Below are 213,941 nucleotides of genomic sequence, written 5' to 3'. Positions count from 1 at the left end.
TCGGAGAGTGCCGTTTCATGTGTGGGTGTGAGCGAAGGCTCAACCCCGGTGTGAGGTGCCTGGGCTGCGCAATCTCTGTGTGATACCGGATCCGATGAGCCATTTTGAGTACGAGAGCTGAGGTGGTGAAATTAGACAAAATTGGGTTTGCGTAGCTGAGACTCTAATGAAGTTTTTTACAAGCTTTGGTGCACTCAAAAAAAAATTGGAGGTGACGGGACTCGAACCCGTGACCCCTAGCATGCCATGCTAGTGCTCTAGCCAACTGAGCTACACCCCCGGAAGTGGCTCACATAATGAGCATATTTTACTGGATTGTCAATAACTCTTCAGATATTTCCTGGAGGTAGCCGGTGCGGATGCAGGATTCAAACAGATCCTTGCTTAGCTCTTCAGTGGATTCATTTTTGCCCCAAGCGGTCATACTGGTCATACGAATGTCGATATGTTTTTCGTCTTCTCCCAGAACTGATATTACGGTTTCAAAACCGTTGAGTCCCTGTACTTTATAGCTCTTTCCGATGCGTCTGCGCTTCATACAATCCTCCTTCCACACGGCTCTGGAGCCCGGGAAATCTATTCTTAATTCCCGCCGTTTCGGATTTGCATGCCGAATCAGCGGCCTGTATTAATTTTCGCCATAAAATGAAATCACTTTAGCACTATGAAATTCTTTTGGAATCGATTAGGAAATTGCCCGACGAATGCTTGCGAATGAAATATCTCCGTGTAAGAATGAAACTATGATGATTCATGTTGTGATGTGGAAGTTTAAGGATGATATTGACGGTCCGGGCGAATTTTCCGGAATGAAAAAGGAACTGGAAGCCCTGGTTGGAACCGTTCCCGGACTGATCTCCCTGGAGCTCGGCCTGAATACCAATACTTCAGCTGCGGCATGGGATGTAACGCTGCGAAGCGAACACGAAAGCCCCCATGCTTTAGAAGACTATCGGGTGCATCCTGCTCATAAGGCAGCTGCGGAAAAAATCTCCACCCTCATGAAAGATCGGGCGGTGGTCGATTACCGCAGCTGAACCGAACAGGGAACACCTGAATGGAAACCAGTGAAAATATAGTTCAACGCTTTCTCACCGGCAATGAAGTCTTCGTGCTTCCTTCCGAGATCGCTGCGGAAAGCTGGGCCCGGACCATAGCCAGGCAGAGCGTTGCAGTTAACCGTAGACGTCTTATATCCTGGGATAGTTTTAAGGAACTCACCTTTTTCGGACAGCAGAGCTGGCGGCCGGCCAACGGAATTACCCGTAGAGTGTTCTCCCGCTTGATTCTAGAGCAGAATCGCCGGCATCAGCTATTCACGCGGATCGTACCCGGGACATTTCGGGACGATGTGGGGCTTTATACACAGGCTATTTCCCGGATGCTCCCGGCCCTGGGCTCAGTTTCCCGCATCTCCAGGGATCGTCTTGAGAAGGTCCTGGGACCTGCGCTTGTAAACGATATTATGAAACTGGAAGCTGCATACCGGGAATTTCTCGAACGCCATGAACGCTATGAACCCTCATGGCAGAACACCACCTTTATGTCCGACGGCCGCCGCTACCTCATAGTCTTTCCCGGGCTCCTTGAAGACTTTCAGGAATATCAGGCGCAACTGGAGTCAGCCGAGGGCATAAGCTATCTGAGTCTTGATCAGATGGAAGGGAATCAATTTCTGAACCGCTACGATGATCATCGGCAGGAGCTATTCCGTGTAATGGAACGAGTGGGGGAGTTGCTCCAACGGGGGGTAAAGGCATGGGAAATTGCAATTTCTGTGGCGGGGTTTGACGGACTCCAGACACGTTTGGCATACATAGGAAAATCCATGGGCGTTCCCCTTTCTTTCAGGAAAGGCCTTCCCTTAATTGAGTATCCCTCTGTTGCATGGCTGGGAGAGCTGTCCGCCTTGAGAAGCGATAATTATTCTTTTCATTCTCTTCGCCGTCTGCTGAAAAATCCCGGACTCCCCTGGAAATCCGAAGCTGAACATGCCATTAATTCATTGCTTCAGGAAGCCGTGGACACAGGTCTGGTGGAAGGTGGGCTGCGATCCTGGAAGCAGCTTGCGGGAAGCATTGACCGGGATTTCCGGAACTACGGTCTATCTTCCCGTCCGGCTATTCAAAGTCTGTTTTCGTATTTTGATAATATTCTGGATGCAGCTGATGGATCTGTGCTCTACGACAGGATATACGACTTTTTCCGTACATGGCTCAATACCGATTCCTGGGACCACGGGGATGCGGCTGCCTGGCAGCGCTGCGCTGAGGAAATTAAATCCTTGGATCATGCCCTGGAGGAATATCCTGAGTACACTCCTGAAATACTCGAATTCCTCACAGCGGAACTTTCTTCACGGCTGTATCTTCCCCAGGAGCAGGGGGGCGGCGTTCCGGTTTACGATTACCGGGTGGCTGCCGGTTCTTCGTTCCCCTATCATTTCGTACTCAATGTGAACGCAGTTGATAGCGGAGTGCAGAAATCCGGCCTGGGATTTCTCCGAGAAGATCAGTTCCGGGATCTTTTCGGAGAAAGCGGGGATATGACCCGGGCTTTCCTGCGGGGCTACGAGTGTTCTGCATCCCGGGTATACATGAGCTGCAGCTCTTTACTGAAAGGCCGCGCCGTTTTACCGGCTGAAAATTTCCTGAATGATACCCATGGAGGATCCCCTGAGGCATCTGTTGAATACTTACCCCTCACAGTTCAGGGACCAAACATCAATTTTCGAGGCATTTTCACCGGCAGTCGATTTCCGGATAATTTTTCCGGTAGTTACTGGGCGAAGCATCTGGGTATTCCCGGAGATAGAATCTCTATGAGCAGGGTGCAATCCTACCTGGAATGCCCTCAAGGATTATTCTGGAAGCTCCAGAACCTGGATGATTTTTCCACCGTTCCGGACCTCTACCCTGCTGCCGCCATCGGGAATGCATTCCACCGCCTGATGGAGGATCTGTACCGGCTTATCCGGGACGGGGACGGCAGTTCTCCCCCTGAACTATTTCTTTCCTCACGGCTGGATAAGTACCGGGAGCTGGCAGCTACCTTGGCGAAGCGGATGTTCGGTGTTGACCGCAAGAGACCCGGTTCGCCCCAGCGATCCATCCCCCGTCCCCTGCATGAACAATTGAAAGGGCGTTTTATTCGTGCTGCGCATCATATCCTGGAGCAGGATAGTGTCAACTTTGACTCCTGGGAAATTCTCGGTCTTGAAATGGAGCTCGAAGCAGAGCTGAATTTCCAAGGACAGAATATGATTTTTCACGGTCGGGCAGACAGGGTAATGCGGAATCCCGCGGATGCTTCGGTGGCGGTACTGGATTATAAAAGCTCAAGGATTCCCCCGTTCTCCCGGGTGCTCAACGGTATTCAGGATTACCTTCCCGGGGTAAAAGAGCAAAAAGGCATGACATCCGAAGATATCATTGAGCTGATACACAAGGCCCCCAGCGAACCCCTTTCAATTCAGCTTCCAGCCTACGCCTACCTATTGGGCAGTATGGGGTATGAGGTGAGCCGGATGGGATATTATCTGTTGAAACCCGGCGATAACGGGCTCAGTGGAAATTTCAGCTCGGTCCTGGATATAGAAAATCCTCCCCCTGCAACCGTTTCCTCCCGGGCACCTATCAGGCATCCGGCGCTTCTGGACGCCATAAGCCGGGGGGCGGAAAAGCAGATCCGCGCAGCCCTGGATGGTCTCGCCCTGGGGGATTTCCGGATCCCGGATAGCGAGTGTTCCAACTGCAGTTTTAAAGGGCTGTGCCGGTATCGATTTGGGGTGAAAATGCCCCATGAAAAGGGTATATGACATCCCCTCTCCCAATGTATGAGCGGGCTGGGTGTAGAATCAGGACGTGTGAACAAGGAATGAGCCATGAAATTTTCTGAACATCAGCTCCAGGCAATCGCAACCAGGGAGCACAGCATAGTGTCCGCCGGAGCAGGTGCCGGAAAGACATCAGTCTTGGTGGAGCGGTATCTCAGTCTTCTAAATAATGACCAGTGCGGAGTGGAGAATATTCTTTGTCTTACCTTCACACGGAAAGCTGCAGGTGAAATGTATGAACGGGTCCACGGCCGTCTATTGAATGAGTCGGAAAACCCCCTCTACCGCCGTCAATTCGAGCGTTTTGAGAGAGCTCGAATTACCACCATCGATGGATTCTGCAATTCTATTTTACGACCGTATTTGAGCGATTTCGGGTATCCCGGTACCGTTTCAGTAGTTTCCCGGGAGATGGACAGGGAGCTGAACCAGTTCTGTCTTGGGTTTCTCAGCACTAAACTTGCTTCTCCCGGAATCACCCGCCTTCTTGAGCATTTTCCGTTTCACTCTCTGGTGGAAGATCTTTTCATGCCATTGATTAAGACGCCACGGGCTTCCGTTTTCGCAAAGGGGGTATTCCATGACGTTCACCGAAAGCGTTTAATTGAACTTGTGAACCGGACTCTTAGCGAGTTACATGATTCTCTGGGTGGAATCCTCGCTCTCAGGGAGGATTTGGGTAATGCTCCAGGGGGAAAACTGGATCAGGCTTTGAAAATTCTGGACCGGGCATTTGACCAGCTTGACCGGATTCCCCGGGTTCTTACTGATCCTGAACCGCAGATTATTCACGAGATGCTTCCTGTACTCTTGCTGTTGAAATCGGGCTTGTCGGGATTTACGTCTTCCAGTGCCAAAGCTGCCAGGCCATGGAAGGATTATAAAGATGTCCAGGGCAGAGTACTTGAGCAGCTGCTGATTCCCTCACTGATTATTCTCAGTGAGGATGAGGTGTATGAAGATATGTACAGGGTGCTTGAGGATTTTGGGGCAAAGGCGTCGGATTTTAAGCGGCGCAATGGGATTCTTTTCTTCCAGGACCTTCTCCATATGGCAAGGCATGTTCTCATGGAGTATCCCGATTTTGCGGATGTTCTCCGCCGTGAGATCCGATTTATTATGATAGATGAGTTCCAGGATAATAATGAAGACCAGAAGGATTTGCTGTTTCTTCTTGCTGCGCAACCGGGGTACCGGGAAAAACGGGTTCCCGGGTTCCAGGAGCTTAGGTCCGGAGTACTCTATTTTGTGGGGGACCAGAAGCAATCCATTTACCGATTCCGCAACGCCGATGTTTCGGTCTTCAAATCCCTCTCCGGTGAGCTCCCTCCCGGGGGGCGGAGCATCAGTCTGTCGGAAAACTATCGAAGTAGTCCGGCCCTGATTAACGGGTTCAACAATATATTCCCTGGGATCATGGCAGGGGAGCGAGGCTTTGAGGCTGAATATGAACACTTGAACCCGGGGTTGAAACAACATGGGAAATCGCGTTTTGAACTTCTTTTGGGCTTTAAAGATGATCATGGGGGGGAGAACCTATCTGCTTCTGAGCATGAAGCCCACATGGTGGCCGAAAAAATCTTGCAGATAGTAAACTCGGAGAAGTATCTCATACCGGATGAGGAAACTCAGCATCTTCGCCGACCGGCATATGAGGATATTGTGGTTTTGTATAAAACCGGAAGTCTCCAAAATCAGCTGGAGGCGATGTTCAGACGCTTCTCCATTCCCTACACGGCCGACAGTACCCGGTCGCTATTCCATGATGCACCGGCGTACGATATACACTCATTTTTGAAATTCTGTCTGTATCCGGAGGATCGTATATCATTTGCCTCCTTTCTCCGTTCTCCAATGCTTGCACTGGGTGATGAAAGCATTTCCCGTTTGATCAGCAGCGTGCACAACACGGAGAACCCGGCACTGCTTTTGAACGAAGGCATGGCAGAAATCCTTTCCGATGAGGATGAGCGGCGGCGTCTGACTGGGGGAATACATCTGTGGAATCGCTGCAGAACCATGATTGACCGAATTTCCCATCAGGAGCTTCTCGGATTTATCTGGAGGGAATCGGGGTATGAGGAGTTTATGCGGTCGGATCACTACAGAAGAGGGTTTCTTGAGTACTATGACTATCTGCTGGAGTTTTTCGAACAGTATGAAGACGCTCCCCTTGCCGAACTTCTGGAAGATCTGGAGAGATATTTGGGAAGCAATGAACGGGCCGAGGATCTTTCAATTTTCCGGGAAACCGGCGGCGGAGTGCAGCTTATGACGATTCATAAATCCAAGGGCCTGGAATTTCCCATTGTTTTTCTTGTTAACACCAATTCCAGGGGCCGGGCGGACACCAGCGCGTCGAAACCTTTTGTCCAGACCCCGGAAGGTACACCGCTCCTGTACGGTGGTATCAGTGAAGAGGTGGTTCACCGCTGGTTTCCAGGAGATAAGCATGCGGGGAAAAAATTTAGAAACCCCGTTGTCAGGGAACTCCAGGCGCGGACTCGGATGGAGGAAAATGCAGAAACAAGACGTTTGCTGTATGTTGCGCTGACCAGGGCCCGGCAGCACATCGTTATTACTGCAGATAATATTCCTTTAAACGGGAAAAAAGCCTCGGGCACGGATGGCGCTGCAGGTATCGCCGACCGGAGACATTCCACAGATCAGGAAGAAGAAAACCTGTACGATCTGGTTGAGTCCGCTCTTCAGCTGAGCCGAAGCAACCTGGGAGAAATGGAACCCGGTTCATGGCGTAGCCAAGCACTGGGGGAAAACTCGGTTGAGCTTGATCTTTACCGTTCACCGCCGATATCCGCCTCCAGGATATCTTCCCGGAAGTCCTCCATAGGAGCGGCGGATCCGCTGTCCGGCCCTCCTGCTCCACTGAGGATGCCGAAATTTCCTCCATACAGCATCAGCGTAACCCGGCTGCAAAACTATGTTCATGATTTAGCGAACAGCGGTGAACATCTCCCGGGCAGGCCCGGTCTGACAGAGGAGTCGGTCGCCGTATCTGAATCGGCCTCCCCAGACAGGGGCGATTCTGCCGAACTCGGTACCCTGATTCATCGGATTATTGAAATGAATCTGAATTTCCGTCAAAACGGCGGAGGGGAGCAAGCTGAAACTGCCGGAACAGGTCAGGCTGAAACCGCCGGAACAGTTCAGGCTCAAGAAGGGCAGGGCGGAGCAGGAGAGGCCAGGGCCGAACAGGCCGAAACGGCAGGAACAGGACAGAGTGGAACAGGACAGGCCGGAGACCCTCACTGGCCTTTGGGACAGTTGGAGCAGATGTTCTGGGACGGTCATTCCCCGGAAGAGCATAAAAAGCTGCTGCCGACTGCGGAGAAGATTTGCGGAGCATTCTTCCAATCAGGGTTGTATGAACGCATATGCTCATCAGCAAACCGTGAAACTGAACTTCCGTTTACCCTTTTTGTCGGAGATGTATATATTCAGGGGCAAATAGATTTGCTGCTCATGGAAGATGAACGCCTGCTGATTCTGGACTTCAAAAGCGGTGAGGAAGTGAATCCGGGGGATTATTCCCTTCAGCTCGATATATACCGTCTTGCCGTTGAACATATGAGGGAGCAGTTGGATCTCCCTGGCAATGCAGCAGAGATGCCAATCGAAGCCGGAATTGTGGATATCCGTCAATCCCGGCTGCTTCTTCTCCCCAGTGAATATTCGCACGAGGACATAGAATCCCTCATAAGAGATTACCGGCGGACGGTCCTGACAGACTAGGCCACCCCCCGATGTTCAGGGTTGGCTACCAGATGAAGTAATTCCCGCCAAATGTGAGCCCTGAGCCGAATCCGATGGTAAGTACTTTATCGCCCCGCTTCAGCATACCATGTCTCTGCATCTCTTCCATTGCTATGGGAATACTCGCTGCGGATGTGTTGGCATAGTGGCGTATATTCATAAAGAATTTTTCTTCAGGCCATCCGTTCCGCTTACAGGCTGCTTCAATAATCCTCCGGTTAGCCTGGTGGGGAATGACGTGGTCGATCTCATCCATGCTGACTGAATTAATTTCCAGCAATCTGTTGATGCTGTCTGTAATTGCCTGAACGGCGAAAACATATACCTGCCGGCCATTCATCTGAAGGTATAAATCTTCCTCGGGGGTTACCCCCGGAACATAGGGTGTACGGGTTCCACCTGCCGGTCGAAGCAGATGTTCCACGCCGCTGCCCCGGCTCCCAAGTACCGAAGAAAAAATCCCGCTGCCGGCATCCTTCTCGCCGGGACTCACAACCACTGCGCCTGCTCCATCCCCAAAAAGTACGCATGTGGAACGGTCATTCCAGTTGATAATTTTTGAGTACACCTCAGCACCTACCACCAGGACATTTTTAGCCGCCCCGCTGAGGACAAAATTTTTCGCCGTTTCGAGACCATATATAAACCCCGTACAGGCAGCCACCAGATCCATGGCTCCGGCATTTTCTGCGCCGATTTTATCCTGTACGATACAGGCGGTTGAAGGAAGACCCGGGTAGTCCGGTGTGGAAGTGGCAAGAAGCACGAGATCGACCTCCTCTCCCCTCAATTGTCCACCCTGCGGATCCTGTAGAGCGATGTTATCCAGGGCGCTGCGTACGGCTGCATATCCCAGGTCGCTGGCTGCCTCATTGGGCGCGGCAACTCTCCGCTCCTTAATCCCGGTATGGGAAAAAATCCACTCGTCATTAGTATCTATTGTCTTGGACAGGTCATCATTGGTAACAATTTTTTCAGGAACGTAAGCTCCTACCGATCGAATGTATGCCCGCATCATTATTGCTCCTTGCTGTTGAAAATGGACGGCTTGGGCCGTAGAATCGACCTGATACCTATTTGGTTAATCATTGAATCGCTCCAGCAGCTCTTTTCTGTCTTCAGAGAATCGGCGGATGAAATCGTTCACATCGTCGCTGTCTGCGTTTTCATACCGGGTGCCGGGGAAGTTTGAAACGGCGAACTCCGTATTATCCGGGTTCACAAAATCAGGAATTGCAGTTGCCGTATCCAGGTTGTGTAACTCTTCAAATACAATGTAAAGGTCCGTCATCTGTCTGAAGCGGAGTTCGGAACTTTCATTTTTGTCGCTGTTATATCCGATTGCAAAATTGGTGTGTGCAATTGCAGTACTCCCGGTTTCCGGCATATTTTCCATGGGAACGGCAAAGGGAAACAGTTCTTCTTCCGGTGATTTCTGCTTCAAGGTTTCAATTGCAGCGTCCATTAGGCCGTTCACCGGATATTGAGCTCTGGAGGTGGTGAAACTGCTGGGCCAGGGGCTGTGAAAGAGAACGGTTGCGATTCTATCACCATACCTGTCCGCAAGAATTTTGCCGCTTTGGCGGGTTTCTTCTATCCCAATAGCTTGCATCTCTTCAGCGTGAGATTTCAGGAGGAAATCCGTGAAAGCTTTCTCCCGGTCAACAAAAATTAGGGCGGATTCACCCTGCTCAAGAATGGAGCTTTCGATTGTACGGGCGATAAACTCATCGGGATTTCCCTGTTCCATAACCTGACGCAGTTTTTTAGGATCCCGAAAATCGTCAGTGGTGTTGAGGTGGCTGTAACTTTGAAATACATTTAAACCCAGAACTCTGAATGGACCGTCGGAGGAGTTGTTCACCCGCCAGGCTGATTCCAGCAGTTTGACGTACTCATCGTAGCCCCAGGTTACCAAACGGCGCATGAGAAGCTCTTCAGCCCCATCCCTCTGGAATTCGGGTGCATTAATTAATTCGTCGATCTCCTGCTGGTCGGATGCCAGTAAATGTTCCACTCCCAGAATGCGGACCCCTTCATTGGGAAGGCGGGGAAGGAGGTTTGCGATAAAGTCTACCTCGTTTTTGATTACCCCCAGTTCACCGGCCATGACGATCTGATGATCCTGGAATAGATCGGTAATTCCTTTATAGGGATCGGTTTTTCCCTGCTCGATCTCAGAAACAAGTTGACTAATCTGTTCCGGCTCAAGTTCCGGAAGAGGATGTTCTTCCGGTTCCAGCCAGCCGAACGGATTAAAAATTACAAATACCACTCCCAGACCAAGAAGAATCAGGGCAACAATTGTGACTCGCTCATTCATATCAGCTCACTATACCTGTGGGGAAAAAAATATGCCAGAGTGTAAGATATTTCCTGAATAGTGTTCAATAATATCTTCCATTTTTGAATCATATTCGGTAATCTTGTTAAATACAAGAAAACTCAATTACACATGGGGGAACATATGTTGTTAAAAGGAAAAAATGCCATAGTAACCGGCGGATCACGGGGAATCGGCCGTGAAATTGTCCTGGCTTTTCTCAGAGAGGGAGCCTCGGTCTGGTATCTTGATTTAGCCGAGGGTGAACATCTGAAGGAGTATCAGGAAATCGCATCGTCCAACGGTGCCTCAGCGGCGTACAAGGAATGCAATGTAGCGGATGAGGAGCGGGTTCAGGCTGTGATTTCTGAAGTGGTTTCTGAAGCGGGAACCGTTGATATCGCTGTGAATAATGCGGGAATTACCAGAGATACCCTGATGATGAGGATGAAAACCGAGGACTGGAAGTCTGTTCTGGACGTCAATCTCACCAGCGCGTTTTTGGTAAGCAGGGCTCTCTATCGACAGATGGCGAAGCAAAAGGGCGGTTCAATTATCAATGTAGCCTCCATTGTTGGAATTATCGGAAACGGCGGGCAGACCAATTACTCTGCCAGCAAGGCAGGACTCATAGGTATGACTAAAAGCATGGCCCGGGAAGTTGCAAGCCGGAATGTCCGGGTGAATGCAGTCGCACCGGGTTTTATTGTTACACCCATGACCGACAAGCTAAATGAGGATCAGAAAAAAGCCCTTTACGATCAAATACCTATGGGGCGGCTGGGCGAGCCTGCGGAGGTTGCCAAAACAATCGTTTTCCTGGCTTCCGATCTGGCATCCTATGTTACCGGAGAGGTAATTAAAATTACCGGCGGTCTGGGAATGTAAAGCCCGGGAAATAGTCACGTACGACAGAAATTCCTTTCCCGCAGAGAAAAGTCGGGGGAGGTGCGGGAACAGGGAACTCAACAGGAGATGTACCATGGCGCGAAGGGTAGTTATTACCGGTATGGGGAGTGTGAATCCTCTTGGACACAATGTAACGGATTTCTGGGAGGCAATCCGCCAAGGAAAAAGCGGGGTGGGGCCCATTACCCATTTTGATCCCTCGGAACATGCCACCAAAATTGCTGCGGAAATCAAAGACTTCAATGTCCGGGATTTTATGGATCCCAAGGAAGCAAAAAAGCTTGAACCGTTTTCCCAATTCGCCGTGGTGAGTGCCTATGAAGCCTGGGCTCAGGCCGGTTTTACCGACGGCGATGTTGATCCCGTGAGAGTCGGCTGTATTTTGGGGGTGGGGATCGGTGGATTCAGCACCTTGGAAAAATCGTTCCATGATATGACCACCAAAGGTCCCCGCCGTGTGCATCCAATGACTATTCCCAAGCTCATCAGCAATATCGGACCGGGCAATGTAGCTATCTATCTGAACGCCCAGGGACCGGCATACTCTCTGGCTACCGCCTGTGCTTCGGGTACGGATGCCATCGGGCACAGCATGAGAAATATTCAAGACGGGATAACCGATGTGGTCATAACCGGCGGGGTCGAGGCAACCATCACTCCCCTGGGCATAGCCGCTTTTAATGCCATTCACGCGTTAAGTACCGCATACAACGATGAGCCTGAACGTGCCAGCCGGCCGTTTGATAAAGATCGGGATGGTTTTGTAATGGGGGAAGGTGCGGGGATTCTGATTCTCGAAGAACTTGAGCATGCCAAAAACAGGGGTGCAGAAATTCTCGCTGAGGTTGTCGCCAATGGTGCGTCCACCGACGCCAGTCATCTTACCGCCCCCCATCCCCAGGGCAGGGGGGCAATCCTGGCTATAAATCATGCACTTCGCCAGGCGGAAATCACCCCGGAACAGATCGATTACATAAACGCCCACGGGACTTCCACCCCGATTAACGATCCCACAGAAACGCGGGCAATAAAACAGGTGTTCGGGGAGCATGCCCATAAGCTCAAGGTTTCATCAACCAAATCAATGACCGGCCATTGTATTGGAGCTGCAGGAGCGCTGGAAGCCATAATCTGCACCAAGGCCATTGAACATCAGTTTTTCCCGGCTACAATCAACTATGAAAACCCTGATCCCGAATGCGATCTGGAATATGTGCCTAATCAGGGTGTGGAGGGAAAGATAGAGTATGCCATGTCCAACAGTCTGGGTTTCGGCGGACATAACTCAATTCTCATTTTGAAAAGATTTCAAGATTAGTCTTCAACATGCTATACTTCAATTGTGGAGTATTTATGAAAAAGACAATACTTAATTTTGCAGCCCTGGTTCTCCTTGTGCTGCCTCCGGCATCATATATCTTCATTAATCCGGTAGTTGATGCTTTCATGTTTATTAGGGTATTCGGACTTCTGGGGTTTACCCTGATTAGTCTGCAGTTTCTGCTTTCATCGAGGCTGCCGTTTATCGAGAAAACATACGGCCAGGATCAGCTCATTTTTGTCCACAGACTCGCTGGTATTGCAGCCGTCCTTTTGCTCCTGGGTCATGGTGTCATTTACCTTATCTACAGGATTTCAGCCAGCGGCGGATTACGGCTCAGGTTTCCTTCGGATATTCCTGTTCTGGGTGGCATTGCCGGATTGATTATTTTAATCCTGGTAGCCTTTACTGCGGCCTTCAGAGTGAATCTTAAGCTTTCTTACGAGCGCTGGAAAATCCTGCACAGAGTCACGTTTATTTTATATCCCGGGCTGTTTATTCACTCGATGCTTCTGGGCACAACAATCGCCTCCAACAGGCTGGTGTATATTCTGTGGCTGACCATGTTCGCCATGGTGCTATACTCTTGGGTTTGGAGAATTCATCTCTTCCTCCGTTCGCGGAAAAAGCCGTACATGCTCAGCTCAATCGACCGACTGAACCATGATGTGGTACAGCTTTCCTTCGCCGGGGAGACTCTGGATCATAAACCCGGGCAGTTCGCATTTCTGAGATTGAAGATGGGAGATAGCATAGAGCCTGCGCATCCGTTCACCATCAGCTCTTCTCCCATCAGTAAGGATGTGGTATTTACCATCAAAGCAGTTGGCGATTTTACGTCCAAACTTATTGATAATCATGCCGGATCCGAGGCCTATATAGAAGGTCCGTACGGCCGGTTTTCCTATACCAATGTGGAGGATTCCTCACCGCTCCTATTAATCGCCGGTGGAGTGGGTATCACGCCTATTCTCAGCATGCTCCGTCTTCTGAAAAAGGATGACCCTGACAGGAGAATCATCTGTATATGGGGAAATAAAACAGAAAGGGATATTTTTCTCAAAGAAGAAATTCGTGAGATTCAGAATGAAATGAAGAATCTGAAAATGGTGCATGTACTTAGTAATTTTCAGGATGCAGAAGCGGCCGATTCTCCGGTGGACGGAGATATTCCGGGACTCTTGGACTACGGGTTTGTGGATGAGGCTTGTCTGAGCAGACACGTTTCCTTGGAGCAGAACTGGGAGGTGTTTGTTTGCGGACCTCCGGTAATGATGAGCAAATTGCGTAAGACGCTGAAATCCCTGGGCATCTCTTCGGCAAACGTGCATATGGAAAAATTCAGCCTCTGATAATCACTGTTTTCAGCAGATGCAGCCAAAGATACGTGCTTTGGAATTTGCCCGGGCGTTCCCGATTTAGTATGGTATTGGGGCAGTGTTGCGAGAACATCTGTTGAAACTTTGTAGATTAAAAAGGGAGTATTTCTGTGAGTTTAGCCAAAGCCTTTGCCCGAATATTCTGGTGGTTTGCCGCCGCACTTCTTGGGGTTGCCGTCGTTTTCGGGGCCATACAAATTTCCCGGATATCCGGAGCCCGCTCGGTGAACGGAGAAATTATCCGCTACCGGGTGGTGCAGAATGCCATTCCGTTCACCGAAGAGGACAGCGGGATGCAAAACTACCCGGTGATCCGGTATGAGACAATGGACGGATCTTCCAACGAGTTTATATCACCCCGGCCCGTGGATACGGAAGAATATGCAGTGGGTGATTCCATAGATCTCCTGCTTACGTCCGGCGAGAGGGTTATAGTCGACAGCTTTTGGGGAATCTGGGGGCGCTCTGTGGTGTTTGCCGGAACGGCGCTGATATTTTTTATCTTCGGTGTTGCAGCCTTAAAAGGCTTTGACACGAAGGAGTATTAACCGCCGCACCAAAGCGGCTAGATAAATACGGATTTCCACCAGGGTAATTCTTTTCGGATATGGTTCATGGTCATGCGATAGATTTGCCGCCCGGGTAAACACCGGAGCGGCTTTTTTTTATTCTCGCATGGATTATTCCCATATGGAAAACCGGATGGGCATGAATGATCAGGCGTTCTGCCGCTTTTCCTGGAGATCATCAATTTGTGAAGAGAGTTCATCAAAGTTGATGGGTTTTGCCATGAAGGCATCGGCACCGGCTTCCATCGCTTTTGATTCAGTGTCTTCCAGGCCCATACCGCTGATGGCGATGATGATGGGGTTGGCCAGTTTCTCATCTGCCTTGAACGTTTTGCAGAGTTTGAAGCCGTCCACACCAGGCAGGTCGATGTCTAGAATAATTAGATTGGGTTTGCTTTCCACGCTTACCCGGCCGGCTTCGAAACCGTCTGTTGCCTGCAGGATAGTGAGGTCCGGATCCATCATTTCCAGCCCTTTTTTCAGGCTGTCATTCAGTGCCTGGTCGTCGTCAACGATCAGGATTGTACGGAGGCTCTGGATTTCCTCCATCATTTTCTGCAGCTCAACCGGCAAACGCATACCTCGTCCGCTGAGAAAACTGATCAGATCTTCAGCATAGACGCGGTACTGTCCGCCAGGTGTTGTAAATGCTTTCAGGTAACCGTTCTTTATCCAGTTTATGGCGGTTTGGTTGACCACACCGCAAATGTTTGCCACTTCGAGAGCTGAGAATATTCGAATCTTCTTGTCAGTCCGTGCCATAATGCACCCCTTAGGATTGGATTTTTTTGGATGTTGATTTTTAGAGTAATAAAATATATCTAATATGTCAAGGTAAAAATCAATAAATCTTCATCCTGGAGGAAATATCAGAATGATCGTTATGATAGTTCCTCACCTGTTATACTATAAAACTCCTTACTGCAATTCTCAAGATTTTTTCTGCTAAAACCTCTTTTTCTGCAGGAAAAGATAAGGTCTTTAGAATCAGCATTCTTCCTATGAGCTTTCAGCATAAAATTCAGGCATGCACGGCTGAATAACCCGGGATCATCATTCTCCAATTTCCGCAGGACTTCCTCGCAGGTAATACGATGAACTCCACGCTGTTGAAGTCCGGATATAATCCGTATCCGTCCTTCGGGATGCCTTTGAAGCCGGGCATTGGTCCACTGTTCTGCGAACCGCCGGTCGCTGAGGGAGTCTTCGATCTCAAGCTCGTTCAGTACCCGTTCCACCTTTTCGGATGAATAGCCTTTTCGTCGAAGCTTGATATTCAACTGATGTCTGCTGTGTTCTCTTTTGGAAACATATTTTACACCCTGGAGGTAACAGTTCTGCAGCACTTCGGCTTCAAGAACATTCTCGGCAGATGGGAATCCATGAATCTGGATTCCGGCAAGCAGATCGTGAACAAATGGCGTGCGGATATTTATATCTCTGATAAGCGTTTCCATGGAGTTGCTGCCGTCGTGGGTTTCCTGAATTCTGCAGTTGAGAACCATGGCATCCTCTATAAACGACCAACGGAGAACTTCCGGCGGGTGTACCGATGGAGTTCCGGGGTCGGCGTAGGGATTGTCCGTATGCTCATTGCTCGATCTGTTGTTCCCAGATGTATTGCTCATAGATATAATATACTCACAACATGGGTATAAAAAAACCGGCGGATACTCCGCCGGTTTTTTTTCGTTGGTATAGACAGATTCCCGAATCCGTTCGGTAAGAACAGATCTGGTGATCCATTCGGTAAGAATGGATTCAGATCCACATTGAATGGATTCTGTGAAATTATCGTTTTGAGAACTGGAACTGACGACGCGCGCCGCGCTGTCCGTACTTTTTCCGTTCCACCATTCTGTCGTCCCGGGTCATGAAACCGTTGGCTCTGAGAGCTTTATGGTTGGCTTCATCGTGGGCAACCAGTGCCCTGGACAATCCCATGAGAATGGCTCCGGCCTGTCCGGTTTTTCCGCCTCCGCGAACGGTAATGAGAACGTCATAGTTGCTTTTATTGTCGGTAACATCCAGCGGCTGATTGATAATGTACACCAGCTCTTCCCGGTTGAAATAATCGGTTGCCGGTTTGCTGTTTACCGTGATAGTTCCATTTCCTTTCCGGAGGTACACACGGGCAACTGAAGTTTTTCTCCGTCCTGTTCCCAGTGCAAGATTCTTTTTATCCACAATATAACTCCTTAAATTTCGAGGGCGGCAGGTTTCTGTGCGCCATGGGGATGATTGGGGCCGGCGTAAACCTTTACGTTTTTGAACAATTTACGTCCAAGACGGTTATGGGGTAGCATCCCCTTGATCGCCTTTTCCACCGGTGTGGTGGGCTTTTTCTCAAGCATTTCGCTGAGGTTGGTTTCTTTCAAACCACCCATGTATCCGCTGTGCCGATAATACATTTTGCTCTGCATTTTATCGCCGGTTACGGCAACTTTATCTGCATTCACAATAACCACAAAATCCCCGCATTCCTGGTGGGGAGTATAATGGGGCTTGTTTTTTCCTCTGAGGATCTGGGCAACCTTTGAAGCCAGGCGTCCCAGGTTTTTGCCTTCGGCATCAATAACGTACCAGCTGCGATCGAAATCTACCGGTTTTTTGAATATCGTTTTCATTGCAATTAGCCTTTTCTTTCCTTACTCAATTTTCCTCACGCTGTTAAGGAAATACTCCTCAATTATCTAGTCCGTAAGGATTTATCTTGTCAAAGTGGTTGTGCATATTTCCACATCCACAGCAAAATGTCAAGGGATTCACACCCCACACAAAGTCCACGCCCACGGCGGGCCTCTTCGAGAAAGATGAGAATCCGGGAGTTGTGTTGGATTCAGCAGGGAAAGGGTGGGGCTGAAACTGCCAACATATGTATGTTCAGGAATTGGAGAGCTCGGGACGTAACGGAGCAGTGTTATGTCCGGATGCATCTCCGTATCCTCAGTTTGACGCTGCTCCCTTCAATTTCAAGCGGAGCCGCCCAGGATTATTACTTTTGTTCCGAATTCTGGTTTTTTTGCTCTTCTGCTTCTTCTTTTTTTGCTTCAATGCGGTCTTTTATGTCCGCAATTCCGATAAAAACGGCGATGAGACCGATGAAGAGGGCAAAAACGGGGATTCCGCCCTGTAGAAATGCGATCATTTGATCCCACCAGTTCAGGAGCAGGTCGGGCCAAACTGAAACAACCGCGAAAGCGATAAATAGAATTCCAATAATGAGAGCTACCATAGTTCCTCCAAAGCCGCTGTATGATTAAAACTAAAGCATGAAGTCGGCGCATTGGTCAAGCATTCAGGTTTTTCTGTTCAGCATGACCAGCAATCCGATGCTGATAAACAGCATTGGCAGGTTTTCCATTAATGCCCGGGCACTAATATTCAGCGCTTCAACGGGTAAATTGATTCTGGCCATGCCGAATAATTCCAGGGCTTGGAATACCGTTCCGCCATAATATACCACAACCCCGATAATAATGAGCATCCATGCGCTGTCCCGTGTTCTGGCCCAGAGAAGGATGGCGAATAGGGTGGTAATTGCGCCTACACTCAAGCGTACCATCATCAGAATGGTGGCGTCTGTCATTCTTGTTCTCCTCTGCTTTCTTCCATTCTACGTTGAATATACTGCAAAGCATGCCGGATATCATCTGCTTCACGTTCGCTAGCTATGGCTGGGAGTATGAGGAGATCTGTTGGAGCGTCGGGCAGCAAAAGCCCTTTGCGCCGAAAATCCATACTCAATTCTCTCCAGACCGCCCTTGAATATGAGTCCCGAGCGGCACGTTGCTTTTCCTGGCCCCTTCCAGCTGGGATAATGTAGGGGCCAACCCGGCGAAACGGATTCAGGTTTTCCGGTTCGAAACGGCGCCATTGGTCCTCAGAGAATAAAAAGTTACTTACGCCCATGGCTTTTCGATGCTTTTCCGGCTGATACTTCTGTTTTGCCACCGAACGGAAACTTCCCAGGTGCAGTGCCCGCTGGGTTAACCCGATGCAATGCTGCAAACCGTGGAGGGCGACCCCCGGGCACCCGGGAACATCCATCGGCTGGAGCCCTGCATTATGCAGGTACATAAGCACCTGGGGGGAATTTTCACCGGGCTGGGGAAATACGGGCAAGATGATCCGGGGCTGCCCCCCGTTGGAGCTTTGTGAAACAGGATTCAGGTACAGGGGGGCGCGGGGATTAAATTCATGATTTTTCCCCTCTTCCCGTGCATCCTCTGCGTCCCCTTCCTTCCGTTTGTACGCTTGGGAGGATACCGGGAGAGGTTCAGCCGGTAAAGAGCCTTCGAAGGGACGCCAGATCAGCAGGCCCTTGTACAGATTCTCAGGGGGGCGGAAGTCCGCAGCGGCGAAATCGTCTTCATCCCAATGCAGATAATCCAGGGCTGCTTTGCGGTTTGGGAAAATCAGGGAATGATAGCCGGGGAAAAGTTCTCTCAGCTGCCTGCTGACCATGCCGTGTATCCGTGTTTCCAACGAAGCGTATAATCCCCGGGAAATGGCATTTTTATAACTTTTTCCCAGACCGGGCGGTGTGTGGCCGAAAAGAGCTCTTCCCCCGTCCAGGCCGAGATCAAGTAATCTGCGTTTGTCATCCCCGAAATAGAGCCGGTAATTCCGGGCTCGGGTAATTTTCATATATTGTCGTCCTTAGCAGTATCTCTGCATCTTCGGCAACCCCGCCCCTTCTGTCTGTTTTGGCGGAGGGGGGATCAAAAGCTGCTTATTTTTTCTATGCTGCTGAACCTCGGGATAAACTGGGCGGTCTGCCCCGACTGAAACCGGACAATGATCACCTCTTCGCTGCCGTTGAACATGCTTTTAATCACTTCTCCGGGACCGTAATCATCATGGTATACCACCTGTCCCCTGGGGAAATCACCTTCATGTTCTTGTTTCATCCCTTCTGAATAATCGGTATATCCTCTGCTTTCCGTGCTTCCCCGGGACCAGGAGCTCCACGGATCTTCATCTCCAAACAATGTTGAGTTGTTGCCGGACATACCAGGTGCTCCGCGTCCCGAAAATTCAACCAGTTCACCGGGTATCTCTGAGAGAAAACGGGACGGACTAAGGCGTTGAATTTTTCCGTGTATACGGCGGGACGCGCAGCTGGTAATGTGAAGCTCATGACGGGCCCGGGTTATTGCCACATAAAACAAGCGCCTCTCTTCCTCAAGGGCGTCGGGATCTCCATTGTCCGCCCGTGGGAACAGGTCATCCTCCAGTCCGGTTATAATTACTCTGTCAAATTCTAAGCCTTTGGTATTATGCATGGTAATAAGGGTTACCCGGGCATCCTCATCACTTTGTTCCCTGGAGCTGTCCAGTTCTATTGCTTCTAGGAATTCCACCAGTCCCTCGTAATTCGCTGCATAGAGGCTTGCGGCATTCACCAGTTCCTCCAGGTTTTGAATCTTGCTGCTGCCGGCTATCTCATCCTGATTGATGTAGTATTGGGCAAGACCGCTGTGCTCAAGCCCGGCGTTGATGGCGTCACCAAGATGCTCCCCTTCGCTTTCTTTTAATTGACGTTCCATACCCCGCAGTACATCAAGAAAGGCGGCGATTCCCTTGGCTGTACGTTTCCTGGCGGAAGCCATTGCGTACTCGGCAGCCAGGACCAGATCGCCCCGGGCAGCCTGAAGATGGGATTTGATTGTTCCCAGGGCAGATTTTCCGATGCCCCTGGAGGGTTTATTTACTATTCTGTTAAAAGAAACTTCATCCTTCGGGTTTGCCAGGAGTTTGAGAAGAGCAACCGCGTCTTTGATCTCCTCCCGTTCATAAAACCGCAGGGTGCCCACAATGCGATAAGGAATACCTTCCTGGAGAAATCGGGTCTCAAACAAACGGCTTTGGGCGTTGGTTCGATACAGTATGGCGGTCTCTCCCTCGAACCCGTCCCGGATAAGACGGAGCGCATAATCCACTTCCGCGTCACTGTCGCTGAGACGTGAAATCACCGGCAGCGCGCCGTCTTCACGGCTTGTCCACAACTGTTTTCCCAGTCTGCCCTGGTTGTTGGCCACCACAGATCCGGCAAGCTCAAGTATTGGATTGGTGCTGCGGTAATTCTGTTCCAGTTTGATAATGTCCGTATTCTCGAACAGTTGAGGGAAGTTCAAAATATTTTTCACTTCCGCTCCACGGAAGCGGTAAATGGATTGATCATCGTCTCCCACAACGCAAATGTAACTTCCCGGGCGGTACAGTTCGCTGAGAAGCCGGTATTGGGCGTGATTAGAATCCTGATACTCGTCCACAAGAATTACGGAGAATCTGTTTCGAATTCGCTCAGCGATTACAGGATCCGACTGAAGCAGCTCGATCGGACGGAGTATAAGATCTCCGAAATCGCTGTTTCCGATTTCACGAAGCCGCTGTTCATAGGCTGAATACACTGCCTGCAGTTCAGGATCCGGGCTGATATCATCCAGAGGGTCTTCCGGCCCCAGGCAGCTGTCCTTGGCTCTGCTGATGAGGGCGTTGAAGTGTTTCAGCTGCTGTCGGGATTTTTCCGGAAACAGGGTTGCAAGAAGGCTCAAGCTGTCGTCATCGTCATAAATGGTGAAGTTGGGAGAGAGATTCAGAGCTGCGGCATTTCTCCTCATGAGCCATGCGCCGAAACTGTGGAATGTACGAATTACCACGGCTTCTGAGGATTCGCTCAGATCCCGGGCCCGTTCACGCATTTCTCCTGCAGCCTTATTTGTAAACGTGACAGCCAGAATTGATCTGGGGTCGACACCCAGTTCTTCAATGAGGTAGGCAATTTTAACCGTAATTACCCGTGTTTTTCCCGAACCGGCCCCCGCAAGGATCAGCAGTGCGCTTCCCTTGTGCAGCACTGCGTTGCGCTGCTGTTCGTTCAGCAATTCAAGGCTTTCATGAATGGGCTTCAAAGTTAAGATCCTTACCCCGGAGGCCAGGTCATTGCCCGTCCGCCGAGAATGTGGGCATGAATATAGTCGACGCTCTGCTGGGCGTCTTTGCCGGTATTGAATACCACACGATAGCCTCCTTTCTCAAGACCAAGATGAGAGGCGGTCTTTCTGATGCCCTGCATAAATGCATAGAGTGTCTCGGCATCAAGTAAATGCAGTTCGTGAATCCCCCGGATTTTGGTCTTGGGAATTACCAGTACATGTTCAGGAGCCTGGGGATTAATATCCCGAAAAGCAAGAAATCCTTCGCCGTCCAGAACAATATCCGCAGGGATCTCTCCGCTGATTATTTTTTCAAAGATTGTCGGCTCTTCCATCCGTGTACTCCATTTGGAAATTTGTTCTGGATATCAGTATACATGGTTTTCCCGGGCAGGGATAGAATGGCTTTATTCAGCTATGGCTCTGGGTTTCTGGAACGACCCTGAGTTTTTTCGGATGTTTGGGACATACCTTGTCCCCCTCAGAGCTGGAATTCTGCAGGGAAGGGGAAGGTTTGGAGCACTGTTCTCAGTAGAGGGGAGCCAGCTCGGTTCCGTCGGCGGTTTTTCTGATTTGAAATGCCCGGGGCTGGCCGTCGCTGCCCAGCCTGATATTTTCGCCGTTGACGCTGAACTGCAGCTTTCCGGCATTGGATATCCAGAAGTAGCCGCTGTCCGAAATCTCTGTCTGAAACCGTTCACCGCTGCCGTACATCTGCTGACTGATTTCTCCGCCGGCGTTCATATGACGAAACATGACCGGGCCGCGGAATATTACTTCGATACGAAGATTCTGCCCTGCTTCCACGCTGTTTGTCAGCTGTTGTACCGGACGCTCTCTGCTTGGTTCGGAGCTGCGGCCGGGGTTTACCAGACCCTCTTCAACAGTAGATGCTTCTGAGCTGATATCGGGGGGTTGAACATTGGTGCCGGCGATAATTCTGTCAAACCGGATTACCGGATTGCCGTTTTCAAGAAATGATTTCAGCATGACCCGGATATCCGGGCTCGCATCGCCGTCCACGTCTATCAGAGAAATCTCGTTGGGGCTCAGTTCAATTGCTTCCTGATCGTTGTACAGAACCAGAGGTGTTGTGATTTCTCCGATTTCGATCCTGTACTGTTCATTCCTCACACTCACTTCCACCGCAGTCATGGATGAAAATTCCTGTTCCAGGATTTCCGAGTTAAAGTTCACGGTTTCCCGTATTGCCCGCTGTGCAGGTTCGTTCTGCTGTCGTGCACTTCCGGAATTGCTTTCGGTGCTGATGCTGCGGTTTTCGTTTTCGCTTCCAAGGCTTGTCAGGAGCAGAGCCCCTCCTGCCACAACAACTACGGCTATCAGTATGGAGAGAATCAGGGGGAAGTTGGGCTTTGGTTTGGTATCCAGCAATTCATCTATGGGACTGGGCTGCTCCTGAATCTGAGTGTTTTTATACAGACTGATCAGCTCGTCTGAATCGAGCTCAAGGTAGTCGCTGTAGTTGCGCAAAAATCCGATAAGATAGCTTTCACCGGGAAAGGTGTCAAAATGCTCGTTTTCCAAGGCTTCCAGAAAACGCTTGGCAATATGGGTTTCCCGCGCTGCCTGATCAATACTGATAGACCGATGCTCGCGCTGCTGTGATAGCTTCTCACCGATTGATTCCATGCTTATTCAGCTCCATATAGAAAATTATCAAAATTATTGGAGGATGGGGGTGAGTCATATTCAAATCGTGCCATGGGAATGCTCTGGTTCACCTGGATATCTTTAAAGGTGAATTCGATGTTACGCCGATCTGCGGTAACGGCTGTCATCCGTCGGATATAGAGATCCGGAGTTACGGCAAGTTCAATCTGTCTGAAGCCCTGGGCGGTGTTTCGCCAGGTGAGGAATAATTTATACACCAGTTCTGAGCTCCCTTCTGAAGAATTATCTAAAGGTTGGGGCTCGGGACTGTCCTTAAACGCAATCTGGTAGTTTCGCCGTAACAGGGAGAGCCCCTCACCGGTTGCAAACCCTCCCGGATTCGTCTGATCCTTCAACCTCTGGGTCAGCGTTACGTTATAATCGGGAACGTATACTTGGATAATTTCTCCATCTGCAACGAGAACCTGTTCCTCGGGGTCGAGAAAATCGATACGAATGAGATTGGGGTTTTTATAGTAGATAAGTCCCGACATCACCGTGTCTTCCACGTTCATTTCGAAATCGGCAATATAATCTTCAATACCTTGGTAATTTTCCGCAACACGGTCAAAAAAGTCCTGGCCGGTAATAATTTCCTGGGCCGAAACAGAGAGGGTGCAGAGGAGAAATCCGAATATAATACTTGCAGTTTTAACTAATATTTTCATGTTATTCATAAGCAGACGAAGTCAATATCCGATGAATAGGGGTTCTCTGTCAATGCTTGATCTATCTTCAGTGCTTGAAAGCTCGGAGCTGTGCAGGTAAGATTGCCACAGTGAAAAGGTGGTGTAATGGTCAGTATTATTTCTCTTGGCGGTTCAATTGTTGCCCCCGACGGTGTGGATACAGAGTTTGTTTCCCGTTTTATCCGGCTCATTCGTGCTCATACAGATGAATCTGAAGGTGAAGAGCAGAGGGTTATTCTCATTGTGGGTGGAGGCGGACCTGCACGAAAATATCAGCAGGCGTACCGGGATATCGTCCCAGATCCCAAACATGAAGACCAGGACTGGATCGGAATTATGGCTACCCGGCTTAACGCGGAATTGATCCGGGCGGGGCTGGCGGAACTCTGCCATAACCCGGTGGTAACAGACCCCAGTGCGGACTTTGAGTTTACCGGATCAGTGCTGGTGGCAGCTGGATGGAAGCCTGGCTTTTCCACAGACTTCGATGCGGTAATGCTGGCGGAACGCTTCGGTGGCCGGCGAATTATTAACCTCTCCAACATCGAACAGGTGTATACCGCAGATCCCAAGCTCGACCCCATGGCAAAGCCATTGGAGAATGTGAGCTGGAGCGAATTCCGGAATATGGTGGGAGATGAATGGACGCCGGGCAAAAACCTCCCTTTCGACCCGGTTGCCACCCGAAAAGCAGCGGAAATGGGGTTGGAAGTGATTGCCGCCGGAGGCAACGACCTTGAAAATATCGCAGCAGTCCTCCAGGGCAGAGAGTTCTTCGGCACCACAATAGGACCGGTTTGACGTTCGGTCTGAATTTCCCCGTGCGGGCTGGCCGCCATGCTGTATGTACAGAGTTTTCCAAAATTGCTCCGCATTTTTGGAAAACGGGGCGGCGGGTATCCTCAGGGCAGAGAGTTTTGACTGCCGGGGCATCATTCGGCTGAATAGGAAGTATTATCAGGGCTGGAGAAGGCGGCTGTAGGATTCGATTACCGCAGCCTCCTCATCTGTGCCTGAAAGACCGGTATGCAGCTGAGCCAGAGTTAAGGCCTTCAGGTAGCTGTCTTGAATTACGCTGGCCAGTCCAAGAGCGAGATCGAAAGAATCCATCCGCTGGTATAGCAAGGCGATTTCGTTCCGCAGAACATCTTCCAGGGATGAGGATTCCTGCTCGGTATTCAATGCCCTCTCCAGAAGTTCTTCAAGCCGTTGAATTAGCTCAACAGATGGTTGTTCACCGGATGTCTCCAGGATGTTCAGCTGTTCACTTACCACCGAACTGTAGCCCCGGGCAAGGAAAAACGGGTCGCTGATCCGATTGATGGTATCCAGTGCCGACTCAAACCGATTGAGTCTTGCATACAGAATTGCGGCTTCCAGCAGCAGACTGTCTTTTTGGTTGATATCGGTGATCCGGGCAAAGTAGTTCTCAGTTGCTTCCAGGTACAGCCTTGCACTGGCTGCATCCCCAAGTTCAAAATAGGTTTGGGTGATGTTCAGCAGCATGGAAACCACCAGCTCGTCCTGAGCATCCCGTTCAAGAATGGAAAAGATACGTTCAAATACCAGGTCCGACTGCAACAGCTGGTCCGACTCATAAAAAGCCCGGGCAATTTCCAGTAGGGCATTCAGGCGCAGCCTGTCATTGCTGATCATATTGCTGAAACTCAGCGCCTCACCTGCATTCTCCCCCCTGGCCAGAAATATCAGCGTCTGGGAAATTTGTTCATCTGCCGAAATTCCCGGAATATCTGAGCTGAGAGGTCTGACACCGTCAGCGGACCGTAGAATTTCCACACTCCTGTCCACATAACGCCTGGCAAGATCGCTGTTTCTTTCTTCTGAGAACCGCAGACCAAGCTGGCTGAAACTATTTGCCCGGGCGAGAGGGCTGTCAATTGAGCTGGCTGCGGGTATGGCCTGCTGTAAAAGGGTGTTGGATCGTTGACCTTCTCCGCTTTCCTGATATCTTCTGGCGGTATCCAGCAGCAGTTCGGCTCTGAGACGATAATCCTCTATTATATATATCTTCTGAACCGCCTGCCGGAGAAGATCCAGGGCATCGCTGCCGATGATGAAACATACGGTGATAATTTCCTGAACCAGGCGCCCCCGGGTTTGAATTTGGGAGGAGCTTTCGGTGAGTTCCAGAGCCTGTTCAAGCAGCACTAAGCTCTGGCTGATGATTCCCGCCTCCACATAATTCCTGCTCAGTTCGATCAGCAGTTCAATTCGTCTCTGCCGTGACGAAGGATCTATCAGCTTGGCTCCAAGATTCAGGACACTTCTGGCGTCATCCGGATTCTCTCTGCTTGTGAGGCTTGAAGCGGCGGTGGTGATAATGAATATCTGGGACTCATTTTCCGGAATATCCGGTATGTACCCCATGGCATAACTGATAAGTGGCGGAAGATTTTCGGGAACCGTAAAAATGTTGTCGGGGGTAGAGTTACCGGTGCTTCGGCAGGATCCAAGAAAAATGGCAATGAGGATTGCTGCTGCAAACAGACGGGAGAGGTGTTTTCCGGGCGCTGTGTATGCAGGGGCAGCTGGCATGAAATCAATGTATCCCATTATTGAGTCCTTTTGAAGTGGGCGCTTGTCATTCTTTTGTTCACGGAGAAACAGAGACTTCTTCTGCTCTGGACAAGTTTTTCCTGTTTAAGGTATAGTCGTTCAAATAATCCTGGCCGGCGTGGCGGAATTGGTAGACGCAGCAGACTCAAAATCTGCCGCCAGCAATGGTGTGGGAGTTCAAGTCTCCCCGCCGGCACATTCGAGTATATTAATGAAACAATCATCCTTTCCAGCACCATTTCTTCATTCAGAAATAGGACGTCTCGAATCGGTAATCATGCACCGCCCGGGACCGGAGGTTGAGTCAGTCACCCCTGATTCTGCCCATGAACAGCTGTACAATGAAATTATTCCTCTGCAGGCAGTTCAGAATGAATATTCAATGCTCTGGAATTTCATGAACCGGGTGAGTGATGTTCTGGAAGTGGGTGATCTATTAACTGAAGCGCTGGAGCAGTCGGAAGCAAAACGTTTCGCCATAAAAACGGTGGTTGAGTCCGAGGCCCTCGATGGAAGCAAATATGAAGAAGTAACCGAGCGTTTGGATGCGTTATCGCCCTCCGAACTGTCCCGTGCAATGATTCAGGGGCTGGATAAAAGCTCAAGCAGTTTCCAGGACCACCTGGATGCCCGTCTGTATGATCTTTCTCCACTTCCCAATTTTTACTTTATGCGGGACAGCGCCATGGCCTACCAGGAATCTGTTTTGGTGGGCGGGATGGCTCATGGGGTACGACGAAACGAATCTGTCATTCAGGAAGTGGTGTGGAATCATCTTTCGGATCCCGAAACGGTGGTATATTCCGGGCTGCGTCATCAGCGGGCGTGGCCCGAGACCGATATCCGGCTGGAAGGCGGGGATTTCCTGGTGGCCGATAGCAATTTGCTCATAATCGGTATTTCCGAGAGAACCAGCGCACAGGCAATAGATGCGCTGGTGCGCTCAGTTATGAACATGTACGGAGAGACGCTGGATGTGCTGGCGGTGAATCTTCCGTTGCAGCGGGCAACCATTCATCTGGATATGATCTTCACTTACCTCGATCAGGAAACCGCATTGGTATACGAGCCTCTGGTTACCGGTCCGAAGCGCGCCCGTTGTACCCACGGTCACTTTGCACCGGGAAAGGATCCCCGGTTCACCGATTATCAGGGACTTCCGGATGCCCTGGAGGCATTGGGCCGTGGAGTTAAGACGATCAAATGCGGCGGGGACAACATCCATTTTCAGCAGCGGGAGCAGTGGTTCGCCGGAACCAATGTGTTCGCGTTTGGACCCGGAAAAATCGTGAGCTATGAGAGCAATATCGCGACAATTGAAGCCCTGAACCGTCAGGGATACCGAGTCGTTCCCGTGGCAGCCGATGAGCCATGGGAAGAACTTGCGAATAGTAACGAACGTCTGGTTGTCACGGTGCCGGGCATCGAGTTGGCCCGGGGCGGCGGCGGACTTCGCTGTATGACAATGCCGGTTCGAAGAGCCCGGGTCTAGGATGTACGGGTTTTTCGAGCGTACACCACCAGGGTATCGATTTCGGTGTGTTCGCTGTCCGAGCGGATAATCCGTACATTGCAGCCGCTGAAATTACTGTTTTGAATCCATGTCTCTATTTCTTTCTGTTCAAATCCCAACCAATAATCGCCGAATCTGTCCTGGAGCCATTCCTGGCTGTGGCGGTACAGGTCAAGTATCAGCATGCTCCCTCCGGGCACCAGTACCCGGGCAGCTTCCTGAATAACGTTTTCCGGTTCCCGGCAATGGTGCAGGGCCTGGCTGATGAGAACCACATCCATACTTTCGGATTCAAGGGTGCAGGCTTCCATATCCGCCTGTACAAATCGTAATCGATCCTTCATTGATGCATGCAGTTTGCGGGCGCTGGAAATCTGGTCCAGGCTGTTATCAATTCCGGTTACCCGGTGGCCGAACTCCGCAAGCAGGCCCGCAACCCTCCCGATACCACAGCCGAAATCGGCTATCCGGGACGGAGGAAGCAGCCCCATGATTCCCAGTGCAAACGATTCCCAGGTCTGGCCGGGGGAGCGGCTATTTTGTACATTCCTGTCTGCAAAGTATTGCCATGAGGCAGCCTGGCGGGTCTTCAGCACTTCCTGAAGATTCCTCTGATCCCGTTCATACCAGTCGGCGTTTTTAATATATGGATTAATCACGGTCATAAGGGATTCGTTCACATTTTCAGGATACTGTTTGGGCAGTTTATAAAAGACATACTGTCCGTCTCTGCGGGACTGAACCAGACCTGAATCCTTTAATTGGGAAAGCTGTGAGCTGAGAGTTGACTGGCTGAGCTGGAGAATTTCCAGCATCTCCTTGACGGTAAGCTCGTTTCCGTCAAGGAGGCTGAGAACCCGCAGCCGGTTCTGGTCCGATAAGGTCTTTAATACTGTGGTCACATCCTGCAGATCCGCCATGTCCACATTATAACCGGCACGCGGGAAAAGTACAGAGAATCAGAATATGCTCATGAGCGTCCAAACAGTTCGGTGATCCGGGCCAGCTTATGGGCATGCTCCATGGTCAGGTCCTCTTTCCGGAATCTCCAGTCCCAGTTTCCTCCCAGGGTTCCGGGAAAATTGAACCTTCCTTCTTCGCCCAGGCCGAGAATATCCTGAAGGGGAAACACTGCCGTTGAAGCCACCGAGGCACTGGCGCTGCGGATGAAATCCCAGTGAACTTCGGTTTTTTCGTCGGATAACTGAAGGTAATCCATGGCGAATCGGCGGTCCGCCGGAGATGAGTTGGCATACCATGCATTCACCGTTTCATTATCGTGGGTGCCGGTGTACACCACCGCATTCTTCACATAATTATGGGGAAGAAAATCGTTATCATCGTTGGAGTCAAACGCGAACTGAAGCACTTTCATGCCCGGGTAACCGGTGAAGGCGATCAGTTTTTCCACTTCAGGAGTTATCACCCCCAGATCTTCGGCAATTATATCCGCTTCAGGCAAAGCCTCCATAATTGCGGTGAATAATTCCCGTCCCGGCGCTTTAATCCATTCTCCATTCACCGCGGTTGTATCGCCATAGGGTACCGCCCAGTAGGCTTCGAATCCCCTGAAGTGATCGATTCGCACAATGTCGTACAGGTCCATTTTTGACTTCAGCACATCTATCCACCAGCTGAACCCGTTTGCCCTCATGTGATCCCAATCGTAGAGAGGATTTCCCCACAGCTGGCCGGTTGCACTGAAATAGTCCGGGGGTACGCCGGCCACATGGGTGGGTTTCCCCTGTGCATCTAACTGGAACAGTTCGGGGTTTGCCCATACATCAACGCTATCATACGCAACGAAGATGGGCATGTCACCGATTATTTGAATTCCCGCCGTATGGGCGTAATTGCGTACGGCCGTCCATTGGCGGTGAAACTGGAACTGAAGATATTTCTGGAACTCGATCTCCTTCTTCCGTTCCCTCCTGAATGCATTCAGGGTTTCGGGGTCACGCATCCGGAAATTTTCCGGCCAGTTATCCCAGCTTACGCCGTTCTGCAACTCTTTGATTACCATGAACTCGGCGAAATCATTTAGCCATGCGGAGTTATCGTTGAGATATCGGCGGTAGTGAGCCTGATACACTTCATCTACCGTATTGTCCTCCAGTTTGTTCCAAAAGGCTGAAAACGCCGTTTCGAGAAGCTGCATTTTCAGGGGGATCATGTTGCCGAATTCAACTTTTGATTCGGACAGCTGTTCCAAACCCTTTAACTGGGGTTCCTTCCCGCTAAGGCTTCCTTCCTCGATAAGGAGATCCAGATCTATGAGATACGGATTCCCGGCATAGGCGGAAAAGCACTGGTACGGAGAGTCTCCAAAACCTGTGGGACCCAGGGGGCATATCTGCCACAGCCGCTGACGGGATACGGTGAGAAAATCAATAAAATGAAATGCCTCTTTCCCCAGGGTGCCGATACCGTGCTTCCCGGGAAGAGCCGTTGGGTGTAATAGAATGCCGCTTCGTCTGGCACTTGATAATCGGGACATATGTATACTCCTGAACCTATTTCAAAAACCTAGTCTGAAATAGGCTTAATATTCGGTGGGAATCAGTGGATGTGAGACCGGGGTCAATTACCGATTCCTGCCATACCTGGAGTACGCCGTTTTAGCTGGAAGACTGATTCTATCGAGAGTACAGCTGAGATTGCGACGTAAACCGGTTTAGTTTAGTGCTGTATTGTACGGTGAAAATATTTATCCGTCAATTTTTTTTATACAATGATATGATGAAATCCAGAGGCCGATGGGACTCCACATAGATGACCCTGGGGGAGTGAAGATGAAAACGTTCATGGAAGAACTGTATGAAGAAGCTGTGAAGCGGGTCGATCCTTTTCAAATGATCCGGGATCGTGTCCGGTATGAGGACGGATCGGTGTATATTTCCGATGGAGAAGGGGATGTTCGTATATCTCTGTCAGGCATTAACCGTATTCTATTTACCGGTGCCGGGAAAGCAAGCGCTCCAATGGCCAGAGCAATGGAAATGGTGTTTGAAGAATGCGCTACAGCCATGGAAGGCCTGGTTGCGGTGAAGTATGGGCATACCGCACATACGGATTTTATACGCCTGAAAGAAGCAGGACATCCTATTCCGGACGAACACAGCGTATTGGCGGCCAGGGAGATCTGTTCGCTCCTGGAAACGGCGGACAAAAACACATTGGTGTTTAACCTGATTTCCGGTGGGGGGTCCTCCCTCCTGGCCAGGCCCTACCCGGGAATTGCATATGAGCAATATCAGGAAATGGTGCGGGTGCTGCTGGAATGCGGGGCGGATATTCAAGAGTTGAATACATTAAGGAAACATGCCAGTGGTATAAAAGGCGGGCGTTTAGCTGAAATTGCCCATCCTGCCACTTTGGTGAATGTTCTACTCTCAGATGTGGTGGGAGATGATCCCGGAATAATTGCATCCGGTCCAGGAGTCCCCGATTCAGGAAGCTTTCAGGATGTGTGGAAGGTGATCCGGAAATATCAGATTGAACATGAGCTTCCCGAACAGATTATCAATCATTTCCGCCGGGGATTGGAAGGAAAGGTGCCGGAAACACCCAAGCCCGGGGCTGCGCTGTTCAGTAAGGTTCGTACGGTAATTCTTGGGAACAACCGGGCTTCTCTGAACGCTGCAGCGGAATTTGCCTCCCGGCAAGGTGTTCGGTCATTAATTCTCACCTCCCGAATGACAGGTGAAGCACGGGAAATGGCGAAGTTTTTTGCCGCTATGGCCATGGATCCGCCGGATACCAACCTGGTGATTATGGCCGGCGGCGAGACAACCGTAACCATCCGCGGCAGGGGGAAGGGCGGAAGAAATCAGGAATTGGCCCTCTCTTACCTGTATGAAATGATCCGCGGGGGAGAATCCGCGTTGATGCACCGCCCGTGGTTTCTTGCCGCCGGCTCCGACGGAAATGACGGTCCGACTGATGCTGCTGGTGCAATTATTGGTCCTGATGAAATTTCCAGCCTCTCGGAAGGCCCGGATATTCAGCCGTATCTGAGTCAGAACAATTCGTATCAGTATCTTGCAGAACAGGATTTGCTGTATAAAACGGGCCCTACCAATACCAACGTCTGCGATTTTTGTTTTCTGTACATTCCCAGGTGAAAATCTTTATTTTCCATACCTCTCCGTGATTTTTCCGGGGGTGGGGGACAGATAAAGTGGAAGGCTGAACGAATTTCCTAAAAAAACCGAACTTTTCGGTACTTCCGGACGTCTATAGATCATACAGCCGCATCTACTGCTGCCACGTACTCCGTGCCGGCGTTCATACCCGTCCTTCTTTGAATAGTGTATTGAATACTGTACGGAGAAATGATGGCGGGAGGCACGTGGACGAAAGCATAAAGGAAAGAGCGCGGGAAACGGCGGAGGAAAAACGGAGGGAAACATGAAAAAACTGCGAAGCAGAAACGCGAACATGAACTGCAAACGAATCGGTTCTCACAGTCTCAGGGTGTTCCTGGTGTTGTTGCTGTTTATCAGTATCGGCACAGGCGTCTGGGCAGATAATGACAGTCCGGAACGGGAATTGCTGTTGACGCTGGAACGCCTGGATGTCAGTGAGGATGAACTTAGCTCCATCACTGAAACCCAGGAGAAATACAGCGCCAGCCGCAGAATTCCGCAGGCTGAAATAGAGGTCCTCCGGGCGCAAATATCCCGGGAATTGTTGGCAGATCAGCCGGACCTGCGGGATGTGGAGAATCTTATCCGGGAGAGTCTGGAGTATGAGCTGGAAATCCGAATGGCTCAGATTATCCGGGAGTTGGAGATGCAGGAAATTCTTGGACCCCGGAGATGGGCGTTGATGAAGCAGCTGAGCCGGCAATTCCGTCAGTCAGGGATAAATTTACGAACTCTTTCACAGCGTATCCGCAATGCCAGGCCGGATTTGATATTCGCTATGCGTGTTATTGAAATGTACGGTGAGTGACGGAAGCCGGGAATATGGTTTACCCCAATGATTCAATTCTGGAACATTCGGAGCGTAACAGGAACGCCCGGAATCTGATTGCTCCCCACATTCCGGCGTTGCGACGCTATCTATATGTACTTCATAAAGGAAACCACCACGATGCGGAGGATAGTCTTCAGGAAGGGTTGTTGCGGGCCCTGGAACAGCTGGATAGTTTCCGTGGTCCCGGGGGGTTCAAAACCTGGTTGTTCACTGTATGTCGTAATACGGCGCTGGATGGATTCAGGAAAAATATTCGCCGGCGGGAGATCAGCATTGAGGGGAGTGAAATTTTGGATGCTCAGAAAAGCAGCCTACCGGGTCCTGAAGATTTACTGGAGATCGACTCTCAGAGAAAGGCGGTGATTGATGCTCTCATGAGGCTTTCTCCCCGCTTACGGATGCCCCTGATGCTCAAGGAAATGGAAGGGGTATCTATTCAGGAAATCTCCCGGATTCTGAAAATACCTGAAGGGACCGTCAAGTCGCGTCTCTCAGCTGGAAGAAAAAAACTGGCTGCGGTGTTTTCCCGGGTGTATCCCGGTGCCGGCCGCTGTATAGATAGGGAGCGATCGTTATGAAAAAGAAACTGAACGTCGGAACATACTCATCTGAAGATGTGCTGAGCATATTACGGGAGCATGGAAAGGGTGAACTGGACCGGCGCATCGCTGCTGCAGCTGCGGGGCGGGAGCCTCCCCGTCGACGTCTGACACTTCCTGTTCCGGCCCGAGCCGCCATGCTTCTATTCGCAGTAGGATTTTTGGGTCTCGGTTCGGCTTCTGTTCTCAGAAGTATAGGCTTCAGACGGATGATAGTTACGGAGACTGAGTATTTTGTCGCGGCACGCGTTGTGCCCCGGGGAAACAAATCATACTTCGAAGGGTTTGAGCGGGAGATGAGAAACCTGCTGAACACGGCATTACCCCTGGGCAATTCAGCCGGAGGGCTGGAAAGCTGGGGAGAAATGCTGCAGGAACCGGCGGAGGAATAAAAAAGCCCCGCACCCGCAAAGTTGCGGTCGCGGGGTGGGGCAGCGTTTGTGCCGGCAATGGATACCGCATGGAAAACGGGTGCCGCATGTATAGGCCGGCTGATTTATGAGCCGGCCCGTGAACTACTTAATGGAGTAGAATGCCTTCATGCCTGCATATTCCGCAGTGGTTTCAAGCATATCTTCAATTCGCATCAGCTGGTTGTACTTGGCAAGCCGGTCGGAGCGGCTCATGGAACCGGTTTTAATCTGTCCGGTTTCCAGACCCACAACCAGGTCGGCAATGAAGCTGTCTTCAGTTTCACCGGAGCGGTGGCTGATGATGCTGGTGTAGCCGGCCCGCTTGGCCATTTCCACTGCTTCATAGGTCTCTGTGAGGGTTCCGATCTGGTTCACCTTGATGAGGATGGAGTTTGCAATTCCCTTCTCAATACCGGTAGAGAGGCGGTTTGTGTTGGTTACGAACAGGTCATCACCAACCAGCTGAACCTTGTCGCCGATTTTATCGGTGAGGTCCTTCCAGCCGTCCCAGTCATCTTCCGCCATACCGTCTTCAATGCTGATAATAGGATACCGTTTCGCCCAGTCAGCCCAGTAATCTGCCATTTCGCTTGAGCTGAGTTTGTCGCCGGTGGACCATTTCAGCTCGTATTTGCCGCTTTCTTTGTTGTAGAATTCGCTGGATGCGGGATCCAGTGCGATAAACACATCTTCACCGGGTTTATAGCCGGCCTTTTCGATTGCCTGCATAATCACTTCTAGAGCTTCTTCGTTAGATTTCAGGTTGGGAGCAAATCCCCCTTCGTCCCCCACAGAAGTGGCGTAGTTCTTGTCTTTAAGAATTTTCTTCAGGTTGTGAAAAATTTCCGCAGTCATGCGCATTGCCTGACGGAAGCTGTCCGCACCCACGGGCATAACCATAAATTCCTGAAAGTCCACCGAGTTGTCTGCATGGGAGCCGCCGTTGATGATGTTGGCCATGGGAACGGGGAGGAGTGTGGTGTGGTAGGGGCCGAGGTATTTGAAAAGGGGCTGTCCGAGAAAATCGGCAGCTGCCCGGGCTGTTGCCAGAGAAACGCCCAAAATCGCGTTGGCACCCAATTTGCCCTTGTTTTCTGTTCCGTCAAGCTCGATCATGGTACGGTCAATTTCCACCTGATCCAGTGCGTCCAGTCCTTCGATTTCCGCTGCAACTGTATTATTTACATTTTCCACCGCTTTGAGGACGCCTTTGCCCATGTAGCGCTTTTTATCTCCGTCCCGGAGCTCAACTGCTTCATGTTCGCCGGTGGATGCACCGCTGGGTACTGCCGCGCGTCCAAAACTGCCGTCTTCAAGAATGACGTCCACTTCAACTGTGGGGTTACCACGGGAGTCAAGGATTTCTCTGGCCTCAACGTATTCGATTAAACTCATACATATCTCCTAGTAAATGGTGAATTTCCGGAATAAACCGGTATGCCGCTCCAACTTTTTGGAATTAGTCGGATCGGATCAGGGGTTTGCAGTCCAGACATTGCCCGGTCACCGGGGATGTTGAGTTCCGTTTCCGGTGACCGTGCTGTTCACGGGATTGAAAAGCCTGCCATGGATTGCTAACACCAATATCCGACAAACTATGGGGGTTGTCAAGTCGCCGTCCATATTCCATTGGACAGGATCATACCGGGCAAATTAGAATAAAGATAGAATGAAAATAAGCAGGACCCTCCATGTATTTCATGATTCTCTCCCGGATGAAGCTGTCGGTTCCCGACGTTTGAAAAGTACCAGTCTGCTCATCAGTGGAGGATATATTCAGGAATTGGGAGAGGGGCTCTTTGCATACCTGCCCATGGGTATGAAGGTGATCCGAAACCTCGCGGAACATATTACCCGGGAGTTTGAGATGCTGGGCGGGGAAGAGGTGCTGCTGCCCTTGGTGAATCCCGGGAATCTATGGGAGACATCGGGCAGGGATATTATGGTCTCCGATGAGATCACCTGGTTTGAAGATAAGAATAACCGGCTCCTCGTACTTGCGCCCATGCATGAAGAGGCCAGCGTGGAATGTATGCGCCGGAGTATCCGTTCCGTTGACCAGCTCCCCAGGTTTATCCATCAGTTTCAGGGAAAATTCAGAGATGAGGTGTTGAGTGAAACCGGGCTTTTAAAAGCCAGGGAATTCATTATGAGCGACGCGTATTCATTTCATCGAAGTTTCACCGATTTGAATAATTTTATTCCCAAGATGTTTGCCGCATATACGGCAATATTCACCGGTCTGGGGTTGAATATTATTACCGCCCAGGGAGCGGCGAATTTTGCCGGCGCCAGCAGTTCCTACGATTTTCTTTTGGGCCATCCAAAGGGAGAGGATGTACTGGTGCACTGTCCCGGATGCGGGTACAGTGCGAATCAGGATGTCGCAGTGGCCCGCCAGGAATACCATGCAGGCCGTCCGCTGGAGATGGAACGGGTGCATCATAAAAACTGCTTCGATCTTCCCTGTCTGCGCCAATCCCGGGGGCTGCCTGCCAGCCGAACCGCGGAGGCCAGGGTTTTTGCGACCCTCAGTGGATATGTATGTGCGGTGTACCGTTCCGACCGCTGTATTTCTCCGGACAAGCTGGCGAAGGTTCTGAATATCCCGATTATCACAGAAATGAATGAAAACGAATTAGAACAGATGGGATTCTCTGCATATGCCAGACCGGGAAGGGGGAGAAAAGCTTCCTCCGATCCTGAGGCATCGCCCTTCCTGTCCCCGTTACCCGATGGGGCTCCCGATCTGGAGCCCCTGGAGTTTGTCGTTGCGGTGGATAATTCGGTGGCCGAAAGCGCAAATCTTATTTTCAGCGGCGGAAAACCGGGGAGTTTCATTATTAATGTAAACTTCGGCAGGGACTTTGATGCCGATTTCAGCGGCGATTTCACCATGGTGGATTCCCCCGCCCGCTGTTATCATTGCAATACGGAACTGGAGTTGAGCAACAGCATCAAAATTGCCAGTATTTACCGGATCGGCGAATTCTATTCAAGAAAATTCGGATTTGTTCTGGAGAACCGTCAGGGGGATGAACTGTATCCTTCCATGGGTGCCTATGGTTTTGGTCTCGGACGCCTGATGGCCAGTCTTGTGGAAGCCCATGCACACAAGGACGGATATATCTGGCCCATGAATATCGCACCGTACAAGGCGGTCTTGATCATTGTGGGAAGAAGCGCAACAATCCAGGAAATCGGGAATAAAATTCATTCCCGTCTGGGACCGGAGATCTTGTTAGACGACCGGAGAATTCCCGTAATCCGCAAATTCAGGGATCTTGACCGTACCGGAATACCGGTGCGGATGATAATTTCGGGTCAGACACTGGATGACGGGAAGCTCATGATCTGTCATCGGCGTCTATGTCCCCCCCAAAGGGTGCAGCTGAACCATGTGGAAGCCAAGCTGCGTGAACTGGAAGATCTGGAGCAGGAGCGCTTCTCCCGGGGGAAACTCTTTCCCAAAGCCGATTGAATCGTAAAGAGGCATGTATGAACCAAAGCGCCAATCTCAGCAGCGAACTGGTGGATCAGATTATTTTCGGAATGGAGAACCAGGAGCACACCTATTTCCTGGACCTGGACAAGCTGGAAATTATCAGCGACAGCGAACTTGATCAGAATGTTGAAGATGGAGAAGGCTCCGGAGATCTGGTGCCCATACCTGGGTGGGAGTCTGTTGACGGATACAATCTCATGGAGGGGTTTGTGGCCGCTCTGAAAAATCCTTTGGCCCGGGAGCAGCTGCGCCGGATTCTTCAAAGCGGCCGGGGGGTGTTCAGACAATTTAAAAACGCCCTAAAGGAGCAGCCCGAAGTTGAGAAGCTCTGGTTCGCCTATAAGGACCGGGAAATGAAACGGCATGTCCTGGAATGGTTCAACACCATCCGGGAAAGCCGGGGATTGGAAGCATTGAAGGCAGAGATCCCGGAAACCGAGGACCTGGTTCTCAGCGACTTTGAAATTCATGAAATGGAAGACCCCCGGGAGCTTCAGGATGCATCCGACTTGGACCGGGCGATGTTTTCCCTGGTATTTGCCGATCCCAGGGAGGCCGCATACTGGTACTCGTTTCGAAGGGATCATCTTCCGCCCATTGACAGTCCCGATGAGGGCTGCATAGTTCTGGGGGTGTACAACCCCGGAGGGGAATTATGCGGGTTTCTCTGGGCACTTCATGATGAGGTTTCCCCGCGCAAAGTGATTGCACACATTCTCCAGCTCTATGTTGACCCCGCGTACCGGGGATTGGGGATCGCCGCCACCCTCCTTGAACACTATCTTCAAAACAGCAGATCTGAGGATATTCGGCAGGTCCATTTTGAAAATTGGGCGGGAGTGGGGTTTCTGGGGCCAATGTTGGAACGCCAGGGTTTTAGGGAATTCAGCAGGATATTCTCCGCTTTCCCTGACCCGGCATGATGTTCCCGGGGCGTTATTCTTCCCCGTTAACGTTCGTTCTGTTCTTTGGTTTCATTCTTCCATAAAGTCAGATGGAAGCTGGCTTATACGATAGCGCTCTGCGTCCCCGTGCAGCTGCGCCAGTTCTTCCATTACCCGGTCCGCCATAAATTGCTTGGGATTTTCCCCTTCGGGTGCATCCTTCCGTATTTCGGCCCTCCATGGTTTGGCTTCCCGCACATTTCCGGGCTGAAACACCATGCAGTCAGGGTGTACAAAATCCTCGCTCATACTGCCTTTGGTATTTACCCTTAGAGTATTACCGGCAATGGCAATGGGCAGGACATAATCGAAGCCCTTAATATATGAGTCAACTTCCGCGAGTCCCCGGCGGGTATCTTCACTCCCCGGTCGGTAGCGGGTTCCGGAGGGGAACAGTAAAATAATTTTTCCCGAATGTTTGGCCCGAACCATCTCATGCAGGGCTGCCATGTTGAGCTTTCGGGCTTTCGTCTTTTCCTCTTCATATTTTTGTGTGCCCATGAGCGGAGTTAGGCTTCTTGAAGGATAAATCACAATCCGGGTATAGGCTTCGGTGAATGCTCTCACAAAATCACTTTCCACGTTCAGTTTCATTCCTGCCATGGCTATAATGCTGTCGCCGATCTCCTCTCCTATGCTGTGCCGGGTCTCCAGCAGATAATAGAGGTTGGGAAGGTCGAAGTTACTGTAATGCTCCATAAGAATGAGGCAGGACTTTCCTTCCTGGGCGAGATTGTACAGCTTGGTCAATTCACCGAAATTTCTAATCTCGCTGCCCGGGAGCAGCAGATCCTGTACAATTTTATTGAGGATGCTTCGGTTTGATTTATTTGCTTCCTGATAGATGGCATCTGGATCAACACTGCCTGATTGCATGCTGTTCTGTACTAATTCTTTTGCAATATGTCCGTATTTTTCTCGAATGGTGGTCATGAGCTTCTCCAATTGCCATTTTGTAATATCCGGTGCACACTTATACATCATTCACGCGGGAAAAGAAAAGCGGGGAGATCCAGAAACCCCGAAATTCGGGGGCGGCCGGGGCAGAGTAGGCCATTTGCCGGTCAGGAATCGATGGAGAAATAGGAATATACACTCCCGTCAATGTCATGACTGGATTGAATATTCAGTGGATCCTGGATGGCCCGGCCCTTGTAGTAGTAGCTGTAGTGATAATCGCCGGGTAAAAGACGAAGCTCAATCTCATAATTCCCAGGATCCCTGGGGTTTTCTTCAAGGCGGTACATAAACGGATCCCAGTTATTAAAACTGCCGGCCAGGTAAATGGATTGACCGGGCTCTCCGGTATAAATAAAGCGCACCAGTTTCGCCCTTCCCGATGATGCCTCAAGAACCATCGGACTCCTGGGTCTCGTTTGCCGCTGCTCCGGGAGCCGGACTACAGACAGTTTTCTCCCGCTGAGTTTCCGGGTTGTTTCCGGATTTCTGGGGTCTTCGGTCCAAATTCCGTCTATTACATAGCGGTATCGGATGCTCTTCATCTCTTCGATTTCCCGGTCCACTTCAAGAAAGAGGAAGTAGACCCGGCTTTCCAGTTCGCCATTATCATCCCTGGTATCAAAATACTGCATCTCATGAATCCGGGAGAACTGCTCATGTTCGAAGGCAACTCCCACATAGCGGGGCTGATGACGCTGAAGATTGTTCTCATAGGTGAATACCAGCGAATCCGACGGACTGTGATACACAGGAGCCTGAGCTGCATCGAGCCCGGAAATAAACAGATGCCGTGCCAGTTCGTCAGCATGGAGGTCGGGAAATAACTGCATGCATATTAATAATGAGATGCCTATGATTATCTTTTTCATATGATACCTCGCGTAATCACCCGGTAATCCTGTATGATGAGATTATGATCTCCCGTGTCTCTTTACAGTAACATCTTCGGATTAATGCATCCCGAGCTTGAGATTTCATATTCAATGCCGAAAATACAGATGGAGAGGTAGATAAACGCAGCATGCCCAACATGGATTCTCTGGAACAGTTTAACGAAACACTCATCCAGACAGGGAACGAACCTGATGTTGCCCGGCAGAGGGGTGAAGAGGTGGAGTCTGTGACCCCGCCCTCTCCCGATGAATTTCCCTCCGCCACAGCCGGGGAGGCCGCTGCGGCGGGTGCGGACGATTTTTTCTCAAGCCTGAGTGAAAGTCTTGCCTCCGATGAAGATGAACCAACTCCCGACGGCCTCTCTCCTCCGGAGGACGACTTCCTCAGTGACCTTGGTCTGGAGGATGAAGAGCCGGTGCTGCCGGACTTCGGTGATGATACAGCCGGTGAACCAGAGGATTTCTTTTCTGAGTCTGATCAGGAACCGCCGACGGGGGCAGCAGGGCCCGATGAATCCGAAGATTTCTTGACCGAGTCTGACCAGGAAATTGCCCTGGACGGCAGCGACGACATCGATGCAGAGCTTGATAATCTTGAAAATCAGCTGGCGGAAATGGATTCACAAGACGAATCTATCCAGGAAGCCGATCAGTTCAGCGCTGACTTCGATGAAGGCTTTGATAACTTTGACACCATAAGCGGAGAAGATTTTTCCTCAGATTTTGACAGCGGGCCAGAGCTGGGAGAACCAGAGCCGGAAGGACCAGGCACGGAAGCGCCAGAGCCGGAACTGGCGGAAGAAGCTCCGGAAGAACTGTCAGCGGCCGCAGAACCCCCGGAAGATGGCGCCGGTTTTGAAGAATTTGAAGAACCTGAAGATGTCTTCGGCGGAGATTTCGGTCTTGATGAAGAGATTTCGCAAGACTTCTCCTCAGATTTTGACAGCGGGGCAGAGATGGAAGGGCCAGAAGAACTATCCGGTGAGCCGGAGAATGATCTATCTGGAGACCTTTCCCAGGATATCCCCGAAGAATTCGATGAGGATTTCGGTGGAGATTTTTCCGAACCCAACATAGAAGACGATCTTGCCGATCTTGAAGTGGGAGATATATCCGAGGTGCCCGTGTCCGGGGACGAGGATGATATGGGGCTCCCGGAAGAATCTGAAGATTTTCAGTTTGATGACAGCGAGTTTGAAGCCGCCGAATTTGATGATAATCAATTCGACACCGGTGATGAATTCCCGGAGACCTCTCCTGATGCCGATTTCGGTGATTTTGATACCGCCGGATCGGATTTTGAAGATCTTTCACCGGCTGAAGCCCCGGGCGGAGAAACCGGGCCGTCAGCAGGCGGGGAAGATTTTTCTGCGGGTCTGGAAGACTTCAGCGATTTTGATGATGAGTTCGACGCCTCGGATTTCGGTGATGAGTTCAGCATGGGGGATTTTGGCGCTGAATTCGGCATTATGGAAGATGAAGGGCCGGAGGATAGCTTCGCCCAACCCGAGGAGCAGGGACCCGAGGCTGCAAGCGGAGAAGGTCCCGAAGAAGCCCTTGAGGAAGCCTCCCTGGAAGATGAGGCCGAAGGCTACCAGATAAGCGAACAGGAATTCCAGACCCTGAAGGAAAATCTGAATCAGCTGCCCCTAAACCTGAAAATTGAGGCGGCCACCGTAGTTACATCTGGTGATTATCCCTTTGAGGATGTCCGGAAAGTAATAGACGGGCTGAAAGAGGGGAAAGCGCCCCGGGATCTTGCACGGATAGTGGGTAAGATCAGCGGGAAAAAGATTGAAATTCCCAAAGGGTACGCCAAACTCAGCGGGCGGGCCTTCGCCGAGGAGCAGGACAGCTTTGCCTACCGATTCCGGATGAATATCTGGCCGGTGCTTCGCCTCATGCTCTTCGGCACTGCCATGCTTGGTGCAGTGTTGTTTCTCGGGTACCGCTTTGTGTATCAGCCCCTCTATGCTCGGGGGCTTTACGAGCAGGGGCTGGAAAATATTGCCCTTCAGGAATACGAGCGGGGGAACAGGCTGTTCTCCCAGGCATATGATGTATGGCCGGTGAATTCACGGTATCTGGACTACGCCCGAGCCTTCCGGGAGGAGCGTCAGTTCGCCCTGGCCAGAGAAAAGTATGAGACCCTTCTCAGCCCCGGTGTTGAGCCCCTTAACCGTCGTGCCATACTGGAATTCGCCGATTTCAGCACCCTGCAGCTCAGGGATTACGAAACCTCCCTTGAATATCTCAACCGGCTCATTGAAGAAGATGTCTGGGACTATGAGGCCAGGCTTGGAAGGGGAGACAGCTACCTGGAATGGGGTCTCCAACTGCCCCCGGGGGAAATGCAGAACGATCGTTTCGAGAATGCACGGTTTGAATATGCCAGTCTGATGCAGGAACACGGTCAGCGGGATGAACTTCTTTTCCGGATGCTCAGGTACTTTATTCACACCGACAAGGTTGAAGAAGCTCTAAATTTGAAAGACTTATTTCTCAGCGATGAAACCGCGGAGATTGAACCCCGGGGTATGGCGGAACTGGGGGGATTTCTCATTGATATTGTTCAGGGCAGACTTGGGGATATGGCGAGTTTCGGAGAAAAGGATGCGGTTCAGAGCTATATTGACAGCCTGAAGGGAGAAGCACCCCGGGATAATCTGCTGAACGATTCTATCCGCGTACTGAACAAGGCGATGGCTGTGGATGATCAGATTGCGGACATCCATTATCACCGGGCAAGGTATTCGAGAATTACCGGGGACTTTCAGGATGAAATTACCGCCCTGAATAACGCCAGGGAACTGTATGAAGAAACCCGAAGAGAACGGCCCTTGACCCGCCGGGAAACCGCCCGGGAAATCGATACCTATATTCGGGAGGGAGAAAACCTCTACCGGCTGGAAGAGCTGATCAGCGCCGAGACCCGTCTTCGGGAGGCTGCCGGCCTCTACGAAACTGCTCTATCTGCACGTAAGGTGACCCCCCACCCGGATTTCGGCCGTTTGTATGCCCGGCTTGGAGACATCTACTATTATCATGCCAACAATTATTCGAGCGCCAAGGATCGGTATGAACAGGCCCGGGCTAATCAATATGCAAGCCTGGACACCTACGATGAAAACTACCCGGATCGACAGGATATTGCGTATAAAATGGGCTTTATCCATTACTTTCAGGCCAATGAGCTCAGGCCGGATGGTCAGGACGGGGTGGCGAACCGCCAGGAACTTCTGGATGATGCTATTGCAGAGTTTAACCATGCCATGGGTGCCGTACCCACGGCGAACCTGAACCTGCTGTACGCCCGGGCCAACACCCAGTATCAGAGGGAAAATTTCAACGATGCCGCAAGCATGTACCGGATTCTTCTGGACGAGTTGACCGCAGAACGTCAAAGCATATCCACCTTTCTATTGGAAGAGGATGACCGTCATAAGGCGCTTATAGATTTTCAGATTCGGGCCAACAATAATCTGGGAGTTACCCTTTATGAGTTGTATCGCCAGGGGGGTGAGCGGTCCCGAGACTTTCTTGCCCAGAGTCAGCTTTTTCTCAGTCGTTCCACAGAACTTGCGGAGAACATGGTTCGGGATGAAGAAAGTGCGGTGCGGGCTGACACCAAGCCTCTTGCCTTTCTCAATCTGAACCAGGTATTGGCCCCTGAAGGAGAGGCTGCTGTGCAGATCAACCCTGATATCCGTAAAGACCTTGAAAGACCGACCTTTTAGGGATATTTTCTTCTTATAATACTCATCAATTTCTCCGGGGGTCACGCTTTCATCTGCTGGAATACATCTGGGGAAAACGGGGGCGGCAATGACCTGGGCATTTGGCAAAACCCGTACATTCGGGAACAAAAAAGCTTTCCAGAATAGCTCCGCATTTTTTGAAAACGGGCCTTCCTGCCGCCCCGCTATACGAACCGCAATTTCACTTCCCGTTATCCTTTTTGCCATTCTCTTGTTCCCGATTCTGTCCTCCTGCCGCTCATTGGGGGGCGTTTCAGACAGTCACGCAGCTGCGCCCGCCGGAAGGGAACATATCACTATGCAAATTTTCATTTTCCCTGAAGTAATCACCCCTCATGAGTTCAGGGCCCGGGAATTTCCCGCCGGAGGAGGAATGGTGCTTCGGGTGGCAGACCTGAAAACGGTGATTGTGAAACGGGCCGGGGGAAGGCGGTATCGTTTGGGAAGAGAATCCAACGCCGGGAGCGCCATATTGGACAAGAATCCGAAACAGGCGGTTTTCCGACGAAATCTGCCCCCGGGAACCTACACTATTGTGGAGTTGATTTTCGATACAGACTATGACTATGTCCGGGGAGAGATGCGATTCTCATTTGTGATTACCGGCGGTAATGCCGGTAATCGGGAGGGCGCAGATAATTCCAGCAGCAGTCTTGAGACTGGAATTACAGTTGGAAAATATCTTTCCGTGGGTATGAATGTGGCGAACCGCCCATCATTTTATCTGCCGGTTTCGGGTACAACTGCCTATGAGAAGGAGAGTGAACCGATCCAGTTCAGATACCGCATAAAAACGCTGCAGAGTACCGATGATTATGAAAATCTCGCCCCCGGTGAAACGGATATAGATCTGCTGGCGGTCCCGCCGGGGATGGGCGCATCGGGGCCCATGCAGCGCATCACCAGATGAATCCGACCCGTTCTGCCTGATCCGGAAGGAGCGGATGCATCAAGGTATCAGTGTAACCCTGAAACGCAGCATGGTAGCCAGGCATGTGGGAAAACCGGGAGCGTACTTTCTCATCAGGGAGTGAAAAATCCAGCCTTGCCCGAAACGCCCGCCAAGCCGTCCATTATGCATACGTCGAATCCATAGATGATATTGCTCTGCATTTTATTTTCGGACTGGCCGTCGCCGGTCTGATTTCACTGCTGATCCCCGACGGTTTTCTGGAAGGCTCGGTAATTGCTTCAGGACTGCCCGGAATGCTTCTGATGGTGGTTGTCGGAGTGCCCATGTATATTTGCTCCACTTCAAGCATTCCGGTGGCCGTGGCCCTGATGGCGGCGGGAATCAGTCCCGGTGCGGCCTATGTGTTTCTTGTGGCCGGCCCTGCAACCAATGCGGCAACCCTGGCAATCCTGAAGCGGATGCTCGGACTGCGGCATGTTTTGCTCTATCTTGCGACTATCATTATTGGTGCGCTGCTTTTCGGACCTTTGGTGAACCTGGTATTTGCAGTAGGGGGCTGGGAGCCCGTCGCTGCATCCGCCGCTGAAACGGAGTCCCATGGATTAGGTCCGATTGAATATATGAGTGGTGCCGCTCTGGCACTGATGCTTGCTGCATTTTTCTACAGATCTCTGCGATCCAAACTGCGCCGCCGGGATATGGAGGCCGGAGGCGAAGCGGAGGGTACCCGGTCGGTAACTGTGGACCTGAAAAACGGAACTGCAAGGGTTCACGGCAATGCCGATAAAGACGCTCTTGGGTCTGCTGTGGCAGCCGAAGGCTATCTTGTGAAATAAACGGGACACAAAGGGGCACGCCGGGCAGTTGATCTGACGGCGTGCATGACATAGCGGCGGGGGTAAATATCAGACTTCGAACATCCAGCCGTGGGTGTCTTCCTCTGATCCGTACTGAATTCCCTTCAGTGTGTGAAGCATATTGGTGGTGAACTCCCCGATTTTTCCATTGTTGAATACGGCGGTTTTGCCCTGATGGGTGACCGATTCTATGTAACTTACCCCGGCAGCCGTACCGGTTACGAAACATTCCACCGCTTCAGAGAGCACCTCTTCAATGCTGATTCTGCGCTCTTCCACCCGGACACCCGCATCTTTCGCCAGCTGCATGACGCTGCGCCGGTTAATTCCATTGAGAATCCGGTTTTCCAGAGCAGGGGTCACCAGGCTGCCGTCTTTGAGCAGGAAAAAGGCGTTGCAGCTGGATCCTTCCTCTATATAATATTGTTCCTTATAATCCAGAAAGATGGCTTCCATGTAGCCTTGGGCCATGGCTTCTTTTTTTGCAAGGGTGGGGATAACGTAATTGGCGTTGCATTTAATCCAGCCGGTTCCATTGTCGGTGGCTCGCACCCGGTCGGTGGTGATCGCCTTGCTGGATGCATCGGGGTCAAAGTAGGAGCCCACCGGCGTGGTGATAATTACCACATAGGGATGGCTGCTCAAATTCAGCCCGATTCCCCCCTCCGTCCAGCTGAACGGGCGGATATATATTGAATTGGCATGGAGAAAGTTATCCTTTTCCCATGCATTCTGATATTCGGGGCGGAAGCCCAGCTTTTCGTTTCGTTTCACCAGCTCCCGAACTGCGGCCAGAAATTTTTCCTCGGGAAACCCGGGCATTTTGAGCCCCTCCATGGATTCCCGGAAGCGAAGGGCGTTCAGGTCGGGGCGGAACAGTTTCAGGCTGCCGTCTTTCTGGGGAAAGGCTTTCAGGCCTTCGAAACAGCCGATTCCATACTGGCTGGTGTAATTCACCATGGGCAGTTCGGGGAAACTGTTCCGGCTGCCCATCAGTTCTTTGTGGACGGCCTTCTCCATGGCTGCTTCTTCACCGGGGCTCTTGTGGGGCTTCTCCACGAAATGTTCTCTCCAGCTGCCGTCTTCGGCAAACTGTGAATTGTATGTCCAGGGATACAGGGCGAGGGTAAAACCGGCTGCCATGTGGAACCTCCTGCAGGGTCTGCGGCCCAGTGTTTTCGCCCGAAGGCGGATAGTTCATCTGGCGCCGGAAATAGATCGGTAAATAATTGTACGCCCGAAGCATCCGGCGGTCAATAAAAGTTTAATATATTGAACCGAGATAATGCTGATTTTTTTCAAAAATATCAAAAAATACCTGACTATATCACTATTGAACGCCATTTGAAAAAACTTGACACCTTTTATAGGCGATTGCTATACTGACTTTGAAATCCTAAGAATAAGGGGAGACCCCTGTTTTCGTAGAAGACAGTCCCCTGTACCTTCAAGGAGGAACTTAAATGAAGAAGTTCAACCTACTCGTAGCACTGCTGCTGGTGGTTAGCCTGGCTTCCGCGTTCGCACAGGACGAAGAAGCAGCTGCACCCACCCTCGGCGGACTCCACGGAGTAACCGGAAGCGTATCGTTCTCTTTCGGCGATTCTGATCTCTCTGATGATGTCGGATTCGGCTTCAGCTCAACCAAAGACGGTTCAACTACTGCAGATGTAACTGCCAGTGTTGCAACCGATGCAGTTGAAGCAGGTGTAACCGTTAGCCTGGTACCCACTATTACCAAAACAGCCGGTGATTCTGATAAGTCTGCAAGTGCAACTGCAACCAACATTGCGCTCGCTCAGGATGCCCTCGCTTGGTATCTGGACAACAACGATACCGATGACTGGACAATCCCCACACCGCTGGAAGAAGCAAACTGGGAAGCTATTATCGGAAACACTGATGTGTACACCGAAGCAGATGGCTGGGCGGATGACTTTGCCAATGACGACTTCAACATCAACGATGAAGCAGATTGGGAAGAATTGGCTTCAATCGCCACCACCGTTATAAGCACAATTGAAGGTGAAATTGCAGCTATTGCACCTACTCTCACTGGCCTCGGTTACAACATCGGTGACGGTTGGTACATTGACCAGTTCGGTCAGCTTGTTGACGCCGATGATACCGATGGAGACTCTGTAGTCGTAGAAGCAGAAGAAGATGCTGCCAACATTGATGTACTCAAAGCAGAACTCGCTGCAGTAGAAGCTGCATACTCAGACTACTTTGATGCGGTATTCGAAGCTTCCAGCGACGACAGCTGGGCAGCAGAGTATCCTGTAAGTAATGCTTACTTGAAGCTCAAAGCTCTCTTTGGTGTTGTAGATGTAACCTTTGAAGTAAACGGGAAAGCCGTTGCAGTTGGTTCCAAGTACACCATCACACAAGAAGATGCAAACCTCGGTGTAAGCCTCGGTCTTACTTCAGGTGTGGTTGAAGGTGTTTCTGCCAGCGTAATGTACACTCTTGCTGAATCAAAAGCTGCTGTAGGTGAAGACTACGAAACTCTCGCAGTTGAAGCTGCTGATGGTTCCGACGCTGTTTCATCTGTTGAGCTTAACGGTGGTTATGCAACAGACATGTTCAGTGTTGATGCAGAACTTGGTCTGGTAGATTTCAATAATCTTGCCACCAGTTACTCACTGCGCGGTGGTCTGAGCCTTGCTGACCTCTTTGGACTTTCTGTAGGTGCTGAGCTCTCCGGAGCCGGAAGCGATATTGGTGTTGCAGCAGAAGTCGGTGCAAGCGTTATGGGAATCGCTCCCTCTGTAGACTTCCGTCTTATAAGCGGTCTCTACGGTGATGGTGACACAAAAGAAGACGGAACTGCTCTTGAGTACTTCAACACTGCAGATGAAGACAACAGCTATCTCGGTCTTGGCCTCTCCGTAGGCACTGCTGACCTGATCGGTATGAACCTGGCAACCGTTAGCGGTGGTCTTGGTCTGGTATTCGGCGGCGGAAATGACTGGAATGCCGGTGTTGATTTCACATTCGCAGACTTCGGTGCTCCTGTAACTGCAGGTTTCACCCTCACAAGCCTCTACGACAGCACTCTCACCTGGAAAGCTGATGCAGGCGTAACTGTAGCTGACATCGCGTTTGCTGCGTATCTCGTCGGTGATGAAGCCGGAGATAACCTGGTGTACGGTGTATCTCTCGACTACACCTACGACGTGCTTGGCATCGCTGCCGGATTCACCTCTGACAAAGATGGTGTTATGGCAATTGATGTAACTGTAAGTACTTCTTTCTAATCAGTTATTAGGCACAGCTAACAAGAAGCCCGGCTCCCTGAGCCGGGCTTTTTTTGTCTGTCCAGCGAAGCGAGGACATACCTGACCGGTTGAAAGAAGCCGGTGTCGCCCCGTTCAGGGAGAAGACAAGCTGAATATTTAAGGCTCAGCTGACAGATGAGTTCGCAGTATTGAATTGGTTCCGACCTGCGAAGGACAATAATTGACTGGCGGATAAAACTGGAATGTACCTTGTCCATGGTGACAGGCGGCGTGCAGAAGGATTATCTTGAGCATACTATGGAGTTAGCGTAATCAGAGCTCAAGCAGTATCGTATGGGAATGGTGCGGTACAACCAACTGGAGCAGCATCCTGGAATCCGTACACAGCAAGTGTTTCTGAGGTAAGCGGAGCTTGAGAATTTAAAAAAGCAATTATTGTCACTAAAAGCGTAACAAAGAATGAGGAGGAGAATCCTCTCCCCCTATATCCTTTTAGATTGATGCTGTCACTCCGGGTTCTGGATAAGATAATTGACTACCAGGCGGTCGCCCAGGCTGGAGAGTCCCCAGGGAATGCCCCCTTCGGTAACCCGTGTGTCGATTTCATCCAGGAGATCTTCACCGCTGCTGGAGTATGTGCCAGGCTGGATCCGTCCGCTGATTTCCGGCGTGGTACGAACATAGAGAAACCAGTTTGTATCTTCAAATTCGCTCATGCCCATGAGCTGGTAGCCTGAGCCCCGGTATTCTTCCATGGTTCTTGTGATTTCCAGCATTGCAGGTTGGGATTCCGCCGCACCCCAGCCGTCAGCCTGGTTGTCCGTTTCAATAAAAATAACATAGACCCCGAAACGGGAGACGGAGAAGCCCATGGGGAGCCAGCCGGCCCTGAGATACTCGGAAAACTCGTCCTCCAGCTCCTCAAGAGAGCGGAAATTGTGAAGTCTCCAGTTATACACTTCAATGCTCGGGATAAAACTGTACAGCACAAAAACTGAGCCGTCTTCCGCAAGTTCCAGCCCAACCGGGACATATCCTTCGTCGATGGTCGATTTTATATCTCTCTGAAGTTCCATGACATTATAATCATACATTCCCAAAACCCAGCTGGGGCTCTCAGCAATAATAGGAAGGGCGATGATGAGAAACAGGACAATAATACATATCGGGCGTCTGACGTTCATGAAAGTTCTCCTCACATTCTCGAATACGGTTGATGATATTATGCATATAGAAAGAGACTCATCAACAAAACGTTACAGCTGGAAATGTTACCGGTAAAATATCTCCTGAAGGTTGACTGAAGAATTGGCGGAAAAAAAAGTGCTGCAGACCAAGCAGCGGTGCAATTTCCCCGGTCTAGAAGACAGAATACACAGGAGGTGCATTATGAGTACAAATCTGAATTCGGTGTTGCTGGACGGAAACCTTACCCGGGATCCGGAGCTTCGGGAGACAAGCAAGGGAACCTCGGTCTGCCATTTCGGTGTGGCGACGAATCGGTATTATGAAGTAAACGATGAGAAGGTGGAGGAAGTCAGTTTCTTCGATGTGGAGAGCTGGTCCAAGCTGGCGGAAGCCTGCGAGAAGCATTTGAGCAAGGGCAGGGGAATCCGGGTAATCGGCCGGTTGAAACAGGATCGCTGGCAGGATCAGGAGGGAAAAAACCGAAGCCGGGTTAAGGTGGTTGCGGACCATATCGTATTCAAGCCGAAGATTTCTAAGAGCGAAGAAAAAGAGGACAGCGAGGAAAAGGAGATTGAAAACGGTAAGGAGTATGATCTTCTTGAGGCGGAGGAAAGCCAGGCCGCAATGCTGTAAAAACTTTTTGCAATTCAGTTCTTGACCCGCATATTTTGTTCTGCTATATTTGAAAGGTCTATGAATAATTATGCAGCGTCACAGAATCTTATATTCTCTTCTTGGTGGTGGCTCGGTTAACGTCCGGGGACCAGTCAAGAACGGCGCCCTGGAGATTACCCAGGGATGCCGGTGCAAAGAAGCCGATCATCCGCGAGATGACCGGCTTTTTTTAGGTCCTCCCTGGGATAACGCAGACGGTGCGGTGACCATGGAGGCAATATGAATAATCAATTGGTGAAGATCATCAGCGGCGATACCTTCACCCCCCTGTCCCTGGCAAAAAAGCTCAATGCCCGGGTGATTCTGGAATCGTCCACCTATCAGAAAGGGCGGGAGCGCTATTCCCTTCTGATGATTGAAGAGGCGTTCACCATTACACAGCGGGGTGATGGCATTTTTATTTCATCCCCCCGTCCTTCTGAAGGCGAGGGAGATCAGTCCGGTGCGTCCTCCCGGGGGCCTGAACGGCGAATTCGCAGCAAGGCCCGGGATATTCTGGATGTGCTGAAATATTTTGCCGATCAGCACAGCTCCATGCACCAGGACTTTCCCTTCCCGGCCGGGGGAATCGGCTATTGCAGCTTCGAATTCAGCCGATTTTGCGACACCATTCCCTTTTCCACCAAACCGGATGAACTGGATCTCCCCGATGCATCCTATATGTTCGGTCACAGCTTTGTGGTTTTCGACCACTACACAGACCAGTTGTATCTTATCGCACTGAATTATGCGGAAAAGCACATTAACCTTGAAAAAGCTATCGCCCGAACCGAGCGGCGCATTCGGGATTTGAATTTCAACTATCTACAGGATGAACAGCGCAGCTATTCGGTTGAGGAGGTGAGCGCTCCTGGTCATGAAGAATCCTACAAGGAGATGGTGGAGAAGGTCCGCAAGGAGGTTGTGGCGGGAAATCTGCTTCAGGCGGTTCCCAGCCGGCGTCGGCGTTTCAAAACAGATATGCCGGCTATTGAGGCGTACCGAACTCTCCGGCAATCCAATCCATCACCGTATCTGTTTTATCTGGACTTCGGCGACTATCAGCTGTTCGGAGCAAGTCCTGAAGTGCATGTGAAGGCCAAGGAAGGGCGTGTGAAGGTGCGCCCCATTGCCGGGACCCGCCGCCGGGGCGCAACGAATGCTGAAGATAATGCCCTGGAACGTGAGCTTTTAGCCGATGAAAAAGAGCGTGCGGAACATCTTATGCTTGTGGATCTGGGCCGGAACGATTTGGGCCGGGTGTGCAGTCCCGGTTCGGTGCAGCTCAGCGACTACATGATCACCGAGCGCTATTCCCGGGTGATGCATATTGTCAGCCAGGTGGAAGGGGATCTTGATGAGGGGAAAACCGGTATTGATGCCCTCAGGGCAACCTTCCCCGCAGGGACGGTAAGCGGTGCCCCCAAGATCCAGGCCATCAGGACCATCGATTCCCTGGAGCCGGTTCAGCGCAGATTTTATTCCGGGGTTGTCGGCTATGTTGAGCCCGGCGGCGATCTGGATACCTGTATTGCCATCCGTTCTGCACTCTACAAGGACGGGATTCTCAACCTCCAGGCAGGCGGGGGAATTGTGTTTGACAGTAAACCGGAGCGGGAACTGGAAGAAACCCAGGAGAAAATGTCGGCCCTTCTGCGGGCAATCGGGATTCAGGAGTAAGCCATGATTTGCATAATAGATAATTACGATTCGTTCACCCATAATCTCTATCAGTACTTCCGGGAGATTTGTGATCATCAGGTAAAGGTGGTGCGCCACGATGAAATTACCCCCGAAGAGCTTGCGGATCTCAAGCCAAGTCATATTGTAATCAGCCCGGGTCCCGGTCGACCGGAAAATGCGGGTATCAGTCTTGAGGTGATAAAGCGCTATGCGGGAAAAATCCCCATTCTGGGGGTGTGTCTGGGGCATCAGGCTATCGCCCAGGCATTCGGAGCCCGGATTGTTCAGGCCCAGAGAATTGTGCACGGCAAAGCCGAGGGTATTGAACATGACGGAAAGGGGCTGTTCCGTTCAATTCCCAAGTCGGCTCCGTTCACCCGGTATCATAGTCTGGCGGTGGAGGAATCCACCCTGAACGGCGATTTTGAGATCACTTCCCGCTCTCCCGACGGAGAGATTATGGGGATCCGCCACAATGAATATGTCCTGGAAGGGGTGCAGTTTCATCCCGAGTCCATTGCCTCGGAAGACGGTAAAAATCTGCTGAAAAATTTCATCAATTACCGGCGGGAGCCTTTTGTAGCCAAGGATCAGCTGATGAAGATCATGGCCGGCGAGCATATGAGTTCAAAAGAGGCGGAGGGCTTCATGACCGAGCTCACTGAAGGAAAGCTCAGCGATATCCAGATTGCAGGCTTCCTTACCGCCATCAGCACCAAGGGAATTGTTCCCGAAGAAATTGCAGGCTGTGCCAGGGTGCTCCAGAAGAAACGTACTCCCATCAGTTCAGACCTTCCTCTGCTGGATACATGCGGAACCGGAGGTGACGGACTGGGCACCTTTAATATCAGCAGTATGTCCGCCCTAGTTGCCGCAAGCTGCGGTGCATCGGTGGCCAAACACGGGAACAGGGCGGTGAGCAGCAAGAGCGGTTCGGCGGACTTTTACCGGGAACTGGGCATAGAGATAGATCTTAGCGCAGGAGAGACCCAGACGCTCCTGCGGAAGAACGACTTCGCCTTCCTGTTTGCGCCAGTGTTTCACGGTGCCATGCGATACGCCGCCCCTGCAAGAAAAACCCTCAAGGTGAAAACCATAATGAACCTGCTGGGACCTTTGGTGAATCCTGCAGGAGCCCACTATCAGCTGATCGGCGTATACAGTGCGGCGCTGGCGCCGGTAATTGCCAAAGCGGCGGTTATGCTGGGGATTAAGCGGGGAATGGTGGTTCACGGGTTTGACGGGGAGGATGAGCTCTCGGTAACTGGAAAGTCGCTGGTGGTTGAGATTCTGGAGGACGGGAGTCTGAAGGAATATGAATTTGACCCCCAGGAAAGCTGCGGAATTCCCAAATATTCTCTGGAAGAGCTGGCCGGGGGCGACGGCAAAACCAATGCGGAGCTGGCCCGCCAGATTATCGGCGGACAGGGTATAGATGCAATACGGGATGCGGTGTGTCTGAATGCCGGAGCTGCGCTCTACATTTATGGAATTGCGAAGAGCATTGCCGACGGTTTTGCCAAAGCCCGGGAAGCGCTGAAAACCGGGGCAGTGGCGGATAAACTCAAAGATACGGCCTACCTGGCACAAAGGATCCGTGAGGGGCGAAGCTGATGGCTGCTGAGATTCTTGAAAAAATTGTGGCCTCCCGGCGCCGTCGTATAGCCCGGGAAGGTGCTGACCAGGGGCTTTCGGAGCTGTATCTCCGGGGCGGGGCGAGCGGCAGCCCCCCGGCGGGGGCTGCCCCATTTGTCCGCAGGCCGCTGGTGATCTGCGAAGTGAAGCGGCGCAGCCCCTCCCGTGGAGATATTTCCCGGGAACTGGATCCTGTAGAGCAGGCCGCACACTATGAAAGGTCCGGGGTTGGCTCGGTTTCAGTCCTCACCGAGCAGGATCATTTCGGCGGAAGCCTGGAAGATCTCATCCGGGTGAAACGGGCGTACCCAGGTCTGGCTGTGCTGCGTAAGGATTTTCTGTTGAGCACGGAAGACATAGAGGTCAGCTACCGGGCGGGTGCCGATGCAGTATTGCTTATCGCAGCCATTCTTGAGACCAGAAAGCTTGCACAGCTGCACGGCCGGGCACTGGAGCTGGGAATGACCCCCCTGGTGGAGATCCACGATGCGGGAGAGCTGGAGCAGGTCCGGGAGGCAGGGGTTCGTCCTGAGCTGATGGGAATAAATGCCAGAGATCTTCGTACCTTTCGGGTGGATATGCTTGGTGCTCTCAAGCTGAGAAAGGAAATCGACTGGGACTGCGACCTTGTATTCGAGTCGGGAATATTCTCACCCTCCCAGGCAGCCCATGCGGCTGCAAGCGGCTTCTCGGGAGTTCTGGTTGGAGAGGCGGCGGTAAAGCAAGCGGATCTCCCAGGCCAACTTGCCGGGGGACTTGAGCATCCGGATCATTTCCCCCAGGCAGGAGCAGGATTCTGGGGAAGTCTATTGGAACTCAGGGGCGGATCGTGGCTGGGCGGTCTTCAACGGAAAAACGGGGCAGGAAGGCCTGTGGTGAAAATCTGCGGGATTACCCGGCGGAGGGATGCCGAGTTTGCCGCCGCTGCAGGTGCGGATCTCCTGGGGTTTGTGTTCGCAGACAGTCCTCGGAAGGCCTCCTACGCCCTCCTGGAGGAGCTCAGGGACCTTGATGTTCTCAAAGTGGCGGTGGTCACCGGCGAACCGGATCAGTGGCTGCGGGACGCCTGGAGCCGGGGACTCATAGATGTATTTCAGTACCACGGAGATGAAACGCCCGGGGAGTGCCAGGAGCGCAGGCTCCCGTTTTACAAGGCACTCTCTCTTCGCTCAGAGGCCCAGGTGGATGAAATAATGAGCTATGCATCTCCCAGGGTACTGGTAGACGGTTACAGCAGCAAAGCCCGCGGGGGGACCGGCGCGTCAATAGGGGAGGAGCTTGTGTCCCGGGCGGCGGCCCAAAAGCCGCTGTGGCTGGCCGGAGGATTGAATCCGGACAATATTGCTGCAAAGATACGGCGCTTCTCGCCGGAGCTTGTGGACGTTTCCAGCGGGTTGGAAGCGGCTCCGGGTGAGAAGGACCATGAAAAGATAACCCGCTTTTTTCAGGAGATAAATCGTGAAGGTATACAATAATTATTTCGGCCAATTCGGGGGCCGCTATGTGGCGGAAGTGCTGAGGGGCGCTCTGGATGATCTTGAAACGGCATTTGTCGATGCCATGAGTGACAAGGAATTTCTGGACCGTATAACCGGTCTGCAAAAGGAATTTATCGGCCGCCCGACCCCCCTTCTCTATGCGGAAAACAGCAGCAGGGAACTGGGCGGTGCACAGATTTTCATAAAGCAGGAAGGACTTGCGGCCACCGGAGCTCACAAGATAAATAATGCCCTGGGCCAGGCACTGCTGGCAAAGCGGATGGGGAAAACCCGGATTATTGCCGAAACCGGAGCAGGACAGCACGGTGTAGCCACCGCGGCAGTATGCGCGAAGCTGGGGCTTCCCTGCAGGGTGTACATGGGGGAGGTGGATATTGCCCGGCAGCGGCCCAATGTCTTCTCCATGGAGATGTACGGCGCAGAGGTGGTACCTGTAAAAACCGGCAGCCGAACCCTCAAGGATGCGGTGAACGAAGCCCTGAGGGACTGGGCCGGCAGTTTCGATGACACCCATTACCTCATTGGTTCCGCCCTGGGGCCCAGCCCCTTTCCCGACATGGTGCGGGAATTTCAGGCGGTAATCGGCAGGGAGCTGCGCCGACAATCCGAGGAACAGATTACTTCCAAGGGGCTGGATCTACAGGCCCTTGTAGCCTGCGTGGGCGGCGGGTCAAACGCCATGGGCTTTTTTGCGCCTTTCATTGAAGAAGAACATCCCAGGCTTATCGGCGTGGAAGCCGGCGGAAGAGGCACAGGAATCGGCGAACATGCCGCCCGGATGACAGTGGAAGCCAGTACCGGAATCGTACAGGGATATAAATCCCGCTTTCTTCTGGATGAAGACGGCCAGGTGCAGCACACCCATTCCATTTCCGCCGGTCTGGATTATCCGGGAATAGGACCTCAGCTGGCCCACCTGGGAGAAACCGGCAGGGTTGAATTCCATGCCGCCCGGGACGATCAGGCTCTGGAAGCCTTGAAGTATCTTGCATCCAGGGAGGGGGTGATCTTTGCTTTGGAATCTGCTCATGCGGCCTGGTACGGAATAGAACTTGCCAAAACCCTGAAGCCGGATCAGGCCATCGTAATAAATATGTCCGGCAGGGGTGACAAAGATATTTTTATTACCGCAAAAGCCGTGCAGCCGGCGGTATGGTCCCAGTTTTTAGAAAGTGAAATTCAGGAAATCCGTAACGGAAGTAAGAGCCCCGAGGCAAGCCCCAATGCAGGTCCTAATGCGGGCCCCGAGGCAAGCAATGCATCCGAGACCGGGAGCACAGCTTCAGTCCAGATCCCGGAAGCCGGGAAAGGAGATCCCTCATGATAGAATTAATGGCTCATATGATTCCCTATTTTCCAGATGCGGAAATCAGCAGGCAGGTTGCCCTGCGGATGCTGGATGCGGGTACCAAGTATCTGGAGGTTCAGTTTCCTTTTTCCGACCCCAGCGCAGACGGCCCGGTCATTGAAGAGGCCTGTCAAAAAGCCCTGCAAAGCGGATTTAAAGTGGAGAAGGGCTTTGAGTTTGTTTCCAGCCTCATGGAAGAGAGCCCAAGGCTGCAATCCGGAGATGCGGAGCTTTTTGTGATGACCTATGCATCTCCGGTGACCATTAAGGGGGTTGAGAGCTTCGTTTCCCGGGCTGCTGAAGCAGGGGTCAGGGGCTTGATTATCCCCGACCTGCCCCCCGACAGCGATGAGGGGCTGTATGACGCGTGCCGTCAGCAGGGAATTGAAGTAATACCGGTTCTCGCCACCAGTTCCCGTCCGGATCGGGTGGAGTTGGCTGCCAAGCACAACCCCAGGTTTATTTACTGCGCGTTGCGTAAGGGAATTACCGGACAAGACACGGTGCTGGGGGAGGAAAATATCGCATTTATTGAGAAAGCCGGAAGCAGCGGTGCGAAGATTATGGCCGGATTTGGAATTTCACGACCTGAACAGGTGGCGGCGCTTCAGGGGCACGCCCATGCGGCAGTGGTGGGAAGTGCCTTCCTCAGAGCCATGAAAGCTGCCGGGGATCAGCATGGCGGCCGCCTCAATGGAGAAATTGCAGGAAACGCGGTGTCGGATTTAGTTTCCAGCCTCCTGGGAAAATAATTGACCCCTGGGGGAGAATCATTTACTCTTCTAGAACGCTGATTTCCAGGAGGAACGCAATGAGCGATCAGGTCACCTTGACAACGGAAAATTTTGAAGATGAAGTCCTCAAGTCAGATATTCCGGTGGTTGTTGATTTTTGGGCGGAATGGTGCATGCCCTGCAGAATGATCGCACCGGTGCTGGAAGATCTTTCCAAGGAATACAGCGGTAAAATTAAAGTGGGTAAATTGAATGTGGATGATCATGGAGAGGTTGGGGCCAAGTACAACATTATCAGTATTCCCACCCTCCTGGTGTTCAAAGACGGACAGTTGATCAAGCAGCACGTGGGGGCAGCACCCAAAGCCACCATCCAGGAGCTGATCTCTTCGGCAATGTAATGTTTCGCAATATTATACTTTCCCGGTGATTTCCCGTACAGGGACCGTTCTAATAGGTCCCTTTTTATTTCCCCTTTTGTTACGGTTCATACACATCCTGACAGTTTTCATAGCCGAAGCTGCTGCTGGAAGTGGGTACTATGTGCCAGTCGCTTTTACCGTCAGTGTCGTTGAATTCCAGGTCTCTGCAGATGCTCCGGGTTGATGTGGAGTCCTCGCTCCGCAGGCAGTCTTCAGGGATAATCTGTTCCCCCGAGTATTCCCAGGCCCCTGATCCGGCCAGCGCATACATCACTCTCTGTGTGTAGGACGTCCCAAAGCTGCCATAATCCTGATCCTCTTCGTAGCTGCGGTTGCTGTATAGCACTGCATCCACCACCTCAGCGTCCATTGCAGGGCTAGCATATATGCTCAGCGCCCCATTGGTGTCGCTCAAGCCCTGATCCCCCTCGACCCAGAAATCCCGTACATCGGCAATGGCATTGGCTGCGTACGCGGTGTTGCCTGCTATTTCCGGGGTATCTCCGTATTCATCTATTTCCCCCGGAGCATCGTCCGAGCGGAAATGTACGATCAAGTACTCACCGGTCTCCACTTCCTGATCCTGAAAACGGATTACCGATTTATGATCCCTTGCAGAACCGTTGTACACCGTAATTCCACCCAGATTACCCCTGCGAAGAACAAATATTTCGACCTTCTCATACCGGCTGCTGCTATGTTCAGTAATAAATTCACTGATGATCAGATCTGCCGGATTCCCGTTCACGCCATAAAAGGGCAGCAAAAACCATAGCTCATTTCCCGCGGAATCTTTCACCCTCCCTTCAAGGGTGAGCTCCTCACCCGGTGTATCATCACCGTTTAATGACAGCCTGAGACTGCTTTCTTCAAGATGTTCAATTGCGCTGATCCCGAATCCTCCGTGGGCGCGGAAATTCTCCACATCGAAATCGATCCCTTCGTTGAAGTTAAGGATGAGAATACCTTTCCCAGGCTGTTCTAACCCCGTATAAAGCGGCGGCTGAAGGTCCTTCATGCCTCTGATCCCCCGGAAGAGGGGAACACAGGACAGGAGCATCAGAAAAACCGCCATGCTGAACATAACTTCCGATGCCCGGCGGCATAGTGCAGCCATACTATTGCGTTTCATATTTCCACCCCTTCTCCTCACATGATTAACCGGAAAAATCCAAGCCCTGCTTTGCCCGTCGGGGGGAAAGAGGATATAATTTAAATGCTGTGAAGACGATGCGACGTTTTTCTGAAATCGATAATGCAGCGGAGGTTGGCATCAGCTATGTCTGAAAGAACAATCGCGGATATGCTCTTCAAGGGAGTACTCGTAATGGTGCTTCTGATTTCACCGAATACCGTAATCAGTGCCGCACCGCCTGAAATTCAGGCTGTAGAAGGTTACCTCATATCCTCCCGAGGACCGTTCTCCGGATTAACCCAAAGCTTTGAGTACATCCGCCGGAATGTACCCTCAGACAGACGCTCTGTCCAATTGCCCCCAATTCTTACCCCGGATTCGGAGCCTGTGCAGGACGAAGCAGGGAAATATCACGTTGCCCACTATGAATTTATGGATACACAAATCTATGTAATCGCTTCGAATTCTTGGGATTCTTCGGAAGGACTTATTTCCGGCCGTTTCCGATGGCGTACAAATGATGAGTTGTGCCCGGGGAGGAGTATTCAAACCACATCCGGCGGATCTCATCTGGCGGTTTCAATGGATGTCACCGGGGCAGCATACCTTATCCTGTTCCCCGATACCATTTTTGACATCTGCCGCTTTGTTGATGTGTATCAGCCACTGGTAGAATTTTTTAATCCCGATGGAATCCAGGAAATTCCGGTGTTCCCTGCCGTCCTGGGAGAGCTGCCCTGACTTCGCCGGCTTGAGCCTGCCTCCTTGAAGAGGGGGTTGAATGGAAAAAAGGGTAATTGAAATTCTCAGCATTCCGATACTTAACATATGTATTTCACAGGGATCCGGAACAGGTTTCTACTTACCCTCGGGGCTGTTTTTCTCCTGCCCACGCTGAGTGCACAGGATCTCGGTATATCAGTGGATGATCTTCGCATAGAGCAAAGCCTGGAAGGCGGGTATTACCTCTATGTAAGGAATAAACCGGATATCCAAAGCGTTATTCTCACAGAATCCACCGAGGACCCCGAACGGGAAGTGGCCAGCTATACGTTACGTAATCCCGAGTATCACCCGGAAAACGGAGATGAGAGACGGATTCTGGATGGAGAAATTCTCGAAGATGACAGCCTGCATTTTCTACTGGATTCCACCCCTGTTCCGGATGATCAGTTCGGATCGGCTTTTCGAATCTTTATTCCCTATGTTGTGATTTACGGATATGAGTGGAGCCGCCGGGGAGAAATGCAGGTATTAGACGGTACATATCTTAGTGTGAGAAGTTTTGAACTGCCGTATGCCGATTATCGGGGGGCGTTTCAGGATAATCCATTTATTATCCGGGTTACTCAACGGCCGTCTCCCGGACCTCCGGAAGGCAATTATATGAAGGAAACCGTTGAAAGCTTTTCCCGGATTGCCGAAGATACCAGCGGCAAAGTTCTTTATTCCGATGGAGAAGAGGACATATTAACCCGCATCGAAGAAATTCTGAGCGATGAAGAAGGCAGGCAGCTGGATCTTGTCATCGCCCTGGACAGCACCCAGTCAATGGAAAATGACATGCCGTTTCTCAGAGACAATCTGGGTGATCTTATCGACCGTACAACCACCGGATTTGACAGGGTGAGAATCGGATTTGTCTACTATCGGGATTATCTGGAAGAATATCTGTACCGAATCAGTGACTTCCGACGGGGAACTGATGTGGTGACCGATGTTCTCAGCAGAATTCGCCCCGCCGGAGGCAGGGATATCCCCGAGGCAGTGAATGAAGCCTTGTATGCGGCCTTACGCAACTTTGCCTGGATTGCCGATAACAGAAAGATCATTCTCATCGGCGATGCTCCGCCCCATCCCCGACCCAGAGGGAAAATCACCTCCGAGATGGTCAAGGAAGAAGCGGAAATTCAGAATGTGGCCGTGCATGTGATTATTCTGCCCCACTAAACGCAAGCGGCCAGCACAAACGCTGAAGCATTGAATTGCAGAGGCAGGAGCTGCAGCGTTTCAGCCCTCTTCCTGAGATTCTTCTATCTTGTTCAAAAGCTTTCTGCTGAGAACCTCCACCCACTGGGGAAGGACAGCTGGATCCTCTGCGGATTCATAGCGGGCTAAAATGTCAGTGAATCCCTGTTCTGCCTGCTCAAATCGGTCAAGCTTGTAGTGAATCAATGCAAGCTGGTAATCCGCTGCGGCAATATTCCCGTCGTCTTCTGGAAAGCGCAGCTTGAATTCTTCGAGATAATACATGGCTGCATCCCAGTTAAGATCATCCATATATTCCTGGGCTCTCTGAAAAAATTCCTGCTTGCTCAGATCTTCCGGTATCTGCTCCGGAACGGTCTGGCATGCAGTAATAAGCAGAACTGCGGACAGTGCAATAAAAAAAAGGGCGGTACTGAATAATCTGTGCTGATTCCGTGTGCCCGGAACGTGATTGGGGTGCGCTTGAATCATATGAACCTCATTTGAAATATCAATGTTACTGTTGAAAGTCTATCCGATACAAAGGACAATTTCAGGAGTTTACAGGTTACGGATATTTCACTGCTCCTGCAATAGTTCCGTACTTTTCTGCGTGGATCTTAGAAAACTTCGAAGCTTTCGGGGTCGTACTGTTCATCCTGCCCGGGAAGACTGTGTTTTAGCTCCCGTAAAAATTCCTCCGGGTCCCCCATAGGAAGGTATGCGTCGCAGCCTTCCCGTTCTCTCCGGGAAACGGTGAAATACTTGTAGATTTTTTCTCCACCCTGCTGTTTTCGCCACTTGCCGGCGCTGCAACGCACCCTCAGGCGTTTGTGATCACCCTGGTTGTCCACAAGCAGTTTGCAGTTTGCGCAGTTGGCACAGAAGATTTTCGTTTTTTCCGTTTTGGACATCATCGGCTTCTTGTTTCACGTTATATGATGAATCGGATGGATTCACCAATATGCTCAAAAAGTGTAACATGACCCCCATACTGGGTCAACTCAGCAGGCGGACTCCCGGGTTAACGGGCCGATCTCCGAGTCAGCGGGCATATCATCGATTCAACGGGCCAATTACCGGGATTTTACCAGACCTGAAACTCCGGGTGCTCATCCAGAATGGGAATCATGCTGTAGCGTCCGCCGATATGCTCCAGGCGGGTAATTTTATTCAGGGCTGCTATTAACTTGGCTTCTTCGACCCTATGGGTGGTAATTACCAGGGGGATGGGGGTGTCCTGACTTTCCGGAATATCCGGTACCTCATGCTGAAGCACTGAACTCACGCTGATATCATAGTCGGCCAAAACCTTGGTAACGCCGGCGAGAATACCGGCTCTGTCTTCCAGCTGCAGTCTGATGTAGTAGCGACGGAGAATATGATCTGCAGGGGTGAGTTTTGCCTTGGGACTGAGGTCCGGCCAAGTCAACAGACTAGTGAAGAGGGCGGGGTAACTGCCGTTGGCAATGCTTAATATATCAGCCAGCACCGCGGAAGCGGTGGGGCTGCCGCCTGCTCCCCGGCCGTAGTACATGGTGTGCCCCACGCTGTGACCGTATACGCTGATTGCGTTAAACGCTCCGCTTATCCAGGCCAGGGGATGATCTCTGTTGATGAAGGCGGGCTCCACCCTGAGGAAGCTTCCCTTGCTGCTGCGGGTTGCAGATGCAATGAGCTTAATTACATATCCCATTTCAGAGCCGAAGGCAACGTCCTCGGACTGAAGGGTATCTATCCCTTTTACTGGAATTTGATCCAGAGATACGGCTTCCCCGAAAGCCAGACTGCCCATTATTGCAATTTTGTGGGCCGAATCTGAACCATTCACATCCAGGCTGGGATCTGCCTCAGCAAGTCCGTTTTCCTGCGCAAGCTGGAGGGCCTGGGAGTAGCCGGTGCCGTTTTCAATCATCTCTGTAAGAATAAAATTGCTTGTTCCGTTTACTATGCCATATATTGCATCTATGTTATTGGCGGTGAGCCCGTCTGTGAGGGCTCGGATAATGGGGATTCCCCCTCCGCAGCTGGATTCAAAGGCGAGGCTCACACCATTCTCCCGGGCTGTCTGAAAAAGCTCCGGTCCGTAATGTGCCAGGAGAGCCTTATTTGCGGTGACAACGTGTTTTCCCGCCTCAAGGGACTCTTTAATGAGTGTGCGGGCAAATTCAAGCCCTCCAACCAGCTCCACCACGATCCGTACCTGTTCATCCTGGAGAATTTCCCGGTAATCCATACTTATGAGATCGGAAGGAACACCTGCGTCCAGGGCGCTTTCCCTGCGCCGTACGACCACTTTCTGGAGATATATATCTGCGGTACTTCTGGCCTTTCTGGTTTCTCTGTCATTGAGCAGCAGATGGGCGGCGCTTCCGCCCACCGTGCCGCAGCCTACAATAGCCACGCCCACGGAGCTGTGTTTAATCGTTCCGGAACTCCTGTCCACAAATACCCCCTGATGCATATTTATTACATCGAATTGTATAAAGCTCCAATCTATGCGTTGGGCAAATGACTGTCAAGACCGTCTGTTCATGCTACAATTCAGGTGATGATAGATACAATGAGCCCGGAAGAGTTTGGAGCTCTTCCCTGTGTTTTTGACTTCGGGCACCTGGATTCTGATTGGGGACGCTCCCCCTGGCTTCCTCTGCCGGTGATATGTACCCTTTCAGAAGGAGGGCAGTCGGCAGAAATGCTGAGCTTCAACCTCAGCGGGCCGATGCCGGAGGAACGACCCGGGAATAGTGACAGACTCAATATATATGTTGTGGGCTGTAATTCCAGAACTGAAATGTACCGGCAATGGTTTCGTCTGCGGAAGAACCGTATCGATTTCAAGGGGTTCGGGATTGAAGAAATATGCAGAATTCAGAGGGAGCTTGAGAAGCACGCTGTGGATATTATGGAACTGCAACCCCTGATTCACCGGGATCAAAAGCTGTTCTCCCATATTAATGCCGTATGTGCCTTGAGCAGCGACTGGTTTTGGTGCATAAGCGAAATGAAACTCCCCTGGTCCCATGCCCTGAAATTTTCCTCCTTGCCGTCCCGCCTTCTCCGGAACCTGAAGGCGGAATACCTTGAGCGCAGTGGTAACGCTAAGCTCACATCTTCCGGACTTAGAATTCATCTGCAGCTCCTTCATGATCTACAAAAGAGAGGTCTGAGTGAACCAGAGTTGGTTAAGCTTCAACAGGCCGAATTCAACATTCCCGGCTCCCTGCAGATGGCCCGAACCCCCCATTTAAGCAAGCGCAAAGAGAAGCTGCAGAGCATACAGGCATCGACGCTGAAGCACAGCGGTATCAGCATAGCTCTTCCGGACAATCTCGAAGGAGACCGGATCCGGCTGAGCTTCTCGGTGAGAAACGGCGCCGAGCTGAATAACAAGCTGACGGCTCTGGAAAATCTGACTGAAGAGATGGATCACATTGAACGAATTTTATTTGAATAATATCTCCCGGATCTACGTTCAGCGAAGTGTAGAGAATCTCCCTGCCACCATCCGGGGCCTTGAAAAGCTTAAGAACATAGGGATCGATCAATTCCGGGTGGTGGAAGACCGGAGCGAGATTCCCAGAGAGCATTTGCGCCAGTCAACACTCTACCTCAGCTCCGTCCGCGGGGAGCCTCTGGGGCATTGTCCGGGCAGTAAGGGTCATATTTGCTGTAACTATCACACATTGGATCTTTACATGGGCTGCTCGCTGGGATGCAGCTACTGTGTTATGCAAAGTTACTTGAACTTCAGCCCCATTACCATTCAGATGGACACATCGCCGATGGTCCACTCAATTCGTCACCTTGCTGAACAAAACCCCGGCAGACAGATCAGGGTGGGAACCGGTGAGGTGGGGGACTCCCTGCTGTTTGACCCTCTCTTTCAGCTGAACGGCGAACTGATGGCCGGGTTGGCGGAGATCCCCGGTCTCATTCTGGAATTTAAAACGAAAACCGACTATGTGGATCATTTGCTGTACCTCCCCGGCGGCCGCTCAACGGTTATCGGGTTCTCCCTGAATACCGAAGAAATTTCCGCAGCCGAAGACGGCTATTCGGTAAGCATTCACCGAAGATTTGAAGGGGCCAAAAAAGTGCTGGATGCGGGGATGAGTGTGGCCTTCCATTTTGATCCCATGATCCGTTCCGGTGATTGGGAACGGGGCTATGAGCTGCTGTGCAGGAAGATCCTGGAACTTCATCAATATGCAGTGGAGCGCGGTGAAGACCCGGGAAACGGGCTGTGGCCTATTGCGTGGGTCAGCATGGGTACTGTACGATTTACTACAGCCCTGAGAGATAAAATTGCCGACAGACCCTATTTGTACGATGAATACAGCAGAGGCAGGGACGGGAAATTCCGGTATCTGCAGCCGTTGCGGGCGGATTTGTACCGATTGATACACCGGAATCTCCAGCCTCTTCTGCAGGGTGAGCGTCCCCTTCGCCTCTATATGTGTATGGAAAGCGATGCCATGTGGCGGCATGTCTTTGGTCAAACTCCGGCCCACATTCCGGAGCTGAATCCGATTTTTCAACCTCTCAGGAGTGTTGTATGAGTAGAGGAGTTCTACATGAGTAAAATCCGTTATCTGGTTTTGATACTGTTTTTCGCGGCATATACCGGTCTTTGGGCAGATGCTGATGTGATCGGGGAAATTCTATTCATTGACGGAGATGTTCAGATTTTTAGAAACACCCAGGAACTGGATCGCCCTGATTTTGGTGACCGGATAGAAAATCTGGATCAGATAATCACCGGCAGCAATGGAAGTGTGGAAATTGCCGTGTACCCGGAAACAGGTATCCACGCATCCATAATCGTTCAGCCCGACACCAGCATGTATTTCGACATTACCGGTTTGCGGGAAGAGCAAAGCGGAGCCCTTGAACTGCTTACCGGCAGAGTGGACCTTACGGTAGCCCGGCTCAGCGGGCGGAACCAACTGGATATTCGCACCGGATCTGCTGCTATGGGGGTAAGGGGTACGACATTCACCGTGAGCTCCACCCTGGGAGGAGATGTACTGCTTACCGCTGGGGAAGGGCGGGTGGAATGCAGTACCGCATCAGGTGAACGCTTCTTTGCCTTCCCCGGAGAAGTTGTGGAGAAGCGAAGTGATGGAGCCTGGCAGAACCTGAGCGTCGATCCCGAAGATCTGGAAACATTCCGCGACAGCTGGATATCCGAGCGAATAGAAGCTCTGGACGCCCAGGCAGCCAGGGCTATTGCCAATTACGCAGCAAGATATCTGGATCTGCGTGACAGATTTATTGATGCCTATGTCCGGCTTATGAATAACCGGGAAGTTATCCAGAAATGGATGAACGAGGACCGTATTGGTCGTCTTGGAAGTAGAAGCGACCGGCTTCGGGAGAAACGGCAGATAATCGGTGCGCTTATGAATATCCGGGGCGTACAGTTTATGTTCGAGAGGGTGTACTACCGTTTGGTCCAGCTTTCCCAACGATACCCCGGGGTGAATGGAAATGTGAATGTCCGTCCCGGCCTCTCCATCCGGAATTTTTACCGGCAATTCGAACAGGATAGTGAAATGCTCAGCCGAAGAATGCGGGAAGTACGCTATATATTGAAGCTGTATGCGCTGCGGAACGAAGGTCGCACGCCGTTTGATGACTTTATGTCTGGAGGGTTTGAAGAGGAAGATGATTTCTTCGGCAGTGATGGTGACTTTTTCTAAAAAGGCGTAATGTTCCCTCCAGCCACGGTGTGTTGGTACCCGAATGACCTGCACCCTTCCGCCTCAGGGTATTTCATCGGAGTATTGATGCAAAAAAAAACAGCCTTTGGGAGAACCCCAAAGGCTGTTTCTGGTTTGAGTTAAAAGCTTAGTCCAGATTTACCGCATCATCGGTTTCCAGATCGAAGAAAATCACTTTTTCCATATCAGGTTTGAAATGTGCGGTATCACCCACGTTGAATGTGATATGGGGATCTACACGGGCAATCATCTGATGTTTGTCGGTGCTTCCGTATATGTGAGTTTCGGCACCCAGGGGCTCGATAACGCCGACTGTTACAGCCATTGATTTACCGTCAACCGCCTTATCGCTGTACACCAGATCTTCCGCCCGGTAACCAAACACCATGGATTTACCCACATAAGGTTTGATCGCTTCGGCATTCTTTCCTTCGACGTTGAGCTTGAAGGTTCCTTCGTCAAGTACGATCTTGCCGCCTTCTTCCTTCACTTCAACGTTCATAAAGTTCATTGGGGGGGATCCCATGAATCCTGCAACGAAACGGTTCACCGGTTTGTTATACAGGGTCAGAGGGTCACCAATCTGCTGAATAATTCCGTCTTTCATAACAACGATTTTATCGCCCATGGTCATAGCTTCAACCTGGTCATGGGTAACGTAGATCATTGTTGCCTGAAGGCGGGTATGCAGGGATGAAATTTCTGCACGCATCTGTACACGGAGTTTTGCATCCAGGTTTGAAAGGGGTTCATCGAAAAGGAACACCTTGGGATGCCGAACGATTGCGCGGCCTACGGCAACACGCTGTCGCTGACCACCTGAAAGCTGCTTGGGACGACGTTCCAGCAGTTCCCCGATTTCAAGGATTTCAGCTGCTTCGTCCACACGCTTCTGAATCTCTTCCTTGTCGTATTTCCGGATCTTCAGGCCGAAGGCCATGTTATCGAATACGGTCATGTGAGGATACAGAGCGTAGTTCTGGAATACCATGGCGATGTCCCGGTCTTTCGGGGGAACATCATTCACGAGCTTTCCATCGATATACAGCTCGCCGCTTGAAATATCTTCAAGACCGGCAACCATTCGAAGAGTGGTAGTCTTACCACAGCCGGAAGGACCGACAAGGACCACAAATTCCTTGTCCTGGATAGTGATGTTCGCATGTTTTACTGCATGAACACCGCCATCATACACTTTGTTGACATTTTTCAGTTCAACTGTAGCCATAAGATGGGACCTCCATCATTTTATCTTATCGATATTATGATAGGTGCAATTATATGAGCTGTCAATCAAAAGATTATGAGCTTCTATGGCTGAAGCAATTCTAAAAATCAGCGATATCTGCTGTTGAGTTTGTAAAAACTGTCTATATCCGTTTCCAGATCTGCGCTGCTCACCTCACCGGTGTATAGGTAATCCCTAAGCCACGGATAATACACTTCCCGGCGCACACGGTTCCAGAGATAATCCGGTATACCGGGAAAAATGAGATCTTCCATGGGTGGAACCGAAAGCTCCGGTCCGGCTGCCATGACAGAGAGAACCCGTTCGTTCACCAGCCGGCTGCTGCTGAAGCCTATAAGGAACCCCATGGGGCTTTCATCCCGTTCAATTTTGAAATCTAGATATGAGCTTTGAATTCCGCTGCTGAGAATCTGTCGCAGGAACCGGAACGCTCTGTTCTTCTGTTTGCTGGAATCAAGAACGGCGGCGTACAGGATCGGTTGGATAACCTCTGCGCCCTCCTCTGAATACAGCCATGTATAGTTGAATTGCCGAATTCTTGACGGACCTGCTGCAAGGTGTTCACTGAGACTGCCGAGAGCGGAGTAGATTCGACCTGCTTCCATATCCGCATGATCGGCGGAGTATGCAAAAATGCTGTTGAAATACAGCTGTGCCTGGGGAAGCTGTTTGATCTGTGCCAGTTCACCGGCGATTTTCTCAAGAGCTGTCTCCAGTTCCGGGGCGCTGGGAATGGCACCCCGTACGGATGTTTCCCGGCGGATGAGAATATCCAGAAAACGGATGTCTCTCAGGCTGGAGAAGCCCATTTCCACGTAATTTTCACCCCGCAAGCTGGTGTAGTCCTGCGCAAGGGTCAGCAACTCGTTACTGCTGATGCTCTGAGTGTCAGGCATAGCGGCTTCCATTTCCCTGCTGAAATACACAATCGGCAGATTGAACGAGAGGGGAACTATTCCCAGGCGTCTATCTCTCATAAACGCCCTGTACGACCCCGGGTAAATATCAGAAAACACAAAACTGTCCCTGGCGGGCTTCAATGCCTCCCAGCGCCGGAGTGGATAGGAGTGGACAAAGGGGGAAAATGCCGGGTTGGCAATACTGCTGCTGATGATGATATCGGCCTGACTCCCGCCGATGGCCGCGGACCGGTCGGCTTCAACGCTGTACTCTATTCGAAAATTCTGAATATCAGATTCGGCCCTGATGTACTCGAGATAATCCGCCGCTTCAGGATTATCTGTGATGATGGTCAGGGGAGGGGAGAAAACGCCGCAGGAATGGATGGCTGCGGCGGCGATGATAACCAGAAGGAGAATCCGTCTCCCTTCAACTTTCATGGAGCTCCCTGGCGGTGGTGATGATCTCTGAGTACAGGGTATCAATTTCGTCCTGATCTACGGCCGCAAAGGCAATGCGGAGATAATCCTCTCCGATTGCGATGCTTCCGATCCCTTTTTCCAGGAGGGCCAGGCGCAGTTTTTCCGCCGACACTCCTGAGGTTCGGAATGCCATAAAGTATCCGGAGTTAAAGGGCAGGGGACTGAGTATGGCGGAAAGCTCCTCTCCCCGGCTCCCCTGGAACTCCCGGTCCAGAAGGCTGCGAACTTTTTGGTAGCGCAGTTTAAGATCTTCTGCGGCAGCCTGTTTCTGGGAAGCATACTCTGGATGCTGGAGCATCTGTATTAAGAGATTTTGACTTAAGCCCGGGCAGTTGGATACGGTGCCGCGGATGGAACCCATGAGTTTCTGAAGCATGGGGTGAAAATCCCTTTCTGTCATACCTTTAGATGCAAAGGTCATGAAACCCACCCGGAAGCCCCAGGCGTACTCCTCTTTGGTGGCTCCGTCAACTTTCAGGGCAACTACATTTTCATGGAGATCGGAACAGTCGGTGAACAGACTCTCCTTGCGGATATTCTCTTCGTAAAAAAGGCCGAAATAGGCGTCATCATGGACGGTGAGTATGTCATTATCCTCACTGGCGGCTTCAAGAATGGCAGCACTCAGCTGCTTCGCCTCCTCCTCTGTGGGGCTGTATCCGGTGGGATTATTGGGAAAATTCAGTAAGATGATCACTTTTCCCCGGCCGCCGTTCTCCCTGGATGCCTGAAGACTGGCGTGAAGCTGTTCCTTGAATCCGGAGGTGTTCAGGGTTCCCTCTGAGGTGAAGAAGGGAAAACCGTCGATAACCGCCTCCCGGCGTTCGCTGAGAATGAGTTTGTAATTTCCCCAGAACATGTCCGGCACAATGACCCGATCACCCGGATTAACGAATAATTCCGCCATCTGAAAAATTCCTGATGTGAGGCCGGCAACAACCATAGGAAGCGTGGTGCTCTTGCCCCTAAGTCCCGGATTTCGTTTCAGCTGCTGTTCCCGCCACAGTTCCCTCAAGCGGGGAATTCCTCCGGTGGGAGCATACGAGACCGCTTCGGCTTCACTTAAGGTGGGAAGCATGGAGTCAAGAAGGGGCAGAGCGAAGGGTTGTCCGTCTTTATATGCCATTCCGATGGTGGCATTCATGCGTTTAGCCTTTTTTTTCGCTTCTGCGCTCTGTGCAACAATGCCTTTGGGGAAGAACATTTTCCTTCCCAGTTCAGAGAGCATTCTGTACACTGCTGTATGTTGGATCGCCTCGTTTAATTCGTTTGCCAGTGGATTCATAGGGGAAGAATAGCAAGATGGGTGTTGATTGACAACTGGTTGGAATTCTCTTACTGTAATTATCATGGCAAGCACATCGGGAAATGATGAATCCGGGGCGTTTAATGTCCTCAGTTGGATTCTGAATGTTTTTACCGGCGGGAATGATCCCGAGCGGGAAAAAAAGCGTTTACTCAAGCAATTGGGGAAGGATCTTTCCCGGGGAAAGTATAAATTTTACAAGCCCAGAGGATCTCAGGCTCTTCCGGGGCTTGGAAAGTTTTTTTTCGAGATATATAAGATAACCTCCAGTGCTGCCACTCTCCTGAGAAACGCCCAATCAAGTACTGCTATTCGTGAGATGTGTGTGGAATATTTCATGACCGAAAAACAGCGGGCATTAGCTGCATCCTTCGAAGAATCGGCCATACGGGAATCTGCAAAAACCATGGATCCCAAAGTACATGCTTCCAAGCTGAAGGACGATATGGTGAGCTTTTTCAGCAGCTTCGACAGCGCTTTGGTGAATCAGGTTGATGGAGCCTATTCACGGATCCAGCAGCTCATAGCGTTTGTAAATTTCGATTACTATTTTGTCCTGAAAAAGTTTGACTCCTCCTTCCAGGAGGGGAATGTAAGCGCAGCTCCCAAGCAGGAAGCCATTAATGCCGATTATGTAAGTGACGATATCAAGGATTTTCTTGAAGTTATGCTGCCGCTGGATCGGGAGGGTGACTGGAATCAGGTTTTGGATATTCTCGCCCAGTACAAAGGTGTGGAGGTGGTGAACCGCCAGGCTTGGAACCGTCTCATGAATGCGCTGAAAGGTATTGTGAACTCAAATGTGCTTACCATGATCGTTCAGCATATAGACGAGGACCCCTACTGGACGCCCCAGATGGAAGTTACCAGGGGCCGGATCATAGAATCGTACTTGGAGACCCTTCGCACCAGGACGGAAAACGTTGTGCAGAAAATTCTCTCCGAGAAGCGGAATGCCAAGGTTGAAAAACTCTGCGTTGCAGTGTTCGGGTCGAATCCCACTCCCCGTATGAAGTTTTATAATGAAAAAGCAAACATGATGTTCAGCAAAAAGTTGAATGTTGAATATCTCTACACAACACCGATGAACTATCTCAAAACCTTCCTCCTGGATTTCTTTAAAAAAGATATCCGGGAGCTGGAGGATCTGCTGTTGGTGAGGGGCAAGTGGTCCACAAATGTAATGTCCCAGCAGATGTCCGACGCATATTACCGGGTTTTGGAAATTTCCGAGCAGTTGCTGCAGTTTGACGAAGGATTGAACGAAGAGGGTGAGCTTGGGGCCCGATTAAAGCGTTCCCTTGCCCGGGTTGTGGACAGGGATCCGTCAACCGCCCGGGGTGTTCAGACCATGGTGAAAGAGATCAATGATAACGCCATCCAAATCATCAACGAAGCTGCCAGCAATCTTATCTCGTTCGGAAAAAACCTGAAGAGTCTTATTGAAGACTCTGATAGAAAAGACCATGAGCTGATCATCAATTGGAAGGAACTTGAAAGCATGTCTGAAACACCGGTGAAAACCCGGATGTCCGATGCATATAAGAAAATATATTATTTCATCCAGTTAATGCAGATGTTCGTGAAACCGGGAAAACCTGAGGCCCCGCCGGTGTGATCTGCTCGGCACCGGCAATTCACCCCGGCCGCTGCCCCGTCCTTCTGCGGAACCGTGGAATAGTTAGCTCAGCTCCTATTTAAGGAAACTCCCTCCAGCTCCAGAAGAAATTCCTTAATTTCCCGGCCACGGGCGGCATCTATCCGGGATAGTGAGTACTCCCCCAGACCGCCGTTTTTCGGCACGACCCGGTGACAGGGTATGACGATGGGAACAGGATTAATTCCCACAGCCCGGCCCACCGCCTGGGCGGCATATTTTCTTCCGATCTTTTGAGCCACCTCACCGTAGGTCATGGTGCTTCCGAACGGGATTTTTTGAATCCGTGCCCATACGTCCATTTGGAAGTCAGTTCCTTCCAGCACAATATCCAGTTCGAAATGACGCAGCCGACCCTGGAAATATTCCTCGAGCTGATATGCCAATTCACCGCAGGCATACCGGTTCTCCTCCACCCGTGAGTCGGGAAAATCATGAGAAACAGCCGTGTAACTTATGCGGAGGACGGCTCCATCCCGGTCCACGGCAAGGTGGAGGGGGCCGATGGGACTCTTCATACTATGGGTGAAAACAGTGGCTGACGCATTATTCGGGTTCATCCTTTGTATTATACGAAGGCTGGAGCCGGCTGTCCAAGGGAGAAAGGCTGTGAGCCGCTTAAAACTTCAGGTGCAGGCCGGTGAATCCCGGAGAAAAGACCATACTGGAGACATCCGGTGTATAGCTTCCGTACTCATACGCCTGCAGGGAAAAACTGCCCTCGATGGTTATTGCCATCCCGAAACTGGACAGAACCAGACCGGAGTAGAATGGAATGTAGTGCAGCCGTTGAGCTCTGCGCAGTTTAGCTTTTGCATCTTCCAAGGCATCGATACTGCCGCTTCCCTGGAACGATTCATATTCCGCCAATGCTTCGTTCAGAGGGTTACGGTTTACTGCTCCCCAGATGGTGATACCGCCTCCGGCTATGCTCATGATGAGACCGGTCAGCATTTTCTGCTCACCGGTGAGCCCCGGTCCAGATGCATCTGCGGGTTCCTCAATCGGGGTGTCATCCTCTTCTGAAGCATCTTGAAGGGGAGAAAGGCCGGGGTGCGCCGGCAGGGACTGGGGCATGAGAAGAAACGACATCATCAGTATGGCCAGTGCAGGGCGTATCATTATGAGTTATCCTCCAGCTTGATTTCCGGAAACGGCGATTCCCACTGCCAGCCGGTTTTTCCTTCCCGACGGTAGTGTTCCAGCCTTCGAATACTAATTTCGGCAAAAATCGGATCTATATCAAGGGTGATGCAGCGCCTTTCCAGCCGTTCTGAGGCCAAAAGGGTGGTTCCGGCATGAGAAAAGCTGTCGAGAACCGTATCGTCCTTGCGGCTGCTGCTGAGTATGACCCGTTCCATTGCCTCCAGGGGCTTTTGGGCATATGCTCCGGGTACGTTTTCCTCCCTGCGGTAAAACACCTGTTGAAGGTCGACCCAGACATTTCCCGGACGGATATACTCGCTTCTGCTCCGTTGTTCATTGCTGAGCTGATTTCGGTAGTAGCCTTTCAGAATTCTGGGGATATCTGTATACACCGGCTGAAAAACCGGCTTGCCTCTGGTGTAATACAGCAGTTCCTGACGGACGCTCATCCAGTTTTTCTGTGTGCCGTATCCCCGCTGATTCCGCATGGTAATAAAACTCCGGCTCCGGAGGTCTTCGAATTCCCGCATCATCAGCATAAATTCCGGAAGGGGCTGAAAGTGATCGGTCTGGTCGGCCCCCAGCCAGATATAGAAATTCAAATCCCGGGCACATACATCCAGAAGGGCCCGTACCCAGGATTCACTGAACCGGATATAGGCGTCGCGGTTGCCGGAAAACAACTGGCTGCTGCTGCGCCCCCCCACTTTGAAATTATACGGCGGATCGCAGAGGGCCAGTACCGGCCCGGGGGAGTTGAGAACCGGCCCCGGGGGGGTGAGGCGGGATGACCTGGTAAGGGACGCAAGAAAAGCCGGGTCGCATGCATCCCCTGCGGCCACCAGATGTCTTCCCTGAGGATCTTCCCATACCTCACCGGCCTTCAGCCTGCAGTGGGGCAGGAGAAGGGAGCGAAGTTCAGGGGATGTATCCAGCCGGGGAAGAGCCTCTTTCATTGATCCTCGTTCAGCAGCTCCAGGTGAATGCCTGAATTTTCTTCCTTTTCTTTACTTTGAATCATGCTGAGAAGCCTATGGGGAAGAAATGCAGTGAGAATTACATCCTGATCCCCGTACTCCGTTTCGAGCACTCTGCCTTCTCTGTGTGCCAGGGAGATAATGTCACCTTTGCTGTGGTTCATGGTCAGCCGAACCTTCTGGAGTGTTTTGGAGATCTGGGCTTCCACTGCCTGGGCCAGCTCTTCAAACCCCTCCCCGCTTTTCACCGAGATAAACAGTGCCCGGGGATAGCGTTGACGCATGAAGCTTTTCTGATCTCCCTGGGCCGCATCGCATTTATTGAATACCAGAATTTCCGGTTTGTCCTGTACACCGATCTCTTCCAGCACCGATCTGGTGGTTGAAATATGCTGATGCAGGTCCGGATTGGTGATATCAACTATATGAAGCAGAAAATGGGCAAGTACCGTCTCCTCAAGAGTTGACCTAAAAGCATCCACCAAATCGTGGGGCAGTTTCCTGATGAACCCCACCGTATCTGTAAGGAGCACCTCCATACCCGAGGGCATATGGTAACGGCGTGTGGTGGGATCCAGGGTTGCGAAAAGCTTGTCTTCCACAAGAATTTCAGAATCGGTCAGGGCCCGGTGGAGGCTGGATTTTCCCGCATTGGTGTAGCCCACAATTGCTGCGGTGGGAACGGGAATGGATTCCCGCTGCTTTCTCAAGGTTGATCTCTGGCTTTGAACCTGTGCCAGTTCCTCTTTCAACCGTGCGATTCGGGCTTCCACCAGTCTGCGGTCAACTTCAAGCTGAGTTTCACCCTCACCGCGAGTTCCTTTCGCCCCCCCCCGTTGCCGGGAGAGATGGGTCCACAATCGGCGCAGGCGGGGCAGACTGTATATAAGACGGGCCAGTTCCACCTGGAGTCTCGCTTCCTTGGTGTTTGCCCGTTGGGCGAAGATTTCAATAATTACCTGATGCCGGTCTATAACCGGCTTTCCGCAGAGTTTCTCCAGATTCCGCTGTTGACTGGGTGAAAGATCGTCGTCAAACACCACGTAGTCGGCTTCCAGGGCTTCCGCCTGTACGGATATTTCTTCCGCCCAGCCGCTGCCGATAAGGTATTTGGGCTGGGGATCCCGTACCGGGACAATAAACTCCCCTGCGCTGATGAAGCCCAGGGTTGAGCACAGGCCTTCCAGTTCTTCCAGATGATCTCTGGCTTCCCGGTCGCTGAGTTCCTTGCCCCGGAGGGTTATGAGAAGAGCCCGCTCTTCTTTTTGCTGTTCATATTCTATCATGCCCTTCCAGTATACCCCGGAGAAGGCGTTCTGAGTAGCGAGGCAATTTAAAAAATCCGAGATTTTTGAAATTGCCTCTTGTGCGTGGGGTATACTGGAACTTTTAAAGTCATGTGGAGCTAAAGAATCATTGCGGAACGGGCCCAGTCATAGTGATTCTGCCGCAGGGTTTCAATATCCGGCATGGGGTAGAACAGCACCTTTTCCCCTTCTCCGACATATATTCCCCGGTTGATAATGTTGTAGGAAAAGCTCTCGCTGTGGCTGCGCTCCACATTTTTGTTCATTTTATGGGGATCATCCAGGACCGATTGGATACAGTCTTTGAAGTGGTCAAGATTCCGGTCATAGGTGGAGCCAATGTTACCGGTTTTTTCCGGGTTATCCAGATCGATGGTTTTCAGGTCTGCAAAAACCACTTTGGGTACAGATACCTTAACCTTTGGGTTTGTCATGTATGCCGCAAATTCATGGGGATCGAGACGGCTTACAACAAGCGGATTTATGGGGCATAGCTCGTTGTATACATAGTACTGAGCGTCTCTGGGGGCGGCATATGCCTCAGGCTGAATTTCCAGGCTTCTTCCGTCCGTGGTCACCAAAAACATGGACTGCATCATATCCAGCGGGGTGTGTTCAAGACTCCGGTACACCGATAACCATACGGAATTTTTCGGCCGTCCGTCGTCGTGGATAACACAACGCTCTTTGGCGTATTCCCAATCGAAATACTCACCGTAATTGCCTTTGACCTGAATAAAAATAATGCGCTCAAATGAACCGTTTGTTTTTCCGGTAGCCATATAGCTGCCAAAATGCCGGGGCTCAAGCTGACTTGCGATTAATGCCTGGTTGGGAAAAACCGAAAGATAAAAATAGGTCTGCATACCGTGCACCTCCCCTAAAATCTTATGCCCAACCGTTCAAATTGTACATAAAAAAAAGTAATATGTGAGGTATGACAGGAGAAGAAGCGCCTCCGCCTAACTGCAATAAATGTATTCACTTCTACGTAACATGGGATCCGGTATTTCCCAAAGGCTGCCGCCAGTTCGGTATCAAGTCGCGGCTGCTGCCCTCCATGCTTGTCCAAAAAAATACCGGCAGACGATGCCCGTCATTTCAGAAGAATCCGAAAATCCGGGATTGAGGGCCGGTACAATCCGCTCATACATACTGCTTGAGCTATGGGAGACGGCAGTTATATTGCGAAGTGGCGGGTGTAGACCTGCCAGGTGCTTGATACCAGGTTTTCCACATCGCTTTCCCGGGCTTCCCACGCCAGCAGTTTTTTTGCCTCCCGGCTGGATGCCACCAGTTTTGCAGGATCACCGGGGCGGCGTTCAGCCACCTCAGAGGGAATGGTCTGGCTGGTGATCCTCCGGGCGGTTTCAAGCATCTGGTTCACCGAGATGCCCGATTCGCTTCCCAGGTTCACGATCACATCGGAATTTTCTGTGCGGAGATATTCCATGGCCGAAACATGCGCCCGTGCCAGATCGCTCACATGAACATAGTCCCGTACGCCGTAACCGTCGTCCGTATCAAAATCGTTACCGAAAATATTCAGTTGAGGACGCTTGGAAACCGCAACCTCCATTATCACCGGAAGCAAATTCGCGGGGTTCTGTTCCAGACCGGTAATACGCCCCTTGGCGTCATATCCTGCTGCATTGAAGTAGCGCAGGGCGGCAAAACGGATGTTCCTGAGTTTGGAGTACCACTGGAGGAAGCGTTCTATCTCAAGTTTTGTGAAGCCGTAGTAGTTTTCCGGATTGCATTCGTGGTGTTCATCTATCGGTAGATATTTGGGTTCACCGTACACCGCAGCAGAAGAGGAGAATACAATTCGGGGAGTTCCTGTTTCTGACATGGCATTGAGGATATTCAGAGTGCCGGTGATATTATTCACCGAATACTTTTCCGGTTTGATCATTGATTCTCCGGCGGCTTTGAATGCTGCAAGGTGGATTACGCAATCAAACGGTCCCTTCTGCTCCATGCAATCCACCAGCTGCTCCTTTTGGAGAATATCTCCATGGGTGAATCCGGCGCGACTGAAAAGATTCTCCCTGACCCCGCTGGACAGATTGTCGAATACTTGGACGCTGTGTCCCTGCTCAATTAGCTCAAGGACAACATGACTTCCGATGTAGCCCGCTCCGCCGATTACCAATACGTTCATACCAGCTCCTTGCCATAGTTCATTCTCCCCGTCGGGGAGGATCATTCGTCTTGTAAGCCGTCTGTGCTTCTATTAGTATGTGATATGTCCCGTGACATGTCTAACGGGTACTACCAATTCCAGAAGGTGCGGCGCATGTCTGATAATACAGCAAAATATGATTTTACCATTCCAACCCTGGGTCCGGGGAAAGTTAAATCTCCCATTCTTCTTTCCAAGGTGTTTGGAGATACTATAGCAAACTATGTGAGTGATGACGAGAAGATTCTCTACCATATTCAGGTTGATGAGCATGATCCAGGCTGCAGCTATGAGGATTACGGGATCATTCAGAAAGCCGGTCCCCGGGAGAAGATTTATTTTAATCCGGATCATGTTCGCGCCGGAATCATCACCTGCGGGGGGCTCTGCCCCGGACTTAACGATGTAATCCGTTCAGCCGTGCGCACCCTATGGTACCGCTACGGGGTCCGGCGGATTACCGGTATTAAATTTGGCTATAACGGTCTTCTGGGAGCGGTGGATGATTCCCTCATGGATCTCAATCCCGATGTTGTGGACGATATACACCGTATCGGCGGAAGCATTCTGGGCAGTTCCCGGGGCGGGGGAGACCGTACCGATGAAATCGTCGATGCCATTGAACGCTTAAATCTTAACATGTTGTTCACAATAGGCGGTGACGGAACCCAAAAAGGAGCTCTTGCCATTGCCGAGGAAATTGAGCGGCGAAAACTGAAAATTGCCGTGGTGGGAATTCCAAAAACCATAGATAACGATCTGAGCTTCATTGAGCGGAGTTTCGGGTTTGAAACCGCAGTGGTTCGGGCCACCGAATCGGTCTTTGCAGCCCACCAGGAGGCCCACTCGGCGATTAATGGTGTGGGTCTGGTAAAATTGATGGGGCGGGACAGCGGGTTCATTGCCGCCCATACGGCAATGGCCAGCCACGATGTGAACTTTGTCCTTATTCCTGAAGTACCCTTCGATCTTGAGGGACCCGACGGGCTGTTTGAACAGTTGAAAAAGCGGCTGGAACGTCGAAACCATGCGGTCATTGTGGTTGCCGAAGGTGCGGGACAGGAGCATCTTGACGCGGACGCCCGTACCGATGCTTCTGGAAACAAAATCCTGGGTGATATCGGACTATTTCTGAAAAAGCGGATTGTGGAGCATTTTCAGTCCATCGGCTACCCGGTGAATCTGAAGTATATCGACCCCAGTTATATTATCAGGAGTTCAGTGGCCATCCCCACAGACAGTCTCTACTGTTCCCGCCTGGGTACCAACGCGGTACATGCCGCCATGGCCGGTAAAACCAAGACCCTTATCAGCCTGCTGAACAACCACTATGTACATGTTCCCATTGAGTTGGCAACCCGAACCAGGAACTACGTCGATCCAGAAGGAAGTCTATGGAGGGACGTTATCGACTCCACCAGCATGCCCATACAAATGACCAACCCGAAAAAGTGAATAGCCGGTAATTGCCGGCCCTCCCACGGAGAGCATATATGCAAATAATTTACGATCCTTCGGATACCCTTGATATTTCCGATTACGGTATCCATATACCCATTTCATTTAATAATGCGCGAAAAACCACGGAGCTGCTTCTGGAAGATTACAGTAATGGACCAGGGCATTCGGAAAAAGAAGGGGCCAATCCGCCCCCCTGGTTTCATTCCAGCTTGGACCCGCCGCCGGGGAAAGGTGAATTGTCGGCGGTTCATGAGCCTGAGTATGTGAGCCGGCTGTTGGGGGGCGGGAAGAACCTGGAGCAGGAAATTATCCGAACCTTTGAGTTGATCGATGACCAGGGAATGTATAACCGTTACGCGCCGGAAACTGCAGGAAAAAAACTGGATGAACTATTTTCGGTAATTCTTCGAAGGGGGGGAGGCACTGCCAAGGCTGCCCGACTGGCCCTGGAGACAGGCTCCGCTTTCTATTTTGGAGGCGGATTTCACCATGCCCATTACAGCTTCGGTTCGGGTTTTTGCTTTTATAACGATATGCTCACGGCTCGACAGATGCTCTCTTCACCCAAAGATCCTCCTCTTACCTGGATTCTTGATATCGACGCCCATAAAGGAGACGGCACCGCCGAACTGGTACAGCGGATGAATGAACAGGGAGACCGCTCGGTTATTGATCTGAGCATTCATATGGCCAATGGCTGGCCCCTTGATGATACACGGATTCCACTCGGATACTCTTCGGATCCGGCCTGGATACCCGCAGCACTGGACATTCCTGTATCAAGCCAGGCTCAGAATCAGTATATCCGGCTCCTGGGCAAGGGACTTGAGGATATGGAAGCCATGAGCCTGAAACGCTGGGGGCGCAAAGCTCCTGACCTGGCATTTGTAGTGGCGGGAGCCGACCCCTTTGAGGAGGATGAGCTGCCTTCCACCCAGCTTCTCCGTCTTTCCCGGGCTGTCATGCGTGAGCGAAACCTTTTGGTGCACAGCTTTCTTACCGAACGGAATATACCCGCCGCGTATGTACAGGCCGGAAATTACGGAAATAATTCATGGAAGGTATATTATGACTTCCTTAGTGAATTGGTCATTCAAGAAGCATAGGCTGCCTGAATCAGCGGATGCGGGAGATTGTTCTGATGTGGGAGGCAATTTCAAAAATCGGCTATTTTGGAATATGCTCCGGGGAAATGGGTAAAAAAAGGCCGGCACTCACTGCCGGCCTTATCCGTCGGGGGTACTATGCCCCGGGATGTTTTGAACCAATGTCATAGACATAGAATCGAAGTTTATGGGCTGGACGCCCCGGGGATCTTGAACTGAGGCAGCATTCGAGTTTCACCTCAGTTCATCCCCTGCATATTTAGGTGGAGTATTCATAAAAATCCTCCTGTACTATATGCAGTGAAGCTTCCGGAGCCGTGCATGTAGTCACCGTTCCGGAACCTGGAATCCGCGCTGAATTACATCAACTAATGAAATTCTAATACCGCCGGAGTCCCGGGTCAATGGCTATGCGTACTTTTCTGCAAATTCTTTCATATAATCCGCAAGGGCCTGCACCCCTTCAAGGGGCATGGCATTGTAGATGGAAGCCCGGCAACCGCCCACAGAACGGTGCCCCTTCAGCCCAAGCATGTCCCGTTGGGATGCGCCTTTGAGGAACTCCGTCTGGAGCTCTTCGTTTTTCAGGGTGAACACCACATTCATGTTGCTGCGCACATCTTTCTGAACCGGGCAATTATAGAATCCTTCGGCATTGTCTATTACTCCGTAGAGCAGTGAAGCCTTCCTGTGATTCATCTCCTGAATACCTTCAAGGCCACCGTTACTCTCTATCCATTTGAGAACCTTGCTCATTGCCCAGATGGGGAATACCGGAGGTGTATTGTACAGACTGTCTTTGTCTGCGTGGGTTTTGTATTTCAGGTATGCTCCCAGATTCTCCGGTGCATGCTGGATCAGATCCTTGCGGATAATCACCATGGTAACTCCGGCTGGTGCAAGATTCTTTTGTGCGCCGGCGTAGATCAAGCCGAAACGCTCTACCGGGAGGGGTCGGGAAAGAATATCCGAAGACATATCCGCTACCAGGGGAATATCGCTTTGGGGGAAATCCTTCCACTGAACGCCGTTTATCGTTTCATTGCTGGTAATATGAAGATATGCACTGTCTGCGTTGGTTTTGATTTCGGCAGAGGAAGGAAGGGAGGTGTAGGCACCCTCTTTTCCGTCCCACAGTATTTTGGCATCTCCATAAATTTTGGCATCTGCCAGAGCCTTCTTCGCCCATGTGCCGCTCACCACAAAATCCATGGAGGTTTTATCTCCCAGCAGATTCTGGGGAATCATGGAGAACTGAAGTGTTGCTCCTCCCCCCATAAGGAGAACCTCATAATCGTCGGGTACATTGAGCAGTGATTTGATTCCATTAATAACGGAAAAATGCACCTCATCGTATTCTTTACTTCGGTGACTTGTCTCCACCAAAGAAAGACCGCTGCCCTGATAATCAACCAGATCCTGTTCAAGCTCCTTCAGCACCTCAAGGGGAAGCGTGGAAGGTCCGGCGTAGAAATTATACTTTCGTGCCATGTGTGGTCTCCTCGTGTTTTCTTTACCCGGCATGGATTGTCGGGAATCGATAATTATTTATAGTATACTAAGGGGTATTACACTGCAATACACCAGAAATCAGCTCAAGGTAAAATCGAGATAAACGGATATAACAGACAACAGCTCAAGAGTGATGGCGGTAATAAAAAACAGCATCCCCCGGGAAAGCCATTTGGTTTTCCGCATATTTATCTTGGAAATAGCATACAATTGTTTGCTGAACATGGTATACACCGCATGATCATCTTCAGCCAGATCTGCAAGATACCGTGCGTAACTACCTGGGGTTCTGAAACGGGAGATGCCTCCGAAAAATGTGGGGTTGATCTGGAATTTTCGTTCTTCTTCACTCGGCTCCCGGGGGACTTTCACCAGCTTAGGGCGAATCACCATCAGAAGGGAGAAGATTGTCAGCAGCGCTGCGATAAAATAGAAGAACACCAATACCAGACTTGCAATATTCGCCGATACCTTGTCGAAGTGTACGATAAAAAACACCATGAATACCCCCAGGGTGGATAACAGAGCCGTGGCCTTCGAGTCCGATCGCTGGAGGTTTTGCTGCTCGGTATCCAGGATGCGCAAAAGCACCGTAAGCTTTTCGGAAAATGCCTTCATGGATGTTTCTCCTCTGAATATTCCCATCATATCCGGGAACCCCTGCTTCTGTCTATTTTCTGTTGACAGTGCACCAAAGCTTGTAAAAAAATCACTCAAATTCTGGCGTTTTTTCAACTGGATTTTCCGCAGCCGAGCAAGCCAGGAGCAGCCTCATACCCCGTTTGGTTACTGCTTAAACCCACACATGAAAGGGAAGCCTTCGCCCAGATTGAATGCCTTTGTTCCTCCAGCCCAACAGCCAAGTGGTTTTCTCTTGCTGCCACAGATCACATTTATTCAAAAACACTCTTCTTCCCCAGTGTTTCCGGATTACCTCATGGAGTTTCCAGCCTGGTACTCCAAGCTGTTCTGCCCGGGTCTTCCAGTTGCCGTTTCTCTGATCACGAACCCTTCGGGGCATGAGATAATTATGCACCATCTGATATATGCTCAACCTTACCATCATTTGGGAAGGGCATCGGGCAAACTGCGTGGTTTCGCGAACATGGTTCGCCTGGTCCTTTCGAAACTGCCGATCCACGTAGTTCACCGGAAACAGCCGATTACTCACGGTTCGCGGCAGGGTTGAAGAATACTGTCTGTGATGGATCCGCGGTCCCGGCTTCCTAATATTTTTCAGGGCTCTAACATACGCTTTGTGAAAGTCGGTATTCAGCCCCACATTCTGTATATGTTTCTGAAACAGATAGTTGCGAAGGTTTTCAAGAAGAATTTGCACCGACTTTTCAATGGCCTTCGGAGGAGCCTTTCCCAGTGTTTTTTCAAGCCTTGCCCTCTTTTCCTTCTGCTTCTCTGTCATGCTTCCCTTACGCCTCAGCTGGGAATATCCCATGGAATAGATCAATTCCGAACCGCTGCCCACAAGAATATTGATATTGTTAGGAAAGTACTGGCTCAAACTGAATGACTCAAAGCCATCAAGGCAGTACTCAATTTCGGGACTGATCAGCTTTCGCAGATCAGAATGGATGGCCATGAGCACCCGGCAGATTCGCTCGTATCGGTTTTGGATTTGCTCATAGCGCATACCGCTGAAGCGGGTCATATTGCCTTGTCCGCTGGATGAAACCAGGTTGCGGATCAGAGGAATGTAGTCCACCGGCTTTTTCACGTAGTAGTCCATTCTGAAGGTTTGCAGGGAAAATGTCTTGCCGCAAGTCTGACAGCGGTATCGGGGCACCCTCCCGAAGGCTTTAGTTGGATAGGATCCGTGGAATTTGAACCAGGACCTGTCATGGGGTGGTTGGTCCTGAAATCGTGTGCAGCGTGGGTTTGAGCAGTGGGGGACCGGGCTGTGGTGTGAAAATTCGAGCGAATTCAGCTCGAATTCCGGCAGTAGTTTTTCTATGTATGGTTGGATATTGTTCATAAACCATAGACCGGGAAAGAGTTACTGCTGCTTTGATTTGCTGTGTTTTTTTACAAGCTTTGGTGCACTATTAATTCTGTTCATTTTCTGGACACGGGGGCATGGTCGGTTTATTCTTGCTGTATGCGTGAGGAACAAATACACATACCCGTGAAGGGTTCCATGGCCTTCGCCCGGATTTGGCATGCCAAGGGTGACGCCAGAGGAATTATTTTATTGGTGCACGGCGCACTGGAACATTCCGGCCGGTACGGCAACTTTGCCCTATTTCTGGCTCATCACGGGTATCATGTTGTGGGCTATGATCTGAGAGCCCACGGTTACTCGGCGTTGAGCAGTAAACATGCAGGAGATTCCCGGGCCATCACCCGGGCGATTCAGGAAACCCCGGATTTTGGCCATATGCCCGGAGAAGAGGGGTGGTATCTCTATCTTGATGATTTTGCTCAGGTGGTGGATTACATCAGCGTGCGGTATGCGGAGCTGAAGCTCTATGTCTTCGCCCACAGTATGGGCTCCATGATTGCCCGGTCCGCCCTTTCGCTTCTTCCTCCGGGTCAGCTGGAGAAAATCCACGGAATAATCCTCAGCGGCACTCCGGGCAACGGAGGTATACGGGCCAAGGCCGGGCTGATGATTATAAATTCAGGAATACAGAAAAACGGGGATGCGCAGATCAGTCCAAAAATCCATGATTTGGTGTTCGGGCCATATGCGAAATCCCGCCGTTTCACCTCTGTTCGAACCGAGCAGGATTGGATCAGCAGCATACCCGACGAAGTGGATGCATACATCGCAGATCCGCTCTGCGGAACCGTCATGCGTCTGGGCTTCTACAAAACTCTTGCCGAGGGTAACCTGTATCTCTACAGCAAGGGGTACCGAAAAGCCCTGACAGACAAGAGCATACCTCTCATGATGATTGCCGGTGACCACGATCCTGTGAGCTCATTCGGCAAGAGCGTATTGAGACTCGCTGATTTCTTTCGCCGACTGGATTGGCAGGATATCCGGGTGAAGATATACCCCGAGGGAAGACATGAGCTGCTTCATGATGCCATGAAGGCTCGGGTGTATGACGATCTTCTGGAATGGCTGAACGGGCACTAATACCGGTAGCTCACAAGCCCGCCCACTGCCGAGCCCGTTTGGAGTAATCTGACCAAAAAAGGCGGCGAAGCTTTTGCCCCGCCGCCCTGATTGCTCAAAAGACTCTGATCACAATTCTTATCAGCTGCGTACTCCCAGCAGAGTGCTGAATTCTTCGAGAGCTGAATCCAGCTTCCCGTCTCCCAATACCTGTTTGGTGAGAATTTTCCCCAGCTGAACACCTTCCTGATCGAAGCTGTTCAGATTCCACACAAAGCCCTGAAACATCACTTTGTTCTCAAAGTGGGCAAGCAGAGCGCCCAGCACTCTGGGGGTCAGGGCCCGGCTGTAGAGCAGGCTGGAAGGACGCCCGCCGGGAAAGTTCTTATTGGGGTTATCGTCCTGTTTCCCTTTGGCAAAGGCGATGATCTGTGCCGCCAGGTTTGCGTTCAGTTTTTGTTGGCTGGTTGAGCCTTCCCAGGTCACGTCCAGACCGTCCTGGCTGTTCAGAAAACCGATGAATTGCAGGGGGATAATATCCGTTCCCTGGTGAAGGAGCTGGTAGAAGCTGTGCTGGCCGTTGGTTCCCGGCTCCCCGAAGATTACCGGTCCCGTTGGGTAGTGAATCTCCCCCCCGTCGCGGTTCACCTGTTTCCCGTTGCTCTCCATATCCATCTGCTGCAGATGGGCGGGAAAGCGGCTCATCGCTTGACTGTATGGAAGTACCGAGGTTGCGGGAAAACCCTGAAAATTCCGCTCCCAGACACCAATGAGAGCATCCAGCAATGCCGGGTTTTTCAGAATGTTTGGTTCCAGGGCACCTGTATCGGCAGCATGGGCTCCGTTCAGGAATTCCCGGAATACATCGGCGCCGAATGCCAGACTGAGGACGGCTCCGCCAACCGCGCTGGTGGAGCTGTAGCGCCCGCCGATAAAATCATCAATAAAAAACGAATCAAGATATTCATCGCTTTTTGCCAGGGGGCTGGTTTCGCTGGTTACGCAGATAATTTGTTTTCTCGGCAGCTTTACTCCCGCATGCTTCAGACGGTCCAGCACCAGTGCTTCATTGGTGAGGGTTTCCTGGGTTGTCCCGCTTTTGGATACCAGAATAAAGAGAGTGGTGGACGGATCAATCTCTCTGAGAATATCCGCTGCGTCATCGGGATCCACGTTTGAAATGAAGCGGGCACTCAGTTTTTCTCCCCGGCCGCGGAACGGGCTGCCGTTTCCTTCACTTGAGTTCACATGGTTTTTCAGGGCGAGATACATTGCTCTGGGGCCCAGATCCGAACCTCCGATTCCCACCTGAACAACCGTTGTGAAAGGTTTGCCGTTCTCTGCGGTGATAATTCCATCGTGAACGTTTTGGGCAAATTTGGCTATCCGGGTGGTTTGATCCCGGTAAAAGGCTCCCTGATTCCTGCCGTTATGGGTCACCTCGCCTGCAAGCTGGCCCCGGGTAAGGTGGTGGAGAACCCTGCGGTTCTCACCTCTGTTCATATATTCTCCGGAGGCTGTCGACTTGAATTTTTCTATTAGCTGCTGTTGATCGCTCAGCTCCTGCAGTACTGACAGAATCTGGTCATCCACCTGTTTGGCAGCATAGTTATAACTCAATGTTTCCTGCTCGCCCAGCTCATAGCTTGAGACACAAGATTTTACCCGTTCACCATCGAGAACGGCCGAAAGCGAAGGGGCCTGCAGCTTCCGGAGGGCGTCGAATGCTTTGGTTTCATCGAAATTTTGGAATTGAATTTCAGACATTTTATCTCCTCGTAGAAATCCCGGAGGGGATTACTTTGGGAATCAGAATATTCAAAACCCGGGGTTTTTACCAGTGCTTCTCCCCGTCGGGGCGGGCTGTGTATAAAAAACCGGAATTTCGGGAATATTTATGCCATTTTTTTGTATTTTTTTATGAATCTCTGAAGAATGCTCTTTACATTCACGAAGGCCTTGGCTATATTTACTACAAAATTGTAATAAACAAAGCCAAAGGCTACACAAAAGGAGTTTTTATGTCAGTCAAAGCAATTCTTGACATGATTCAAAAGGAAGGCATCGAATATCTGGATCTCCAGTTCGGTGATATGTTCGGTATGCTTCAGCACACCACCTTCGTTGCGAAGAATATGGATGAGGACCAGCTCACCGAAGGTATTCCTTTTGACGGTTCCAGCATTCGTGCATGGAAGAGCATCGATAAGTCCGACATGGTGTTTAAGCCGGACCTGGACTCCGCGTTCGTAGACCCCTTTCGTGAGCGCAAAACTCTTGTACTCTTTGGCGATATCTACGAACCCCGCACCGGTGAGCGATACGAACGTGCTCCCCGAAACATTGCCCATCGGGCCGTTGAATACATGAAGAGCCTGGGTATTGGTGATGACGTGTTCTTTGGTCCCGAACCCGAGTTCTTCATTTTTGATTCGGTGCGGATTGATAACTCTTCCAATGTGAGTTTCTTCGAAGTGGAAACCGGTGAAGGCCCCTGGACTTCCGGTAATGAGGGTGTGAACCTGGGACATAAGGTGCGTCACAAAATGGGGTATTTCCCTGCAACACCCCAGGATACCCTCATGGATTTGAGAAGCGACATTGTGAATCATATGGAAGATATGGGTATTACTGTGTTCCTGCACCACCATGAAGTGGCAACCGCCCAAGGTGAAATCGGCGTGAAGTTCGGCGACATCATCAAAGCCGGGGACATGGTACACAAGTATAAATATGCCGTGAAGAATACCGCATACCAGTACGGCAAGACTGCAACCTTCATGCCCAAACCTATGTTCGGCGACAACGGCTCAGGAATGCATGTGCACGCTTCCATCTGGAAGGACGGCAAGAATACCTTCGCCGGCGACGGATATGCGAACCTCAGCGAAACCGCGCTGTACGCCATCGGGGGGCTTCTGAAGCACGGCCGCTCCATCCAGGCGTTCACCAACCCCACCGGTAACAGTTACCGACGGCTGGTTCCCGGCTACGAAGCGCCGGTAAAGCTGGCGTATTCAGCAACCAACCGTTCAGCTGCGGTACGGATTCCCTATGTAACCGGCGATAAGGCCCGGCGCTTCGAGTTCCGCTGCGGCGATGCCTCAGGTTCGCCCTATCTTGCATTTGCAGCCATGACCATGGCGATGATTGACGGTATCAAAAATAAAATTGATCCCGGCTCCGCCCTGGATAAAAATATCTACGATCTGCCCGCGGAAGAAGCGGACGCTATTCCCTCCACCTGTGCTACTCAGGAAGAGGCAATTAAGGAAATGCTCGCCGATAAAGACTGGCTTACCGCCGGAGACGTGTTCGATGAGGATTTTATTAAGGCCTACACCGATTATCGCCTCCAGGAAGAAGTGGAAATCCAGAAGCTTCAGCCCACACCGGTTGAATTTGAACTGTATTACGACGTGTAAGATTCTTCATCGGGCCGGGATGTCATCCCGGCCGCCATTCTCCTCTCGGGTGCCGGCGGATATCTGCCGGCACCTTTTTCTGGAAAAATCTTCTTTTGACCTCTAAAACTCCCGGTTCCCGTAAATTCCTATCAGAGATTCTTTGTTCATCTCGAAAAGTGTTTGAGACTGATCATCTCACAGGATATAATTAACACGGGTTATGACCGAAACGGGATGAATGTTCTCCAAACCTGACTGCAGGTACCGGCATCAGGGGAGTTCACCAGAGCTGTCTTCACCGGTGGTCAGTACCCTGAGGAGACTGCCATGAACCGGAAACCAGGAAATCTACTTGTCATTGTACTGCTTTCGACCGCTCTGCTACTGTCCCTATCTGCCTGCAGTATTATTTTTAAGGACATCGTTACCAAACCGGAGATTACCACACATGAACTGGAGTATTATCTTGACACCACCACCAATACCGGGGGCTTTGACCAGATAACCATAACCTGGACCGAAGCTAAACGGGCGGGCTATTACGATGTCCAGCTAATCGATCGGGACAACAATATGGTCTGGTTTTTTGAAAGAACAGTGTACAACGATACCAGCTTTACCGATTACGGGACACAAATCGGTCCGGATAAATTTGTGCCCGGAAGAAGATATGGCTACAGTGTCCGGGGATATTCGGAACTCCTGGATGAAGCAGGCCAATGGTCCGAGTACTATGAAATTCAAATTCCTGCGTTTATGCCCCCATGGGAGGTAATTCCCGATATTGACACATCAGGTGAAATTACCCTGAGTTGGGCTGCTCAGGATCTTGAAGATCTAAGCTATGTAATCCGTAGAAGTGAAACCGGCCCGATGGGAAGTTTCAGTCTACTGGCGGAAGTGACCGCTAACAGCTACAGTGACGATTCCGTGAGTACCGGCGAATACTATTACTACCGGGTATCGGCCAAACATCCGAATTATGGTGAGACTCCCTATGTTTCCACGGAGGCTCCGGCACAGTGAGTCGGGTGCGAAAAAAAACCGGCGCTCCCGCGGGAGCTGCCGGCTTTCTCCAGATTTTTCGGGGATATTCACACGGGGTGCATTCCTTGGGAACAGCACCCATCACCTGCAGGCTATAACCTGAATCCCAAGGTAAAGCGGTTGTGTACGGTGCCGAAGCCGGGAATGTCATATGATCCGCCTCCGGGACCGTTATACTGGCTGTATCCACCGGTGAGTCCCGGTTCCAGCTCCAGATCAGCATTTACCCCCAGATAGAACCCCATTCCCAAAAATTGTACTCCCACTACGGCCTTCGCCGAGGGGTAGGTGTAGCGGTTTTCCGGATCGAAGATGCTCGCCAGCCGCTGGTTGGCATTGTCTCCCGTGCTGCCCCGCCGAAGGGATACTTCAAGGTCCGCATAGAGGGGCCGGAACTGAAGCCGGGTTCCCCAGCCGAAACCCATGGTGAGGTCTTCCAGCTGATCCACGCCGTTCACCGGAAGGATTCCGCCGTAGAGGGTGGTATAGAAGTTCCTGCTTCCGTTGGCAATTCCGATAAAGTGATGGCTGTCATTTTCCACCCACCAGCCCACATCATGAATACCTTTTTTTACCCAGCTGAACAGCCCAATGGGTATACCGTACAGGTCATTGGAGATATTGATTACCCCCAGCTGTACCCCATGCATCTTGCCCCGGGCTATGTTTAATACACCGATTTGGGCACCTGCTCCGTCTTCGGTTACATTGACCGTGGACATCTGAACACCATTGATTTGGCTGCTGGCATTAAAAACGCCGGCAATCTGTACGCCGTTCATCAGACCGGTAGAGTTAAACACCCCCGCTGCCTGGACGCCGTTCATTTGATGATCCGCAGTATTGAAAACCCCGGCAAGCTGGGCGCCGCTCAGGGGTTCATCTGCCACATTAAACACCCCGGCAAACTGGGCCGCATGGGAACGTTCCATGCTGGTATTGAATATCCCGGATGCCTGGACGCCGGTGATGCTTCCTTCGGCGCTGTTGAAAATGCCGGCTGATTGTACACCGGTAAAGTTCCGGTGGCTTACATTCCCAATCCCCGAACTGACCACACCGCTGCTGTTTTCATAGAGATCGGTAAAGATTCCTGCGGAGGCAAACCCTGACAGACCGCCCAGTTCCAGTATCAGGGGGCTGTAGGCGAAGGTGGTTTGAACCGATCTGCCTTCCGCAACGGGATATGAGATTCCGGGAACCGCACTGACATAGAACGGGTGGTAGTTCAGCACAACCTCCCCGGGTGAGGCAGCTTCTGTGCCCGGATTTTTTACAATTTCACCGGTGCTCTTGCTGCCGGTTTTCAATTTCGGGTCTGAATCCTGATCTGCAGGGTTTCCCCCGGTATCTTGTTCAGGCTCAGTATCGACTCCTTCGGTTTCCGAGAAGAAATCATCTTCATCGCTGAAAAAATCGTCTTCTTCGGTGAAGAAGTCATCCTCAACGGCGAAAAAGTCATCTTCCTGGGAGCTCTGCCCGCTGGAATCTGTGGATGTATCTGTGGATGTATCGGTGGATGTATCGGTAATTACGCTCTCTTCATCCATAAAGGGTTGGGACGGGCTGCCTCCCCTGCTGCGGTTTTGCTCCTGATCAATGGGGAAAAAATCGCCGGCCACTAAAAATTTCTGGCTTCTGTAGGAGAGGTTGAACGAGTAGTTCCAGGCAGATCCGCTGCTGTCGCTCAATTCAAGATGATAGATTCCCGGATCCAGGGCGATTTCAAGAATTTTGCCCCCGGGCTTATTAATCTCTGCTACGATATTCCTTCGGCCGTTCTTCACATACACTCTTCCGGCTATTGCCTCATCCAGCACTACGGAGCTGACCGGATTGCTGAGATCGGTGAGTACAAGATCGCCGGATCCGCTGAGATTTATGTTGTAACTGGGATGCTGAGGTCCCGAGAGGCTGCTGCTGGTCACCGAAAGGGTTTCGTTAAATGCATACTCATAAGCCTCATTGAGAGTTACTTTTCGGTCACCGGAATGATCGGCTGCACCCCGCAGAGCGGAGATCATGTAGTGGGTGAAAAACGAGGCCTCGATTCTATCCGATTCCTGAGCCAGCTCATCTGCGGAGCTTGAGGTGATAAACGCATGACCGCTCATGCTGGAACTGTCATCCAGGAGAAAGGGCTGGGTACGGACACCGCCTTTGGTGCGTGTGAAGGCCCCGGATGCACAGGAGTCCAGGATGGCAATGCTCACATCCGCATCCACACTTTTAATATTCTCGCGAAGTTCCTGGTACGCGAAGTGTTCATCACCTAAAAGCAGCCCGGTCTCGTCCGAGTGGCCTGAATAATAGAATACGAATTCCACCCGGCGTGAGTTTTCCCGGTTTTCATCGATAATCCGGCCCAGACGGTTGAAGGTCTGTTCCACATTTCGCTTCCCGGGATTCTCCAGCACCACACCGTCTCCAGGAAGGATCCCCCCCACTTCAGAAAGTACTCGGGATAGCTTGAGTGCGTCGCTCACAGCCCAGCGAAGTTCCTGACGGCTGCTGCCGCCGTCATTGGTTCCCACAAAAAGTCCGAAACGGCGGATAGGTCCGTCGGATGGGCCGGTATCACTCTGCTGGGTGAATGCCGGTACTGCGGTCAGCCAGAGGAGGCCGATCAGACCGATGAGAACCGCTTTGTTGAAGTTTTTCAATCGTACTCCGTGCTCTATAGCTGTTTTCATAACATCTCTCTTTTCATTCATTCCGGGAGCTTTCATGACGCTGCGGGGAGATTTTCCATTCTCCATGATATGAACGGTCATAAGGTTCTCCTCTTGTATTATCTGCCTGCGGGCTTAACCAGGTCGATGCGGTGTACGCTGAATTCATCGGGAAAATCAATTTCTCCACTCCGCGTCCACCGTGCAGATTTTAACTGGGGTGCGATGGATGCCAACAGGTCACCCACATCGAATGCCTCCTCGGAGCTCACAAAGAAAAATCTTTCAAATTGAGGGGCGTCATCTAGTCTGTATCCATATGGTAGATATACCTCATCATAGGGTTGTAATCGGGGAAGAATATCAGAATTTTCCGGAAAATGAAGGGTTATTACGTCCCGGGAATCAACCGAGATGATTGATCCATAGTTTTTCCCGGTGGCGAGATAGCTGATCTGAAGGTTATCTCCCTGGAATGTACGGTCTCCGTCTTCCAGAAGTTCCGCCTCCCCATCTCCCAGATCCCTGTAAATGAAGATCCGCGGCTCGAGACCCTTGGTCCGGATGCCGTCAGCCGCCTGGCTGCCCCCATCCATGGGGAGGGCGAAGCGGAAAACCAGACCCAAAACCAGCACAACCGGCAGGGCTGCCGCAAGCGCCGCACCCCAGCGCAGGCCGGTGAAAGGGTTGAAGGTACGGGTTTTTTCTTCCGGCTGCTCTGCTTGCGAGTTTTCACGAATATCCAGAACTCCTGAAGCAATTCTGTGAGATTCAACGGATGCTGCAAAGGCCCTGCGTCGGATTTCCCCAAGCTCTGCCTGGCTGTCGTGCTGCTGAAGAAAGTGCTTGTTGGATTCTTTCAGACGCTCCACCGCCTCAGCGAAGGCATGGGGAGAAAACCCCGGGCGGGCAGCCAGCTCCTGCCGGGTTTCTTCGCCGAGTTCATCCACGGCGGCCTGCTCCAAATATAAATCCTGTACCTGTGTAGAACTGTGTTTCATGTTTTCAAGCCTCCTTCAGGGCCTTGCCCCGGATCTGCAGTTTCCTCAGGCGTTTGCGGATACCTGAAACGGACATCCCCACCTGGGAAGCAGTTTCTTCCAGGGTGTATTTATCTACATAATGGAGCCACGCAATGATTCTGGTTTTATCATCATCAATTGCGAAGAGCCGCTCCAGGAAATGACGAGCCAAAACCGTTTCTCCGCTGGGATCTATCCATCCGGGGTCCTGATCCTCCACGGCCGGATGCTGCCGAAGTTTCTGAGACCTGAGGTAGTTCAGGCTCAGATTGGTTGCCATAGTGTAGAGAAGGCTGGACGGGCCCTTATGCTCCAGCCGTTTCTGAAAGCGCAGGAGGTTTACAAATACATCCTGCATAATATCCTGGGCGGCCTCTTCGTTTTTTACGATGCTGAGGCAGCGCCGGTACACCATAGGGGCGTATTTTCCATAGTACTGTTCAATATTGATATTCACTCTGCGCTCCTGCCTTGGTTCATTGACTATAACAGCCCTGGGCGGAAAATATGTTCCCATATTCTCCGTCTTGCCTCTATAATTCAGCTATGAGTCTTTTCAAAAAAATTGCCGAACATCGGATTATACCGGTACTGAATCTCTCGGAAGCCGACGACGCTCTCCGGTTCGCCCAGCTGCTGTTGGAGGAGGGGCTTCCTGTCATGGAGCTCACGTTTCGCAATCCCCGGGCCCCTGAGGTGATCCGTGCTGTCCGGGCCCGTTTCCCGGGTATAATTCTGGGCGCCGGTACGCTGAGACAGCCTCAGCAGCTTCAAGCTGCGGTGGATGCGGGAGTGGACTTTCTGGTTTCCCCCAGTGTGGTTCCCGGTGTTATCAGGATGTGGGACGGTATGCGAAGCGGGGGAGAACAGCCGCCCCCCTATATTCCGGGAATTTCTACGGTCCGGGAAGCGGAGGAGGCTCTTGAGTACGGGCTCAGCGTACTGAAATTTTTTCCAGCCTCTGTTTCCGGCGGTCCCGGCATGATCAGGGCCATGAAGGCAACTCATCCTGAAGTGGGTTTCGTCCCCACAGGCGGTATCAACCTGGAAAATCTTTCCAGCTATTTAGAGTTATCAAACGTGACTGCCTGCGGTGCAAGCTCTGTATTTAACCGCTCAGCGTTCGAATCAGGGGATGTTCAGGGGGTAAGGGAGCGAATACGGAGCTTTTTGAGCCGGGCAGCGTCATTCTCCCCGGATAAATCCTGAATACGTGGAATGAACCTCTCCGATGGCGGTTTTGAAGTAGCGAAAAAAGCGTTCAGGCTTCCATGAAGGTTTCAGGCAGAGTGCCAGTTTTGTCAGTTCCTGTGTCTGTTCAGACAGACTGTGGGCCTGTTTGTTGTTGCTCAGCTGAAGATAATGTTCGACTCTTCGGAAAAACGTGTAATATTCCGCGAGAGTATCACTGACGTTTCCTGAAATAAGTTCTGTGCGCTCAAGCAGCTGAAGACCTCTCAGACTGTTGCCGGTAAGTATTACCGGATATTCCCCGCTGTGAAGCATCTGCATTCCCTGTATGAAAAACTCAATATCCCTGATTCCCCCGTGGTCGTTTTTTACGTCAAATCCCGGGAGCAGGTCATCTCCGTTCTCAGCGGGATTCGAGCCGCTGCCCCCCACATGATGAGCGATGCTTTTTTTTCGCATTGAATCGATATTGCTTCTGGGGTCCTGTTCATCCCATACCCGGTCAAATTCCGGTTTCAACTCGGAGAGCAGACGTTCACCCAGAGCCAGGCTTCCCGCCACAGGTTTGAGTTTGATGAGAGCCTGAAATTCCCAGGGATCTGCATGCTTCCGGTAATATTCAAGGATGGCCGGCATTGAAGAGACCAGCGGTCCTGAGGCACCATATGGTCTCAGCCGCATATCGACCCGGTAGGCCTGTCCTTCCCGGGTGAAATCGTTCAGGCTCTTCACCATTGATTTGAATATGCCGGTGTACAATTTCAGCTCTTCATCCCGTTCACGGGAATCATCCGGCAGGTATACACAGAGAAGGTCAATATCCGAGCTGTAATTCAATTCCCATCCCCCCAGTTTCCCGAAGGCGAGTACCGATAACGAGGAGAGCATCTCTTTCAGCCGTGGGTCACCTCTGCCCCCTGGGGGGTGAATTTCCCGGAACGCCGCTTCTCTCAAGGCAATTTCGCAACAACTGCGGGCCAGAAAGGATATCTCCCCCATAATTTCTTCAATCTTTACCCCAAGGGCGATATCACGTACCCCGATGCGGAGAATTTCCTTTTTCCGCTGCCTCCGCAGCCGGTTCAGCCAGTCATGATGATCGGATGCGGCGAGGGCTTCCCTGCTCAGGTCTTCCTCCATCTCTATCTGATTCCTGGGCCGGCTCACAACTTCGGGGTCGGTGGCCCAGAAGAAGAAACCGGGGTTCTGAATCAGGGTGTCTGCCAGAAACTGGGAGCTGGCAAGCAGGCTGAAAAGAATATCCATCCGCTTGGGTTGACTGAGCAGCTGGGTGAAATGACGTTCCTGGCTCTTCAGCCTGGCGGTGAACTGCTCCCAGTTATTCAGGGCCATATCCGGGTCTGCACTTCTGGAGATTCTCTCCCAGGCAAGGATTGCCAGTCGTATGAAGTGTTCGCCGCTTACATCTCGCTGAGCGATATTCTGGATATTCACCATGGCTTTTTGGCCGTTCTGGAAGCCAGATATACGGAAAAACTCATCCATCTCTTCCGGATCCAGGCCGTCACTGATTACGATATCTACAATTGTGAGTTTCCGCCTTCCGGGAATGGCCTCCCGCCCAAGATGACGCTCGACGAACTGGCGCACACGGGCACTGTGGGTTTCAAAGTCTATGGTCAGCTGATCCGCTTCGCTCAGGCCCTCCCGGGTTTTGTACCCGATTCTCCGGGCCAGGTGGCGGTATTCACGGTCGTGATGGGGGGGGAGAAACAGGTCTTCGGCATTTCCCCTGAGCATCCGCAGCCCGTTAATCAGATTCCGGTGGAAACGGTAGGCTTGGATCATGGCTTCTGTCTCCGCATCATCGATGGTGCCCAGATTATGAAGGGATTTCAACGCGTCATGAATTCCCGGTCCCCTGAGAGACTCATGTTTTCTGCCGTGAATTACCTGAAGAATTTGAACATTATATTCAAGATCCACAAGGCCGCCGGGGCTGAACTTGGCGTTGATTCTCCCTTCCCTGAGTTTTTCCCTGAGCTGGAGCTGACGCAGATCCCGGAGCTCTGGTACAATAATCGCATCGCTTTCGTAGAGAATGTGATTTCTGATGCTCAGACATTCCCGGCCCAGGTCGGGACTCCCTCCCAGGTGCCGCATCCGCACCAGGGCGAGACGCTCTGCGCTGTGGGCTTTGCCCCCCGCCCGGAAGTACTCGCTGAACTTGTCCAGCTTTACAGCTACGGGACCGTCTTCCCCATGGGGGCGCAGACGAAGATCCACCTGGAATATGCCCTCTTTTTTCGCGCTGATCATGCCGCCGGCCCGCTTAAACATCTTCTCGAAAAAATCCCGGTTTGCAATGGACTTTTCCCCGTCACTGTGGCCGTTATCGGAGAACACAAACAACAGCTCCAGGTCGCTTGCGTACCCCAGGGCCTTGCCTCCCAGTTTTCCCAGGCCGAACACCGCCCATTCCGCCTCCAGGCCCCCGGCGCTCCGTGGAATTCCGTAGCGGCCGGTCATTTCAAGCCAAGCCAGTCTGCAGGCGGCCCGGACCACAGCTTCCGCAAGAGCGCTCAGTCTTCGTGAAAGAAAAAAGAAGTCCAGATCCCTGATGGTGATGTGATCCATGTCGATGAGGAAGCTTTCCCGGTTTTTAAACTCATTCAGGGCTGCGGTCATGGAGGAGATGTCCGGGGAATTTGCATCAGGACCCCGGGCTTCATCCAGTCTGTCACTGAGCCGTTTTTCAAGCTCCTCCTCCGCTGTGCTGAGCAGGTGACGTTTATCAAGATTCTTAAGCATGGGTACGATACTGTCCCGTTGAATCCTGATAAAATCTTCCCACAGAAAGTCACTGGTTCCCAGAAGCCGTGCCAGTTCACCGTGAAAACCGCTGGAAGCCAATAGCTCCCGGAAGTCCTCTGCTGCATCCAGCTGCTGAACGTCCTGAATGAGACTGTCAAAACGTTCCAGCGCTTTTGCCGGGTCAGGTGCCTTATCCAGGAAGTAGGTGAATTGCTTGGAAATAAGAATTGAAAGCTTGATTCGGTTCAGCACCCGCTCGCTTTTGATGGGTTTTCCCTTGCGGTCGGTGAATTCTATGATGTCCACCAGCCGTCCGTTGCGGGTTTCTATGTGTACATGCTCGATTCGCAGCCGGTGCAGGTTGAGGACCGTGCTCAGACTGTAGAGAAAAAAAGGCGTATCCGAAGATTTTACCTCAATTACCGTGGAGTGTTCCTTCTGAATAATCTTTAGATGAATGGGATTTAAAAGGGTTCCGTTTCCCGGAACGGAGTTTTGGATCCGTTGACTGACCAGCTCAATCACCCTCTGCTGAATTGATGCGGGCTGTACCGGATTTGCCCCCGGAGGGGCGGGGGACTCCAATAGCTGGTAAAATTCCCTAATGTGTTCTTCCACCCGGGCGACCCAGCCGTGCATCCCCCCATCTCCCTGGATGTTGCCGGAGAAGTGATCGATAATAATCCGTCTGCCGCCGATATTTCTGCTGGTGGCGATGGTGCCTTCCCTGATATTCATTCCGGCGGCGGCCAGTACTCCAACCAGGATGCTGAACAGCAAATCGTGGTCGAAACCGATGACGTAAAGGGAAATTTCTCTTCCCTCCATGGTGTCCTTTCTGTCAACGATGAAGTGAACCGGATGGTCTGTCTGAAGACTGCGCATACCCCGAATAATCCGTGGTAAATCTCTTCGGGGAAACCTTCGAATTCCGTCGCCCGGCAATGCATGAACCAGCCGTTCTACATCATGGGTTTCCAGTTCCGGGGATTTAGCGCAGATCTCCTGTATGAGATTGCTATTGCTTTCCTGCATATTCGGGCACATCCTGTCGGTTCAGGGTATGGAAGGGCATTTCCACCTCTCCCATTGTACATACCCGGTATTTCTTAATAAACCCGGCAGGACGGTAGGTCATTTTTGCCTGCCTGAGCCCTTCATTTCCAAGATCCTGTTCCCGGTTGATATACTTATAGCATTTGGGGAGGACGGCGGCGTATGCCCTGTTAATAAACTGATAAATCCCTTTGTATTCACCCAGCGCTTTTTCAATATGAATAACATAGGTACTTTTCTTGGATATTCCTTCGCCCATTGTGTATGCGGCGGGTTTTCCGTCAACATAGATCATGTAGCCGTTTAATTCCAGGAAGTCTTTCAGCTCAAGCGCTTCTTTGCTTGCCGTATAGTCTCCGTCCTCGTCACGGCCTTCCCGCCATTTTTCCAGCACCGCAAAGGCATCGTCCACATTGTCGTTGCACAGCGGACGCTCTTCATAGGAGTAATTATTAAGGAAGGCATTAATCTGATTCCGCTTCTTATGATATTTCTTCCCTTTCAGGGTGGCAAGATCTTCCCTGAGATAGAGGTAGTCAAAATTATCCCTGTCTTCGCATACGCTATAGCCCATCCCTTCAAGCCAAATCCGGGCTTCATCAGCCCGTTCCTCGTTCAGGTTCTTCATATAATCGGCTTCCGTGAGCAGTTGTCGCCGCAGTTTCATGTCATCGGGAAAGCCCATGGGGAGACTGTAAAAGGTTTTTCCGTCCTTTTTCCCCTTTATCAGCAGCTTTTCATCGGGAAGCCAGCTTAGTTCATATTCGTAATGATTCCGAAAGAGGTACAGACCGGTGAACGTGAACTCTGAAACCCCTCCGGCTTCATTATTGAGCCTGGGGTACAGTTCTTTTTTAAAATCCTTATGAATATTTGAAAATTCCGGATATTCTGGTATGTGTTGCATACCAGTAATATATGCGATTCTGAAGCTCCGGGCAAACACAAACATGTGTATATGCAAGAAGATTGCCCGGATACAGAGGAATTCGAGGAGAAAATATCATGCTGCAGAACATAGACCTGGATAGAGAATGGTTTGAAGAGCGCTTGTTGGAACGCTTTGTGCGTTACGCCAAGGTATACACCACCAGCGATCCACACGGAGAGGGTACGCCCAGCACTGAGCGTCAATGGGATCTGGCCCGGCTTTTGGAAAAAGAGCTGAAGGAGCTGGGAGTCAGAGAGGTTGAGCTTACCCAATATTGCAACCTGGTGGGACGCCTGCCCGCAAATATCAAAACGGAGGCTGCTCCGGTAATGTTTCTGGCCCATCTTGATACCGCCCCGGATTTCTCCGGCGAGAATGTAAATCCTCAGATTCACCGGAACTACGACGGCGGAGTAATACGCCTGAACGATGAGTATCAGCTGGATCCCCGGGAGAATCCCTTATTGGGAGACTACCTGGGGGATACGGTAATTACCACAGACGGGAATACCCTTTTGGGTGCCGATGATAAAGCCGGAATTGCGGAAATCATGACCGCCCTTGAGTATCTCATGGAGCATCCGGATATAAGCCACGGCGATGTTGAGGTGGTTTTCACACCGGACGAAGAGATCGGGAAGGGCACGGTGCAGTTTCCCGGGAATACGGTCCGTTCCCGGTTCGGCTTCACGCTGGACGGGGATACGGAAGGCAGTTACAACGCCCAGTGCTTCAACGCCTTTGCAATTGATCTTGAGTTTACCGGAGTCATGATTCACCCCGGCTATGCCAGGGGTGAAATGGTGAATGCCATTGCCATGGCATCCCATTTTGCAGCCATGCTTCCCGGCCAGGAAACTCCAGAGGCCACCGACGGAGATTTCGGTTTCTACGCCCTCAGGGAAATCAGCGGCACCATGGAGTCTGCAAAACTGGGAATTTTCATCAGGGATTTCAGTATGGATGAGATCCGGAGGCGGATCGCCTATCTTGAACAGCTAGCTAAAACTGTGGAAATGAAATTCCCCGGCAGTAAGGTGAAAATTGAGACAACCCAGCGCTATCTCAATTTAAAGCAGTTTCTTGAAGATTCTCCCTGGGTTTTGGAAACCCTGGAGGAGGCCATCCGCGATACCGGCATGGAACCGGTGCAGAAAAGCATCCGGGGAGGTACTGACGGTGCCCGTTTGTCCGAAATGGGATTTCCAACCCCTAATATATTCGCCGGAGGGCTGAATTTTCACAGCCGTTTTGAATGGGTGGGGCTGCGGGCAATGGTCCGGGCATCCAAGGTAGTGCTGAATATTATTCAGCGATGGTCGGCGTGAAGCCGGAACAAGATATTTAAGAAAGGGGAAACTGCAGCAGCGCAACCGGGGGGCGGGGCATCCGTCACCTCCGCAACTGCAGATGAAGATTAGATGAATAGCAGATATAGAACTGGCGGAACATCAGTGCGGCGGGGTATCCGCAGCCGCTGCTATTTAATCTGCTATTCAACATAGACCCGCCGCACCCGGGAAGTGATTCCGCAGGTAATTTCGTATGCGATGGTGCCCGCTTTGTCGGCCAGGGTTGAGGCGGTTTCCGCTCCAGGGGTATATCCGAAGAGCACCGCATCACTGTAACGCTTCACCGGGGTGCCGGGACCGCAGTCCGCCATACACTGATCCATGCAGATTCTGCCGACCTGGGGAAGTTCCCGCCCGTCAATCAGAATGGTGGCATTGTTGGAGACAATCCGCGGATACCCGTCCGCATAGCCTGCATTCACGGTGGCAATCCAGCTCTCCCGCCGACTTGTCCATGTGTGTCCGTAGGAGATGGATGTGCCCGGGGGGACGCTCTTTACGAAGCTTACCGGAGCCCGCAGTTCCATGACCGGTTTCAGTTCCATATTTCGACGCAAAAGCTCATGGGCAAAAGCCGAGTCCGGGACGTATCCATATGCTGCGATTCCCGGTCTCATCATATTGCTGCCGTCATTGTTGTGAAACAGAATTCCTCCCGAATTAGCGCCGTGAACAAATTCCACAGGCATACCCATAGTGTCCAGACGCTCTGCAGTTTCTTTCAGAATTTCCGCCTGCTTTGCTGCAAGACGGTCTTCAGGATTGTCGCTTAAGGGGAAGTGGGTGGCCAAACCGGCGAGACGGAATCCCGGGTGTTCTGCAATCGCCCGGGCCAGTTCCGGCACATCCTCCGGGGGGCATCCCAGCCTTCCCATTCCGGTATCGGTTTTAATATGGAGGGGTAAAACCGGAACCTCATCTCCAGAATCACCTTGGTTGAGCAGCCGCTCCCTGAAGTCACACAGGAGGCGGAAATATTCCAGGTCACTTACAAATGGTTCGATGTTTTCCCTGAATAGCACCTCCTCCTCACCGCAATCGGCGATGCTGAACAGGAAAATCCGTGAGCTGATGCCCGATTTCCGCAGCTCCACTGCTTCGGAAATCCTCGCAACTCCCAAATGCCGGATACCGCAGCTCTCCGCCTCCCGGGCAATCCGTGGGGCGCCGTGTCCGTATGCGTTGGCCTTAACTGCCAGGCAGAGGGGTCTGGAGCCCGCCTGGGCCTGCAGGAGTGAAATATTATGCCGGAAATTTGAAAGATTGATGATTGCCCTGGTCTGTGTCATACCGTTCAGTGTATCGTTCCAGAAGACTGCCTGCAATATGAAACCGGCAATGCAGGAGTTTCTTATACCGCCCCGAAGAGTGCATGGATTAATTGTGTTCCGGGTTATATTTTATATATATAGTACTGTTGTACCTTACGGGAAAGGATATGAATCATGCCAGTTAATCACACCAGCGTGTTAATTGTAGAAGATGAAGCGATTAATGCCATGCTGATACAACTTGAATTAAAAAAGGCGGGTATACCTGTGTGCGGTGTAGCGTCTTCAGGAAGGAAGGCCATCGAGATTGCCGCCGAAAACAAGCCGGGGATTATTATCATGGATATACGCCTTTCCGGGAGCCTGGACGGTCTTGAAACAGCAGAAAAACTGAGCATCGAATACCCAGCCCAGTTTATATTTATCAGCGGGTACGACCTCTCCGGCATGCTTCCCAGAATTCATAGTATGAATACGTTAGCGGTCTGTGAGAAGCCGATTCATATGAAAAAAATTATCCGCTATATCAATGAAGCTGTATAGAACGGATAAATTCCCGAAGTGCTATATCCTTGAGCTGTATGCGGTTATTGGAAATCTAATTGAACAGCGGTACCCCGGACCATCTTCTATGGTAAAATTTCCATTGAGCTGAAATTCGGCGATACTTTTCACAAGTTCAAGGCCGAGTGTATTTTCTCCAGCTTTGGCTTCGGTCTTATTAAGTCCCCTTCCATTGTCTGAATATCTGATTAATATGTTTGCGTTCTGGGTAATTTGTGCATCAATACGGATCTCCGGCTGTTCTCCTGCATCCGAATCTGGGGTGAAATCAAAAGCGTATTTCATCGAATTGGTTATGAGCTCATTGAGAATAATCCCGCATGGCACTGCATAGTCGATAAGAAGTCGGATCTCTCCGCAATTAACAGTATGGGAAATGTGTGGAGAACCCGGAGCGAATGTCCGGATTAAAATATCACTGAGTTCCTCTATGTATTCTTGAAGCCGAATATTTGACAAATCTGCTGATTGGTATAGCTTTTGGTGGACCAGTGCAATGGCATAAATTTTGGATGCTATGCGATCCAGAATCTCCTGGGTGCTGTAAGTATGATGATCATTAGCATAGAGTTTCATCAGGCCGAGAATGACCTGCATATTATTTTTTGTTCTGTGGTAGAGTTCCCTGAGAAGTGTGTCTTTCTCTCCTATTGACTGTTTCAGCTGTTCTTCTCTTTCTGCTACCTTCTGAACCATGTTTCCGAAATTTTTCGAGAGCAGTTCAAATTCCACATACTGGGATGAAGCAGCCTCCTGGTAATATCCGTCGCTTGCAAGCTGAATTGCATTCATTAAATCATGCAAATTTTTAAATGCCCGATTCATGTATCTGTACATAATGGCGCTTAGCAATACCAATGCAAAAATCAGGCTCGATAGGTGCACATATTCCAATGTTCTGATTTGGCCGTATATTGCGTCGTACGGACGGAAAACTGTTATAAGAAACCCGCTGTGGGCTGCCTCCTGAATGCTGATAAGCCACTTCGAGCCATTGTATGGTTCAATAAAAAGACCGAACTCACCATTAATTGCTCTTTTCACGCTGTCTAAATTTCTGAGGTTTTCGGATTGTATGGCAATACGTGAATTATTATGTGCAACGATGCTTCCGTTCCGTTCAAGAATAGCCACAAATGAATCGGGGTTTGAAAAATCAACAGAAACAAAATCGCTGAGTTCTTGAAGATTATAATAGGCCGCCACAAGCCCCAAGTTGCTTTGGATGGAAAGAGCAATTGTGGGATATCCGTTGCGGATATTTATAAAGGAATTGGACCAATGGACGTCTCCATGCCTGGAAGCACGAGAAAAAAAGTTTTGGTTTGAAAGGTCGATGTTTTTAATATCTGGATCATACGGCCATGTGTTTAATACGATGCCGTTTTCATCAAGCAGGTAAAATGAATCGAATCCGTCAATGAGATGAACCACATCCAGAATGAAACAATTCTCATCCTCGACTTCAGGGGTCGCATGATACTCCTCGATATGATCCCGCACTTTAATTAAGTGCTGCTCCGGTTCATGAAAAAAATTATCCACACTCTGAGATAAAACAGACATCATGTTCTGTATTTGGCTGGTAATATTTTTCCGGTAGTTTTGATGGGTTATCACCGAGGCGGTGGTTGAACCTACCATAATAAAAACGACGAAGCCGAAGAAGAGTGAGCTCATATGTCTGCTGAATTGCCTTTTTCCAGTTTGCATCTCTATCACCATACTAATAGACTGAAAGCGGATTAACAATTTTTTAAGGATATGATCGTGGCTAAAATTCGGAGCTGCCAAGTTTTATCGCTGATTGCATCGCTGTTTGTGTTTTTTCTGACATCATGCAACGGAATACAGTCGGTGGATGTTGGGTACGTAGGCAGTATTACCGGCATATATTCTCCCCTATTAATCACATCACGGAATGGTGCACTCCTTGCTGTTGAAGAAATGAGGGAATCAGGTGTAGTGGACTTCAATCTGGTGGTGAGAGACAATGAGAGCAACTGGAAGCACATGCCTGAAATTATCAATGATTTTTTCGATCAGAATATCTCTCTGATCTTTGCGGCTGTAACCAGCAGATCATGGCTGGCCGCGCAGGGAGCGGTTTCTGGAAGAGATGGTCTGTTCATATCTCCAAGTGTATCCTCCGATACTGTTTATGGAATTGATGATAATTTTATTCGTACCGCCCTAACCTCAAGGCAGTACGGGTTCCGTCTCGGAACCCACGCAGCAGAGGTCAACGGTTCCAGGATTTGCTTCATAACAGATGACAACAACAGGGATTATTCAGATTCCCTGATTAAGGGGTTTCAAGAAGGCTTTGGCCCAATTGACCAGGCTGAGTTCTACAGAGTCGGCATGCCAGCTGATACCCAGCGTGTGTATCGTACAATTGCCGGAAAAGTCAGGGAGACAAATTCGGATGTAATTGTTTTTATTATGAGTCCTCTGGATGCGGCAGTGTTGCTCCAACATCTGGATGAAGAAAAATATTTGCGGCTCCTCTCCCCCTGGTCTGTGTCTCCTGAATTGGTGGAAAACGGAGGTGAGTCGATAAACGGCAGCCGGTTTTTTCTCCCCGAAGGAAGTCCTCTCTCGGAGAATCCTGCATACATGAATTTCTCCCTCAGATACACTGAGCGGTTCGGGGAAGAACCCACATATCAGGCACTTGTAAGCTACGATACCATGAAGATTCTCGGTGAAGCGGTGAATCGGGCAGATTCAATTGATCCGGCTGATTTGAAACGCTACATTCTGGACACCCGACTGTTTCAGGGAGAGCTTTTGCAATACGTTATCGATGATAACGGGGATTGCAGTTATGGCCTCAATGCATATAAATATGAAAACGGCGAAATTACTCCGCTGAACACCACATCTCCCTGAAGCCGTTTTCTGGATTCAACGAATTGTTGGGCTCTTTGGCTTTTTGCTGTATCCGTGCTATATTATAGTTGGAAAAACATATGAAAAAGCTGCAGCCGTTTTCCATCACTATTCTCCTCTCAATACTGGTTTTTGCCGGATGTGATACCGGTTCTTTCTTTATGACCGGCTCCGGGGAGAGCAGTATTTCTGTGGATACCATACAGCCTGCATCGTTTGTGAAGGCGGGTGGCCGCATTCCCATATCGGTCAACACCGACAGGAGCAGTGAAGAGCCGGATCTTATCCGCCTGAGAATTGAAGACGAGCTGGGAACGGTCATCCACGAGGAGGAATTCTCCCGGGGCACCCCGGATTTTCCTGCGCTCCCCGATCTGGAATTGTCCGGTCTTGAGCTGTCCGAAGGCAGGGTGTACGGTCTCATTCTTGAATTCTTTCTTGAAGGTGAATTTCTCCATGAGGAAGAAAGCTGGTTTTTCTACGGGGGAGACACCACCGAAATTCGTCAGGTTACTGTCAGCCCCCATTCTGCCGCACCAGGTGAAACGGTAAAAGTTCTGGTGGAAATCGGGTCTGCTGCTTCGCTGTCACCCTATCTGCAATTCCGCCTGGACGGAAATGTGGTATATGAGGGCCTGTCTGAAACATCCGGTTCAAGAACATCCAGCATAGAGTTTGAGCTCACCGCACCGGAAGATGGCGGAGTATATGACCTGAGACTTGATCTGTATCCCTGGTTTGACAGCAGAATCAGTGAGGATAGCCGGTCGACCATTCACCAGACTTTGGAAATGCTGGTAATCCAACCGAGTAATAATGAAAGTCCCCAGGGTGTACGCCGGATAACCGAAGAAAACTCACTTCCTTCCGGTTCATCTCCTTTTTTCTATACCAATGCCCGGGTTGCCTCGGGGATACAATTGACTTTTTCTTCCTCCACCCGCGGTGAGGACCCCACTGTGGCCCGGACCGGGGAAGAAACGGACGGCAGCGAAGAAGATTCCTCAGATTCAGAATCGCCGCTCTTCAGCCTGTCTGACGGAAGGCTGGGGCTTGAAGCAATTTCAGAGGGAGAAGATCTTCTATTAAATATTCATTATTTTCCATCATCTACCGATACCGAAACATCACAGGAAAGCTCTCAAACTCTGCAGAATTCCAAAGGGGAATACCTTAAGACCGTTGTTCGAATAGAACGGGCGGTCAGTTCCCGCTCAACCGCATTGAATATCGATATTCTGGAAAGCGACCGTCATCTCACACTGCTGGTCTCTTCGGCTGATAAACTGTTGTACGGTGAATTGCTGTATTTTGAAGATTTTGACATAGAGATATCGGAGCCTGCCGGTGATGTTGAAAACGGCGGTACAATACCCGGTTCTCAGAAAGAGGGGCGCATTGGACCTGGAGCTTCACTGCTCGAATTAACTCCCCTTGCCGAGAGTTCGGACCTTGAGAGTCTCTTTCAGATGATACTCAGGAAAAAGTACGGCAACTTTATATTGTTCGCCGAAGGATTCGAATTTGCATCATCCGTGAATAACGCGATCAGCTACTCCGATCAGGCTTATGTACAGGATGGCTATCTGGTGCTGCCTCCCGCTGCCTGGGTTGAGCTTCCGGGGTTTGCCCTCGATGAATATCTGGTAAATGTATCTGCGGAATTTCATGATGACGACTCCCTCCTGGCAACCGATCTGGAACTGCTGCAGCTCCCGTCTGCCGATGATCGGGAATCCGCATCATCGGTATTCAGCTTGAGCGGGAATGGAGAAATACGGGTTGAAGGGGTTCCCATGATGAACATTCCGGCCCCGAAAAATTCTTTCGATTTTACCCTCTCACAAAAAGATGATCTTCTCTCCCTTGTAATTCCCGGAGTAGAAGAAAACGCGTTGAATATTCCAGTGAATTCCGGTGGAATCTACCGGTTGTATATTAACCGACAAAGTGCGGCACAACTTCAGATCAGACTTGATTCTGTCCAAGCCACCAACACCGCCGATGAGCTGGTGGATCGGGTTTTTGAGGGCTTCTAAACCGGAAGTTTACCAGCGCATTCACTTTTTCAAAAAACTGTAGCTCCATATGTTGAAAACGCGCATCGCCGCCGCTACTATTCCATTTATATGTATATTAATTTCAAACAGGAATCCGCATGAAAAAGTTGATCGCACTGTGTGCCGTCTTTTGCATTTTGGCAATGGGAGTCTACTCTCAAGAAATATCGGAGAAACAGGACCTGTCAATTTTCCGTGTGAATTATTACGGAGCTCCGGTGGAGAGGCAGGGCGATTCGCTGAGTATCAAGGCTCAGATCGGTAAAACATCCCTTGAGCTGGAGTTGAACAGCAGCGGAAATATGGAGACTGACCGGATCTTCCGCAATAGCATCGGGGCCGTGGATGCAGGAATCAGACAGGTTTTCCAGAACCTCGGGCGCTTTAACATTATTACAATGCCCCAGCGGGTGAGCACGGCCAATGTGCAGGATTTTATCTCTGCAATCCAGGATTATCGCCAGCAGGGCGTCGAAATTCCTGAGGCGGTACGTCTTGGGCAGGAAGCCTTTACCGAATCCGATTTGAACCGGATTATCAATTCGTTCATCATGGTTGTCCCCGAGGTCACCTACTATAATATTGATATCGGCGATGTAAGCCTCTATGAGGCAACTATAGTAACATCTTTCAGCATCTTCAATGTTGAAGATTACAGCAGCATTGGGGAATTTTCAGTGGAATCCACCGGGTATTCAGATGACAAGCAGGAAGCTATGCGTCTGGCTGTGGAGGATATTTCCGACCAATTGGAATTTGAAATCCGCTCCATTGAACAGTTCAGGCTTAAATCCGCAATTCTTGAGCGCAGAGCCGGCAGAATCATTCTTGAATTCGGAAGAAATATGGGTATACGGGTGGGTGATGAATATGAGGTTACCAGAATCCGCGACCTTGGCGGCAAAGTTTTTGATGAACGGGTGGGGCTTCTGCGGATCCGGGAGGTGAATCAGGAATTTTCCATTGCTTCGGTGATGTATGAAAAGGAACGGATCGTAGCCGGGGATCAGATCAAGGAGATTCCCAGAATCGGGTTTGATGTGACCGGCTATGTTGCAGGTATTTTTGATTTGGGGAGCCAAAGCATCTCCAGCATATCCTTCGGCGCCCGTGCCGCCCCAAGCCGGGGATTTTATGCCTTCCGTCCGGTGGCGGGGCTGGAGATTGTTCTTTCGGACACCAGCACCGCCGGAGAATTGGTAGGACTTCCCATAAGTCTCAATGTGGGTGCGGAATACAATTTATTCCTTCGCCGCCTCCGTCTTACACCCCACGCGTATTTAGGAATAGTGGGACAGATTCCCTTCGAAGAAGGTGAGGATTTCGCATTGAAAGCGCTAAAGACCGGCCTGGTTTCGGGACTTTCCTATTTGATGCCCAGTGCAGGCGACAATGTGGAACTGTACCTGGAAGGGGGCTATGAACTCCAATTCGGGTTTCAATCCAATCCGATTTCCGGAATCAGTCTTGGAGCGGGAGTCCGGATTCGCTGATATGAAGGCGCAATTACAACCACGTAATAGTTCGAGAGGATGGTTATGAAAAACATATACAGAACGGCAGCCGTGCTACTCACAATGATCATATTGCTGAGCTCATGTGCCGGAACAGGAACAGCGGTGCAGGGGGGGAGCGATGTGTTCCCCGGTCAGGGCCGGGATGAAAGCCTGCTATCGGCAATGAACAAAGCAAAAATGGATGCGGTGCGAAACGCGGTTATTCAAATGATCGGCGGACCCGCTGAACAGGCCCAATCTTCATTGCTGAATGAGGTACTGTATTCCAGCTCCAATCCGAACCGCTTTGTATATCCGGAGAGCATGGAAACCCTGCGAAAGGAGAACATGGGGAGCATAGACGCCATGGATATGCTCTATGAAATCCGCATTAGGGTGCGGATGGACGCGGTACGGAGTGTTTTAGATACCCATGGTATAACTTCCAATCCCGACAGATCGTCAACTGCAGATAATGATTCTGGTGGGGATGAAGTTTCACGCAACAATACTACGGATACGAAAACCGATTCCGATGAGACTGCCGGGAGCGATGCATCTTCTGAAGATGGAGCCTCCGTCGAAGAGCGGCAGTTTGTCCGCCGGTTTTTGGAAGATATGACCTATATGGTGTATTTCAGTGATGAGGGAGATACTGATCCGTTTCTCATGAAAACAGCCGTTACCCAGGCGAATGCGTGGCTGGCAAACAATGGTTACCGGGTTGTGGATTCTGAACAAATAGAGGACCTAAAAGCCGACGCTGAGTTGTTGTATGAAGAGCAGACCGGAGGAAGCATTTCTCTGCTGCAATGGATTGCCCAGAGGCTGGACGCAGACGTCTATGTTGAGATTGATGCATCCCTCACTGCCCGCAGCCAATCCGGATCCCATTACGGAAAGGCAATTATCACCATGAAAATGTATGAGACTTCCACGGGAGCATTGCTAGGTTCAATACCCTATACCAGTCCGGAAACCTACAGTGCTACGGGAACAGAGGATGCGTTATCCAATGCTCTGCAAAGCTCCGTATACCAGGCCATGCCCTATATGGCCGAACAGAGCAGGGTGCGGATGAATGAAGAGATCAGTGACGGTATCCGCTATAACGTGACGTTTATTAACAGTTCGGACTCCCGGCTGATGAGCAGCTTCCGCAGAGAGCTTCGGGGCGAAGTTGAAGATCTTGAAACTTTATCCCAGACCGGGGAAGAAACGAGATATGCGATATATTATTACGGACGCAAAGATGAAGTTGAAGACCTTATATACCGGGTTGCAGACCGCACACCCGGTATGGAATACCTTTCTCTGGTGTTGACCAGAGGCAAATCCATGACGTTTGATACAGGCTTATTGCCTTAGGAGGAAATTAATGAAATCCCGTATCAACCTTTGTATTATCGCCGTGATATTGGCCGCCGTGCTGGTATCCTGTGCAAGCAGGCCTCAGCCCACAGAACAGGCTGAGGAGCTGGAAGAGGTTCGATCACCCTATACGGTTATTGAACACAAGAACACACAGCTGGGAGGCCCCATCCCCGATTGGACCTATACTGCCATTGGAGCTCTGGAGCAGCAGGATCGGTTTGAAGAACGCTACCTGTATCGCTTTGAAAGAATCGGGCAGGATCTCAACGGTATTAAGACCCTTGCCGATAACCTGGATGCCGGCGCAGCCATAGCCCGGGAGATTAATATCAGGGTTCAGCAGAAATTTGCCGGTGCTGAAGTAGGGGATAACGATTTTGTTGAAACCTACTTTGAAAATACCGTGAAGGTACTGGCCGATGCCAGAATCAGCGGGTACCGCAAGTATGACGATTTCTGGATTCTCCGGGTGGATAACGAAACCGATGAGCAAGAATATGTATACTACAGCCTGTTTACCATTGAACAGGATGAAGTTGACCGGCTTATCCAGGAAGCAATTTCCGGACAGTCAGCGGATACGGAAGAAGAGCAGACTGCAAAGGAACGGGTGAGAGAGATTTTCGAGGAAGGCCTTTAATTCCGACCCGATATTTTTTCTGATACAGCCATAGCTTTACGTATTTATTTGTTGTCCGCGGCGGAGGCCCATTCAGCCCCACGCCGCGGGCTATCTTTTTTCGAGGTGCTACATGAATATTTCCAGGTCAATTTCTTTCATCATTCTCAGCGCACTGATGCTCAGTCTCGCCGCCTGCGCCGGGGGCAGTGGCCTTACCAGGGATCTACCCCAGTGGGTTATTTCACCGCCGCAGTCGGACGAGAACAATGAATATTTTGTGGTGAGTGCAGGGAGCGACAGCGGAAATCTTGCGGATGCCGAGGAGGCCGCGGCTCTGAATCTGCTGGGTGAAATCAATCGCGTACTGGGCGTGGATATTTCCATGATCAGCGACGCCCAGGCCCGTGGAACCATGGAAAGCTATGAAGCGGAGGTTGTTCAGTCGGTTCAGCAACAGGCTGAAGGCCGGATAAGCGGGCTCAGAATTGTGGACCGATATGTAATTCAGACCGACAGCGGGGTTACCGTCTACGTATTGGCCTCCTATGATCGGAGCGAACTGGTAAGCGAACGCAGACGCCGTGAGGCTCTTCTTGAGGAGCGCCGGGATGCGGTTGCCGTCCCCGAGCGAAAGGGCGAGCAGGCAGAGTCAGCCGGTCGGCTTTTTGAATCGTTCCGCTATTATGCGGACGCGGCGGTTGCAGCTTCAAGCAGTGAAATTCGCAACAGCGAAGTAAAACTGGAGCGGAACCTCCAGAATGCCCAGAGAGTGCTTGGTAACATGGAACTGAGTCTCCTGGACGGTCCCGACACTCTGATCCTGGGAGAGGCCCAGCAGCGCCCATTCAGAATTCAGGTCCTGGATGACCGCGGGAGAGGCGGAGGCCCAATGCCCTTTGTGGTTTCCTACCGTGAATCGGTGAATAACCGGGGGCGCCAGGTCCGGGAGACGGTGAGCAGTGACGAATCGGGAATTCTCAGTTACCAGATCAGTAATCCCGGAATTATCGGGCGTCAGTTTATCAGTTTCTACCTTGATGCGGATCCGGTATTGGAAAATCTGCGCCAGGCTGGACTGGACGACAGTCCCCAGTTCACTGCGATGGAAGATATTGCGGCGGATATTCGGGTACGCTTTGAATATGAAGTGGTCTCCCGGGCTTCGGAGATACCCACCGCGGTATTTATTCAGGAATTTGATATTGCGGGGAACGATATAGCCAGCAGTTCGGTGCATGACGGGTTCATTCAGGAGCTCAGCAGCGCCGGCTTCAGCGTAAGCGATTTACGGTCCATGGACGAAGACTTCGCAGAGGCCCTTGAACTGGGCGGTTCACGGGACGAGTTCCTTTCCCGGGTAAGAAACAGCGTTGATCCGGATGTACAACGGGTGATTTTCGGGAGCGCCCGGATTGTTGAGGTGGATGAACGGGACGGGTTTATCGTCCGGGTTCAGGGAAGTGTGACCGCTGTGGATCTGAGCAATAACCGCATTATTGCCACTCTTGAGTCCACGAAAAACAGCCGGGGTGCCAGCAGCTCCCGGGCCATATCAAGCGCATTTGCCAATCTGGGCAGCGACCTTGCCGCCAGAATGCTCAATAGTCTACGCTGAACATGGGAATGATTCACCCACAGCGCGGAAACTGAACGGTAATGAGAAGAACGGGAGTTGGGTGAACAAGAGTTGGGTGAACGGGGAACTACTTCAACTTTTTCCGTAACTGTTCAAGCTCATCGTCCAGTTCCGCATCTTTCAGCTCTGCATCCATTCTGCGGGATTCGGAGTCCATGCGTGATTCCGGATTATTGGGGTCCCCGGGGCTGAAACCTGCGGCGCTTTCAAGGCCGGCCACCAGGGCGTCGGTTTCCGCCCGGTTCAGACCCCGCTCATCGTCTATCTGTGCATCTTTAAGCCGGTGTTTCGCATCCTTAATTTCCCGATCCATTGCATAAAAGGAGTTTTCCAGTCCGGGTAAGCGTGCCTCCAGTTCAGCCAGCTTTTCCTCCGCTGCGGAGATCAGGTCAGGGCGCTCATGCTGTTTTGCCAGGGCGAGACGATCTCTCCACGTTTGTATTTCATTCTTCATGCCATTCAGCTGTTTTTCCCGGCGGTTTTTCTCTTTCAAAAGATCCAGCATATACTGCTTTTCAATTTCTAATTGACCCATACCCCATTGTAATCCGTGGTGAATCACATGCACAAGATCAGAACGGAGAAGATAGGGCTGGATACGGCTGACATATCAGCCCAGCCTTGCTATCTTACATGACATGAATATACACGGGATCATGCAGGACGACCGGATTGCCGCCTTGGCAACCCCTTTGGGAGAAAGTGCCCTTGCGGTAATACGAACAAGCGGTGACGGAACCCTCCAGGCTCTGAGCAGAGGGTTCTCCCGTCCGGATGCACTGCTTGAGGCCGACGGCCATTCTATTGTTTACGGCTGGCTTCAGTACGATTTCTCCCGGAGGGTGGATGAGGTAACTGTTGGCGTATTTCGGGCACCCAGGAGTTACACCGGGGAGGAGAGTGCGGAAATTTACTGTCACGGTAGTATTCCCGGCATCCAGAAAATCATGGAACTTCTATTTACTTTAGGATTCCGTCAGGCTGAACCGGGAGAGTTTAGTCTCAGGGCATTTATACACGGGAAAATGGACCTTACCCGGGCGGAGGCGGTTCACGAAATCGTCACATCCCAGAGCCGAAAGGCCCAGAGTCTTGCCCTTAACCGTCTTTCGGGAAGAGTGTTTGAGGAGATAGACCGGGTGAAGAGCCAGCTGGTTGATATTATGGCTGCAGTCAGTGTGCAACTGGATTATCCGGATGATGAACTGCCGGAGGAGGATGACGACAGCGGGTATGTTCATTCGCTCATTCCCCGGGATACGCTAGGGGATGCTGCAAAAGGACTCAGGCGTCTGGTAAGCAGCTACCGCAGCGGCAGACTGTACCAGGAGGGGGCCAAAGTCGCATTGGCGGGACAAACCAATGCGGGTAAATCCAGCATGTTTAACCTATTTTTGAAAGAGGACCGCTCCATTGTGTCCCATATTCACGGAACCACCAGGGATTACATTCAGGCACCGGTAGTGTTGGACGGTATTCCTCTTTCCCTCTACGATACCGCCGGTCTCCGGGATGTGGATGAAATTATTGAAAAAGAAGGTATCCGCAGAAGCGGTCAGGTGATTGAAAATTCCAGCCTCATCCTGTATCTTGTTGACGGTTCTAATTCCGACAAATCCGCTCAAGCTTATGATGATGAGCAGTTGGAGAGAATCGGTGAACTGAAACTTCCCTGTGTGAAAATCTGGACAAAAACCGATCTTCCCCAATGCGCCCCTGCGCCGGAGGGATTTTATCCCCTCTCAATGATCAGTTCAGAAGGGTTTGAGCAGGTGCAGCAGGCCATATTGGATTCGTTGCTGCAGGGTGAGCGGCTTGCCGGTGACGGCGATCTGGTAATCGATTCTCTGCGGCAGAAGCAGCTGATAGAGGAATCCCTTGAGGGGCTTGAGCTGGCCATGAACAGCATGGAAGCTGACCAGCCCCTGGATATTATTGCCATGGATCTCCAGAGGTCCATACAGGCCCTTGGGCAAATTACCGGAGAGGTGAGTTCGGAGGACATCCTGGACAGGGTTTTCTCCGGCTTTTGTGTGGGAAAATAAGCTATCTCTGTGGCTTGGTTATTCCTTAAAGTCAGGATCATTACAAATGATACTCCTGACAGAGTTTCATTGAAGAGGTAATACATGGATTTTGATGTAATAGTAGTAGGCGGAGGTCATGCAGGAATTGAAGCCAGTCTGGTGCCCGCTCGCCTGGGGTTTCAGACCCTCATGATCACCCAGAATCTTGACACCATAGGTAAACTGTCCTGCAATCCAGCGGTGGGCGGCCTTGCCAAGGGAAATATGGTCCGGGAGATCGATGCCCTTGGGGGAGAAATGGGGCGTCTTATCGATAAAACCATGATCCAGTACCGGGTGCTTAACCGCCGGAAAGGTCCGTCCGTTCAAGCCCCCCGGGCCCAGGCGGACAAGATACGTTACCAGGTGGAAGCCAAGAAAACCCTCGAGATGCAGGACAATCTGGATATTTTCATGGATACGGTTGTGGATCTCATATACGAGGGTGACAATCCGGAGATTCGCGGGGTGGTGACCGAGCGGGGACGGCGGTTTACAGCCAAAAAAGTGGTGCTCACAACCGGAACATTTCTGAATGGGAAAATCTATATTGGTGAATTCAATATGGAGTCGGGACGTATCGGGGAGCCCAATGCCCGGGGTCTGGAAAACCCCCTGAAGGATCTGGGTTTCCGGATGGGGCGGATGAAAACCGGAACTCCGGCCAGGGTGCACAAAGACAGTCTGGATTTGGATAAGATGGACGTTCAGTTCGGAGACGATGAAATGCTCTCCTTCTCCTTTTCAGGGGATGATGTGGGACGCCCCAATGAACCCTGCTACATCACGTTTACCAGCGATGAAACTCACCGTATTATCAATGAGAACATGCACCGTTCCCCCCTCTTTTCCGGTGCCATTGAAGGAATCGGTCCCCGCTACTGTCCCTCCATTGAAGACAAGGTGGTGAAATTCCCCCAGCGAAACAGGCATCAGATCTTTGTGGAACCTGAAGGCATGGAAACCAAGGAGATGTATCTCAATGGTATTTCATCATCTCTTCCTGAGGATGTTCAGGAGAAGTTTATCCACAGCATCCCTGGCCTGGAAAATGCAGTGATTATGAGGCCGGGGTATGCGGTTGAATATGATTATATCGATCCCAGTCAATTATTTCCCACCCTGGAGGCCAAGCTTTGCACCGGTCTCTATATTGCCGGTCAAACCAACGGCACCAGCGGGTATGAAGAGGCGGCGGCCCAGGGGCTGATTGCGGGTATCAATGCCTCGCTGAGCATCCAGGGACGGGAGCAGCTGATTTTATCCCGGGCAGAGGCATATATCGGAGTGCTTATAGATGACCTGGTGACTCTGGGGACCAAGGAACCGTATCGGATGTTCACCTCCCGGGCAGAGCACCGCATCAGCCTCAGACATGATTCATCCGATATGCGGCTGTATAAAATCGGTTGGGATATCGGTCTTCATGAGCGCTCACGCTGGGAGAGTTTTCTGGAAAAACAGAAGGGGTTGGAAGAGATTAAACAGCTGTTGGCTGGAAGACGACTCTCCGAGAAGGAGCTGGATACGGCAATGGAGGTTCTGGGTGACAATCGCCAGCATGTGAACAGACTGCCGGGAAAAACATTCATGCAGATGCTGAAGAACCCTTCCACTTCCATAGAAGATCTGGTGAAAATCGATCCCAAACTACTGGAAAACAGGCCGGTGGACTGGATCCGTCAAGTGGAAATAGATATTAAGTATGAGGGGTACGTGGCACGACAGGAAGAACAGATTCTTCGGTTCAACAAGATGGAACAACTGAAGATCCCCGGGGATTTCGATTACGGCGGAGTTATGGGCCTGTCCAATGAGGCCCGGGAGAAATTCCGGGAAGTGAAACCCCTCTCCATCGGGCAGGCCGGCAGAATCAGCGGGGTGAGAAACTCCGATATTGCAATACTCATGGTTGCGGTGGCCCGGAGGCCGGGACAAAGCTCGGAACAAAAAGCTCTGAGCCAGGACCTGCTGAACAGCAGCAAGATCGACTCATGAAAGATGATAACCGTCAGCTCCTCAGGCGAGGGCTTCAGGCGTGCCGGCTTACTTACCCGGAAGGCAGGACTTCCGATCCCGACTCACCGGAATTTTTGGGGTTCAGCGAAGATCTGATCCGCTACATCGATGAAATTCTTCTCTGGAATCCCCGTCTCGGATTGATTGAGGGAGATGAACGGGAAATTGTATCCCGACACGTTCTTGATTCTGCGGCGGGACTGCACATTCTTGCATATAGCCTAGAATATATTTTTACGCATCAGAAAGCGGGTATAACCGGTACTGTGAATCTGGCAGATCTGGGCAGCGGATCAGGCTTACCCGGCCTGATTATTGCCCTATGGGCCAAGCACTTTCTTCATTCCGGAAATGCTTCTGCTCAACTCTCTGTTCATCTTGTGGAAAAGCAGCAGCGCAGATGCGGCTTCCTCAAAAATGCGGTGGCGCTTTTGGGGCTGAAAGACAGTGTGCGCATACATCAGATCAACAGTGCTGAGCTTGCACCCGGTTTCCAGATCATAACCTCCCGGGCGTACTCTCCGCTAGATTCCGCGGAGTTGAAGTTTCAGCGCTCATTACTGTCTGAAGATGGGGTGATTCTTGCATACAAGGGAAGGCGGGAAAGTCTGGAGAAGGATCTGGGGTCCCAGCTGTCCGCTGCACTGCATGATCTAACAGGATTATCCACCGGCAATGATGATTTGCGGGCAAGACTTCAACAGCTGCTTTCACGGAGGGGGGATCTTGGTGTAAGCCACTTGCAGGTTCCGGAGCTGGACGGTGAACGGCATATGCTGATTGCCCGGGCAGTTTAAGTTCTTACATCCGTGTCTTGCGGGAAAGGCGCTGCATGGATTTTAACAGACCTGGTTTATTCACCAGGTCGATAAACCGGGCTTCCACAAAACTCTGTGCGGTTTCCGAGAAACTTCCTGCACAAATACAGAATCCCCGACCGGCTTTGGTTTCTTTAATCCGGGAATGAAGGTCCCTCAGGACAAATTCTCCCACCACGCCGGTGGTTCGGACAAATCGGAAGAGAACGATATCCGCCCATGTACTTGTTTCCACTTCAGCCAGAATATCCGCGTACTCACCCTTACGTACCTGAATATCCGTGATTTTAGTATTCGCATTTTTGAAGTACATGGCCGAAAGTCTTCGGCAGAGGGCGACGAAATCCGCATCGTTGGCCATGAGATATGTCTGGAGATGTTCGTTCTGTGAAAGTTCACTGCTGCGCTTAATCTGAGCGGCCACATCCTTGTAATCTGGGTTCGCCTTGTAAATATCCTGTAGATGAGCCAGGGCATCACCCACCAGTTGCTGCTTCATGAGCGCTGCTGCCAGACGGTATTTCAGCTCCATTCGAAGTTCAGGCTTGATTTTTTCATGCCTCAGACCGATTTCAAAATCCATTTGAGCCTTTTCAAGCTGTTCCTGTTTCAGGTGGATGCTTCCGGCCATGATCGCCGCATGGGGGCCGAAAACCGGGTCGGGGCGCAATTGCTCGAATATTTTCACCGATTTCTCGCTCTGACCCAGCTCGTAATAGCCTTGTGCGAGAAAATACAGCGATTCCTTCTCATCAGGCCTTTCGGTAACCACAGTTCTCAGCTTTGAGACCGAATCGTTGAGCCGTTTCAGGCGGAACAGGGAGAGCCCCAGATATTTATTGCTGTCCAGGTGTTCCGGGTTGGTTTTAACCGCATTATTCAGGTAGCCCGCGGACTTCTCATAGTTTTTCCGTTTATATTCAATGACACCCAGATGGTAGTTGATTTCAAAGAGTTCTGAATCGAAGGTTCTTGCCAACAGTAGTCCCTTGTAGGCTTCTTCAGTCATTCCCAGATGATACGCCGACAAGGCATAGCGCAGGTTTACCGTTTTCTCATCTATATCCGGATGACTGCTTGCCATCTCAATCAGCATTGCATAGGACCGGTGAGCCTTCTCCCATTGCTGATCGTTAAAATAAATATCCGCGATGGTGGAGAGCGCTTCATGGTCTTTGGGGTTAGACGCCAGGCGCTTGTTGGCTTCGCGTATTTGTTGGTCCCGATTCTTGGACTTCTTCTTTTTGGCGGGTTTTTCTTCCCTGTCACCACCGGTGCGGGTAAAAATCACCACGGCAACAAGACTGAGAAGAAGCACGGCAATTCCGGCAATGAGCAGGGGAAACAGGTTCATGTGTTCATTATTCTGTAGAGAAGCAATACTTGTCAAGAAAAGGCAACAAACATACAATATGTACTGTCTACCAGGGGGCAGATATGATAGGTATCCGACTTGCGGACGGCACATATTATCCGGTGCTGGATGAATCAAGCCATGCTCGGAAGCGTTTTATTCTCACACCGGCGCATGAACACCAGAATTCGGTGCATGTGCTTTTTTATCATGCGGAAGATCAGTCGTTTTCCGATCCCCGGCCCATCGGCAGATTGGATCTCAATCAGCTTGCACCGGCGGATTCAGTTAATGAACAGGAGATATCCATCTCCATCGACGCCCAGGATGACGGGAAGCTGAATATATCTGCCCGTGATGAAAAGGGCGGCACTACCCGGGAAATAATGTTGAACAGTATTCCGGATGAGGAGAATATATTCAGCAATCAGGATTTTCATCCAGATGATGAACTTTCTCTTCCGGAACCCGGCGACTTTATCGGTGATAAGGAAGATATGGAAGCGCTTCATCGGGAGGCCGCTGTTCGGGGAGGAGTTCTGGACACGTCTGAACAGGATGACGGCTTCGGTGAATATTTCGATGAAGGTTCTGAACAGAGTTTTGATAATGAGCAGGATTCGGGAAATTCTTACGGGGAAGATGAAGAGGGGTTCGACAATGAAAATCATTTTGTTGAAACCAGGAAGGGAATCCGCCCCGGAGTACTGGCCGCCCTTGTTCTCATATTCACCGCGGCTCTCATCGGATTGAGTTTTCTGATTTTCAGTCTGATGAAAGGTGAGCCGGTTCCACCCCTTGAAGCCTATACCGATCATGTGAACGGGGCAGTGGTGAGAACCGTTCAGTCTGGCGGGCAGGATTCCGCCCTAAGGACAGACGGCAAACTGTGAACCAAACATGTAAAAATACCTGTTCATACAGCCATGTGACTTCAAACGGGGGTATGACCCGTATGCGGGAAAAGCTGGTTCCAAGCTGCCGATTAATCACCACTTGCCGGGGTATGACCCGTATACGGCAAAAGCTGGTTCTGGTTTTTTCAGTGATGCTGTTTTCCTTCCTTCTTTTATCATGCAGCTCTTCCTCCACACTTTGGGGAATGGATGCGGTGGAATTTTCCCGTCAGCTCCACAGCCAGGGGCCCGGGATGCTGGATAATCTCAGCCTCGACCCCGATGATTTGCGTTCTGCGGCTTCCAGCAGTCCCGGAGCAGGTTGGTATTTGGGGCAGCTATTTCAGGACTCCGGGAAGGAAGATGCCGCTCGCATGCTCTACCTCCTGGAATGGGAAAACGGGGAGGAGCTGTATGGGTTTCCCGCACTCCGTTCCCTGTTCGAATTGCTCCTTCAAAATTCGGAATATACAGAGATTGTGCGGATAAGCGACGGTTTACTCCGCCGGAAACCTCCATCTCCCCAGGAGTACGGATGGATCTACACCCACCGCTACGAGAGTCTTATCCAACTCAACCGTCCCGACCAGGCCATGGATGAACTGAATGCATTGCCCCACCAGGCCGGGGGAACCTCCCACAGCTTTCTCTACTACCGCAGCATATTGGCAGCCTTCACCGCCGACTATGAAGAGCTGGAAGAGCTTCTCACACCCTATCTGTTTATTTCCGACGCCCGCCTGGGTCATGGCCGGGTACTGGATATTCTTGAAAAGCGTTTTCCCCGCCGGGGAGTCCCCCCCTCCATAGAACCTTGGCTGAGGGCCAAGACCCTTGCTCTCAGGGGGGAATCCCGTGAGGTACTGGAGATATTGACTCCCCTTCTTGAGGATGGGGGGGAACGGGTGCTCAACTATGGTATGGAGAGACCGGATGAAGGGGTGACGGCCGATTATTTTTCCGCCGCCTTGGATCTCGCCCGTTCTTCCGCCGCCCGGCGAAATCCTGACACCGGGGAAGCTCTGAGATCTGCTCTCAATGTGCTTGAGGAATTTACAGAACGGCTTTCTTACCGCTCCGGATCTCCCCTCACCGAGGGTTTTGCGGTTCATGAGATGGGATTGGTGTACGGGGAATACCGGGCCCGGATCCTTTTAGAACTCGGACAGGCAGCCGAAGCATCCTCAATCCTTGAACCCTTGTTTTTTCACGCAAAAGAAATTCATGCTGCAGCCGTCTCGCTCCGGGAGGAAACCGGGGCCGCATACCGGGGCGCAGACCCGGTTATCCGCCTTTCCCTGCTGAGAGAACGGATGCTGTGGCGCTGGATAGACAGCCTTCAGCAACGCAGCGATGTGACCGTGGATGATCTGGTCCGCCCCTGGAGCTGGGTGCGTCACGGCGAATACTTTTTTGATATCGGTGACGAATATATCAGCAGACTGCTTCAGGAGGGCAGGTGGGACCGGGTGAATTCACTGGTGAATATCCTTCCCCGGGACCTGCAGCTCCGGTACGGCATTCCTGCTCTTGCAGTTCTTGAGTATGCCGCTGCACGGGGCGTATACACTATCCCCCCTCAGGCGGCGGTTGCTCGTCTCTCAGATATGGCCAATGATTCTCCCCTGCCTCTGTACAGTGGACTCATTGCCTCGTTTGCTCCACCGGCACCAGGGGCCGGGGAGTCCGTCGGACTGGAAAGCGGCATCCGGTCCGGGGAGTTTATGAGACTTCTTTTTCCCCACACCAGAAGCGTACCATATGATGTGAGTCAGATAGTGACCGGTGAATTGGAGGACCGGGAGCTACGCCGAAATCTCGAGCATCTCGGCGGATTTCTCCGCTTCGGAATGTACCCCCAGGCTGCAGCGTACCTGTCTGCCGCTGATCCGGGATTCGTCCCCGATCATCAGCAGCTGCTGAGCAGTGTGCGAACCGCGTACAGCGGAGGTAAGTGGTACCAGGGCATGCTGGTTCTGGAGACCGCTCTCAATCGCAGCGTGATGTACGCCCACGGTCTTCAACCCTGGATCGCCGCGGCAGGAGGAGAAGATGAGCTGTTGAAGCTTCTTTTTCCCCTGAGCTTTCCCTCTGAAGTGGAGGTTTCCGGCAGGCAAAACGCAGTGGATCCGCTCCTGCTGCAGGCGTTGATTCGGGAAGAGAGCCGCTTTAATCAACTGGCGGGCAGTCACGCCGGTGCGCTGGGACTGGGGCAGATCATTCCCGAAACCGGGGAAGATATTGCCCGAAGAATGGGCCTGGAAAATTATGAACTCTTCCGTCCTCGGGATAATATCAGCATGTCCGCCTACTACCTGGCATATCTCCAGACCCGTTTCTCCACAATCTGGGAAACCCTTGCTGCATATAATGCCGGCCAGGGACGGGTCGACCGATGGATTGCAGATCTGCCCGTTGATCTCTTGCCCGGATATCTTCTTCAACCGTTTATCCCTTTTGAAGAAACCCGAAACTATACCCGCAGGGTGATTGAAAGCTGGATGATCTACCGGGTATTGTATGAACAGCCGCAACAGGATTTACTGGAAAACATAATGTTTACCCGGATCCGGCCCCAGCGCTGATTCCCCGGGACCTTGGGAAGCCCCGGAAACATCGGAAACCCCGGAACCACGGAAGCCCTGGAAGCCCCGGGTCTGTGGGAAAACATCAATTACAAATGGAGACTATATGACTGCTATTCAGGCTGCCGCTTTCGGCCTCATTCAGGGACTCACCGAATTTTTGCCCGTTTCCAGCTCAGGTCATCTGGCTGTGCTGAAACGGATATGGGGGTTCGAAGATGTTTCTATTCTTTTTGATGTACTTCTGCATGTGGCAACCCTGGCTGCGGTGATCATCGTGTTCCGAAAGCGGATTTGGAAATTGATACTCAGTCTGATTCACCTGGCTGGCGGGAAAGCGGATGAAAATGACCGGGTGCACCTCAAGCTCATCCTCATGCTGCTTATTGCAACGTTCATAACCGCGGTGCTGGGTATTGGAATTGATCAATTCGTTCAGCCTGTTGTTAACATCAAGCTGGTTTCACTGCTTTTCATCGTTACCGCGGCAATTCTTATTTTCAGTTCTCTGGTAAAACCGGGAAACAAAGGGTACGGGGAGCTGGGGGTCCGGGAAAGCATTATTACCGGAGTTGCCCAGGGGATGGGTGTATTTGCGGGAATCAGCCGTTCGGGTATTACCATTTCTGCCGGGGTATTCGCCGGTCTGAACCGGGAAGAAGCCGGGGAATTCAGTTTTCTGCTGGCAATCCCGGCAATACTTGGAGCAGCACTGCTGAAAATTCCCGAACTCGGCGACCTGCAAAGCAGTATCGGGGGTATTCCCCTGATGTTGGGTATTCTGGCAGCGTTTTTCAGCGGGCTTGCCTCCCTCATTCTCCTTATGAAACTGGTTCGCAGCGGCAAGCTGTATTACTTCAGTCTGTATCTCATTCCACTTGGTATTGCAGGATTAATATTTCTCTGAATATCCGGCGATTCGGGCTTCTGAGGGCTCCGGCCTTCTCAGGGTTCCGGCTTCTGAGGGCTCCGGCCTTCTCAGGGTTCCGGGCCGTATTGCTCCCCGATTTTTCCAATGCTTCAGACAGACCGCCTTTCTTCCGATATTCTGAGTCAGGGAGGGAGGTGTATATGCGAGGTGTTTTTGAATCCAGGGTTCTTGGCGGTATACTCACGGTTCTCGGGGTATATCTGCTCATATCCACAGCCGGGGCTGTGTTTCCCCTATTGCAGGCGGGGTTTATTATCCGGTTGTTGGCTCTGCCCGGTGATTTTCTTTATTCATGGTTTTCTCTCATGGGTTTTTATCCCGGCGTATATCTGATCTATAACGGAGTACTCATTTCTCTGGGACAGGACAGCCCACGTTCCCTCTATGTGTCCAGCTTCGCTGTGCTGCCGGTGATCAGCTTCGCAGCATTTCTTCGGTTTCTCATTGATCCGGGGTTCGCCGATACCATGCTGGCTTCGGCAATGACCGGGAGTCTCGGAGTTCAGGCTTCTCTCTATATCTCCGGAATTCTCAGTGCAGCATTGACTCTGCTCACTCTCCGCCTTGCATTGCTCCCCGAGCTGGCCGCTGCCTCCGAGAAACGTGAGGAAGATATTGAGGATTTAGAAGAGCTGCCCCAGTCACTCCTCCCTGAGCCCGGCGGGGAAAACCCGCTTTTTGGTTCGGATAGGGGTTCTTCCAGGGTCGCGGTGAAAACCTCCCCGGGAAGCGCTGTAACCGCTGCCCGGGAATTTCTGAGAACAGAAATGAGCCGGTACCAACCGGCAGGAGAACAGCTGGATGACCCGGGTGAGTATCCCGCTGATACCGATTCGGATTACTCCTATGATCAGTCCCTCTGGCGGGAAGCGGAGGACACCCAGGTGGAAACGGGCTTCGGAACATCAACAGAATTCCAGAATGATGATGAAACTGAACCCAATGAACTATACGAGAAAGAATCTGTCGATTATGAAGTAGTTAGTAATGAATCTTTCGATAATGAACCCGACTATGACGATTATGAGCTCGACCATGAACCCGACTATGAAGTAATCCATCTGACTCTTGGCTCCAGAAGTGTGGGGGCAGCCGGTTCGGGGGAGCCCAGGATGGAATCGGGGGCGCAGAGGACACAGCCGCAGAGGACAGAGCCGGCGATGACAGAGCCCGGTGAATCGCCATCGGGTGAACCCGGGGCGTCACAGGCAATGGCAGCAGCAGAAGTCTCCGCCACAACTGAGGTGACAGATCCTCCAAGGATGGTGAACAATGATTCCCGGATATTCGAGACGGAAGAGCCGGCTGATGAAGAAGGTGAAGATACCCCGGACGACGATGATCTGCCGGTAAATGAGGATCTGCTTCCCCATGCCGAAGCCGAGCTCGAGCTGAACTTTTCCCGGAAGAACGCTCCCTATGAAATTCCCATTGATGGTGTTCTGAGAAGTCAGAGTTCCGAGTCCTACTGGGTGGTGGATGAGGCAACCAGCGACCAGGGTGAGGTGCTGCGGAACACTCTCCAGGAATTTGGAATTGAGGCGGAGGTAACCGGTATCCGGAAGGGTCCGGTGATCACCATGTTCGAGATCCTTCCCGCACCCGGGGTGAAGCTGAACAGAATAGTGAACCTTGCTGACAATATCGCTCTGAGTCTGGCCGCATCCAGCGTACGGATCGTTGCGCCTATCCCGGGCAAGCATGCAGTGGGAATTGAAGTTCCCAATAAACGTCGGCATCTTGTTACATTCTCTGAGATTCTGAAGGAAGACGAGTTCATGGAAGGCAATCATGGTATTCCCGTCGCCCTTGGTAAGGATATTACCGGGGATGCCCAGATTGTGGATCTGACAAAAATGCCCCATCTGCTGATTGCCGGGGCAACCGGAGCCGGTAAATCTGTGTGTGTGAACAGCATTATCTCTTCAATTCTGTACCGCCGGGATCCCGACGAGGTAAAGATGATGCTTATCGACCCAAAAATTGTTGAGCTGAAGTTCTACAATGATATTCCCCATCTGCTTACACCGGTGATCACCGATCCGAAAAGAGCCTTTCAGGCGCTTCAGTGGTGCCTTTACGAGATGGAGCGGCGCTACAGCCTGCTGGACGCCATGGCGGTACGGGATGTAAAGAGCTACAACAAGAAAATTGTGGACAAGAAGATTGCCACCACCAAGCTGCCCTATATTGTGGTAGTGGTGGATGAGTTCGCCGACCTTATGGCCACAAGCGGAAAGGAACTTGAGTCCACCCTTGCCCGCCTGGCTGCTATGAGCCGTGCAGTGGGCATACATCTGGTGCTTGCCACACAGCGTCCCTCAACAGATGTCATTACCGGCCTCATTAAAGCGAACATTCCCAGCCGCATCGCCTTTATGGTTGCCAGCAAGGTGGACAGCCGTATCATCATAGATAGCGGTGGAGCCGAGAAACTTCTGGGCAAGGGAGATATGCTGTTTACATCAGCCTGGGACCCCTTTCCCCAGCGTATGCAGGGGGCATTTCTGTCGGAAGATGAGGTGGAGACCATCGTCTCCCATGTTAAAGAGATGGGGAGTCCGGATTACATAGATGATGAAATCTTCTTCGAAGAGGACGAATCTGAAGTGATTCAGGGAGAATTGGATGATCCGTTGATGCAAAAGGCCATAGATATTGTATGTACTGCCAATAAAGCGTCGGCAAGCTATTTACAACGACGATTGAGTATAGGTTATAATAGAGCTGCAAGACTAATTGAAGAAATGGAAGATCTGGGGATCGTCGGTCCTCAGAATGGGTCGAAACCCAGAGAAATCCTCAAAAATAGGGATGTTATGTGAACGAGATCTCGCGGTCAAAGCGCTGGTTATACGGATCAGGTGATCTGAGCTTCAGTTTGGCCAATACTTCAATCGGCGCATATCTGGCCATCTATCTCACCGATGTGGTGGGAATTCATGCCAGCTTCGCAGCTATTATTATTCTTCTGGGAGGGGTGTGGGATGCGTTCACCGATCCCCTCATGGGTGTACTGTCGGACAGAACCAAGACGGCCATGGGGCGCAGGCGTCCATATATTCTTTTCGGGGCTATTCCCTATGGTTTGCTCTATGCCCTGATCTGGTGGCGCCCCGAATGGGCGGGGCAGGGCTTCAACAACCTCTTTTATCCCATCGTGCTCATTTTGTTCCAGTCGGCGTCAACCCTGGTGAACATGCCCTTTTTGGCGCTTACCCCGGAACTGAGCGCCGATTATGATGAACGCAACAGTCTTACCTCCAACCGGATGATCTTCTCAATTATCGGGTCTCTGCTGGCATTCACCATTCCCATTATGATTGTGGGAGAGTTTATCCCGGACAACGGAATGAAGGTGTGGATCATCGGGATCGTAACCGGGCTTATCACCATTGTCCCCTTTGTGCTCATCGGAAGCTTCATCCGGGAAAATCCCCGTAGGCGGAAGGAACATGCCATCCATCTGAATGTGTTTGCCTCCTTTAAAATCGTCAAAAAGAACCGGGCATTTCTCTGGGCACTGGGGCTTTTTCTGTTCAGCTGGCTTGCCATTGAGGTTGTACAGGCCTTGCTGATTTACTTTATTAAATACCGTCTGCAGATGCCCCAGAACTCTGATGTGATTATGGCTGCGGTATTCGTCAGTGCCCTCATCTCCCTTCCATTTTGGGATCTGCTGTCCCGGAAGAGTGATAAGCGGAAAAGCTTTATTTTCGGTACATCGTTTTGGCTGCTCATGCAGATAGTATTGGTGCTGTTCCGTCCTGCAACCCCTCTTCCTCTGATCGTCACCGTAGCCGCCCTTGCAGGTGTTGGGGTGGGAGCGGTTCATGTTTTTTCCTGGTCGATGATTCCTGACAGTATTGATGCCGGAGACCCTGAAGGAATGAGCCAGGAGGGTCTGTACTACTCTGTGGTGAGTTTCGCAAGAAAGCTTGCCAGTAAAGGTACGGTTTTCATGGTGCTGTTTATTCTCGGTCAGTCGGGGTACGAAGCAAATGCAGCAATACAGATTCAGTCCGCGGATAACGCCCTGGGTTTCATGATGGGGCCCCTGCCCACATTGCTTCTGGGGGTTGCGATTTTTTCCGCCTATAAGTATCCGGTGCGGCGTGAAACAATCAGGATTGCCGCCGATCCGCCGGCCGGACTGCCAAAGCCCCTTGCGGAACCGGTTCGAAGTAATGAGTCTGAAGAGGATTGAAAATGCTGGAAATCCGCAGGATTGATTTGACCAGCCGGAAAGAGCGCAAGCGTTTTCTGCTTTTTCCCCACAAGCTCTATGCTGAAGATCCCAATTGGGTTCCACCCCGTTTTCATGAGCAGATGCACACTTTGGATCCGTCAAAAGGAGAATTTTTTTTCCATGGAGAGGCCGAGTGTTTTATCGCCTCGGAAGATGGAAGAATCAGAGCAACGGTATGCGCGGCCGAAGATCATTATAAAAACCGGGTCACCGGTCTAAAGGATTGCGTATTCGGCTTCTTTGAGTATGAGAATGATCCCCTCCTTTTCGATGAATTGATATCCCATGTACGTAGCTGGGCCCTGGATCGGGGGCTGGACCGGCTCATCGGACCGTTCAATCTGGACTATGAAAACAATTACGGGCTGGTGGTTGAAGGTGAGGACCGCTTGCCCACCATGCTCTGTGCCTATACCAAGGACTACTACCTGCATCATATGCGGCGCTGGAAATTCCGCGAAGACCGGGGCCGGAATCTGGCCTTTGAGCTGGATCTGAGTACCCCCAATGGAGATATGAGGAAACTCTTTCGCCTGGGGGACCGGCTTCTGAACAGGAGCGATTTGAGGATCCGGGGAGCGAATTTTTCCGACTTCGATAACGAAGTGGAGCGGGTATATTATCTTATCAATAAGAGCCTGGCTCATATCCCGGATTTTAAACCCTGGAATAAGGCGGATCTTGCAAAGACTCTGAAGGAATTTAAAAGTTTTGCAGATCCGGAGCTGATCATGTTTGCCGAAATTCCCCGGGGAAGCGCCCTGAGCCGAAATCCGGAAAATCAGCCTCTGATCGGAGACTGGGAACCGGTGGGTTGGTTGCCAGGGCTTCCAAATATGAACGAATTCCTTGTAAAGACCGGGGGCTTAAGATATCCATGGCAGTTCCTGCAGCTGCTTTTCCAGATGCGTCGTCAGCCCGAATGCCTCACCATTAAGTCGGTTCTCATTCCCCCGGAGTACTGGGCCAAGGGGGTGAGCGTGGGGTTGTTCAGTCAAATGTTCCAGCTGGCCATCTCACGGGGCTATTCCCGGGTGGATTTATCTCTGACCTCAGAGAAAAACCCCTATACTCCCGATCTTGCCAAACGGATGGGTGCCCGAATGTACCGTGCATATCAGGTGTTTACCCTGGAGCTATAGTGTCGCGTGTTTGCTTTTTCCCGGCGCTTCAATTAGCGTATTCACTATGACAACGCCATTTAGCGGGGAAGCTATTTCTTTTCTCGGCAGCAGTGCTGCAATATTCTCAGTGCTGGCTTTAGGATACGCCGTGATTCAACACCATAGCTCCGGTGAAGCCTTTTGGTTGATGCAAAAGCTGAAAACCCCGCTATTTCTTGTGGTTGCCTTTTTGTCAATTCCGATTGCCCCCCAAATCGCCTCCGGTTTCAGGGCAGATGCCGCTGAAGCACTGGTGCTGTTGGCAGCCTACTTCGCAGGACTCCGTTCTGCAGTTTTTCTGGCTGTGGTTTTTTCCTTCATCAGGTTCTTTCTCTCAAGTGGAGTCTTCTCATTTTCCCTGATTCTGCCTCTGTTTATTGTTCTGATCTATCTTGCCGGGCGCTATGGGGCCCGACGCATACCGATTAAACCCCGGGGACTGGCAGCATTGATCAGGGAGCGGATGCGCAGCGGTTCGGAGATAATTCCCCTGTCTGCCCTGCTGATGCTTTCTGCCGCCGGCGCGGTAATGACCGCTCTCCGCTATCTCCTGATTCAAGCTGCCTTTGATCTTGAAGTATTCAGTACTCTGATCCTTCATTCGCTGCTCCTTTTCCCGTTGATGTTTCTTTATGGAGGATTTATGGGGATTTCCGATTCATCCCGCACGCTGCTGAAACAACAGCGAAGCAGAGAATTGGAATTTCAGCACCTGTTTGAATATGCACCCATACCGTTGTGGGAAGAGGATTACTCCCGGGCATACAACTACATTCAGAGTTTCGGCCCGGGACTGGAAGAAGGTCAGCTGGAGAAGATTATCTCCAATGTATCAGAATATTTTTCCCATATCCGCATTGTAAATATGAATCAACGTGCCGTAAGTCTGGCTGCTGCGGAAAGCAAGGAAGAACTGTTGAATCGTCTTGATGAAACCTTTCTTCCGGAAACTGCAAACTCGTTTATTCCCGAGATTGTGGCTCTGAGTGAAAATAGGATGAGCAGCACCACCCATTCACAGATCCAAAACCTGGAAGGGGAACGTCAGTTTGTAAAAATCCAGTGGAACGTGTTGCCGGAATTTGCCGGTAATTACCGCCGGGTGATCGTGTCATTTATCGACACTACAGAACTGATCCGTCAGGGTCAGCGTATCGAAGAAAGTATGCAAAAACGGAAAGTACTCATCAAGGAGATACATCATCGGGTACGTAATAGTCTTTCTATTGCATACAGTATTCTTGCAATGAAGACCGAAAACTTTTCTTCCGACGATGAGAGGCTGAGGATAACCCGGGTGCAGAACCGTATTCAAACTATAGCTCTTCTGCACACCCGTCTGTATATGGATAATGAGGTTCTGATCGTTCGGGTGCGTACATATCTTCAGGAGCTTATCCAGATGATCTGCTCTCCGTATTCAACGAGCGTGGATCTCCAGATACCGGATATTCAACTCTCCGTAGAGCAGCTGCTTCCCCTGGGGCTTCTCCTGGGTGAACTGATCTTTTCCCGGTTGACTCTCACCCATGTGAATGACGCAGTGGGGAAGGGGGGCGGGGTGTTAACGATCCGCAGCTATTTTCATGAGATTCACTGTGAGTTCAGCGATACGTTTTGCCCCTCGATACGGAATGAAGACTCCCGACCTGAGCCCGTCCCATCCGCAGTGGAGCTCATAATTATAGAAAGTCTCATTCTTCAGCTTCGGGGGCGTCTTTCAGAACGCATAGAACATGGTGTTCACCGTTACGATCTCTTTTTTCCTCTCAGGGAGGGTGTATGACCTTGCCCCGGGTTTTATTGGTTGAGGATGAAATTCTCATCCGGATGTATATGAAAAAACAGTTGGAAAAGCATGGGGTGTCTGTGGTTGCGGAAACCGGAGACAGCCGGGAGGCGGAGCAATTGCTTGTTTCCAGCGAGCCCGAGCTTGTTTTTTTAGATGTTCGTATTGAGGGGCCTATGAGCGGAACAGAGCTGGCCCGGATCATCCTTGATACATCTTCTGCTTCGCTGGTTTTTGTCAGTGCATATGAGCTGCCGTCACAACTCATACCCGGGGATGTACGGGTTTTGGGGGTGTATCAGAAACCTCTGGCGCAGAACTCAATCAAGGAAATACTGGAGAGGTGGAATGAATACATGGGATTTTCCTGATCTTCAGCAAGTGATGTACTTCGGCGGATACAATCTTATTCTGGCGGCAATTCTCGGTTTCGGAAGCTGGTATATTCTCCGCGTAAAGGGTCGCAGAGAACTCATAACCGCCCCGCATCTCTCCTCCATGGTTATAAGGGGAGTTCAGTTGTTTCTTTATGCGTTGTGTACGGCCCTCTCAGGACTGTACAGCATCTCCCTGGGACAGGAACCGGTGTTAAGCGGGGCGGTAAACCTTATTGCAGCCGCATCTGTTTTCGGCGGTCTTACTACAGGTATTGTCAGTTCCGTGTCTGCGGTACTCTTTTTTCCCCTGCCCCTGGTGGATGTGAGAGTTGCCGGACTTGGAGGATTGCTTCTTCTTCCTTTCATAATATGGCCCGTGTTTCATCGTAAGGGCCATGGAGCATGGCAACGGCATCTTTGGGCTGCTGCTGCATCCTCTATGTATCATATGTTGCTCAATGGGAGTTATTTTCTTGATTTTTCTCAGGGGACGATCCAGGTTTTCCGTTCGTTGATAATTCTTATACCGGTGAATTTGTTCGGATACGGGCTCCTGTATGTTTTTATGCGAATTCCCGAGGTGAACAGTTCTCTCATGGAAACTCTGACTAAACGTGAGGAAAACTACCGCCAATTGCTGGAGCATGCACCTGTTTCTCTCTGGGAGGAAGATTTTTCAGTTCTTGCAGAGTACATTCGCAGAAATCCCCGAACGTTTCACCTCCAAAATATGGAGAATATTATAGACAACGCATGGAGATACTTCTCCATGATTTCGGTTCTTTCTACGAATCGGGCAACCCTCCAGCTGCTGGGAGCTGAGAACAAGGAAGAGCTGGTGCGGCGGCTGCCGGAAACCAGCACCCATGAGTTTACCCATGCGCTTGCCCAGGAAATCATTGCGGTACGCGACGGCAAGCTGTTTTTTATGACCGGGACCCGTATACGGAATTTTCATGGTGAGCTGCTCAATGTGGTTCTTCAATGGAGCGTACTCCCGGGTTACGAAAAAAATTATGGAAGAGTGCTGGTTTCCATTATTGATATCACCCAGACTATCACCCAATCCAGAGAGCTCATGTTTGCAAACACCCAACAGGAAAAACTTATAGGGGAAGTACATCACCGAGTGAGGAACAGTCTGGCCATTGCCTACAGCATTATGGGTCTTGAGCTTGAAGAGATGGATTCGTCTCCGTTGAGGGAGCTCTATATTTCCAGCATGAACAGGATTCAAGCAATTGCTCTTATCCACACCAAGCTCTATAAAAACAAGGAGATTCTGGCCATGGATTTGGCGGAGTATCTGGAAGATTTGAAAGAAATCCTCACCACCCAGACTGCTGAAACTCGAATTCAATGCCGCCTTCAATGTCCCAGTCGGATGGTGCATATTGATCAGGTGCTGCCCCTGGGCATAATTCTGAATGAGCTTGTGATCAACAGCCAGAAACATGCATTCCCGGATAACCAGAAAAATCCCCGTATTACCATTGCTGTGGAATTCAGCGGAAATACCTGCGCCTTTCGCTATTCGGATAACGGAAGGGGAATGGATCCCGGGGTTCTGGAACGGGAAAGCACCGACTCGCTGGGAACAAGTCTGCTGAAATCCCTCAGCGGGCAGCTGGGGGGGGAGTTGAGCTATATGTACCGGGAGGGGTGGTCGGTATTTTTATTGGAGTTTCCCCTGGAAGAAATTTCAGCTCAGGAAGATCTCTCCTGATACGTTTCGAGCCAGTCAAGGAAGTTCCGGTAATTCGCCGAGACAGCCGTGAACTCTGTGTACCGTCTTCCGATATCCTCGATCATATGGGCATCGGAGTTGAAAAGGGGGGGGTACTGGGGGTAGGCCGGGATCAAGGGATTATTTTCACGGTACCATTCCAGACCGTGGTAGCGGTCATGGGGGATAAAGCCCAGCTGGCTTGTAAGACTGAAATTCGCCCGATCCACGTGGGCGGGAATGACCAGCCCTCCTCTGTTACGCACGTCCTGTACTAGCTCTGCCAGGGAGATATCTGTTGCGCTAATGAGCAGGTAATCAACGGTTCCCAGGATATTTTCATCCATATCCACGATCACCTGGTCGCCCATGCGCTCAGGATTCAGTGGAATTTGCTGAATTCGGGAGGAAACCAGGCGATCCATTTCAAGTGCCTGAGAAAGATGCTCAAAAATTGCCAGACAGTGGAGTTCCTCTGATGTGGTGATCTCCATCCCGTACATGCCTGTAATGCCTTCCCTGATGCATGCCTCATGGAATGCAGGGCAATTGGCTGCAGAATTGTGATCGGTGAGGGCGATGAGGTCCAATCCTTTCTTTACCGCTTCCCTGGCAATGGCTGAGGGAGAACTGTACAGGCTGCCGCAGGGGCTCAGACAGGAGTGAAGATGAATATCTGCTTTGAATAGTCGGCTTTCTTCCCGGGTCATGACGATAGCCTGCTGCAGCCGGTCAGACCGGGAAAAATGTTCGGTACAGCTTTCCGGACACGGTGAACTGATCTTCGCTGCTTCGGAATATGGCAATTCCTTCCTCTTGTGCAGCCTGGATCATGTCATCAGGTACTGGGCGGCTGTTGCAGATGATGATGCAGGGAGCACCGTAGAGGGCGGCGACTGCAACGGTGTTTTTATGGGACTGGATGGTAATGAGCGCCTGACCTTCCTGGGCGTTGGCCATTACATCGGACAAAAGATCAGAACAATAGGCTCCGTTGAGTTCCTGCAGATCCGCTTCCTGCTGGATGCTTTCACAATTTAGAAGCTCTGTAAGCCTGGTGAGCGGCAGATTCATGTTTCCTCCTCCTGCAGAGGCCCGTCCGCCGGGGGTGAATCCTCCAGCCTGAAGCCTGCATGTACAATCGTGCCTTCGGGGCAGGATTGAATATCGAATTCATCGGATACACGCCGTGCATTGGGTAGCCCCATTCCGGCTCCAAATCCAAGACTGCGTATCCATTCCGTAGCGGTTGAGTAACCTTCGGTGAGCGCTTGTTCAATATCCAGGATTCCCGGGCCACGATCTTCTGCGCGTATGAGAATCCGGTTCGGGGACATGGTAAAGCGAAGGCTTCCCCCTTCTGAATGTACAACCTGGTTCATCTCAAGTTCATAACTGGCCACCGCTATTCTTCGAATCAGTTTCCGTGAAAGCTCGGGGAAGCGGTTGCGCAGGAACTTCTTAATTTCGGTACTGGCCTTACCGGCTTCTTCAAAATCGAATTTCCGGGTCTGCCATTCCATGGCGACTCCGGGATCTCCCCGGGAATCACCGATGATCTGTCCGCCGCCGGCGGTTTCATGTTGATTTTGTGAATCGGGTTTCGTGCCGGTTCCGGTGCCGGTGCCGGTGCTGGTGGTGGGGAGGCTGTACAAAGAAGACTTGGGATGAAGTCTCCGCTGCTCCTCGATCCGTTCCAGTTCGCTGTTCATTTTCAGCAGAAGATGCACGATTATATCCCTGCTGGTAATAATTCCCACAAGTTCCCGCTCTTTGCTGAGTACGGGAAAGCGGCCGTAGCGGTACTTTTCCATGTATGAGATGGCAAAACTCAGAGGCATATCATCTTCCAGAACTATGAGATTTCTGCTCATCCGTTGTGCTGCGGGATCGTTAATGTACCCTTCACCCAAAGCCTGCATAATGTCATCCATGCTGACAATTCCCATCAGCCTGCGCCCGTCCACAATGGGCACTCCGGTAATCCCGTTCTCCTTCATCAGAAGCTGAATATGGCTGAGTCCGGTGTCCTTCCCGGCTGTGATCAGATGAGTATTCATTACATCACGGACCTTGAGGTCGAACATCATCTCTATGATTAGGGATGGACTCTCATCTGTGTCCAGCGGGAATCGGTTCATATCTGCCGCCCTTCCCGGCTTAATTCGGTTCCAAGAATATAGCAGACTTTAAACATGGGGTACGGGGTGCTGATCAGACTGATGTTGAATTCCTCGGCAAAATCCACGAGCCTTTTTTGGGGTTGTTTCCCGTTGACCAGAAGTACCGCCCGGGCCCCCACTATATCTGCGGTTCTGGCAACCTGATCCGAGGTAAGGCTGGTAATGAGAACGAAATTCTCCGAGTCCACGGTGAGTACATCGCTCATTAGATCGCTGGCAACAAAACTGTCGATGTCCGCTTCGTTATATGTAGTGCATCTGAAATAATGCTCTGCTTCAAGCAGTTCCAGAATGTGATGATATTTCATGTGTCGTCCTGAATCGTGTCCACATCATTCATGTTTATTAGGTAAAACAGATTTTCCAGTTCCAGACCGATATTCACAGTATGAACCGTGCAGTTTTTCGGGCAGTTGGGCCGGTCGCATTTTCCCTGGCATTTCAGCTCCACCGGGGTGAAGTTGAGCACGCCTCTGATTCCCGCCTGGAGCATCTGATCAAATACATCATTGGCCGCCGATTCGGGAACGGATATTATTGCCACCTCAATTTCGTTTTCCTTTACAAAGTTCTCCATCTCAGCCATGGGGAAAATGGGGATATGGGCTTCCCGATCGATTTTCTCCTCAGAAATGTCGAATCCTGCAATAATATTGATTCCTTCCTTCGGAAATTCCCGGTAGGCCATGAGAGCCTGGCCGATCCGTCCGCAGCCCGCCACGATGACCCGTTTGCTTTCCCTCTTGCCTAGCTGATCCTCAAGCTTCTGCATGAGTACGTCTATGTTATATCCGCCCCGTTTATTTCCGGTGATGTTTATTTGACTGAAATCTTTCCGAACCACCGCAGGTGTGACGCCAAGGGCATCTCCCAGGTTGTTGGAGAAGACATTCACGATACCCAGGGTTTTCAGCTTGCGCAAAACCCGCAGATATCGAACCATTCGCAGTATCATTCCCTTACTCAGTTTTTCAGGCATATGCTCACTCTTTTTTTGTATAATGTTATATAAATCACAATAAATTAAAACAATTATATATAGATGTGAAGGAAACATCAATTAAAAATATTGTGACTTTCTATTAATATGCCCGTTTTTAATATAGAAAGATATTGCACAACAAATCACTTGGTTGTACACTCTTGATCGTACCAGAAAGCATGAGAGATAGGTTCCCGCAACCCTTCTTCCTGGAGCTCCGGTTCCGGAGAGAAGGGGCTATCCTCTATATGAGAAACCCCCCGGATGAATTCTGCAAGTACCGGCAGAAGCTTTTTTCCGGGAGAGCATTTCTCATTGCGGATTGAAACCACACGGACGAGGAGGTTCCATGGCTGCTACGGCTGAAACTCTCGAAATAACTCCGGCTCTTCAGGAATTCGTTGACGAATGGAAGGAAAAGCCCGGAAACCTCATCATGATCCTGCATAAAACCCAGCAGGAATTCGGATATATTCCCCGGAAGATTGCCAAAGATCTGGCCAAAGAGCTGGATGTACCCCTGGCAAAAATCTACGGAGTAATTACATTCTACCATTACTTCAAGCTTGAGAAACCGGGAAAAAATATTATCTCTGTCTGCATGGGTACGGCCTGCTACCTCAAGGGTGGCAAGGATATTATTCAGGAATTTGAAAACCTCCTGGGGGTGGGAATTAATACCACCACCGATGACGGGGAATTCTCTCTTGAAGCAGTACGCTGTGTCGGATGCTGCGGCCTTGCTCCGGTGGTAACCGTGAACAACGAGGTTTACGGAAAGGTCGAAACCGAGGATCTTGCAGACATTATCGCCAAACATCGCGGCGAAACCGACGCATAGGCGGCCGGGAAAGCCCAATGCATTATCATCTGACCGATTATCTGATGGATCTGGTCCACAATGCAATTGAAGCGGGATCGGAATACATCATAGTGGATATTCATGAGGATGATGATAATGACGTTCTTGAGCTCACTGTCCGGGATAACGGCCCGGGCATGGATGAGGCCCTCATGCAGCGGGTGCTTGATCCGTTTTGTACCGACGGGAAAAAACATCCCGGAAGACGGATGGGGCTGGGGCTGGCGTTTCTGAAACAGCTGCTTGATATGACCGGAGGGACGTTCAGTCTCCGGTCTGAGCCCGGGGAGGGAACCCGGGTCCACTGCAGATTCAATCCGGGGCATATAGATTGTCCGCCCCTGGGAGATCTCAGCGGAAGCCTGATGGCCCTGTTCAGTTACCCGGGGTCATTTGAACTTGAACTGAACCGGAGTAGGGGAGACTTACAATACCGGGTGTACCGTTCCGAACTGCACGATGTGCTGGGAGGATTTGATGATCCCGAATCCCTGTCGCTCCTGAATCAATTTTTGGAATCACAGGAGGATTTCCATGGCGAAAATGACCCTTGAGGACCTTCGCAAGCTTCGCAATGAGAAGAAGCAGGAAATGGATATGCGGGACACCGCCAATAAAACCATCCAAATTATCGTGGGTATGGGAACCAGCGGGATAGCCGCTGGAGCCAAGGATACCCTGAAAGCCTTTACCGATGAACTTCAGCGACATTCCCTGACCCAGGTGAGTCTCCGCCAAGCGGGGAGTCTGGGATTGGATCATGCCGAGCCGGTTGTGGAGGTGAAAATGCCCCACATGCCCGACACCATCTACGGCAAAGTCAACCCTGAAGTCGCCCGTCAGATTATTCAACAGCACATTCTCGACAAGCAGTTGGTAAACGAACATGTATTCGATCGGCCTTCGGTGGATATTCTCGGCAAAGATGCAGATAAGGGGGCAAACTGATGGCGTTTAACCAGTACATTCTTGTCTGCGGCGGAACCGGCTGTGAGTCCAGCAAAGCGGATGATATTTACCAAAATCTGAAACAGAGTGCCCAAGAACATAAAGTGGATAAAGATGTCCAGATCGTGAAAACCGGATGTTTCGGATTTTGCGAAAAGGGTCCTATTTGCAAGGTGCTCCCCGACGAAAGCTTCTATGTTGAAGTGAAGCCTGAGGATGCCAAAGACATCATCGAAGAGCATGTTGTAAAGGGTCGGCAGGTTGAACGTCTGCTCTACAAAGAAGAGGGGCAGCATACCAAGAGTATTGAGAATATCAGCTTCTATCAGAAGCAGGTACGGATCGTGCTCCGCAACTGCGGATTTATCAATCCGGAAAATATCGCAGAATATATTGCCCGGGAAGGATACGCAGCACTGGATAAGGTGCTTTCCGAAATGAAACCCCAGGATGTGATTGAAGAACTGAAGGCTTCAAAAATCAGGGGGCGGGGCGGAGCCGGATTCCCCACCTGGAAAAAGTGGTCGGGCACCAAGGATGTGGACGCCGATCAGAAATATATTGTGTGTAACGCCGATGAAGGCGACCCCGGTGCGTACATGGACCGCTCGGTGCTGGAGGGAGACCCTCATTCGGTTCTTGAGGCCATGGCCATTGCCGGGTACACCGTAGGTGCAGACAAGGGTTTCATTTACATACGCGCCGAGTATCCCCTGGCCATCAACCGCCTGGAAATTGCAATAGCCCAGGCCCGGGAAATGGGGTTGCTGGGAGAAAATATTCTGGGTACAGACTTCAGCTTCGACATTGAAGTGCGTCTGGGTGCCGGAGCCTTCGTCTGCGGTGAGGAAACGGCCCTTCTTGCTTCCATCGAGGGAAACCGGGGGATGCCCGTTCCCCGACCTCCCTTTCCGGCGGTAAAGGGACTTTGGAATCAGCCCACAGTCATTAACAATGTTGAAACCTGGGCCAATATTCCGGTAATCATCAACCGTGGCGGAGAATGGTTTGCGGGAATCGGAACGGAAAAATCCACCGGAACCAAAGTTTTCGCCCTCACCGGGAAAATCAACAACTCCGGACTGGTTGAAGTTCCCATGGGAACTCCGCTGAAGGATATTGTTTATAACATCGGAGGCGGCATTCCCAAAGGAAAAGCATTCAAAGCGGTTCAAACCGGTGGACCTTCCGGTGGTGTAATCACATCCGATTACATCGATGTACCTATCGATTATGAGCATCTCATGGAACTGGGTTCCATTATGGGTTCCGGGGGAATGATCGTCATGGATGAGGACGATTGCATTGTGGATGTGGCCAAATTTTATCTTGGCTTCACCGTGGAAGAATCCTGCGGTAAGTGTGCTCCCTGCCGGATCGGCGGACGCAAGCTCTATAACATTCTGGACAGGATCACCAAGGGCCAGTCAAGCATGGAAGAGCTGGAAACCATCAAACAGATTGGACACGCCATGCGGCGGGCGAGCCTCTGCGGACTTGGGCAGACAGCCCCTAATCCCGTTCTTTCTTCCATGAAATATTTCGAGGATGAGTATCTGGCCCATATCAAGGACGAAAACTGTCCTTCTGGGGTTTGTAAGGACCTGGTTCATTATGAAATAGATCCGGAAAAATGTATCGGCTGCGGCCTCTGTGCCCGGAAGTGTCCGGTGAATGTGATCAGCGGTGAAAAGCGTCAGCCCTATGTCATCGATCAGTCGGGATGTATCAAGTGCGGGGAATGTTACAACGCATGTAAGTTCCAGGCCGTTCTGGTGAAATAAGCGGGAGGATAAACAACCATGGTAAATGTGAAAATAAATGGAATTGATGTGCAGGTCGAAGATGGAACCACCATTCTCGAAGCTGCAAAACAGAATCAGATCAAGGTTCCCACCCTGTGTTACCATCAGGATTTGGAACCATGGGCCGCATGTGGAATCTGTGTGGTGAAAACCGAAGGTTCTCCGAAGATGGTTCGTGCCTGTGCAACTCCGGTTCATGAAGGGGCGAACTATCTCACCCACGATGCGGAAATTGTAGAAGTCCGGAAAAGCGTTGTAGAGATGATCCTTTCCAACCATCCCGATGACTGCCTGTACTGTCCCCGGAACCAGAATTGCGAACTCCAGCGTCTTGCCCAGGAATTCGGGATCCGGGAACAACCCTTCGAAAAGAATCTCCGGGAACTGCCGGTTGACGATTCCACGCCTTCCATTATTCTGGATTCGGAAAAATGTGTGCTCTGCGGTCGTTGCGCCAAGGTCTGCCAGGATATGCAGAATGTATGGGCCCTGGAGTTTATCGGACGAGGGGATGAAACCCGTATTGCGGGAGCGGGAGATATTCAACTGAGCGAAACCCCCTGTATTAAGTGCGGTCAGTGCTCAGCCCATTGTCCCGTAGGAGCCATCTACGAAAACAGCCAATGCGGAAACGTATGGAATGAACTGCGGAGTACCGATAAACATGTGGTGGTTCAGGTGGCACCCGCAGTGCGCGTCGCAATCGGAGAGGCGTTCGGAAATGAACCGGGAACCATCATGACAGGCCAGATGTACACTGCTTTGCGGAAAATGGGCTTCGATGCCATATTCGACACTAACTTTGCCGCGGACCTGACCATTATGGAGGAAGCAACAGAGTTTGTATCCCGTTTCACCAAAGGTGAGACCCTCCCGCTGATCACCACATGCTGCCCAAGCTGGGTGGATTATCTGGAAAAATACTATTCCGAAATGATTCCCCACTTTTCCACCGCCAAGAGTCCCCAGATGATGATGGCATCCATGATCAAGAGTTACTATGCGGATCAGAAGGGAATTAAGCCTGAAGATATCACCGTGGTGAGCATTATGCCCTGCACCTCTAAAAAATATGAGATCACCCGGGACGATCATATGTTCTCAACGGGAATTCAGGACTGTGATTATGTGCTTACCACACGGGAATTCAGCCGGATGATCAAGCAGGCGGGAATCGATTTTAACAGTTTGCCCGAAGAAGAAGCCGACAATCCTTTAGGAATGTACACCGGAGCGGGAACCATTTTCGGTGCTTCAGGCGGAGTAATGGAAGCAGCCCTGCGTAGTGCCTACCATATGGTGACCGGCGAGGACCTTGAGCAGGTGGACTTTCAGGCAGTGCGGGGTATCGAAGGTATTAAAGAAGCTGAGATTGATATTAAGGGAACCAAGGTACGGGTTGCCGTGGCCCATCAGATGGGAAATATTGAAGAAGTTCTCAGAAGGGTGAAAAAGGCCCAGGCTGAAGGCGGCGAAATTCCCTACCATTTTATTGAAGTAATGGCATGCCGGGGCGGTTGTATTGCGGGCGGCGGTCAGCCTTACGGTGCCACCGACGAAATACGGCAAAAGCGGATTGACGGGTTGTATGCGGATGATACCAAGCAGAAGATCCGTATGAGCCATCAAAATCCATATATCCAGAAAATTTACAGTGATTTTCTTGATAAACCGGGCAGTGAAAAGGCTCACAAATTTCTGCACACCCACTATACTCCCCGTCCGATTTATCAGAAATAAAGACCAGTATTCCTCCTTGTATTCTCGGCGGGGCACATGCCCCGCCGTTTTTTTTTCTTTATGATGGTGCAAGAAGGTTTTCGTCCTTTCAAACCCATGATTTTCCTGTAAATATCCTTTACACTATGATTATGACAACGCAGTTCAGCATCGTCAGCCGGAGAATCTAAGCATGGAATTACGGGAAATTCAGGCCTATTTAGAAGAAAAGAATACTGACTCCAACACTCTGAGGACCGAGCTGGCACAATTGGTGAAGGCATACCGTAGACAGGCTGAACGTGAACAAAAGTTGAAGAATGAGCTCAAGGGCGAGCGGGAGGAAAACCGCAGGCTAATTCATCTGTCATCCATCCATCCGGATACCATGCTTCCCCTCTACCGGGAATATCTCAAAGATATGAACATTCTCCTGGAAGGCCTTGATCCACGGGTGAATAGCTTTGCCCTGGTGCACTTCATGATTAAGGATCATACGGATCAGCAGTACAGTTCCTACAATATTCGAAAGCCCCTGATGTTCAAAACCGTAATGAAACTGCAGGACCTGTTGTTGAAAGGGGAAACCCTTTATCAGGGAGAGCGCCTGGAGGATTTGATTCTGTATGTACCGGCTCTTGAAAAAGAGGAGTTTCTCAAGGATAGGCTCCTTACCCGATTCCTTCCGGTAATCAGTGCCCGTCATCAGACTGGTAGCGGAGAGCTTCAATTTGACTGTCATATGGGAATGGTGAGGTACCCGGATCACGGGAAGACTCTCAATGATCTGAATTCAAACCTTGAGTTTGCCCTCCAGCGGGCTGTGCGAGGAAAACAGAGCCTAATTCAGTACGATGCTGAAATTGGAGAGACCCAAAGGACCAATCTTCTTATCCAGAGAGACTTGAGAAAGGAAAAAGAGGAAAGCTTTGGAGGGCTTGAACTGCGCTACCAACCCTTTGTAAACGGGGACAACAGGGTTGTAGGCTGTGAGAGTCTGGTGAGGTGGAACCATCCGGAGTTCGGATTTATTTCACCGGAGAAATTTATTCGGATATCCGAGCAGACCGGAGATATCAAAATGCTCGGCCGCTGGATACTCTACCAGGCCCTTCAGGATCTGAAGGGTTGGATGAAACATGAGGTGGAAGATATCTATGTATCGGTGAACCTTTCACCTGTTCAGTTCACCCACAAAGGATTGTCGGATGAGATTATCAGAATGATGAAGGCCATCGGGCTGGAGGGAAGATATCTAAAACTTGAAATTACCGAGGGTGCCATTATGGCGGATCCCGAAGAATCCACGGAAATAATTAAAAATCTACAGGAACACGGAATTCGAATTGCCATAGATGATTTCGGTACGGGATACTCTTCCCTGAATTATCTTATGAATCTGCCGATAAATACCCTGAAACTCGATAAGTCTTTCGTGGATGATGTGTTGAATAACAGCCGGAATCAGGAGGTTGTTCGAAGCATCATTAATCTCGGGGACAGCTTAGGAATGGAACTGCTTGCTGAAGGCGTGGAAAGTAAAGAACAAAAGGAATATCTGTTTTCCCAGGGTGTTCAGTATATCCAGGGATATTATTACTCACCCCCTGTTACGGCTGGTGAATTTGAAAAAATTATCAGCCACAGGGAGTATTTTCAGGGCAAATGAGGAATCTGCGGAATGTCCCGGATCAATAACTCGCATGATACATGTTTTTCCGCTGCTTCTTCTTCTCTGTTTCGCTCCCCAGAGTATCCATTCTCAGAATGCCGAAGATGGAGATGCAAATCTGCCTGGGCTGAGCCGGCAGGAGCTCCTCCAGATCCGCGAGATTGAGGCCCTTCTGGATGAAGAGGGACGGTTTCTGGCAGGCCCTCTGGAGATCCCCCGGGCGTCCGAGGTGGGAAAGATGCTTCCACAGGTTCTTGAGAGCCGGGGCATACCCCTGCGAATGTTTCCCCTCCGGGGAGAAGAGCCCTGGATGGATGATGTTGTGTTTTTTTACGATGATTACAGCTATCTCTACTGGTACGAGGACAGGGTTTGGCAGATCCGCTTTGATAACCGTTTTGCATCTCCCATTGCCGGAGTACGAATGGGAATGAACCTGGAAGAAGTGAGTTCCATTCTCGGTCCTCCCAGGTATATTGGAAATAATAGTCTCTATTTTGACCTGGTTGACCCAGGCTATCCTCTCAGGGCAAGATTTGTGTTCGATGATAATATCCTGAAGGATGTGTATATTTATCGGAGTGATTTTTAACCGGCTTCACCACAGCCGGGCGAATCCCGCATAAACAGGAAAAGCCATGTCGCGTATATGCCTGACCCTTTCCGGACCGGATGCAGGGGCAAACATCAGTGTTTCACAGAAATACCGAGGGCAGTATCAGGCTCTTGAGCTGAGAATCGATCTGCTGGATAATCCTCTTGAAGATGCCCGGGAATTTTTATGTTATCTGGGTGGGGATGCGGAGCTTCTGGAGCTGCTGCAAAACGATCCTTCAGTAATAATTACCCTTCGAAGAGTTGAGGACGGAGGTCGTTTTTCCGGAACTGTGGATGAGCAACGCAGGATTATTACTGATCTTCTTGAAGCTGTGGCGGAGAACGCTCCTGACGTCTGGATCCGCCTCGTACCTGTATTGGCTGTTGACCTGGAAGCCCAGAACGACCATTCTGAGCTTGCAGCTAAAATACGCGGCATGAATATGACCTGCATCCGTTCCCTCCATTACTTTTCGGAAACGCCGGAAAATATGTGCGGGCTTTTGGAAGAGTGTGCAGCCCGGGGAGATATTCCCAAGCTTGCGGTGATGCCGGCGGGGTTGCATGATCTCAGCCGGATTTTTCAGGAGGGACGGGAATTTGCCCGCCGGTATCCTGGGAAACGTTTTATTCTACTGGGTATGGGCGGGTTCGGTGTTCCCAGCAGAATAGTGCCGGAGAGGATCGGCAGTTATCTCAGCTTTTGTTCAGCCGGAAAAGGGGTTGCCCCCGGGCAGATGGACTGCCGGGAAATCAGTGGGAACTATCGGTATGGGAACATTACTGAAGATACTCCCCTGTTTGCCATTATCGGGAATCCGGTGTCCCACAGTCGAAGCCCGGAGACCCATAACCGGAAGTTCCGCCGGGATGGGCGGGATGCGCTCTACATTCCTTTACTTTGTGACGATACTTCCAGGCTGCCCGAATTTGCGGTCCATGCGAACCTCCTGGGTGCTTCTGTCACCGTGCCGCATAAAGAGTCCGTACGTGAAATTCTCCAGATTGAGGATTCGGCTGTGTCAGCAGTTGGAGCCTGCAACACAATACTTTATGAGTCCGGGAAGTGGAGGGGCATGAATACTGACGTAGACGGCTTCATTCAGCCCGTTCTCCCGCTGCTTCGGGAAATTCGTGATTCCCGGGGCGAAGTGCAGGCTGCGGTGATTGGTGCCGGGGGGGCAGCCAAGGCGGCAGTGTACGCTCTTCTAAGAGAGGGCTGCCAGGTGCTCATTCTTAATCGCAGTCCGGGCCGGGCCGCTGATCTTGCACAGCATTTTTCCATCGATTTTCCCGGGCAGCTGCGCAGTGGATCATTGGGACCGGAATCTGAAGACCTTCTCAGGGCATACCGCAGAATCATAGTTCAAACCACCAGTGTAGGTATGGCCCAGGGTCATGGAGGAGACCCCCTCTCCTTTTATGAATTTTCCGGGGATGAGGTTCTTTATGACATCATCTACACCCCGCCGGTGACCGACCTCATGAGACGGGCGGATCTGGCAGGCTGTAAAACCATGAACGGATGGGAAATGTTCCGGCTGCAGGCTGATCTTCAGGCTGATGCCTTTTCTCATGTGATTGACGGGTATGAGAAGTCTCCTGGGTAGACCGCTGATCTTTTAGCTTCTCGGTGTTTTCTGTTAGAGGTTTTCTATAGGGATATGCAGGGTTCTCTCCAAGGGATATTGTCCAGCAGGATATTCTCAAGGGGATATTTTACAGCCGGTTGAAGAGACTTCCTTTCAACCGGCGGATCAATTTGGCCTTGCTGACCGGTATTACCGTATCCTGCTCCGACGGTACCAGCTTTCCTTCCAGCAGATCGCTGCCCCTTCCGGGCTTTTTAATAATTCTTCCGGGGCGGATGAGCATGGGAATTTCGTCACCCGAACTGAAAAACTCCAGGAGGTCGTGATCGCCAAGTGCCATCTCTATGAGGCGTAATTTGGAATTATAATTCAGTCCCCGGGCTTCGGTGATATCCGGTCGGATAATCTTCGGGTCAATCTGCTTTTCATGAAAAATAAGATTGTTATCCACACGGAGGATCAATTCTTTCTCCGCATCCTCGCTGAGTCCCAGGCTCATGACATACTTTCTCAGAACTTCTTTTTTCTCATTTCTGCTTTCTGACGGATCGCCGGCTGATGTTTCAGTGTTTTGGCTGACAGTGGTGGAAGATACTTTGGTCCCTTCCGCCGATGGGGCGTAAGATGAGGCTTTGTGCCTTCCCGGCTGGAGCCCGTCATGCAGGTTCAGGGGTTCCGGTGAAGGAAAAAGCGGACCTTCCCCGGTTTCAATTCGATCCAGGAGCTGGGCAACACGGATTCCATTCTCTTCCAGAAGGTCGACCCAATCCAGGTTCTGCATGGGAAACAGGAAGTTGCCTCCTCCCAGATTGACTACATCCCCACGGGATTCACACAGGTGCTGAATAATTGCGGAACTGGATTCGCTGCTTTGAATCAGATACCCGGGGCGGATTTGAATGGACAGATATTCTCCAACCCAGCTTTCCAGGCTGAAGATGACGTTCTGGGGCAGATGGTGACCGCTGAGATTTTCCAGAGCTTCATGAATTTCCTCACCGGAGTATCCTGCGCTCATGGCACGGAATAGACTTTCCTTGGAAAGCTCAAAGCGGGAAACCATATCATACTGGGTGAGCCGGCTTGCTGCGGCAACGGCGCTTCTGTGGGCAAATGATCCCTTGGGCTGCATGGTGATGTGGTAGTCGCTTTGGATCACCACACCCGGCCCCTGTTCTGTCTCGTCGCCGGAAGCGAAAAGCTCTTCTAAAACAGGGTTTACCGTGACTTCGCTCTGATCGGGTATGAGTAAGTCCAGATCCTCCATGAGACGAATCATCAGTCTGGGGGAATATGGCAAACTGCTGCCGTCAAGTTCCAGATGGATAATCCTGGTTGCCGTCTCCCTGCTGTACGCCCTGCCCGGAGTGAACTTGCAGATACTCCGAAACAGAAACTCACCGGCGGTTTTCAGCTCTTGCTGAATAAGAAAGAGGGATTCATCACCAGGATCCAGCAGGCTGTGCTCCTGTTTCTGCAGACTCATGATGTATGCCGCCCAATAATAGACGTGGCGCTCGCTTATGGTGAGTTCGCTCCATTCTTTCCAGCGGTGAATTTCCCCCCGGACTTCCTGTTTCTGTTTGCGAATGAAGCCCAGAATTGAAAGGCTGAGGAAGAATCGCTCGAAACGACTGTAGGCTTCCTGTGGATCTTCCGGAAATAGTGCGGGAATCATATGTTCAAAGCGGGTATAGACGGCCTTTTTGAAGCTGCCGTCGGCCTTCAGCATGGAGGGGTTTTCAAGGATAAGGGGCAAAACCGCATGAATGAGGGTGTCGTTCAGCCATGGCAGAACCCGATAGTTAAGGCGGGCAGGCGTGGATGGAAAGAGATTTTGTCCGCCGAGCCCCCGTTTTTTCAGACCTTCAATCAAATAGGGGTTAAGAAGCAGTTCCCCCTGGTCGGGGTGCCGAAAAATTATAAGCCTGTCTTTCAGGTTCAAGAGTCGGCTGTACAGCTGCCCCGGATGTATTTTATTGCCGAAGAATGAGATGATAGAGTTGACATCGTCGCTGTTCAGCATGTTTACCGCTGAAATGAGCTCCATTTCATCTGAGCTGATGGAGTTGATAATTTTATTCCGATTTTCAGGATTCTGAAGAAACAGCACCAGGCGTTCAATAAGATCGTGCTTGTTGTACGGAGTAGGAAAGGGGCCGAGGTAATTTCTGATAACGTTGAAAAAAACCTCATCGCTGAGAGTGAAAAGAAACTGCTTCCAAATTTGTTCATGCTTTGCCATATGTTGTCCGTATACGCCTGAGTTTTCCCGTATCAGGCGTCCCACACCTCTAGAAGATATGAATATCCCTGCTCGGCAAGGAATTTTTGGCGGTTCATGCCGAATTCCTCCTCTACAGTATACCGTGAAATGATGCTGTAGAAATACGCTGACTGCTCTTTGGGCCGGAGAATTCTCCCCAGACGCTGGGCTTCTTCCTGGCGGGAGCCGAAACTGCCTGAGATCTGTATTGCAACCGAGGCATCCGGCAGGTCAATGGCAAAATTCGCCACCTTGGACACGATCAGTACCCGGATCTTACCGTCGCGGAATTCCTGGTAGAGTTCGTCTCTTCGGCTGTTGGGTGTTTTCCCGGTGATAATCGGGGCATCTATCCGCTTTCGTACCTCTTCCAGCTGTTCCAGGTACTGGCCGATGATGAGGATTTGATCCTGTGGATGGTGGTGAATGAGATAATCAAGAATATCGTATTTGCGGTCATTTTCACTGGCAATGCGGTACTTCTTCCGCTTATCTGCGGTGGCGTATTTCAACTGATCCTTTTCCGGCAGCTCCACCCGTATCTCCTTGCAAATCGCTTCGGAGATCCATCCCCTGCTTTCCAAATCTTTCCAGGGAACATCGAAGCGTTTGGGGCCTACAAGGGAGAATACTTCCGTTTCCTTTCCGTCTTCTCTCACCAGTGTTGCTGTGAGTCCCAGTCTGCGTACCGCCTGGATTTCTGCGGTTACCCGGAAGATGGGGGCGGGTAATAGATGAACTTCATCATAGATGATCAGTCCCCAGCTGCTTCTGGTTACCAGATCAAAATGGGGAAAGTCACCGTCAATTTCCGGCCGCCACACGAGAATCTGATAGGTTGCGATGGTTACTTTCCGGATTTCTTTCCGCTGGCCGCTGTACTCCCCTATGTCCTCTTCACTGAGGCTGGTCTTATCCAGCAGTTCACGCTTCCACTGGTGAACTGCGGATACATTGGGAGCAAGGATGAGGGTTTGAGTCTTCAGGCGGGACATCACCTCGATTCCCACAATGGTCTTTCCCCCTCCGCAGGGGAGAACCACCGTGCCGTAGCCCGTGCCCCCCTCCATGTTCCCCACAAAGGAATCTGCTGCCTGGAGCTGATAATCCCGGATCAGAAACTCTCGCCCCGATGAAGTGCGCTCCAGTTTTTCCACATCCAGAGGCTCACCCTCTTTCAGGGGAATGAGGTCATCTACCGGGTATCCGAGCTGAATAAGCTCCTGCTTAATGTTCCCTCTCTGCATGGGATGAAGGTAAAAAGATTGGTCGTTTTCCACCCTCCGGGGGAGGAGCAGTTTTTCCACGCTTTTCGTGTTCTCAATGATTTTGTAAATATAGGGGTCGTGTACCTGAAGTATGAGAAGTTTCCGGTCTCCCCCTGCATCCTCCTGGGATTCCCGGAGGGTGATAGTACCGTATCGGTCCATGATTTCCGAAATCTTGGTGCCCAGACCCGACGGCATGGGGTATCGGCTGTAGGAATCCAGTATCTTCAATACGCTGTCACTGCTGTAGCCGGCGGCTGCGGCATTCCACAGGGAGAGGGGAGTGAGACGGTAGGTGTGAATATGTTCCGGAGATTTTTCCAATTCCGCAAAAGAGGCGATATCTTTTCTGGCCTCTTCTGCCCGAGAATCGTGGAGGTCCAGAAGTATACTTTGATCTCCCTGAATTATAAGAGGGCTGCCTGCGCTGTTAAACATCATATCAGACTACCTGAAAATCACGGCAGGTTCAATTCGCCTAATGCAAGATATGCCATCAGGCCTGCGCCGGTGGCCAGCGCGGATTCATCCACCATCATATTGGGACTGTGCAGAGGCGCAGTCCAGCCCTTTTCGCTGTTGCCGATACCCAGATTATAAAAGCATCCGGGTATTTCCCTGTTGTAATACGCAAAGTCCTCGGCCCACATAACCAGGGGAAGCTCCACCACATGTTCTTCACCCAGGTATTCTTTGGCTCTTTCCATGTTTCTGAGGGTAAGGGCCTGATCGTTCTCCAGCACAGGATAACCGGGAACTATTTCCAGTTCACAGCTCCCTCCCATTCCGGAGGCAAGGGATTCTGAAATGTTCCGGATCTCATTCAGAGCACGTTCCCGCCATTCTTCGTTGACGGTTCTGAAGGTCCCTTCCAGACGCACCGATGCAGGAATTACATTCATTGCCCCCGGAGCATCCACTTTCCCGAAGCTGAGCACCGACGGGGTGGCGGGGTTGGCCATTCTGCTGACAACCTGTTGAAGGGCCACAATGATATGGCTGGCGATCAGGACAGGGTCCACCACGCTGTCGGGGGCGGCGGCATGGCCCCCTCTTCCATGGATAGTCATGTAAATTTCATCAGCACTGGCCATCATCAAACCGGGTCTGAACCCCACCGTCCCGGCAGGAAGGCCCGGGTTTACATGTTCTCCAAGAATGGAGTGCATATCTTTCAGGGCACCGGCGGCGATCATATCCTTGGCTCCTCCGGGACTCTTTTCTTCCGCCGGCTGGAATATCAGGGTGAGAACCCCGGAAAATTCATGTTGGAGCGACTGAAGGATAGATGCGGCACCCAGCAGTACGGCGCTGTGGGCGTCGTGACCGCAGGCATGCATGACCCCTTCCTTGGTGCTTTTGAACGGGATGGGGTTGGCCTCGGTAATAGGCAGGGCATCAATATCCGCCCGCAGCGCTAAATTCCGCGCCGGGGACTCTCTGTCTGCGGGTTTGGTCCCCCGGATTTCGGCGATGGTTCCGGTCTTAGCTTTCCGGTAATGGATCCCCATGGCATCCAGCTGGCTGCGGATATAATCCGCAGTCTCAAACTCCCGGTTGGAAAGTTCGGGCTGGGCATGAAGATGACGCCGGATTGTGAGGATCTGCCGTTCCGCTGCTGCGGCGGCATGTTGGATCGCCTGAATTAATTCTCTCATTTTTTGTCCCGTTGGTTTTTTCTTTTCCTTCTTCATAATCTAAGCGCTGGAGATTGAAGAGACAAGTTCATATACTGAAGTTAGAGTTGGATACGGATCCCCGGCTCAAGGCTGTGCACAACACAGCAATAACGGCAGGCAGATACCCGGAGGCAATATGCCCGATAAGCACAATGACACCAAAAGCTTTGTAATCGACACCAATGTTTTTATTCACCGTCCCGATGCCATCCTGAGCTTCAAGGACAACGAAATTGTTGTACCCCTCTGGGTGCTTGAAGAGTTGGATAAGCTGAAAACCTACAGTGATGAACGGGGGCGCAATGCCCGGCACGCAATCCGGTTTCTGGATGAAGCGAGCCGCCACGGAGATCTCTCCGAGGGAGTGAAGCTGGAAAACGGCAGTATCCTCCGGGTGAAACTCACGCACACAGAAAATGTGGGTTCGGGGATTCTTCAGGATAAAATGGATAATAAGATTATTCTTGCAGCCTACGAGCTCAAACAGGAAGGACGTCATGTCTTTTTTGTTTCCAAGGATATTAATGCTCGGGTCAAGGCTACTGCATTGGGCATTCGTGCAGTTGATTATGAAAAACAGAAAGTCAATGTGAAGAAGCTGTATACCGGGTATGGTCAGATAGAAAGCAGCATGGATACCCTCAGAAGTCTGGAGCAGGGCGGAGAGATCCCCTGGCACGAACAGCTTCCCCCGAACTTTTTCTTTCTCATGAAAAATTCCTCAGGGTCTGCGGAAGCGGCGGATGAGGTGATTTCCCGGTTTATTTCTTCAAGAGGGGTGTTGAAGCTGGTGGATTACAAGATGCCCGCAGTTGCGGGGGTGCGTCCCCTGAATCATGAACAACGGATGGCTCTTGATCTGCTCCTTGATCCTGAAGTGCAGCTGGTGAGCATGGTGGGAAAGGCGGGGACCGGAAAAACTCTCCTGGCCATTGCCGCAGGCTTAAAGCTCACCCTGGAGGAAAAACTGTACAGCCGTGTACTGGTAAGCCGTCCGGTAATACCCATGGGAAAAGACATCGGGTATCTTCCCGGAGCCAAGGATGAAAAACTCAGCCACTGGATGCAGCCGCTCTTTGACAATCTGGAATACATTCTCTCGGTGTATAAACGTCAAAACATTAAAAGCCTGGATCATCTGATGAACAGCAAGGTTATAGAGCTGGAAGCCCTCTCATATATCAGGGGAAGGAGTCTGCCGTCCCAATATATAATCATCGATGAAGCACAGAATTTGTCTCCCCATGAGATTAAGACTATTGTGAGCAGAGCGGGAGAGGGCAGTAAGGTGGTGCTCACCGGAGATCCGTATCAAATTGACAGTCCCTATCTGGACTCAAGCTCCAACGGTTTGAGCTATCTGGTTGAGGCGTTTAAATCCCAGGAGCTCTCCGGACATATTACCCTGGAGCGGTCTGAACGCAGCACTCTTGCTGAGTTGGCGGCAGAATTGCTCTAAGGGTCGACTGAGCTGCTCCATAGGGGTGGGAGATGGTCTCCTGACCCCTCCCCGGGGGAGCGGCTCCGGTTCACAACCTGCCGGAACCAAACGGTCTGCCGGGAAATTTGCAAATTTTCCTTTGGAATGATTCGCAACAAATCGGCACAACCGTTATACTTAAGAAGATGACTGGTAATGAGGAAGCTACAGTTCTGGATCTGGAAGAAATCGTAGACGAAAGTCTTTCGGAAATGGAACAACGTAGAAACAGATACAACCTAATACGTTTGGAAAAATCTCTCAAGAAACTCGATGAGCTTGAGAACGAGCTCGACGAATTCCTCGCCGGTAAGGAAATTTCCAGTTAATTCACAACCAACCTGCGCCGATAATGAGAAAGAAAATAGAAGAGTGGGGTAGGTGTTTTGAAATCTCGAATAATTCTAACACTGTTGCTTGCAGGCGCATGTATGACCCTCTGGGGAGAAGTGAACTTTTCCCGCCTGACAATCAACGGTTCCAATAGAACCCTTTTTACCGCAGAGGTGGATGCTCCTGAATACAGAAGCTATACCACGGCATTTACCGCACAAGTCACCGGTGACACGGGTCCGTGGGAGATGCAGCAGCTCAGCTTTTATCCCGAGCGTATCGATTATTTGGCAAGTTCCGGGCAGCTTCAGATTCACAACCGTTTCGGACTGTTTCGCTCCGATGCAAATTTGGAAGATATTACCCCCATGGATACATATGAGAGCTTCGTAGGGGGAACGGACATCCTTACGGGGAAAATCCATCCCGTGGATGTGAGTCCTGACGGCAGATATCTCATTCATTTCGAATCCACAAGCCCTGCTTTCGGTAATTTGGTGCTCACACTTCTGGCAGACAATTCCCGGACAGTGATAAGCCGTGACGTTGAACTCAATCTTGACCGGCTGCCGGTGAAATGGAGTCCCGAATCGGATTTTTTTATCTACCAGAAATCGGGAGAGCTGTATTATTTCAGCATTGATCAATTTGAAAGCGGAAGACTGCTCAGCGAAAATTTCCGCAGTATTGGTCCCGGAAGAATGGCCAATGTGAGCTGGGGTAATGAAAATGAACTGTATTATATCAGCGGTACACTTGTGTATCAGATTCTTGGAGTGGAGTTTTTCACCCGCTCCCTGTATCAGGAATTTTTAAAGATCGGTAGAATTGTGGGGAAAATTCCCTTCCGTTTCGATTCCAACTTCGATTCCTTCTGGATATCCCCCGACGGAAGTCAGGTGCTGCTGGATAAAGGGGGGAGAAATCTCTACCTGTATTTTCTGGAAACCGATGATTACGATGCAAGCTCCAGCCCCCTGGAGCTTCCGTATCTGTATATGCCCCGAAATGCGGGGGTTGAACAGGTGCTTTGGTCAAGCGATGGAATTGTAACCATTCTGCTTGAAGCGCTGTATGAGGGGAAAAGAAGCACCAGTCTTTACCGTCTGGATTTAAGCCGATCCAGCGATATCTACAGTTTTCAGCGTATGGAAGCATCCGATGTAAACGCCATGGTTATGAGTCCTGACGAGCAGCAAATAGCGCTCCTCCATGACAACGGAATTGAGATCCGTGATTATGCCGAATGGACCGAAGAGGATGACATTCAACATACACTGCCCCACCATCTTATCTATGTGAACAACAATGAAGTAATTGTTGCCGGGCGGGATATTATTGAGCGCCGCAATCTGAAAAGCGGTGAATCGAATTTTATCGCCTTTTCCCGGGTGGAGGAGATCGGCTACAGTTCATCCAACGGAGAAATCCTGGTGCGGGCAGGGGAAACCATTCAGGCATACGATCATGAAACCCGCCGCTGGTTCAGTCGCGACAGTTTTCAGAAAGACGAACCGGAGGTGGCTACCGAAGATTTCAGGGTGTACCTGGAGTCCCTCAGTTCAGGAAGCTACCGGAATATGATTATGGTGCGCCGGATGGCGCGAACCAGCAATTCGCCGGGTACGGTCAGCCTGTTTGATCCGCCGGTGAGGTCATACGAGCCCTTTCCCAGCCGTGAAGAGGAGGTGAGCTTTACCACCTTCAGGCACGGTTCCCGAATTCGCAGACGTGAAGTGTCTCTTGTGTTCAATGCCATAGATTCGGTGACCGGGCTTTCGGATATTCTTGCCACCTTGGATGAGTACGGGATCCGGGCTACGTTCTTTCTCAATGGTGATTTTATGCGACGGCACCCAGGAGCGGTTCGAGAGATAGCCAGAAGCGATCATGAAGTAGGCTCCCTTTTCAACATGTATTTTAATATGTCCGATTCACGCTTTCAGATCACCAGGGATTTTATCCGACAGGGGCTGGCAAAAAACGAAGATGCATATTTTGAAATGACCGGCGATGAACTGAGTTTGCTTTGGCATGCCCCCTATTATTACGTTAGTCCAGAGATAATAGATGCCGGGCAACAGATGAGCTATACATATATCGGAAGAGATGTGGACAGTCTTGACTGGGTGCCCACCCGTGATGATAATGGGATTTCGCGACTCTACTTCCCATCTGCACAACTCGTTGAACGCATCATAGAACAGAAAAAACCCGGATCAATTGTCTCTATGACAGTTGGCGAACCCGGGGACGATAGAGCCCATGGAGGAAGGGAGGATTATTTGTTTAATAATCTGGATATCCTCATCAATAATTTACTAGAACGTGGATATAGTATGGTACCGGTTTCCACGCTTATGGATCATGCGAAATAGACCGATAGTATTCATACATGAGAGGGGTGAATATAGATGCCGATGACTAATTACCAGACCAACGCGTACAAGGAAACGAAGGTCAAGACTGCCGGTCAGGGTCAGATCATCGTTATGCTTTACGATGAAGCAATCAAGCAGATTGGCTACGCGGTGAAACTCTTGGATGAAAACTCCAGGGAACTGGATAAGGTGAACAACGCCATCATGAAAGCCAGGGATATTATCACCGAGCTCATGGTTTCCCTTGATATGGAGCAGGGAGGAGAATTTGCCACCCGGATGTTTGCCGTGTATCAATGGTTCAGCGAACAGCTGATAGAGGCAAATTTGAAAAAGGAAACCCGACTCCTTAACCAGGTGAAGGATATGATGACGGAAATCCGTGAAGCCTGGAATCAGATAGCCGGAAAAACCAACGTAGAGGGAAGCGACGGCCGTTCAGGCGTCAATATAGCCGGGTAACCCGATGCTCTCCCCGGCACCAACAGAATGATACGCCCCCATCCCAGGCGTTCGGTAGCGGCAAAAAAAGGAGATCCCATGTCAGACAGCACACATACACTCAATTCGGTTCTGGAGATGGATGAGGATGAAATCCGACAGAGGGTGAATCTCCTGAAGCGCTTCCGGGGCATGCTGGAGATCCAGAGGGACCGTTTCCGGGATTATCTGAACGTTCTGGAAGTGCAGGAACATGCCATTGTTGAAGGAGATGCCGAAGCCCTTGAACTTCAAGCCAGTATGGAACAGCAGATCGTTCGGGAAATTTTGTCTGTTCAGAAGGTTATCAAACCCTTGGAAGGAATGTACGGCCGCATGTATCCCGGAAAAAAACCGGAGATTACCCGTTTGCAGAGCAGCCTTCAACATTTGCAATCTCAGGTACTGGAACGGAACCGCTTGAACCGGGAAATGCTGGCAAAACAGCGGGATGAACTTAAAGAGAAAATCCAGTCTCTGCGGCTTCCCAAGGGGCGAAAATCTGTGTATGCCGGAAACCGAACCCCCAGCATGGTGGACCTCTCAGCCTGACGCCGATCTTAGCGGTTTACCCCTTCCGTCGTACCTTCCTGCCCCTTTGCTCCCTTCTTGTACTTGTATCTCTCATGGCCCACCGGCACCGGAGTACTTGCAATGTCTCCGCGCTTCCCCGAAAATAGGGTAAGAGGCAAACAGAATGAACATCACGAAAAATGTGAAAGATCTGCTCTATGGAAACCGCCGGAATATGATGATTCCGGGTATGGTATTTACCCTGGGCGGGCTCGTACTCATGCTGTATTCCCCCGGCGGGAACGGGCTTTTCCTCTCGATCTCGCTGATAATTGCCGGGGTTCTTGGGCTGATCTACCCCCTTATATACCTGCGTCTGCCGGTGAAGCTTGGAATGGAATACGGAGTTCAGCTTTCCATCGGATTTCTCATGGTGTTCGCTGTCACATTCGCCGCAGGTTTTCTGCAGCCCGGCGCGGCGGGGGTGAGTCTTTATCTGACGCTCATGCTATCCGTGTTTCTCGCCGTTCACTTCAGTGACGGGATAACCGCAGTGTTGCATCTGTTGAGCTTCGGAACAATCACTCTCATTTTCGCTGCATCCGCGTATCCTCTCCTGCCTCTTCAGGTTCTCGCGTTTTTTCTCGCTGCAGGCGGTTCCGCAGCTGCGGGACTGCGGATTAACGCTCTTCAGCGGCAGTTGAGCGATACACGGCTTGAATTAATAGAGCAAGGCATTATTGACCCCCTTACAGATGTATATAACCGAAGATTCTTCATAGAAGAACTGGAGCGGAGTGTTCAGCGCCATAAACGCTACGGTCATAAATTCTGTCTTGCCGTCATTGATCTGGACCATTTCCGGGAAATTAACGATCAGTTCGGTCCCCAGGTTGGGGATTCAGTGCTGGAGTCCTATGCCTGGAAAATCCTCGACCTTCTGAGAGAGAGCGATGTGGTTTCCCGCTATGGTGGAGACTCGTTTATGGTAATTCTTTCGGAAGTGGATATGGATCAGGCGCTTCCGGTTATGGACCGTCTTCGAAGGTATTTCTCGGAGAATCCGTTTCAGGGAATAGAACGCCGGGTTACCTGCAGTATCGGGGTGGTTCCCGCCCAGCGTGAGCTGAACACTGGTCAGCTTCTCTACCAGGTTGAGCAGAAACTCCTTGAGGCGCGGCAGGCAGGCCGGGATGCAGTGAGCGCTTGATTAGAGCTTCTCAAGGATTGGTGCTGGACATAAGATGCTCCAGAACATATTCTTGACGTATGAAAACTCCCCTGTATCTTATTGACGGCTATGCGCTGATTTTTCGATCCTATTTTGCCTTTATCAGAAATCCCCTGACCACCAGCGGCGGGATGAATATTTCCGCCCTCCACGGGTTTACCCGGATTCTATTGAACATTCTCAGAGATTATTCTCCGGAATATCTTGCGGTGGCCCTGGACAGCCGTACCCCCACCTTCCGGGACGAAATGTATGAAGAGTACAAGAAAACCCGGGACAAGACTCCTGAAGATTTAAAGGCTCAGTTTCCGGTGATCGAATCTCTCCTGAAAGAATTTCATATTCCCACGGTGCGGAGAAACGGGATGGAGGCGGATGATATTATTGCCAGTCTGGCTCGAAGCTGCTCAGCTGAAGAACGCCCCTGTTATATTGTGTCCGGGGACAAGGACCTGTATCAGCTGGTGGATCGGCATGTGCATATTCTGAAACCTTCCCGTTCCGGCGGGTTTGAAGAGCTGGATGCCCAGGGTGTGTTTCAGGATAAGGGAGTGCATCCGAATCAGATTATCGATTATCTTGCCCTGCTTGGGGATAGCGCAGACAATGTGCCCGGTGTGAAGGGAATCGGGCAGAAGACGGCAGAGAAACTTCTGGGGCAGTATGAGAGTCTGGACGGCATCTATAATCATCTTGAAGATATCCAGTCGGCCAACTGGACGAAAAAACTCAGCGAAGGGCATGAATTGGCAATGCTCAGTAAAAAGCTGGTTATCCTCAAGGATGACCTGGATTTTGAATTTGAGCTGAACGATTTAACCCTGGAGAGCCTGGACGGGAGTTCCGCCGCTGAACTTTTAAAAAAGTACGAGATTCAGAATCTCAGCAAAGAGATTCAAAAAGTAAACGGCAAGTCGCCGGGAAAAGAATCCCCTTTTTACGGAATGGATGATATCGCCGGGCCGGAAATGGATCCCGGGGGAGGAACCCTTGAAGAGGGAGAATCCCGGGGGAAACAGTCCAAAGGAGACCCGGCTCGGGCCGGAATGCCGGGGAGTTCTCCCTCAAGCCCGCTGAAACATCAGGCGGAAGGCATGGACCGGGAATCCAGGGCAAAACAGGAGTCCTTAAACGATCGTATCGGCGAACTGGAAAAGGAGTTTGCCGGTTTGAACGCCGATTATGAACTTGTTACCGATGAGCAAGGGCTTCGCCGATGGGTGAAAAGCTGTATGGACGCGGGAACCTACGCATTCGATACCGAAACCGACAGTCTCGATCCACAGAAAGCCCGGTTGTGCGGCTTCAGTCTCAGCTGCACGCCCGGATCTGCCTGTTATGTTCCCCTGAGAAGTCCCGGTGATACCTCCCATCTGGATGAACAAACGGCACTCTCCATGGTGAAACCCCTTCTTGAAAATCCTGAGTACCGTTTGGTGGGACAGAATATCAAATACGATTACTGCATTATGGCCGCTCGGGGTGTGGTGATGGCGGATCCATGGTTCGACACCATGATAGCCGCCTGGCTCATCGATACCACCGCGAACTCCTATGGCATGGATGCTCTGGCTGAACACTACCTTGGATACGCAACAAGAAAGCTCATACCCCTCTATGAAGAAATCACCGGGGAGAAAGTGACCAAGGCCCGGGCCAACAGCATCGATTTCGCACGTATTCCCCTGGATGAAGCCCTGGATTATGCCGCCGAAGATGCGGATATTACCCTGAGGCTTGCCCGTATTCTGGGGCTTCACCTGGAGAAGGCCGATCTGAGCCCCGGCGAAAAACAGACCGCACTCTTTCATGAACTGGAAATGCCGTTGGTTCCGGTTCTGGGAAATATGGAGATGCGGGGGATCATGCTGGATACTTCCGCCCTCGGGAAGTACAGCAAGGAGCTGGAACAACAGCTGGAGGAAATTACCGGTGAAATCTATGAACTGGTGGGGCATGAGTTTAATATTGCCAGTACCAAGCAGCTTCAGGAAGTGCTGTTTCAGGAACGGAAACTTACTCCGGTAAAAAAAACCAAAACCGGATACTCTACCGATACATCAGTCCTTGAACAGCTATCCAAAGAAGACAGGGTTCCCGAATTGGTGCTGAGGCACCGAACACTTTCAAAGCTGAAATCCACCTACGTGGACAGTCTCCCTATGCTTATCAACGAAGAAAGCGGCCGGCTTCATAGCAGGTTTCAGCAGAACGGTACCGCCACCGGGCGATTATCCAGCCACGACCCAAATCTGCAGAATATTCCGATCCGGGACGACGAGGGGCGGAAGATCAGAGAGGCATTTGTTCCCCGGGATGGCTGCATGTTTATTTCCGCAGACTATTCTCAGATTGAGCTGGTGGTGCTCGCCCATCTTTCCCGGGATCCCGGACTGGTCAAGGCCTATAATGAGGGTATTGATGTTCACTCCCTCACTGCGAGCCAGATTTTCCAGGTAGAAGTTGATGATGTCAGCTCCATGCAGCGCCGGATTGCTAAATCTATTAATTTCGGGGTGATGTATGGGATGAGCGCGTTTCGTCTTTCTCGTGAGCTGGGAATAGGACGAAATGAAGCCCAGGAATTTATCGACGCCTATTTTCAGACATATTCGGGAATCCGTAGTTACATTGACAGCCTGGTAGAGCGCACCGAACAGCTCGGCTATGTGGAAACCATGGCCGGACGGCGCCGAAGCATCCCCACCATCTCCAGTTCGAACAAGAATGAGCGGATGGGTGCACAGCGGATTGCGGTGAACACCCCCATTCAGGGATCTGCAGCGGATATCGTGAAGACCGCCATGCTCAAAGTTGATGCTGAACTGAAGGAGCGGGGATTAGCATCCCGTCTCTTGCTGCAGGTACACGACGAGCTGATCTTTGAGGTTCCCAGGGACGAGCTGGACGATGTTGAGCAGTTACTCCAGGCAATTATGCCCGGGGCCGTAAAGCTGTCGGTTCCCCTTTCTGTAAATATTGAGCGGGGTGCCAGTTGGGGGGAAATGCATTGAGCAGCGCAGGAAGTCAAACCGACTGTCCCGTACTTGGAATTACCGGCCCCTATTGTTCCGGTAAATCCACCCTTGCAGAAGAACTTGTCCAACGGGGCTGGGTGCAGATAGATGTGGACCGTTTGGGGCATGAGAGTCTTGTCCGGAAAAAGGATGAAATAACATCTAAATTCGGCGCCGGCATTCTCAGTGCAGACGGAAGCGCAGTGGACCGGAAAAAACTGGGCTCAATGGTTTTTTCCGATACGAAGCGTTTGGAAGAACTGGAGCACATTGTACATCCTGATATGAAGATCCGCAGCCGTGAGCTGATCCGGGAATACCGGCAATCTGAAAATCCGCCGCTTGGAATTCTTCTGAATGCGGCGATCCTCTTTAAAATGAAACTGGATCCGTTATGCGACGGGGTCATATGGGTCAGTGCTCCCCGGGTACTCCGGATGATCCGTGCCCGCAAACGGGACGGATTGAACTGGAAAGAGATATTCCGACGATTTGCCGCCCAAAAGGAATTACATCCTCAACTTGCGTCCCGATCTGTCGATATGTATAAGGTGGACAACCTTCTAAAAGGGAGAGCAGTTCGACGTATCGAACGCATTGTACAGGACAGGTTATGGAACAGAACAAAACCTACATAATTATGCTGGTAATAACCCTGGTGGCCGCCGGACTATTGGCGTCAGGTCTGTTTCTCTTTTCTCCCAGTCAGGAGGAAACCGGACTTGCGGCAACAGACGGGCCGGATGCTCAGCCCTTTTTGTATATTAATCCCCAGCCGGAGCCGGCGGGAGCGAGGCTGGGGGGCGAAGATTCAGCTGATATTCCCAGTGATGCTGAAGGTGAAGAGGATGCCCGTACAGAGACCGGGGGAGAAAACCAGCCTGGCACGACAGATAAAGATGAAGATCAGGAACGGAGCGAACCTCTGATTTTTACCCAGCGCCAGGTGTACGGCCAAACCCGGGAGGCCGGGGAAGAGCATGAAGACCCTAAGGAACCGTCCACTGTACCCTCCTCTGAATCCGAACCTGCCACAGGCACTGAAACCCGGCCCCAGTCCACCGATCAAACCGGAGCGTCTGACACCCGGAGAACCGCGTCAGCGGATTCCCCGACAGGGACACCGGGGGGGAGCGGGGAACCCGTGGATGATGCTGAAAACCGGGGCGAAGATGAAACACCCGCTGTGGACTCCCAAAGCAGTGGCCGGGCCGGCGGCGGGACTTCCACCCGGGAGCCTGTGACCGTGCAAGAGTATTGGATTCAGGTGTTTGCAAGCCCCAGCATTCAGAGCATCGAAGATGCACGGCATGCCCTGCTCGAACACGGATTCGGGGGGAAGGTGAGCAGTGTGAGCCGTGCCGATACCCTCTATTACCGCCTCCGCTACGGTCCCTTTCAAGTGGAGGATGAGGCGGAAAAATTTCTTGGCTGGATTACCACAATGGAAGAATTCAGCGATGCTTACATTTCACTTGAGTATAACCGGCGCTGATCCCCGGCGCCGGTGAACCACTCAGATCTGAAAGTCTTGTACATGTTCATATTTATTACGGATCACATGCTCGGGATCCCGGATATAAATTCTGCTTCCCGCAGGTACCGAATGGGTAAGCCAGACATTTCCCCCGATAATTGAATTTCTGCCGATTACCGTCTTTCCCCCTAAAATAGTGGCTCCTGAATAAATGGTTACATCATCTTCAATGGTGGGGTGCCGTTTAGTATTGGCCTCTTCTTTTTTCACCGAGAGAGCGCCTATAGTAACTCCCTGATAGATTTTCACATTTTTCCCAATTACCGTGGTTTCACCTATTACCACCCCTGTAGCGTGATCAATAAAGAAGGATTCGCCGATCTGTGCGGCCGGATGAATATCTATGCCCGTTTTTCCGTGAATGTGTTCACTCATCATCCGCGGAATAAGGGGGATACTACGGATCCACAGCTCATGGGCCACCCGGTGAATCATGATGGCTTCCACGCCGGGGTAGGAGAGAATTACCTCTTCATGGGATCGGCTTGCCGGGTCTCCCTTGAGGGCAGCCTCAACGTCCGTGTGGACAATTCTGCGGATAGAGGGAAGTTGTTCAAGAATTTGAAGGGTGAGCGTATCCGAATCGCTCCTGCAGGAAGCAATTTCACCGTTTTCCGGGTCGTTCATACAGAACGGATCGCCGTTCAGTCTTCTTTGAAAGCACAGACTCTTGGTGATCTCTTTGGTTAGATTTTTCATCACCCTGTTCAGCCGTTCCCCAATTGAGTAGCGGATGTTGGCCGTATCCAAAGGTTCCTCGCATTTATATCCTGGAAATATCAGTCCTTCAAGGTCATCGATGATATTTTGGATGCTGAGCCTGCTGGGGAGATTCGGGCCGTGAATATGATTCAGGCCTCCAATATCATTATAGCTTTCCAGAAGAGAAGCGGTGAGTTTTTCAAGCTTGTCCATATTTCATAAGATGATGAATCCCGGCGGAATGTCAACTCACAATTCCACCAGACCGGTAATTCCCAGGGGTATCTGTCTGCTGGATATACGGTAATGCCAGCGGCTGTCAAAAATATTGTACTGATCTTCAACGGCGAACTGTCCGATGGTGAGTGCGTGAATTCGGTTTTTGCCTTCTTTCCGCAGAGCCTCCATGGCAGGATGCTGTTTGATCATAATCTTCGGAACCCTGAAGTCTGAAACAATGAGCAGGTCGGCATTTCGATAGCCTTCGTCCCGGATCTTCCTGATAGAGGCTTTCAGTGCCGGTCTGAGATCCGTTCCTCCCCGGAATTCCATGGAAAAGAGTGCGCTGAACTGCGGAAGAGCCGCCTGCATATTGCTTACATCAATTTCCCGGATTTCAGTTGAGAATAGAATAAGGTAGAGCCGGCGCTGCTGTTGCCAGCAGATCCGTACCAGCGCCAGACTCAATGCCTTGGCAACCTGCTCCGGCCAGCCGGTCATACTGCCGCTGGTATCCAGGGCGACCACCACAGGACCCAGGGGGTCGCTGGCTTCCACCTGTCGGATTTCTTTGCTCAAGTTGCTGCGGTCCCGGTTTTCACGGTTTCTGAATCGGGAAACCATCAGTTCTCCGTCCACCAGCTCTTTGTAAAACCTGTGTTCAATATCCGGTTCATTAAGAAAACCGTATTCCCCGGGAAGGAGACGGTTCAGGTCGCTGCCGAACTCGACCCCCAATATTTCCTGTTTACCCAGAAATTCTTCTTCCATGCGATGATGTTCAATCAGGGTTTCCACATTTTTCCGATGTGTGTTCTGTCCCTTTTTGCTTCCGGGACCCCTTCCCAAAATATCCGCAAGTCTGCGTACACTGGGATTCTCCTCCAGGAAGCGTTTGCTCATTTCGAAGATATCCCAGGGGACCTCTTGCCAAACACTGTTGTCCAGATCCCATCCGGCGGAGCTGATGCCGAAAAAATGCTCCATGTTCCTGGATATATCCCTCAGTTTGCGGCTTTCTTCCAGTAGATCGCTCATAAGCCCCGGCAGTTTGCTGCGGATAAGGGAACGGTATACCCGGTATTTGTATCTGCCAAGATCGGCCCGTATTTCCTTCAAAAGGCGTTCCTGAACCGCTTCCAGTTGAAGGATATCTGAAGCCGGGCGGCCTTCTCTGGATGTTATGGTGGCGCTATTATCCGGTTCTTCATCTTTGCGGGGGCTGAGGTCGTTCAAAAGCTCCACCAGGTTCCGGGTCTGGCTGCTCTCCAGTCCCCGGGAGCGGATTTTTTCATACTGGCTCTGGGGAGGAAGTGCATCCAGTCGGCTTTCCAGCCGCTTCAGAGCTTCCAGTGCTGTGAGTTCATTGGAGTGTGCAAAATCGTGACCGATTTTGTGGATGGTATCGTGGGCGAGCCGGAGGCCAAGCTCCCGCTTATCTTCCACAAGTTCCCGGACAGAACCGGCAAGGTCCCCCACCCTGTCAACCAGTTCGGACAGCGCTCGAAGTTTTTGGTTCTCTGTTGAGGCCGGGGTCGCGCCGGGGGTTGGTGCCCCTTCGGCGGGTTCTCCGGTGAATGTCATGGTAAGCCGTTGCTCGAGGATTTCCCTGAGATCTTCCGGGATGAGATCTTCGTCATGAAAATAGGGGCAGGAGTGGTTCATGAAAGTGCCCTGTCCAGTCCTTCCTGCCTCCCGCTTTCCAGAACTTCCGTTAGAAGCTGCTGAATATCATATTTCCTGTCACTGCCCCCCTTCATGAGTGGACTCAGATCATGGCTTGGGACAAAAAGATGACTGCTCCCCTGATCTTTGTAGGATGCCAATTCCCCATCGATTCGGGATATTGCCTGCTCCAGGAGGCTGATCCGTTTCCGGTACTCCTGGCCCAGAATATTCCGGTCCTCGCTGCTGAGCTTCCGGGGTACACGGGTGGAGCTCGTTTCCTCTCTGTGTTCAATAACGCCGCTGCCGTTGCTTCCGCTGAGCCTCCAGTGATTTTTATCGCTCCAGCTCATCTGATGGACCTCGGTACGGTAAAAATTCCCCTTACTGTATACGAAAAGCTCCAGTTCGCCCCGTTCTTCGAGGTATTCAAGGTCATCGGCCCAAATCCTGTACTCATGCTCTCCGCTTTCCCCGTCAGGAATAAAGCGGTAATACTCCCCATCATAGCGCAGAGGTTGAAGCCGGGTGGTTTCCTCTTGTGCGTAGGCCCTGGAATCCAGCGCTTGCTTAAGGGTCTCCACTTCATGTTGCAGGGTCCGAATATTCACGCTGGAATTGAACATCATTTTTATAACCACCGCTGAAAAGATTTCCTCCACCCGCTCTCTGTTGGCTGAATTGTTCCAAATACAGTGGGGAATAATAAATGCATCCACCATATTTGCTTCTGATCTGCCATGGAAAAAGGCTGAAGTCTGAAGCAGTTCGGCGACTTGCTTCCATCGTCTGTCGGAAATACGAAAGCTATGATCGTCCGCAGCCTCGCTATTCATGGTTTCTCTCAGTTCGGTGAGCATTCCCAGAAGATCATCGCTAAGCCGGATATTGCGGATGGACTCCAACCATTGTGACCATTCTTCGGGGGTAACGGCCTGTTCTGCTTCAGCAATTTCCGGTTCTGACGGAGTTTGGATCAACATCTTGAACGCTTCGGGATCACGAATGGCGGAGATTTCCAGTCGGATGAGAAACCTGTCCCAAAATGCCCTTGATTCATCATCTTCCTTGATCTCATTGCTGGCAGCTATGAAACACTTCAAGGGAATCTGTATTAGCTCGTCGCCGTTACGGAATGTCCGTTCATTAAGGGCAGCCAGGAGGGTGTTTTGAATCGGAGGACTGGATTTCCATATTTCATCAAGAAATACAATATCCGCTCCGGGAAGGTATCCGTCGATATTCCTGCTGTAGCTGTCTTCATGCTTCAGTCGGGCGATGGATACTGGTCCGAATATTTCATCCGGTGTGGAAAATCTGCCCATTAAATACTCAAAAAATTCCGCCTGATGAAATGCGGAAGCAATTTTCCTGGCAATAAGGGATTTTGCCACTCCCGGCGGTCCCAGATAAAAGATGCTTTTCCCGGATAAGGCTGCCAGAAGGCTGAGCCGCACAGCCTCCTCCCGTTCATACAAACCCTGAAGGAGGTGCCTTATAATGTTTTCCAATCGCTGATATACTTTTTTCTCGGATACGTTTCCCATAATCCCATCATAACCACAGGGAGATCGCATGAACAGTCATTTCCAGGTCCATGAGTACCGGAAAGGTCGGGATATTTCACATCTTTGCTGGAAAAGCGGAGAAAGCAGGCAGGTGTTCACCAGCCGTATTTTCAATGTGGATTCCATTCATCATTCCCGGGAAGACGGCCGAAAAGGAGATTTCCTCAGGCTGAACTGTCCTGATTGGGTAAATGTCTGTGCAATTACCCGGGATTCCCGGAACAGGGAGTGCCTGGTGATGGTTCGCCAGTACCGTCACGGAAACGAACAGATCGCCCTTGAGCTACCCGGAGGAATGGTTGATTCAGGTGAAGCATCTGAAGAGTCGGCACGAAGGGAATTGTTGGAGGAAACCGGATACAGAGCGAAGAAAATCCTGTCAATCGGCTCATCTAATCCCAATGCCGCCTTTATGGGGAACACCATGCATGTATTTGCCGCCCCGGAGATAGAATTTGCGGGAAATCGGGAGCTTGATCACAATGAGGTGCTGGATGTGGAGCTGGTTCCCATTGCCATGCTCGACAGAGGGGAGGTGCCGGAGTTCCTGGTTAACGGGGTGATGACGTTGGCCTGGTATTACTTTGCCACATGGATGCGGAGAACAGGGAGGATGCCATGAAAGAGTATGATTTTGTCATGGAGATGGAAGTCCGTGACTACGAGCTCGATTTACAGGGAATCGTGAATAATGCGGTGTACCAGAATTATCTGGAGCATTGCAGACATAAATATCTGCGTGCCATCGGAATCAATTTCAACGATATGCACGAAGAAGGAATGGATCCGGTGGTTACCAGATCGGAAATCGATTACATTCAGTCACTGCGCTCCGGGGACTTGTTCTATGTGGGCGTGAAGCTGTCCCATGAGGGAAGGCTTCGTCATGTATTTCATCAGGAAATCGTCCGGCTTATGGACGAAGCGATTATCTGCAAAGCGAAAATCACCGCCACAGTCTTGAAAAACGGCCGCCCCTCACCAGCACCCGAATTTCAGCAGGCTGCTGAAGAGTTCCGCTCCAGGCAGGGGGTGGGGTTTCGGGTGTGAAATCCGGGTGTACAACGGTGAAAAGCTGCGCCGATCGGACTTCCATAGGGAAGCCCGACTTGCAGGTATGTGAGAAAAGCCAGCACTTGCTGGCTTTTTGAGTATATTATTTGACAATAATAGGCGCCGATCGGACTTCCATAGGGAAGCCCGACTTGCAGGTATGTGAGAAAAGCCAGCACTTGCTGGCTTTTTGAGTACACAGGCGCCGATCGGATTCGAACCGATGCATAAAGGTTTTGCAGACCTCTCCCTTAGCCACTTGGGTACGGCGCCGTTGCTTGGGCGATTAACATACTAAAAGCCGGCATATTTGTCCAGTAAGTGTACAGAGGATTTTTTGTGAAAATTCCTCCTCGATGTGATATACTATAAAAGAACGAATGTTCGGTTTATAAAAATCAACCCGTCCCCGGAAAATGTGTGCTGCTGAACCATCACGGGATTTTTCCATTTACTCGTCGGCACTGGATGGTATTCAGCTGTAAGCCGGCGGGGGGGGGTGAAGCGGGGGATGCCATGCTGATAGTTACCGGTGCTTTTGGACTCCTTGGAACAGAACTGATGGCTTTGCTTTCAGGGAGCGGGGAACAGGTGCTGATAATAGAAAGACCCGGGGCCAGAGTTCCCCCCTCTCTCAGAGGCAGGGTCAGGAAGTTATCTCCACGAAGAGGGTATGAGTACCATAGTACTCACCGGTGTAGAAAACAATGGATGTGGATCCCGCTGGATATATCCATTCCCGGCTGGAGCAAACATATCCCGGCGGCCTGTAAACCGGATGGAATTTTCCATCTTGCCGCCCTCATTCCTCCGCAAGCGGATCGGAACCCCGGACTGTCTGAACGGGTAAACCTGAAAGGAAGCAGAGAGCTTATTAGCTGGGCCAGGCTCAATGCCCCCGCCGCCCCATTTATGTTCACCTCAAGCATTGCCGTCTACGGAGACCGGAGAAACAGCGGCGAGATTTTCCCCCAGGATCCGTTAAGGCCCAGTCCAGGCGACTATTATGCCCGCCACAAAATCGCAGTGGAACAATGTCTTAAAGAGAGCGGCTTGCCCTGGAACATACTAAGAATGAGCTACATCGTTTCCCCCGCTAAGCTGGAAGCCGATCCGTTAATGTTTCATATGCCTCTGGATACCCGGATTGAGACGGTACACGCCAAGGATGCCGCCATGGCGGTCCATCAGGCATTTCAATACTTCAGACCCGGGGAGGTATTGAATATTGGAGGGGGAGAGAAGTGCAGGACGGTCTATCGGGAGTATCTTCTGCAGATGTTCAGTATTTTCGGACTGAATCCCGGGGAAATACCCACTGAACTGTTTTCAACCAAGCCGTTTCACTGCGGCTGGATGAACACCGATGAAAGCTGCTCCTACCTGGATTATCAGCATCGCAGTTTGCTCGATTTCTATCTGGAGGTGTATCGGAAAAAACAGCGTATCAGGAGGAGTGTACATCGGTTTCGTCGCCGCATCTGGATGAAAATACTTAAGGGTTCAGATTACTTCACCGGACTGTCCGGAGGCATTAAATCCCGGATGATTATGTCTCTTATGAATGAGAGGATGTCCTCCCGCTGAACCCCGATCTCTGTCCGTCTTGAGATTCGGGTTGCCTCCATGGTTCCCAGGAAATAGACGGAAACGGCGGTACGGAGCGCCCGCTCCCCGTCCGGTGAAAATGAAGTATTGCCGGGGGACCGAGAGCCCAGGTATGGTTGGGAGCCGGGCAGTTTTTTACTCAGATCCAACACCAGATTGGTAATCTGAATGAGTTTGTCGTTAATTGATGAAAGCTCGGGGGTCTCGCTTAATAAAATATGAATCAGATCCTCGTCTTCCATAAGCCGGGGCATGACGGTAAATGCGAAAAAATCCGCCAGTTCCTCAAGACTGGCGGGAGAGGCCAGAGCGGAATGAATATCCTTCATAATTTCATTCCAACCCTCCTCCACAATGGAAACGGCCATCTCTTCCTTGGAACTGAAGTAGGTATAGATAGTGCCGGTGGAGTATCCGCTTTCCCGGCGGATATGGGATATGCCGGTTGCATGATACCCGTGAAGGGCAAACAATGATTTTGCCGCTGCAAGGATCGCCTTGCGCTTTTGTTCATCTTTTTGCCTGGCCACCTGCAGATCCTTTGCTGTATCGGAATTCTCCACCGGAGCCTGATTTCAGGGCCGGCTTGAACACCGGATTTATAGATGTTTGGACAAATCCACGTGAAAGTCGATATCACCGGGCTTGATGCTGGCTCCGGTGAGGGTTTGAAGAATCCGTTCAGATTCTTCCAATGGTTTGCTCTCTTTGTTTAGAATCCGGTACACACCCATGGATATGGGCATTTTGAGCTTCTGACGGTCAACAATCTCCTTCATCGCCCTCACAGCAACCGCCCCTTCGGGCAGGTAGCCGATATTTTTAAAATCCTGTATGAGTTCGTCGATGCTTGAATATTTTTCCAGAAGATCTTTCAGGATGATTTCTCTTCCGAAGCGGCGGTTTCTCCCGTGAATTGAGCGGCATGTCACGTCAAGATCCCCCACTGCTGCGATTGAAGTGAAGGTTTCCGGGTGGGTAGCTCCCACCGCTCCCCCGAACTGCTGAATTTCGTTCAGCCCTCCGGCAAGAAGGAGGGACTCGGTGTTATCTCCCACCGAGCCGCTGTATTCCTTTAACGCATCCAGTATTCCGAATGCAATGGCGATTACATTTTTCAACGCCGCAGAAACCTGAACCCCCACCACATCCAGAGAGCTGAACATCATGAGGGTTCGGGAGTTTAAGAGCTCCCGAATTTTAATCGAATTCCGGGGGTTCTGGCTGGCGCTGATCAGACCAGTGAGAATCCCTCTGCTTACTTCCTCTGCATGGCTTGGGCCGGAAATATACACCAAATTACCTTTGTAGAAACCGGGGAGATAATCTTCCAGGGTTTCGATAATCAGCCTTGGACCCCGATTGGTAAGCATGAAACCCTTGGTGAGAACCCCGATCACCGCTTCGCCTTCCATGATGCTGGGAACTGTAAGAATCTGGCGGATGGTGCTCAACAGGAAAAGGGAAGGGGATGCGAGAATAATGAATTCCCTTCCCCCTGCCGCTTCCCGAATATCCGTGGATGCCCGTACCGTTTTTGGCAGGCGTATTCCCGGCAGGTAGCGCCGGTTTTCATGTCCATGGTTAATTCCCTGCACCACATCTTCCTCAAAAGCCCACATGAGGACGTCATGGCCGTTTTCTCCGATATTTTTTGCGATGGCCGTGCCCCAGGCACCTGCACCGATAATTCCCACCTTGCTCATATTCAGCTGCTCCTCTGATTCCCTGCAGCGTTTTCGAACCACTCAACATAGGGTTCAAGCATGGCCAGCCCCGATTTCCAGAACTCAGGGGTTTCAATATCAAATCCGGCCATGCGGCAGAGATCAACGGCGGACATAGTACCGGTGTTCCGTAAAAGATTTCTATATGTTTCGGGAAATTCCCGGGGATTTTCCCGGAATTGGGCATAGAGTCCCAGAGCGAACAGCTGCCCGAAAGCGTAAGGATAGTTATAAAACGCCAGATCGGTACTGTAGTAATGCCCCTTAACCGCCCACATATACGGATGACGCAGCCCGTCGTCCACGCCCTCGCCGTAGGTTTCCCGCTGGGCTTCCAGCATTAGCCCCTTCAGTTCATCAGGACTCAACTCTCCTCCTTTTCGGGCTTGAAAGAGGGAGCGTTCAAATCGGAACCTGCTGAGAATATCCACGATCACCTGGGTGTTTTCCATGAGAAGGCCCTCAACCAGGGCCAGTTTGCCTTCTTCGCCGGCGTCTTCAATGGCGGAGTGGTACACGATGGTCTCGCAGAACGTGGAGGCAGTTTCTGCCAGGGTCATGGGGTAATCCCGGTTAATATAATCCAACCCTTCCAGCTGTGAGCTGTGGTAGGCATGGCCCAGCTCATGGGCCAGGGTGGATACCGCTGAGAAGGAGCCGTCGAAGTTTGCAAGAATCCGGGCCTGGTCATGAAGGGGGAAATCGGTCATATACGCACCCCCTACCTTGCCGCTCCTGGGCTGGGCGTCGATCCAGCGGTTTCTGAATGCATTGCGGGCAAAGTCGCCCAGATCCGGCGAAAAGGAATTGAAACGTTCAACAATAAAATCCTCTGCTTCCCGGTAGCTGAACACCCGGTTCTGCTCACCCACCGGAGCAAAAAGATCATAGAATGCCAGCTTTTTCAAACCCAGGTATGAAGCCTTCCGCTTCAAATATCGGCGAAACATGGGAAGAGCTTCTTCCATTGCCTGTATGAGAGAATCCAAAGTTTTTCGGCTGATACGTGAGGAGCGGAGGGAAGGCTCCAGCATCTCTGTATAATTCCGTCGTGAATACAGGCTGATGCTATTGCCCTTCACCCCGTTCAATGCTGCAGCAAATGCGGTTTCATGCTGCTTCCAGAGAGAAAGTTCAAGATTGTAGGCTTTTTCTCTGATATGACGGGATGGAGAAAACGCCAGATTCCGCAGTTCAACCAGTGTTTTCTTTTCACCGGTTACCGGATTCCAGAGGCAGTTCATTTCCGAGGACATGGAGCTTTGCAGACGGCCCCAGGCATCTCCTGCGGAACGTTGTATATCGCTTGCCAAATCTTCCATTTCCGGACTCATCTGATGCTCCAGTCCTTGAAGCTCCCTTTGAAGGAAATACTCCAGACGCCGGATAATGTTGTCAGAGGGGACTTGATCTAGCAGCTTCTTCAGCCCTGCAACGTCAGCTTCAAGAGAATGATTATGGAGTAAAGCCCTGAGAATCAGGCGGAATCGGGTTGAATATCCGTTCAGGGGCATGCTTTGTTCCTCCAAACGATTAATTTCCCGGATCCAGGTTGAGTCAGAGGTGGAAATGGTGTAATTGCAGTAGGCGTAGCTGAACTGTTCATCCAGAAGTCCGGCAATTCTGTCTGCGGTCTCCAGATAGCTTTCAAGCCAGCTGATGACCCCTTGGATATCCCCGGATCCTGTGGCCAGTTGTTCCCCGTTGCGCAGGATTCCAGGCAGTTCCCCTATTCGGCGCTCCGTTTCTTCCCGGTAGCCGGGCATCTGTTCGCCGATCTCAGAAAAATCCCAACGGGGAAGGTCGGGGTTTTTGCGTTCGGGGTTATGGCGCTCGGGGTGTTCCGGGGATTGTTTCTTTGATGGGCTCCCGTTACCCCCGCCGTTTCCTGCGGTTCGAAGCAGCCATTTGCTACCCCAGCCAGTGCGCGCTGTCATCCACATATTCCAGTATCTCCTCAGGCTTGAAAAAAAGTTTGATTTCCCGTTCTGCGCTTTCCACGCTGTCAGATGCATGAATAATATTCATCCGGGTAACAGAGGCATAGTCTCCACGGATGGTTCCCGGAGCCGCTTCATCCACATTTGTTGCTCCGCATAATAAGCGAAGATGGGCGATTGCATTTTCGCCTTCCAGAACCATGGCAATTACCGGCCCGCTGGTCATGTACGCGATAAGACCGGGAAAAAAGGCTTTTCCCTCATGTTCCCCATAGTGACGTCGGCAAAGTTCTTCGCTGATCCGCATAATCTTCATTGCAGTTACATGGAAGCCCTTTTTTTCTATCCTGCTGATAATTTCTCCGGAAATACGCCGCTGAAGAACTCCCGGTTTCAGCATGGAAAATGTCCGTTCGTGTGCCATGAAAAACTCCTTGTGATAGATGCAATTTCAAAATGGAATTCAGAAAATGCTTCAGTATACTCTCAATATACACTATAACATGAAATATAGATCGGTTCGGAGGTGAACCTTGAAATTCACAAATCCCCGGAGAATGAAAGCGAAACTCTCCAAAATTATTCTACTCTTTCTGATGCAGCTTCTTCCGCTCCAGATTCTTAATGCCGCCCCAGGGAACTTACGGCTGGTACCGGGCTTCCCTGTGCGAAACTCCCTGTCGTATGAGGCTGATCAGCAGGTGAAAAAAGAATTTTCCTTTCATATCCCGGATGATGTTTTTTCAGCCCGTATCTCTGTCAGTGAGTCCCGGGCCGATCTCGATCTGTTCATATACGACCCCGCGGGTGATCTTGTAAGTTATGCGGAGCAGAGCAGCTTTAATGAGAGCATCTATCTTGACCGCTTGACGGCACCTTCTCTCGATACTGGAGAATACTTGGCCGAGGTACGGTACCAGTTGCCCCGCCCCCCACTTATCGATGGTGCGCCGGTGGAGGACCTGCCTTTTCGTCTTGAGCTGGAACTGGTCCGCAGGGGCGACCCCGGTCAGTTGGCTACCGGGGTCACAACCCGGGGGGTGCTCCGTCAGGATCGCGGGATGATCGATTATTATGTGATTGATCTTCCGGCGGATGCAGATACTCTTCGGGTGGATACTTTTGGAGCCCGGGCGGATATCGATTTTGCTCTGAACCCCGGAGATGGGTTCACCGATCCCTATACGGCCATCTATCCTGCGGACAGCCATCTTGCTTCGGAAAGTCTGAGCGTCTCCACGGCACGCTCATCCCATCGCCGGTATTTTCTTATGGTATTCACCAGAATGTTTGAAGAGCAGGATGTTGAATATTTTGTCAGGGTCTCCACAGCAGACACTCCCCCGCCTGAGGCGTTGGCGTATCCTCAGCTTCCCGGTCAGCTCAGCGGACTTGATCGGGCGGTTGCCGCAACCGTTGAACTTGCCGGAGAGGACGGAGGGGGGTCGGGCTGTGTTATCAGCCCGGACGGATATATTCTCAGCAACTACCATGTAATTCTCGACCAGTCGGGGGAACCGGCGGAAAGCATGACGGTGGGAATAACCCTTGATCAGGGATTCCCGGCCCGGGAACTGTTCACCGCAAACGTGCTGCGCTGGGATGCTCAGAAAGATTTGGCGTTGCTGAAGGTGGTAGGCGGGCGATACGGCCAGGATCTCCCTGAAGATTTCCGGCTCAACTATTTTTCCCTGGGAGAACCCCGGAGATTAACGCTTTCGGATACCCTGCATTTTCTCGGCTATCCCACCGTGGGCGGTTTGGGAAGCAAGGTGACCATCAGTTATACCCGGGGGGCGGTTTCAGGGTTTGAGCAGCGGAAGGAAGGCTTGTATATTAAAAGTGACGGGGAAATCAACTATGGAAATTCCGGCGGAGCGGCCATGGATCGGGAATTTCGGCTCATAGGCCTTCCAACCCAGATAAACCCCGATGCAGGAGGGAAACTTGCGTATATTCATGCCCTCTCCATGGTTCCCCAAAGCTGGTTGGTGATGGCCGGGGCGGCTGACTGAGAACCGGGTGAATTCCGGTCTGCTGTCAGCCTCCGGGCCACATGCTATGAGGCTCAGGGCGAGCCTTTGCACTTCATGAGGGCATCGTTGGTTTCACGGAAACGCTTCACCACCAGAGGGAGAATTCCCAGGGCCACTTCCGGATGAGATGAAAGGATTGCCTGGAAGCTCCAGGAGGACAGGAGAAGGCATTCGGTTTCTTTTACCGCAATAACATCTGCAGTTCTTGGGGCGCCGTCAAGCACGGAAAATTCTCCGATTACTTCACCACTGCCATGGGTTGCAACTTCCAGCCGTTCGCCGCTTTCGGTGGTCTTTTGAACTTTTACGGATCCGCTTTGGATAATAAACAATCCCACTCCGCTGGTGCCTTGTTCGACCAGAGCATCTCCCGGGGAAAAGCTCCGCTTTGTACAGGCTTTATAAATGGTTTTCAGATATCGCGCTTCCAGATTCTGGAAGAGACTCACCTGTTCAAGCACTTTGTAGTCACTCATCTGATTCTCCTTGAACCTTCAGTATAGTTAGCTCGAAAACCTCTGTCCATCTACGATTTTGTTTCTGTTGAGTATTCTTCCAGAGACTCGTAGATCTCCTGGAAAAAACGGGTCCGTTTAAGATTCTTCAGCCCGGATCCGGGGATCAGCTGATCCATTTCATGGCGACAGAGTTCCTGAAGATTTTGTACGCAGCCCTGCTCTTCGCCGGCGTGAAGCAAGGTTGAAAAATAGAGGCAACTTATCCGGTCTCTTCTTCTGAGGGACGGGAAGCTCCCGCACATTCCCATTGCATCGCTGATAAAAAATGCAGCTCCTTCCCGGTCATCTCTGGCCATATGAATTTCTCCCAGGAGCACCAGGAGGGTGAACAATTCCCGGTAGGCACTGTGCCTCTGGGCTAAAAGAAGGCCGGAGCGGGCTTCCTTTTCGGCTTCATTGAGCCTTCCCAGGATTAGTAATACTTCAGCCCGCAGGCTTGCATTGCTGATACGGTCGAAAATGTTGGGGCTTTGGCTGCTGCGGAATGAACTTTGCTCCATTACCGTATCAATTTCCGGATTCTCCGGATCCAGATGCCAGAGATATACCGCCTTATAGCTGTATGCAGCTACCCTGTTCACGCTGTCTCTCTGGGCGGAGGCTATCATTTCATCGCAGATTTCTCCCAACTGATCCCATTTACCGCTGAGGAAGGAGAGAACCGGCACTGTGGGTTTCAGCATATCGTCGCCAACCGAGCCGCTGTGAAACGGCGAGGATTCTATATGTTCCAGGGCATGGAGATATTCTCCCCGGTAGAGAGAAAACTGAACCTGGGACTGGAGCTGGTAAATCCGGTGCTCAGCCTCCGCCAGCTCTTCCAGAAGAGCTTCCGCATTTTCCCAGTTTCCCCGTTTAGATTCACTCTGGATCATCAGGCTCAATACTGCTGCCTGGGCGTGATCTCTGCTATGGGCCACCAGCCCCCGATGAAGGTGGAACTCATGCTCATTGCAACGACGGTAGTACTGGAGGGAACGGCTGCCGCAAAAAATGCCCTTTTCAAAGCGGTGGGATCTGATGTTGTATGCAGTCAGGATATGCAGCGCTACTGCCCCGTATAACCAGGCTTTTTCATCTATGGAAATTCTCAGCATTTCTTTTACAATGCTGTCGGCCTGGGAGACAAAACCGTTGTTGAAGAGGATCCGAGCCCGCATAAACAGGATATCCAGTTGGAATTCCGGTGCCTTCCCCAGTTCCTTTTCCATAATTTCCAGATATGGCACAAATTCCATATTGTACGCACGGGTTCTGCTGTCCGCAGCATGTTCAACGGCCCGCCTGATTTCCCCGCTGTGTACCAGATGATGCAGCAGGCGTACCGGATGGGGGTGATCCTGCTCCTCCATGATGTCAGCCACAATCCGATGAAGAATTCGTTTGTTATAATTAAGGATGGAGTTATACAGCGCGCGTTTTATCAGGTCGTGTCGGAAATAATAGATTCCCCGATCCTCCTCCAGAAGATCTTCGCGGATATAGAAATCCAGGGCCCCGGGAACAATTGCCGGATCCCCGGAGGTAAGGCGCTGAACAGTTTCAGCATCTACCTTGCTGAAAAAATGGGAGAATACCGACAGTTTGATAATCAGATCCCTGATATCCGGGTTGTAGCGTTCAATCCGGCTGAGAAATAGATTTTGAATGCTGTCCGGAATTCCCCCGTCGCTTAGCGTATTGTTCCCCTCCTTTCGAAGGCGTAGAACATGGCCGGCATAGCTGCGCAAATAGAGCGGATTTCCTTTGCCCTGACTGAGGAGAAGCTCTCTGAGCTGGGGTTCTTCGGGGATTCCCATGGTATCAAGAAGGGAGTTCCCCTCTGCTTTGCTCAGAGAGGGAACCTCCCGATGCTGTAAACCCGGGATAATTGCATCCGTTTCCGCTCTGGGTTCCCGCTCGCAGAGAATCACCATAGGGGCTTCCACCCGCTGCTGGAAAAAAAATTTTAGAAAATCCATGCTCTTCCGGTCCATGCTGTCGGAATTGTCGATAAACATGATAACCCGGGATCCCTGCTCCATCCCGTTGAGAATTTCATTCAGAAGTCCGTTCAGTATTTCGAATGCCTGATCCCTGAGGGTAACACCGCTGCGGTCCCGGTAGAACCTGGCGAACCGGGCTGCCGCAGATCTATCGGCGATGTTCACCTGCCCCGGCGAATTGGTGAGCGTCTGAATAATCTCCGACTCGCCCATTCCCGGGTGTACCCGGAAGTAATTGGCAATGAAATCCACGATGACAATATAGGGCTGCCGGCGGAATTTCCGTGCCCGGCTGAAAAGAAGCTGCACCGGCGAAATACTGCGCTCTTCAATCCCTTTGATGCACTGGTGGACCAATTCGGTTTTCCCGATCCCCGGTTCACCGGTGAGCAGAAACCCCCGGAAATTCCCGCCGTGGGCCAGGAAATACTGCTGCTGAATTTCTGTCAGGAGATTCTCTCTCCCCACAAATTCTTCCCTGCGGACGATCGCCTGCTTGCCGTGGTTGACCGGGTAGAGGGTGAGTTTTTCCTTCATCCCCTTCACCCTCACCCGACGCGGGGGGGCCAATTCCATATCCCTGCTGCACAGTTGAGCGCTGTCCTCACTGATTAACAGTTCCCCCGATGAGGCTGCCTCCTGAATTCGGGACGCCACATTCATGGTGTTTCCGGTAACCACATCGAATTCTCCCCGGGTCCCGGTGGTAATGAGGCCGCTGTGCACACCTATACGCATCTGCAGCCCCAGTTCTTCTCCCGAAGAGCCTTTGATTGAGGGCAGTTCTCTGAGCAATTCGATGCCGCAGTACACGGCACGCTCTGCGTCATCCTCATGGATGGTGGGGACACCAAACACTGCCACCATCGCATCGCCGATATATTTTTCCACACTTCCGTCATGGGCCCGGACAATATTTTCAAATCGTTCGAATACCGTGGACAGAAGCTCATCAGCTTCCTCGGGGTCCATGTCCCGGGTGAGTTCCGTAGAGCTTTCGAGATCGGCAAAGAGTACGGTGACCCTCCGGCGTTCCCCTTTTCGTAGATGGGCCGATTGCCCTGCTTCCTGGATGGCTGCTACCCTCCGAAGTTCTCTTTCAATTCCTGTCGGACGTTATCAATCACTTGCTGATACTGGCCGTCGAGATGTTCAAGGTTTGCCTGCAGGGCTTTGTTGAACTCAGGATCCATTTCCGGACGAATGGACATCCGCTGTCCGGTCTGCCGGGCCATCTGTTCTTCCTTCTGCTTCAAATGATCAGCAAATCGATCTTTCAAGGCGTCAAGTAGACGATCCTTATCGCTGAGATAATTCTGATAAAAATCTTTCAGCTGTTCGGGAACTCCGGCCATGGTTTTGTTGCCGGGAAACAAAAATGTAAGAGCGGATGCGATAATATCGATATCATCGAGACTCTGATCGGTTGAAGGGAGGGTGATGCGAGCAAGCACCGAGTCCATGAGGCCTGAAAGCACATCTTTGCGCTCTTTCTTCCCGTAACTCTTCAGCTCCTGTTCAACCTTTTCCCGGTTTCCGTTCTCCAATTCAGCCATGAGACGCATTCCCGCCTCCCGGTGTTCCCTGGCCTTCAGCGAGCTGCTGTCTGCCTTGATATCTTCCGTTCTCTCCAGAGCAAGTTCCAGAGCACTTTTTATGTATCCCATATCTTTTCCTCCTGTGGGTTGATTACCCGGTGTACCCGTTGATCATCCCGGTCCTGGGGAAGTGCGGGGAGAATTTGACAGGAAAAACAGAGAGCTACACTGAACATCTCCCGGTGACTTTCCAAAAATTGGTCGTAAAATCCGCCTCCGCGGCCCAGTCTGTCACCCCCGGGGGTAAACCCAAGCCCGGGTACGATGACAAGACAATCGCTCTGCCGATAATCCGGCATGGATTCTATGGGGCTTGAGTCCTGAATCCGGGGTACAGGTATATTATACGCATCAGGCTCCAGTTCATCCATGCTCAAATTCTTCCATTCATGGAACCTGAGCACGTCTCCTCCCAGAGTCCAAGCAGAGTGGACTCCCTCTTCCGGCGGTTCTACCCGGGGAAGGAATACGGTTTTTCCCTCCCGATTTGCCTGGCTCAGCAGGGACAGAATGGGTACTTCTTCCTCCATGGGAAAGTATGCCAGAATGTACCCGGCGTTTCGCCATTCCGGGAGAGTCAGTATCCGGGCGCACACGGATTCAGATTCAGCCCTTCGCCGTGCTGGCGTCATATTGCCAATAGCTTCCCGGATTTCCTTTCTCATGCGCGCTTTTTCTTTCATAAGAGCCCTGCCTTCAGGATCAGTTCTGCTCATGTCAAATCTCCCGGGTGTAGGAGCGTATCAGCTGGTCGGATTTTTTCAGACTGTTCCGGTACCATTGATGGCGGATTTGCTCAAGCTCCTGTTCGTCAGGTTCTATGGCGATCTGAGCATTCCGTAACCGTCTGTCCAGGGACTGGAGGCTGATTGCCGCGGAAACGGAGATGTTAAAGCTTTCCACAAATCCATGCATGGGTATCCGGATAAATTCATCCGCAAGTTCCATGGCGGTTTCGCTTAAACCGTTGAGCTCGGTACCGAACATCAGCGCCATTGGACCTTTTTCAATGGGGAGATCTTCCAAAAGGCAGTCCCGGCTGTGGGGGGCTGTGGCAATGATTCTGTATCCCTGCTTCTTCAGCTCCCGAATTGCATCGGGAGTATTGTTTTCCTTCCCCCGATAATGATGAAGGCTGAGCCACTGGGCGGTGCCCAGCTCCACGTCTGGATTAATCCGGTAGCTGTTTCTGTTCTCCACTATGTGGACATGCTGAACCCCGAATGCGTCGCAGCTGCGCAGCACCGCGCTGGCATTATGAGGCTGAAAAATATCTTCAAGCATTACCGTAACATAACGCTGGCGCAGGGCGAGAACCTGATCTATTTTCTCCCCCCGTTCCGGGGTTACGAATCCCTTCAAATAATCGTTCAGGGCTTTTAATTCATGAGTATTCATTTCCTGAATGTTACATGATATAGTGCGGCGATGGCCAGAAAAAAGCGAAGATTTGACGAAATAGAATTGGAACAGGTGAGTGTAAAGGGGCAAAGCCTCTCTGCTCCCCTGGAGAACGGAAAACAGATCCGGGTGGACGGAAATCTGCTCATTCCCGGAGATGTGGCCGACCTGGCCGAACTCAGAAAACGGAAGGGGTTTATCGATGCCCGCCCCCTGAGAATTGTCCGCCGCAGCCCGGAACGGGTTAGCCCCTGGTGTCCCCATTTCGGAATATGCGGAGGCTGCACCTGGCAGCACGCGGATTATCCGGCTCAGCTGCGCTATAAGGATGATATTCTCCGGAAAGCACTCTCCGTGCATGAGGACATTCCGGCTCCCCTGGCACCCACACTGCCCAGCCCCCGGCAAACACGCTACAGAAACAAACTGGAATACAGCTTTTCCCGGCGCAGATGGTTTGAAGACAGCGGTTCGGGAAGCGATTCACGGGCACTCGGTTTTTTTGTTCCCAGACAGAATAACCGGGTGGTAGACATTCATGAATGTTACCACCAGGATGAGGTTTCCGATAGAATCCGTAACCGCTTACGTGAGTTTGCCCTGGAGCGAAATATCAGCTTTCACGATCCCATTGAGCATGCAGGGCTGTTGCGTACCCTGGTAATCCGGACCACATCCACCGGACAAATAATGGTTGCGCTGGTACTGTATGAAGATGATCAGGAGGTTATTCACCACTGTTTGACCATGCTCCAAACCGAGTTCCCGGAAATCCACAGCCTCTATTATATTGTGAACAATAAGATGAACGATGCGTACGGCGACTGTCCGGCTGTTCATTTCGCCGGAGATACGGCTGTCTATGAGCAGCTTGGGCATGTACGGTTCCGGATCGGCCCCCTCTCATTCTTTCAGGTGAACCCCCTTCAGACGGTGGCCCTGTATGAGCTTATCCGGGATTTTGCCGATCTCAGGAGCAGCGAAGTTCTGTATGATCTGTACACCGGCACCGGAAGTATTGCCCTTTTTCTTGCCGAACGGGTGAAGAAAGTGGTGGCTGTGGAATACGTTGACTCGGCGATTGAAGATGCCAGGATCAACGGGAAGCTGAACGGAATTCAGAACGCCCGCTTTTTTGCCGGTGATATGAAAGATGTTCTGAACCGTGAATTTATTGCCCGCAACGGAAAACCTGATGTGCTTATCTGCGATCCCCCGCGGGCAGGGATGCACCCCGATGTTGTTGAGACCATTATCAGCTCCGGTGCTTCCCGGCTGGTGTATGTGAGTTGCAATCCCGTTTCATTGAGCCGGGATCTGCTGAAATTGAGGGAAGCATACACGGTTGTTGCGTACCGGGCGGTTGATATGAGCCCCCAGACACCCCATGTGGAAACGGTGATGCTATTAACGAGAAAGCAGGGAATGTGAATTCCTTGAGTTATTGCTCCACAGGTTCTATAATTTGGATTATCAGGAATGTATTAAAAAATGATTCAGCAGCCAGGCCCCGGTATTTGAGTATTAGCGCGGTAATTCGCATGCCCCATCCCGGGCTGAGGAAAAGAGAATCATTATTCAGGTAAGATTCGAGGTAAAAATATGACGATACGTGCAAGATTAATGATAAGTTTTGTGCTGGTATTGGTTCTGGCAGCATCATTAATTTTCAGCATCTTTTTCATTTCCGATCTCAACAGTAAATCCAGGGCCGATCAGCGGGTGCTGATAGGCCTCCAGGCTCAGATTGATCTTGAAGCCCAAAGTATGCTGAAGATGCTGGCGAATACAATGAGCAGCTATCCCGACGCCTATGAAGAGGCGGTAGCGGAAACCGACGCCCAGCTGGCGAGGGTCGCTGATATACAGTTCATCCGGGGGCTCTCCGATCAAATTGACCGTCAGCTTCTGGAAATCGATAATATCAAGGCGATTATCAGAGCCAACAGTCAGAAAATTCTTTTGGACGCTGAGCAGATCTTTGAGGAGAACGAATTCAACAAGATCAGCGGGTCCAGTTTGTTTTCCTATATTCTCAGGAATCATGAGCGCCTCACCAGCTTCCAGCTTTTTCTGATATCCGAGTTCGCCGGGAAAACGAACCAGTATGTGTTTGGGTATGAGGTTGCCCACGATCAGTTTGCCGAGGTTATAGATTCAATTAACAGTGCGGTAATCAGACGCAGCAGGATCATTACTCTGGTTATGGTGGGGTTCAACGTCCTGCTTCTCCTGGCGGTGCTGGGGGTAACAGCGGGCATTATGTCGGGAATCAGCAAATCCATTAAAGGTCTTGTACAAGCAGTGGAAATTATGACCGACAAGGATCTGAGTCAGGCGGTACCCGTCCGGGGAAGGGATGAAATCACTGTTATCAGCCAGAATCTGGAGAAACTCAGACTCTCTCTTTCCCGCAGACTCTCTGAAGCCCAGCGGATGAGTGTTGAGAGCGTGGATGTGGGACAGGATCTTTCATCCATTACGCAGCAAACCGCAGCGGCGGTTACCGAAATTTCCAGCAATATTACCAGCATGGGTGACCAGGTTGAAAAAATCAGCGCCAGTCTGAACACCTCCGCCGAGAGGAACAACCGGGTTAACAGTGCCATTGCCGAGTTGAACAACGGTTTTCATAAGACCCGGGAGGCATTTACCCTTACCGCCGAATTGATTACCAGCCTGCTGAAATCCTTTAACCGGATTTCTGAAGTTTCCACTACCCGACAGGAGCAGGCCGAACTGCTGAGCCGTCTGAGCAAAGAAAGGATTGCTGAACTGAAGCAGATGGTTGACCAGCTGCAGAAGGTTGAAGACTCCTCCCAGAATATGGAGAAGATTCTCACCGCCATCAATGAAATTGCAGAGCAGACCAGCATTCTTTCCATGAACGCCGCCATACAGGCTGCCCGTGCAGGTGATGCAGGCAAAGGTTTCTCGGTTGTTGCCGATGAAATCCGCGCTCTCGCCATCACAAGCGGAGAGCAGGCTGCGAATATGCGCGATATTATGGTGGGTGTGATCAACTCCCTGAAAAGCGTATCCCGCACATCCCAGACTACAGAAGAGTCCTTTCTTCATTTCCAGGGGGAAATACAGGCCCTTGTTAAGGCCTTCGAGGAGATTGGTGAAAATACTTCCCGAATGACCGGAACCGTGGAAGATGTACGAAGCCATTTGAACGAGGTTGACGATCTCAGCGCCCATTCTGTGGCCCAGTCTGAAGATATCAAGGAGTCTGCATCCGGCGTGGCTCAGGAAATTGAACAGTTGAAGAACCTGGGCTCGGAAATCAGTTACGGGTTCACAGAGATATCCCAATCAGTTGGTGAAATCACCTCTGCCATGACCTCAATTTCCGATTTGAATGTGGGACTGCAGGATAAGGCCACGGGTCTGGATGAGTCAATTTCTTCCTTCGTGCTCCCCGGCAGGGAGGAGTTGTATGATGATGTTCCGTCTCCTGAGCAGGAAAACGCTGCGCAGGATTCCATGGAGCCGGAGCAGGCCCCGGAACAGGCCATGGAGCCGGAGCAGGCCATAGAACCGGAGCAGGCCATGGAGCCAGAATCCTCCGTAATTAACGGTGAGTACTCCGAATTTACCCAGGATCAAGCCGAGACAGGCGCTGAGTCGGATACTATCGACCCGGAATCTCAGTCAGATCCGGCATCGTGGGATGCGGACCTGCAGGAATTGAATGAAGATGCGAATAATGAGGGTGTAAGTCTCGATCCCGAGAACCCGGGCGCGGAACTAAACGACCGGGAACAGAGCCTAACTGATACAGAAGACCAGATCGACGAATTTGATATTGAAGAGCCGGATGACCGCTAAATCTTTCCAAGCCCTGGTACAGAAGGGGCGTACAAACTAAACTGAAACTGCCCCATGGGCGAAAATCATTATTTTGAGGTGTTTTATGCGAATTGTGTCTGGTAAGTCCTTACTTCTGATCCTTGTGTTTTTTCTCACCGCGGGATTCCTTCTCTCCGCCGATCCGGTGGAAGGGTTCTGGAAGAGTGTGGATGAAGAAGGTGAGCCCACCGCTTTTTGGCAGATCTATATTGAAGACGGAATGGCTTTCGGCAGGATTGTGAAGATTATTGGTAAACCCCAGGATTCCATTGCGGATAAGGTTGAAGCAAGTTATCCCGACCATCCTGTGAGCGGTCAGCTTAATACCATGCGGGTTGTGGATGTCCCCTGGATTTATAATCTCGAGCCCCGAAGAAATGAAGGCGAATGGACCCGGGGGCATATAATCGATCCCAATGACGGTAAACGATATGCCCTGGATCTGAACTTCATCCCTTCCGATCACCGGAAAGCGGTTGATGGTCAGGATACCCTGGAAGTGAAGGGCAAGATCCTGATGTTCGCCCGGTCCCAGTACTGGGTTCGCTCCAGCAGTTCGGAAGTTGATTCCTACCAGGAATAAGCGAAGAACGAGCCATGGAAAAATTTCCTCTGTTCCCGGCCGGGGCTCAGATCCCGAACAGGGACCCGTCTGGGCAGCCGTCCGGGGATCCAAGAGGTGTACATGAACAGTGAATCCGGGAACCGGCGAGATGCCAAGCCCCGAAAAAAGAATCCCGATAAAATACCCTTCCAGGTGGAAATTCTCTACCAGGATGACCTGATTATTGTTGTGGATAAGCCCCCGGGCATGTTAGTCCACCCCAATCAATACGACAGAAAAACCCCCGCACTTGTGAACAGTCTCAGCGGAAAGCTGCATGCCAAGGTCTATCCTGTGCACCGCCTGGATAAAGATACCAGCGGGCTGATCGTCTTCAGTCGGGATAAAGCCGCTGCAGCCAAAATGGGGGAGCAGTTCAGCGGATCACAGGTGTTGAAGAAGTATCATGCGGTGGTTTTCGGCAGTCTGGACACGCCGGCTGAAGTGACTGTACCGATCAGACAGGGAGGAAAGGGTGAAAAGCAGCCGGCTCTGAGCCGCATCAGCAGTCTCGCCCGGGGCAGCATTTCCGATATGGCTCTGAGTCTGGTGGAAATCCAATTGGAAACCGGCAGGAATCACCAGGCGCGCATTCACTGCGAAGCGCTTGGCAAACCCATTGCCGGAGACAGGCAGCACGGCTGGAAGGAACCCAATGCCCGGCTTGCTGAAATATTGACCCCCGGCGTCGCGCTCCCCATGTTCCTGCGTTCCATGGAGCTGGGCTTTGAGCATCCTGAAGACGGAAGATCTATGCTCTTTTTCGGCGGATACCCGGGAATATGGACGGCTCTTTTGGGAACTTTGATACCACATCAGCCGTGATACCCAATTTCTGTAGTCGTTTGACCGTATTTTGAATATCTTTTCACAAGACATGTACATAGTTGTAGCGTACAAATCACACTAAATCTTGGACCGGGACACCGCTGCCACAGGCAGGCTGTATCCGGCCGCACAGGAGTTTTCATGGCAATCGTAGAATTACAGGACGTTCACAAGGTGTATCCTCTGGGAAAAACCGAGGTACATGCCGTGCAGGGCGTCAGCTCGAAGATTCAAAAAGGTGACTTCATTTCCATTGCCGGACCTTCCGGTTCGGGAAAGTCCACCATTCTCAACATGCTGGGATGTATCGATGTACCCACCGATGGTTCGGTAATTATTGACGATGTGGATACGAAGGACCTCAGCGACAAGCAGATTACCGAGTTGAGACACAGATTTATCGGGTTTATCTTCCAGAGTTTCAACTTGATACCGGTGCTCAACGTGTACGAAAATATTGAATTTCCCCTGCTTCTGGGAAAGGAAAAAGTATCCAAGGGTGAAAAAAGCGACTGGATAAACTATCTCATAGAAGAGGTGGGACTCAGCGAATGGCGAAATCACCGGCCAAATGAACTGTCCGGAGGTCAGAGACAGCGGGTTGCCATTGCCAGAGCTCTGGTGGCAAAGCCCCAGGTGATTCTGGCCGACGAGCCCACCGCCAACCTGGATTCCAAAACCGGTGAGCAGATCATCGAATTGATGAAGAAGGTGAACCGTGATCAGAAGGCCACCTTTATTTTTTCCACCCATGATCCCACCATCGTTGGAATTGCCGACCATATTATCCGACTTCAGGACGGCAAAATTACTCACGAAGAACGCCGGGAGAGATAAGTATGCCCATTTTAATGCGAATTGCTCTCCGGAATCTCCGGGAGCATAAGGCCAAGACTCTGATAGTGGGAGTGCTGATCGCACTGGGTATTCTGATTCTTACCCTGGGAAACTCAGTGCTTGCAACCGCTGCGGTAGGGATTGAGCGCTCTTTCATTGACAGTTTTACCGGGCATATTCTTGTCCGGGCTGAGGCGGAAAATCCGGTGACAATCGCCGGTGCTCAGGGCTTCAGTTCCGATATTACCGGTCAGACCATTCCCAATTACGACAGGGTCTATGAGCATGTCTCGGGCCTGGATCAGGTGGTTGCGGCGAATCCCCAGATCACCTTCTTCGGGACCATAGACTTCAGCACGGAAGAAAAATCCAAGGCGGCCATCGCCCCGATTTTCGGTGTAGAGCCCGAGAGTTATTTGAATATGTTTCCCGACAGTCTCCAGATTCTGGAGGGACGATTCCTTGAGCCCGGGGAAAGCGGCATTGTGCTTCCTGCGGAAACGGTGAAACAGATCCGGGAAGATCTGGACGAAAACATACAGATAGGCGATGAGGTTAAGGTTCAGGGATTCTCCGGCGGTCCGGGCGGCGGAGGCGGAGGAATCCGAATCCGCCGACTTGAGCTCCTGGGAGTGTATGAATATTTGGTTGATGCGGGGAACACACAGCCCTATGCGTTTATCGATGCATCCACGGTACGTTCCATGGCCGGCATGGTCGTGGGAAGTTCGGATGCGGTGAATATAGATGCCGCGGACAGCAGCCTTTTGGACACGGGAGATGACATGTTCGGTGGGGACGATATGTTCGCCGAAGAGGATCTATTTGCCGACGACGCCCTTTTCTCTTCCGAAGTGGACACTGTTGACACCAGCCTGGATGATAATAACCTCTACGGAATTCTGGGAGACACCAGTGAGCGGGCCATGGCCAGCCGGCCGGACGCAGGTGCCTGGACCTATATTCTCCTTCGTCTTGAGGATGACAGTCAGACAGATAGCACTCTTGCTCAGCTCAACGGGTATTTCCAGGAAGAAGGCTGGGCGGTTGAAGCAGTCGACTGGTCCGAAGCCTCAGGGGGTGTGGCACAGTTTAATCAGGCTTTTCAGGTCTTTTTCTACATAGTTGTGATTATCCTGGCCGTAGTATCGGTAATTATCATTATGAACACCCTGGTCATTTCGGTTATTGAGCGTACCAAAGAGATAGGTACCATGCGCAGCCTGGGTGCCCAGAAAAAAGTGGTCAGAAGAATGTTTATTGCAGAGACCATGAGTATTTCTCTGGTATTCGGGACTCTCGGACTGCTTCTGGGCCTGCTGATTATCTGGATTCTGAACATGGTGGGCATCAGTGCACCCAATCCTTTCTTTGAGGTGCTTTTCGGCGGATCGACTCTCCGGCCAGTCCTGGACAGCGGGGCGATTCTCAGTTCGTATCTGATTATGCTGGGAATCGGTCTCATTTCAAGCTGGTATCCGGTGCGGGTGGCGTTGAAGATTCAGCCCCTGGAAGCTATGCAGGCGGCGTGAGTGCAGCGGCCGAAAAGCCGTGTACAAACCTTGAGGTGGAACAATGAAATACTTGAATATCGCAATACGTAATCTCAGCAGGCAGAAGAAACGAAGCTTGCTTCTGGGAGGAGCCATAGCCTTCGGCATTCTGATGATCACTCTCGTGAATGCATTTACCGCCGGGGCAACCCAGAATGTAAAAGAAAACTTTTCCTACCTGCTTGCAGGACACATTTATATCAGTGAGGAAACCAAGCGGGATGACGGAGAAGTGCTGGATGAATTTCTGGATGACAGCATCGTGCTCCAGGAGCTTGAGAAGCTGGGAGTAGAAGATTCGGACATGGTCAAACGCTCGTCCATGTTTGCCACCATGCTTTTTAACGGCAGACAGACCAGCCAGAGCGTACAGGGTATCCGCTGGGATCAGGAACCGCAGTTGGTGGAGCGGATGAAGCTGGTTGAGGGTTCGGTGGACGAGGCCAGGGAAGATCCCCGGGGACTCATTATCAGCGAACAGGCAGCCGAGAGTCTGAAGGTCCAGCTGGGTGAAGAGATCACCATACGAACCAATACCATTACCGGCCAGCAGAACGTGGGAAGTTTCGTGGTCCGGGCAATTATGACCGACCCGGGAATTCTGGGGTCCCTCTCCAGCTATGCAAATCTTGACCGGGTGAACGAAATGATCAACCTTTCTCCGGGCAGCTATCAGACCCTGAATATTACCCTGGATTCACTGGAACAGGTGGACCCGGTGACCAACCGTCTGTATGCGGCACTGGAGCAGCGTGCCCAGGTTGCTCCCCGTGATGAACGCCAGGGGCTCAATTTGGGTGATCTGTCATTCACCTTTCAGGAAGAGGAAGAGGAGCCTTGGGACGGATCCCGCTTTGTCGTCCAGAATATCAATGACTTCACTTCCCAGATCGACCAGCTTTCCCAGACTCTGAATCTGGTGGGTCTGTGGATCCTTGTTTTACTGATCATAATCACCATGGTAGGGGTAACCAACACCTTCAGAATGATCATGTATGAACGTGTAAAGGAGATCGGCACCATGAGGGCTGTGGGCATGCAGCGCAAAGGAGTAAGGCGAATCTTTCTCTGGGAGGCTGCCAGCCTGGGCACCCTGGGCTATGTAATCGGCCTGATTCTGGCTGTGATTGCCGGCTTTTTCATCGGCTTCATCCAAATACCCCAGGACAGTCCGTTCAGCCTGTTCACCCTGAGCGGGAGTATCACATTTCCCTTTACATTGGGAGCATTGATTTTCAATTATATTTTTGTAACAGGTATGACGGTGATTGCAGCCAGCTTCCCGGCCAATAAGGCGGCGAAAGCCCAGCCGGCAGATGCTCTGCGGTCCTGATCATTATGGAATGCCGGGGTGTTCCCCGGCAGTGCACATGAAGGAGATATTATGAAATTTTCCAATACACAGAAAACCGGCGGAGGGAAAGTCGCCTTGCGACACATGCTTGCGCTTATGATGCTAATGTTTTTCCTGCTGCCCGGGTTACAACTTACAGCCCAGGAGCCTGACGTGGATGCCATTCTTCAGCGGATAGATGAATACGGCACGTTTAATGATGATGATTTTTCCGCCGAATACACCATAGTCAGCGATAAACCCGGTGAAGAGCGGAGTATTTTCAAGTCCAGAATATTCCGCAGAGATTCGGAGGAAAAATTCCTTCTGATAAATCTGGAGCCGGTACTGAGCCGGGGAGAAGGTTTTCTTCAGGTGGAAGACACCGGCTGGTCGTATGACCCCGAGAGCCGGGAATTCGGAATCTTCAACCTCAGTGAAAGCTTTGAGGACAGTGAGGCCCGGAATTCTGACTTCGACGATAACGATTTTTCTGATGAGTACGAGGCGGTAAGCTATGAGTCCGGTACTCTGGGCAAATACGATGTGTATATTCTGGAGTTGGAAGCGAAAACGGATACCGTGGCCTATCCTGCCATTAAAATCTGGGTGCGGCAGGATAACTATCTGCTGCTTAAAGAAGAGGATTACAGCCTTTCCGGCCGTCTCATGCGCACAAGCTATTTTCCCAATTATGCCAGAGCCGGCGGCTACTATATTCCCACCAAGATGCTCTTCGTGGACAATCTGAACCCCGGAGAACGGAGCGAAGTAACTGTGCGTAATATCAGTTTCGACCCTATTCCCGACACAGTTTTCACCAAGGCTTATCTTGAACAGGTGAACAGATGACAAAATTCCCCAATACACACGGCATAAAAAACATAAAGCGTCGGCGGCGCATTTCCGCCGCTTTAGCATTGGTCATGATATTCTATCTCTTGTCCGCTTTTTCCCTCTCCGCACAGGAAGATGGGGTGGACGAAGACGCGCTTTTCGGCGGCAGCAGCGCTTCAGACGAAGGTTCTGCCGAATCCGGATCAGATGAGGGCTCCGGCGGCGTGAATGAAGACGATCTTTTCGGTGGAAGTGAAGATGACATGTTCGGCGGATCGGATGAAAATTCCGGCGGCGAATCAGACGACGGAATGATTGAAGAAATCGGCGAACCCGGCAGCGATGACGGAGATGACAGTCAGGCCTACACCGAATTCCTGACCAGCGAAGTGGTGCAGATCGGCGGTAATCTGTCTTCATCTCTCTCCAATTACTGGAGCTGGAGCCAGTACCCGGGAAGCGACGATGCCCCTGATGATCAGGAGGTAAACGACCAACTGGGTATTAACCTCCGGGGAACGGTGTATCTCAATGCCCGTCCCTCCAAGGATCTGAGGGTGTACATGAAGGTGAAAACCTCCTATCCGTTCACATCTGGCAGCGATGTACTGGCTTCAGCAGAATATGTGGAGGACAATCCGTTAACAGGAGACGAAGATGAGACCGGTGTAGCTACCACTTCAACAACGGTGCTGAGTCCAAACCTGGATATTTTTGAATTCTACTCGGATGTAAACTGGAACCAGCGTCTGTTTTTCCGCTTCGGTAAGCAGACGGTGAACTGGGGGGTGGGCTATTTTTGGAGTCCCGGAGATTTTATCTCCCTGGTGCCCATCGATCCCGACGATCCCGAGGCGGAGCGGGAAGGCCCTGTGGCAATTAAGGCAAGTCTGCCCTTCGGACTGAACATGCTGGACGCCTATCTTATCGGCGATGAGACGGTGCGGGAGTTTTCCGAGCTTGGCGTTGCAGGGAAGGCTTCTCTCTATCTTGCACCGGTGGAAGTTGAGCTGGGGGCGGGGTATCAGAAAGACCGGCCGTTTCGGATCATGAGTACCGTACGCCTGCCGTTGAGAGACCTTACCATTTTCGGTGAAGGGCGGCTGTCCTTCGGCCGGCAGGGAAGCAAGGTGAGCGATCCGGGGGATCTGGACGCCCAACCGGTTCCTGAGCTGCCCGTGTTTGAAGAGGACGATGCCACGTATTTCAGCGGCACCGCAGGGTTTCTATACCTGAAAAGCGACCTGTTTGAAAGCAAAACCGACTTGAATGCCATTGCACAGTACTATTATCAGGGCGAGGGATATGACGGAAGCGAACAGCTCAGAGCGCTTGCCTACGGATTCAGCACCGGTGAGATTCAAAGCGGTCAGCTTGCCAACACCGGCCGGCATTACACCGCCCTTTCTCTGGGATTAAATCAGCTCTTTGTTGAAGATCTGAGCCTTTCCAGTTTCTGGCAGGCCAACTGGTCGGATATGAGCGGGCAGATTAACACATCCCTGAGCTACCGCTTCTTCGACGGGCTTTCTGTGAGCGCCGGAGTGCTTACCGCATACGGGGAAAGCCCCGGCGAATTCGTATCTCTGGGAGCATTTACCCCGGTTCCAGGGGGCGAAGAAGTATCGGTTCCTTCATTCAAGAATCCTTTCGGCGACCTGGCAATCAATGTTACCGTGAACCTGGGCGGCGGGCGATTCTGATCCACCGTCACCCTGGAGGAAAATGTGTATAAACTGCTTGCGTCAGACATCGACGATACATTGTTGACCCATGAGGGCGGCCTGCCCCATGCCACCCATGCCGCCCTCCAGCTTCTCCATGAAGCGGGGGTGGCGGTGGTTCTCAGCTCCGGCCGGGCCACGGCCAGCATGCGCCCTATTGCCGCCCGGATCGTGGAGCCCGCCGATGACGAGTATCTCATCTCCTTCAACGGCGGCCGGGTGGTGACCGCGCTCTCGGACACTGTGCTTTTCGAACACTCCATCCCTTCACAGGTTGTGGAAGAAATTATGAAATATGCCCGGAAGGAAAGTCTTCACGTGCAGGCATACAGCCATGACGGTTTCCTGGTGGAAGATAATCCCGGCACCAGCGAAGAAGAGAGCCGCCTGTATAGTGAAATAGCCGGGCTCCCGTTTAAACGGGTTTCAAATCTTGCCAGGGCTCTTCCCGACGGCAGTGTGAAGCTGTTGATAATCGGAGAGCATGAAGAGCTTCGGAAACATCAGGAGCGACTTCGAAACGCATCAGCCGGCAGATTTTCGGTGATGTTTTCCAAACCCAGGTATCTTGAAGTGGTGGCCAAGGGTGTGAGCAAAGGGCATGCCCTGGAGATGCTTGCCGGACGTCTGAATATTCCCTTACATCAATGTATAGCTTTGGGTGACAGCACCAACGACATAGAGATGATTCAGACCGCCGGTCTGGGTGTTGCGGTGGGCAATGCCAGGCAGGAATTAAAAGATATAGCCGACCATGTGCTTACCCGCCATGCATCACAGTCGGCAATTTTGGAGCTGATCACGTATGCCTTTCCGGATATCGCTTCAAGCCGCCGATTCCGGGATATTATGCAAACAGCTTCTCAAGATACGAATTAAGAAATTTACCCTCAGGATCCATTTCCCTTCGTAAAGATACAAAGTCATCGTAGCGGGGATACAATCGTGTGAGAACATCTCTTCCCGCCTTGAAACGCTTCGCCCAATGGGGGCGGCCATCGTAGGAAAGGAACTGTTCTTCAATAATATCGAAGGCCCGGTAATGTTCCGCCCCTTCGGGTTTTCGGGTGACACAGCCCATGGTTACAATATCCCGCTCAAATGCGTTGCTGAGCCAGCTTCTGTCTCCCGAAAGAAAGCGGATATCCATGGGAATATGTGCAAAGGCCCGGGGGTCACTTTCCAGAGCGCTTCGGAACCTCAAAAATAATTCAGAGTAGTCCGCCTGATCGGCCGTCCACTCTGCAAGCTCCAGGGTGGAGCTTCGCTTTTTGGTTACCGTAGATTCATACAGGCTTCCGCTGTGCACCTTCCGGTGATTGAAAAATAGCCTCCGGATCAGCTTGTTGGAAAAACGGGTAAATGCGGGACTGTCCCAGGAATAGAGAAACCGGGAGAATTCCCTCCGGTGCTTTACAAAATCCGGGGCATCCTGGAATTTAATTGTTTCTCCACGGGCCTTGGCTCGCTCTTCTTCTTCTGCCAGAGGGTCAGCGGTTATTTTGTATGCATATCCGCTGTGGGGTATCCACAGAAGCCGGAGAAAGTAATGTTCCTTCAGCCAGTCCTGCCAGTTATCCAGCCAAATTTCATCCTTTACCGGTTCTTCCCGAACAAGAAGTTGTGTAAGAGGTTCGCACTGAAGGGTAATCTCGGTGAATATCCCCAGAAGGCCCATAGAAACCCTGAGAGCGTTCATATGGTCGTGGCTGGTATCATACTCCCGGATATCTCCCCGGGAGTCCACAATTCTGCATCCCACCATATATTCTGAAAGAGTCTTTCCCCCTCCGGAGGTTCCGTGGGTGCCGGTGGATATCGCTCCTCCCAGGGTAATGCTGTCGTTGTCCGGTAGGCAGGGAATGGTCCAGCCCAGATCCTCTATGTGCCGCAGCAGCTCAGAGAGAAGAATACCGCTTTCCACCCGAATTTGCCGGGAGTTGCGGTCTATGTGGAGGACCCTGCGGTATTGCCGCATATCGATCAGATTATCCGAGCCTGCCACAATATCCGCAGATGACTGGCCTGTACCTAAGGGGCGGATGTTCCCGCTGTGCAGGACTGCATGCTGAATATCACCCTCACTGAGGGCTACAGTTTTTGCTTTGTACCTGTGGGTGATATTTCCGTTCCAGCTTATCCATTCTCCGCTACCCTTTTGCGGGGAGGCTGGAGATGAGGGCTTGTGTGTCATGAGCCGCTGTCCTTTCGAACCTGATTAGTGTAGAGTTCATTCGTATGATTTTTCTTATACGCAAAGTACATCCCGGCAATACCTGCCAGGATCATGGGGATGGTAAACAGCATGCTCAGGGTGAACCAATCCCCCGCAATAATGGCCGAATGGCTTGTGGGTTCCCGGTAGAACTCTATCCAAAAACGGAACACTCCATAGCCGAGAAGAAAGAGGCTTACCACCGAGCCTCTGGGTTTGGCCTTGCCGATATTTCGGAACAACAGCAGCATTGCGTAAAGCACAATTCCTTCAAGTACCAGTTCGTATAGCTGAACAGGGTGCCGGGGCAGATTCACCAGCGACTGTCCAGCCAACACGGTCATTCCGGTTTCCCGAACTATATCCTGAACCCAGGGAAGCTCGGTGCTGAACCACTCGCTCCTGGGCACCGAGTCGAAGACCATTGCCAGGGGGGATGAGCTGGGTCGTCCCCAAAACTCCCCGTTAATGAAGTTGCCCAGCCGGCCGAATGCCAGTCCAATGGGAGCAGGAATAATAATAAAATCCGCAAGATCCCAGTAGTTCATGTTCTGCTTGCGGATGTAGAACCAGGGTATGACCAGCGCAGCTGCAAATCCGCCGAAAAAATACATTCCCCCTTCCCAAACGGCCAGTATTTGCAAGGGATTCTGCAGGTAGTAGCCGGGATTTACGAAGAGAGTAAAGCCCAGACGGCCGCCCACCAGAACACCGATAAAAATCCGGATGAGGATTTCCATGAACTGATCCTGGGTGAGCAAAACCCTGTTCCTCCGGATATGATCCCACACAAACACATAGGCAAAAACGAAGCCCATTAAATACATTAGACCGTACCAGCTCACAGCCAGAGGTCCGGGAAGATTGAGAAGAATAGGGTCAAAAACCGGAACCTGTAAATTTTTCATAATGTTCACCTGTAGCTCAAAGAAATTGTCCCGCAGAAATAGATCGAAACAGTGTGCAAATAATACCAAAACCCCCGCCGGGGGGCAAATCATTTATCCCGTCCTGTGGGGTTAGGATCTATGAAAAACCTGGAAAGCCCGCTACACTGCGCGGAATTCAACACAGGTACAGAAATATATGACACGCAAAGAATATGAAAAGCATCAACATGAAGCGAATAAGCGGGTGAAACGACTCCGACGTCTCACTGGTTCTGCCATAGCGGACTACCGGATGATTGAAGACGGTGATCATGTGATGGTTGCCCTGTCTGGGGGGAAGGATAGTTACACGCTTCTGGAACTACTTATCAGACTGCGGGAGGCGGCTCCTGTGGATTTTCGAATTACGGCGGTGAATCTGGATCAGGGTCAGCCGGGGTATGACCGGGAGGTGCTTCCTGCATATCTTAAGAGCCGGGCCGTGGACTATGAAGTTGTGAAGCAGGACAACTATTCAGTTGTACAGCGGGTAATCCCTGAAGGAAAACCAGGCTGCAGCCTCTGCAGCCGTCTCAGGAGAGGCGCATTGTACAGCGCCGCTGCCCGGATCGGGGCGGATAAAATCGCGTTGGGACATCACCGGGACGACATTATAGAGACCCTCTTTTTAAATCTTTTCTTCGGCGGAACCCTCAAAACCATGCCGCCCAAGCTGAAAAGCGATGACGGCCGCCATATTCTCATCCGTCCCCTGGCCTATGTGAAGGAGGAAGATATTTCCGCTTTTGCGGCGCAGATGGAATTTCCGGTTATTTCCTGCGGCTTCTGTGTGAAATATGAAAATAAGCAGCGGGGCATTATTAAGCAGATGATGAGGGACTGGGAGCGAAAGCATCCCGGTAGAGTGGAAAATATTTTCCGGGCCATGAGCAATGTAGCGCCCTCCCACCTTTTGGACAGAGAATTATTCGATTTCGAATCTTTGTAAGGGCATGGTGCCGGTTGAAGACTGTTTATGTTCCGGCAAAGAGTGTGAGAAGCAGCCAGCTAAAGGCACCCGCGGTAACGGGGGTGAGAATCCACCCTGAAATAATGAGCAGAAGCATGGAGCCGTCCACCCGGAAATCTCCCCGGGCTGCGGCCACCCCGATTACCGACCCCACCGCTGCCTGGGAGCTGGAAACCGGAACCTGAACTGCCCCGGGCAGGGAAAACAGAAACAAGGTGAGTGAAACCGACAACACCGCCACCAGAGCGTTTTCCGGCGAGAGATGATACAGATCCGAGCCGATGGTCATCATCACCTTGCGGGAATAGCTGAGAATACCTGAGGCGATCGCCAGGCCGCCCAGAAAGAACAGCGTCTGTGCGGAGCTCAGCTCAAGGGAAAATATGCTGAACGATGAGAAGGGGGCTGCATCTACAAAAACCCCCATTACATTTGCAATATTGTTTCGTCCGAGACTGTAGGCCCCGAAAGCCCCTGCAAGACCCAGTGCCCAGCGCAGCAGAATATCCTGGCTGAACATATGCAGAGAGAGAATTCTGAGAATTTTCCGGATCACCCAGTATAGCACAATGGAGAGCAGACCCGCCAAAATTGGCGATGCCAGCCAGCTTGCGGCAACGGTGGCCAGGGCGTCCCAATCTCCCGGTCTGGAAGTGTAGATGTTCCACCCCAGTATCCCCCCTACAATTGCCTGAGTGGTGCTCACCGGAATACTTCGACGGGTGAACACCAGCATGCAGATTGCAGCGGATAGTGCCACCAGAAAGGCGTGTTCAAGCAATTGAATTTGGCCCAGCCTGCCCAGGGTCTCGGATGTTCCGCCCTCTCCCGCAACTGCTCCAATGATTACAAAAACAGAACCGATAATTGCCGCTCTGCGGAACGGAAGCATCCGGCTTCCCACCGCGGTTCCCAGTATATTGGCGGCATCATTTGCACCCAGGCTCCAGCCTAGAAACAGGCCCGAGCTCATGAGGAACAGGGTTGTAAATAGTTCCATGAAGATACCGTCCTCAGAATTCCCGCTTAATTGCGGCTACGGAGATTCGGTCGGAAACATCTTCCGCCACATCTGCAATGCTGGAAATATCCTCAATGATTCCGGACAGCTGCATTTTCGCCGAAAGGCGTTTTTCGTCCGAAGTGAAGACCGCTTTTCTCAGATTCTGTTCCAGCGTATCTGCTTCGTGCTCATAAAACCTGATTTTATTCAGGTAGTCCTGCACCTGTTCGGGTTTATTCAGATAAGCTTTGGATGCCCGTACGGTGTAATCCACGCTTAATCTGGCGGCTTCTGTAAGATCCAGCAGACCCTCCCGAAGGTACTCGGGGATAACCGGACGCTCAATATGTATGCGCATTGCGGAATGCTTAATGCTGTCTATGACTTTATCGATATTTTCCAGGATGCTCAGCACATCTCCCCGGCTCTCGGGGATGAGCATCTTGGTATAAAGCTTGTAGCGGATGTTTCGCCGGGTCTCGTCGGCTTTTTTTTCCAGATCGGTAAGATTTTCCATTCTTCTGGTGAACTCCTGATCACGGTCATGAAAAAAATCTTTCAAAGCCTGGGGGAGCATGAGGGAGGCTTCTTCAATGGAATCTAAATACCTGTCAAAGTCTGCTATAAGACTGCGGGTTTGCTTGAGAATGGATTTCATGTATGCTCCTCCTCTGCCGGGGGTCATGCTGCTTTCCATATTACAGCGGATGGCGGCATGAGTTTCATTGTTGTATGTACCATTGTAGTATATTCTAGTGTAGGCGGTTCGATCTGATTACAGATTATAAGAAGAGCATCCTTCAAAATTCAATTTTGAAAAATGCCGGATTAAAATGCCGGATAACGGGTCGAAATCAAAAGCCGCGTACAGGAAAGGAATTTTGATTCCTAAATATCTTGGCAATTCCAAAATCGCTGATTTTTTGAAATGTCTCAGAAAAACCAGGAGTTGTGAACATGAGATCTTCAATACATTTGCCTATAGCCGCATTCTTGATCCTCGCTTGCATCGGTTCCGGCTTGACGGCCCAGTCCGGAGACGGTTCTGTATCTTCTCAAGAAACCGGTTCTCCGGACGACTTATTGCAGAATCGTGACGTGAAAGCGGACCTTATCCAGGGCTATGTATCCAGCGAAAATCCGGACCGTAAAATGGAAGCCCTTGACTGGATTTCCAGAATGATTGAGGAGGAAGAGATCCTCGGGGACCAAATACGACTGGCGGAGCAGCTGGAAACTTTGGCCCTTGAGCCGTTTCTGACTCCCCGCCGTGAGGGCATAGTGCCCAATCTTCAGAACGATCATCCGTTGGTCCGCAAGAAGACCGCCGCGGTACTGGGAGAGCTGGGCGGGCAGCACGCAGTTGATGTTTTAGTGAAGATGCTGGAGCTGGAGAATAACCGGGATGTGCTGAAAGATGTGATGTACTCTTTGGGAAGGATTGCCCTCAATGAAAATATGGAGGTAACCCGGCAAATCGGTACCACCCTGCGCAGCATGGACCGAAAGGGAGAGGTGGACAATGAACTCGCCTACGCCAGCCTGTTTGCCATTCACCGCATAACTCTTCAAGAGATCCCTTCTGGTGACGAACAGATCTATGATACCTTGCTGCTTCTCTACAATGAAAAATTCAACCGCAAGGTACACGAAAAAGCACGGGAGGTTCTGGAACTTCTTTGGAATTCCTGAGAATTCTTTCCTAATCAAATACTCCAAAACCGGATGCCGCTGGTATAGAATGATAATATAGCGTCTGATTCAGGAGGGGTTCTGTGAAGGAAATTGCCGGAAGCTCGGGGGTTCTCAATACCCCCCTGTTCATTGCCATCCACGCGATAATGATAGTCCTCTTTGCGGTGGATACCGTCACCAGATCAGATGCTTCTGCCGTCGCTCTGCTTGATCCTATATACGACTGGTCGACGTTGGCTGCCATCGGGATGCTTCTGCTTGCGGGTATTCGTTTCTCTGATTATCAGAAACCCATGTTGAGCATCAGTCTTCTGATGGCCAGTCTGAATATTCTTCTTTCTATGTCCCGGAGTGCCGAACCGGGGCTTATTCTGGATGTATTGATACTTCTTTCCATCTCCGTTCTTCTTTCGTTGTATTTTACCTCCATGGTGGGTATCAGCCATGGGGTGATTACCGCGGTAATCTATGCTCTCTATATTTTCCGGTATTCCGATGAGTTAATGTGGTCAAGCAGAAATATCGTGGTGTTGGTTGGAGTTTATATCACACTGATTTTTCTGGTGGGCCACTATGTGAAGAGGGTGAGTGAATTTCTGATGGATTACCGGAGACTTCAACGGAGGAATGATCATCTGTCCCATGAGCTGGAGATGAATTCTGTACAAAAGGAAATGAACGGGCTAATGATGCGCCTGAGTCAGCCTTTGTATGTGAAAACCGGGAACGCAATATCCACCCTGGAAAATCTGAGGAATGTTCTGAACGAAATGATTCACGATGAACGCTTAACTGAAAAGCAGCGTGATCTGAGCACGGAGTTGAGCGGCTCCCTCGGGTGGGAACTCACCGGTATGTATCATATTATCCGGGGTGTAAATGATCTGAGCGGGGGCGATACTTCCGGGGCTGAAGGAGAATTCTGTAACCCGGTTCAGCTCGCCAGGTCCCTGTGGGATGATATGGCTGATACTTGGTTTAAACGCGCTCTCACAGCTGAAATTCGGATTGAGGGCAGTGAATTGTGGGAGCTTTCTCCCCGTGGAGTCCGTATTATGCTCAACGGTTTGTTCCGATATGCGCTGTCTCTGGTTGAACAGGAGAATCCTGGAAAATCCAGCTTCCAGCTTAGGTTCGACAGCGACCAGGCCAGGTGTACCCTATATTTTGTTATGGAAAACGTTTCCGGTATTCCGGAGCCCTGGGAGGGCAGTGCACTCATGCTTTGTGAATATGCGGTACGGATTCTTTTTTCCGGAACTCTCAGTCAGGAAGATGCTGAATCCGGGAGCCGTATCCACATCGATTTGCCAAAAACCTGATTCATGCTATACTTCCGCTCATGCAGAAGGTGAACTATGTCTTTACTATAGGCTATAAAGACGATCAGGCCATTGTGGATAAACGGTTGAAATCTAAATACGGGAAAATGAGCACCATGGAACTGTATGAAGAGGGGCTGCTGAAGCCGGCCGTCGCCTCGGCGATCTTTGAGAAAGAGGCCGGCCGGGATCATGAGCTTCAGGCTCTGATACAGAGAATCCATCAGGATCTGGGCGAAAAGCTGGATGAAACCGGGCTTCGAAAAATGTACGGAATTTCATTCAATCCCGGAGAATTGGATAAAGTTTTACTTCTATAGTGCTCTGCTGCACCGGCAGTGCGTCGGCTTAGCTTGACTGTGCGTACTCTACATGATACTTTTCCCCAAATCTCTATATTAATTATAAGGATGCTACATAATGAACTCCCTATTCGAGACTTTCAATCTTCTGCAGACAGCTGCACCCCAGGGTGGAAGCGGGCAGTTGATTTCAACTCTGGTCATGTTCGGTCTGGTATTTCTGATTTTCTACTTCCTGATTATCAGGCCCCAGAACAAGCGCCAGAAAGAAACCAAACGCATGCTCGACCAGCTGAAAAAAGGCGACAAAATACAGACCATCGGCGGAATTCGCGGAACCATTCTTTCCGTTAAAGAAGAAACCGTAATCGTGAAGGTCGATGATGACGCCAAGCTTGAGTTTGTCCGCTCTGCAATTGCCAATGTCATCAACCCTGAAGACAAGGCCGCAGAGAAAGCGGATAAATCAGGCGACAAAGCCGACAGCAAAAAAGAAAATAAAAAAGAAGCAAAATAACTGGTTTTGAACAGTATCGGGGTCGGATATTACAATCCGGGCCCGTTCTGTGTTTAAAAGATTTTGCTTGGAGAAAGGTATCATGAACAAACGATTTAGATTTATCTTTCTTCTTGTGGTAATCGGACTCGCCTTCCTTCTTCTGTATCCCACCATCAACTGGTATTTTATGGTTCCTGAAGATGTGAAGACGATAACCTCCGGTTCCCGGGAGGAAATTAGGCGCTTTGCCCAGACTGAGGCCGCTGCAGATCTTGGAGAGCTCACAGAGTTGATTCGCCAGGATGAGGGTGCTCAGGTTCCCCAGAGTCTTGAACATGTTCAGGATTTGGCACGGGAAATACTCCGTGCGGAAGATGCCGATCTTCCGGAAGCCTGGACCGTGCAGGATGTACTGGCCGCTTTCCGAAGCGAGGATGATGCGCTTCGCAGGATCGAAGATTATTACCGGCAGGATATTATTTCCCTGAAAGAGCAGAAAAACCGGATTATCAATCTGGGATTGGATCTCTCCGGCGGGATAAATGTAGTGCTTGAAGCCGATTCTTCCAGCCTTACCGAGAGACTGGGTCGTGAGCCCAGTGAAGAGGAGCTTTCCCTTGCCATCGATTTGGCACTTGAGATCCTCAACAACCGGATTGACACCTTCGGGGTGACCGAACCAATTATCCGGCGGCAGGAAGGCAGTAACAGGATCGAGATAGAAATCCCCGGGGATAACGACCCTGAACGGGTAAACGCATTCCTGATGGGCCGCGGAAGTCTGAACCTTCAGATTGTGGATGACGAAGCAACCGAGGAACTGGTTGCCTTTCAGGATCAGTTCCGCGCGGAGAACAATGTTGACTGGGACCCTGAGCGGGATGCAATTCCCGAATTTGTCCCCGCAGGTGCTGAAGTACGCCCCTATGTGCAGAAAGACGAATACGATATCGATTATGTGGTTCGCTACATTGTAACCAAGGAAGATAACGCCAGCGTACTGGACGGATCCCACATTGAAGAGGCCGACACCAGCTCTGATCAGCTCACCGGCCGCCCTACCACCATTTTCCGACTGGATAACGAAGGGGCGAATCTCTTTCAGGATCTCACACGGGATAATGTTGGAAGCTCCCTTGCCATTGTCATGGACGGAAAGGTGCGGGCCTATGCCAGGATATCAGAAGAGATTCCCGGTGGATCTGTACGGATAACCGGGTTTACCCGGGAAGAATCCCAGAATATCGCCACCGTGCTGCAGACAGCCGCCCTTCCTGTTGATCTGGTAATTGTAAATCAGCAAAGCGTAGGTGCCAGTCTGGGTCAGGATGCTGTTGATGCGGGTATCCGTGCCATAATGTACGGTCTGATTGCAGTTGTCATATTTATGCTGATCTATTACAAGGGTGCGGGAATTATTGCCACCCTGGGTCTCACCCTGAACCTGTTTTTCATTATATCTCTGCTATCAGCCTTCAATCTCACCCTTACCCTCACCAGTATTGCAGGTCTGATCCTTACTGTGGGTATGGCGGTGGATGCCAATGTGATTATCTTTGAGCGAATTAAGGAAGAGTACAGACTGGGAAAAACAGCCGCTGCTTCTGTCCAGTCGGGATACAAAAAGGCCTTCTGGACGATTATGGATGCCAACCTCACCACGGGAATCGCAGCGGTGCTGCTCTCATTCCTGGGTACAGGACCCATTCAGGGTTTTGCAGTTACCCTGAGTGTGGGTATATTCAGTTCCCTGTTTACCGCTCTGTGGATCTCCCGGCTCTTCTTTAATATCTCCACCGAAGGTCTTGGCCGTGAAAAGCTGAGCATCAGCTGGAGGACGAAATAATGAAACAAACCATACAATTTACTAAATACCGTCTTCCCATGATTATACTCTCCGCTCTGCTTCTTGCAGGCGGGCTTGCAGGAACTCTCATGCAGGACGGGTTTAATTTGGGGATTGATTTTCAGGCCGGTCTGAATCTGAGGGTTGAGCTCGAAGCTGAAGATCTGGGCACCGGAGAAGTCCGGGATGCTCTGTCGGCGTTTGACACCGTTCAGGTGCAGGTGCTGGGGGATCCCGAGCTGCAGCGTTTCTCAATCCGTCTTCAGGATGACGGTGAGCTTGAGAACTTTTCTCTGACCATGCGAAACCGGGTTACCGAAGCGCTTACCCAGGCATTTGGGGACGGAAGCGTGGAAGTGCTGGGGGTGGATTATGTAGAGCCCCGCTTCGCAGCGGACCTTGCTCTGAATGCCACCATTCTGGTGGTAGCGGCTATGGGATTTATTCTCCTGTACCTGTGGGTTCGCTTCCGTATGGCCTATGCCCTCAGCTCGCTGGCGGCTTTGGTTCACGATATTGCCTTCATGGTCCTCTTTATCGGGACTTTCCAAATTGAGGTGACATCGGCGACTATCGCTGCGGTTCTCACAATCATCGGATATTCTCTGAACGATACCATCGTTATATTTGACCGGATCAGGGAGAACGAAAAACTTCTGCCGGAGACCGCATTTCCTCAGGTGATTAATGTTTCTATTACCCAGAGTCTCAGTCGAACCGTAATCACCTCCATAACTACTCTTCTTGCGGTGACATCAATTTATATTTTCACCACCGGACAGATTCAGGATTTTGCCCTGAATATGATCGTTGGTGTGCTTGTAGGTACCTACTCCTCCATATTTGTTGCAAGCCCGACGCTCCTTGCGTTGAGCAAAAACAAACGGATAACGGTGCGCACAGAACGTACAGACAAGAAGGAAAGTAAGGCTCCCGCAGCGGGAATTGCTCCTGAAGCTGCATCCCCACAGGTTGACAGCTCGGCACTGAAAGAGCAGCTCAAGGCTCAGCGGAAGAAGAAAAAGAAATAAACATTCCCGCCGGATTTTACCTTAAGATCCGGCAAACCGCCGCACACATGCGGCACAGGACCGGTGCATCCAGAAGGGTGGGCCGGTCCTTTTTTTACCCGAATGTACATGCTTCGGGCACTATTTACCGTTTGGGGGCCTCTATACGGTTCCTGGACCATGGAAAGATTGGGCTTCCCCGGTTTTCAGAGGAAAAAATCCTTGCTGTGCCGGTGTATTATCGTAATATTCTAAGGTATAGATCGAATCTCCACTGTTTCAGCGTACTCACATATGCGGCGCTTGGAGCGAACCATCAATCCAGCCCTTCCTGAATTCTTCGGGCGGATCCAGATGGAATACGGAAAGAAAAGGATGCGTGAATGAGTGATGATACCCGAACATATCAAACGTACAACGGCAGCGGAAAAGCCCTGGAAATGCTTGAGCATATCGGCAGTCGGAAAGCCGGGCGGCGGCTAAAAAGCGACCCCATTCCCAACGATTCGCTGCTGAGGGTCCTTGAGGCGGCCAGGTGGGCCCCCAGCTGCAGCAACAAGCAGCCATGGCGCTACAGGCCGTGTACCGGCCCTGACGCAGAGAAAATCCGGGAGGCCCTGCTGGGCGGAAACTACTGGGCCGATGCCGCTCCCGCATACATCGTTGCAGCGGTGGACCGGAAAGCAAGCTGTAATCTCAGTGACGACAGGGAGTATGCATTATTGGATCTGGGATTGAGCATGCAGAATATGTTTCTTCAGGCACACGCCGAAGGTCTGGTGGCTCACCCAATGGCGGGCATGGACCCCTTTAAGGTGAAAGAGCTGTTTGAGATTCCGGATAATTTCCGGGTGATGGCGGTTATCTCCCTGGCCTACCCCGGAGGAGAAAGGGAACTCAGCGACAAACATGAGGAGCTGGAGCAAAACGGCCAAACTAGGAAGGCTCTGAAAGAGATTCTTTTCAATCCGGCGGTTCTCGATGAGCTGAATGGGTAAGAACATGGAGGATGTGCTGTTTTATCAGGAGGTGCGCGCCGGTGCTCCCCACGGTGGGGCAGCAACAGAAGGGACCTGGGCTGAAACCGGAAGTGGGTCCGTTTCGGCTCCTATGGTGATTGTACACGGTTTGTTTGGCTCAGGGGATAACTGGATGAAGTTGGCCAGGCGATTTGCTTCCCGCCGGCGGGTGTTTCTCGTGGATTTACCAAACCACGGCCGCTCAAAATGGACCGAAAGGGCGGACTACTCTGCCAACGCAAAAGAGCTTGCATTCACCCTTGAGCGTATCAGGCAGCAGGAGTTCGCAGAGAACGGCGGTTTCACAGGCTTTCTTCTGCTTGGTCACTCCATGGGCGGGAAGGCCGCAATGGCTCTTGCCCTCAACCTGTGGGGCGATCTGAACCCCCCGGAAAATATGCCGCAGCTTCTCTCCGGTCTGGTGATTGCCGATATTGCTCCCACAGAATATCCCCGGAGTCACGATGAGATATTCCACGCACTCAAAAACATCTCTCTGGAAAGGCTGGAAAACCGAAAGGACGCCGACCGGGAATTGAAGCAGGTTCTTCAATCAGGGGTGTTGAGAGCATTCCTGCTGAAAAATCTCTACAGGCACGAAGATGGGCGTTTTGCCTGGAAGCTGAACCTTGAAGTTCTGTACCGGGATTATGAGGATATTCTCGGTTTTCCCGATACCGGGGATGCGGTTTCTTCCCTTCCCGTGCTGTTTCTCCGGGGAGGGCTATCGAATTATATAGTTCCAGAACAACACCGGGATATTATCTGGAAGCTGTTTCCCCGTGCCCGAATGGAAGAAATTTCTGAAGCCGGGCATTGGCTGCATGCGGAACAGCCGGAAAAGGTATATAACATAATCATGGAGCAGTTCCCGTAGGGTGCCGTCCCCAACAAGGGCGTGGCAAAAGGTAAGTCCGACGGGCAGATGTCCGACGCATATCAAAATACCGAAAACAGGGCGGAGCTATGGCAGAAACGATTACCGTGAAGGACGGGTGTATGTTTTCATCCGGCGACTTGAGATTTTACCCCGGGAAAGCGCTCCCCTTCGGAGCGAGCATTACCCCCCAGGGCGTACAGTTTTCCATATTCTCCCGCCATGCAACGACAGTCTGGCTTCAGCTCTATGAGAATGAAACCGACGCTAATCCTGTTCACGAAATCGAACTGGCGCCGGACTGCAATAAGACCGGAGATTGTTGGCACATTACCATCCAAGGTCTGAAGAAGGGCCAGCTCTATCTGTTTCGAATGGACGGCCCCTATGAACCGGAGCACGGTATGAGGTTTAACAAACATAAGGTGCTCATTGATCCCTATGCCAAAGCACTGACCGGCGGATTCAGGTGGAATCTAAAGGAAGCATTCGGATATATTCCCGGGGATGATACTGAAGATCTGTCGTATTCAACCGACGGGGATGCGGGTGTGATGCCCAAATGTGTAGTGGTGGACGACGACTTTGAATGGCACGGGGACCAGCCGCTGAATTATCCGCTGCGGAATACCATAATCTATGAGAGTCATGTTCGGGGCCTTACCCGTCACCCCAGTGCCGCGGACCGCTTCGGAGTGAAACATCCCGGTACATTCACCGGGGTCACGGAAATGATTCCCTACCTCCAGGAGCTGGGTATTACCAGTCTGGAGCTGCTTCCGGTTCAGGAATTTGATGAGTTTGAATACGAAGATCGTCAAAATCCGGCTACAGGAGAACCGTTGAAGAATTACTGGGGCTATTCTTCCATTGCCTTTTTCGCGCCCAAAGCCAGCTACGCTTCCCGCAGCGAAGGAGGCGCGCAGGTTAACGAATTCAAGGAGATGGTGCGCCAGCTCCATTCGGCGGGAATTGAAGTGATTCTGGACATCGTCTTTAATCACAGCGGTGAAGGGGATCAGATGGGTCACACCTTCAGTTTCCGGGGCATCGATAACCGCATCTACTATATGCTCGCCCCGAATCCCCGCTACTACATGAACTATTCAGGCTGCGGAAATACCCTGAATTGCAATCATCCTGTGGTGAGAGGAATGATTATTGAGGCTTTGCGCTACTGGGTTCAGGAAATGCATATTGACGGTTTCCGTTTCGATCTGGGGTCGATTCTCGGCCGGGATGCCCAGGGTGAGCTGATGGACAACCCGCCGGTTCTCGAAAGGATTGCAGAAGATCCGGTGCTCCGGGATACCAAGATCATCGCTGAAGCCTGGGACGCCGGCGGAGCCTATCAGGTGGGCAGTTTTCCCGGCGGTCGCTGGGCTGAATGGAACGACCGATACCGGGATGAAATCCGGGCGTTCTGGAAGGGCGACTGGCACAAGGTGAGCGATTTTGCCACCCGTTTCAGCGGCAGCGCAGACCTGTATCTTCAGACCGGACGCAAGCCCTTCCACAGCATTAACCTCATAACCGCCCATGACGGATTTACCCTGAATGATCTGGTGAGCTATAACGGCAAGCACAATGAGGCGAACGGCGAAGAGAACCGGGACGGTCACAATCATAATCTCAGCTGGAATTACGGTCATGAGGGGCCCAGCGACGATCCTTATATTGCACAGACGCGGAACCAGATGGTGAAAAACTTCCTGGCAACACTGATGTTGTCCAGCGGAACGCCCATGATGCTGGGCGGAGATGAACTTCGCCGTACCCAGCAGGGAAATAACAACGCCTATTGCCAGGACAATGATATTTCCTGGTACAATTATGAATTTCTCAATTCCCATGGAGATGTATACCGCTTTGCCAAACATCTCATTAACTTTAGAAAAAGCCATCCTGCACTCCAGCGGCAGGAATTTTTTGTGGGAAGAGACATTTCACAGAATCAGGTGCTGGATATTACCTGGTTCAACGAAAACGGCGACCCACCCGACTGGAACAGAAAGGAAAATGTGCTTGCTCTCCGTATCGACGGCAGCCGCCGGGAGATCCATGCGGACAGGGACGATTGCGATCTTCTTATGTTCTTCAACGCAGGCGGGGAAAACCGGGAGTTCATGATTATTCAGCCCAAACCCGGCCAGCGCTGGCACAGGGTCATAGATACCCGCCTTCCCAGCCCCCGGGATATTCTTGAACCCGGGGAGGAAGAGTTCACCCAGGAGTTAACGCCATACCTGGTCTATGCACGGTCCATGGTGGTGTTCATTGCAAAATGACCATATCGAATAGCCGCCGGGCCCGGAATAACGCGGGACGGTAGTTGAGCGCGCCGGTAATAACGGCGCTTGCAACAACAGACCCGGCGATAATGGGTGCTGTCAGGTGATATCCCGAATATGTACGTAGGATCCCGGTTCGTATTTCCAAAAATCCATTCCGGAGATGATGGTCCCGATCTCCTCCGTGGTTTTCACACTTCCGTCCCTGGACGCGGAGCGGAAGTATTCCACGTTGGGAAATTCCGCATCGCTCTGCGCCCGAAGGGTTTTCTGCATGTCGGTCTCTACCATTCCCGGTGAAATTGACAGAACCTGCATATTCGGCCCCCGGGAAGAAAAGTCCGCATTGCTGGTCATGCTTAAGAGGTTAATTCCCGCCTTGCTCATGGAGTAGATTGCTGCGCCGCTCATGGGCCCCTTACTGGCGCCGGAACTGATATTCAGGATGATTCCCTCCCGGTTTAATGACGGGGTATTCAACGAGTCCAGGGTTTTGTAGAGCCAGTCGCTGAGAAGGGCAGGGGCTATGCAGTTCAATACGAACGTTCTCTGTGCATGCTCGGACCACTCCAGGGTGTCGGGGATGCTTCCTATGGGGTGGATCGGCCCTAAAGAGGCGGCATTGTTCACAAGAATTACCTGCAGCGATTCCTGCTCAGATGCACTCAGGGCCGAGTATAGGGTGGTGAACAGTTCTGTAAGCTCTGCAAGTACCGGGGTGATGCTGGTTGCGGAGGAGAGGTCGCCGGTCACCGGGTGGAATGAATCGGTCCGGCGGTTGAGCTCCGCCGAGGCTTCAGGATCTTCGTTTCGCGCAATGGCGATCACCTTCAGATTCTTGCCCATGTTCTGGGCAAAACCTTTCAGAATGCCGAAACCCAGCCCCCTGTTCCAGCCGCTGATTATCAGTATCGTTTTTCTGTTCATAATATATTAAAAGTTAGCTCCCCAGCAGAGCCCTGTCAAATCCTGCGCCCCATGGGGCTGTGCCCGATTGAGCCTAGCCGATGCGCCTCATGGGCCCGTACCCGATTGAGCCCGATGGAGCACAGCCCGCCCGATGAGGAGCAGCGGGGCGGGGATATTACATATCGCGGGGGGTGAAACTTGACAGCCGTGTGCATCTGGGCCATATTTAATCTCAATAGCGCAGGGTATTCACGAGAATGCCCGGTATGAAGACGAGTACCTGGGGACCTCCGTCCCGAGAGAGAAAACCCGCGGCTGGAAGGTTTTCGGCGGAAATCCAGGGAAAACCCCTTCACAGCTGCGCCGGGGAACCCGACGGGTGCAGAAGCGGAAATTCGATTCCGTTCCTGACAGCCTTTTCCTAGTAACCGGTGCCGTTATTCCACGTTACGGAACGATCCCGGGGTGTACCGGGCGGCACCGTCCGCCCTGAGCGCCAAAAGGCGGCCGATAATCGGTTTCCTCCGTCCGGGAGCGAGTGCCCGGCTGAACCGGGAAATAAGGTGGTACCGCGGAAGGTCGTTGATCTTTCGTCCTTATGGCATACAGCAAAATTGCCCTGCCGGGGAATGCTGTGGCTTGGTACTTCCCAGCCTGATTCAACAGTATCCCATACAACGGCGCCGGGCAGACACCTTGAGGAGGTGTGTATGTCTGAGGCAGCAGTAGCAGCAAAGCAGAACGATGCCCAGAAGCATGAGGACCGTTTGTACAGGATCCGCCACACAGTTGCCCATGTGATGGCAGAGGCAGTACTGAAGAAATTTCCCGAAGCGAAATTCGCCATCGGTCCTCCCATTGAAAATGGTTTTTACTACGATTTTGAACTCCCCGAACCCCTGAAGGAAGAAGACCTCTCGGAAATTGAAAAAACCATGCAGGAGATCGTGAAGGGTAAGCATGACCTGGAAAAACAGGTTATCGACCGGAGTGAGGCGAAGAAGCTGTTCGCCGACCAGCCCTATAAGTTGGAGTTGGTGGATGCCATTCCCGATGAAGACGAAGTGAGTCTGTATAAGGTTGACCACTTTAGCGATCTTTGCCGGGGACCTCATGTTGAAAACACCCGGGAAATTAACTGGAAAAGCTTCAAGCTGCTCCGGATTGCCGGAGCGTACTGGCGGGGAGATTCCAACAACACCATGCTCACCCGCATATACGGTACCGCCTGGGAGGATCCCAAACAGCTGCGCTCATATCTGGATCATCTCAAAGAAATCGAAAAACGGGATCACCGGAACCTGGGCAGGGATCTTGAGCTCTTCCATATAGAAGAGGACAACCCTGGCCAGATTTTCTGGCATCCCAAGGGCTGGTCCCTCTATCTTGAAATTCAGAACTATGTGCGAAAAAGCATTGCAGCCCAGGATTACCGGGAGGTGAATACGCCCTCTGTAATGCCCAGAGGTCTCTGGGAACGTTCGGGGCATTGGGCCAAGTATCAGGAGAACATGTTCATTACCGAGAGCGAGAAGAATCTTTTTGCCTTGAAGCCCATGAACTGTCCGGGGCATATAGAAATCTTCAAAAAGGGGCTGAAAAGCTATCGGGATCTTCCCTTGAGAATGGCCGAGTTCGGTTCCTGCACCCGCAATGAGCCCAGCGGTGCCCTGCATGGCATTATGCGGGTGAGAGGTTTTGTCCAGGATGATGCTCACATTTTCTGCACCGAAGAACAGATCGGTGATGAAGTGGGGCTCTTCGTGGATCTCCTGAAGGGAATGTACTCGGATTTCGGGTTCACCGATGACAATATTATTGTCAAGTTTTCCACCCGGCCTGATGTGAGGGTGGGAGATGACGACACCTGGGACCGCGCTGAAGCAGCTCTGGAAGCAGCCTGTAAACAAGCCGGGCTGGAGTACGATGTGGCCGAGGGTGAGGGGGCGTTCTATGGTCCCAAGCTTGAGTTTACCCTTGTGGACGCTCTGGGGCGCCACTGGCAGTGCGGAACCATCCAGGTGGACTATCAGCTTCCCTCCAACCAGCGCCTGAACGCAAGCTATATTGGCGAAGACGGGGAAAAACATACGCCGATTCTCCTGCACCGGGCGGTGCTTGGGAGTCTGGAACGGTTCATCGGAATTCTGATCGAGCATTACGCCGGGGCATTTCCGGTGTGGCTGGCGCCTGAACAGATAAAGGTGATCCCCGTGGGCCCGGCCTTCGAAGAAGGAGCCGGGAAAATTGCCGAACGGCTGAAAAGCATCGGCTTTCGGGCAGAAGCGGACCTCAGCGATGCACGGATGAATGCAAAAATCCGGAAACATCAGAAGCAGAAGGTGCCTTACATGCTGATTATCGGAGAGCGTGAGCTGGAAGAGGGTACGGTGTCGGTGCGAACCCGTACCAATGAGCAGATGAACGGATTGCCCATGGATGAATTTATCAGTTTTGTTCAGGAAAAAGTCGACAGTAAGGCCGTGTTATAGCTTACATTCCGGGATTTTCAATATGCTATACTATCCGGCGCGGTCCCAAGGATCGCGCCGTTTGCATTTTGGAACAATTCCTGCAAACGGGTCCTGCGCATGTTCCGGGGAATTACCGGAAAAAATCAACCTGCAGGATACGACAAGGAGAATATTATGGCGAAAGATGTACGGGCGAGTATGGACCGCCTGCTTGAAATTGGAAAAGAGATTAAAACCTGGAGCGGTATCGGGGCGCTTCTGGGCTGGGATCAGGAAACCTATATGCCCGAGAAGGCGGTGGATGAACGCAGCCGTCAACAGGCGGCATTGAGCAGCCTGGTTCATGAGAAAATGACGTCAGGTGAAATTGGTGAGCTGCTTAACGATCTGGGTGCGGATGACCACCATCCCATGGGAGATGAGTCCCGCTGTTCCTCATTAAGCAGAACGGAGCGGGCATTTATCCGCCAGGTTCACCGAAGCTACAGTAAGGAAACCCGGCTTCCCGCCCGGCTGGTCAAAGAACTCTCGGAGACCCGGAGCAAAAGTCAGTCGGTTTGGGCCAAGGCAAGGCAGGAGAATGACTTTAAAAGTTTTCAGCCCTGGCTGGAAAAGCTTATCGACCTAAAGCTGGAGACTGCGGAGGCATATGGATATGAAGATAATCCCTATGATCCCCTTTTGGACGATTACGAACCCGATATGAAAACCGCCGAAGTTCAGCGCGTTTTCAGCGACTTGAAAGCCGATCTGGTTCCTCTGGTGAAGGCAATCGCTGAATCTCAGCAGGTGGATAATTCGTTCCTCACTAAACATTATCCGGCAAAACTGCAGGAAGAGTTCGGTTACAAGGTGCTGGAAAAATTACAGTATCCCATGGACAGGGGACGGCTGGATGTAACCGCCCACCCATTTACCACCGAACTGGGCAGCGATGATATCAGAATAACGACTCGATATATGGAGGACTTTTTCAACTCCTCGTTGTACAGCATTATTCATGAAGCGGGGCACGGTCTTTACGAACTGGGAATGGGGGATGATATCCGCGGAAATCTGCTGGCAGGAGGAACGAGCCTTGGAATTCATGAGTCCCAGTCCAGGACTTGGGAGAATCTGGTGGGTCGCAGCCGGGAATTCTGGCAGTACTTTCTTCCGTCATTGAAGTCAGTGTTCCCCGAAAATCTTAAAAGTGTGGATGTTGATACAATGTGGAAGGGAGTTAATAAGGTGGAACCCTCTTTCATTAGAGTTGAAGCCGATGAGGTAACCTACAGTCTGCACGTAATGCTCCGTTTTGAACTGGAGCAGAAGCTGATTAACAAGGAGCTGGCGGTAAAAGATCTTCCTGAAGCCTGGAATGAAGGGATGAGGGAATTCCTTGGTATTGTTCCTGAAAGCGACAGCGATGGTGTCCTTCAGGACGTCCACTGGAGTTTCGGTCTTTTCGGATACTTTCCCACCTATGCTCTGGGAAATCTCTATGGATCCCAATTCTGGAATACCATGGTGAAAGATATTCCCGACGTATATGAACAAATGGCCTCCGGCGATTTTTCCCGGATTCTTGCATGGCTGAGGGAGCATATTCATCAATATGGTTCCAGCAAAACCGCCGGTGAGCTTGCAATGGATATTACCGGTGAGCCTTTGAATGCAAAATATTTTGTGGACTACCTGAATTCTAAATACAGAAAGGTGTACAAGCTGGACTGAAGTTTGTAGGATGCCATCTGCCCGGCGTACAGTGTACGCCGGCGGGCAGGTGGTAAACCTGCAGAAAAAAAACGGAACCGGAAAATTTACCCTGTATTTTTTCCCGGAGTAATCCGATAATTGGGACAGAGATGCAGGTAGTACTTTATCGACGAAACAGCAAGAATCAACTCTATTATTACTCCATGGATGACCGTCAGCAGTCGCTGTTTCATCCCCATGCGCTTACCATTCGCTGGGGGCGGAAGCCCGAAGGCGGCCGGGAGAAGCAATTCTATTTTTCTAGTGAGAAGGAAAAGAATGCCAAGATCCGCACTCTCCTGAAAGCCAAGCTCAAAGACTATCAGGTTCTCTACAGCTATTTTAAGGATTCTGCAGAATCCGGAAGTTCTTCCGGCACTAAAGGCGATGGTGATTCCCTGGTATCCCGGATATCCTAACCTTCCATAGCTGTCCTCAGCTCCCTCTTCCCTAATACATCCCGCTGTTTCAATTCTGTTTTCCCGATTTAGATTTCAGAGCATTTCTCAGGTCGAATATGAAGTGGTAGATTTTTTCAATGAGAGAAATAACCAATACCGGGCTCACAATCCACTCCAGTACAGAGATTACCGTATCCGAGTATTCAGAGGCCGCGGGAATAAATCTGATAAGTGCCGCTGCGTACATTGTCATGATGCTGAATATTGAGGCTTTCGCCAGGAGACTTGAACTGTGTACCTGAAGCTTCTGATGCATCACGGTCATAACCGCGGCGGCAGCCCATTGGAAAAACAGGCGCAGCATGACCAGTATGAAAAACCAGTCGGGCAGAAGCTCATATATAATATAGGCGATAGAGATGCAAATCAGTACTGCATAGTCGCTGATACTGTCCAGATATGCGCCGATTTTGGTGGTTTGCTTCATCTTCCGGGATATATTCCCGTCCAGAAAATCACTGATAAATGCAAACACAGTGTATCCAATCAGAAGCCCCAGTACCTGGTGTTCCTCAATGAGGATTATCAGATAGATAATGACCGGAAGGCTGGTGAGCCTGCACAGCGTAATGAATATGGGAATATTGATTCTATTGAGTGCCTTTCCGCTTCCGGTGTATACAAAGAAGTGGAGCATATGCGATAAAATAAGCATTATCGCCAGGTGGTGAATGAACAGCACTGCGGCGAACGCAAGAAAGTCGCTGAGCGGAAGCATGAGTTTACCTGTCACTACTATCGAAACGGCAAGATGAGTGATGAAAAGGATGAGAAGGCTCAGGGCAATACTGGCGATAAGGCGATCCTGCTGATTGGAATTTGCTGTTGTCATAGAAAAATCTTAGGCGAAGACCTGCCGGCGGTCAATACGGCGATCCTCCCAACCGCGGCGGCCGGCTTCCTTAACCTGGAGTAGGCATATGAATATACATGTCCCGAATATCCTTACCAGTACACGGCTGGTGTTTGCCCCGGTGTTTTTTATTTTAGTGTTTTTGCCCGATTGGATCGGGGGACCCACTCAGCTGATTTTTATCCTGCTGGCCACCATCTTTTTTTACATAGAGATTACCGACATTGTGGATGGCTACCTTGCCCGCAGGCATAATCTGGTGAGTGATCTTGGAAAAGTGTTAGATCCTTTTTCTGATGTTATCAGCCGGGTTTCCTATTTTCTTGCATTTGTGGTGCTGGATATTATGCCGCCCCTGGCATTTCTTCTTATTCTTTATAGGGAGTTGGGTATTGTGTTCGTGAGAATGATGCTTGCACAGCGTGGTATTTCCCTGGCTGCCCGAAAGGGAGGGAAGGCCAAAAGTGTGCTCTATTTTCTCGCTTCAATTCTGGGGCTGGTAATGATCGGTGATCTATGGTTCGGCTGGTTCGATGCGGTGAACATTGCAGTGCCTGCAATAGGGGAATTCGCCCGTCTTGCGCTGATCGTTACCAATGGCGTCTTCTGGCTGGCGGCCGCGTTCGCAATTGTGTCTTTTGTGGATTATCTTGTGGTATTCGCCCGGCATGTGCGCGCCGGAAGGGGCGGAGAGCAGTAACCCGGACGGTTTTTCAAACCGGACTGCAGCACTGAAAAATCAGCCTGTTTTTTTTAACAAAAGCTGATTCTCTAGTTGACATATAAACATCGAATTTGTTATTTTCACGCTCGCACCACGGAGCGACAAGGCCTACAAGCCAGGCCGCTTCAAGGGGATTACCCCGGTGCTTCATGAACTCTGCAGAAATGCGGAAAGCATGTAAAAAGTCACAAACTTCCTGCGAAGTTCTGCTTGACAAAAGAATCGAACTTCAATATAGTTCGTTCTCACCGGTTGGGGATCGGCAGAAACGCCGGGGTCAATCGGAGCGTCTTTGAGGCGCGTAAATCCTTCTGAAACAGTTATCTGGATTCCAGGTGCTGATATCGGAAAGCGATCTTTAACATAGTAATAGAGAGAAGGGAAAGATAAACGAGTGCGGG

Annotated in this window: 179 protein-coding genes and 3 tRNA genes; 104 read left to right on the top strand and 78 right to left on the bottom strand. The window is 51.2% G+C overall.

Going from position 1 to position 213,941, the window contains the following annotated elements; translation table 11 throughout:
- Positions 1-206: 206 nt before the first annotated feature.
- Both AC52PS_RS12115 and AC52PS_RS12110 read right to left on the bottom strand, forming a co-directional pair.
- A tRNA-Ala gene (locus AC52PS_RS12115) sits at positions 207-280 on the bottom strand.
- Between the two features lie 27 nt (positions 281-307).
- A complete protein-coding gene (locus AC52PS_RS12110) occupies positions 308-538 on the bottom strand; it encodes a hypothetical protein (RefSeq protein ID WP_495563331.1) in 231 nt (76 codons plus the stop codon).
- 205 nt (positions 539-743) lie between these two features.
- Between AC52PS_RS12110 and AC52PS_RS12105 the strand changes: the two genes are divergently transcribed.
- From AC52PS_RS12105 to AC52PS_RS12095, 3 genes are all read left to right on the top strand, one after another.
- A complete protein-coding gene (locus tag AC52PS_RS12105; protein WP_495563330.1) occupies positions 744-1,037 on the top strand; it encodes a Dabb family protein in 294 nt (97 codons plus the stop codon).
- 20 nt (positions 1,038-1,057) lie between these two features.
- Complete coding sequence (locus tag AC52PS_RS12100) at positions 1,058-3,817, top strand: PD-(D/E)XK nuclease family protein (protein ID WP_495563329.1); 2,760 nt, start codon at positions 1,058-1,060, stop codon at positions 3,815-3,817.
- A gap of 66 nt (positions 3,818-3,883) precedes the next feature.
- Entirely contained in the window at positions 3,884-7,588 is a 3,705-nt protein-coding gene (locus AC52PS_RS12095) for a UvrD-helicase domain-containing protein (protein ID WP_495563328.1), read from the top strand.
- A gap of 25 nt (positions 7,589-7,613) precedes the next feature.
- Here the strand turns inward: AC52PS_RS12095 and AC52PS_RS12090 are convergent, their stop codons facing one another.
- Both AC52PS_RS12090 and AC52PS_RS12085 read right to left on the bottom strand, forming a co-directional pair.
- The gene (locus tag AC52PS_RS12090; RefSeq protein WP_495563327.1) at positions 7,614-8,627 is read right to left on the bottom strand and encodes a beta-ketoacyl-ACP synthase III; all 1,014 of its coding nucleotides are present in this window, start codon (positions 8,625-8,627) and stop codon (positions 7,614-7,616) included.
- Positions 8,628-8,690: 63 nt separating this feature from the next.
- Complete coding sequence (locus AC52PS_RS12085; protein WP_495563326.1) at positions 8,691-9,932, bottom strand: hypothetical protein; 1,242 nt, start codon at positions 9,930-9,932, stop codon at positions 8,691-8,693.
- 144 nt (positions 9,933-10,076) lie between these two features.
- Between AC52PS_RS12085 and fabG the strand changes: the two genes are divergently transcribed.
- From fabG to AC52PS_RS12065, 4 genes are all read left to right on the top strand, one after another.
- Positions 10,077-10,820, top strand: coding sequence for a 3-oxoacyl-[acyl-carrier-protein] reductase (gene fabG, locus AC52PS_RS12080; protein WP_495563325.1), 744 nt, complete (start codon positions 10,077-10,079; stop codon positions 10,818-10,820).
- Between the two features lie 94 nt (positions 10,821-10,914).
- Positions 10,915-12,159 carry a beta-ketoacyl-ACP synthase II gene (gene fabF, locus AC52PS_RS12075; RefSeq protein ID WP_495563324.1) on the top strand — a complete coding sequence of 415 codons (1,245 nt, stop codon included), beginning with the start codon at positions 10,915-10,917 and terminating at the stop codon, positions 12,157-12,159.
- A gap of 35 nt (positions 12,160-12,194) precedes the next feature.
- Positions 12,195-13,514: a ferredoxin reductase family protein gene (locus AC52PS_RS12070; protein WP_495563323.1), complete on the top strand. Its 1,320-nt coding sequence runs from the start codon at positions 12,195-12,197 to the stop codon at positions 13,512-13,514.
- Positions 13,515-13,651: 137 nt separating this feature from the next.
- Complete coding sequence (locus tag AC52PS_RS12065) at positions 13,652-14,089, top strand: DUF3592 domain-containing protein (protein ID WP_495563322.1); 438 nt, start codon at positions 13,652-13,654, stop codon at positions 14,087-14,089.
- Between the two features lie 168 nt (positions 14,090-14,257).
- On the opposite strand, the gene AC52PS_RS12060 is transcribed toward AC52PS_RS12065, so the two are convergent.
- The 11 genes from AC52PS_RS12060 to AC52PS_RS12010 form a co-directional block, all read right to left on the bottom strand.
- Entirely contained in the window at positions 14,258-14,872 is a 615-nt protein-coding gene (locus AC52PS_RS12060) for a response regulator (RefSeq protein ID WP_495563321.1), read from the bottom strand.
- A 119-nt stretch (positions 14,873-14,991) separates the two neighbouring features.
- The gene (locus AC52PS_RS12055) at positions 14,992-15,738 is read right to left on the bottom strand and encodes a regulatory protein RecX (protein ID WP_495563320.1); all 747 of its coding nucleotides are present in this window, start codon (positions 15,736-15,738) and stop codon (positions 14,992-14,994) included.
- A 163-nt stretch (positions 15,739-15,901) separates the two neighbouring features.
- Positions 15,902-16,300, bottom strand: a complete 399-nt coding sequence (rpsI, locus tag AC52PS_RS12050) for a 30S ribosomal protein S9 (RefSeq protein WP_495563333.1) — start codon at positions 16,298-16,300, stop codon at positions 15,902-15,904.
- An 8-nt stretch (positions 16,301-16,308) separates the two neighbouring features.
- On the bottom strand, positions 16,309-16,737 hold the full coding sequence (gene rplM / locus AC52PS_RS12045) for a 50S ribosomal protein L13 (protein ID WP_495563319.1): 429 nt from the start codon (positions 16,735-16,737) through the stop codon (positions 16,309-16,311).
- Between the two features lie 368 nt (positions 16,738-17,105).
- On the bottom strand, positions 17,106-17,345 hold the full coding sequence (locus AC52PS_RS12040) for a hypothetical protein (protein WP_495563318.1): 240 nt from the start codon (positions 17,343-17,345) through the stop codon (positions 17,106-17,108).
- A 63-nt stretch (positions 17,346-17,408) separates the two neighbouring features.
- Complete coding sequence (locus AC52PS_RS12035; RefSeq protein ID WP_495563317.1) at positions 17,409-17,699, bottom strand: hypothetical protein; 291 nt, start codon at positions 17,697-17,699, stop codon at positions 17,409-17,411.
- Positions 17,696-18,760, bottom strand: coding sequence for a hypothetical protein (locus AC52PS_RS12030; protein ID WP_495563316.1), 1,065 nt, complete (start codon positions 18,758-18,760; stop codon positions 17,696-17,698). The genes AC52PS_RS12035 and AC52PS_RS12030 overlap by 4 nt, the downstream gene beginning before the upstream one ends.
- A 74-nt stretch (positions 18,761-18,834) precedes the next feature.
- Positions 18,835-21,027, bottom strand: coding sequence for an ATP-dependent helicase (locus tag AC52PS_RS12025; protein WP_495563315.1), 2,193 nt, complete (start codon positions 21,025-21,027; stop codon positions 18,835-18,837).
- Positions 21,028-21,038: 11 nt separating this feature from the next.
- Positions 21,039-21,386, bottom strand: coding sequence for an HIT domain-containing protein (locus AC52PS_RS12020; protein ID WP_495563314.1), 348 nt, complete (start codon positions 21,384-21,386; stop codon positions 21,039-21,041).
- Between the two features lie 193 nt (positions 21,387-21,579).
- Complete coding sequence (locus AC52PS_RS12015) at positions 21,580-22,701, bottom strand: helix-turn-helix domain-containing protein (RefSeq protein WP_495563313.1); 1,122 nt, start codon at positions 22,699-22,701, stop codon at positions 21,580-21,582.
- Positions 22,702-22,703: 2 nt separating this feature from the next.
- Complete coding sequence (locus tag AC52PS_RS12010; protein ID WP_495563312.1) at positions 22,704-23,390, bottom strand: LolA family protein; 687 nt, start codon at positions 23,388-23,390, stop codon at positions 22,704-22,706.
- Positions 23,391-23,516: 126 nt separating this feature from the next.
- Between AC52PS_RS12010 and pyrH the strand changes: the two genes are divergently transcribed.
- Complete coding sequence (gene pyrH, locus AC52PS_RS12005) at positions 23,517-24,212, top strand: UMP kinase (RefSeq protein ID WP_495563311.1); 696 nt, start codon at positions 23,517-23,519, stop codon at positions 24,210-24,212.
- A gap of 156 nt (positions 24,213-24,368) precedes the next feature.
- Here the strand turns inward: pyrH and AC52PS_RS12000 are convergent, their stop codons facing one another.
- Entirely contained in the window at positions 24,369-25,967 is a 1,599-nt protein-coding gene (locus AC52PS_RS12000; RefSeq protein WP_495563310.1) for a tetratricopeptide repeat protein, read from the bottom strand.
- Between the two features lie 133 nt (positions 25,968-26,100).
- On the opposite strand from AC52PS_RS12000, the gene AC52PS_RS11995 reads away from it, so the two are divergent.
- Together AC52PS_RS11995 and AC52PS_RS11990 are read left to right on the top strand one after the other, a co-directional pair.
- A tRNA-Leu gene (locus AC52PS_RS11995) sits at positions 26,101-26,184 on the top strand.
- A 15-nt stretch (positions 26,185-26,199) separates the two neighbouring features.
- Entirely contained in the window at positions 26,200-27,480 is a 1,281-nt protein-coding gene (locus AC52PS_RS11990) for an arginine deiminase (RefSeq protein WP_495563309.1), read from the top strand.
- On the opposite strand, the gene AC52PS_RS11985 is transcribed toward AC52PS_RS11990, so the two are convergent.
- Entirely contained in the window at positions 27,477-28,421 is a 945-nt protein-coding gene (locus AC52PS_RS11985) for a metalloregulator ArsR/SmtB family transcription factor (protein WP_495563308.1), read from the bottom strand. The genes AC52PS_RS11990 and AC52PS_RS11985 overlap by 4 nt on opposite strands.
- 50 nt (positions 28,422-28,471) lie before the next feature.
- The gene (gene malQ / locus AC52PS_RS11980) at positions 28,472-29,998 is read right to left on the bottom strand and encodes a 4-alpha-glucanotransferase (protein ID WP_495563307.1); all 1,527 of its coding nucleotides are present in this window, start codon (positions 29,996-29,998) and stop codon (positions 28,472-28,474) included.
- Between the two features lie 295 nt (positions 29,999-30,293).
- Here malQ and AC52PS_RS11975 point away from each other — a divergent pair, with 295 nt between their 5' ends.
- The 4 genes from AC52PS_RS11975 to AC52PS_RS11960 all read left to right on the top strand — a co-directional run bounded on the left by AC52PS_RS11975 (position 30,294) and on the right by AC52PS_RS11960 (position 33,472).
- On the top strand, positions 30,294-31,625 hold the full coding sequence (locus AC52PS_RS11975; RefSeq protein WP_495563306.1) for a glycerate kinase type-2 family protein: 1,332 nt from the start codon (positions 30,294-30,296) through the stop codon (positions 31,623-31,625).
- A gap of 286 nt (positions 31,626-31,911) precedes the next feature.
- Positions 31,912-32,457 (top strand): hypothetical protein, encoded by a 546-nt coding sequence (locus AC52PS_RS11970; RefSeq protein WP_495563305.1) that lies wholly within the window; start codon positions 31,912-31,914, stop codon positions 32,455-32,457.
- A 14-nt stretch (positions 32,458-32,471) separates the two neighbouring features.
- Positions 32,472-33,059 (top strand): RNA polymerase sigma factor, encoded by a 588-nt coding sequence (locus AC52PS_RS11965; RefSeq protein ID WP_495563304.1) that lies wholly within the window; start codon positions 32,472-32,474, stop codon positions 33,057-33,059.
- A complete protein-coding gene (locus AC52PS_RS11960; RefSeq protein WP_495563303.1) occupies positions 33,056-33,472 on the top strand; it encodes a hypothetical protein in 417 nt (138 codons plus the stop codon). The genes AC52PS_RS11965 and AC52PS_RS11960 overlap by 4 nt, the downstream gene beginning before the upstream one ends.
- Positions 33,473-33,595: 123 nt before the next feature.
- Here the strand turns inward: AC52PS_RS11960 and eno are convergent, their stop codons facing one another.
- Both eno and AC52PS_RS11950 read right to left on the bottom strand, forming a co-directional pair.
- Positions 33,596-34,888 carry a phosphopyruvate hydratase gene (eno, locus tag AC52PS_RS11955; RefSeq protein WP_495563302.1) on the bottom strand — a complete coding sequence of 431 codons (1,293 nt, stop codon included), beginning with the start codon at positions 34,886-34,888 and terminating at the stop codon, positions 33,596-33,598.
- Positions 34,889-34,952: 64 nt separating this feature from the next.
- A complete protein-coding gene (locus AC52PS_RS11950; RefSeq protein ID WP_495563301.1) occupies positions 34,953-35,123 on the bottom strand; it encodes a hypothetical protein in 171 nt (56 codons plus the stop codon).
- A gap of 39 nt (positions 35,124-35,162) precedes the next feature.
- On the opposite strand from AC52PS_RS11950, the gene AC52PS_RS11945 reads away from it, so the two are divergent.
- Together AC52PS_RS11945 and AC52PS_RS11940 are read left to right on the top strand one after the other, a co-directional pair.
- Positions 35,163-36,974 carry a proline--tRNA ligase gene (locus AC52PS_RS11945; RefSeq protein WP_495563300.1) on the top strand — a complete coding sequence of 604 codons (1,812 nt, stop codon included), beginning with the start codon at positions 35,163-35,165 and terminating at the stop codon, positions 36,972-36,974.
- Positions 36,975-36,991: 17 nt separating this feature from the next.
- Positions 36,992-37,921 carry a GNAT family N-acetyltransferase gene (locus AC52PS_RS11940; protein ID WP_495563299.1) on the top strand — a complete coding sequence of 310 codons (930 nt, stop codon included), beginning with the start codon at positions 36,992-36,994 and terminating at the stop codon, positions 37,919-37,921.
- 51 nt (positions 37,922-37,972) lie between these two features.
- Here AC52PS_RS11940 and AC52PS_RS11935 read toward each other — a convergent pair whose 3' ends face one another.
- Entirely contained in the window at positions 37,973-38,875 is a 903-nt protein-coding gene (locus AC52PS_RS11935) for a 1-acyl-sn-glycerol-3-phosphate acyltransferase (protein ID WP_495563298.1), read from the bottom strand.
- Positions 38,876-39,006: 131 nt separating this feature from the next.
- Complete coding sequence (locus AC52PS_RS11930; protein WP_495563297.1) at positions 39,007-39,732, bottom strand: hypothetical protein; 726 nt, start codon at positions 39,730-39,732, stop codon at positions 39,007-39,009.
- A 191-nt stretch (positions 39,733-39,923) separates the two neighbouring features.
- Between AC52PS_RS11930 and flcA the strand changes: the two genes are divergently transcribed.
- The 3 genes from flcA (at position 39,924) to AC52PS_RS11915 (ending at position 45,302) form a co-directional block, all read left to right on the top strand.
- Positions 39,924-43,532 carry a periplasmic flagellar collar protein FlcA gene (gene flcA / locus AC52PS_RS11925; protein WP_495563296.1) on the top strand — a complete coding sequence of 1,203 codons (3,609 nt, stop codon included), beginning with the start codon at positions 39,924-39,926 and terminating at the stop codon, positions 43,530-43,532.
- A gap of 319 nt (positions 43,533-43,851) precedes the next feature.
- Positions 43,852-44,463: a hypothetical protein gene (locus tag AC52PS_RS11920; protein WP_495563295.1), complete on the top strand. Its 612-nt coding sequence runs from the start codon at positions 43,852-43,854 to the stop codon at positions 44,461-44,463.
- A gap of 83 nt (positions 44,464-44,546) precedes the next feature.
- Positions 44,547-45,302, top strand: coding sequence for a permease (locus AC52PS_RS11915; protein WP_495563294.1), 756 nt, complete (start codon positions 44,547-44,549; stop codon positions 45,300-45,302).
- 69 nt (positions 45,303-45,371) lie between these two features.
- On the opposite strand, the gene ilvE is transcribed toward AC52PS_RS11915, so the two are convergent.
- On the bottom strand, positions 45,372-46,466 hold the full coding sequence (gene ilvE / locus AC52PS_RS11910) for a branched-chain-amino-acid transaminase (RefSeq protein ID WP_495563293.1): 1,095 nt from the start codon (positions 46,464-46,466) through the stop codon (positions 45,372-45,374).
- A 320-nt stretch (positions 46,467-46,786) separates the two neighbouring features.
- On the opposite strand from ilvE, the gene AC52PS_RS11905 reads away from it, so the two are divergent.
- Positions 46,787-48,583, top strand: coding sequence for a hypothetical protein (locus tag AC52PS_RS11905; protein WP_495563292.1), 1,797 nt, complete (start codon positions 46,787-46,789; stop codon positions 48,581-48,583).
- A gap of 488 nt (positions 48,584-49,071) precedes the next feature.
- On the opposite strand, the gene AC52PS_RS11900 is transcribed toward AC52PS_RS11905, so the two are convergent.
- The gene (locus AC52PS_RS11900) at positions 49,072-49,749 is read right to left on the bottom strand and encodes a hypothetical protein (protein ID WP_495563291.1); all 678 of its coding nucleotides are present in this window, start codon (positions 49,747-49,749) and stop codon (positions 49,072-49,074) included.
- A 205-nt stretch (positions 49,750-49,954) separates the two neighbouring features.
- Between AC52PS_RS11900 and AC52PS_RS11895 the strand changes: the two genes are divergently transcribed.
- From AC52PS_RS11895 to trxA, 7 genes are all read left to right on the top strand, one after another.
- Positions 49,955-50,386, top strand: a complete 432-nt coding sequence (locus AC52PS_RS11895; protein WP_495563290.1) for a single-stranded DNA-binding protein — start codon at positions 49,955-49,957, stop codon at positions 50,384-50,386.
- 261 nt (positions 50,387-50,647) lie between these two features.
- The gene (gene trpE / locus AC52PS_RS11890; RefSeq protein ID WP_495563289.1) at positions 50,648-52,087 is read left to right on the top strand and encodes an anthranilate synthase component I; all 1,440 of its coding nucleotides are present in this window, start codon (positions 50,648-50,650) and stop codon (positions 52,085-52,087) included.
- A 3-nt stretch (positions 52,088-52,090) separates the two neighbouring features.
- A complete protein-coding gene (locus AC52PS_RS11885) occupies positions 52,091-53,704 on the top strand; it encodes a bifunctional anthranilate synthase component II/anthranilate phosphoribosyltransferase (RefSeq protein ID WP_495563288.1) in 1,614 nt (537 codons plus the stop codon).
- Positions 53,704-55,200: a bifunctional indole-3-glycerol phosphate synthase/phosphoribosylanthranilate isomerase gene (locus AC52PS_RS11880; protein ID WP_495563287.1), complete on the top strand. Its 1,497-nt coding sequence runs from the start codon at positions 53,704-53,706 to the stop codon at positions 55,198-55,200. The genes AC52PS_RS11885 and AC52PS_RS11880 overlap by 1 nt, the downstream gene beginning before the upstream one ends.
- Positions 55,184-56,548, top strand: a complete 1,365-nt coding sequence (gene trpB, locus AC52PS_RS11875) for a tryptophan synthase subunit beta (protein WP_495563286.1) — start codon at positions 55,184-55,186, stop codon at positions 56,546-56,548. The genes AC52PS_RS11880 and trpB overlap by 17 nt, the downstream gene beginning before the upstream one ends.
- Positions 56,545-57,324, top strand: coding sequence for a tryptophan synthase subunit alpha (trpA, locus tag AC52PS_RS11870; protein ID WP_495563285.1), 780 nt, complete (start codon positions 56,545-56,547; stop codon positions 57,322-57,324). The genes trpB and trpA overlap by 4 nt, the downstream gene beginning before the upstream one ends.
- 59 nt (positions 57,325-57,383) lie before the next feature.
- Positions 57,384-57,707, top strand: a complete 324-nt coding sequence (trxA, locus tag AC52PS_RS11865) for a thioredoxin (protein WP_495563284.1) — start codon at positions 57,384-57,386, stop codon at positions 57,705-57,707.
- 79 nt (positions 57,708-57,786) lie between these two features.
- Here the strand turns inward: trxA and AC52PS_RS11860 are convergent, their stop codons facing one another.
- Positions 57,787-58,860, bottom strand: a complete 1,074-nt coding sequence (locus AC52PS_RS11860) for a lipoprotein TP_1001-related protein (protein ID WP_495563283.1) — start codon at positions 58,858-58,860, stop codon at positions 57,787-57,789.
- 147 nt (positions 58,861-59,007) lie between these two features.
- Between AC52PS_RS11860 and AC52PS_RS11855 the strand changes: the two genes are divergently transcribed.
- Both AC52PS_RS11855 and AC52PS_RS11850 read left to right on the top strand, forming a co-directional pair.
- Complete coding sequence (locus AC52PS_RS11855) at positions 59,008-59,604, top strand: hypothetical protein (protein WP_495563282.1); 597 nt, start codon at positions 59,008-59,010, stop codon at positions 59,602-59,604.
- 87 nt (positions 59,605-59,691) lie between these two features.
- Positions 59,692-60,813, top strand: a complete 1,122-nt coding sequence (locus AC52PS_RS11850) for a vWA domain-containing protein (RefSeq protein WP_495563281.1) — start codon at positions 59,692-59,694, stop codon at positions 60,811-60,813.
- Positions 60,814-60,873: 60 nt separating this feature from the next.
- Here AC52PS_RS11850 and AC52PS_RS11845 read toward each other — a convergent pair whose 3' ends face one another.
- The 3 genes from AC52PS_RS11845 to AC52PS_RS11835 form a co-directional block, all read right to left on the bottom strand.
- Positions 60,874-61,323 carry an outer membrane protein assembly factor BamD gene (locus AC52PS_RS11845; RefSeq protein ID WP_495563280.1) on the bottom strand — a complete coding sequence of 150 codons (450 nt, stop codon included), beginning with the start codon at positions 61,321-61,323 and terminating at the stop codon, positions 60,874-60,876.
- A 128-nt stretch (positions 61,324-61,451) separates the two neighbouring features.
- Positions 61,452-61,745: a hypothetical protein gene (locus AC52PS_RS11840; RefSeq protein ID WP_495563279.1), complete on the bottom strand. Its 294-nt coding sequence runs from the start codon at positions 61,743-61,745 to the stop codon at positions 61,452-61,454.
- A gap of 173 nt (positions 61,746-61,918) precedes the next feature.
- Positions 61,919-63,295 carry a homoserine dehydrogenase gene (locus AC52PS_RS11835; protein ID WP_495563278.1) on the bottom strand — a complete coding sequence of 459 codons (1,377 nt, stop codon included), beginning with the start codon at positions 63,293-63,295 and terminating at the stop codon, positions 61,919-61,921.
- Between the two features lie 87 nt (positions 63,296-63,382).
- Between AC52PS_RS11835 and AC52PS_RS11830 the strand changes: the two genes are divergently transcribed.
- From AC52PS_RS11830 to AC52PS_RS11820, 3 genes are read left to right on the top strand one after another with little or no spacing between them, the layout of a single operon-like run.
- On the top strand, positions 63,383-64,288 hold the full coding sequence (locus AC52PS_RS11830; protein ID WP_495563277.1) for a hypothetical protein: 906 nt from the start codon (positions 63,383-63,385) through the stop codon (positions 64,286-64,288).
- Positions 64,266-65,393, top strand: a complete 1,128-nt coding sequence (locus tag AC52PS_RS11825) for an SPL family radical SAM protein (RefSeq protein ID WP_495563276.1) — start codon at positions 64,266-64,268, stop codon at positions 65,391-65,393. Before AC52PS_RS11830 ends, AC52PS_RS11825 begins: the two co-directional genes overlap by 23 nt.
- 15 nt (positions 65,394-65,408) lie before the next feature.
- Positions 65,409-66,536, top strand: coding sequence for a FecR family protein (locus AC52PS_RS11820; RefSeq protein ID WP_495563275.1), 1,128 nt, complete (start codon positions 65,409-65,411; stop codon positions 66,534-66,536).
- Positions 66,537-66,684: 148 nt separating this feature from the next.
- Here the strand turns inward: AC52PS_RS11820 and AC52PS_RS11815 are convergent, their stop codons facing one another.
- The 3 genes from AC52PS_RS11815 to AC52PS_RS11805 all read right to left on the bottom strand — a co-directional run bounded on the left by AC52PS_RS11815 (position 66,685) and on the right by AC52PS_RS11805 (position 70,473).
- Positions 66,685-67,785 carry an ABC transporter ATP-binding protein gene (locus AC52PS_RS11815; RefSeq protein ID WP_495563274.1) on the bottom strand — a complete coding sequence of 367 codons (1,101 nt, stop codon included), beginning with the start codon at positions 67,783-67,785 and terminating at the stop codon, positions 66,685-66,687.
- Between the two features lie 107 nt (positions 67,786-67,892).
- Complete coding sequence (locus AC52PS_RS11810; protein WP_495563273.1) at positions 67,893-69,146, bottom strand: hypothetical protein; 1,254 nt, start codon at positions 69,144-69,146, stop codon at positions 67,893-67,895.
- On the bottom strand, positions 69,136-70,473 hold the full coding sequence (locus AC52PS_RS11805) for an aminotransferase class I/II-fold pyridoxal phosphate-dependent enzyme (protein WP_495563272.1): 1,338 nt from the start codon (positions 70,471-70,473) through the stop codon (positions 69,136-69,138). Before AC52PS_RS11805 ends, AC52PS_RS11810 begins: the two co-directional genes overlap by 11 nt.
- Positions 70,474-70,537: 64 nt before the next feature.
- Here AC52PS_RS11805 and AC52PS_RS11800 point away from each other — a divergent pair, with 64 nt between their 5' ends.
- Entirely contained in the window at positions 70,538-72,112 is a 1,575-nt protein-coding gene (locus AC52PS_RS11800) for a DUF5312 family protein (RefSeq protein ID WP_495563271.1), read from the top strand.
- Positions 72,113-72,180: 68 nt separating this feature from the next.
- Here AC52PS_RS11800 and AC52PS_RS11795 read toward each other — a convergent pair whose 3' ends face one another.
- The 6 genes from AC52PS_RS11795 to galE form a co-directional block, all read right to left on the bottom strand.
- Entirely contained in the window at positions 72,181-72,711 is a 531-nt protein-coding gene (locus AC52PS_RS11795) for a methylated-DNA--[protein]-cysteine S-methyltransferase (protein ID WP_495563270.1), read from the bottom strand.
- A 58-nt stretch (positions 72,712-72,769) separates the two neighbouring features.
- Positions 72,770-73,273 carry a hypothetical protein gene (locus AC52PS_RS11790; RefSeq protein WP_495563269.1) on the bottom strand — a complete coding sequence of 168 codons (504 nt, stop codon included), beginning with the start codon at positions 73,271-73,273 and terminating at the stop codon, positions 72,770-72,772.
- Entirely contained in the window at positions 73,273-74,253 is a 981-nt protein-coding gene (locus AC52PS_RS11785) for a DNA-methyltransferase (protein ID WP_495563268.1), read from the bottom strand. Before AC52PS_RS11785 ends, AC52PS_RS11790 begins: the two co-directional genes overlap by 1 nt.
- Positions 74,250-75,560 (bottom strand): GTPase HflX, encoded by a 1,311-nt coding sequence (gene hflX, locus AC52PS_RS11780; RefSeq protein WP_495563267.1) that lies wholly within the window; start codon positions 75,558-75,560, stop codon positions 74,250-74,252. The genes AC52PS_RS11785 and hflX overlap by 4 nt, the downstream gene beginning before the upstream one ends.
- Before the next feature lie 119 nt (positions 75,561-75,679).
- The gene (locus tag AC52PS_RS11775) at positions 75,680-76,447 is read right to left on the bottom strand and encodes a hypothetical protein (RefSeq protein WP_495563266.1); all 768 of its coding nucleotides are present in this window, start codon (positions 76,445-76,447) and stop codon (positions 75,680-75,682) included.
- Positions 76,448-76,761: 314 nt separating this feature from the next.
- The gene (gene galE / locus AC52PS_RS11770) at positions 76,762-77,745 is read right to left on the bottom strand and encodes a UDP-glucose 4-epimerase GalE (RefSeq protein WP_495563265.1); all 984 of its coding nucleotides are present in this window, start codon (positions 77,743-77,745) and stop codon (positions 76,762-76,764) included.
- A 135-nt stretch (positions 77,746-77,880) separates the two neighbouring features.
- Here galE and AC52PS_RS11765 point away from each other — a divergent pair, with 135 nt between their 5' ends.
- Together AC52PS_RS11765 and AC52PS_RS11760 are read left to right on the top strand one after the other, a co-directional pair.
- Entirely contained in the window at positions 77,881-79,221 is a 1,341-nt protein-coding gene (locus AC52PS_RS11765; RefSeq protein WP_495563264.1) for an ATP-dependent 6-phosphofructokinase, read from the top strand.
- Positions 79,222-79,259: 38 nt separating this feature from the next.
- On the top strand, positions 79,260-80,333 hold the full coding sequence (locus AC52PS_RS11760) for an arginase family protein (RefSeq protein ID WP_495563263.1): 1,074 nt from the start codon (positions 79,260-79,262) through the stop codon (positions 80,331-80,333).
- Positions 80,334-80,741: 408 nt separating this feature from the next.
- Here AC52PS_RS11760 and serC read toward each other — a convergent pair whose 3' ends face one another.
- The 3 genes from serC to AC52PS_RS11745 all read right to left on the bottom strand — a co-directional run bounded on the left by serC (position 80,742) and on the right by AC52PS_RS11745 (position 83,589).
- The gene (gene serC, locus AC52PS_RS11755; protein ID WP_495563262.1) at positions 80,742-81,824 is read right to left on the bottom strand and encodes a 3-phosphoserine/phosphohydroxythreonine transaminase; all 1,083 of its coding nucleotides are present in this window, start codon (positions 81,822-81,824) and stop codon (positions 80,742-80,744) included.
- A gap of 99 nt (positions 81,825-81,923) precedes the next feature.
- Positions 81,924-82,463: a Pycsar system effector family protein gene (locus tag AC52PS_RS11750; RefSeq protein WP_495563261.1), complete on the bottom strand. Its 540-nt coding sequence runs from the start codon at positions 82,461-82,463 to the stop codon at positions 81,924-81,926.
- A gap of 175 nt (positions 82,464-82,638) precedes the next feature.
- Positions 82,639-83,589, bottom strand: a complete 951-nt coding sequence (locus AC52PS_RS11745; protein ID WP_495563260.1) for a hypothetical protein — start codon at positions 83,587-83,589, stop codon at positions 82,639-82,641.
- A gap of 369 nt (positions 83,590-83,958) precedes the next feature.
- Here AC52PS_RS11745 and AC52PS_RS11740 point away from each other — a divergent pair, with 369 nt between their 5' ends.
- Positions 83,959-84,945: an alpha/beta fold hydrolase gene (locus AC52PS_RS11740; protein WP_495563259.1), complete on the top strand. Its 987-nt coding sequence runs from the start codon at positions 83,959-83,961 to the stop codon at positions 84,943-84,945.
- A 120-nt stretch (positions 84,946-85,065) separates the two neighbouring features.
- Here the strand turns inward: AC52PS_RS11740 and AC52PS_RS11735 are convergent, their stop codons facing one another.
- Positions 85,066-86,691, bottom strand: a complete 1,626-nt coding sequence (locus AC52PS_RS11735; protein WP_495563258.1) for a glucose-6-phosphate isomerase — start codon at positions 86,689-86,691, stop codon at positions 85,066-85,068.
- A gap of 254 nt (positions 86,692-86,945) precedes the next feature.
- Here AC52PS_RS11735 and glnA point away from each other — a divergent pair, with 254 nt between their 5' ends.
- Complete coding sequence (gene glnA, locus AC52PS_RS11730; protein WP_495563257.1) at positions 86,946-88,349, top strand: type I glutamate--ammonia ligase; 1,404 nt, start codon at positions 86,946-86,948, stop codon at positions 88,347-88,349.
- Positions 88,350-88,658: 309 nt separating this feature from the next.
- Entirely contained in the window at positions 88,659-89,357 is a 699-nt protein-coding gene (locus AC52PS_RS11725) for a hypothetical protein (RefSeq protein WP_495563256.1), read from the top strand.
- Between the two features lie 113 nt (positions 89,358-89,470).
- On the opposite strand, the gene AC52PS_RS11720 is transcribed toward AC52PS_RS11725, so the two are convergent.
- The 3 genes from AC52PS_RS11720 to AC52PS_RS11710 are packed head-to-tail and all read right to left on the bottom strand — an operon-like array spanning position 89,471 to position 93,529.
- Positions 89,471-92,152, bottom strand: a complete 2,682-nt coding sequence (locus tag AC52PS_RS11720) for a caspase family protein (RefSeq protein WP_495563255.1) — start codon at positions 92,150-92,152, stop codon at positions 89,471-89,473.
- 17 nt (positions 92,153-92,169) lie between these two features.
- On the bottom strand, positions 92,170-93,051 hold the full coding sequence (locus tag AC52PS_RS11715) for a hypothetical protein (protein WP_495563254.1): 882 nt from the start codon (positions 93,049-93,051) through the stop codon (positions 92,170-92,172).
- A 4-nt stretch (positions 93,052-93,055) separates the two neighbouring features.
- The gene (locus AC52PS_RS11710) at positions 93,056-93,529 is read right to left on the bottom strand and encodes an RNA polymerase sigma factor (protein ID WP_495563253.1); all 474 of its coding nucleotides are present in this window, start codon (positions 93,527-93,529) and stop codon (positions 93,056-93,058) included.
- Between the two features lie 89 nt (positions 93,530-93,618).
- On the opposite strand from AC52PS_RS11710, the gene AC52PS_RS11705 reads away from it, so the two are divergent.
- Positions 93,619-94,281, top strand: coding sequence for a bifunctional 4-hydroxy-2-oxoglutarate aldolase/2-dehydro-3-deoxy-phosphogluconate aldolase (locus AC52PS_RS11705; protein WP_495563252.1), 663 nt, complete (start codon positions 93,619-93,621; stop codon positions 94,279-94,281).
- Here the strand turns inward: AC52PS_RS11705 and AC52PS_RS11700 are convergent.
- Both AC52PS_RS11700 and AC52PS_RS11695 read right to left on the bottom strand, forming a co-directional pair.
- The gene (locus AC52PS_RS11700; RefSeq protein ID WP_495563251.1) at positions 94,258-98,073 is read right to left on the bottom strand and encodes a [protein-PII] uridylyltransferase family protein; all 3,816 of its coding nucleotides are present in this window, start codon (positions 98,071-98,073) and stop codon (positions 94,258-94,260) included. The two genes, AC52PS_RS11705 and AC52PS_RS11700, sit on opposite strands and share 24 nt — an antisense overlap.
- A complete protein-coding gene (locus tag AC52PS_RS11695) occupies positions 98,057-99,001 on the bottom strand; it encodes a DUF2156 domain-containing protein (protein WP_495563250.1) in 945 nt (314 codons plus the stop codon). The genes AC52PS_RS11700 and AC52PS_RS11695 overlap by 17 nt, the downstream gene beginning before the upstream one ends.
- A 98-nt stretch (positions 99,002-99,099) precedes the next feature.
- Between AC52PS_RS11695 and pepT the strand changes: the two genes are divergently transcribed.
- Positions 99,100-100,353: a peptidase T gene (gene pepT, locus AC52PS_RS11690; RefSeq protein ID WP_495563249.1), complete on the top strand. Its 1,254-nt coding sequence runs from the start codon at positions 99,100-99,102 to the stop codon at positions 100,351-100,353.
- Positions 100,354-100,517: 164 nt separating this feature from the next.
- Here pepT and alr read toward each other — a convergent pair whose 3' ends face one another.
- Positions 100,518-101,666, bottom strand: coding sequence for an alanine racemase (gene alr, locus AC52PS_RS11685; protein ID WP_495563248.1), 1,149 nt, complete (start codon positions 101,664-101,666; stop codon positions 100,518-100,520).
- A gap of 156 nt (positions 101,667-101,822) precedes the next feature.
- Between alr and AC52PS_RS11680 the strand changes: the two genes are divergently transcribed.
- A complete protein-coding gene (locus AC52PS_RS11680; protein ID WP_495563247.1) occupies positions 101,823-102,191 on the top strand; it encodes a response regulator in 369 nt (122 codons plus the stop codon).
- Positions 102,192-102,212: 21 nt separating this feature from the next.
- On the opposite strand, the gene AC52PS_RS11675 is transcribed toward AC52PS_RS11680, so the two are convergent.
- Positions 102,213-103,925 carry a sensor histidine kinase gene (locus AC52PS_RS11675; RefSeq protein ID WP_495563246.1) on the bottom strand — a complete coding sequence of 571 codons (1,713 nt, stop codon included), beginning with the start codon at positions 103,923-103,925 and terminating at the stop codon, positions 102,213-102,215.
- Between the two features lie 57 nt (positions 103,926-103,982).
- Between AC52PS_RS11675 and AC52PS_RS11670 the strand changes: the two genes are divergently transcribed.
- The 6 genes from AC52PS_RS11670 to AC52PS_RS11645 all read left to right on the top strand — a co-directional run bounded on the left by AC52PS_RS11670 (position 103,983) and on the right by AC52PS_RS11645 (position 112,274).
- Positions 103,983-105,107 (top strand): ABC transporter substrate-binding protein, encoded by a 1,125-nt coding sequence (locus AC52PS_RS11670; protein ID WP_495563245.1) that lies wholly within the window; start codon positions 103,983-103,985, stop codon positions 105,105-105,107.
- Positions 105,108-105,187: 80 nt separating this feature from the next.
- Positions 105,188-107,146 carry a hypothetical protein gene (locus AC52PS_RS11665; RefSeq protein WP_495563244.1) on the top strand — a complete coding sequence of 653 codons (1,959 nt, stop codon included), beginning with the start codon at positions 105,188-105,190 and terminating at the stop codon, positions 107,144-107,146.
- Between the two features lie 119 nt (positions 107,147-107,265).
- Positions 107,266-108,660: a hypothetical protein gene (locus tag AC52PS_RS11660; RefSeq protein WP_495563243.1), complete on the top strand. Its 1,395-nt coding sequence runs from the start codon at positions 107,266-107,268 to the stop codon at positions 108,658-108,660.
- Between the two features lie 45 nt (positions 108,661-108,705).
- A complete protein-coding gene (locus tag AC52PS_RS11655; protein WP_495563242.1) occupies positions 108,706-110,031 on the top strand; it encodes a hypothetical protein in 1,326 nt (441 codons plus the stop codon).
- A gap of 10 nt (positions 110,032-110,041) precedes the next feature.
- Positions 110,042-110,677, top strand: coding sequence for a hypothetical protein (locus tag AC52PS_RS11650; RefSeq protein ID WP_495563241.1), 636 nt, complete (start codon positions 110,042-110,044; stop codon positions 110,675-110,677).
- A 112-nt stretch (positions 110,678-110,789) separates the two neighbouring features.
- A complete protein-coding gene (locus AC52PS_RS11645) occupies positions 110,790-112,274 on the top strand; it encodes a hypothetical protein (RefSeq protein WP_495563240.1) in 1,485 nt (494 codons plus the stop codon).
- Between the two features lie 88 nt (positions 112,275-112,362).
- Here AC52PS_RS11645 and AC52PS_RS11640 read toward each other — a convergent pair whose 3' ends face one another.
- Positions 112,363-112,830, bottom strand: a complete 468-nt coding sequence (locus AC52PS_RS11640; RefSeq protein WP_495563239.1) for a hypothetical protein — start codon at positions 112,828-112,830, stop codon at positions 112,363-112,365.
- 103 nt (positions 112,831-112,933) lie between these two features.
- Between AC52PS_RS11640 and mnmE the strand changes: the two genes are divergently transcribed.
- The 3 genes from mnmE (at position 112,934) to AC52PS_RS11625 (ending at position 117,177) form a co-directional block, all read left to right on the top strand.
- Complete coding sequence (mnmE, locus tag AC52PS_RS11635) at positions 112,934-114,340, top strand: tRNA uridine-5-carboxymethylaminomethyl(34) synthesis GTPase MnmE (RefSeq protein WP_495563238.1); 1,407 nt, start codon at positions 112,934-112,936, stop codon at positions 114,338-114,340.
- An 84-nt stretch (positions 114,341-114,424) separates the two neighbouring features.
- The gene (gene mnmG / locus AC52PS_RS11630) at positions 114,425-116,359 is read left to right on the top strand and encodes a tRNA uridine-5-carboxymethylaminomethyl(34) synthesis enzyme MnmG (RefSeq protein WP_495563237.1); all 1,935 of its coding nucleotides are present in this window, start codon (positions 114,425-114,427) and stop codon (positions 116,357-116,359) included.
- Complete coding sequence (locus AC52PS_RS11625; protein ID WP_495563236.1) at positions 116,356-117,177, top strand: 16S rRNA (guanine(527)-N(7))-methyltransferase RsmG; 822 nt, start codon at positions 116,356-116,358, stop codon at positions 117,175-117,177. Before mnmG ends, AC52PS_RS11625 begins: the two co-directional genes overlap by 4 nt.
- Positions 117,178-117,181: 4 nt before the next feature.
- On the opposite strand, the gene AC52PS_RS11620 is transcribed toward AC52PS_RS11625, so the two are convergent.
- Entirely contained in the window at positions 117,182-118,552 is a 1,371-nt protein-coding gene (locus AC52PS_RS11620) for a tetratricopeptide repeat protein (RefSeq protein WP_495563235.1), read from the bottom strand.
- Between the two features lie 83 nt (positions 118,553-118,635).
- Here AC52PS_RS11620 and AC52PS_RS11615 point away from each other — a divergent pair, with 83 nt between their 5' ends.
- The 9 genes from AC52PS_RS11615 (at position 118,636) to AC52PS_RS11575 (ending at position 132,268) form a co-directional block, all read left to right on the top strand.
- The gene (locus tag AC52PS_RS11615; protein ID WP_495563234.1) at positions 118,636-119,445 is read left to right on the top strand and encodes an Hsp70 family protein; all 810 of its coding nucleotides are present in this window, start codon (positions 118,636-118,638) and stop codon (positions 119,443-119,445) included.
- Positions 119,446-119,558: 113 nt separating this feature from the next.
- The gene (locus AC52PS_RS11610) at positions 119,559-122,033 is read left to right on the top strand and encodes a flagellar assembly lytic transglycosylase (protein ID WP_495563233.1); all 2,475 of its coding nucleotides are present in this window, start codon (positions 119,559-119,561) and stop codon (positions 122,031-122,033) included.
- A gap of 106 nt (positions 122,034-122,139) precedes the next feature.
- The gene (locus AC52PS_RS11605) at positions 122,140-122,940 is read left to right on the top strand and encodes an undecaprenyl-diphosphate phosphatase (protein WP_495563232.1); all 801 of its coding nucleotides are present in this window, start codon (positions 122,140-122,142) and stop codon (positions 122,938-122,940) included.
- A 164-nt stretch (positions 122,941-123,104) separates the two neighbouring features.
- Positions 123,105-125,789 carry a DNA translocase FtsK gene (locus AC52PS_RS11600; RefSeq protein ID WP_495563231.1) on the top strand — a complete coding sequence of 895 codons (2,685 nt, stop codon included), beginning with the start codon at positions 123,105-123,107 and terminating at the stop codon, positions 125,787-125,789.
- On the top strand, positions 125,786-127,171 hold the full coding sequence (locus AC52PS_RS11595; RefSeq protein WP_495563230.1) for an MFS transporter: 1,386 nt from the start codon (positions 125,786-125,788) through the stop codon (positions 127,169-127,171). The genes AC52PS_RS11600 and AC52PS_RS11595 overlap by 4 nt, the downstream gene beginning before the upstream one ends.
- 2 nt (positions 127,172-127,173) lie before the next feature.
- A complete protein-coding gene (locus AC52PS_RS11590; RefSeq protein WP_495563229.1) occupies positions 127,174-128,355 on the top strand; it encodes a hypothetical protein in 1,182 nt (393 codons plus the stop codon).
- Positions 128,356-128,401: 46 nt separating this feature from the next.
- A complete protein-coding gene (locus AC52PS_RS11585) occupies positions 128,402-130,162 on the top strand; it encodes a histidine kinase dimerization/phosphoacceptor domain -containing protein (RefSeq protein ID WP_495563228.1) in 1,761 nt (586 codons plus the stop codon).
- Complete coding sequence (locus AC52PS_RS11580) at positions 130,159-130,536, top strand: response regulator (protein ID WP_495563227.1); 378 nt, start codon at positions 130,159-130,161, stop codon at positions 130,534-130,536. The genes AC52PS_RS11585 and AC52PS_RS11580 overlap by 4 nt, the downstream gene beginning before the upstream one ends.
- A complete protein-coding gene (locus AC52PS_RS11575) occupies positions 130,514-132,268 on the top strand; it encodes a sensor histidine kinase (RefSeq protein WP_495563226.1) in 1,755 nt (584 codons plus the stop codon). The genes AC52PS_RS11580 and AC52PS_RS11575 overlap by 23 nt, the downstream gene beginning before the upstream one ends.
- Here the strand turns inward: AC52PS_RS11575 and AC52PS_RS11570 are convergent.
- From AC52PS_RS11570 to AC52PS_RS11550, 5 genes are read right to left on the bottom strand one after another with little or no spacing between them, the layout of a single operon-like run.
- Positions 132,250-132,978, bottom strand: a complete 729-nt coding sequence (locus AC52PS_RS11570; RefSeq protein WP_495563225.1) for a PHP domain-containing protein — start codon at positions 132,976-132,978, stop codon at positions 132,250-132,252. The two genes, AC52PS_RS11575 and AC52PS_RS11570, sit on opposite strands and share 19 nt — an antisense overlap.
- A 22-nt stretch (positions 132,979-133,000) precedes the next feature.
- The gene (locus tag AC52PS_RS11565) at positions 133,001-133,342 is read right to left on the bottom strand and encodes a DRTGG domain-containing protein (protein WP_495563224.1); all 342 of its coding nucleotides are present in this window, start codon (positions 133,340-133,342) and stop codon (positions 133,001-133,003) included.
- Positions 133,339-134,409 carry a CBS domain-containing protein gene (locus AC52PS_RS11560; RefSeq protein WP_495563223.1) on the bottom strand — a complete coding sequence of 357 codons (1,071 nt, stop codon included), beginning with the start codon at positions 134,407-134,409 and terminating at the stop codon, positions 133,339-133,341. The genes AC52PS_RS11565 and AC52PS_RS11560 overlap by 4 nt, the downstream gene beginning before the upstream one ends.
- Positions 134,406-134,759 (bottom strand): hypothetical protein, encoded by a 354-nt coding sequence (locus tag AC52PS_RS11555; protein WP_495563222.1) that lies wholly within the window; start codon positions 134,757-134,759, stop codon positions 134,406-134,408. Before AC52PS_RS11555 ends, AC52PS_RS11560 begins: the two co-directional genes overlap by 4 nt.
- Positions 134,756-135,430 (bottom strand): redox-sensing transcriptional repressor Rex, encoded by a 675-nt coding sequence (locus tag AC52PS_RS11550; protein ID WP_495563221.1) that lies wholly within the window; start codon positions 135,428-135,430, stop codon positions 134,756-134,758. Before AC52PS_RS11550 ends, AC52PS_RS11555 begins: the two co-directional genes overlap by 4 nt.
- Positions 135,431-135,782: 352 nt before the next feature.
- On the opposite strand from AC52PS_RS11550, the gene AC52PS_RS11545 reads away from it, so the two are divergent.
- The 8 genes from AC52PS_RS11545 (at position 135,783) to AC52PS_RS11510 (ending at position 144,646) form a co-directional block, all read left to right on the top strand.
- Entirely contained in the window at positions 135,783-136,274 is a 492-nt protein-coding gene (locus tag AC52PS_RS11545) for an NADH-quinone oxidoreductase subunit NuoE family protein (RefSeq protein WP_495563220.1), read from the top strand.
- A gap of 17 nt (positions 136,275-136,291) precedes the next feature.
- On the top strand, positions 136,292-136,849 hold the full coding sequence (locus tag AC52PS_RS11540; protein WP_495563219.1) for an ATP-binding protein: 558 nt from the start codon (positions 136,292-136,294) through the stop codon (positions 136,847-136,849).
- On the top strand, positions 136,830-137,243 hold the full coding sequence (locus AC52PS_RS11535; protein WP_495563218.1) for a (2Fe-2S) ferredoxin domain-containing protein: 414 nt from the start codon (positions 136,830-136,832) through the stop codon (positions 137,241-137,243). Before AC52PS_RS11540 ends, AC52PS_RS11535 begins: the two co-directional genes overlap by 20 nt.
- Positions 137,243-139,027 carry an NADH-ubiquinone oxidoreductase-F iron-sulfur binding region domain-containing protein gene (locus AC52PS_RS11530; protein WP_495563217.1) on the top strand — a complete coding sequence of 595 codons (1,785 nt, stop codon included), beginning with the start codon at positions 137,243-137,245 and terminating at the stop codon, positions 139,025-139,027. The genes AC52PS_RS11535 and AC52PS_RS11530 overlap by 1 nt, the downstream gene beginning before the upstream one ends.
- Before the next feature lie 18 nt (positions 139,028-139,045).
- On the top strand, positions 139,046-140,788 hold the full coding sequence (locus AC52PS_RS11525; RefSeq protein WP_495563216.1) for an NADH-dependent [FeFe] hydrogenase, group A6: 1,743 nt from the start codon (positions 139,046-139,048) through the stop codon (positions 140,786-140,788).
- A 172-nt stretch (positions 140,789-140,960) separates the two neighbouring features.
- A complete protein-coding gene (locus tag AC52PS_RS11520; RefSeq protein ID WP_495563215.1) occupies positions 140,961-142,436 on the top strand; it encodes a putative bifunctional diguanylate cyclase/phosphodiesterase in 1,476 nt (491 codons plus the stop codon).
- Between the two features lie 34 nt (positions 142,437-142,470).
- On the top strand, positions 142,471-143,031 hold the full coding sequence (locus AC52PS_RS11515; RefSeq protein WP_495563214.1) for a hypothetical protein: 561 nt from the start codon (positions 142,471-142,473) through the stop codon (positions 143,029-143,031).
- A 46-nt stretch (positions 143,032-143,077) separates the two neighbouring features.
- A complete protein-coding gene (locus AC52PS_RS11510) occupies positions 143,078-144,646 on the top strand; it encodes a type I 3-dehydroquinate dehydratase (RefSeq protein ID WP_495563213.1) in 1,569 nt (522 codons plus the stop codon).
- Between the two features lie 109 nt (positions 144,647-144,755).
- On the opposite strand, the gene AC52PS_RS11505 is transcribed toward AC52PS_RS11510, so the two are convergent.
- From AC52PS_RS11505 to AC52PS_RS11495, 3 genes are read right to left on the bottom strand one after another with little or no spacing between them, the layout of a single operon-like run.
- A complete protein-coding gene (locus AC52PS_RS11505; protein WP_495563212.1) occupies positions 144,756-146,873 on the bottom strand; it encodes a helicase-associated domain-containing protein in 2,118 nt (705 codons plus the stop codon).
- Between the two features lie 32 nt (positions 146,874-146,905).
- Positions 146,906-148,603: a DNA repair helicase XPB gene (locus tag AC52PS_RS11500; RefSeq protein WP_495563211.1), complete on the bottom strand. Its 1,698-nt coding sequence runs from the start codon at positions 148,601-148,603 to the stop codon at positions 146,906-146,908.
- Between the two features lie 17 nt (positions 148,604-148,620).
- Positions 148,621-149,820 carry a M20 metallopeptidase family protein gene (locus tag AC52PS_RS11495; protein ID WP_495563210.1) on the bottom strand — a complete coding sequence of 400 codons (1,200 nt, stop codon included), beginning with the start codon at positions 149,818-149,820 and terminating at the stop codon, positions 148,621-148,623.
- A 157-nt stretch (positions 149,821-149,977) separates the two neighbouring features.
- Here AC52PS_RS11495 and AC52PS_RS11490 point away from each other — a divergent pair, with 157 nt between their 5' ends.
- The 9 genes from AC52PS_RS11490 to AC52PS_RS11450 all read left to right on the top strand — a co-directional run bounded on the left by AC52PS_RS11490 (position 149,978) and on the right by AC52PS_RS11450 (position 160,771).
- A complete protein-coding gene (locus AC52PS_RS11490) occupies positions 149,978-151,300 on the top strand; it encodes a PhoH family protein (RefSeq protein WP_495563209.1) in 1,323 nt (440 codons plus the stop codon).
- 167 nt (positions 151,301-151,467) lie between these two features.
- On the top strand, positions 151,468-151,650 hold the full coding sequence (locus tag AC52PS_RS11485; RefSeq protein WP_495563208.1) for a hypothetical protein: 183 nt from the start codon (positions 151,468-151,470) through the stop codon (positions 151,648-151,650).
- 102 nt (positions 151,651-151,752) lie between these two features.
- A complete protein-coding gene (locus tag AC52PS_RS11480; protein WP_495563207.1) occupies positions 151,753-154,032 on the top strand; it encodes a polysaccharide deacetylase family protein in 2,280 nt (759 codons plus the stop codon).
- Positions 154,033-154,068: 36 nt separating this feature from the next.
- A complete protein-coding gene (gene fliS / locus AC52PS_RS11475; RefSeq protein WP_495563206.1) occupies positions 154,069-154,497 on the top strand; it encodes a flagellar export chaperone FliS in 429 nt (142 codons plus the stop codon).
- Positions 154,498-154,575: 78 nt separating this feature from the next.
- Complete coding sequence (locus AC52PS_RS11470) at positions 154,576-155,067, top strand: hypothetical protein (RefSeq protein ID WP_495563205.1); 492 nt, start codon at positions 154,576-154,578, stop codon at positions 155,065-155,067.
- A gap of 145 nt (positions 155,068-155,212) precedes the next feature.
- Positions 155,213-156,238, top strand: a complete 1,026-nt coding sequence (locus tag AC52PS_RS11465; protein ID WP_495563204.1) for a GGDEF domain-containing protein — start codon at positions 155,213-155,215, stop codon at positions 156,236-156,238.
- Between the two features lie 59 nt (positions 156,239-156,297).
- The gene (gene polA / locus AC52PS_RS11460) at positions 156,298-159,273 is read left to right on the top strand and encodes a DNA polymerase I (protein ID WP_495563203.1); all 2,976 of its coding nucleotides are present in this window, start codon (positions 156,298-156,300) and stop codon (positions 159,271-159,273) included.
- Positions 159,270-159,914, top strand: coding sequence for a dephospho-CoA kinase (coaE, locus tag AC52PS_RS11455; protein WP_495563202.1), 645 nt, complete (start codon positions 159,270-159,272; stop codon positions 159,912-159,914). Before polA ends, coaE begins: the two co-directional genes overlap by 4 nt.
- The gene (locus AC52PS_RS11450) at positions 159,890-160,771 is read left to right on the top strand and encodes an SPOR domain-containing protein (protein ID WP_495563201.1); all 882 of its coding nucleotides are present in this window, start codon (positions 159,890-159,892) and stop codon (positions 160,769-160,771) included. Before coaE ends, AC52PS_RS11450 begins: the two co-directional genes overlap by 25 nt.
- A 21-nt stretch (positions 160,772-160,792) precedes the next feature.
- Here AC52PS_RS11450 and epsC read toward each other — a convergent pair whose 3' ends face one another.
- From epsC to AC52PS_RS11435, 3 genes are read right to left on the bottom strand one after another with little or no spacing between them, the layout of a single operon-like run.
- On the bottom strand, positions 160,793-161,728 hold the full coding sequence (epsC, locus tag AC52PS_RS11445) for a serine O-acetyltransferase EpsC (protein WP_495563200.1): 936 nt from the start codon (positions 161,726-161,728) through the stop codon (positions 160,793-160,795).
- 36 nt (positions 161,729-161,764) lie between these two features.
- Positions 161,765-163,399, bottom strand: a complete 1,635-nt coding sequence (locus tag AC52PS_RS11440) for a VWA domain-containing protein (protein ID WP_495563199.1) — start codon at positions 163,397-163,399, stop codon at positions 161,765-161,767.
- On the bottom strand, positions 163,396-164,946 hold the full coding sequence (locus AC52PS_RS11435; RefSeq protein ID WP_495563198.1) for an AAA family ATPase: 1,551 nt from the start codon (positions 164,944-164,946) through the stop codon (positions 163,396-163,398). The genes AC52PS_RS11440 and AC52PS_RS11435 overlap by 4 nt, the downstream gene beginning before the upstream one ends.
- A 28-nt stretch (positions 164,947-164,974) precedes the next feature.
- On the opposite strand from AC52PS_RS11435, the gene AC52PS_RS11430 reads away from it, so the two are divergent.
- On the top strand, positions 164,975-165,589 hold the full coding sequence (locus AC52PS_RS11430; RefSeq protein WP_495563197.1) for an NUDIX hydrolase: 615 nt from the start codon (positions 164,975-164,977) through the stop codon (positions 165,587-165,589).
- Complete coding sequence (locus AC52PS_RS11425) at positions 165,586-166,017, top strand: acyl-CoA thioesterase (RefSeq protein WP_495563196.1); 432 nt, start codon at positions 165,586-165,588, stop codon at positions 166,015-166,017. The genes AC52PS_RS11430 and AC52PS_RS11425 overlap by 4 nt, the downstream gene beginning before the upstream one ends.
- 203 nt (positions 166,018-166,220) lie before the next feature.
- On the opposite strand, the gene AC52PS_RS11420 is transcribed toward AC52PS_RS11425, so the two are convergent.
- A tRNA-Cys gene (locus tag AC52PS_RS11420) sits at positions 166,221-166,293 on the bottom strand.
- 195 nt (positions 166,294-166,488) lie between these two features.
- On the opposite strand from AC52PS_RS11420, the gene AC52PS_RS11415 reads away from it, so the two are divergent.
- On the top strand, positions 166,489-167,607 hold the full coding sequence (locus AC52PS_RS11415) for an NAD-dependent epimerase/dehydratase family protein (protein ID WP_495563195.1): 1,119 nt from the start codon (positions 166,489-166,491) through the stop codon (positions 167,605-167,607).
- Here the strand turns inward: AC52PS_RS11415 and AC52PS_RS11410 are convergent.
- The 4 genes from AC52PS_RS11410 to ndk all read right to left on the bottom strand — a co-directional run bounded on the left by AC52PS_RS11410 (position 167,529) and on the right by ndk (position 171,719).
- Complete coding sequence (locus AC52PS_RS11410) at positions 167,529-168,158, bottom strand: TetR/AcrR family transcriptional regulator (RefSeq protein WP_495563194.1); 630 nt, start codon at positions 168,156-168,158, stop codon at positions 167,529-167,531. The genes AC52PS_RS11415 and AC52PS_RS11410 overlap by 79 nt on opposite strands.
- Positions 168,159-168,227: 69 nt before the next feature.
- Positions 168,228-169,334 (bottom strand): NAD(P)H-dependent glycerol-3-phosphate dehydrogenase, encoded by a 1,107-nt coding sequence (locus tag AC52PS_RS11405; protein WP_495563193.1) that lies wholly within the window; start codon positions 169,332-169,334, stop codon positions 168,228-168,230.
- A 2-nt stretch (positions 169,335-169,336) separates the two neighbouring features.
- Positions 169,337-171,292: a M3 family oligoendopeptidase gene (locus AC52PS_RS11400; protein WP_495563192.1), complete on the bottom strand. Its 1,956-nt coding sequence runs from the start codon at positions 171,290-171,292 to the stop codon at positions 169,337-169,339.
- Complete coding sequence (gene ndk, locus AC52PS_RS11395; RefSeq protein ID WP_495563191.1) at positions 171,267-171,719, bottom strand: nucleoside-diphosphate kinase; 453 nt, start codon at positions 171,717-171,719, stop codon at positions 171,267-171,269. The genes AC52PS_RS11400 and ndk overlap by 26 nt, the downstream gene beginning before the upstream one ends.
- A 109-nt stretch (positions 171,720-171,828) precedes the next feature.
- Between ndk and AC52PS_RS11390 the strand changes: the two genes are divergently transcribed.
- Complete coding sequence (locus AC52PS_RS11390) at positions 171,829-173,310, top strand: S1C family serine protease (protein ID WP_495563190.1); 1,482 nt, start codon at positions 171,829-171,831, stop codon at positions 173,308-173,310.
- Between the two features lie 53 nt (positions 173,311-173,363).
- Here AC52PS_RS11390 and AC52PS_RS11385 read toward each other — a convergent pair whose 3' ends face one another.
- Genes AC52PS_RS11385 through AC52PS_RS11365 form a run of 5 tightly spaced genes read right to left on the bottom strand, consistent with a single transcriptional unit; the run spans position 173,364 to position 178,830 of the window.
- Positions 173,364-173,807 (bottom strand): Crp/Fnr family transcriptional regulator, encoded by a 444-nt coding sequence (locus AC52PS_RS11385; RefSeq protein WP_495563189.1) that lies wholly within the window; start codon positions 173,805-173,807, stop codon positions 173,364-173,366.
- A 50-nt stretch (positions 173,808-173,857) separates the two neighbouring features.
- Positions 173,858-176,908, bottom strand: a complete 3,051-nt coding sequence (locus AC52PS_RS11380) for an adenylate/guanylate cyclase domain-containing protein (protein ID WP_495563332.1) — start codon at positions 176,906-176,908, stop codon at positions 173,858-173,860.
- 5 nt (positions 176,909-176,913) lie between these two features.
- Complete coding sequence (locus tag AC52PS_RS11375; RefSeq protein WP_495563188.1) at positions 176,914-177,501, bottom strand: DUF6657 family protein; 588 nt, start codon at positions 177,499-177,501, stop codon at positions 176,914-176,916.
- Positions 177,489-178,148: a 5-formyltetrahydrofolate cyclo-ligase gene (locus AC52PS_RS11370; RefSeq protein ID WP_495563187.1), complete on the bottom strand. Its 660-nt coding sequence runs from the start codon at positions 178,146-178,148 to the stop codon at positions 177,489-177,491. Before AC52PS_RS11370 ends, AC52PS_RS11375 begins: the two co-directional genes overlap by 13 nt.
- A 1-nt stretch (position 178,149) precedes the next feature.
- Positions 178,150-178,830 (bottom strand): TrmH family RNA methyltransferase, encoded by a 681-nt coding sequence (locus AC52PS_RS11365; RefSeq protein ID WP_495563186.1) that lies wholly within the window; start codon positions 178,828-178,830, stop codon positions 178,150-178,152.
- Between the two features lie 30 nt (positions 178,831-178,860).
- Here AC52PS_RS11365 and rlmD point away from each other — a divergent pair, with 30 nt between their 5' ends.
- From rlmD to AC52PS_RS11315, 10 genes are all read left to right on the top strand, one after another.
- Positions 178,861-180,264, top strand: a complete 1,404-nt coding sequence (gene rlmD / locus AC52PS_RS11360) for a 23S rRNA (uracil(1939)-C(5))-methyltransferase RlmD (protein WP_495563185.1) — start codon at positions 178,861-178,863, stop codon at positions 180,262-180,264.
- 171 nt (positions 180,265-180,435) lie between these two features.
- Entirely contained in the window at positions 180,436-182,667 is a 2,232-nt protein-coding gene (locus AC52PS_RS11355; protein WP_495563184.1) for a methyl-accepting chemotaxis protein, read from the top strand.
- Positions 182,668-182,752: 85 nt separating this feature from the next.
- Positions 182,753-183,271, top strand: coding sequence for a DUF2147 domain-containing protein (locus AC52PS_RS11350; protein WP_495563183.1), 519 nt, complete (start codon positions 182,753-182,755; stop codon positions 183,269-183,271).
- A gap of 102 nt (positions 183,272-183,373) precedes the next feature.
- Positions 183,374-184,117 (top strand): RluA family pseudouridine synthase, encoded by a 744-nt coding sequence (locus tag AC52PS_RS11345; RefSeq protein WP_495563182.1) that lies wholly within the window; start codon positions 183,374-183,376, stop codon positions 184,115-184,117.
- Positions 184,118-184,261: 144 nt separating this feature from the next.
- Positions 184,262-184,957: an ABC transporter ATP-binding protein gene (locus AC52PS_RS11340; RefSeq protein WP_495563181.1), complete on the top strand. Its 696-nt coding sequence runs from the start codon at positions 184,262-184,264 to the stop codon at positions 184,955-184,957.
- Between the two features lie 2 nt (positions 184,958-184,959).
- Positions 184,960-186,489, top strand: a complete 1,530-nt coding sequence (locus tag AC52PS_RS11335; protein ID WP_495563180.1) for an ABC transporter permease — start codon at positions 184,960-184,962, stop codon at positions 186,487-186,489.
- A 43-nt stretch (positions 186,490-186,532) separates the two neighbouring features.
- Positions 186,533-187,843 (top strand): ABC transporter permease, encoded by a 1,311-nt coding sequence (locus tag AC52PS_RS11330; protein ID WP_495563179.1) that lies wholly within the window; start codon positions 186,533-186,535, stop codon positions 187,841-187,843.
- 51 nt (positions 187,844-187,894) lie between these two features.
- Positions 187,895-188,695 (top strand): outer membrane lipoprotein-sorting protein, encoded by an 801-nt coding sequence (locus tag AC52PS_RS11325; RefSeq protein ID WP_495563178.1) that lies wholly within the window; start codon positions 187,895-187,897, stop codon positions 188,693-188,695.
- Entirely contained in the window at positions 188,692-190,383 is a 1,692-nt protein-coding gene (locus tag AC52PS_RS11320; RefSeq protein ID WP_495563177.1) for a hypothetical protein, read from the top strand. Before AC52PS_RS11325 ends, AC52PS_RS11320 begins: the two co-directional genes overlap by 4 nt.
- Before the next feature lie 24 nt (positions 190,384-190,407).
- The gene (locus AC52PS_RS11315) at positions 190,408-191,283 is read left to right on the top strand and encodes a Cof-type HAD-IIB family hydrolase (protein WP_495563176.1); all 876 of its coding nucleotides are present in this window, start codon (positions 190,408-190,410) and stop codon (positions 191,281-191,283) included.
- Here the strand turns inward: AC52PS_RS11315 and AC52PS_RS11310 are convergent.
- Both AC52PS_RS11310 and lgt read right to left on the bottom strand, forming a co-directional pair.
- Complete coding sequence (locus tag AC52PS_RS11310) at positions 191,252-192,598, bottom strand: D-arabinono-1,4-lactone oxidase (protein WP_495563175.1); 1,347 nt, start codon at positions 192,596-192,598, stop codon at positions 191,252-191,254. The genes AC52PS_RS11315 and AC52PS_RS11310 overlap by 32 nt on opposite strands.
- The gene (gene lgt / locus AC52PS_RS11305) at positions 192,595-193,527 is read right to left on the bottom strand and encodes a prolipoprotein diacylglyceryl transferase (RefSeq protein WP_495563174.1); all 933 of its coding nucleotides are present in this window, start codon (positions 193,525-193,527) and stop codon (positions 192,595-192,597) included. Before lgt ends, AC52PS_RS11310 begins: the two co-directional genes overlap by 4 nt.
- A 178-nt stretch (positions 193,528-193,705) precedes the next feature.
- On the opposite strand from lgt, the gene ttcA reads away from it, so the two are divergent.
- The gene (gene ttcA, locus AC52PS_RS11300) at positions 193,706-194,497 is read left to right on the top strand and encodes a tRNA 2-thiocytidine(32) synthetase TtcA (RefSeq protein WP_495563173.1); all 792 of its coding nucleotides are present in this window, start codon (positions 193,706-193,708) and stop codon (positions 194,495-194,497) included.
- Between the two features lie 25 nt (positions 194,498-194,522).
- On the opposite strand, the gene AC52PS_RS11295 is transcribed toward ttcA, so the two are convergent.
- Together AC52PS_RS11295 and AC52PS_RS11290 are read right to left on the bottom strand one after the other, a co-directional pair.
- On the bottom strand, positions 194,523-195,518 hold the full coding sequence (locus AC52PS_RS11295) for an inorganic phosphate transporter (protein WP_495563172.1): 996 nt from the start codon (positions 195,516-195,518) through the stop codon (positions 194,523-194,525).
- Positions 195,519-195,531: 13 nt separating this feature from the next.
- Entirely contained in the window at positions 195,532-196,179 is a 648-nt protein-coding gene (locus tag AC52PS_RS11290; protein WP_495563171.1) for a DUF47 domain-containing protein, read from the bottom strand.
- Positions 196,180-196,478: 299 nt separating this feature from the next.
- Between AC52PS_RS11290 and AC52PS_RS11285 the strand changes: the two genes are divergently transcribed.
- The 9 genes from AC52PS_RS11285 to glgX all read left to right on the top strand — a co-directional run bounded on the left by AC52PS_RS11285 (position 196,479) and on the right by glgX (position 206,379).
- On the top strand, positions 196,479-197,213 hold the full coding sequence (locus AC52PS_RS11285) for a HEAT repeat domain-containing protein (protein WP_495563170.1): 735 nt from the start codon (positions 196,479-196,481) through the stop codon (positions 197,211-197,213).
- Positions 197,214-197,296: 83 nt separating this feature from the next.
- The gene (locus AC52PS_RS11280; protein ID WP_495563169.1) at positions 197,297-198,538 is read left to right on the top strand and encodes a hypothetical protein; all 1,242 of its coding nucleotides are present in this window, start codon (positions 197,297-197,299) and stop codon (positions 198,536-198,538) included.
- A 20-nt stretch (positions 198,539-198,558) separates the two neighbouring features.
- Positions 198,559-198,858, top strand: coding sequence for a hypothetical protein (locus tag AC52PS_RS11275; protein ID WP_495563168.1), 300 nt, complete (start codon positions 198,559-198,561; stop codon positions 198,856-198,858).
- A gap of 100 nt (positions 198,859-198,958) precedes the next feature.
- Complete coding sequence (gene yajC, locus AC52PS_RS11270) at positions 198,959-199,357, top strand: preprotein translocase subunit YajC (RefSeq protein WP_495563167.1); 399 nt, start codon at positions 198,959-198,961, stop codon at positions 199,355-199,357.
- Between the two features lie 82 nt (positions 199,358-199,439).
- Positions 199,440-201,185 carry a protein translocase subunit SecD gene (secD, locus tag AC52PS_RS11265; RefSeq protein ID WP_495563166.1) on the top strand — a complete coding sequence of 582 codons (1,746 nt, stop codon included), beginning with the start codon at positions 199,440-199,442 and terminating at the stop codon, positions 201,183-201,185.
- Positions 201,185-202,216 (top strand): protein translocase subunit SecF, encoded by a 1,032-nt coding sequence (secF, locus tag AC52PS_RS11260; protein ID WP_495563165.1) that lies wholly within the window; start codon positions 201,185-201,187, stop codon positions 202,214-202,216. Before secD ends, secF begins: the two co-directional genes overlap by 1 nt.
- Before the next feature lie 362 nt (positions 202,217-202,578).
- Positions 202,579-203,193 (top strand): nitroreductase family protein, encoded by a 615-nt coding sequence (locus AC52PS_RS11255; protein WP_495563164.1) that lies wholly within the window; start codon positions 202,579-202,581, stop codon positions 203,191-203,193.
- Positions 203,186-204,091: an alpha/beta fold hydrolase gene (locus AC52PS_RS11250; protein ID WP_495563163.1), complete on the top strand. Its 906-nt coding sequence runs from the start codon at positions 203,186-203,188 to the stop codon at positions 204,089-204,091. Before AC52PS_RS11255 ends, AC52PS_RS11250 begins: the two co-directional genes overlap by 8 nt.
- A gap of 89 nt (positions 204,092-204,180) precedes the next feature.
- Positions 204,181-206,379 (top strand): glycogen debranching protein GlgX, encoded by a 2,199-nt coding sequence (gene glgX / locus AC52PS_RS11245; protein ID WP_495563162.1) that lies wholly within the window; start codon positions 204,181-204,183, stop codon positions 206,377-206,379.
- Positions 206,380-206,481: 102 nt separating this feature from the next.
- Here the strand turns inward: glgX and AC52PS_RS11240 are convergent, their stop codons facing one another.
- Positions 206,482-207,309, bottom strand: coding sequence for an SDR family NAD(P)-dependent oxidoreductase (locus tag AC52PS_RS11240; RefSeq protein WP_495563161.1), 828 nt, complete (start codon positions 207,307-207,309; stop codon positions 206,482-206,484).
- Between the two features lie 692 nt (positions 207,310-208,001).
- Between AC52PS_RS11240 and thrS the strand changes: the two genes are divergently transcribed.
- From thrS to AC52PS_RS11225, 3 genes are all read left to right on the top strand, one after another.
- A complete protein-coding gene (gene thrS, locus AC52PS_RS11235; protein ID WP_495563160.1) occupies positions 208,002-209,783 on the top strand; it encodes a threonine--tRNA ligase in 1,782 nt (593 codons plus the stop codon).
- A gap of 156 nt (positions 209,784-209,939) precedes the next feature.
- Positions 209,940-211,481 (top strand): carboxypeptidase M32, encoded by a 1,542-nt coding sequence (locus AC52PS_RS11230; RefSeq protein ID WP_495563159.1) that lies wholly within the window; start codon positions 209,940-209,942, stop codon positions 211,479-211,481.
- 131 nt (positions 211,482-211,612) lie between these two features.
- Positions 211,613-211,921, top strand: a complete 309-nt coding sequence (locus AC52PS_RS11225; RefSeq protein WP_495563158.1) for a WGR domain-containing protein — start codon at positions 211,613-211,615, stop codon at positions 211,919-211,921.
- Between the two features lie 49 nt (positions 211,922-211,970).
- On the opposite strand, the gene AC52PS_RS11220 is transcribed toward AC52PS_RS11225, so the two are convergent.
- On the bottom strand, positions 211,971-212,795 hold the full coding sequence (locus AC52PS_RS11220) for a CDP-alcohol phosphatidyltransferase family protein (protein ID WP_495563157.1): 825 nt from the start codon (positions 212,793-212,795) through the stop codon (positions 211,971-211,973).
- 88 nt (positions 212,796-212,883) lie between these two features.
- Here AC52PS_RS11220 and pgsA point away from each other — a divergent pair, with 88 nt between their 5' ends.
- A complete protein-coding gene (pgsA, locus tag AC52PS_RS11215; protein ID WP_495563156.1) occupies positions 212,884-213,516 on the top strand; it encodes a CDP-diacylglycerol--glycerol-3-phosphate 3-phosphatidyltransferase in 633 nt (210 codons plus the stop codon).
- Between the two features lie 171 nt (positions 213,517-213,687).
- Here the strand turns inward: pgsA and AC52PS_RS11210 are convergent.
- A partial coding sequence (locus AC52PS_RS11210; RefSeq protein WP_495563155.1) for a hypothetical protein occupies positions 213,688-213,941 on the bottom strand: 254 nt, incomplete at its 5' end.

It is taken from the genome of Salinispira sp. (assembly GCF_059431795.1).
This window is presented reverse-complemented; position numbering and strand designations above follow the sequence as displayed.

What these genes read in the sequence shown, in the direction of transcription:
- AC52PS_RS12110 (WP_495563331.1), bottom strand. Translation starts at nt 538, where the DNA reads ATGAAGCGCAGACGCATCGGAAAGAGCTATAAAGTACAGGGACTCAAC.
- AC52PS_RS12105 (WP_495563330.1), top strand. Translation starts at nt 744, where the DNA reads ATGATGATTCATGTTGTGATGTGGAAGTTTAAGGATGATATTGACGGT.
- AC52PS_RS12100 (WP_495563329.1), top strand. Translation starts at nt 1,058, where the DNA reads ATGGAAACCAGTGAAAATATAGTTCAACGCTTTCTCACCGGCAATGAA.
- AC52PS_RS12095 (WP_495563328.1), top strand. Translation starts at nt 3,884, where the DNA reads ATGAAATTTTCTGAACATCAGCTCCAGGCAATCGCAACCAGGGAGCAC.
- AC52PS_RS12090 (WP_495563327.1), bottom strand. Translation starts at nt 8,627, where the DNA reads ATGATGCGGGCATACATTCGATCGGTAGGAGCTTACGTTCCTGAAAAA.
- AC52PS_RS12085 (WP_495563326.1), bottom strand. Translation starts at nt 9,932, where the DNA reads ATGAATGAGCGAGTCACAATTGTTGCCCTGATTCTTCTTGGTCTGGGA.
- fabG (WP_495563325.1), top strand. Translation starts at nt 10,077, where the DNA reads ATGTTGTTAAAAGGAAAAAATGCCATAGTAACCGGCGGATCACGGGGA.
- fabF (WP_495563324.1), top strand. Translation starts at nt 10,915, where the DNA reads ATGGCGCGAAGGGTAGTTATTACCGGTATGGGGAGTGTGAATCCTCTT.
- AC52PS_RS12070 (WP_495563323.1), top strand. Translation starts at nt 12,195, where the DNA reads ATGAAAAAGACAATACTTAATTTTGCAGCCCTGGTTCTCCTTGTGCTG.
- AC52PS_RS12060 (WP_495563321.1), bottom strand. Translation starts at nt 14,872, where the DNA reads ATGGCACGGACTGACAAGAAGATTCGAATATTCTCAGCTCTCGAAGTG.
- AC52PS_RS12055 (WP_495563320.1), bottom strand. Translation starts at nt 15,738, where the DNA reads ATGAGCAATACATCTGGGAACAACAGATCGAGCAATGAGCATACGGAC.
- rplM (WP_495563319.1), bottom strand. Translation starts at nt 16,737, where the DNA reads ATGAAAACGATATTCAAAAAACCGGTAGATTTCGATCGCAGCTGGTAC.
- AC52PS_RS12040 (WP_495563318.1), bottom strand. Translation starts at nt 17,345, where the DNA reads ATGGTAGCTCTCATTATTGGAATTCTATTTATCGCTTTCGCGGTTGTT.
- AC52PS_RS12035 (WP_495563317.1), bottom strand. Translation starts at nt 17,699, where the DNA reads ATGACAGACGCCACCATTCTGATGATGGTACGCTTGAGTGTAGGCGCA.
- AC52PS_RS12030 (WP_495563316.1), bottom strand. Translation starts at nt 18,760, where the DNA reads ATGAAAATTACCCGAGCCCGGAATTACCGGCTCTATTTCGGGGATGAC.
- AC52PS_RS12020 (WP_495563314.1), bottom strand. Translation starts at nt 21,386, where the DNA reads ATGGAAGAGCCGACAATCTTTGAAAAAATAATCAGCGGAGAGATCCCT.
- AC52PS_RS12015 (WP_495563313.1), bottom strand. Translation starts at nt 22,701, where the DNA reads ATGGAATCAATCGGTGAGAAGCTATCACAGCAGCGCGAGCATCGGTCT.
- AC52PS_RS12010 (WP_495563312.1), bottom strand. Translation starts at nt 23,390, where the DNA reads ATGAAAATATTAGTTAAAACTGCAAGTATTATATTCGGATTTCTCCTC.
- pyrH (WP_495563311.1), top strand. Translation starts at nt 23,517, where the DNA reads ATGGTCAGTATTATTTCTCTTGGCGGTTCAATTGTTGCCCCCGACGGT.
- AC52PS_RS12000 (WP_495563310.1), bottom strand. Translation starts at nt 25,967, where the DNA reads ATGCCAGCTGCCCCTGCATACACAGCGCCCGGAAAACACCTCTCCCGT.
- AC52PS_RS11990 (WP_495563309.1), top strand. Translation starts at nt 26,200, where the DNA reads ATGAAACAATCATCCTTTCCAGCACCATTTCTTCATTCAGAAATAGGA.
- AC52PS_RS11985 (WP_495563308.1), bottom strand. Translation starts at nt 28,421, where the DNA reads ATGGCGGATCTGCAGGATGTGACCACAGTATTAAAGACCTTATCGGAC.
- malQ (WP_495563307.1), bottom strand. Translation starts at nt 29,998, where the DNA reads ATGTCCCGATTATCAAGTGCCAGACGAAGCGGCATTCTATTACACCCA.
- AC52PS_RS11975 (WP_495563306.1), top strand. Translation starts at nt 30,294, where the DNA reads ATGAAAACGTTCATGGAAGAACTGTATGAAGAAGCTGTGAAGCGGGTC.
- AC52PS_RS11970 (WP_495563305.1), top strand. Translation starts at nt 31,912, where the DNA reads ATGAAAAAACTGCGAAGCAGAAACGCGAACATGAACTGCAAACGAATC.
- AC52PS_RS11965 (WP_495563304.1), top strand. Translation starts at nt 32,472, where the DNA reads ATGGTTTACCCCAATGATTCAATTCTGGAACATTCGGAGCGTAACAGG.
- AC52PS_RS11960 (WP_495563303.1), top strand. Translation starts at nt 33,056, where the DNA reads ATGAAAAAGAAACTGAACGTCGGAACATACTCATCTGAAGATGTGCTG.
- eno (WP_495563302.1), bottom strand. Translation starts at nt 34,888, where the DNA reads ATGAGTTTAATCGAATACGTTGAGGCCAGAGAAATCCTTGACTCCCGT.
- AC52PS_RS11950 (WP_495563301.1), bottom strand. Translation starts at nt 35,123, where the DNA reads ATGGAATATGGACGGCGACTTGACAACCCCCATAGTTTGTCGGATATT.
- AC52PS_RS11945 (WP_495563300.1), top strand. Translation starts at nt 35,163, where the DNA reads ATGAAAATAAGCAGGACCCTCCATGTATTTCATGATTCTCTCCCGGAT.
- AC52PS_RS11940 (WP_495563299.1), top strand. Translation starts at nt 36,992, where the DNA reads ATGAACCAAAGCGCCAATCTCAGCAGCGAACTGGTGGATCAGATTATT.
- AC52PS_RS11935 (WP_495563298.1), bottom strand. Translation starts at nt 38,875, where the DNA reads ATGACCACCATTCGAGAAAAATACGGACATATTGCAAAAGAATTAGTA.
- AC52PS_RS11930 (WP_495563297.1), bottom strand. Translation starts at nt 39,732, where the DNA reads ATGCAGTTATTTCCCGACCTCCATGCTGACGAACTGGCACGGCATCTG.
- flcA (WP_495563296.1), top strand. Translation starts at nt 39,924, where the DNA reads ATGCCCAACATGGATTCTCTGGAACAGTTTAACGAAACACTCATCCAG.
- AC52PS_RS11920 (WP_495563295.1), top strand. Translation starts at nt 43,852, where the DNA reads ATGCAAATTTTCATTTTCCCTGAAGTAATCACCCCTCATGAGTTCAGG.
- AC52PS_RS11915 (WP_495563294.1), top strand. Translation starts at nt 44,547, where the DNA reads ATGTGGGAAAACCGGGAGCGTACTTTCTCATCAGGGAGTGAAAAATCC.
- ilvE (WP_495563293.1), bottom strand. Translation starts at nt 46,466, where the DNA reads ATGGCAGCCGGTTTTACCCTCGCCCTGTATCCCTGGACATACAATTCA.
- AC52PS_RS11905 (WP_495563292.1), top strand. Translation starts at nt 46,787, where the DNA reads ATGAAGAAGTTCAACCTACTCGTAGCACTGCTGCTGGTGGTTAGCCTG.
- AC52PS_RS11900 (WP_495563291.1), bottom strand. Translation starts at nt 49,749, where the DNA reads ATGAACGTCAGACGCCCGATATGTATTATTGTCCTGTTTCTCATCATC.
- AC52PS_RS11895 (WP_495563290.1), top strand. Translation starts at nt 49,955, where the DNA reads ATGAGTACAAATCTGAATTCGGTGTTGCTGGACGGAAACCTTACCCGG.
- trpE (WP_495563289.1), top strand. Translation starts at nt 50,648, where the DNA reads ATGAATAATCAATTGGTGAAGATCATCAGCGGCGATACCTTCACCCCC.
- AC52PS_RS11885 (WP_495563288.1), top strand. Translation starts at nt 52,091, where the DNA reads ATGATTTGCATAATAGATAATTACGATTCGTTCACCCATAATCTCTAT.
- AC52PS_RS11880 (WP_495563287.1), top strand. Translation starts at nt 53,704, where the DNA reads ATGGCTGCTGAGATTCTTGAAAAAATTGTGGCCTCCCGGCGCCGTCGT.
- trpA (WP_495563285.1), top strand. Translation starts at nt 56,545, where the DNA reads ATGATAGAATTAATGGCTCATATGATTCCCTATTTTCCAGATGCGGAA.
- trxA (WP_495563284.1), top strand. Translation starts at nt 57,384, where the DNA reads ATGAGCGATCAGGTCACCTTGACAACGGAAAATTTTGAAGATGAAGTC.
- AC52PS_RS11860 (WP_495563283.1), bottom strand. Translation starts at nt 58,860, where the DNA reads ATGAAACGCAATAGTATGGCTGCACTATGCCGCCGGGCATCGGAAGTT.
- AC52PS_RS11855 (WP_495563282.1), top strand. Translation starts at nt 59,008, where the DNA reads ATGTCTGAAAGAACAATCGCGGATATGCTCTTCAAGGGAGTACTCGTA.
- AC52PS_RS11850 (WP_495563281.1), top strand. Translation starts at nt 59,692, where the DNA reads ATGTATTTCACAGGGATCCGGAACAGGTTTCTACTTACCCTCGGGGCT.
- AC52PS_RS11845 (WP_495563280.1), bottom strand. Translation starts at nt 61,323, where the DNA reads ATGATTCAAGCGCACCCCAATCACGTTCCGGGCACACGGAATCAGCAC.
- AC52PS_RS11840 (WP_495563279.1), bottom strand. Translation starts at nt 61,745, where the DNA reads ATGTCCAAAACGGAAAAAACGAAAATCTTCTGTGCCAACTGCGCAAAC.
- AC52PS_RS11835 (WP_495563278.1), bottom strand. Translation starts at nt 63,295, where the DNA reads ATGCATCAGGGGGTATTTGTGGACAGGAGTTCCGGAACGATTAAACAC.
- AC52PS_RS11830 (WP_495563277.1), top strand. Translation starts at nt 63,383, where the DNA reads ATGATAGATACAATGAGCCCGGAAGAGTTTGGAGCTCTTCCCTGTGTT.
- AC52PS_RS11820 (WP_495563275.1), top strand. Translation starts at nt 65,409, where the DNA reads ATGAGTAAAATCCGTTATCTGGTTTTGATACTGTTTTTCGCGGCATAT.
- AC52PS_RS11815 (WP_495563274.1), bottom strand. Translation starts at nt 67,785, where the DNA reads ATGGCTACAGTTGAACTGAAAAATGTCAACAAAGTGTATGATGGCGGT.
- AC52PS_RS11810 (WP_495563273.1), bottom strand. Translation starts at nt 69,146, where the DNA reads ATGAAAGTTGAAGGGAGACGGATTCTCCTTCTGGTTATCATCGCCGCC.
- AC52PS_RS11805 (WP_495563272.1), bottom strand. Translation starts at nt 70,473, where the DNA reads ATGAATCCACTGGCAAACGAATTAAACGAGGCGATCCAACATACAGCA.
- AC52PS_RS11800 (WP_495563271.1), top strand. Translation starts at nt 70,538, where the DNA reads ATGGCAAGCACATCGGGAAATGATGAATCCGGGGCGTTTAATGTCCTC.
- AC52PS_RS11795 (WP_495563270.1), bottom strand. Translation starts at nt 72,711, where the DNA reads ATGAACCCGAATAATGCGTCAGCCACTGTTTTCACCCATAGTATGAAG.
- AC52PS_RS11790 (WP_495563269.1), bottom strand. Translation starts at nt 73,273, where the DNA reads ATGATACGCCCTGCACTGGCCATACTGATGATGTCGTTTCTTCTCATG.
- AC52PS_RS11785 (WP_495563268.1), bottom strand. Translation starts at nt 74,253, where the DNA reads ATGAAAGAGGCTCTTCCCCGGCTGGATACATCCCCTGAACTTCGCTCC.
- hflX (WP_495563267.1), bottom strand. Translation starts at nt 75,560, where the DNA reads ATGATAGAATATGAACAGCAAAAAGAAGAGCGGGCTCTTCTCATAACC.
- AC52PS_RS11775 (WP_495563266.1), bottom strand. Translation starts at nt 76,447, where the DNA reads ATGCAGACCTATTTTTATCTTTCGGTTTTTCCCAACCAGGCATTAATC.
- galE (WP_495563265.1), bottom strand. Translation starts at nt 77,745, where the DNA reads ATGAACGTATTGGTAATCGGCGGAGCGGGCTACATCGGAAGTCATGTT.
- AC52PS_RS11765 (WP_495563264.1), top strand. Translation starts at nt 77,881, where the DNA reads ATGTCTGATAATACAGCAAAATATGATTTTACCATTCCAACCCTGGGT.
- AC52PS_RS11760 (WP_495563263.1), top strand. Translation starts at nt 79,260, where the DNA reads ATGCAAATAATTTACGATCCTTCGGATACCCTTGATATTTCCGATTAC.
- serC (WP_495563262.1), bottom strand. Translation starts at nt 81,824, where the DNA reads ATGGCACGAAAGTATAATTTCTACGCCGGACCTTCCACGCTTCCCCTT.
- AC52PS_RS11750 (WP_495563261.1), bottom strand. Translation starts at nt 82,463, where the DNA reads ATGAAGGCATTTTCCGAAAAGCTTACGGTGCTTTTGCGCATCCTGGAT.
- AC52PS_RS11745 (WP_495563260.1), bottom strand. Translation starts at nt 83,589, where the DNA reads ATGGACTACTACGTGAAAAAGCCGGTGGACTACATTCCTCTGATCCGC.
- AC52PS_RS11740 (WP_495563259.1), top strand. Translation starts at nt 83,959, where the DNA reads ATGCGTGAGGAACAAATACACATACCCGTGAAGGGTTCCATGGCCTTC.
- AC52PS_RS11735 (WP_495563258.1), bottom strand. Translation starts at nt 86,691, where the DNA reads ATGTCTGAAATTCAATTCCAAAATTTCGATGAAACCAAAGCATTCGAC.
- glnA (WP_495563257.1), top strand. Translation starts at nt 86,946, where the DNA reads ATGTCAGTCAAAGCAATTCTTGACATGATTCAAAAGGAAGGCATCGAA.
- AC52PS_RS11725 (WP_495563256.1), top strand. Translation starts at nt 88,659, where the DNA reads ATGAACCGGAAACCAGGAAATCTACTTGTCATTGTACTGCTTTCGACC.
- AC52PS_RS11720 (WP_495563255.1), bottom strand. Translation starts at nt 92,152, where the DNA reads ATGACCGTTCATATCATGGAGAATGGAAAATCTCCCCGCAGCGTCATG.
- AC52PS_RS11715 (WP_495563254.1), bottom strand. Translation starts at nt 93,051, where the DNA reads ATGAAACACAGTTCTACACAGGTACAGGATTTATATTTGGAGCAGGCC.
- AC52PS_RS11705 (WP_495563252.1), top strand. Translation starts at nt 93,619, where the DNA reads ATGAGTCTTTTCAAAAAAATTGCCGAACATCGGATTATACCGGTACTG.
- AC52PS_RS11700 (WP_495563251.1), bottom strand. Translation starts at nt 98,073, where the DNA reads ATGCAGGAAAGCAATAGCAATCTCATACAGGAGATCTGCGCTAAATCC.
- AC52PS_RS11695 (WP_495563250.1), bottom strand. Translation starts at nt 99,001, where the DNA reads ATGCAACACATACCAGAATATCCGGAATTTTCAAATATTCATAAGGAT.
- pepT (WP_495563249.1), top strand. Translation starts at nt 99,100, where the DNA reads ATGCTGCAGAACATAGACCTGGATAGAGAATGGTTTGAAGAGCGCTTG.
- alr (WP_495563248.1), bottom strand. Translation starts at nt 101,666, where the DNA reads ATGACACAGACCAGGGCAATCATCAATCTTTCAAATTTCCGGCATAAT.
- AC52PS_RS11680 (WP_495563247.1), top strand. Translation starts at nt 101,823, where the DNA reads ATGCCAGTTAATCACACCAGCGTGTTAATTGTAGAAGATGAAGCGATT.
- AC52PS_RS11675 (WP_495563246.1), bottom strand. Translation starts at nt 103,925, where the DNA reads ATGCAAACTGGAAAAAGGCAATTCAGCAGACATATGAGCTCACTCTTC.
- AC52PS_RS11665 (WP_495563244.1), top strand. Translation starts at nt 105,188, where the DNA reads ATGAAAAAGCTGCAGCCGTTTTCCATCACTATTCTCCTCTCAATACTG.
- AC52PS_RS11660 (WP_495563243.1), top strand. Translation starts at nt 107,266, where the DNA reads ATGAAAAAGTTGATCGCACTGTGTGCCGTCTTTTGCATTTTGGCAATG.
- AC52PS_RS11655 (WP_495563242.1), top strand. Translation starts at nt 108,706, where the DNA reads ATGAAAAACATATACAGAACGGCAGCCGTGCTACTCACAATGATCATA.
- AC52PS_RS11650 (WP_495563241.1), top strand. Translation starts at nt 110,042, where the DNA reads ATGAAATCCCGTATCAACCTTTGTATTATCGCCGTGATATTGGCCGCC.
- AC52PS_RS11645 (WP_495563240.1), top strand. Translation starts at nt 110,790, where the DNA reads ATGAATATTTCCAGGTCAATTTCTTTCATCATTCTCAGCGCACTGATG.
- AC52PS_RS11640 (WP_495563239.1), bottom strand. Translation starts at nt 112,830, where the DNA reads ATGGGTCAATTAGAAATTGAAAAGCAGTATATGCTGGATCTTTTGAAA.
- mnmE (WP_495563238.1), top strand. Translation starts at nt 112,934, where the DNA reads ATGAATATACACGGGATCATGCAGGACGACCGGATTGCCGCCTTGGCA.
- mnmG (WP_495563237.1), top strand. Translation starts at nt 114,425, where the DNA reads ATGGATTTTGATGTAATAGTAGTAGGCGGAGGTCATGCAGGAATTGAA.
- AC52PS_RS11625 (WP_495563236.1), top strand. Translation starts at nt 116,356, where the DNA reads ATGAAAGATGATAACCGTCAGCTCCTCAGGCGAGGGCTTCAGGCGTGC.
- AC52PS_RS11620 (WP_495563235.1), bottom strand. Translation starts at nt 118,552, where the DNA reads ATGAACCTGTTTCCCCTGCTCATTGCCGGAATTGCCGTGCTTCTTCTC.
- AC52PS_RS11615 (WP_495563234.1), top strand. Translation starts at nt 118,636, where the DNA reads ATGATAGGTATCCGACTTGCGGACGGCACATATTATCCGGTGCTGGAT.
- AC52PS_RS11610 (WP_495563233.1), top strand. Translation starts at nt 119,559, where the DNA reads ATGACCCGTATACGGCAAAAGCTGGTTCTGGTTTTTTCAGTGATGCTG.
- AC52PS_RS11605 (WP_495563232.1), top strand. Translation starts at nt 122,140, where the DNA reads ATGACTGCTATTCAGGCTGCCGCTTTCGGCCTCATTCAGGGACTCACC.
- AC52PS_RS11600 (WP_495563231.1), top strand. Translation starts at nt 123,105, where the DNA reads ATGCGAGGTGTTTTTGAATCCAGGGTTCTTGGCGGTATACTCACGGTT.
- AC52PS_RS11590 (WP_495563229.1), top strand. Translation starts at nt 127,174, where the DNA reads ATGCTGGAAATCCGCAGGATTGATTTGACCAGCCGGAAAGAGCGCAAG.
- AC52PS_RS11585 (WP_495563228.1), top strand. Translation starts at nt 128,402, where the DNA reads ATGACAACGCCATTTAGCGGGGAAGCTATTTCTTTTCTCGGCAGCAGT.
- AC52PS_RS11580 (WP_495563227.1), top strand. Translation starts at nt 130,159, where the DNA reads ATGACCTTGCCCCGGGTTTTATTGGTTGAGGATGAAATTCTCATCCGG.
- AC52PS_RS11575 (WP_495563226.1), top strand. Translation starts at nt 130,514, where the DNA reads ATGAATACATGGGATTTTCCTGATCTTCAGCAAGTGATGTACTTCGGC.
- AC52PS_RS11570 (WP_495563225.1), bottom strand. Translation starts at nt 132,978, where the DNA reads ATGACCCGGGAAGAAAGCCGACTATTCAAAGCAGATATTCATCTTCAC.
- AC52PS_RS11565 (WP_495563224.1), bottom strand. Translation starts at nt 133,342, where the DNA reads ATGAATCTGCCGCTCACCAGGCTTACAGAGCTTCTAAATTGTGAAAGC.
- AC52PS_RS11560 (WP_495563223.1), bottom strand. Translation starts at nt 134,409, where the DNA reads ATGAACCGATTCCCGCTGGACACAGATGAGAGTCCATCCCTAATCATA.
- AC52PS_RS11555 (WP_495563222.1), bottom strand. Translation starts at nt 134,759, where the DNA reads ATGAAATATCATCACATTCTGGAACTGCTTGAAGCAGAGCATTATTTC.
- AC52PS_RS11550 (WP_495563221.1), bottom strand. Translation starts at nt 135,430, where the DNA reads ATGCCTGAAAAACTGAGTAAGGGAATGATACTGCGAATGGTTCGATAT.
- AC52PS_RS11545 (WP_495563220.1), top strand. Translation starts at nt 135,783, where the DNA reads ATGGCTGCTACGGCTGAAACTCTCGAAATAACTCCGGCTCTTCAGGAA.
- AC52PS_RS11540 (WP_495563219.1), top strand. Translation starts at nt 136,292, where the DNA reads ATGCATTATCATCTGACCGATTATCTGATGGATCTGGTCCACAATGCA.
- AC52PS_RS11535 (WP_495563218.1), top strand. Translation starts at nt 136,830, where the DNA reads ATGGCGAAAATGACCCTTGAGGACCTTCGCAAGCTTCGCAATGAGAAG.
- AC52PS_RS11530 (WP_495563217.1), top strand. Translation starts at nt 137,243, where the DNA reads ATGGCGTTTAACCAGTACATTCTTGTCTGCGGCGGAACCGGCTGTGAG.
- AC52PS_RS11525 (WP_495563216.1), top strand. Translation starts at nt 139,046, where the DNA reads ATGGTAAATGTGAAAATAAATGGAATTGATGTGCAGGTCGAAGATGGA.
- AC52PS_RS11520 (WP_495563215.1), top strand. Translation starts at nt 140,961, where the DNA reads ATGGAATTACGGGAAATTCAGGCCTATTTAGAAGAAAAGAATACTGAC.
- AC52PS_RS11515 (WP_495563214.1), top strand. Translation starts at nt 142,471, where the DNA reads ATGATACATGTTTTTCCGCTGCTTCTTCTTCTCTGTTTCGCTCCCCAG.
- AC52PS_RS11510 (WP_495563213.1), top strand. Translation starts at nt 143,078, where the DNA reads ATGTCGCGTATATGCCTGACCCTTTCCGGACCGGATGCAGGGGCAAAC.
- AC52PS_RS11505 (WP_495563212.1), bottom strand. Translation starts at nt 146,873, where the DNA reads ATGGCAAAGCATGAACAAATTTGGAAGCAGTTTCTTTTCACTCTCAGC.
- AC52PS_RS11500 (WP_495563211.1), bottom strand. Translation starts at nt 148,603, where the DNA reads ATGATGTTTAACAGCGCAGGCAGCCCTCTTATAATTCAGGGAGATCAA.
- AC52PS_RS11495 (WP_495563210.1), bottom strand. Translation starts at nt 149,820, where the DNA reads ATGAGAGAATTAATTCAGGCGATCCAACATGCCGCCGCAGCAGCGGAA.
- AC52PS_RS11490 (WP_495563209.1), top strand. Translation starts at nt 149,978, where the DNA reads ATGCCCGATAAGCACAATGACACCAAAAGCTTTGTAATCGACACCAAT.
- AC52PS_RS11485 (WP_495563208.1), top strand. Translation starts at nt 151,468, where the DNA reads ATGACTGGTAATGAGGAAGCTACAGTTCTGGATCTGGAAGAAATCGTA.
- AC52PS_RS11480 (WP_495563207.1), top strand. Translation starts at nt 151,753, where the DNA reads ATGACCCTCTGGGGAGAAGTGAACTTTTCCCGCCTGACAATCAACGGT.
- fliS (WP_495563206.1), top strand. Translation starts at nt 154,069, where the DNA reads ATGCCGATGACTAATTACCAGACCAACGCGTACAAGGAAACGAAGGTC.
- AC52PS_RS11470 (WP_495563205.1), top strand. Translation starts at nt 154,576, where the DNA reads ATGTCAGACAGCACACATACACTCAATTCGGTTCTGGAGATGGATGAG.
- AC52PS_RS11465 (WP_495563204.1), top strand. Translation starts at nt 155,213, where the DNA reads ATGAACATCACGAAAAATGTGAAAGATCTGCTCTATGGAAACCGCCGG.
- polA (WP_495563203.1), top strand. Translation starts at nt 156,298, where the DNA reads ATGAAAACTCCCCTGTATCTTATTGACGGCTATGCGCTGATTTTTCGA.
- AC52PS_RS11450 (WP_495563201.1), top strand. Translation starts at nt 159,890, where the DNA reads ATGGAACAGAACAAAACCTACATAATTATGCTGGTAATAACCCTGGTG.
- epsC (WP_495563200.1), bottom strand. Translation starts at nt 161,728, where the DNA reads ATGGACAAGCTTGAAAAACTCACCGCTTCTCTTCTGGAAAGCTATAAT.
- AC52PS_RS11440 (WP_495563199.1), bottom strand. Translation starts at nt 163,399, where the DNA reads ATGAACCACTCCTGCCCCTATTTTCATGACGAAGATCTCATCCCGGAA.
- AC52PS_RS11435 (WP_495563198.1), bottom strand. Translation starts at nt 164,946, where the DNA reads ATGGGAAACGTATCCGAGAAAAAAGTATATCAGCGATTGGAAAACATT.
- AC52PS_RS11430 (WP_495563197.1), top strand. Translation starts at nt 164,975, where the DNA reads ATGAACAGTCATTTCCAGGTCCATGAGTACCGGAAAGGTCGGGATATT.
- AC52PS_RS11425 (WP_495563196.1), top strand. Translation starts at nt 165,586, where the DNA reads ATGAAAGAGTATGATTTTGTCATGGAGATGGAAGTCCGTGACTACGAG.
- AC52PS_RS11415 (WP_495563195.1), top strand. Translation starts at nt 166,489, where the DNA reads ATGGTATTCAGCTGTAAGCCGGCGGGGGGGGGTGAAGCGGGGGATGCC.
- AC52PS_RS11405 (WP_495563193.1), bottom strand. Translation starts at nt 169,334, where the DNA reads ATGAGCAAGGTGGGAATTATCGGTGCAGGTGCCTGGGGCACGGCCATC.
- AC52PS_RS11400 (WP_495563192.1), bottom strand. Translation starts at nt 171,292, where the DNA reads ATGACAGCGCGCACTGGCTGGGGTAGCAAATGGCTGCTTCGAACCGCA.
- ndk (WP_495563191.1), bottom strand. Translation starts at nt 171,719, where the DNA reads ATGGCACACGAACGGACATTTTCCATGCTGAAACCGGGAGTTCTTCAG.
- AC52PS_RS11385 (WP_495563189.1), bottom strand. Translation starts at nt 173,807, where the DNA reads ATGAGTGACTACAAAGTGCTTGAACAGGTGAGTCTCTTCCAGAATCTG.
- AC52PS_RS11375 (WP_495563188.1), bottom strand. Translation starts at nt 177,501, where the DNA reads ATGGGATACATAAAAAGTGCTCTGGAACTTGCTCTGGAGAGAACGGAA.
- AC52PS_RS11370 (WP_495563187.1), bottom strand. Translation starts at nt 178,148, where the DNA reads ATGAGCAGAACTGATCCTGAAGGCAGGGCTCTTATGAAAGAAAAAGCG.
- AC52PS_RS11365 (WP_495563186.1), bottom strand. Translation starts at nt 178,830, where the DNA reads ATGAATACTCATGAATTAAAAGCCCTGAACGATTATTTGAAGGGATTC.
- rlmD (WP_495563185.1), top strand. Translation starts at nt 178,861, where the DNA reads ATGGCCAGAAAAAAGCGAAGATTTGACGAAATAGAATTGGAACAGGTG.
- AC52PS_RS11355 (WP_495563184.1), top strand. Translation starts at nt 180,436, where the DNA reads ATGACGATACGTGCAAGATTAATGATAAGTTTTGTGCTGGTATTGGTT.
- AC52PS_RS11350 (WP_495563183.1), top strand. Translation starts at nt 182,753, where the DNA reads ATGCGAATTGTGTCTGGTAAGTCCTTACTTCTGATCCTTGTGTTTTTT.
- AC52PS_RS11345 (WP_495563182.1), top strand. Translation starts at nt 183,374, where the DNA reads ATGAACAGTGAATCCGGGAACCGGCGAGATGCCAAGCCCCGAAAAAAG.
- AC52PS_RS11340 (WP_495563181.1), top strand. Translation starts at nt 184,262, where the DNA reads ATGGCAATCGTAGAATTACAGGACGTTCACAAGGTGTATCCTCTGGGA.
- AC52PS_RS11335 (WP_495563180.1), top strand. Translation starts at nt 184,960, where the DNA reads ATGCCCATTTTAATGCGAATTGCTCTCCGGAATCTCCGGGAGCATAAG.
- AC52PS_RS11330 (WP_495563179.1), top strand. Translation starts at nt 186,533, where the DNA reads ATGAAATACTTGAATATCGCAATACGTAATCTCAGCAGGCAGAAGAAA.
- AC52PS_RS11325 (WP_495563178.1), top strand. Translation starts at nt 187,895, where the DNA reads ATGAAATTTTCCAATACACAGAAAACCGGCGGAGGGAAAGTCGCCTTG.
- AC52PS_RS11320 (WP_495563177.1), top strand. Translation starts at nt 188,692, where the DNA reads ATGACAAAATTCCCCAATACACACGGCATAAAAAACATAAAGCGTCGG.
- AC52PS_RS11310 (WP_495563175.1), bottom strand. Translation starts at nt 192,598, where the DNA reads ATGACACACAAGCCCTCATCTCCAGCCTCCCCGCAAAAGGGTAGCGGA.
- lgt (WP_495563174.1), bottom strand. Translation starts at nt 193,527, where the DNA reads ATGAAAAATTTACAGGTTCCGGTTTTTGACCCTATTCTTCTCAATCTT.
- ttcA (WP_495563173.1), top strand. Translation starts at nt 193,706, where the DNA reads ATGACACGCAAAGAATATGAAAAGCATCAACATGAAGCGAATAAGCGG.
- AC52PS_RS11295 (WP_495563172.1), bottom strand. Translation starts at nt 195,518, where the DNA reads ATGGAACTATTTACAACCCTGTTCCTCATGAGCTCGGGCCTGTTTCTA.
- AC52PS_RS11290 (WP_495563171.1), bottom strand. Translation starts at nt 196,179, where the DNA reads ATGAAATCCATTCTCAAGCAAACCCGCAGTCTTATAGCAGACTTTGAC.
- AC52PS_RS11285 (WP_495563170.1), top strand. Translation starts at nt 196,479, where the DNA reads ATGAGATCTTCAATACATTTGCCTATAGCCGCATTCTTGATCCTCGCT.
- AC52PS_RS11275 (WP_495563168.1), top strand. Translation starts at nt 198,559, where the DNA reads ATGCAGAAGGTGAACTATGTCTTTACTATAGGCTATAAAGACGATCAG.
- yajC (WP_495563167.1), top strand. Translation starts at nt 198,959, where the DNA reads ATGAACTCCCTATTCGAGACTTTCAATCTTCTGCAGACAGCTGCACCC.
- secD (WP_495563166.1), top strand. Translation starts at nt 199,440, where the DNA reads ATGAACAAACGATTTAGATTTATCTTTCTTCTTGTGGTAATCGGACTC.
- secF (WP_495563165.1), top strand. Translation starts at nt 201,185, where the DNA reads ATGAAACAAACCATACAATTTACTAAATACCGTCTTCCCATGATTATA.
- AC52PS_RS11255 (WP_495563164.1), top strand. Translation starts at nt 202,579, where the DNA reads ATGAGTGATGATACCCGAACATATCAAACGTACAACGGCAGCGGAAAA.
- AC52PS_RS11250 (WP_495563163.1), top strand. Translation starts at nt 203,186, where the DNA reads ATGGGTAAGAACATGGAGGATGTGCTGTTTTATCAGGAGGTGCGCGCC.
- glgX (WP_495563162.1), top strand. Translation starts at nt 204,181, where the DNA reads ATGGCAGAAACGATTACCGTGAAGGACGGGTGTATGTTTTCATCCGGC.
- AC52PS_RS11240 (WP_495563161.1), bottom strand. Translation starts at nt 207,309, where the DNA reads ATGAACAGAAAAACGATACTGATAATCAGCGGCTGGAACAGGGGGCTG.
- thrS (WP_495563160.1), top strand. Translation starts at nt 208,002, where the DNA reads ATGTCTGAGGCAGCAGTAGCAGCAAAGCAGAACGATGCCCAGAAGCAT.
- AC52PS_RS11230 (WP_495563159.1), top strand. Translation starts at nt 209,940, where the DNA reads ATGGCGAAAGATGTACGGGCGAGTATGGACCGCCTGCTTGAAATTGGA.
- AC52PS_RS11225 (WP_495563158.1), top strand. Translation starts at nt 211,613, where the DNA reads ATGCAGGTAGTACTTTATCGACGAAACAGCAAGAATCAACTCTATTAT.
- AC52PS_RS11220 (WP_495563157.1), bottom strand. Translation starts at nt 212,795, where the DNA reads ATGACAACAGCAAATTCCAATCAGCAGGATCGCCTTATCGCCAGTATT.
- pgsA (WP_495563156.1), top strand. Translation starts at nt 212,884, where the DNA reads ATGAATATACATGTCCCGAATATCCTTACCAGTACACGGCTGGTGTTT.